Origin of the sequence: Curvibacter sp. APW13 (assembly GCF_032337135.1) — a bacterium.
Taxonomy (GTDB): domain Bacteria; phylum Pseudomonadota; class Gammaproteobacteria; order Burkholderiales; family Burkholderiaceae_C; genus Allorhodoferax.
This window is the reverse complement of the sequence record NZ_JAVXZZ010000002.1, coordinates 744681-971516: the sequence shown is the minus strand read 5'-3', so window position 1 is coordinate 971516 and position 226836 is coordinate 744681. Positions and strand designations below refer to the sequence as shown.

Genomic DNA, 226836 nt, shown 5'->3' with positions numbered 1-226836 from the left:
CCCTGGCGTTTGACAAGGTGTTCGACGTGCGCGCCTTGCGCATCGTCGTGCCTTCGGTACCGGACTGCTATGCCGCACTGAGCTATGTGCATGCGCTGTACACGCCGATCACCAGCGAGTTTGACGACTACATCGCGAAGCCCAAGGCCAATGGCTACCAGAGCTTGCACACCGTGGTGCGCGACACCGCAGGGCGGCCGATCGAAGTGCAGCTGCGCACCCAGGCCATGCACGATTACGCCGAGCACGGCGTGGCTGCCCACTGGGCCTACAAGGAAGCCGGCGCCAAAGGCTATGCCGGCGTCAGTGCGACCGGGGCCTATGAAGCCAAGATTGCCGTATTGCGCCAGCTGCTGGCCTGGGAGCGTGATTTGGCCAGCAGCCAGGAAAGTCACCCGGGCGAGGTGGTGCTGGACGACCGGATCTACGTGCTGACACCTGACGCCGCCATTGTGGAGTTGCCGCAAGGTGCCACGCCGGTGGATTTTGCCTACAGCGTACATACCAACCTGGGACACCGCTGCCGCGGCGCGCGGGTCGACGGGGCCATGGTTCCGCTGCAGACGCGGCTGCAGAGCGGTCAGACTGTCGAGGTGGTGGCAGCCAAGGAAGGCGGGCCGTCGCGCGACTGGCTCAACCCCGAGCTGGGCTACCTCGCCAGCCACCGTGCCCGCGCCAAGGTGCGCGCGTGGTTCAATGCCCTGGCCATGGAAGAAACCATGGCCAAGGGGCGCGAGGCGGTAGAGAAACTGCTGCAGCGCGAAGGCAAGACGGCGATCAAGCTGGATGATCTTGCCGCTCAGTTGGGCTTTTCAGATGCCAATGCCTTGTTCGAGGTGGTGGGCAAGGACGAATACTCGCTGCGCAACATCGAGACCCTCTTGCGCCCTGTGGAGACTCCAGTTTCCGATGACCAACTCGTGCTGCGCAAGGCGCGGTCCAGCGGCGGCAACGGCAAGGGTGGGGTACTGGTCGTGGGCGTGGATTCGCTGATGACCCAGCTGGCAAAGTGCTGCAAGCCGGCCCCGCCTGATCTGATCAGCGGTTTCGTGACGCGTGGGCGGGGGGTCAGTGTGCACCGCGCCGACTGCCCGAATTTGCGCAATATGGTGCAGCGCAGCGCAGACCGCCTGGTGGATGTGGAGTGGGGCGTACCTTCGGGCGCAAGAGGGGCTGCGGTCTACCCGGTGGACGTGTCGGTGCAGGCGGTGGATCGGCAGGGCCTGTTGCGCGACATCTCCGAGGTGTTTGCCAAGGAGAAGATGAATGTCATTGGCGTGCAGACGCAGTCGATCAAGGGGGTGGCCTGGATGACCTTCACGGTGGAGGTCTCGGACTCCAGCCGATTGCCCAAGGTGCTGTCGCAGGTGTTGGAGCTGCGTGGCGTGCAAACCGCGCGCCGACGTTGAATCAGGGGTAGTGTCCGGCTGCTATGAAAAGACTAGCAGTGCCCCCAGACTTTGCGCAGGCTCACGCCTGATTTAATTGGTTTCCGTGGTGCTGCCAGCGTCAGCGGCGACGCGGCGGGCGCCATCGAAGCGCTTGGACCAGTAGCTCATGCTCATGTCTTCCACGCGCACTTCCGCGCCCGGCTTGGGGGCATGGATGAACTTGCCATTGCCGATGTAGATGCCCACATGGCTGAAGGCGCGACGCATGGTGTTGAAGAACACCAGGTCGCCGGGCTTGAGTTCGTTGCGGCTGATCTTCTCGGTTGCAGCAGCCTGTTGGTCGGCTTTGCGTGGCAGGATCAGTCCGGCAGTCTGCTCGTAGATGGCCCGTACGAAGCCGCTGCAGTCAAACCCGGTTTCCACCGTGTTGCCTCCGCGGCGGTAGGGAACGCCCAGAAACCCCATGGCGTTGACGACGAGTTCGGAGGCGCGGGCTTCGAGCTGCATGCCGGCGTCTCCAATGCGCTGCAACAAGCCGCGCTCGGCCATGAACTGGCCCATCTCGTCCTGGACTTTTTCGGGAGCGGCCTGCACGGCAAGGGCGAAAATGGCGAAGGCAACGCCTACAAGGAATCGATGCATCGGCGCAGGTTAACGGCAGTTGGGGACGCTGTCAAGTGATAAGATACATGAGGAACACTTTGTAACTATTTGAAATTTCAGGGAAAAGTTAGTTTTTTCGTCCTGCCATCCGGAGCGCGGAATTTGGCTATGCTTGGCAGTCACCCTCAGGAGAATGTGGATGCTGCTTGAAACCGATGAATCCCAGCTGGTGCTGGTGGATTACCAGGAGCGCTTGATGCCCGTCATGCTGGAGGCGCCACTGGTGCTGGCCAATGCGGGCCGTTTGGCCCAGGCCGCACGCTTGCTCAAGGTGCCCGTCATCGTCACCGAGCAGAACGCGCCCAAACTGGGGGCTACCGTTGTCGAGCTGCGTGAAGCGCTTGGCGACTACGCACGCGTGTTCCCCAAGCTCATGTTCAGTGCCGTGGAGGAGGGGCTCACCGAATGGTTGCAACCGCCAGCAAAGCCCGTACATGGTAATGCGCGCAGTCTGCCCAAACATCTTCAAAAGCCGGTGCAGCAAGCCCCGCAGAGGGGTACGGTTGTTCTGGCCGGCTGCGAGGCGCACGTGTGTCTTCTGCAGACAGCATTGGATCTGCTCGAGGAAGAGATGGATGTCTGGGTGGTGGTGGATGCCTGTGCCAGCCGCTCTGAGCGCAACCGCGACGCCGCTTTCGACCGCCTGGCCGGTGCCGGAGTGGAATTGGTGACGACCGAGATGGTGTTGTTTGAGTGGCTGCGCGGGGCAGAACACCCACACTTCAAAGCGGTTCAGTCCCTGATCAAGTGACTTGGCTAGGCCCCATGTCTAGGGGCCTTCGTGTCTGGACAGTCAGCTTGCCGCAAGTTGCTTATTCATAATTATGAATGCAGTTTTTGGCATCTTGATTGGAGACACCCCATGGCAGCCTATGCAGATTTTCACCAGCGTTCTATTGCCGACCGCGACGCGTTTTGGTCCGAGCAGGCGCAGTTGGTGGGCTGGAAGACACCGCCCCAGACCATTTGCGACTACAGCAATCCGCCGTTTGCACGTTGGTTCGTGGGGGGAACGACGAACCTCTGCCACAACGCCGTTGATCGCCACCTGAAGGATCGTGCGGGTCAGGCTGCACTCATTGCCGTCTCCACCGAAACCAATACTGAAAGGGTGTACAGCTTCGCCGAGTTGCACCAAGAAGTGCAGCGCATGTCGGCCGCGTTTCTCGAATTGGGAGTCAAGAAGGGCGATCGGGTACTGATCTATATGCCCATGGTGGCGGAGGCTGCATTTGCCATGCTCGCCTGTGTGCGCATTGGTGCCATTCATTCCGTGGTGTTTGGCGGCTTTGCGTCGGGGTCCCTGGCGTCGCGCATCGAGGATGCGGAGCCCAGCCTGGTTGTCAGTGCAGACGCTGGCTCGCGCGGCGGCAAGGCGGTTGAGTACAAGCCGCTGCTGGACGAAGCCATCCGACTGTCCAGGCACAAGCCGCAGGCGGTGCTGCTGGTGGATCGTGGTTTGGCGGCCATGAGTCTGGAGGCCGGGCGTGATCACCTGTGGCGCGCCTTGCGCGAGAAGCACTTAAATGCGCAAGTACCTTGCGAGTGGGTCGATGCCACCCACCCGAGTTACACCCTCTACACCAGCGGAACCACCGGAAAACCCAAGGGCGTGCAGCGCGATACCGGTGGCTATACCGTCGCCCTGGCAGCCAGCATGAAGTACATCTATGGCGGTAAGGCGGGTGAAACCTATTTCTCCACCAGTGACATCGGCTGGGTGGTCGGGCACAGCTACATCATCTACGGCCCGCTCATTTCCGGCATGGCCACCATCATGTACGAGGGCCTGCCTACGCGTCCTGACGGTGGCATCTGGTGGAGTCTGGTCGAGAAGTACAAGGTGACAGTGATGTTCAGCGCACCGACCGCGGTGCGGGTGCTCAAGAAGCAGGATCCTGCCTTTCTCACCAAGTACGATCTGTCGAGCTTGCGCAGCCTGTTCCTGGCGGGAGAGCCGTTGGACGAGCCCACCGCGAAATGGATCAGTGAGTCGTTGGGTAAACCCATCATCGACAACTACTGGCAGACAGAAACGGGTTGGCCGATCCTGTCGATCTGTAACGGCGTGGAAAAAGCCCCTAGCAAATTCGGTTCGCCGGGCAAGGCGGTGTATGGCTACAACGTCAAGCTGCTAGACGACCAGACCGGCGAGGAGTTGACGGGCGCGAATCAGAAGGGCGTGGTGGCGATTGAAGGCCCGCTACCCCCAGGTTGCCTGCAGACGGTGTGGCGAGACGATGATCGATACGTCAACACCTATTGGAAGAGCGTTCCCGGCAAGCTGGTCTACAGCACCTTCGATTGGGGTATCCGCGATGAGGACGGCTACTTCTTTATCCTGGGGCGAACCGACGACGTAATCAACGTCGCCGGGCATCGCCTGGGTACGCGAGAAATTGAAGAGAGCATCTCGGCCCATCCAAATATTGCCGAAGTGGCGGTGGTGGGGGTCGCCGACCAGCTCAAGGGCCAGGTGGCCATGGCGTTTGCGGTGGTCAAGGACGCCAGCGTGCTTGGTAACGACGAGGCCAGACGCAAGCTCGAAGGCGAGGTGATGAAGCAGGTCGACTCCGACCTTGGTGCGGTGGCACGCCCGGCGCGGGTTTTGTTTGTCAATGTGTTGCCCAAGACCCGCAGCGGCAAGCTGCTGCGCCGTGCCATCCAGGCCATCTGCGAAGGGCGCGTGACCGGTGACCTGAGTACCATGGACGATCCGGCAGCGCTGCAGCAGATTCAAGACTTGATGGCACCGTCGAAGTAAGCGCAGTGTCAGTTGTGCGCGAATTGGGTGCGAAATATTCGCTTATTCGCGCAAACCCTTGTGCGCCCATCGCGGATCGGTGGCACAATCCGCGCCTTGATCAGGCCCTTCCCAAGCCACAGTCGCATCCGCCAATCGGTTCAGCCGTGTCGCGGAAGGTTTTTTAACCAAACTTAGTTCCCTGAAGGGGGACGGAGGTCAGCGGTTCATGAGTGATTCCCAGGCGTCGATTTATCAAGCCTACCAGGGCAATACCTACCTTTTCGGTGGGAACGCCCCGTACGTCGAAGAGATGTACGAAAACTACCTTGCCAATCCTGGCAGCGTGCCCGATACGTGGCGCGAGTACTTTGACGCGCTGCAGCACGTTCCCGCCGTGGACGGCAGTGACGCCAAGGACGTTCCCCACCTGCCCGTCATCAATGCGTTTGCCGAACGTGCCAAGCAAGGCATCAGCACGGTCGTCATGGCCACGGGCGCAGACTCTGAAATGGGTCGCAAGCGCACGGCGGTGCAGCAGCTGATTGCTGCCTACCGCAACGTGGGTAACCGCTGGGCGGACCTGGACCCCCTCAAGCGCCAGGAGCGCCCCAATATTCCCGAGCTGGAGCCATCCTTTTACGGCTTCAACGATGCCGACCAGGAAACGGTGTTCAACACCAGCAACACGTTCTTCGGCAAGGAGTCCATGAGCCTGCGCGAGTTGCTCAATGCCTTGCGTGAAACCTATTGCGGCACGCTGGGCGCGGAGTACATGTACACCTCGGACCAGAACGAAAAGCGCTGGTGGCAACAGAAGCTCGAAAGTATCCGCAGCCGTCCCAGCTTCTCGGCCGAGAAGAAGCGCCACATTCTGGATCGCCTGACGGCTGCCGAAGGCCTGGAGCGCTACCTGCATACCAAGTATGTCGGTCAGAAGCGTTTCTCGCTCGAAGGTGGCGAGAGTTTCATCGCCGCCATGGACGAGCTGATCCAGTGCGCAGGCGAACGCGGCGTTCAGGAAATCGTCATCGGCATGGCCCACCGCGGCCGCCTGAACGTGCTGGTCAATACGCTGGGCAAAATGCCCGCTGACCTGTTTGCCGAGTTCGACCACACCGCACCCGAAGAGCTGCCCGCCGGTGACGTGAAATACCACCAGGGCTTCAGTTCGGACGTGACGACGCCCGGAGGCCCGGTGCACCTGTCGCTCGCCTTTAACCCGTCCCATCTGGAAATCGTGAACCCAGTGGTCGAGGGGTCGGTGCGTGCGCGTATGGATCGCCGCAACGACCCGCGTGGCAGCCAGGTGCTGCCGGTGCTGGTGCATGGCGACTCCGCGTTCGGTGGCCAGGGCGTCAACCAGGAAACCCTGTGCTTGGCCCAGACCCGTGGTTACACCACTGGTGGTACGGTGCACCTGATCATCAATAACCAGGTGGGCTTCACGACCTCCGATCCGCGCGACATGCGCTCCAGCGTGTATTGCACCGACATCGTCAAGATGGTGGAAGCGCCGGTGTTGCACGTGAATGGTGACGATCCCGAAGCCGTGGTGCTGGCTACCCAGCTGGCGCTGGAATACCGCATGGAATTCCGCCAGGACGTGGTGGTGGACATTACCTGCTTCCGCAAGCTGGGGCACAACGAGCAGGACACTCCGTCCCTGACCCAACCGCTGATGTACAAGAAGATTGCACAGCATCCGGGTACGCGCAAACTCTATGCGGACAAGTTGGCTGCCCAGGGGCTGGGTGCCGAGCTGGGCGATGAAATGGTCAAGGCCTACCGCGCCGCAATGGATGCGGGCAAGCACACGGTGGATCCGGTACTGACCAACTTCAAGAGCAAGTATGCGGTGGACTGGTCGCCCTTCCTGGGCAAGAAGTGGACCGACGCGGGCGATACCGCCATTCCCTTGGCCGAATGGAAGCGCTTGGCCGAACGCATCACGAAGTTGCCCGATACCGTCACGGCGCACCCGCTCGTCAAGAAAGTGTTGGACGACCGCGCGGCCATGGGCCGCGGCGAGATCAACGTCGATTGGGGCATGGGCGAACACATGGCCTTCGCCTCGCTGGTGGCCAGCGGTTATCCCGTGCGACTGTCGGGTGAAGACTGCGGGCGCGGTACCTTTACCCACCGCCATGCCGTGATCCATGACCAGAACCGCGAAAAGTGGGATACCGGCACCTACGTGCCGCTGCAGAACGTGGCCGAGAATCAGGCCAAGTTCGTGGTCATCGACTCCATCCTCTCGGAGGAAGCTGTTCTGGGTTACGAATATGGCTACGCCTCCAACGATCCCAACACCCTGGTGATCTGGGAAGCCCAGTTCGGTGATTTTGCCAACGGCGCCCAGGTGGTCATTGACCAGTTCATTGCTTCCGGTGAAGTGAAGTGGGGCCGTGTCAATGGCATCACCCTCATGCTGCCGCACGGCTATGAAGGGCAGGGTCCTGAGCACTCGTCGGCCCGCGTCGAGCGCTTCATGCAGTTGGCTGCCGACGCCAACATGCAGATCTGCCAGCCGACCACCGCCAGCCAGATCTTCCACCTGCTGCGGCGTCAGATGGTGCGTAACCTGCGCAAGCCCCTGATCATCTTCACACCCAAGAGCCTGCTGCGCAACAAGGATGCGACCTCGCCGGTGTCCGAGTTCACCAAAGGCAGCTTCCAGACCGTGATTCCCGAATCGGCAGCCCTGAAGGCCGACAAGGTCAAGCGCCTGATCGTGTGTTCCGGCAAGGTCTACTACGACCTGGTCAAGAAGCGCCAGGAGCGTGTTCAGGACGACGTCGCCATCATCCGCGTGGAACAGCTCTATCCGTTCCCGCACAAGGCATTTGCCACTGAGATCAAGAAGTACCCGAATGCCACAGAGGTGGTGTGGTGCCAGGACGAACCGCAGAACCAGGGTGCCTGGTTCTTTATCCAGCATCAGATCCACGAAAACATGCTCGACGGTCAGCGTCTGGGCTACTCCGGGCGTGCCGCATCGGCGTCGCCAGCGGTGGGCTATTCCCACCTGCATCAGGACCAGCAGAAAGCCCTCGTTGATGGTGCTTTCGGCAAGCTCAAGGGCTTTGTCCTGACCAAGTAATCCAGCTGACCCTCTGTTGAACCTCATACGGAAAGAATTGATATGGCAATCGTAGATGTAAGCGTCCCGCAACTGTCGGAGTCCGTGGCAGAAGCCACCATGTTGCAGTGGAAGAAGAAAGTGGGCGATGCGGTTTCGGTGGACGAGACCCTGATCGAACTCGAAACCGACAAGGTCGTGCTGGAAGTGCCGGCTCCCGCGTCCGGCGTCATCGCCGAACTCGTGGTCGGCAACGGTGGGACCGTGGTGGCGGGCCAGCTCATTGCACGCATCGACACCGAAGGCAAGGCAGGTGCTGTTGCGGCTACTCCCGCTGCTGCACCGGCCGCTGTCGCTCCCGCGGCTTCGGCACCTGTTGCGGCGGCTGTCCCGGCCTCTCAGTCCATGGCGGGCGTCCCCATGCCTGCAGCGGCCAAGCTGCTGGCGGACAATGGCCTGGCGGCGGCCAGCGTGGCGGGTACCGGCAAGGACGGTCGCATCACCAAGGGTGACGTACTGGCTGCCGCCGCTGCTCCTGCTGCTCCTAAAGCAGTAGCTGCCAGCGCAATCCCCACGGGGGTTCCGACCAGTTCTCTGCCGCAAGTGTCGGCACCCAAGCCGTACCTGGGTGATCGTCCCGAACAGCGTGTTCCGATGACCCGTCTGCGCGCACGCGTAGCTGAGCGTCTGCTGCAATCGCAGGCCACCAACGCCATCCTGACCACGTTCAACGAAGTGAACATGGCCCCGGTGATGGCGTTGCGCAAGACCCACCAAGAGAAGTTCGAAAAGACCCACGGCTGCAAGCTCGGCTTCATGAGCTTCTTCGTCAAGGCCGCGGTGCACGCCTTGAAGAAGTTCCCGGTGCTCAATGCGTCGGTGGATGGCAACGACATCGTCTACCACGGCTACTTCGACATCGGTATCGCCGTCGGCTCTCCACGGGGTCTGGTGGTGCCCATCCTGCGCAATGCCGACCAGATGAGCTTTGCAGACATCGAGAAGAAGATCGCCGAATTCGGCAAGAAGGCCCAGGAGGGCAAGCTGGGCATTGAAGAGATGACCGGCGGCACCTTCTCCATCTCCAACGGTGGCACCTTCGGCTCCATGCTGTCGACACCCATCATCAACCCGCCCCAGAGCGCGATCCTGGGCGTGCACGCGACCAAAGACCGTGCCGTGGTGGAAAACGGGCAGGTGGTGGTGCGTCCCATCAACTACCTCGCCATGTCCTACGACCACCGCATCATCGACGGCCGCGAAGCCGTGCTGGGCCTGGTGGCCATGAAGGAAGCGCTGGAAGATCCGTCGCGCCTGCTGTTCGACCTGTAATTGATGGAACCTGCGATGCCTCCTTTTCGGGGGCATCGTTTTTTTGCGAGATTTGAAAATGAGCAAACAATTCGATGTGATCGTCATCGGCGGTGGCCCCGGTGGCTATATTGCCGCCATTCGCGCAGCCCAGCTGGGCTTCAACGTGGCCTGTATCGACGAGTGGAAAAACGACAAGGGCGGCCCGGCACCTGGCGGTACCTGCACCAACGTCGGTTGCATTCCGTCCAAGGCGCTGTTGCAGTCGTCCGAGCATTTCGAGCACGCCAACAAGCATTTCGCCGACCACGGCATCACCGCCACGGGCGTGAAGATGGATGTGGCCAAGATGGTGGCCCGCAAGGACACCGTGGTGAAGCAGAACAACGACGGCATCCTGTACCTGTTCAAGAAGAACAAGGTCAGTTTCTTCCATGGCCGCGGCTCCTTCGTGAAGGCCGTGGAGGGGGGGTACGAGATCAAGGTGGCGGGTGCCGCGGAAGAAGTCATCTCGGGCAAGCAGATCATCGTGGCCACTGGCTCCAACGCCCGCGCGCTGCCAGGTACTCCGTTCGACGAGGAGAACATCCTTTCCAATGACGGCGCCCTGCGCATCGGCGCCGTGCCCAAGAAGTTGGGCCTGATCGGCTCTGGCGTGATCGGTCTGGAAATGGGGTCGGTGTGGCGTCGCCTGGGGTCCGAAGTGACCATTTTGGAAGGGCTGCCGACCTTCCTGGGGGCCGTGGACGAGCAGGTCGCCAAAGAGGCCCATAAGGCATTCACCAAGCAAGGCCTGAAGATCGAACTAGGCGTGAAAGTCGGCGAAATCAAGTCCGGCAAGAAGGGCGTTTCCATTGCCTACAACAATGCCAAGGGTGAAGCGCAGACGCTCGATGTGGACAAGCTCATCGTGTCCATTGGTCGTGTGCCGAACACCACCGGCCTGAACGCCGAAGGCGTGGGCCTGCAGCTCGACGAGCGTGGCGCCATCGTCGTCGATGCGGACTGCAAGACCAACCTGCCCGGTGTCTGGGCCGTGGGTGACGTGGTGCGAGGCCCCATGCTGGCGCACAAGGCCGAGGAAGAGGGCGTGGCGGTGGCGGAGCGCATTGCGGGCCAGCACGGACACGTGAACTTCAACACCATTCCCTGGGTCATCTACACCAGCCCCGAAATCGCCTGGGTGGGCCGCACCGAGCAGCAGCTCAAGGCCGATGGTGTGGCCTACAAGGCAGGTTCCTTCCCGTTCCTGGCCAATGGCCGTGCCCGTGCCTTGGGTGACACCACCGGTTTCGTCAAGTTCCTGGCGGATGCCAAGACCGACGAGATCCTGGGCGTGCACATCGTCGGCCCCATGGCCAGCGAGCTGATCTCCGAAGCGGTGGTGGCGATGGAATTTCGCGCCAGCAGCGAAGACATCGCGCGCATCTGCCATGCGCATCCCTCCTTGAGCGAAGCGACCAAGGAAGCCGCGCTGGCAGTTGACAAGCGCACGCTGAACTTCTGACTTGGGCGTTAATTTGGGCTCCAGCCCTCGTAATATTTGCGTAGGTAGCTATAAATTCGGTAGCAATTGAACGTATGGCAACTGTCACGCAGGTATACGAGGTTGAGCTAGAGGCCCGGGGGTTCCAGTCGGATCCGGCCCAACGGGCCGCGGTTGCTGCACTGGACCGCTGCGCGCAGGAATGGGCACAGTACAAGGAGCAGCGCTCCAACGCCTTCAAGAAGCTCATCAACCGGCCCGACATCCCGCGTGGCGTCTACATGTACGGGGGAGTAGGGCGGGGCAAGAGTTTCCTGATGGATTGCTTTTTCCAGGCTGTTCCACTCAACCGCAAGACCCGCTTGCACTTTCACGAGTTCATGCGCGAAGTGCATCGGCAGATGGTGGATCTGCAAGGGACGCAGAACCCTCTCGATGTGCTTGCACAGCGGATTGCCAAGCGCTTCAAGCTCATCTGCTTCGACGAGTTCCATGTTGCCGACATTACCGATGCGATGATCCTGCACCGTTTGCTGGCGGCCCTGTTTGCCAATGGTGTGGGCTTCGTGACCACTTCCAATTTCAAGCCCGATGGACTGTACCCGGATGGTCTGCACCGTGACCGCATCCTTCCTGCCATTGACCTGCTCAATGACAAGCTGGAAGTGATCAATGTCGACAATGGAACCGACTACCGCAGGCGCACGCTCGAGAAGGTGGCGCTCTACCACAGCCCCCTGGGGCCGACCGCGGATGCCGCCATGAAGTCCTCCTTCGATGCCTTGGCGGAGTCACACGATGAAGACCCCACGCTGCATATCGAGGCGCGCCAGATTCGTGCGCTGCGCCGCGCCGGGGGGCAGGTATGGTTCGATTTCAAGACCCTCTGTGGTGGTCCGCGGTCACAGAACGACTACCTGGAAATCGCTTCTCAGTTCCATACCGTGTTCCTGAGTGGTGTACCGCACATGCCGGTGCGCATGGCCTCGGAGGCGCGGCGCTTCACATGGCTTGTGGACGTGCTCTACGATCGCCGCGTCAAATTGGTGATGTCCGCTGAGGTGGAGCCTGAAGACCTTTACACCGAAGGCCCCATGGCCCATGAGTTTCCCCGAACTGTATCGCGATTGCGGGAAATGCAATCCAAGGAATTTCTGGCGCTGGAGCATCGCTTGGTAGATACCGGACTGGCGTAAGCGCGAGGGAAGCTCGCCGCTTGATGTACCGGTGCGTAATCAAGCGCTCGCCCGTTGGACGCAGAGGTTAGCTGTCCAAGTTTTCGAGCTTGACAATCACCAGGGAGAGGTTGTCGCCGCCGCCGCGAGCACGTGATCGGGCTTTCTCTATGAGGAACTCGCTTGCTTCCCGGGCCGACAGCGAGGCCAGGATCGAGCCCAGCTCGTCGGTGGTGAAATAGTGCCACACGCCGTCACTGCAGGCCATGATGACATCACCCGGACGCAGCTTGGGGATTAGGTGTTCTCCCACAGGAGGCTCCGTATCGGTACCCAGACACCCCATGAGGATGTTCGACTTGGGATGTGACTGTGCCTGCTCTTCGGTTAGCTCGCCTTTGTCTACCAGTGTCTGCACATAGGAATGGTCCATGGTACGTTTGACGAAGCGGTTGCCAAAGAAGTGGTAGATGCGGGAGTCCCCGGTGTGGGCCCAATGGCAGTCGCCCCCCGGATTGATGACAAACGCAGCCATGGTGCTGTGCGGCTCTTCTTCTGCAGAGATCGCAGTGAGCTTGATCACGATATGGGCCTCGTCCACGATCTGCTGCAGCATGGATCCAGCATCGTCGGTGTTCGGGTCATAGCGTTCGAACAACTGCTTGGCAGTCATCATGACCTGGTCGGACGCCTTGCGCCCCCCACTGCGCCCGCCCATTCCATCGGCCACGATGCCCAATATGCAGCCATTGGTACGGGGATGCTTGATCAGAGCGACCTGGTCTTGTTGGTATTCCCGGTCCCCTTTGTGGATGCCTGTGGACGCCGTTAATCGGTAACCTGTTGCCATGCTAGGAATCAGTTGTTGCTGGGCGTATTATGTGGCCAACACTGGCGCCTGTCCGCGTCGTATCGACGAGATTAACGATTGTTTACTACAGAAGAAATACTGCTGGATTGGCCGCAGCGGGAATTGATCGCCTTGCGTCAGGAGCACGGCGACCTCAATGCCATGATTGATGCAGCGGCACATGCTGCGCCCTTGGACGAGCTCGTCTTGCGCCGCCTCAAGAAAAAGCGCTTGGCTTTGCGTGACAAGATGACCCGCCTGGAAAGCGCGCTGATTCCGGACGATCTCGCTTAAGGGCCGCTTACCAGACTTTCCACCAAGGGTCTGCCTTGCTGCGGGCCCCCTTGGTGAGGAACTCCGATTGCGGGTAGCTCTGCTCGAGTACCCTGCGGGCATCGTCGCGCAACTGGGTCAATCCCATCGCATCGTACGATTTGTAGATGATGTAGAGGGCTTCTTCCAGTGCAGGTACATCCCGGTATTCGGCCACGGTGGCTTGGGCACGGTTGACTGCGGCCAGGTAGGCGCCTCGCTTGTAGTAGTAACGCGCCACATGGACTTCGTACTGGGCCAGTGAATTCACGATGTATGCCATGCGTTGGCGGGCATCGGGGCTGTACTTCGAATCAGGAAAACGGACGGTGAGTTCCTTGAAGGCTTCGAACGACTCCTTGGCCGCTTTCTGGTCGCGTTCGGAAAGGTCTTGGCGCGTGATGCCGGAGAACAGACCAAGATCGTCATTGAAATTGATGATCGCCTTTAGATACAGCGCGTAATCCATTGCCGGGCTGGCGGGATGGAGGCGCGTGAAACGCTCAATGGTGGCAAGGGCCTGCGCGGGCTCCTGTGCCTTGTAGTGGGCATAGGCCTTGTCCAGCTGGGCTTGTTGTGCCAATGGAGTGCCTGCGGCGCGGGCTTCAAGTTTTTCAAGCAGTGGAATCGCCTTGTCCCATTGGGAGTTGCCCATTTCTTCCTTGGCTTCGGAGTAGATGGCATTGGGACTCATGCCTGCCGTCCGGTCCACGGGGGTGGACGAACAGCCCGACAATGTCACGATGGCGAGGGCCACAATGGTGACCGGGACAATCGATAATTTCGCACGCAGCATCGTGAAAGCATTCCTTGGTAGATAGCAATTTGATTATATCGGCGGGGCTTGAAGCCCTAGAGCTTGGCGAGGGTGATCCAAGTCAGCAGGAGGTCGAGATACGCTCCTTGGAGGTCGGCATCGACGGCAACGGCGTGCGTGCCGACAAATGGCTGACCGGTGCGATTTCTGGGTTTTCGCGCAGCTATCTGCAGCAGTTAATTGATGGCGGGGCATTTCGCGTCGGGCAGGTTGTGGTGCGCAAACCTTCCCAGAAGCTTCATATCGGGGATGTGGTTTCCATAGAGCTGCGGCCAACGGAGCAGAGCCAGGCATTCATACCGCAGGCGATGGACCTCGACGTGGTCTACGAAGATGCAGATTTGTGCGTGATCAACAAACCGGCCGGGTTGGTCGTGCACCCAGCAGCCGGCAATTGGACCGGCACTTTGCTCAATGGATTACTGGCGCGGGCGAGTTGTTTCAGCGAGGTTCCGCGGTCGGGTATCGTGCACCGTTTGGACAAGGACACCAGCGGATTGATGGTTGTGGCCAAGAATCGTGCCTCAATGGACCGATTGGTAGCTGCCATCGCTGCCCGGGAGGTTAGCCGTATCTATCTGGCTCTTGCGCGGGGGCCCTGGAAAGGGACAAGTACCTCATGCAGTGTTGAAGCCGCTATTGGGCGTGATACGGCCAATCGCTTGCGCATGGCTGTTGTGGATTTACGTCTTCAGTCAGGCAAGCCAGCCAGAACGGACCTGACCTGTCTGGACCAAACCTCCTTGGCGATGTTGGTCCAATGCAAGCTGCACACCGGGCGCACGCATCAGATTCGGGTGCATATGGCGTACAAGGGCTGGCCCTTGTTGTCCGATGCCGTCTACGGCGGTCCTGCCGGTTCTGTGATTAGGCGTCAGGCCTTGCACGCGGTTCGACTTGCCTTCAACCACCCCCGGACTGGACAGTGGATGGAGTTTTTTGCCCCTATTCCACAGGATTTCTCCGCGGAGATGGAATCGGTAGGCCTGCGATACAATGGACTATCGCTGCCCTGAGTCAGGGTGGTTCGACGAAGACCCTGCTGGGTCGGTGAGCCCTCCGCAGTGCGCGGTGCGCCTGCGTTATTGCCTCGGTCCTATCCGGGTGCCGCTATTCCACGCTTATGAATTTGTCTTACGCCAAGCAGGTTCTGGAGACTGCATTGATCTGTGCACAGCAGCCTTTGCCGTTGCGGGATCTGCGCACCCTGTTTGCCGATGAGGTTGGTGCCGACACGGTACGGGAACTGTTGCAGCAGCTGCAGCAGGAATGGATTCCACGGGGGGTTGAGCTCGTATGTGTAGCGTCAGGTTGGCGATTTCAAAGCCGTCCGGAAATGCGCATGTATCTGGATCGGTTGAATCCAGAAAAACCACCGCGGTATACGCGAGCCACATTGGAAACCTTGGCAATCATTGCCTACCGACAACCGGTCACCCGTGGTGACATGGAAGACATCCGGGGCGTTACCATTAGTTCCTTGTTGCTCAAGCAGTTGGAGGATCGTGGGTGGGTAGAGGTGATTGGGCACCGGGATGCCCCGGGTCGTCCCGCCCTGTATGCGACGACCAAGCAATTCCTTGATGATTTAGGGTTGGCCTCGTTGGATGAGCTTCCATTGCTGGAAAACCCCGTGCAGCAGGTTCCGGACATGGAATCTCTGGCATTGGCGCAAGCGTTTGCTATCGCCGAAGGAGCTCCCTCTTCCGATCCAGTTGAGACAGCAACGGGGGAAGGGCAGCTAGAGATTGCGCTGGAGGATACGGCCGCGCAGCAATCGATTCCGACCAACGGGCAATTCGAGCCCCACTGAGTTCGCAAAGGTACTGAATACATGGCAAATGACATCCAAAGTGCGGGTGTTCCCGCTGACGGCACTCCTACCCCACAGCAGGCTGAGGATGGTTCTGGCAAATCCGACTTGCACGACGTTCTAGAGGGTGTTGTCGCTGATGCTGGGTCCGTGCCCGTCCGTTCAGTGTTTGATGATGTGGTTTCCGGTCAGTTTGATGCGGATGGGGGGGCTGGCGTCCAGGAGAACGCGAAGCGCGTTCTGGCGCCGCAAGTCGAGTCACCTAAATTGCACAAGGTCTTGGCTCAGGCAGGCTTGGGGTCGCGGCTGGAGATGGAGCAGTTGATACTCGAAGGCCGCATTTCCGTGAACAACGAGCCAGCCCATATTGGCCAGCGGATCCAGTTCGGCGACAGCATCAAGGTCAACGGCAAGCCGATCAAGGTGCGCATTGCACCGCCTCCGGCACGGGTGCTCGCTTATCACAAGCCTGTGGGCGAGGTCGTGACCCATGACGATCCGCAAAACCGGCCTACGGTGTTTCGTCGACTTCCCAAGGTGCATCAGGGGAAGTGGCAGGCGGTAGGGCGCTTGGATCTCAATACAGAAGGGCTGCTTCTGTTTACCACGTCTGGCGAATTGGCCAACAAGCTCATGCATCCTCGCTTTGGCTTGGAGCGTGAGTATGCGGTTCGCATTCTGGGTGCATTGTCTGGCGATGAGCGTCAGAAGCTATTGGAAGGCGTGCAGCTCGATGATGGTGTAGCCCAGTTCAAATCCATTGAAGACGGTGGTGGTGAAGGTGCGAATTGCTGGTATCGCGTCGTCATTGCGGAGGGGCGCAATCGCGAAGTACGGCGCATGATGGAGGCGGTAGGGCATGCTGTCAGCCGCCTGATTCGCATACGCTATGGTGCCATGGTATTGCCGCGTGGCCTTTCCCGTGGTGCCTGGATGGAACTGGATGAGCGTGATATTCGGGCACTGACGCATGCGGCTGATGCGCCGGGAACGCGGACTTCGACACCGTCGAGCAAACCAGTGCCCGGTACTGGCGATGCCCGCCGGGGGCGCAATGGCGGGGCTTCCCGAAAGAGTGGCGGACGCGGCGCTGCAGCTTCGCAGCGCGGCACCGTCGCCCAACCTGACCCCATGCGGACGTCTTTAGGTTACATCGGAACGGACAGCTTGACGCGTCAGCGTCAGGATAAGGGTCGACGAGGGGCCAATGCAGGTGGGCGGCGCAATGGGCGAGGGCGCTAATAGTTCTCCCCCGATGCTAGAATGCGTGGCTTTGCATACACCTGTGTGCATTTTTGCTTTTTCGGTTTTATAGGAATACACCATGGCCATCGAACGCACTCTTTCCATCATCAAGCCTGACGCTGTCGCCAAGAACGTCATTGGTCAAATCTATGCCCGTTTTGAGGCGGCTGGTCTGAAGGTGGTTGCCGCCCGCATGATGCACCTCTCGCGTGGCGAAGCCGAGGCGTTTTATGCTGTTCACAAAGAGCGTCCTTTCTTCAAGGATCTGGTGGATTTCATGATTTCCGGCCCCGTCATGGTTCAGGCTCTGGAAGGTGAAAATGCAATCCTTAAGAATCGTGACCTGATGGGTGCGACGGATCCGAAGAAGGCCGCTGCCGGCACCATTCGTGCTGACTTTGCCGACAGCATCGACGCCAACGCCGTTCACGGCTCTGACGCTGCCGAAACTGCTGCGGTCGAAGTGGCTTTCTTCTTCCCCGGCATGAACGTCTATTCGCGTTAATCATGCAATGACGACTAACCTGCTCGAATTCGATCTGGAGGGGTTGGCCGTCTTCTGCGAGCGGCTGGGTGAAAAGCGCTTTCGGGCCACCCAGCTGTATCGCTGGATTCACCAGAAGGGTGTGTCCGATTTTGATGCCATGACAGATCTGGCAAAGTCCCTGCGCGAAAAGATCAAGGGGCGTTGCGTTGTTGCATCCTTGCCCGTGATCAGCCAGCATGCATCCCGCGATGGGACCATCAAGTGGCTGTTCGATGTTGGCGGAGGCAATGCTGTCGAGTCCGTCTTTATTCCTGAATCTGATCGCGGTACGCTGTGCGTATCGTCCCAGGCAGGGTGCGCCGTTGGTTGTCGATTCTGCTCTACCGGCCATCAGGGCTTCAGTCGTAACCTCACCTCCGCTGAAATCATTGCCCAACTCTGGTTTGCAGAGCACTTCCTGCGCAAGCACCTTGGTACGGAAGAGCGCGTCATCTCCAATGTGGTCATGATGGGCATGGGGGAGCCGTTGCAGAACTATGGAGCACTGGTACCCGCACTTCGCACCATGCTCGATGATCACGCCTACGGCCTTTCACGCCGTCGCGTGACTGTCTCGACTTCAGGTGTCGTGCCGATGATTGATCGGCTGGCGCAGGATTGCCCAGTCGCTCTGGCGGTCTCCTTGCATGCTCCCAATGACAGCCTGCGCGACCATCTGGTTCCGCTGAACCGCAAGTACCCATTGCGAGAGTTGATGGATGCGAGCCACCGATATCTATCGAGCGCTCCCCGTGACTTCGTGACTTTTGAATACTGCATGCTGGATGGCGTCAATGACAGTCCTGAACATGCCCAAGAGTTGATCAGGCTTGTAACATCGGAAGGTCGCGGGACTCATTGGTGCAAATTCAACCTGATTCCTTTCAATCCGTTTCCTGCTTCTGGACTGACACGCTCACCACAGGAATCGGTGCTAAGGTTTTCGGCGCTGCTGAACGCTGCCGGTTTGGTGACTACCGTGCGAAAGACGCGGGGTGACGACATTGATGCTGCGTGTGGACAGTTGGCTGGAGATGTCATGGACCGTACCGATGCCAAGCAGCGCATGGAGAAAATGCGGGACCAATCGCGAGTGGTAATACCGCTGACCAAGGTTCAAGAACATTGAGGATGACCATGGGCATGGATAGATGGGTGAGGCGTATAACTGGGTGGGGCATCCTAGGGGTGTTGGCATCGTCAATGTTGGTGCTCGCAGGTTGTTCCAGTGCGCCTGCATCGGGTAGTGGGGCTTCAGCTGGGCAGGATGTGGTGACAGTGTCTGACGAGCCGGACAGCCGCAGACGAGCCCGCATTCGCCTGGAGTTGGCGACCGGTTACTTTTCCAATGGTCAGGTGACCGTTGCGTTGGATGAAGTCAAGCAGGCAATCGCCATTGATCCCACCTATTTCGACGCGTACAACCTGCGCGGTCTTGTATATCAGCGACTGAACAGCCCGGCATTGGCGGAAGAGAGTTTTCGAAAAGCTCTGGCGCTGAACAGTTCGGCGGCAGCGGTGCAGCACAACTATGGCCTGTTTCTATGTCAGCAAGGCCGCGGCAATGAAGGTATTGCGCTTTTCAAGGCCGCGGTGGCCAATCCCGTGTACGCCGATCGATCGAAGTCGTATATGGCCATGGCAGGGTGTGAGTTGGCACTTGGGCGTCGCGAATCTGCTGAAGCAAATTTCATGCGCTCCTATGAATTGGACCCAGGCAATCCCGTTACGGGGTACAACCTTTCCAAGTTGCTGTTTGAACGTGGCGACTACACGCGAGCGCAGTTCTATATACGACGTCTGAACAATAGTGCGTTAGCCAATTCAGAGTCTTTGTGGCTGGGTATCAAGGTGGAGCAGCGCATGGGGAATACCGACATCATGGGACAACTGGGAGTACAGCTACGCAAGCGATTTCCAGATTCCCGAGAGCTGACTTGGTTTGATCGGGGTGCATTCAATGAGTGACGCATTGCGGGAAAACTCCGAGGAACTGGGATCGGTCCTGCACAGCCCGAGTCCAGATACGCCAGGCGCGTTGCTGCGCGCTGCGCGCGAGCGAGCCGGCCTCCATGTTGCGGCCTTGGCTGTGGCTATCAAGATTCCGGTTAAGAAGCTTGAGGCGCTAGAAGCGGATCAACTCCAGGCGACGCATGACATCGTTTTCGTGCGTGCATTGGCTTCGAGTGTTTGCCGTGCCTTGAAGATAGATTCGAAACCCATCATGGAAGCCTTGCCGCAGAGCGCAGTCAAGGAGCTTCATGTGGACGACAACGGCATCAATGCGCCTTTTGCGTCTGGGTCACATTCCGCGTCGCTCTCGCCGGCGGACATGCTGAAACAGCCGTGGGCACTGCTCGTATTGGCCTTGGGTGCCGGGGCGATTGCAATGCTTGGTATGGGCTGGTGGGAAGGGCGTGAGGTGCCTGCCTCCCCGACACAACCGGTTGCCTCAGAAGAGCCAGTCTCACCTCCGCCCTTGGCACCACAGGTCACAGCGCCCATGGTGATTCCCTCTGCGCTGGAACCTGCCAAAGCTGAGCCGGCGACGCCTGCAACTTCCGCGGCGCCTGTGGTGGTCACTGCGGCAGCCCAGTCCGTTCCGGTGCTGCCGTCAACGGCACCTGTGGTCAAAGAGGGGGCTGCGTCACCGGCTGCAGTGGCGACCGCGACTTCTGCGGCGCCATCGGGTACTGAGCGTGTAATGAGTTTTAAGGCGAAGCAGCAATCTGTCTGGGTGGAGGTGGTGGATGCCCGAGGCGACGTGCGCCTGCGTCGCAATGTTGCCGCCGGCGAGAAAGTGGAGTGCGCGGGTGTGTTGCCGCTGACCGTGGTGCTGGGGCGCGCCGATGCCGTTGAAGTCGAGGTGCGGGGGAAACCATTCAACTTCACTCCCTTTGTGCGTGAAAACGTTGCGAGGTTCGAGGTCAAGTAATGCAGAGTCGTTCGGAATCAACGGTTGCCGAGCCTGGCGCAGTCGCGCGTCGGAAATCCCTGCAATCGGTTGTGCGGTGTGGCGATCATGTGGTCACCGTGGGTGGCGATGCCCCCGTGCGCGTGCAGTCGATGACAAATACTGATACTGCGCAGGTCATCGAGACCGCAATTCAGGTCAAGGAATTGGCGTTGGCAGGTTCAGAGATGGTCCGGCTTACGGTCAATACCGAGGAGGCAGCACGCGCAGTCCCACAGATTCGTGAGCAGTTGGATCGCATGGGGATCCATGTTCCGTTGATTGGCGATTTCCACTTCAATGGGCATCGATTGCTGAGCGACTATCCCGAGTGTGCACAGGCACTGGGCAAATACCGCATCAATCCAGGGAACGTGGGCAAAGGCGAAAAGCGGGATCGACAGTTTGCGACGATGGTGGAAATCGCCGCGAAGTACGACAAGGCAATCCGCATCGGGGTCAATTGGGGCAGTCTGGACCAGGAACTGCTTGCGTCCATGATGGATGAAAATGCATTGAGATCCGAGCCCTGGAGTGCCAAACGTTTGATGCGAGAAGCGCTGATTGCCTCGGCGCTGGATTCTGCGGCGCGAGCAGTGGAGATTGGCTTATCTCGCCACCAGATCAGCCTGTCTTGCAAGGTGAGCGGCGTGCAGGACTTGATTGCGGTGTACCGGGATCTGGGGGCGCGCAGCGACTACTGCCTGCATCTTGGGCTCACGGAAGCGGGCATGGGTACCAAAGGAATCGTGGCGTCTACCGCAGCCCTGTCGGTACTCCTCCAGGAAGGCATTGGTGACACCATCCGCGTATCCCTCACGCCGGCTCCGGGTGAGCCCCGTACCCAGGAAGTCCTCGTGGCTTCGGAAATTCTGCAGTCCCTGGGTTTGCGCGCATTTGCTCCGAGCGTGACGGCATGCCCTGGCTGTGGGCGCACCACCAGCACCACCTTCCAAGAGTTGACCCAGCAGATCGACAGCTACTTGCGTTCCCAAATGCCGATTTGGTCGGCCAAGTACCCCGGAGTGGAGCGAATGAAGGTCGCTGTGATGGGGTGCATTGTGAATGGCCCAGGTGAGAGCAAGCACGCCGATATAGGTATCAGTTTGCCAGGTACCGGGGAGGCCCCTGCAGCGCCGGTATACATTGACGGTGAGAAGCGCCAGACACTGCGTGGAGACAACATTGCGGCTGAGTTTCAGGCTATTGTCGAGGCCTACGTACAACAGCGGTTTGCTCGCTGAGCATCGCCCGCATTCCCCCAATTTATGAGTGAAACTGAAGCATCTAAGCGCGTGCAGCGATTGAGCGCCGTGAAAGGCATGAATGACATTCTTCCTGACGACTCCTGGCGTTGGGAGTGGCTTGAAGGGCGCGTACGCGCCCTGATGCGTCGTCATGCCTATGAAAACATTCGCACACCCATCGTCGAGCCGACCGCCCTGTTCGTGCGCGGTCTGGGAGAGGTGACCGATATTGTCGAGAAGGAGATGTACAGCTTCGAGGATCGACTCAATGGAGAGGCCCTTACGCTTCGCCCCGAAAACACGGCGGGTGTGGTGCGAGCCGTGGTCGAGCATTCGTTGACCTACGGAGGAGGCAAGCGCCTCTATTACTTCGGTCCGATGTTTCGACATGAGCGTCCGCAACGCGGACGTTATCGTCAGTTTCACCAGATTGGTGCAGAGGCATTTGGTTATGCCGGAGCCGAGTTGGATGCGGAATTGATCCTGATGGCCCAGGCCTTGTGGAGTGAACTTGGTTTGACCGATGTCGAGTTGCAGATCAACAGTCTGGGCCAACCGGCCGAGAGGCTGCAGCATCGGGCGGCGTTGATTTCGTATTTTGAGCAACACATCGAAGCGCTGGATGAGGAAGCCAAGCAGCGTCTGCACAAGAACCCCTTGCGTCTTCTCGACAGCAAGAACCCGCAGATGCAGTCGGTGATCGAAAATGCGCCGAAGCTCATCGACTACCTGTCTGCGGAGTCGATGGCCCATTTCGAGCGTGTTCAGGGTATCTTGCGTGCCAATAAGGTTCCGTTCCGGATCAATCCACGCCTGGTGCGCGGCTTGGACTACTACAACCTGACGGTGTTCGAATTCGTGACCACGCGATTGGGGGCGCAAGGCACCATTTGTGCGGGTGGTCGCTATGACTACTTGACCGAGCAGATCGGTGGCAAACCGACTCCTGCGGTGGGATGGGCCATGGGGATGGAGCGCGTGCTGGAGTTACTCAAGGAGTCCGACGCGTTTGTATCGCGACCTAGCTTGGATGCCTACGCCGTGGTGACGGATGCCGCGCATTGGGGCGTTGCAATGCAATGTCTTCAGGCGCTTCGCGCGCTGGGTGTCTCGGTGCAGATGCATGCTGGCGCAGACGGCGCCATCGGTAGTTTGAAGTCTCAGATCAAACGTGCGGATGCTTCGGGGGCGCGATTCGCACTTATTTTTGGCGGTGATGAAGTCGCACGTGGCGAAGTCTCTGTCAAATCCCTGCGGGATGGCGAGGGCCAACAGAAAACCTGCCTGATGTCAGACACAATGTCGCTGGCAACAACACTACGTAACCAATCAGATCAGCATGTCTAACCACCTCGACCTGGAAGAACAGGAACAAATTGAACAGCTCAAGGCCTTCTGGGCACAGTATGGCAACGCGATCACGGCCCTCTTGGTCCTTGTGATGCTGGCGTTCGCAGCCTGGAACGGATATCACTACTGGCAGCGTCAACAGTCCGCCCAGGCCGCAGCCTTGTATGACGAGGTTGAACGACTGGCGCAGGGAGGCGACTTGGCGACGGCACAAAGGGCGTTTGAGGAGTTGACCAAGCGGTACCCTGGGACAACTTATGCCCAGCAGTCTGCGCTGACACTCGCCAAGGTTGCGATCCAGGGCCAAAAGCCCGATGTGGCCATCGCAGCGCTGCGATGGGCATCGGAAAATGGGTCCGACACGGCGTTGTCCACAGTCGCCCGCCTACGTTGGGCCGCTGTGTTGATGGATGGCAAGGATTGGGACGCCGCGTTGGAAGTGTTGCGCGCAGATGCCGTCGATCCTGAGTTGCAAGTGGCAGTGTTGGATAGGCGAGCCGATGCATTTGTGGGCAAAGGTGACAACGCGGCCGCCATCGAAAACTACAAAGTTTCCATGTCCCGTGCGTCGGACAAGCCTGATGTGCAACGCATGCTTCGCATCAAGCTCAACGCACTTGGGGCTGACGCCGAACCGAGCGTTGCTGCAAGTGGCAAGGTTGCAAGCGCCAAGTGAGGATGCGCACGATGCTGTTCAAGGCTCAACATCGCATGTGGTGGGTGCCGATGCTCGCTGGCCTGGTTTTACTTGGGGCATGCAGCAGCGGAGTTGAAAAGCCCAAGCCTGTGCCACTGGGTCCGAGTCCGCAGGGACTGGCCATCAAGAGATCCTGGAGTCTGGCTTTTGGAGAAGTCCAGTTTCCGTTACGAACGGTATCGGTTGGCAGTGATATCGCGCTGGCGACTAGCCAGGGACTTGTGGCGGTTGTCGACGCCCGTACCGGTCAGGAGATCTGGCGTGCTTCGGTCGGCTCCTCGGTAGAGGCGGGTGTCGGCTTTGACGGAAACTACGTGGCAGTGGTGGGCCAAGGAGGGGCGCTGCAGGTATTCAAGGCAGGTCGACAGGTCTGGAGAGCGGATCTAGGGACGTCTGTAGCGACACCGCCCCTGGTGGCGGGCAATCGGGTATTTGTATTGGGTACAGACCGTACCGTGGCTGCGTGGGATGCCGCTACCGGCGCCCTGTTGTGGCAACAGGCGCGTCCTGGGGATCCTTTGGTACTCAAACAGCCGGGCTTGCTCGCTGCCCTGGGCGATACACTGATCGTGGGTCAGGGGGCCAAGTTGCTTGGCATGAACCCTTTGAGCGGCACGGTACGCTGGGAACAATCGGTTGCCAGCAGCCGAGGAACCAATGAAGTCGAAAAACTCATGGATATCCCGTCAGGGATGGCGCGCAGTGGTCAGCAGGTCTGTGTCCGGGCCTACCAGCATGCCGTTGCCTGTGTCGACTCTGCAAAACCTAGCCTTGTCTGGTCCAAGCCGAGCAATGGGTTTTCTGGACTCGCTGGCGATGCCGATAGCGTTTTCGGTGTCGATGGGCAGGGGGTTGTCACGGCCTACAGGCGCAACAGTGGCGATATCCAATGGAGCAGTAATACCTTGCGCTACCGCCAGCTCACGGGCCCGGTGGTTGTTGGTCGTTCAGTTGTCGTGGGGGATTCCGAAGGCAACGTGCACCTTTTGGCCAAAACCGATGGCACCCCGTTGGCACGCTTGAAGACCGATGGCAGTGCGATTGCGGCCGTTCCCGTGCTGGTAGGGCAAACGCTTGTGGTGATCACCCAACGCGGCGGGGTCTTTGGCTTTGTGCCTGAGTAGCGCCGCATAAGGATTTCATGAAACCTGTAATAGCCCTGGTTGGTCGACCCAATGTTGGCAAGTCGACGTTGTTCAACCGTTTGACGAAATCCCGGGATGCCATTGTGGCGGACTATGCCGGTCTGACCCGCGATCGGCACTACGGCAACGGCAAGCAAGGGCGCCACGAATTCATCGTTATAGACACTGGCGGGTTTGAGCCGGATGCCGAGACTGGAATCTATTCCGAGATGGCCAAACAGACACGGCAGGCGGTGGCCGAGGCTGATGTGGTCTTGTTTGTTGTCGATGCACGCGCAGGTCTGTCTGCCCAGGACCACGACATTGCTTCCTATCTGCGCAAGCTGGGCAAGCCCTGTGTTCTTGTAGCCAACAAGGCCGAGGGCATGAAGGAAGGTACCCAGCTGGTTGACTTCTATGAGTTGGGGCTCGGAGAGGTATACCCGGTATCGGCGGCGCATGGGCAAGGCATCCGTTCCTTGGTCGATCTGGCGCTAGATCCGCTGGTCCCCGAGTCGGACGAGGACGTGGCAGAAGGCCAGGAAGCGGACGACGTGATTCGGCTGGCGGTCGCCGGACGGCCCAATGTGGGTAAGTCGACCCTGATCAACACCTGGTTGGGCGAAGAGCGATTGGTGGCCTTCGACATGCCCGGCACGACGCGAGATGCGATACGGGTTCCGTTTGAACGGAATGGGCAGCGATTCGAATTGATTGACACTGCGGGTCTGCGTCGAAAGGGGCGGGTTTTTGAGGCGATAGAGAAGTTTTCTGTTGTGAAGACTCTGCAAGCCATTGAAACGGCGAGCGTGGTTCTGTTGCTCATTGACGCCACACAAGGGGTGACGGACCAGGATGCCCACATTGCCGGCTATGTGCTGGAATCCGGTAGGGCGGTGGTCATTGCCGTGAATAAGTGGGATGCGGTGGACGATTACCAGCGGGACTTGCTGCGGCGCTCGATCGAACTCCGTTTAGGTTTCCTGAAGTTTGCCGCGCTGCACATGATTTCGGCGAGGAAGCGCCAGGGACTCGATCCACTCTGGGTGTCCATTGCGCAAGCGCACGCGTCGGCCAACTGCAAGATGCCTACCCCCATCCTGACACGTCTGCTGCAAGAGGCGGTGCAGTTCCAGACACCCAAGAAAGTTGGTAACTACCGGCCGAAGATGCGCTATGCCCACCAGGGTGGAATGAATCCGCCGATCATTGTGATTCATGGCAATTCGCTGGAGCATGTGACCGAAGCCTACAAGCGCTTCCTGGAGGGGCGTTTCCGCAAGGAGTTCAACCTGGTAGGCACACCGCTGAAAATTGAGTTCAAGTCGGCTGCGAATCCTTACGCCGATAAGGGTAAAGTCGGCTGAACGCCCATTTCCAGTCCCAAGCATTCGCTGCCCCTACACGCCGGATGTTCATGGGCCTGTGGTATCGTTGAAACCCTCATATTTCCAACACGGAGAATATCGTGAATAACAAAGGCCAATTGCTTCAAGATCCGTTCCTCAATGCCTTGCGCAAGGAACATGTCCCGGTCTCCATTTACTTGGTGAACGGGATCAAACTGCAAGGGCAAATTGAGTCGTTTGATCAGTACGTGGTGCTGTTGCGCAACACGGTCACCCAGATGGTATATAAGCATGCCATCTCGACCATCGTTCCCGGTCGCGCGGTCAATTTTGCGCTGCCAAATACCGACGCGGCGGCCAGTTGAGACCTGTTTTCATCGGATGAAGCGGTTTTGAAGCCTGCCCTTGCAGATGCGTCTGCCGCAACTCCGACATTGCTGGTCGGAGTGGACTTCGGTGGCGAGCACTTTGATTCGGAACTCCATGAGTTGGGGTTGTTGGCCCTGACTGCCGGTATGGTGCCGGTCGCGCGTATTTCTTGCAAACGCAAAGCGCCAGACCCCGCATTGTTTGTTGGGTCGGGCAAGGCAGATGAAATTCGCCTCTTGGCACAACAATGTGGCGCCCGTGAGGTTCTGTTTGATCAAAGCCTCAGCCCCAGCCAACAGCGCAACCTCGAACGACGCTTGGAAATACCGGTCAACGACCGCACTTTCCTGATCCTTGAAATCTTTGCGCAACGGGCACGCAGCCATGAGGGCAAGCTTCAGGTCGAGCTGGCGCGACTGCAATACCTCAGCACCCGGCTGGTGCGTCGTTGGTCCCACCTTGAGCGCCAAAGTGGCGGTATCGGCATGCGTGGAGGTCCGGGAGAAACCCAGATCGAGCTCGATCGGCGCATGATTTCGGAGCAAATCATGCGTACCCGCGAGCGGTTGACCAAGGTCAAGCGCCAGCGGTCTACTCAGCGCCGGCAGCGTGAGCGCTCCGAGGTCTTCGCGGTGTCTTTGATCGGGTATACGAATGCGGGCAAGTCGACGCTGTTCAATGCCCTGGTGAAGGCGCGTGCCTACGCGGCCGATCAGTTGTTCGCAACGCTGGATACCACGACGCGGCAGATGTATCTCTCTGAGATCAATGCGTCGGTCTCCATTTCGGACACGGTAGGCTTTATCCGCGACCTGCCGCATGGCTTGGTCGATGCGTTCCAGGCCACCCTCCAAGAAGCGATCTCTGCCGATCTTCTGCTGCACGTCGTGGATGCCGCGAACGAGGAATTCCCGTTGCAAATCGCCCAGGTACAGCAGGTGCTCAAGGAAATTGGCGCAGACCAGATTCCGCAAGTACTGGTCTTCAACAAGGTCGATGCCATACCGATGGACCGACAGCCGCAGGCGATGCTCGACAGTTTCGAGCTGGAAGGTGTGCAAGTCCCGCGCGTTTTTGTCAGTGCACGCAGCCATGAGGGCTTGTCAGCGTTGCGGGAATTGCTTGCTCAATACGCACAGGTGCCTTCGGGTGCTGGGCATGCTGGCCCCGATGGGTTTGGGGTTGTAGAGGAAAGCAGCACAATCCAAGACCAAAGTTTTCGTTGAGAAACTCTGTTATGAACGTTTTGAATCGTATTCCTCGCCGCCTCGGGTTGTCCCAGAAGTGGCAACGCATGTTCAACCTGAATGATCCTCGCTGGGGTCGCGGAGACGATGCCGATGGCACTGGCTCGTCAGGGCAGGAGCCGTCCCCGGAGTCGGAGCCCCATCGTCCCCAGCAGCCCTCGGAGCCAGTGCGCGGCAATGGCGGCCGCCGCTCCCCCAGTGGGCCGCCGGATTTGGACGAGCTGTGGAAAGACTTCAACAAGCGGCTGGGCGGACTCATCGGCGGCGGTCGTTCGTCCCCGACGGGCGGTGGCGGCAACGGTGCTCCGGACATGAACGGTGCAGGGGTCGGCTTGGGCCTGATTGCTGGAGTTGTCCTGCTGATTTGGTTGGCGACCGGGTTTTTCATTGTTCAGGAAGGGCAGCAAGCCGTCATCACGCAGTTTGGCCGCTACGTCAAAACGGTCAATGCAGGGTTCAATTGGCGCTTGCCGTACCCGATCCAAAAGCACGAATTGGTGGTGGTGACCCAGATCCGGTCGGTTGACATCGGTGGCCGCGATACGGTGCTGAAGGCTACCGGATTGCGTGAGTCGGCGATGCTCACACAGGACGAGAACATTGTGGACATCAAGTTTGCCGTGCAATACAGGTTGAACGATGCAAGAGCCTACCTGTTCGAAAGCAAGAACCCTGCGGAAGCTGTGGTGCAGGCAGCCGAGACTGCGGTGCGCGAGGTGGTGGGCCGCATGAAGATGGATGCTGCTTTGTCCGAGGAACGCGACCAGATCGCACCGCAGATCAAAACGCTGATGCAAACCATCTTGGACCGCTACAAGGTGGGTATTGAGGTGGTGGGTATCAACCTGCAGCAAGGTGGGGTGCGTCCTCCGGAGCAGGTGCAAGCAGCGTTCGATGATGTCCTGAAAGCTGGCCAGGAGCGCGAGCGTTCCAAGAATGAAGCGCAGGCCTATGCCAACGACGTGGTACCTCGGGCGGTGGGTGCTGCTTCGCGTCTGAAGGAAGAGTCCGAAGCCTACAAATCCCGGGTGGTTGCGCAGGCGCAAGGCGATGCACAGCGCTTCCGCGCGGTCTATAACGAATACCAGAAGGCGCCACAAGTGACGCGTGACCGCATGTACCTCGACACGATGCAGCAGATCTACGCCAACGTGACCAAGGTCATGGTCGAGTCGCGTCAAGGGGGCAGTCTGCTGTACCTGCCATTGGACAAATTGCTGCAACAGTCGGGCGCCACCACGGGGAACCCGGTGGCGGATGCCACAGTGCAGGCGCCTGCCGCACCGGTGGCGGGAAGCACTGCGGGAAACTCAGACGCGCGTAGCCGAGACGCCGCCCGTACCCGTGATCGCGATGTGCGCTAGGAGTTGGACATGAATCGGATTGGATTGTTTTTTGCCTCCTTGCTGGTGGTGGTTGCCTTGGTTAGTTCGACCCTTTTCGTGGTCGATCAGCGTCAATTTGGCGTGGTCTATGCCTTGGGGCAGATCAAGGAGGTCATTACGGAACCTGGTTTGCACGTCAAGTTGCCTCCCCCGTTCCAGAACGTTACCTACATCGACAAGCGCCTGCTGACGCTCGATAGCTCCGATGCCGATCCCATGCTGACCGCGGAGAAGCAGCGTGTGGTGATCGATTGGTACGTGCGTTGGCGCATTTCGGAGCCGACCGACTACATCCGTAACGTCGGGCAGAACGAGGCGGCGGGCGCCAACCAGCTGAATCGGGTGGTTCGCAATGCGTTCCAGGAGGAAATCAACCGCCGCACGGTGAAGGAGTTGCTCTCAACCAAGCGAGACGCACTGATGACCGATGTCAAGCGCGAGGTGCTGGAGAAGGTACGTGGTGAGAAGCCTTGGGGCGTGGATGTGGTGGATGTGCGTATCACCCGTGTGGACTATGTCGAAGCCATCACCAAATCCGTGTACGACCGCATGGAGGCAGAGCGCAAGCGGGTAGCCAATGAGCTACGGTCTACCGGCGCCGCCGAGGGTGAAAAGATTCGCGCCGACGCCGATCGCCAGCGGGAAGTGACCTTGGCCAATGCCTATCGCGACGCCCAGAAGATCAAAGGGGAGGGCGATGCCGAGGCGGCCCGCATCTACGGCGATGCCTTCGGGCGAGATCCGCAGTTCGCACAGTTCTACCGCAGTCTGGAGGCCTACAAATCCAGCTTTGCCAACAAGAGCGATGTGATGGTGGTCGATCCGGCCAATTCGGAGTTCTTCCGCGTCATGCGCAATGGCGGTAGCTCTGCGCCCAGTGCGAAGAAATAAGCTTGAACTCCGACCTGTTGTGGGTGGCCTGCGGGCTGGTCCTGGTGCTGGAGGGCCTGTACCCGTTCGTCTCGCCCCAAGGGTGGCGCCGCCTCTTTCTTCAACTGCTGCAGCTGCGGGATGATCAAGTTCGCACGGTTGGATTGGTCGCCGTGGTGTTGGGTCTGGCGCTGATTTGGATCTTCGGGCGCTGAAATACGGGCCACAAAGCCCGTAAAATCCACGTTTTAACAGCTCCCCCCATTCCCATGTCCGCCTGGGTTCTGCCCGATCACATTGCCGACGTGCTTCCATCCGAAGCGCGGCATATAGAAGAAATCCGGCGTGATCTGCTCGATACCGCGAGAAGCTACGGTTATGAGCTGGTCATTCCCCCCTTGTTGGAGCATCTGGAATCGCTGCTCTCCGGTACTGGTGAAGCACTGGATCTGCAGACGTTCAAGCTGGTGGATCAGTTGTCGGGCCGCACCATGGGTGTGCGTGCGGACAGCACGCCGCAGGTTGCGCGTATCGACGCACACTTGCTGAACCGCAAAGGCGTTGCCCGTCTGTGCTATTGCGGCCCGGTACTGCATACGCGGCCCTCGGGTGCCCTTTCGACGCGAGAGCCGCTGCAGTTCGGCGCTGAGATTTATGGCCACAGCGGCCTGGAAGCCGACCTGGAGGCCTTGACGCTGGCGCTCGATGTCGTGCAGACAGTGGGTGTAAAGCAGGTACAGGTCGATATGGCCGACGCCCGCATCGTGCAGGGTCTGCTGGATGGCGTATCGCTGACCCCGTCGCAATCGAGTGCACTGCACGCTGCGCTGATCGCCAAGGATGCGGTTGAAGTCCGTTCCGTGCTGGCCGGTGCCGAGTCCCGCGTGCGCGAAGCTTTTCTGGTGTTGCTGCAACTCTATGGCGATGCAAGCGTACTGGCCGAAGCGCGACGCGTTCTGCCGCTGTCGGACAAGGTTGGCGCTGCACTGGATGCACTGGAGTGGCTGGGCGCCCACGCAGCGCCGGCCGCTGTGTCCTTCGACCTGGCAGACCTGCGTGGCTACGCCTATTACAGTGGCGCCCAGTTCTCCATGTACGCCCATGGCGTGAGTGAGTCCCTGGTCCGCGGTGGTCGCTACGATGAGGTTGGTTCGGTGTTCGGCCGCAAGCGCCCGGCGGTGGGCTTTGGCCTGGACATCAAGGCCCTGGCTTCGGTGGTTGCGGCGCAGCCGCTGCGTGCCGCGGTCCGTGCCCCGTGGCTTGAGGATGCCGCATTGCGGGGCTTGGTCGCGGATCTGCGCAAGGCGGGTGAAGTGGTGGTCTGCATTCTTCCCGGACACGAGCAGGAAATCGACGAATTCCATTGCGACCGCGAGATCCGAAGTGTCGGCGGGCAATGGCAGGTGCAAGCAATTTAGTTTTTCTGGAATCTTCAAATGAGCGCAAACAAAGGACGGAACGTCGTTGTGGTCGGTACCCAGTGGGGCGACGAAGGCAAGGGCAAGCTGGTGGACTGGCTGACTGAAAGCGCCCAAGGCGTAGTTCGTTTCCAGGGCGGTCATAACGCCGGTCACACCTTGGTCATCAATGGGGTCAAGACCGCATTGCACCTGATTCCCAGCGGCATCATGCGTCCCGGTGTGAAGTGCTACATCGGCAATGGGGTCGTGTTGTCGGTGACCAAGTTGTTCGAGGAGATCGCCGGGCTGGAGAAGGCAGGCGTCGAGGTACGTTCGCGTCTGCGCGTGAGCGAAGCCTGTCCCCTGATCCTGCCGTTTCACGTGGCTCTCGACGTGGCGCGCGAAGCGGCGCGCGAAAAAGGGGGCGTTGCCAAGATCGGTACCACTGGGCGCGGCATTGGCCCTGCGTATGAGGACAAGATCGCCCGCCGTGCGCTGCGCGTGCAGGACCTGAAGCACCCCGAGCGTTTTGCCACCAAGTTGCGCGAATTGCTGGACCTCCATAACCACGTGCTCGCCACGCACCTGGGTTCGGGTGGCTTCGATTTCGGCCCCCAGATGCAGCCGTTCATGAAAGACGGACGCATTCAGTTCGAGCCAGTGTATGCCCAGGCCATGGAGCAGGCGGCATTGCTCAAGCCCATGATCGCCGACGTTTCCCGCGAGCTCAACGAGTTACACGCCCAAGGTGGCAATCTGCTGTTCGAAGGTGCGCAAGGCACCTTGCTCGATGTGGACCATGGCACCTACCCTTACGTGACCTCCAGCAATTGCGTGGCAGGCAATGCTGCCGCTGGCGCTGGCGTTGGTCCGGGCTTGCTGCACTATGTGCTGGGCATCACCAAGGCCTATTGCACCCGTGTGGGCGGCGGCCCGTTCCCGACCGAACTGGATTGGGAAGTACCGGGTACACCGGGCTACCACATGAGCACGGTGGGCGCTGAAAAGGGTGTGACCACCGGGCGCTCCCGCCGTTGCGGCTGGTTTGATGCCGCCCTGCTCAAGCGCTCGGCCCAGGTGAATGGCCTGACTGGACTGTGCATCACCAAGCTCGACGTGCTCGACGGTTTGTCCGAACTGAAGCTGTGCACCGGATACGAGCTTGATGGCGAGCGCATTGACATTCTGCCCATGGGTGCAGACGATATTGAGCGTTGTGTGCCGATCTACGAAACCATCAGCGGCTGGAGCGATAGCACGGTGGGCGTGACCGAGTATGACAAGCTGCCCGCCAATGCACGTGCCTATCTGCAGCGCATCGAGCAGGTCACAGGGGTTCCTATTCATGTGGTGTCTACCAGTCCCGACCGGGATCACACCATCATGATGCGCCACCCCTACAAGGCAGACTGAGGGTCGAATCGGGCTTTGGCCCCCGCAATGAAAGCGTAGATAGCTATATTTATAGGAGCAACTGGCATGTTGACTGAAGACGGTAAGCACCTCTATGTGAGCTACGATGAGTACCACAACCTGATCGAAAAGCTGGCCATCAAGGTCTACCAGTCCGGCTGGGAATTCGACACCATCCTGTGCCTGGCCCGCGGTGGCATGCGCCCCGGAGATATCCTGTCGCGCGTGTTCGACAAGCCGCTGGCCATCATGTCGACAAGTTCCTACCGGGCTGACGCGGGCACCACCCAGGGTAACCTGGACATTGCGCGCTACATCACCACGCCCAAGGGCGAGATCGCCGGCAAGGTTCTGCTGGTGGATGACTTGGCGGATTCCGGTCACACCCTCAATGCGGTGATTCACCAGCTCAAGAACAACTACACCCCCATCACCGAACTGCGCAGTGCGGTGATCTGGACCAAAGCGGTCTCCACCTTCACGCCCGACTATCAGGTGGAGTTCCTGCCGACCAACCCCTGGATTCACCAGCCTTTCGAGACCTACGACTCGCTGCGCCCGCAGCAGTTGATCGAGAAGTGGTCGGTGTGAGTGGATGGCCATGGCAGACCAGCACACCACCGGACTGATCCACCACCCCTACCAAGCACCTGAAGGATTTGAAGCGCCGGCGCCCGGCGTGTTCAAGGCTTCGACCGTTTTCTTCCCGACCGTGGCCGCCATGCGCTCGCGCGAATGGAAGGACAAGACGGCCTACACCTACGGCCTGCACGGCACACCCACGAGCTACCTGCTCGAGGAGCGCTTGGCTTCGTTGGAAGGAGGGAAGCAGTGCCTGTTGGTTCCCAGCGGTCTGGCGGCTATTGCGTTGGTGGCCCAATCGATGCTGAAGCAGGGCGACGAAGTACTCATTCCCGACAACGCCTACGGTCCCAGCAAGACGTTGGCAGACGGGGAGCTCAAAGCCTGGGGCATTCGTACGCGCTACTACGACCCGATGTCGGTCGAGGACTTGGCCGCCAAGATCAGTGCGCAGACCCGACTGGTCTGGGTCGAGGCGGCGGGTTCGGTAACCCTGGAGTTTCCCGACCTGGCTGGCTTGGTGCGCGTCTGCAAGCGCGCGGGGGTTCCCGTGGCCTTGGACAACACCTGGGGTGCAGGGCTGGCGTTTCAGCCCTTTGATCTGGTGGCTGGCGAAGGCATTGGGGTGGACATCAGCGCCCACGCGCTGACCAAGTACCCCAGTGGCGGTGGCGACGTACTGATGGGCAGTGTCATTACGCGCGACCAGGGGCTGCACATGCGGCTCAAGCTGACCCATATGCGCCTGGGGCTGGGTGTCGGTATGAACGACGTGGAGCTGGTGCTGCGTTCGCTTCCCAGCATGGCCCTGCGCTACCGCGCGCACGACGACGCGACACGCGTCCTGGCACGTTGGGCCCAGGGCCAGGCGCCCTTTGTGCAGGTGTTGCATCCGGCACTGGAAGACTCCCCTGGCCATGCCCATTGGAAGGCGCTGTGCCAGCCGCAGGCGGGTGGGGCAGCAGGGCTATTCAGTGTCATCGTCGACCCCCGGTTCACACAGGCCCAGTGCGACGCGTTCTGCGATAGCCTGCGTCTGTTCAAGATAGGGTACAGCTGGGGTGGACCGATCAGTCTGGTCGTTCCCTACGAGCTGGAAACCATGCGTCAGTCTTGGCCAGCCCACCTGGCCAAAGGTACCATGATCCGCTTCTCTGTCGGTCTGGAGCACGTGGACGACCTGCGCGCAGATCTGGCGCAGGCGCTGCAAGCCTCAGGGCTCTTGGGCTAGCAGTTCGCGCGCCACGCTGCGCATGGCCGTGGCGTCGATGCCGCTGGCGTTGACGGTCCGGGCATGTGGGTAGCGCACGAAATTGCGCTGCATCGACTGGGTGTAGACCGGGTCGTAATGCGCGGTCAGCAATTCGAGCACCACATCGGCGATGTGGCCAGTGTGCACCTGCTCCTGCCACCGTTCGATTGTCGCTCGACCCCGTGCCTGGGTCAGCGCCTCCAGCCGCTCGCAGAAGCGGTCGGTGTTCTGCACGAAGAAGTCGTAGTCCTCCATCAGCAGGCGCACGCGCTGATCGTCTGCCAGACGCAGGCTGATGCAGGGACTCGCACGCATGGCGGCAATCAGCGCGTCAGATATGGCCACATTGCCCACCTTCTTGCTCTCGCTTTCGACGTATACCGGTCGGGTCGGGTCGAAACGGCGGATCGCGTCCCACACCCGCATGTCGAAGTGCTTTTGCGTCGGCTGCGGCACGCCGGGTACGGCACCCAGCACCGAGCTGCGGTGGCAGGCCAGGGCTTCCAGGTCCAGTACCTGCGCACCTTCCTGTGCCAAGGCATGCAGCAGGCGGGTCTTTCCCGAGCCCGTCGTACCGCAGACCACGCGCCATGCAAGCAGCGGGACGCGGGCCTGCAGGTCGGCGAGCATGGCGGCGCGAAAAGCCTTGTAGCCCCCTTCGATGAGGGTGACATGAAAGCCAATCTGTCCAAGTACCAGGGACAGCGAGCCGCTTCGCTTGCCGCCGCGCCAGCAGTAGGTCAGTGGCGCCCAGTTCTTGGGCTTGTCCAGCACATGGGTCTCAATATGGCGTGCAATGTTGCGGGCGGCGATGGCCGCACCGCGCTTCTTGGCCTCGAACGCATTGACCTGCTTGTACATGGTGCCAATCTCGATGCGTTCCTGGTTGTCGAGCGTGGGCCAGTTGACGGCGCCCGGGAGATGGTCCTCGGCGTATTCGGCTTCGCTGCGCGCATCGATGATGGTGTCAAAGCGGTCCAGTTGGGCCAGTGCTTCGACGGCGGGGATGGTTTGCAGACTCATGGAAGGTTCTTCAGGATGGCGGGCCACACGTTGGCCAGCATGGTGGGGTGCGCGGCTTCCGTTGGGTGGATGCGGTCGGCCTGAAACCACTGCATGGCATTCGGTCCGTCGGCAACCCCTTTCAGGAAGAAAGGCACCAGCGTGGATTTGGTGTTCTTTGCAACCTCGGCATAGGCAGCTTGCATCTGGCGGTTGTAGTCTTCACCGTAGTTCGGCGGTACCTGCATGCCTACCAGCACCACCTTGGCACCGGCACGCTGGCTGGCCAGCGTCATGGCCTGCAGATTGTCGCGCGTCATGCCCAGAGGCAGCCCGCGCAGAGCGTCATTGCCCCCGAGTTCGATCACCACGAGTCGCGGTCGGTGCTGTTCCAGCAGTGCATCGAGTCGACTGCGCCCTCCAGAGGTGGTGTCTCCGCTGATGCTGGCATTGACCACGGTGACCGCACGCTTTTCCTTGTCCAGTCGCGATTGCAAGAGAGCGACCCACCCGCTGCCGCGTTTGAGGCCATACTCGGCACTGAGGGAATCACCGACCACCAGCAGCGTGTTGGCAGTGGTTGAAGGCGCCGCCCCAGCGGGCAGCCAAAGCCCCACGCCGATCAGCGTCACGGCGAGCACGTTACAGTGTCTGCGAGCAAAAGAGAACAGCATGTCCGAAATCATTCTTTCAGTACGTAAGCTACACAAGTCTGTGGTCGACTCCACGGGGGAGCTCGGGATTCTGCATGGCGTGGATTTCGAGGTAGGCGCACGCCAGAGTGTCGCCATTGTCGGTGCCTCGGGGTCCGGGAAAAGCACCTTGCTGTCGATTATTGCCGGACTGGACACCCCCAGCAGTGGCACGGTCACCTTGGGCGGTCAGGATCTGTTCGCCATCGATGAGGATGCGCGCGCGGTGGTCCGTGCCGAAAAGGTGGGTTTCGTGTTCCAGAGTTTCCAGTTGCTGGGCAACCTGACGGCGCTGGAGAACGTGATGCTGCCGCTGGAACTGACCGGACGCAGCGATGCGCGTGCCCGCGCGCACGAGATGCTCACGCGGGTCGGTCTGGCGTCCCGGGCCAACGCCTATCCCAAGGTACTTAGCGGCGGCGAACAGCAGCGTGTGGCGTTGGCACGGGCCTTTGTGGTTGAACCGGCATTGCTGCTGGCCGACGAACCTACCGGCAGTCTCGATTTCGCCACCGGCGCCAAGGTCATGGACCTGATGTTTGAACTGAACCAGGAGCAGGGCACCACACTGATCCTGGTCACGCATGACCGGCAGATTGCTCAACGTTGCGAGCGTCGGTTGCTGGTGAATGCCGGCCATGTGCACGAGGAGCAGTGATCCATCGGCGGGCGACAACGGGTTTACCGGATATCGGACAGGTGGTAGAGCTGTTTGACAACCTTCTTCCCCTCTTGGTACTTGAAGACCGTGAATACCGGGTTGGAAAGGTCGCCTTTGGCGTCGAAAGCGATCTGGCCGCTGATACCGTCGAACGTCACTTTTCCTAGAAATTCCTGGTACCCACTGGGATCGATGGAGTTGGCTAACTCCATTGCAGCGGCGAGTGCCATGAACGCGTCGTAGGTTTGGGCAGCGTAGGTCTTCACAAGTTTTTGGAACTCACTGTGGTAACGCGCTGCAAATGCTGCCCCCTTGGGCATTCGTTCGACTGGTGCTCCGCCTTCACCACACAGCACGGCTGAAGCCGCTTCTGCGCTTCCAGCAAGCGTGGGTAATTGATCGCTGCAAATGCCATCACCGCCCATCAGCGCCACGTTATCCACCTTTTGGTACGCCATCTCTTTGAGGAATTTCCCGGCAACACCGTCCATGCCACCGTAGAACAGCAGTTCGACACCGGTATCCTTCAGGCGTTGGACCACGGTCGTCGGTCCGGGCGCATATTCCGCGATGGAGTCGCTCCACAAAATTTGTCCGCCGGACCTGGTCACGCCCTTCATGAAGTTGGTAGCGATGAGCTCTCCATAGAACGTGCGGTCGTGCAACACGGCGATGCGACGTGTCTTGCTGTCGGATGTTGCCACAAAGCCCAATAGCTGACCCAGGTCGGCATCATGGCCAACAAGGCGGTAACTGGTCTTGTGACCACTCGCGGTGATCACTGGATTGGTGGCGGCTACGGTGATATGCGGGATGGCGCATTGCTCGTAGTAGGGCGCTGCCTTGATCGTCGTGCCGGAATTCAAATGTCCGACCACACCGGCAAAACTTCCCTTGCAAATGCGTTGTGCTACCTCGACGGCGGTGGCGGCAGAGGCGGCGTCGTCCATATCGATGCTTTGAAATCGGAGCTTCTTTCCGTTTGCCATGAGTCCCCGGGCATTAAGATCGGCGACTGCCAGGGCAGCAGCGTTGATGCTCTCCTGTGCAATGTCCCGCATGTAGCGGTTCGACAGCGGTGTGACATGGGCTATCTTGACCAACAGAACATTGTCGGCGTTGGCATCTTGTGCCCGCACGATCGATGGGTTCGATGCCAACATCGCCGCCATGAAGGCAATGGCGCTCATATCTTTTGTTTTCATTTATCAGTCCTCCCAGACCAGTCGGGTTGAGTGATGGGAAATTCCCAGGGGCGCAGGGATACCCTGGATTCTAGTGACTGCATGGCCCTTGGATGGGCTCTGGAGCACCGCGATCCGGGCGATCTGACAAGAGACAAGTTCCCCCGATAATGGGGCCATGTCTGCTCCCAAAATGCTCTACGGCTTCCATGCCGTGGGGGTGCGTCTGAAGACGGCGCCCCAGTCCATCGTCGAAGTCTATTTCGAGTCCTCCCGCCGCGATGCGCGCATGCGCCAGTTCGTGGACAAGGCGCAACAAGCGGGGGTGCGGCTGATCGAGGCCGATGGCGACCGCCTGGCCAAGCTGGCCGGCAGCCACGGGCATCAGGGTGTGGTGGCCAAGGTGCAAGCACTCAAACAGGTGCATTCGCTGGATGAGCTGCTGGAAAACCTGGAGGCTGCCAACTTGGCCCTGCCTCCCGAGCAGCGCACGCCGCCCTTGATCCTGGTGCTGGATGGCGTGACCGACCCCCATAACCTGGGCGCCTGCCTGCGGGTGGCTGATGGGGCCGGGGCCCACGCCGTGATCGCTCCCAAGGATCATGCCGCTGGAATCAATGCCACTGTGGCTAAGGTGGCAAGCGGCGCTGCGGAGACCGTGCCGTACTTCATGGTGACCAATCTGGCGCGCACCCTCAATGAACTCAAGGAGCGCAGCATCTGGGTCATTGGCACCAGTGACGCCGCCACCCATGACCTGTACCAGGTGGACCTCAAGGGCCCGGTGGCGCTGGTGCTGGGCGCCGAGGGGCAGGGCATGCGCCAGCTGACCGCCAAGACCTGCGACCAGCTGGTCAGCATCCCCATGAAAGGGGCGGTGGAGAGCCTGAACGTTTCGGTGGCCAGCGCAGTGTGTCTGTACGAAGCCCTGCGCCAACGGCGTGGCGGCTGATTCTCACTTTGGAGTTGCTATGAAAATGAAAGCGGTCTGCGCAGTAATCTCGGGGGCAGTGGCGCTATTTGCCCTCCAAGCCTGTACCCAGGAGCAACAGAACAAGATCAGCCGTGACATCCAGAACTGGACTGGCACCAATGGCGTGCTGGAAGTCTATGCCGGCGACAAGGTGGTACGGCGTTTCCTCAAGATCGACAAGCTCTCCACTGCCATGGGAACCGATGACGGCAAAGCGCGGCCATACCGCTATGGCTACGGCGTGCTCGACGAGAACCTGAACATGCAGGCCGACCCGGGGGAGAAGAAGGTCTATTTCGAGATCAGCGACTACGCCACCAACTACCTGTTCTTCGAGAATCCACGCTGAGCAGCAATCGCATGAAGAGCGTCTGGTTCTTTGGCCTGGCTTCGTTGGCGCTGCTGCTGGCGCTGGCGGCATACCTCGCGCCGCTGCAACCCCCGCTGGTGGTGTTGCAAATGACCTTCTCCCCAGCAGCCTTCCAGGCGGTCACTTCCCAGTGGGGGCCAGCGGGTGTGGCGCTGTTCCGCAGCCATCTGCTGCCTGATTTCGGGCTTATGCTGTGCTATGCCCTGTATGGGGTCTGCACGGTGCGCTATACCCGCCTGTTCCAGATGCGCCATGTGCCGCCGATCTTCTGGTATTCCATCATGCCGTTGGCCGCATTGGCCGACGTGTCGGAAAACTGCTTCCATCTGGCACTCACGGCGCCTGGAGCACAGCCTGCGGACTGGTGGTATGGCGCAGCGGGTGCCAGCGCCTCGGTCAAGTTTGCGCTGATCGTGCTGTTCCTGGGCGCAGCCATCTGGCGCGGCTTTCGCCTGCGCCGCCCGCGCTGAGTTGCAGTTTTCCGTTTCCTCTCAGGCTGCCGCTGCGGGGACGGCGCTCAGGTGCTCTCTCTGCCGCGATCCACCGTGCCCGCGCTGGCGCTTGAGGCGGATGATGCATTCTTCCAGCGTCTGGCCGATCACTGTCTGGTCGCGGATCATGGTGATCTTTGGCCATGTGGCCAATTCGCCTTCATGTACCCAGGCCTGGAACTCCTTGCGGCTCAGGTTACCCAGGATGCGCTGGTAGTCGCGCAGGTGCACCCTGGGGTGCACGGTGATGTCGCCGTAGTACTGCTGGTCGACGATGGACACCGCTCCCTCCAGCAGGTTCTTGAGGATGCCCCGGTCGATGCCATAGGAGGCGAGTTGCAGCATCTGCCGGCTGCGGAAGGTCACTTCGTTCTTGAACAGGTCGGTCAGGAAGCGGGTCCAGTCGTCCTTGCGGTACTGGTCGGTGATGAACGGCAGCACATGCGGGTTGGTCTGGCTCACGATGTGGTGGTTCACGTTGTACAGCTCGGCCAAGCGCTGGGCTGGCAGGTCGCTCTGGATCGCACCGTCGACCCAGCGCGTGGATGCCAGGTAGGGCTTTTCGTGGCCCAGCCGGTCCTTGCTCATGAGCATGACGGCGGGGAACAGGCCCGGCACCGCACACGAGGCCAGCACCGCACTCCACACCAGCACGTGGGGGGCCGTCAGGTAGTTCAGCAGGCGCGGCTTCTGGTGCTTGTCCACGGGGGACACGGTGATGTTGATGATGCGCCCGGTGCGCTTGAAGGCTTCTTCGAAGCTGAGTTCGCCCAGGTGCTTGCGCAGGAAGCGCTCGATTTCCTGGCCGTCCATCAGCGATTTCTGGCGTACGACCTCGCGTAGCCCCAGCCGGCGCCAGATCTTGAGGTCCATGGCGTCGCCCGTGAAAATGCCTTCGAACTCGCTTTCCTTGCGGGTGCCCACGAAGGCCGCGACGACCGAACCGGCGCTGGAACCCGAGATGACACGGGGAAGCAGGTTCTGGGCATGCAGGGCCTTGACCACGCCGACATGGAACATGCCCATATTGGCGCCGCCGCTGAGCATGAGCGAGGAACGCCCGAAGCTCTGGCCCGTGTGGCGGAAGAACAGCAGCTTCTCGGCGTAGGGAAAGTCGGGGATGTCGTTGTCGCAGAGGTAGTTCAGGGTGGACACTACCTCGCTGAGGTATTCGTCGATGAGGTACTTGGTTCCGACCCGGGTGTGCTTGTAGAGCTCGGGGTTGGTCAGGTTGCCGAGGTTGCGCTGCAGGCCTTCGCGCAGGGCAAAGATGATCTGGCCCCAGTCCCCGTTCTTGCGCCAGTTGCGCAGGTTGATCAGGCGTTGCTGGATCAGGTTGTACTGGTAGTGGGGCGAGTTGGGATCGGCCTTCCAGACGTCCATGCCGTTCATGGTGTCCAGGTCCAACGCGTGCGTGCGCCAGGCCTCATAGTCGGGGGCCTGGGTCATCTGGCGTTCCTTGGCCAGTGCAATGCGTGTCTTCATGGTTTCCGTCTCCGTGTTCTCAAACCCAGCCCAACCAGCCCAGGATGGCTCCGCCCGCGAGCAGCCACAGCAGATGGATGCGGGTGCGCCAGACGACGATGGCTGCAACGATGGTGAGCAGGCCCAGACGCCATTGCTCCCAGGGCGCTCCATGGCCAAGGGTCATCAGATAGCCGGTGGCCACCAGCAGGGCCACCACCACGGGCGCCATGCCCAGCTTGAACGCCCGCACGGCGCGCAGTTCGCTGTTCTTGTGGGCCCAGCGCGAGGCGGCAAAGGTCAGCGTGGTGCTGGGAACCAGTATGCCGACCATGGACACGGCCACACCACCCAGGCCCCAGAGCCACTGCATCCACCAGGCTGCAGCAGGGGTTGCTGCGTTGAGCCCGAAATTCCAGCCCAGCACGGCGATGAACAGCACGTTGGGGCCGGGTGCAGCTTGCGCCAGGGCGATGCTGGAAGTGAATTCGGCGTCGGTCAGCCAATGGTGCTCGTTGACCATGTAGCGGTGCATTTCCGGTGCCGTGGTGATGGCTCCGCCAATGGCCAGCAGCGACAGCGACAGGAAATGCAGGGCCAACAGGCCCCAGTCGGCGGCGGTGATCACGGCATGCACACCGTCGCTCATGGCTGTGCATCCTTATTCGCTGCGCCGGGGCGGCCCAGGCAACGGTAGCACCAGCCAACGCCTATGCCACCTAGCACCATCAGCACCAGCGGCAGAGGCATGCGCAGCCAGGCAGTTGCTATCAATGTGCTAGCTGCAAGCACAATGGTTACCGGGGCTCCCATTGGATTCTTCATTAGGGTCGGGGCCATTTTGAGACCGGCGGCCATGATCATGCCTGCTGCCACGGCACCGAGCCCGCGCAGGGCATTCTGGCTCTGCGGCAGTTCGGACAGGCCGCCGAACACGATGACCACGACCAGCAGGATCAGCAAGGGAAACAACAGCATGCCGGCCAGCGCGGCCAGCCCACCCACCCAGCCGAAATAGCGGCTTCCGATCATCAGCGAGAGGTTGACCACGTTGGGTCCCGGCATGACCTGGGCCACGGCCCAGTCTTCAACGAACTCCTCTGCGGTAAGCCATTGCTTCTTTTCCACCAGTTCGCGTTGGACGATGGCCACGACGCCACCGAAACCCTGCAGGGCCAGGCGTGTGAAAGACCAGAACAGGTCGCTGGGGGAGGTGGGGCGTTGCCGCGCCAGGTGTGCAGATTCAGGGTTCACCATTTGGATTGATGGTCTTCGGTCACGCCCAGCAGTCCTACGACGGATACGGCTGGCACATCGGGTGCCGAGCGTACTTGGCCGTGGAAGGTGCCTACGGGCTGAATGTAGTAACTGGCCGCCACGATCAGGTTCTTGCGTTCCTGCCGGGCGCCTTCGGGTTGGAAGCGCAGGTCGAGCAGGCCGTCCTCGGTGCGGATATGCCACGGCTGCAGCGGTTGGGCCGGATCGAATTCAAAGCGTGCAGCGCCCAGCCGAATGGGTTGGCCCTGCAGCCACAGGACATTTTCCTGGGCGCCGAAATAGCCTTCCTGCAGGTTGAAGCCCATGCCGGCGGCATGTGCACTGGCCCAGCGCCATTGGGTTTCCCGCGCCAGCAAGCCATTGGAGTAGTCGAAGCTGCCCCAGGCGTCGTCGAGACTGATGCTGCGGCCGTCGACCTGCAGTTGGCCGTGTACCTGCATGGCAGTCGACTTGACTGTGGCATGGGCGCATCCGCCAACGGCAATCGGGCCGATGGCCGTCATCGGGACGGCGCCGGGCAGTGCCGTGAGGCTGGCCTGCAACTGCAGCGAGCGTCCCACCGAGGCGAAGACATCGATCCGGTCGCTGCTCTGGCTGTCAATGTGCAGATCCATGCCCTTGAAGCGGAACCAACTCGGGCTGCCCCCCAGTGGCTTGTCGGCCACGGCAGCGGTCATGCCGGGCAGACCGTCACAACTGGCATCGATCAGCAGACGCCGGCTCCTGCGGTCAAACACGTAGGCGAAGGCGGTGTTGGTCCACCCGACATCGACGATGGCGATTCCGACAAAGCATTCGGCATTGCCCAGCCCGATGTAGTGCCAGCGCTTGTGGTGGAAACGCCGCCACCAGGCGCTGCGGTGGAAACTGCCCGTCAGACCACGCCAATCGAGGCCCAGGGGCGTGCCGGCATAGGTGCCGGTCGCTGGGGCCCCGTCGCGCGTGATGGTGGCCGGGCAGGGGGGCAGGGCACCTGCCGCCTGGTAATCGCTGGTGGCGCTCATGCCTTGACGGCTTTCCGGGTTTTGGTGGCCTTTTTCGCGGGCGTTGCGGTCTTGGCCGCACGTGGCTTCTTGTCCTTCGGGGGGGCTGCGGTGACAGCCGCCTTACTCTTTCGCACGGTAGCTGCCTTGGTGGTCAGCCCCAGGGCTGTTTCGAGTTCCTCAATGCCGTGCTCGGTGTAGTCCAGCATGCGTTGCAAGGCAGGAACCGAGCGGCGGCAGGCGGTGTAGCCGAAGCCGAGCTTGTCTCCATAGCCCTGGATCGTGATGTTCAGCGCCAGGTAGTGGGTGGCGATGGAGACAGGATAGACCTCGTCCAGCCGTGCGCCATTGAGGTAGAGGGTGTCGCGTGGGCCAGGCACGTTGGAAATGACCACATTGAATTGCGGATGTGTCTTGGCCGTGCCCACGACCAGCCCGAAGCCCATGGGTGAGATCGATGTGATGCCATGGGCCATCTTCTGCAGGCGCGGCATGCTGGAGAGCCGGTTCTTGGCTTCGGTGGTGCCCTGGACAATGCGTTGCAGGCGCTTCAAGGGGTCTTCGATGTGGGTGGCCAGGTTGGCGAGCAACACCGAAACCTGGTTTCCGCCCTCGGACGTTTCTCCGTGCAAGGACACCGGGACCATGGCCACCAGCGGCTTCTTGGGCAAGGCGTTTTCGCGCAGCAGGTGGGCGCGCAGCGCGCTGGCGCAGATCGCCAGGGTCACGTCGTTCACGGTGGCACCGGCGGCTTCGCCGATGCGCTTGAGGCGTGCCAGCGAATACGATTGCGCGGCAAAACGGCGCGAGCCCGAAATCTCGACGTTGAAGGCACTCGGTGGTGCCTGGAACGGCATGGCAGCGGCCGTCTCTTCCAGTCCGGAGCGGGCCATGTCCGCAATACCGGAGCCCACCCCAGGCAGCAACTCACGCCCCGCCTTGGCCAAGGCCGAGAGCTGCTCCAGCACGCCGGGTGCCTGCTGGTTCTTGCGGGCCGTGGGGTGGCTGCGCTGGTGGTTCTGGGCCCACATCGGGGGCTTGTCCTCGTCGGCTGACAGCGCCAGCGAGTTGGCCATCATCTTGGCGCCGGTCACGCCGTCGATGAGCGCGTGGTGGATCTTGATGTAGGTAGCGAAGCGCCCACCGGGCAGGCCTTCGATGACATAGGCCTCCCACAGCGGGCGGTTGCGGTCCATGAGGTTGCCATGCACGCGCGACACCATGGACAGCAACTCGCGGATACGCCCGGGCTGGGGCAGGGCCACATGCCTCAGGTGGTAATCGAGCTCGAACTCCTGGTCTTCCTCCCAGTACCACAGCCCCATGCGCAATACCGGCCGCAGGTTGAAGGGCGGAAGTGCCTTGAGCTCCTTGCTCCAGCGCTGCATCAGGTCGTGCACGAAGTGCGTGCCGCTGCCGTGGGGTGGTGTGTAGATGTTCAGGCCCGCCACATGCATGGGTTGGTTGCGGGTTTCCATCCAGAGGAATGCGGAATCGGTGGGGCTGAGGGCACGCATGGTCATGGCATCCTGTTCAAGGGCAAGCGCGGAAGAGGGCGCTGACGCCATTGTGACGCAGAGCCAGCCCGAATTAGTTGCTCCAGTACGTGTATTCGTCACCCTCGCGATAGGGCTGGTCGAGTGTCTTGTCGATGCTGATGGGCAACTCGATGAAACTCTCCCAGCGTGGCGGCGGCATGGTGGCGTGGTGGGCGTCAATGGCCGCCTGCATGCGCTGCACGCGTGCGGGCTCGGCTGCAGCCCGATTCTTCTGTTCCGTCGGGTCGTCCTTCAGGTTGAACAGCCATTGCTTGTCGGGCCTTGCGGCGCGGATCAGCTTCCAGTCATCCTGCTGCATGGCGCGCAGCGGGCCATCGCGCCAGAACAGGGGCCGCGACGGGAGTGGCGTGGCAGCCTTGCCCAGGTGCGGCAGCAGGTTCAGCCCGTCCACCTGCACGCCATCGGCGGGTCGGGCACCGGCGGCAGCCAGTAAGGTGGGGAAGATGTCGATGTTCGATACGGCGCTGCCTTGGTGGGAGCGGGGTGCAATGTGCCCCGGCCAACTGGCCACGAACGGTACCCGCAGGCCGCCTTCGAAATGGGTGAGCTTCCAGCCGCGGTAGGGTGCATTGACGTCAGGAATGCCGATGTAGCCGGGCGCGCCGTTGTCGCTGGTGAACACGACCAGCGTGTTCTGGTCGAGCCCGTTTTTCCTCAGTGCCTCCATCACCCGCCCGACGCTGCGGTCGATGGAGCGGATCATGGCGAGGTACACCCGCCGACGGTGGTCCTTGATGTGGGACAGGGCGTCGTAGTCTGCCTTGCTCGCCTGCAGCGGCGTGTGCACGCCCCAATGCGCCAGGTACAGGAAGAATGGCCGGTTGCGATTGGCTTCGATGACCTTCACCGCCTCGTCGGTGTAGTAGTCGGCCAGGTATTTGGCAGGCTCGAACCATTGGCCACCGTTGTAGCTCACGCCAAAGCGCATGTTGGGCCACAGGAAACGGTCGATGGGGTCGAAGTCCTGCTTGGAGTTCACCACGTCGGGCGAGTTTTCCGGCAAATGCAGCCCACTTTCCATGAACAGTGTCTCGTCGAACCCCTGGTTGTTGGGGCGCATTTCCCTGGTGCTGCCGAGGTGCCATTTGCCGATGTGCACGGTGTGGTAGCCGCGCGCCTTCAGTGCCTCGGCCATGGTGTATTCGCTGGGTGGCATGCCCAGGTCATTGAAGTCCTTGATGCTGCGCGCCTTGTCCTGGTCGATGAACACTGGCAGGCGACCTGCATCCTGCGCGTACAGCTGCCCCGCCACGCGGGCCATGGCTCCGGGCGTGGGCGTGAACTCCACGCCAAAACGCCATGGGTAGCGCCCGGTGAGCAGTGCCGCCCGTGACACGGTGCATACGGCGGCAGCGGCGTACCCGCGGTCGAAACGCACACCCTGGTTGGCCAGATCGTCGATGCTCGGTGTGCCTGCGCCCTCGGCACCATAGCCGCCACCATGCGTGCTCACATCATTGATGCCCAGGTCGTCGGCGAGGATCACCACGATGTTCGGCGGGCGCGCAGCTACCGGCGCTTCAGGGGGCGTTGGCCCCTGCTCCCACGCAACGGGGTGGTTGGGTGCACGAGGGTACTTGAGGTCGGTGTACCAGCCCAACGAATACTGCAGGACCACGAGCCGGTTGGCATACAGTCCTGCGCTGAGTGCTGCGAGGCCGATCAGGGCCAGCAGCCATTTGCGGGTCGTCGTCATGCGGTGTTCATCCTTCAAACCAGGGCGTACAGTGCGAAGGACAGCAGCGCCAGCGCCAAGCCTACCGTAGTACGCACGAGAAACAGGCTGAGCATGGGGCGCACGGCAAAGACGTGCGTCTTCTCGATGGCTGCCCATTTGTGCACGAACTTGTCGGCCCGGCTGCTCTGCTGCGCAAAGCGCAGGAAGTCGCGCCGGCTACGGTAGCGCACCAAGGCCACATAGTGCCATTCGTCTGCTCCGTCAGGCACGATGAAATCAGCCATGCGCGGCGCAATGAACAGCATCAGGTTGCCGTTGCGCAGCAAGTCCCAGACGATGGACTTGCCATAACGGCGGTCCGCTGCCTTGGGGTCATCGCCATAATTCAAGCCCGCCGGGTACAGTGCCTTGGCCCGGTGGCGGACCAGGTTGAGCATGACAAACTCCTTGCCATCGTCATTGCGCAGCAGGCGGCGCACTTGCTCCACCGCCTCGCGGCCGTGTTCGCTGGTATCCGTGGCTTGCAGCTGTTGCAGCCCTTGTTCCAGTTCGTCGGGAGAGAGCGGCTTGCCATTGCCACCCCACCAGAACCAGAAGGCCACGAAAAGGAGCAGGGGCAGGGCGATGGCAAGTAGGTGGGTCATGGGCTATGCGGGGTTTACTGGGGATGCGCCGGGGATGTGGAAGTGCCCTTGCGGCGTCGGGCAGGGGGCTTGGTGCCGAACGCCAGCCGGGCCAGGCCACGAGGGCGATAGGCCGACCAGCCTGCAGCGCCACTGGCGAGTCGCTCGGCAATGAGGTAAAGCGCTGTGGGGCTGCTGGCCATGCCGCAGTGGGTATTGCCGCGCAGGTGGATACTCTCTCCACCCTCCACGTCCTGCTCCATGGCGCACTGCCAGGACACCACGCCGTCGAGCCTGCTGTACACCGCTGTCGTGGGGACCGGGGGTTTGACGCGGATCTGCAGATGCCGGTTGAAATCCATGTTTTCCAGCCGGTCACCCGACAGCCACTCATACAGGTGGTGGCCCGTGGTTGCCAGCGGGTGTCCGCCAATGGGGGAGCCCAGGGTAATGACCTGGCGCACCTTGTCGGGCGCCATGCGGGCCAGTTCGCGGGCAAACACTCCGCCCAGGCTTTGGCCAATGATGCTGACCGCTTGCCCGTGTTTGGCGTGGATCACTTCCAGGCGCTGCGACAGGGCGGATTCGAGTTCGTCCTTGACCCCCTTGTTGCGACCCATGCCCCAGGGGTAGGTCACATAACCCAGTGCATCCAGAAAGCGGCGCAGCAGGCTGGTGGAGAGGTCCGAGGCGCCCAGACCGGGAATCACCAGGACGGGCTCACCATGGCCTTTGGGTGCCAGACGCACCAGCGGCCAGAACATGCCCACACCGGCCCAGAACTCCCAGACAGCACGCGGCTCGCTGGCCAGCAGCAGTAGCGAAGGCGGCGCTACGTCCGGGAACTGCGTCAGGGATTCCTTGAGGCGGCGAATGCGACGGGTGCGGATCATGGGCAGGCTATAGTGGTTGAGAGTTCGGTTTGTGAAATAGATTCAGCTTCGGAGAGCAATGGAGATGGCAACAACGCGCCGCAACAAATCCATCAAGACGATCGTGCGATCGCCGCAGCAGGACCGATCGCGCCAGACCGTGGAAGCCATTCTGGAGAGTGCGGTTCAGATTCTGGAAACTGAGGGGCTGCAGGGCTTCAAGGTGGCGACCCTGGCCGAACGCTCCGGCTACGGGGTGGGGACGCTGTACCAGTATTTCTCGAACATCGATGCGGTCATGCTGGCCCTGGTGGAACAGGCGTCGGAACGCCAGCGCCAGATGCTCATCGCCAGTTTCAGCGAAAGGGCGGCCAGCGGTGTGGCGCAGACCACGCGTGACCTGGTGGAGTTGATGGTGGCGTCGTTCAGCGAACGCCGCACTGCGCACAAGGCCATCATCGAGTGGGCCCTGTCGCGCCGCGATGTCCGCATGCTGGAAGGGCGCAACACCTTCCTGGGGCAAATGTTGGCCAGCGTCTCCCTGCGCTCGCAAGGCCTGGAGCTGGGGCGCATGCTCGATGCCACCGAGATGTTCGTGCTGTCGCGCGCCTTCCTGGGTGCCTTGCGCACTGCCATCTGGAACGAGGAAGCCGATGCCACGTCGCCGGCTTTCGCGCAGTCGCTCACCGATCTGGTGGACGGATACACCTGGCAACTGGCGCGCCGCGAGCGCGCGTCGGTCGCGCCACCAGCACGCGTTTGAGCACACCTCAGGCATGGGCCTCTGCGGGAGCTTGACGCAGGCGCGCCAGCAACCAGTCGATCACCGGTTGGTGCAGGCACATCTGCAGGTGGCCAATGCCTTCGAACACCGTCACCGCAACGCCGTCCAGAACCTGGGCCCGCTGCGGAAACACGATGTTGTCCTGGGCGGTAATCGCTACCGAGAAGCGGTTGCGCAGGGCCTCGTCTTCGCCGGATCGCAGTGTCTGCAGCCAGTCGCTGTTCCACATCATCTGGCGACCGTTGGGGCTGGGCAGGTGCTGCGGTACCTGGGTGCCGGCATGGGGTGTTCCCAGCGAGATGAGCTGCGCGGCATGTGCCAGCCCATAGCGCCGCGCCCAGGCCCGCAGCGCCAACCCTCCCATGCTGTGGCCGACCAGCGCTACCTGGGCCTGCCCCGTGTGGGAGCGCAATGCCTGGACTGCTTGTTCTACCAAGGGAGCATAGTGGTCGATGGAGGTGAACGCCGGCTCCAGGTTCACGGCCTGCACGGCATGCCCCTGGGCGCGCAATTGGGCTGCCACCTTGTCCCACAGGCGGTGGTTGCACAGGTAGCCATGCACCAGCACGACCGGCACCGCTTGGGGGGAGCCTGCCGTGGCCGGCAGCAGTGGGGGCTGCCCCCGGGTCCAGGGCTGGCGCAGGACGAACACCACGATGCTGGCCCAGATTTCACCCGCAAGTGCCTGCCACCATGGCAGTGCTGACTCACCGGGACGGGAAAGTACCATCGTATAGGTGATGGCCAAGGCAGTAGTGAGGAACGGAAACAACACCGCCAGCGCGATTGCCGTGGGGACCGGTGTGTCGCACCGGACCACCAGGGCGCCCGAAAGGGCAGCACCCATCAACCATTGGACCAGGAGGGCAGTGCGCAGCAAGCGGGCCAGCATGGAGTGGTCAGCCCTTGGCAACCGAGCTGCATTGCAGGGTGCGGCGCGCCGGCTCCAGGGTGTCCTTTTCGGCGTCGTAATTGCCGGTCAGTACGCGCATCAGCAGGAAGCCGGAATTCGAGGGGCTGACGACCACGGTGCTGCCTGCCGGCGGTTGCGGGCTGCCTGTGGACGCGCTGGCGTCCGACACCAGCCACAGGTCGACCGGCTTGCCGGCGGCCTGGCGATCATTGATGACAAAGAAGTTGTCGCTGTTGGCGGCGTAAAGGGCAATAGACCAGTAGCTAGGCAGCTTGGGGTCGGCCGTGACGCGTACCGGACCATTGCGCACGTCGAAAGCGCAGACCGAATAGAGCATGTCGGGGCTGGGCATCACCACCGAGCGAGACGCCGCGGTCACTGCCGGTGGGTAGGCTGCCTGGTTGTGCATGTTCATGGTCTTGGCCATGGGACCATTCATGAGAACCTGCATGATCAGCCGTGGGGCAGCCCAGACGGCGGCCAGATGGACCAGGATGGCGGTGGCGAGGAGCGTGAGGCCACGGTAGAACCACAGGCGTTGGGTATCGGAGAAGTTCTTCATGCGCAATCCCCTTGGCGTTCAATGCGCACCGGGCTGAGGCTGGCCGGGTTGGCCTGCATCTCGGGGCTGGGGTTATACAGGCGCAAGGTGAGCACGGCGCCGCTGTGGCCCACCATGGGCACCCAGAACTCAGGCCCCTTGGGTGCCGAAGGGCTCAGCACGAACGTGAAGTTGCCCTGTGCATCAAGCTGTGCCGTGCTGCCGTTGAGGCTGTAGTGCTTGTTGGGCGCGTCGAAGAGGAACATGTCGTCGGCATAGGCCGTGATGCTCCACCAGCGCGCCTTGGGCGGTGTGCCGCTGATGCGGTAGCTGCAGGTGCTGCGCAGGGCGCGGCCATCGTCGTCGGTACTGGCCACGAAATACATGGTCTCAGCGCGGTCCAGCGCGAGCAAGGCATTGACGGCGATGCTGGCCCGGGTGTAGAGGTCGGCGTCGGCGCTGCCGGCGCGCAGGTTGGTCTTCCAGGCACCGACCTGCAGCGTCTTGTTGAGCCAGGGGGCCTTCTTCATTACCCACCAGGCCGAGCCCAGACCGATGACCACGGCGCTGCAATACAGGACCATCGCAACCAGGATGCGGCGGACACGCGATGAAGTGTGCTTCTTGCTCATGCGGCGACGCGTGCCTTGCGGGCCAGGGGTAGCCAGTGCAGCAGTCCGAAGAGCAGCGACAGGCCGATACTCTTCCAAAGCGCGCCGTCATAGGCCTTGACGTGCTTGAACATCACCACGGTTTCGAGCACGTGTACGCCGAGCAGGATGAGTGACAGGCGTTGCAGCAGCGCATTGCTGTCCCACGGCATGGGGACCAGCAGGCTCAGCAGGGCCAGGGCATACAGGCCCAAAAGGTTCAGTTTGAGGAAACGGTTCATGGTGTGGGCGTGTTCTGTATGAATTGGTGGATCTGCTGGGCCAGTTCCGGCCCCTTGTCTTCCTGCAGGAAGTGGCCGGCTCCGCGCGTGACGGCATGGGCCTGGTTGGCCGTGCCGGGCACCAGTTTGAGGAAGATCTTGTCGCCGCCGCGCGTGATCGGGTCGCGGCTGCTGAACAGGGTGAGAAAGGGCTTGTTCCAGGTCTTCAGGACGTCCCATGCGGCCTCGTTGGCGCGGCACTCGGGGTTGTCGGGTGTGGTGGGCACAAAAGTGGGGAACAGGCGCGCGGCCTTGGTGTACCGTGTGGACGGGAAGGGTGCATCGTAGGCGGCAATTTCCGCTGCCGACAGCTTCTGGGCGCAGCCGGAGTTGACGATTCTTCCGATCGGAAACCAGGGGCTGAAGCGGGCGAACGCGCGCCAGTACTTGAAGGCTTTGGGTACCCGCTCCTTGCCTGTGGGCAAGCCGCCATTGGCCAGCACGATGCGGTCGAAGCGTTCGGGCGCATGGGTGGCCATGCGCAGCCCGAGCAGTGAGCCCCAGTCTTGGCAGAACAGGGTGGCGTGCTGTAGGTCCACGGCCTGCATCCAGGCACACATCCAGGCCACGTGGTGGCTGTAGGAGTAGTCCTGGGTGCGCGTGGGCTTGTCGGAGCGGCCAAAGCCCACCAGGTCGGGCGCAATGACGCGGTGGCCTGCTGCAACCAGGGCCGGAATCATCTTGCGGTAGAGGTAGGACCAGGTAGGTTCGCCGTGCATCAGCAGCACCGGTGGCGCATCGCGCGGTCCTTCGTCGATGGTGGCGATGCGCAGCGCGCCGACCTCGACGTACTTTGGTTCATAGGGAAAGTCGGGTATGGCGGCAAAGCGGCTCAATGGCGTGCGCAGCACGGTCTTGGCATCGACCACAGGCAGCGGCGGTGCAGGCGGAGGGTTGGTGATGGAATACATGCTCGGTGCGAACTCCGTCAATACAGCCGCGATTTGCTGATGGTGGTGCCGCCCGCAGGCAGGCTGAACAACATGCCATCTTCCCCTACGGTCATCGGGCCCTTGAAGTACTGCGCTGCGTCACCCACGAAGGCGGGGTAGACGTAGCGGAAAGGCAAGGGGGGCACCACATGGTTGAACACCAGTTCCTTCACCCCGGCGTCGGCGGCAACGGCGGCGGCTTCCTCGGGTGTGGTGTGGTAGTTGACGATGTCGCGCATGATCTGCGAGGTGTTGGCAATGCCTTTTTGGGCAAATTCGTCCTCGAGCACCTTGAGCAGTTTGGGCTGCAGGGCTTCGTGGATCAGCAGATCGGCACCTTTGGAAAACTGGGCCACGGAAGGCGTCTTCTTGGTATCCCCCGTGATGACCACCGAGCGGCCCTTGTAGTCGAAGCGGTAGCCCACGGCCGGGTCTACCGGTGAGTGATCGACGCGGAAGGCGGTGATCTTCAGACCCCGGTTTTCAAGAACCACGATGGCATCCATCGTGTCTTTGGGGCCCAGCACGAACGGCATACCTTTGCCGCCGCTGCCACCTGGCGGCATGATCTTCGGTGTGTGGTGCGCCACGCGGTAGCCGAAGTCCAACACGTAGGCCGCGCGAAAGCCGTCCACCACCGCCTCAACCCCCGGTGGGCCATACACCGGTGTCGGCGTCTGGAACGTGCCCAGCCCCCAGCGTTGCAGCAGGAAGGGGCCCATGCCGTCGATGTGATCGGAGTGGAAATGGGTCAGCAGGATGGCTTCGATCTTGGATGCTGGCAGACCCATGTAGCCCAGGTTGCGGGCGCTGCCTTCACCCGTATCGACCACGAAAAGTCGGTCGCCTGCCACCACCGCCGTACAAGGACCCGCGCGGGCCGGGTCGGGAAAGGGGGAACCCGTGCCGCACAGTCCTACATGCAGGCCATCGGGCAGGTCGGGAATGACGTTGCGGCCCACGTTCTTGTGGGCCACCTGCTGCAGCAACGCAGTGGCGATCTGGCGCTGGAACAGCACGAGCACGGCGCCCAGTGCCAGTACCGCGACCAGCCCGGCCACGAGGATCTTGTGGATGCGTTTCATGAACCTGTTGTCTCTTGTGCTTTTGGAATACGCCAAGTTTATGAAATGGGTTCAGTTCCGTGTTTCAGATTTCTCGGTGCCACGTTTGTCCACCGAAAGAGGTCAAACAAACCAATAAAAACAATGGGTTACGGGTCGTTGCATGCAGTGGTATGCATGGCTGTTCTGGCCATGCATCCACGCCAGTTTCAGATTCAGTACTTGGGTTGGTACTTGCGGATGGCAGCCTTCACCTCGTCCGTGAGCGCAAAGCCCTTGCCGTACTTCGCGGCCAGTTCGGCGGCACGGGCTTCGAACACCTCGATACCCATGCCGTAGATGAACTGCATGGCGCCGCCGGTCCAGGCCGGGAAGCCAATGCCGAAAATGGAGCCGATGTTGGCATCGTGCACGCTGGTGAGCACGTTTTCACTGAGGCAGCGTGCGGTTTCCACCGCCTGGCGGTACAGCAGGCGGTCCTTGAGGTCGGTGATGTCCCAGGCCTTGTCGGCCTTCTCGAACAGGGGCTTGAGCTGGGGCCAGAGGAACTTCTTGGCGCCTTTCTCGGTCGGGTATTCGTAAAAGCCACCACCACCGGCGCGCCCGGGGCGGTTGTGCTCCTTGACCATCGTTTCCACCACCCGCTCGCCCGGTGTGACTTCGTAGGTCTTGCCCTCGGCGGCAAAGTCGGCCTTGGTCTGCTCCATGACGTGCAATGACAGCGTGAGGGCGGTTTCGTCCAGCACCGCCAGTGGGCCCACGGGCATGCCGGCTTGCATGCCGGCGTTTTCAATGGCTGCGGCGGGAATGCCTTCGCCGAGCATCGCTGCGCCCTCCATTACGAAGGTGCCGAACACGCGGCTGGTGAAGAAACCGCGCGAGTCGTTGACGACGATGGGGAACTTGCCCAGTGCCTGGACGTAGTCGTAGGCGCGGGCCACGGTCTCGTCATCGGTCTCGGCGCCACGGATGATCTCCACCAGCTTCATCTTGTCCACGGGACTGAAGAAGTGGATGCCGATGAACTTCTTGCCGTCGCGGCTGGCCTTGGCCAGGCCGGTGATGGGCAGGGTCGATGTGTTGGAGGCGAAGAAGCCGCCTTCGGCCAACATCGGCTCGGCCTCTTGCGTGACCTTGGCCTTGAGTTCGCGGTTCTCGAACACGGCCTCGATGATCAGGTCGCAGCCTCGCAGGTCGGCGTTGGAGGCGGTAGGCTGGATCAGGCCCAGGATCTTCTGCTGGGCGTCCGCTGTCATGCGGCCCTTGTCCACGCGGCCTTGGGTAATCTTGGCGCTGTAGCTCTTGCCCAGCTCGGCCTTTTCCAGGCTCACGTCCTTGAGCACCGAGGCAATGCCCTTGCTGGCCTGGGCATAGGCAATGCCCGCACCCATCATGCCCGCACCCAGCAGGCCCACCTTGCTGGGCTTGAAGCGCGGCACGCCAGCCGGGCGGCTCTGGCCGCTCTTGATGGCGTTGAGGTTGAAGAAGAAGGTGTTGATCATGGCCTTGGCCTGGGTGCCGGTCATGAGCTTGGCGAGGTAGCGGCTTTCGATGCGCAGGGCCGTTTCCAGGTCCACCTGCAGGCCTTCGACCATGCAGGCCATGATGGCCTCGGGGGCAGGGTACAGGCCCCGGGTGTTCTTCTTGATGACGGCCGGGGCCACGGGCAGCATCTGTGCCACGGCGGGGTTGGAGGGCAGGCCGCCAGGCACCTTGTAGCCCTTGGCTTCCCAGGGGTGCTGGGCGCTGGGGTTGGCGGCAATCCAGGCCAGGGCCTTGGCCTTCATTTCCGCCGCGGCGTTGTCGCCCGGCTCCACCAGGTCGTGCACCAGGCCCAGACCCTTGGCCTCGGCGGGGCTGAAAGTCTTGCCTTCAACCAGGTAGGGCTGGGCACCCATGAGGCCCAGGTGGCGGGTCATCTTGGTCACACCGCTGGCGCCGGGCAGCAGGCCCAGCGTCACTTCGGGCAGGCCGAACTGGGTTTTCTTGTCGTCGATGGCAATGCGGTGGTGGCCCACCAGCGCCACTTCCCAGCCACCACCGAGTGCCGTGCCGTTGAGCAGGCTGACCACGGGCTTGCCCAGGGTTTCGATGGTGCGGAAGTTGCGTTTTACGCGCTCGATCTCTTCGAAGATCTTGGCGGCGTCGCTGGGTTGCAGGCGCATGGCGCCCTTGAGGTCGGCACCGGCGAAGAAGGTGGTCTTGTTGGACGCCAGCAGGATGCCCTGGATGGCGTCCTTGTCCTTCACCACTTGTGCTGCCACCTCGCTCATGTCGTCCTGCCACTGCAGGCACATGGTGTTCACGGGCGAGTCGGGTTCGTCGAAGGTGATGGTGGCGATACCGTCGATCAGGGAGTATTGAATGGTTTTCATGGTGCTATTGGTTTGGTAGCTGCTTGCGCAATGAATACGAGGGCTAGAGGCCAATTTGGCAGTTAATCAGCTCACAGGCGCTCGACGATGGTGGCAATGCCCATGCCGCCGCCCACGCACAGCGTGGCCAGGCCGTAGCGCAGGCCACGGCGGTGCAGCTCGTCGATCAGCGTGCCCAAAATCATGGCGCCGGTGGCCCCCAGCGGGTGGCCCATGGCGATGGCGCCGCCGTTCACGTTCACCTTGTCGTGCGGCACCTTCATCTCCTTCATGAAGCGCATCACCACCGATGCAAAGGCTTCATTCACCTCGAACAGGTCGATCTGGTCGACGGTCATTCCTGCCTTGGCCAGGGCCTTGCGGGCGGCGGGCATGGGGCCGGTGAGCATGATCGTGGGGTCTGCGCCGGACAGGGCGGTAGCGACGATGCGGGCACGGGGCGTCAGGCCGTGGGCCTTGGCGGCGGCTTCGTTGCCGATGAGCACGGCCGCCGCACCGTCCACGATGCCCGAGGAGTTGCCGGCGTGGTGCACGTGGTGGATGCGCTCCACCTGTGGGTAGCGGGTCAGGGCCACGGCGTCGAAGCCCATGGCACCCATCTGCTCGAACGAGGGCTTGAGCGCGGCCAGACCTTCCAGCGTGGTGGAGGGCTTGATGAACTCGTCCTTGGCCAGGATGGTCTGACCCAGGAAGTCCTTCACCGGCACCACCGAGCGGTCAAAGTAGCCGGCGGCCTGGGCTGCGGCGGCACGCTTCTGCGATTCCACGGCAAAGGCGTCCACGTCGGCGCGGGTAAAGCCTTCCAGCGTGGCAATCAGGTCGGCGCCGATGCCTTGGGGCACAAAGGCGGTGGCGGAGTTGGTTTCGGGGTCCATGGCCCAGGCGCCACCGTCGGAGCCGATCGGCACCCGGCTCATGCTTTCCACTCCACCGGCCACGACCAGGTCTTCCCAGCCCGAGCGCACCTTCTGCGCCGCCATGTTCACGGCTTCCAGTCCCGAGGCGCAGAAGCGGTTGATCTGCACGCCCGCGGCCTGGAAGTCCCAGCCTGCCTTGAGCGCGGCCACTTTGGGCAACACAGCGCCCTGGTCGCCCACGGGCGAGACCACGCCCATGACCACATCGTCGACGCGGGCCGTGTCGAAGCCGTTGCGCTGCTGCAGGTCGGTCAGCAAGCCGGCCAGCAGGTTCACCGGCTTGACTTCGTGCAGGCTGCCGTCTTTCTTTCCCTTCCCACGCGGGGTGCGGATGGCATCGAATACGAACGCTTCTGTCATGGGGACTCCTTGGAATGGGTGGACATGGGGCCGGTGGTTCGGGTCCGCGCAGGGGAGTTTCCGAACGACCGTTCAAATTGCAGTATAGTTCTTTTTACCAAGCAATTGCTTTGTAAAATTAATTTGTCCGCTTTTCAACCATCTCTCCAAAGGCCGCACCATGATCGAACGCACCCTGTTCAGCTCCGACCACGAATCCTTCCGCGACAGCTTCCGCAAGTTCATGGACAAGGAAATCGCGCCCTTCCACGCCGAGTGGGAAGAGCAGGGCTACGTGGCGCGTGAGGTGTGGAACAAGGCCGGTGAAAACGGCTACCTATGCATGACCATGCCCGAGCAGTACGGCGGCTCCGAGGCCGACAAGCTGTATTCGGTGATCCAGATGGAAGAACTGGCGCGTGGCGGGTTCTCGGGCATTGGCTTCGGGCTGCACAGCGAAATCGTGGCTCCGTACATCCTGCACTACGGCACCGAAGCGCAGAAGGCCAAATACCTGCCCAAGCTGGCCTCGGGCGAAATGGTGGGGGCCATTGCCATGAGTGAACCTGCAGCCGGCTCGGACCTGCAGGGCGTGAAGACCACTGCGCTGGAGCAGCCCGACGGCAGCTACCTGCTCAATGGCAGCAAGACCTTCATCACGAATGGTTGGCATGCCGACCTGGTGATCGTGGTGGCCAAGACCAACCCAGCGCTGGGCGGCAAGGGCACCAGCCTGATGCTGGTGGAGCGCGGCATGCCAGGCTTCTCGGTCGGTCAGCGCCTGAAGAAGGTCGGCATGAAGGCCCAGGACACCTCGGAGCTGTTCTTCGACAACGTCAAGCTCGGCCCCGAACACGTGCTCGGTGGCGAGGCCTGGAAGAACAAGGGCTTCATCTGCCTGATGCAGGAACTGCCCTGGGAGCGACTGCAGATTGCCGTGGGCGCTGTGGCCAACAGCCAGGCCGCCATTGACTGGACGGTGGAGTACGTCAAGGAGCGCAAGGTGTTCGGCCAGCCGGTGGCAGCGTTCCAGAACACGCGCTATACCCTGGCGGAATTGCAGACCCAGGTGCAGGTGGCCCGTGTTTTCGTGGACAAGTGCTGCGAGCTGATCTGCAAGAACGAACTCGACACGGCCACGGCCAGCATGGCCAAGTACTGGACCACCGACCTGCAGTGCAAGGTCATTGATGAGTGCGTGCAGCTCTTTGGCGGCTATGGCTACATGTGGGAGTACCCCATCGCCCGCGCCTATGCCGACGCGCGCGTGCAGCGCATCTACGGCGGTACCAACGAGATCATGAAGGAAGTGATCACCCGGTCCATGGGCCTGGGCGGCAAGTAGGCTGTACTTGCCAAGAGCTTGCAGGCGCTATGCATTGTGTAGCTGCCTGCGCGTTGTTTCTGCGGGACTGGGCCGGTTTTTCCCCTGATTCGGTGGTCTGACCGGCTCCTCCGGGCGGTCGATCGCAGCCACTACAATTTGCGCCTGTTCCAAACTCTCCCCGCTATCCACGGTGCGCAAGGCGTTTCGCAGTTCCCACTATTCAGGCCTGATCACCGGTGTGGTGCTCATGGCGGTGCTGCACCTCATCGGCACCCTGGGGTACATGTACATTGGCCGCCCCAACGCCACCTGGATCGACAGCTTCTACATGACCTTCATCACCGTGGCCACCATCGGCTACGGAGAGATCGTGGACCTGAACGGGCACCCCTGGGGGCGCTTGTTCACGGTCTTCATCGCCATTCTGGGCATCGGCAACATGAGCTACCTTTTCTCCAGCTCGGTGGCGCTGCTGCTGGAGTCGGACCTGAACGCGGCATTGAGGAAAAAACGCATGCAAAAGGAAATTGCCACCCTGCGGGGCCACTACATCATCTGCGGCGTCGGGCGCGTGGGCAGCAACGTGGCCAACGAGCTCATCAAGACCAAGCGCGAGTTCGTGGTGATCGAGAACAGCGCCGAGATGCTGGAGCAATGGATGGCGCAGCATCCGGCCACCATGCACCTGCACAGCGATGCGGCCGAGGACGAAGCGCTGAAATATGCCGGTGTGGACCATGCCGCGGGTGTTTTTGCGGTGACGGGGGATGACAGCCACAACCTGATGATTGCGCTGTCGGTGAAGCTGCTGAACCCCAAGGCACGCGTGGTGGTGCGCCTGCACGACATCCGCAATGCCAACAAGGCCAAGCGTGCTGGCGCGGACGAGATCGTTTCCCCGGACTTCACCGGCGGCATGCGCATCGCCTCGGCCATGCTGCGCCCGCATGTGGTGAGTTTCATGGACCAGATGCTGCACAGCGACGAGGGCTTGCGCATGGAAGAGGTCCTGCTACCGCATGGTGCACCTGCCAGCACGGTGGGCGAACTGGTGCCGCGGTCGCGTGACTATGTGCTGGTGGCCACGCACGAGCACGGCCATTGGGTCTTCAACCCGGCGGACGACCATGTCATCAAGGGCGGAACCGCCCTGGTGCTCATGACCACACCGGGCGGACGTGCCCACCTGGAGCATGTGGTGAACAAGGTGACGGCATGAGTTCACCGACAGCGGAGTTCACCTGGCCCGTACGCGTCTACTGGGAAGACACCGACGCGGGCGGCGTGGTGTTCTATGCCAACTACCTCAAGTTCTTCGAGCGTGCCCGCACCGAATGGCTGCGTGCGCTCGGTGTGGAGCAGGGCGCCTTGCGCGAGGAAACCGGCGCGATCTTCGTTGTGGCCGATGTGCAATTGCGCTACCTGGCGAGTGCCCGCCTGGACGACCAGCTGCGAGTGACTGTGCGGGTGCAGGAGCAGGGCAGTGCGTCCTTGGTGTTGGCCCAGCAGGCCTGGCGTGGTGACACCTTGTTGTGCGAGGGGGTGATCCGGGTGGGCTGTGTCAGTGCCGCCACGCTACGGCCCCAGCGCATGCCCAAGGCGGTCCGCGAAGCGCTGGCCTAACGGTTCAGGAGCCAGCCTCGTCTTCCAAGCGGATGTGCAGGCGTTTGCGGACCTGGCTGGCCGGGTACCAGACCGAACGCTCGACCCAAGTGCCCAAGCGCAGCGACAGGGCGTCATTGACCCGCCGCAGGTGGGCGACCAGCGTGTCATCGCGCACGTACAGTTGCGCGGGCTTTTCTCCCAGGTAGCGCGTGGTCTGGGGGTAGGCACGGCGCAGCTGCACATCGTTCACGAGCGGCGGGTAGATCTGGCGCACATCGGCAGTGCGCAGCCAGCGGCAGTGGAACTCGTCCTCAACCACCAGCACGCGCTGGTCCCGGAATGCGTAGTACTGGCCCTGGGCCTCTTGCCACACGGCGCGGCGCATGGCGTGGCGTGCATCACCGAGCAGGGTGATCACGGGGCGTGCGATCAGTGCCGCATACAGGGGCAGCACGAACAGCAAGACGAATGCGCTGGTCTTGTAGCCCAGGAACAGGTAGGCGCAGGTGGCCAGCGCAATCTGTACGTCGGCACGGCCCAGAGCTTTCTTCCAGCCGGGCACGCTGTCCATGGTGTTCGGCGCGGTGGATTCAGCCGCGGCGAGCCTGCTGCAGCAGTTCGCCGATCTGCGCGTCCTTTTCGCGCCAGAGCTGCTGCACCCAGTCGCCGAAGGCCTTGCGGAACTCGGCGTCCTCCGCGTAGTTGCCGCCTAGCAGGTGGGCGGGTACCGGCACCTTGCGCACACGCACGATGACGCGATCGACGCGACCGGCCATGAAGTCCATGAACGTGGGGATGCCCTGCGGATAGACGATGGTCACATCGAGGATGGAATCGAACTTGGCGCCCAGTGCGTCCAGTGCCAGCGCAATGCCCCCGGCCTTGGGCTTGAGCAGGTACTGGTAGGGCGACTGCTGCTTGGCGTGCTTGGCGGGCGTGAAGCGTGTGCCTTCCAGGAAGTTCATCACGCTGGTGGGAATGAGCGCGAACTTTTCGCAGGCCTTGCGGGTGGTTTCCTGGTCCTTGGCGCGCATCTCCGGGTGTTTGCGCAGGTATTCCTCGCTGTGGCGGCGCATGAAGGGAAAGTCCAGTGCCCACCAGGCCAGGCCCATGAACGGAACCCAGATGAGTTCCTGCTTGAGGAAGAACTTCAGCAGGGGGATCTTGCGGTTGAGCAGGTGCTGCAGCACGAAGATGTCGACCCAGGACTGGTGGTTGCTGTTCACCAGGTACCAGCTGCGGGGATCCAGGCCTGCAATGCCCTGCACGTCCCAATCGAGCTTCTGGGTCAGGCGCATCCAGCCGCTGTTGCCGCTGATCCAGCTGTTGGCGATGAAGACGCAGATGGGGTCGATGACCGGACGCGTGGCCTTGAAGGGCAACAGCAGGCGGATGAACGCGAACACCAGCAGGATCGGCACCCAGAACAGGATGTTGACCAGCAGCAGGGCAATGGCGATGGGGGCAATGAGGAAGGCTGGCAGGAAATTCAGCATGTTGCTACCAAAGTTATAGCTGGTTGCGCCCATTGCGGGTGGGCTGGGGCCGAATTCTAGGCAAAGAAGTGGGTTTGCGCATGGCCTCAGACTGTTGCCTCTAATGTGCTGCGCTGGGGGCCGGGGACCGTACCCCAGCCCACACGCCTTACTTGAGGCTGCCGCTGAGGAACTGCGCCAGCCGTTCACTCTTGGGGTTGGCCAGCACCTGGGCCGGTACCCCTTCTTCCTCGATGCGGCCCTTGTGCAGGAAGATCAGGTGGTTGGAGACCTCACGCGCAAAGCCCATCTCGTGGGTCACCACGACCATGGTGCGGCCTTCCTGGGCCAGTGTCTTCATGACCTTGAGCACTTCGGACACCAGCTCGGGGTCGAGCGCGCTGGTGGGCTCGTCGAACAGCATCACTTCGGGCTCCATGGCCAGGGCACGGGCAATGGCTACGCGCTGCTGCTGCCCGCCGCTCAGGTGCGCGGGGTAGGCATCTTCCTTGCCTTCGAGTCCGACCTTGGCGAGGTACTTGCGGGCTGTGGCAATGGCTTCGTCCTTGGGCTTGCCCAGCACATGCACCGGCGCTTCGATGATGTTTTGGAGCACGGTCATGTGGGCCCAGAGGTTGAAGTGCTGGAACACCATGGCCAGCTCGCAACGGATGCGCTGCAGCTGCTTCTGGTCCACCGCCTGCAGTTCGCCATTGGCACCAGGCTTCAGTTGCAGCTCTTCACCCGCGACGATGATGCGACCTTCGTGCGGCTTTTCCAGCATGTTGATGCAGCGCAGGAAGGTACTCTTGCCCGAGCCCGAGCTTCCGATGATGCTGATCACATCGCCAGCGTGGGCCGTCAGCGAGACGCCCTTGAGCACCTCGTTCGAGCCGAAGCGCTTGTGGATGTTTTCAACCTGCAGTTTGAGGGTGGTGTTGGCGGTCATGGAAACGTGCTTCAGTGCGTCAGAAGGAATATGTCAGTTACCCAGCAGGTCGCCGGTGCGGAAGGGAACCTTGCCCGCGATCTTGCCGAGCTCGCAACCCGTGGTGACATAGCGGTCCCGGATATGGGCGTAGAACACGCCGTCCACCCCGGCGTGGATCGGTGTGCGGGTCTGTTCGATCGGGTTGACGATCTCGACCATCAAGTCACCCTTGGTGACGCGCTCGCCCGCTTCATGGGCGAACACAACGACCCCGGGGCAGGGGGCGTAGAGGGTTTCCGAGCCGGCCAAGGGGGTTGCGTCGCACAGCGCCGCGGGCAGCTCGGGCGGGTGCTCACAAGCCACCACCCCGGCGTACTGCAGGTAGTGGAACAGGGCCTGCGCGTCCGGACGGGCCCAGCGGTCGTGCACATCGGCCTCGCCACGCAATTCGATGGTGGTGCTGCAGCAGCCCTGGGGCAGGGGAGCGTGGTTGCCCTCGGCACGCAGGGCATCGGCCAGCTTCCACCAGGCGCCGGACAGGCATTCGTCGAACGGGGCATTGCCCGAGCTCTTGGCCAGCAGGGTCGCGCGGCTGCCGATGAAACGCGCCACCGGCTCCAGTTGCGGCCAGCAGGCCTCCTCGGTGTAGAAGTGCATCACACCCTGGCAGTCGCAGTGCAGGTCCAGTACCACATCGGCGTCGTGGGACAGCAGCAACAGCTGGCGGCGCAAGCTTTCCAATTCGGTCTTGGGTGTCCATTGGCGCAGGTACTGGCCCATGGCCGTGCGTACCGTCGCCACGTTGGCCCGGCCATCGTCCCCCAGGGCATTGCGAACCATGGGCAACACCGCGCTGGCCAGGTCCGGGTAATGCCGGTTGAAGTTTTCCGAAGTGTCAAGCTCGAATCGGCCCATGGGCTTGTGGTCCACGCGCTGTGCCAGCCCGATGGGGTTGGCCATGGGCACCAGAATGACTTCTCCGACCACCTTCCCGGCGGCGTCGGCCGCTTCCAGCAGGGGGCGCAGGTGGTGGGCGACCAGCATGCCGGGCAACTCCTCGGCATGCAGGCTGGCCTGGATGTAGACCTTGGTGCCCGAGCCGGGTTTTCCAAAATGGAAGCTGCTGAGTGTCTTCTGCACCCCGAGACTGGGAGAAAGCAGCGGATGGTCTTGGCGTTGCATAGTGCGAGATCAGGAATCGAGGGCGCGTCGCTATCAGTGCTTGCGCGGCGCCAGGTAGGCCAGCAGGCGGCCTTCTGCGAACTTGAAGAAGCCGATCAGCGCGAACGTGGCCACCAGGTAGATGGCAGCCGCCGTGAGGAAGGCTTCGAAGGGCAGGTAGTAGTCGGAATAGATGCGGCTGGCCGCACCGGTGACGTCCATCAGGCTCGGGACGGCGCTGGCCAGGCTGGTGCTCTGCAGCATCATCACCACCTCATTGCTGTAGGCCGGCAGGGTGCGGCGCATGGCGCTGGGCAGTACCACGCGCCACATCACCTGCACGCGGCTCATGCCGTAGGCCTGGGCGGCCTCAATCTCACCGGCGTGGGTCTCGCGAATGGCGCCTGCCAGCATTTCGGCGGTGTAACCCGCCGTGTTGAGGCTGAAGGCCAGCAAGGCACAGAAGAAGGGGTCCTTGAAATGGGTCCAGGGCCAGACCGAATCCCAGCGCGCCTGGATCCACTCCAATTGTCCCAGGCCGTAGTAGATCAGGTAGACCTGAATCAGCAGCGGCGTGCCGCGAATGACATAGGTATAGGCGCCCACCAACCAGCGGGCGGTGCGCCAGGGGCCAGTCAACAGCAAGGCAAAAACCAGCGCCAGCACAGCACCCACGGCCAGCGAGGAAAACAGCAGGGCCAGGGTGGTCAGGATGCCTTCGCCAAACATGGCAAGGCTCTTGGCTTCAAAAATGACGGACCAGTTCATTACAGGGTCCCCCGCTTGGTACCGAGGCTGTAGCGTTCATTGAGCTTGCGCAGTACAAACAGCGACACCGAGGTGAATATCAGGAACAGCGCGGCCGTGAACAGGAAGAATGCGAACGGCGAGCGGGTGGCAGCACTGGCCTGCTTGGCCAGGTAGGTCATTTCCTTCAGACCGATCAGGCTCACCAGGGCCGTGGACTTGATCAGCACCAGCCAGTTGTTGGTGAAGCCGGGCAGGGCGTAGCGCACCATTTGCGGCAGGGTGATGCGGATGAACGCTTGCACCGGTCCCATGCCAAAGGCAACGGCCGCTTCGGTCTGCCCTTTGGGAATCGAGAGAATGGCGCCCCGGAAGGTTTCGGTCATGTAGGCGCCGTAGATGAAGCCGATGGTCAGCACCCCGGCCATGAAGGGGTTGATGTCCAGTGTGGCTTCGGAGCCCAACCATTCGAGCAGGTTGTTGACCCCGATGGTGCCGCCGTAGAACACCAGCAGCATGAGGACCAGGTCAGGGATGCCGCGGATGACGGTGGTGTAGGCTGCAGCCACAGACACCAGCGCCCGATTGGCCGAGAGCTTGGCAGCAGCGCCCAGCAGCCCCAGCACGATGGAAACCAGCAAGGCACTCAGGGAGACACCTACCGTGAGCAGCGAGCCTTGCAATATCGAGGTGTAGTAGTCACTCATGCTGGGAGAAAAAAGTACCGAATACAAAAAGCGACGGCGCACATGGGGTGCATGTGCGCCGTCAACTCAGACAGCTTCAGCCGTGATTACTTGCCGTAAACGTCGAACTTGAAGTACTTGTCGTTGATCTTCTTGTAGACGCCGTTGGCACGGATCGCCTTGATGGCTCCGTTCAGTTCGGTCTTCAGAGCCGTTTCACCCTTGCGCAGGCCGATGCCAGCGCCGATACCGAAGTACTTCTCGATGTACAGCTCGGGGCCGACCAGCTGGTAGTCCTTGCCTTCGGGCTTGGACAGGAAACCACCGGTCACTTCCACGAAGTCAGCCACGGTACCGTCCAGACGGCCAGCCTTGATGTCCAGATAGACCTGGTCCTGGGCTTCGTAGGGGATGACTTCGACGCCAACGGTCTTGAGTTCACCCATGGCGTATTTCTCTTGGGTAGAGCCCTTGAGCACGCCGATCTTCTTGCCCTTGATGGAGGCGGGGCCTGTGTAGTTCACGCCCTTCTTGACCACCACGCGGCTGGGGGTGTTGTAGTACTTGTCAGTGAAGTCGATGGCCTTGAGGCGGTCTTCGGTGATGGACATCGAGGAGATGATCACGTCGTACTTCTTGGCTTGCAGGCCGGGGATCATGGAATCCCACACCTGTTCCACGAACACGCACTTGCGCTTGATCTGTTCGCACAGGGCGTTGGCGATGTCCACATCGAAGCCGGTGGGCTTGCCGTCCGCAGTCTTGAAGGTGAAAGGCTCGTAGGTGGGGTCGATGGCGACCTTCAGGTCTTTGCCTTGTGCAAAAGACAGAGCGCAAATGGAGCCCAATGCGACTGCGAGCAGGACTTTCTTCATGGATGTTTCCTCGGTTGTGCCCGCCCGGATATGGGAGGGCTGGTTGACATATGAATTGGCGATTCTACGGGCTGGAACGCCGCATTTTTCTCTGAGTTGATGCCCCTAAAGTAGGGGTTTGTACGGAAAATTTCCGGTCTATAGGGGTAAGCCCGTACCCGCAGACCGGCGCTCGCATCCGCTGTACCGCAGTGGTAACAGCATGGACAGGGTCTGTACTACAGTGCTGTATTTCTTGTCGCAGCCCGCCCATGCACCGCTTCGAATCTTCCCGTATCCGTGTGGCCCTGGTGGGCTATGGCAATGCCGGGCGCATCTTCCATGCGCCACTGATCAGCGCCGTACCCGGGCTGCACCTGCATACCGTCGTTTCCTCCAAGGCGCCCCTGGTGCTTGGGGACTGGCCGGAAGTGCGGGTTTGCTCCACGCTGCAGGAAGCCCTGAGCGATCCGTCACTGGACCTGGTGGTGGTGGCGACGGGCAACGATAGCCATTTCTCTGTGGCGCAGGCCGCCCTTGCGGCGGGCAAGCATGTCGTGGTGGACAAACCCTGCACCGTGACGCTGCAGGAAACCCAGACACTGCTGCAGCTCGCCTCCGCGAAAGGGCTTTTGCTCACGGTGTTCCAGAACCGGCGCTGGGATGCAGACTTCCTTGGCTTGCAGCAGGTACTGGCCCAGGGCTCGCTGGGGCGCATTGCCCATTTCGAATCGCATTTCGACCGCTACCGCCCCAGCGTGCCTGATCGTTGGCGCGAAAAGGACATGCCGGGATCGGGCTTGTGGTTTGACCTCGGCTCGCACCTGGTTGACCAGGCGTTGACCTTGTTCGGTGCGCCAGCAGACATCTTGCTTGACCTCGGAACCCAACGCGATGGGGCAGAGGTGAACGACTATTTCCACGCGGTGCTGCGCTATCCGCACCTGCAGGACCTGCGCGTGGTGCTGCATGGCAGTACCTTGGTGGCAGGCCTGGGGCCGCGCTTTGCGGTGCATGGCACCCACGGGAGCTGGGTGAAGTTTGGCCTGGATACCCAGGAAGACACGCTCAAGTCCGGCGAGCGGCCGGTCTGGGGCGATCCCGCGTGGGGCGCGGATCCAACCCCCGCGCGCATCACAACGGCCGCCGCAGACGGGCTGGCAACGCAGGAGATTGCCTTGCCACACGGCAATTACCCCCAGTTCTACGCCGCGGTGGCACAGGCACTGCGTAGCGGTGGCGAGGTTCCGGTGTCCCCAGACCAGGTGCAGGCTGCGATGCAGCTGTTGACCTTGGGTGGAGAAAGTGCCCGCAGTGGCCGCTTTGTTCCGGTCCCGCCGCTACCCGTCATCTGAGTCCATTGCGCCAGTAGCCCTATGGGCTGTAATCCCTAGTGCAAACCCTTACACTGCGCACCTGCCCGTGCCGCCGGCGCATTTCTGCGTCGTGTGGCGCCTGAGCCCTCCCAACCAAGCACCCATCCATGTCCGTCAGCTCCGCTGTGTTGCCGCCCTCGGCGCGCCAGGCCAAACCGATCACCAGTTACCGCAAGTACTGGGCGGCGCGCTTTGGTGTGGCACCGTTCCTGCCCATGAGCCGAGCCGAAATGGACAAGCTGGGCTGGGACAGCTGCGACATCGTCTTGGTGACGGGTGACGCTTACGTGGACCATCCGAGCTTCGGCATGTCGGTCATTGGCCGTTTGCTGGAGGCCCAGGGTTTCCGGGTCGGCATCATTGCGCAGCCTGATTGGAATAGCGCCGAGCCTTTCAAGGTGCTGGGCAAGCCCAACCTGTTCTGGGCCGTGACGGCGGGCAACATGGATTCGATGATCAATCGCTACACGGCCGACCGCAAGATCCGCAGTGACGATGCCTACACCCCGGGTGACGTGGGTGGCAAGCGCCCCGACCGCGCCGCCATCGTCTACAGCCAGCGTTGCCGCGAAGCCTTCAAGGACGTGCCCATCATCCTGGGCGGCATCGAGGGCAGCCTGCGCCGCATCGCCCACTACGACTACTGGAGTGACAAGGTGCGCCGCAGCATTGTCGTGGACGCCAAGTGCGACCTGCTGTTGTACGGCAACGCCGACCGCGCCATCGTCGAGGTGGCCCACCGCCTGGCGGCACGTGAACCGGTGGAGCGCATCACCGACGTGCGCGGCACGGCCTTTGTGCGCCGCAGTGACGACGACACCGCCCAGGGCTGGTACGAGATCGACTCCAGCAGTGTGGATGAGCCCGGGCGTGTGGAAGCCCATATCAATCCCTACGCCACTACCGCCGAAGTCGCTGCCCAGAGAGGTGCAAGCTGCGTCAAGGAAGATGGCAATGCTACTAATTCCGTAGCTGCCCACGATGATTCGACGCGGGCAGCAGGTCAGAAAGACCTGGAGGAGGGCGCCAAGCCCATTGTTTTCGTTCCCTCGCTCTACGGCAAGGGCAGCGTCAAGGTGGCACCGCGCGAAAAGACCGTCATCCGTCTGCCCAGCTACGAACAGGTCAAGAGCGACCCGGTGCTCTATGCCCATGCCAACCGTGTGCTGCACCTGGAAACCAACCCTGGCAACGCCCGTGCGCTGGTGCAGGCCCATGGCGAGGGCCACACGGCGCGCGATGTGTGGGTCAATCCACCGCCCATTCCGCTGACGACTGCGGAAATGGACTACGTATTCGACCTGCCGTATGCGCGCAGCCCGCACCCGAGCTACGCCGACGAGAACGGCAGCTTTGATGCCGCCACCAAGATCCCGGCTTGGGAGATGATCCGCTTCAGCGTGAACATCATGCGCGGCTGCTTCGGCGGCTGCACCTTCTGCTCCATCACGGAGCACGAAGGCCGCATCATCCAGAGCCGTTCGGAAGATTCGGTCATCAGGGAAATCGAGGAGATTCGCGACAAGGTCAAGGGCTTTACCGGCACCATTTCCGACCTGGGCGGGCCGACTGCCAACATGTACCGCCTGGCCTGCAAGAGCCGGGAAATCGAAGCCGCCTGTCGCAAGCCCAGCTGTGTCTACCCTGGCATCTGCCAGAACCTGGGCACGGACCATGGCCCGCTGATCCACATGTACCGCAGGGCCCGCGCGCTCAAGGGCATCAAGAAGATACTCATCGGTTCGGGCCTGCGCTATGACCTGGCGGTAAAGAGCCCCGAATACATCCAGGAGCTGGTAACGCACCACGTGGGCGGTTACCTGAAGATCGCACCCGAGCACACGGAAAACGGGCCGCTGTCGAAAATGATGAAACCTGGGATCGGTACCTACGACCGATTCAAGACCCTGTTCGAAAAATTCAGCGCCGAGGCCGGCAAGAAGCAGTTCCTCATTCCCTACTTCATTGCCGCCCACCCCGGCACCAGCGACGAAGACATGATGAACCTAGCCGTGTGGCTCAAGAAAAATGGCTTCCGCGCGGACCAGGTGCAGACCTTCTACCCCAGCCCAATGGCCACGGCCACGGCGATGTACCACACGGGCCGCAACACGCTACGCAAAATCCACCGTCAGGTGGAGGATGCCGAGGAGTCGGTGGATATCGTGCGCGGTGAGAAGCGCCGGCGCCTGCACAAGGCCTTCCTGCGCTACCACGATCCCAACAATTGGCCGCTGTTGCGCGAAGCGCTCAAGGCGATGGGGCGTGCCGACCTGATAGGTAATGGCAAGCACCATCTGATTCCGACCTTCCAGCCCATGACCGAAGGGGGCTACGAGAGTGCACGGCGCAAGAACAGCACACCAGCGCCAGTGGGCAATCGCGGCGGGCAACCCAAGAAAGGCGCGCTCTTGACGCAGCACACCGGCCTGCCGCCGCGCGCCAACGGTGCCCGATCGGGAAAACCACGTTCTTCGCGCTGACTGCCGGCGTGTGGCCGGGTCAACGGCTTTTGCGGCGGGCTTCGCTCTCGAATACCGCTTGTGCCTCGAGGTGGCCGTGCGACAGCGGTGCAGGCTCGGTGTTGAGATCGCTGTTGTCGAACGGGCGGCTTTCCTGAAAATTCACCGAGTCCTGCCATGCCGACCAGTCGGCGTCGGAATTGCCTTCGACCACCTCAGGCAGGCTGGTGGGTGCGTCCCACGGCAGAGGATCACTGCGGGTACGCGCAACCGGCGACGCTGAGCGCGGCTTGCGCGTCTGTACCGGCGGGGGTGCCTTCTTTGTGAACCAGCCAAACATACTGCCATCCTCCTGACCTGCATGCAGGAAACATCCCTGCACAAAGTCTCGGAAATGCATTGTGAACCTGTTTTTACCGGTCCGCAATCCCATGAACAGGGGAGCGGGTTTCTACGGATTCAAGCAGGCAATGAGCCGCAAGTCTTTAAAAATATTGCGTAATTAGCTATTGAAAGGATAGCAACAGAAAGTGGCTCCGGCGCGCCCCCGGGAAATGGCTCAGGCCGTAGGCAGGGTGTAGAGTGGGATGTCCCGGGCGGTGCCAATGGCTTCGAGTTCGGCGCAGCTGCGTTGTGCGCACCATTGGGCGACTGCGGTATGGCTGTCTGGCATGAACATGGCCATGATGTTGCTCTTTGGAAGGCCGACTTCCTTGGCCAGCACGGCGGCGAAATGGGGCTCCAGCGCCGCCAGGGCCACGCGGCCATCCTTGCAGGGAAACACACGGTAGCCCGCGTGGCCGCCTCCCACCGCCGCTCCGCGGGTGGTCAGGCCCCAGGCACGGGGCAGGGCGAGGTAATTGGCTGCCTCGGACAGGGCAATCTCCAGGCATACTCCCTTGCCTTTGCTCAGTTGCAGCAGGCGAGCCTGCAATACGGCTTCACTGGCCATGAGCGAGCCACCCATGTCGGCGTACAGGGTCGGTGGTAGTTCGGTGCCGGTAACCAGCCCACTCTCGGCCATGTAAGTCAGGTCGTGTCCCGGTTCTTCCGCGCGTACACCGGGTGCACCAACAATTTCAACCAAAGAGAGTTGTGGGTACTGTTTGCGCAAGGCGCTCCACTGCAAACCCAGTTTGGCCAGGGCCGACGGTCGAAACGAGGTCAACAGGACGTCGGTTTTGGCCAGTTCACGGTGCAGTGCTTTCTGCCCAACCTCGGTCTTGAGATCGGCTGTGAGTACGCGCACTCCCTGGTGCATGGTGTCGTAGGCCGCGCGGTTGTACACGCCCATGGGGTCAGCCGTGGTACCTGGGACGGAGCCGACTGGGGGCGGTGGTTCGACTTTGACGCATGTGGCCCCCATGGCGCGACAGCGCATGAGCGCCGCAGGACCGGGCAGGTTCAAGGCCAGGCTGACGATGCGTACCCCACGGAGGGCGCGCTGGCGAGGGAGCTGGGTCGTAACGGGCATGAAATTCTTGGAAGTATGGGCGCAAGTGGCGTGGTTGGGCCCATGATAAAGGCAATAATCGGGCCTCTTGCCACCGACGCGACAGTGCGTTTGGGTCAGATGCCCCCCAGATGGAGCCCCCATTGCAACAGGACCATTTCAGCTCCGAGCTTTTTCCCGAACTGCGTGTACCGGCATCTGCTGCGGTACCCCGTGCCCGCAAGTCCAAGTCAGCACCGCCCAAACCCCAGACTACCGTTGTGCCTGCGCAGGGAAAGGCGCTGCCGAGCACGCCCTCTTTGCCATTGCCTGCGCCTTCGACTTCGACCGACTTTGAGCAACTGGCATCCATACTCGATGCGCACCCCGACTTCCGGGTCCTGCGGCGCCTGCAGCCGTGCCTGGACTGGCCCGTGCGTAGCGAGGGAAAGACGCTGCAGGTTGTGCTCCTGGATACCGAAACCACCGGTCTGGACCATGGACGCGACCGCATCATCGAGCTGGCCATGCTGCGTTTCACCTGGAATCCAGCCACGGCCCTGCCTGAGGGGCCGGTACAGGTGTTCGATCAACTGGAAGATCCCGGCTTCCCGATCCCGGCCGATGCCCAACGCATCACCGGCATCACGGACGGTGAAGTACAGGGCAAGCGCATGGACGATGCGGCGATCACCACATTTCTGACAGGCGTTGATCTGGTGATTGCCCACAATGCGGGCTTTGACCGTCCCTTCGCTGAGCGTCGCATACCCGTATTTGCGTCCTTGCCCTGGGCATGCTCCTTTGCCGACCTGGACTGGAAAGCGTTGGAGGAAAGTTCAGCCAAGCTTGAGAGTCTGGCTTTGTCCTTGGGCTTGTTCTACGACGCCCATCGCGCAGAAACCGATTGCCATGCCTTGCTGCGTGTGCTGGTGGAGCCGCGCGCGCAGCTGCAGGGCAGTAATGGCTTGGCGCTGTTGGCGCAGGCTGCACAGCTGCCTGCCTATCGGGTGCAGGCCGTTGGTGCCCCCTTTGAAGCCAAGGACCTGCTCAAGGCGCGTGCCTACCGCTGGAATGCCGAGAACAAGGTGTGGAGTACGACACTCACCGGCAAGGATGCGTTGGTCACGGAATGCCATTGGCTGCGCGACGAGGTGTACCGAAGCCGGAGTGCCAGCGTACGGGTGGAGGAACTGGACGCCCGGGTGAAGTACTCGCACCGCGCCGGGACGGAGCGCTGGATCAGACTCAGCGAGATGGAGGTTTGACATGCAAGGAGTGTTGCGTAGCGTGCAACTGGGCAAGGCACAGCCCTTGCTGATTCAGGGGCGATCCATCCAGTCCGCCATCCGCAAGCAGCCCTTCGCGGGTGACGTGATGGTGGCGCCGCTGGGTTTGGCCGGTGACGAACAAGTCGACCTGAGCGTACATGGTGGGTTGGAGAAGGCCATTTACGCGTATCCGACCGAGCACTATGCCTTTTGGAACCACGAACGCCAACAGGCTGGCGTCGCAGCCGCACCGATGGGGTTTGGGGGCGTGGGTGAGAATTTAAGCATTGCCGGATTGAACGAAGCGGAGGTCTGGGTCGGGGACCTTCTGCGCTTTCCGCGTTGCGTGTTGCGGGTGACCCAGCCTCGCGAGCCCTGCTACAAGTTCAATGCGGTCATGGGGTTTTCCCAGGCTTCCAAGCGCATGGCACAGAGTGGCCATTGCGGTTTCTATCTGGCCGTGGAGCAGGGTGGCGCCCTGTGCGCGGGGGAAACGTTTACCTTGGAACCCGGACCCAGAACCTATAGCATTGCCCAGCGATTTGCCACCAAGATGGGCAAGCACCTGCGGGATTGACCGCCCTAGGGAAAACGTGAGTCGCTCTAGGTTTCAAACCCTATTGCAAAGTAATACGATGACGCTTGCTTTGCCGGTTTATCTCAAGGAGTTTCTCGTGCTTTCAGCCGCAACAAAAGACAGCCTTCGCGCCACCGGTCTCGGTGCCGTCATGCGCGGGGTCGGAATGGTTACCCGTTTCATCCCTATTCCGCAGCCCACCCTGCTGGTTGGCCCAGGCTCCAGTGGCCGTCTCGGTCAGGCTGTTGCGGGGTTTGGTCATTCCAAGATCCTGATCGTTACCGACAGCATCATCTCCAAGCTCGGTCTGCTGACGCCGCTGACCGACGCCCTCACGGCCGGTGGAGCGCAGTTTGTGGTGTTCGACGAGATCACGCCCGATGCGCCGATTCCCCTGATCGAACGGGGTATCGAGGTGTTCCAGTCCAATGGCTGTGACGCCATCGTGGCCTTCGGCGGCGGATCGTCCATGGATGCCTCCAAGGCCATTGCCGTTGCGGTGGCCAATCCGGGCAAGTCGCTGCGTTCGCTGGCCGGGTACCTCAAGGGTCTGCGTTCGCCTATCAAGATTTATGCCGTGCCGACCACCGCAGGAACCGGCTCCGAAGTGACGGTGGCCGCCGTGATCTCCGATCCCGCCAACCAGCGCAAACTCGTCATCGTCGATCCGCGCATGGTGCCCAAGATGGCAGCGTTGGACCCCTCCCTCATGACGGGGCTGCCCCCGCACATCACGGCAGCGACCGGCATCGATGCACTGACCCACGCGGTGGAAGCCTTCATCGGCAACTGGAAGACGCCGTACTCCGACGGCATGGCGCTGTCCGCCGTAGGGCTCATTTTCGAGAACCTGCGCACCGCCTACAGTGATGGCAAGAACCTCGCCGCCCGCGAGAAGATGGCGCTGGCCTCCACCTACGCCGGTTTTGCCTTCACCCGTGCCAACGTGGGCTACGTGCATGCCATTGCACACCAGTTCGGCGGCAAGTACCACACGCCCCATGGCTTGGCCAACGCCATCATGCTGCCCCACGTGCTCAAGTACTCGGCTCCAGCCATCACCGAAAAGCTGGCCCAGCTGGCGGTGCGTGCCAAGGTGGGTACCGAGGACGAGAGCAGCGATGTGCTGGCCCAGAAGTTCCTCGATGCCGTGGACCAGCTCAATGCGGACCTCGGTATCCCCAAGGTGCTCGACGCCTTGCAGGAGTCCGATATTCCTGACCTCGCCCGTGCCGCTTGCCACGAAGCGCATACCGGGTATCCGGTGCCACGGTACATGACGCAGGAGCAGTGTGAAGACATGATCCGCAAGGTGTTGCCTGGCGCCGTGTCGTCGAAAAAGAAAAAGGGCTGATATCACCCCCAATGGCGCCGCCGACGGCGGCGCCTGTTACTTCCCCCGCACCACCACTGAAATACGCATAAGGAGAGTCTGTCCATGAAGAACGTAGTCACCATTTCGCTGGGGTCGTCCAAGCAGGATTTCGAACGCACCATCGATTTCCTGGGCCACAAGTTCAACATCAAGCGCCTTGGTGCCGACATGGATACCGGCAAGGCCTGGGAACTCATGCGCCGCCAGCAGGCCAGCGCCGATGCGATTGGCTTGGGCGAGATCAGCGACCACCTGCAGGTGGGCCTGCGCACCATCGAGAACAAGGAAACCAAGCGGCTGCTCAATGTGGTGACGCGGGTGCCGGTCACCACCGGCGCCACCTTGCGCCGCCTGCTGCAGGTGCGCGCCGTGCGCCAGGTGCAGCACGAACTGGGCAACTACTTCAACAACAACCTGGTGCTTTTCCTCAACGGCATGCGCAACTACGACATGGCGGTGGCCCTGTCGGACTACACCAAGAACCTCTACTTTGCGGACGCCACCTTCCAGGCCGGCTCCCCCAAGATGCTCACGTCCATCGAGCAACTGGAGCTGTTCGCCAAGGGCAGCAAGCTCATGCTCAGTGGCGCGGGCGGTCAGTTGCTCGAGACCTCGCTGAGCCGCCTCAAGCAGAAGCGTGTGGCGGCTGTCGCTGCAGACTGCCATGTCATCGTCGGCACGTTTGCCGAGTACAAGGCGATTGCCTCCAACGGTTGCCTGGAGGGCAAGACCCTGATCACCTCAGCCGTGACCGAAGAGCGCATGGAGTTCTTCAAGGCCCAGAAGGTCAACCTCGTCATCGACGTGTCGCCCAAGATCTTCGACAAGGTGGTCGGCATCAACGCCATCGAGGCCATGATCCTGGCGCACCTGGAAAAGCCCTCGGAAGAAGTTTCGGACGACGACTTCGAGGAAATCCTCAATGAACTGGACCTCAAGCCCCGCCTGCTGCACCCCACCGGCAAGTTCCGCAATATCCGCCGCTTTGCCTTCGTGATCCATCCGCTGAGCCAGGAATTCATCCGCAAGGGCTTCCCCATTCCCAAGGGCACACCCAAGTTCATCATGGACCAGGTCGAGACCCTGGCCGCGCACATGCCGCCCATGGTGTATTGCAAGATGGAGAACATCATTTCTCCCACGGGCGCTGAAGCCGAGGGCTGGCTCATCTCCGTCGGTGGCACGCCGAAGGAAATGCTCGCGCGTAGCCCCGAGTTCACCTACCGTCGCCTGCTGCAGGCCGCCGAGATGGCCGAGAAGATGGGTGCACAGATCATGGGTCTGGGTGCCTTCACCAAGGTGGTGGGAGACGCCGGTGTGACCGTGGCTCGCCGCGCCAGTATCCCGATCACCACCGGCAACAGCTACTCGGCTTCCGGCGCCCTGTGGGCCGCGGCCGATGCCATGCGACGCATGGGCCTGGTCAACCTCGACAGCAAGAGCAAGAAGGTCGCCGCCAAGACCATGGTGATCGGTGCTACCGGTTCCATCGGTTCCGTGAGCGCCCGCCTGCTGGCTTTCGCGTTCGATGAAGTGGTGCTGGCTGGCCGCGACCTGGCCAAGCTCGAAGAACTCAAGGCTTCCATACTGCTCGACACCCCCGACGCCAAGGTCACCTGCTCCAACACCTACGACGACCTGCTCGGCGAGATGGACATGATCGTCACCTCGACGTCCGGCGCCGGCAAGAAGATCCTCGACATCACCAAGGTCAAACCCGGCTGCGTCATCACCGACGTGGCTCGTCCACTGGACCTGCCGCCGAGCGAAGTGGCCAAGCGCCCCGACGTGCTGGTCATCGAGTCCGGTGAAATCGAGCTGCCCACCAAGGTCAAGGGCATGAAGAGCATTGGCCTGCCGCCCAACGTGATCTACGCCTGCCTGGCCGAAACCATCGTGCTGGCGCTGGAAGGCCGCTTTGAAGTGTTCACGATCGGTCGCGACACCGAATGGCCCAAGGTCAAGGAAATCTACCGCCTGGGCCTCAAGCACGGCATGAAGCTGGCGGCCATTTCGGGTGTGAACGGCGTGTTCAGCGACGAAGACATCGCCAAGGTGGTGGCCTTGGCCAAGAAGGCCCGCAAGACCTGGGGCGGTGGCTCCAGCGCAGTGAGCGACGTCAAGGCCAAGTCCGCCGCCAAGGCTGCCAGGGCACCCGCCGCCGCACCCAAGAAGGCTGCCGCCGCGCCCAAGAAGGCTGCCGCCGCGCCGAAAGTTGCGCCTGCAAACGCGGCAGCCAAGGCACCCGCGGCCAAAAAGCCGGCCGCCGTAAAACCTGCTGCAGCCGTGAAAAAGCCCGCTGCTGCCAAGAAGGCCGTTGCAGTGAAGAAGCCTGCCGCCAAGAAAGCCGCGGCACAGGCTGCCACGGCCTGATTCGGCCAAGCCAAGCAACAGGGGCACTCAAACCCCTGACTCCAGGGCTGCAGGGTGAAAACCTTGCGGCCCTTATTGTTGGACCTGGCACTCCCGGCGCAGCAGCGCCAGGGCGTCGTGCAGCTGGTAGTCCATGTCGCTGAGCAGCGTCTTGGCTGATTCCTGCACAAACTGCTCCCAAAGCGCCAGGTAGTCCTGCGCAAAGGCAAAGGGTGCGTTCTGGCGGATGAAGTCGCTCGCCAGCTCGGGCTGCCAGCCGTTCTTGCGAAGGCGGCGCACCAAGGTGGCCGCGCTTTTTTCGGTGAGCAAGGTCTTCTTCGGTGCCCCGGCCGCGATGCACAGGAACAGCGTGAGCAGGGCACTTTCCTCTTCGCTGCCTTCGGTGGCCTTGGCCCACTCCTTGGACACTGCGCGGTCATAGTTCACCACCGCCACCATGCTTTCTTCCAGCCAGTAGTAGCGGCCCATGAAGGCGGGGGTCTGCTGGAACAGCTTGCGAATGGCAGCTGCGCCGCCACTGGCCTTGCGTACATCAATTGCTATGGAATCGAGAGCGGCCTGCGCAATATCCACGAGGGATTCAGGCAGATTCTTGGGTAAGGCCAGGCGTCGGCCGTCGTCCTTGAGCAGCTGCTGGTTCCAGTAGGCCACCAGCTTCTCGAACATTTTCCATTCCGGAAATTCCGTGCGCTTGGTGTTCAAGGCCAGCAAGCCGGTACGGACGATGGCGTCTGCATCGTGGCCGGACTCGTGCAGCTCGTCCTCGTCCAGCTCGAGCTGGGCCGCGAACCAACGTGCCGCCTCGATCTGCCGGGTGAATGCGCTGCGCCGCTGCAATTCCGCCCGGTACTCGTGCGCCGGCTTGAAGCTCCACTCGTCGAGCTTGGGTATCAGGGTGTCATTGAACACCTTGGACTCATTCATGCCGAAATGGCTGCTCTGCGGCATGACCAGCAGGGCCTTGAGCATGTCGGCGCCTGCCTTGGAGCGCGAGAGCAGGGTGTTGTCGCGCAGGCTCTCGGCCGCGCGGCGCAGGTCGCCGTCGTTCTGCACTTCCAGGCTCAGGCTCACCAGGCTGATGATGCGCAGCCGCGCCTTTTCCAGGTCCGGGCGCAGGTATTCGGTGCCGAAGTAGCGCGCCAGCTGCACCATGCCTTTGGGTGCTTCCTCGCACAGTCTGTCCAGCCGTTCCTGGGTCAGGATGCCGTGACTGCGCCCATAGGCCAGCACCTTCTCGAAGAACAGCCGGTGGTCGAAATGTGCCAGCGATTGGGCCGCTGCGGGCGCAGAAACTTCCATGGGATGAGGCTTCCGTCAGATGGCCGATTCGTCGTCGTCGGATTCCAGCGCCGCTGGGGTGGCCTTGCCGCGGTCAGTGTCTCGGGTTTCCACGCGGTGGTCGTCTTCGTCGCCAAAGGCACCTTCATCACCCGAGAGTTCAAAGGCACGCGCCTTGGCGCGCAGCGTGAGCAGCGTCTCGATGAACAGGTCCGGGCACTTGTAGCGCAGCAGCCAGGCCATTTCCATCCAGTCGTTGTCGGCCACCTCCTCGTGGTCGAGTCGGGGGTGGGCGTAGGCGTTGGCATAGAGTTCGTCTTCGCTGAGCGGGTCACCAAAGTCTTCCACGGCGTCGAACACGCCCGTACGCGCAAAGGCCTCCACGCGACTCCACTTTTCGGCAAAGTAGTCGGCCAGCGCTTCTGCACCACCCTCCAGGTCGCCAATGGCGGTGAGGAACTCCACCGCATCAGCCTCGTCGCGGAAGATCACCGAGTTCATCATGCCGCGCAGGTGGGTGCGGCTGAGGTCCTTGTACTGCTTCTCGATGACCACGGCACGCGCAAACTGCTCGGGCGTGACCAGCATGTTCACCACCGAGGCCTTGGAGTTGTCGAACTCGCGGATCACGGCCAGCACATCCTTCGGGGCCAACTGCTCCAGCACCACCATCAGGGCGCCATCGCCCTCGGTGTCGGCCAGTTCGCCCAGGGCGGCTTCCGCCCCCACGATGTCGCCCGCGGCGATGAGACTGCGCGTTTGTTCGATGACTGCCAGATGATTGCCCATGCTGCAATATTCCTTGCGGTGTGAGTAAAGCGTTGTTCAGTTCAGTGTGAAATCAGGCGTCGCTGTCCTTGCGCTCGAAGCCCTGGTCGGCCAGCCAGTCGGCGCCAGCCTCTTCAGACGGGCCACCGGTGCCTTCGTCGTCGCTGGACAGGTGTTCGGCGTGGTCTTCCACCTCTTGGGTCTGGGCATCGTCCTCGGCGTCGTCGGCCTCGTCGCTGTCCAGCGTGCTGCCTCCCATGCCGCGGGAATGCAGGAACTCCAGCCCAGCCGCCACGGTCAACAGCCAGTCGCCCTTGTCTGCTGCCAGTACCTGGGCAGCCAGCGTCAGGGCGTCGGCATTCAGTGCCACGGCGTTGCCCAGGTCGCCCCACAGCGGCAGCTCTTCGGGGTCCTGCCCCACCAGCTGCACCATGGCAGCCGGGTGCTTGAACTGGAAGCTGCCGTGGAACAGGGCCGACAGCATCTCGGGATTGGTGTCGATGAGCTGCAGCAAAAAGCCCAGTTCCTTGGCGCGCTCCTTGCGGCGCTTGGCAAACACCTGCTTGCCTTCGGAGTCGAAGCTGAGGTCGTCAATTTCGGCCTGGTAGCTACTGAGCAGGTCGCGGAAAAATGAGGAAACGAACATGGTGGTCAACCTCCCGATCAGTGCAGGGAAGAAAAGTAGGCCTGCCAGATTTCCTTGGCTGTTGCCAGCGGGTCATCGAGCAGGTTGCGTCGGCGGTTCTCGTCGTAGAGTCGGCGTTTTTCCGCGTCGGAGAGCACATCGTACGCTGCTTGCACCTTGCGGAAAAGCGCAGGGGCCTTGGGGTCCGGGTTGCGGTCCGGATGGTACTGTGCTGCGAGTTGGCGAAAGGCCTTTTTGATGTCGGCGGCCGTGGCACTGGGGCTCAGGCCCAATGCGGCATAGTGATCGCTCATGGGTAGACAGTGTCAGGCAGTTTGGGATGGACAAAGAAAAAAACCCCACTATAAGAAATATAGCGGGGCTTTTCGTATTTTTGGCTCCTCAACCTGGGCTCGAACCAGGGACCTACGGATTAACAGTCCGGCGCTCTACCGACTGAGCTATTGAGGAATCGAGACAAAGATTATAGCCCGGAAAAAATGCTGTTTTGGAGGAGAGGCAAAAAAGTTGAAAAATTTTTTGCCGATCGCATTCAATGGCCCACACCCAGCAGGGCATGCAGGTGGCTGCTGGAGCTGGTGTATTGCAGCGGGAAGGTCTTGCCTGGCCACAGGTGGGCCTGGGCACCGTAGGCCGCCATGCAGGCTTCATGGAAACCGCACACGATGAGTTTCTTCTTGCCGGGGTAGCTCACCACGTCACCTGCGGCAAAGACGCCGGGGAGCGACGTTGCACAGTTGGACGGATCAATGCGCACGCAGCGACGGTCAAGATCGATGCCCCATTCCTTCAAGGCAGCCAGGGTGGGGGAGACGCCCAGATAGGCCTCGATCACATTGGCGTCGATCCACTGCAGGCTGCCATCCGCCACAGTCAGGCCTACGGCGCATAGCTGTCCGTTCTCCACCCGTGCCTCGGTGGGCAGGCCGATACGGAGTTGGATGGTGCCGGCGGCAATGCATTCCCTCAGCGCTTCCTGTTGAGCCGCGTTAATGTCAAACTGATCCCGCCGATGGCTCAGCGTCACGGGTTGCGATGGGTTTCCCAACTCGATCGCGCGCTGCACCGCGGCACTGTCGCCACCGATGACGAGCGTACTCCCCTTTGCAGGTTGGGGAGCTGCCTGTTCGTAGAAAACCGAGTGCCCCACGAGTGGGGTGAGCGTCTCAATCTTGAGGGTCTTGGGAAGGAACGCTCCGACGCCAGCCGCAATGAATACGGTGCGAGCAAAGAAGCACGTGCCGCTATCCGTTCGTGTGCTCAGGCGACCATCAGGCAAGGGCACAAACTGTGCCACATGCTGACTCCAGTGGTAGGTTGGTGAAAAGACGCTCGCCTGCTGCACCAGACGGTCTGTCAGGTCTTGACCGGTGCAGACGGTGATGGCCGGGATGTCGTAGATGGGTTTGTCGCCGTAGAGCTGGGCGCATTGCCCGCCAGCGAAGGGCAGGGCATCGACGACGTGGGCCTGTATTCCGAGCAGGCCGAGTTGGAAAACCTGGAACAAGCCCACCGGACCGGCACCGATGACCAGTGCATCGGTTTCGATGGGCGGTTGCATGGCAGAAGTCTTAGCGTAGCAGCTCGGACAGCTTGCCGGTCTTGTCTTTCCACTCTTCGGCTTCAGGAAGGGCAGCCTTGCGCTTGGTGATGCTCTTCCAAGTGGGCAGTTTGGCCAGCTCGGCGTTGAGCTTGGTCATGTGGCGCTGGTCCTTGGGCAGGTCTTCTTCGGCGTAGATGGCGTTGACCGGGCACTCGGGGATGCACACCGCGCAGTCGATGCACTCATCGGGGTCGATGGTCAGGAAGTTGGGGCCTTCGCGGAAGCAGTCAACGGGGCAGACGTCTACGCAATCGGTGTACTTGCACTTGATGCAGGCTTCGGTAACAACGTGGGTCATGGTGTGGGTGTTTTTGGCTAAGCCTCTGATTTTAATGGGTTTCGTGCACCGGTTTAGAGCACCAGTACGGCGCCTGAGGTCTTGTGTGTCGCAGTGTCGACAAGGATCAGCGAGCCCAGCACGCGCGAACGCGCATAGGGGAGCGCCGCGATGGGTTCCTGCAGCAGCAGTTCGATGTGGCCAATGGCGTTGGGCTCGATCTGCCCGGCGTCGTGTTCTTCCAGCGTGTTCACATCCAGGCTGTGCACCACGCGTTTGACCTTGGCCTTGACCCAGCGGTGGCCGTGCAATGCCCAATAGACGCGCCCTGCCACCAAGGGCTCGTCGTCCATCCACGCGACGGTGGCGCGGATCTCGCGGCTGGGGGGCAGGAAAGCCTGGGGCTTGGGGGGTTCCGCAAACTCGTCGGTCGGGTCGGCCTCGGGGGTAACCTGGGCCAGCAACCAGTCGCCGCGCGAAACGTCGACCTCGCGGTCGAGCACGATACCGGCGCTGTGCCCGGCATGCACCTCTTTCGGGTTGCGCACGTGGTCCAGCACCTGGGCGATTTTCGCGCTCTGACCGCTTGGCAACACCGTGACGGCGTCGCCCACATGCACCTGGCCGGTGGCCACACGGCCCCAGAACACCCGGCGCCCCATGGAGGTGTCGCTGCTGGAATGGAACTTCTCCACCCACTGCACGGGGAAAGCGAAGGGTACGTCGGTCTCGGCAGCGGTCACGGGCAGGGTCTGCAGCACGTCCAGCAGGCTGGGTCCGGTGTAGCCGCACCAGCCGGGGGTGGCAGTGACCACGTTGTCGCCCTTGAGGGCGGACATGGGGATGGTGGCTGCCACGGTGATTCCCGCGTGCTCGGCAAAGGCGGCCAGTGCCTGGCTGATCTTGGCAAAGGCTGCCTTGGCATCGTCGCCCAAAGCGTCGAGCTTGTTGACGGCGAAGAGGATGCTCGGCACGCGCAGCAGATTCACCAGCAGGCTGTGGCGACGTGTCTGGGGCAGCAATTCCACCAGGCCTTCCACGTTCCATTTGAGCTTGGTCGCATCGACCAGTACCACGGCGGCGTGAGCACTGCTGGCTGCGGTGACCATGTTGCGGGTGTATTGAACGTGGCCCGGCGCGTCACCAATGATGAACTTGCGGCTGGGGGTGGCGAAGTAGCGGTAGGCCACATCGATGGTGATGCCCTGTTCGCGCTCGGCGCTCAAACCGTCGGTGAACAAGGCCAGATCCGCCTCGCCACTCTTGGAGACGTTGGCCAACTGGTCTTGCAGCACCGAGCGGCTGTCCACCAGCAGGCGGCCGATCAGCGTACTCTTGCCGTCGTCGACCGAGCCGCAGGTGATGAAGCGCAGCGCGCTTTGGGTATCAAATTCGTCGGTAGCCCCCGAATTGCTTGCGTAGGGCGCTATTGATTTGGTAGCAACAGTCATTCTCTGTCCTTGCTTTTCAGCGTTTGTTCGTTCCTCGAACACCGCAGAACCGGCTATGCCGGGCTGCTGGTGTTGCCCCTGCAAGGGGGTGGCGTAGCGACACGGAGTGCGCGAAGCCTGGGGTGTGCCTAGAAATACCCGTCTTTCTTGCGTTTTTCCATCGAGGTTTCGGAGGTCTTGTCGTCCATGCGGGTGGCCCCGCGCTCGCTGACCTCGGCCTGCAGGGTTTCGATCACGATGTCGGCGGCGTTGGCGGCCGTGCTCTCCACCGGGCAGGTGCAGGTGATATCACCCACGGTGCGGAAGCGCACATCGCGGCTTTCGATCGTTTCGCCCGGCTTGGCCGGGGTGAGGTCGGTGACCGGCACCAGCAGGCCCTTGCGCTCCACCACGTCACGCTTGTGGCTGTAGTACAGGCTGGGCAGGGCGATGGACTCGCGGTCGATGTATTGCCAGACGTCCAGCTCGGTCCAGTTGCTGATGGGGAACACGCGGAAGTGCTCGCCCGGCTGGATGCGGGTGTTGAACAGGGTCCACAACTCGGGGCGCTGGGCCTTGGGCTGCCACTGGCCGAAGCTGTCGCGGTGCGAGAAGATGCGCTCCTTGGCGCGTGCCTTCTCTTCGTCGCGGCGGGCGCCGCCAATGAGGGCGTCGAAGCGGAATTCCTCGATGGCTTCGAGCAGCGTGACCGACTGGTGCACATTGCGGCTCTCGCCCGGGTGGGCCAGGCGCACGGTGCCGCGGGCCATGGAGTCTTCGACGCTGCGCACGATCAGATCGGCGCCCAATTCCTTGGCGCGGAAGTCGCGGAAATCGGTCACCTCATGGAAGTTGTGGCCGGTGTCGATCATCAGGAGCGGGTAGGGGATGCGGCCCACGCCAAAGGCCTTTTCAGCGCACTTGAGCATGACCAGCGAGTCCTTGCCGCCGGAGAACAGCAGGGCCGGGCGCTCGAAGGCGGCTGCGACTTCGCGCAGGATGAAGATGGTTTCCTCTTCCAGTGCATCCAGGTGGCGGTTGGAGAGGCGGTCGAAATGGGTCGGTTCGGTCATGGCGTTCATGCTGCTGTCTTGTCCTGTTTCACGTGCAGTCCGCATTCCTTGGCAGACTCGTCCTCCCACCACCAGCGCCCGGCGCGGAAGTCTTCACCGAGGGCGATAGCCCGGGTGCAAGGCTCGCAGCCGATGCTGGGGAAGAACTGGTCGTGCAGCGGGTTGTAGTCCACGGCGTTTTCGCGGATGTAGTGCCACACGTCGCCCCAGGTCCAGTTGGCCAGGGGGTTGAGCTTGGTGCGTTGCTCGGAGGTGTCGACCAGCGGCACGTCGGCGCGGGCGCCGCTCTGTTCGCGGCGCAGGCCGGTGATCCAGGCACCCTTGCCCGCCAATGCGCGAGCCAGTGGCTCCATCTTGCGGATGCCGCAGCAGGCCTTGCGCAGCGTGATGCTCTTGTACATGGCGTCGGCACCTTCGCGGGCGACAAACTGCACCACGGACTCGTTCACTGGCTTGTAGACAGTTACCGGCGCGCGGCTGCTGGACTGAAACCGCTCCAGCAATGCCAGGGTTTCGGTGTGCAAGGCGCCCGTTTCCAGCACGAATACCGGGATGTCGAGTTTCAGGCTGTTGATGAGGTGGCTGATGACCACGTCTTCGGCCCCGAGGCTGGAGGCCTGGGTGACAGTCGCCACGGAAGCCCCAGTGATGGTGTCGGTACGGCGGTAGGTGGCGGCCGCCTGCTGCAGTACGTTCTGGGTTTCAGCCAGCTTGATGATGTAGTCCTGGCTGGGCGCTGCATTGCGGGCGATGGCGCTTCCGGCAGGTTGCGCCTGTGGGGCAAAGCGCTGAGGCAGTGCGGAGACTTCGGCGCTCATGCGGTGGCCTTTTCGCGGGCAAAGTGTGGCTCGGTGGTGACAGCGTCACCCTGGTAGAACGCGGAGTAGCGGTCAAACTGGCGCTGGGCGAAGTCGATGTTCTGGTCGGCGCGCAGGACGGCCACGTCAAAGCCGCTGCGCTGCATCTGCACCAGCTGGTCAATCAGCACGTCGCCCGTGGCGCGCAGCTCGCCCGTGAACCCCAGGCGACGGCGCAGCAGGAACGCTTGGCTGTAGGCACGCCCGTCGGTGAACTTGGGGAACTGCAGGTCGATGCGCGTGATACCGGTGAGGTCCAGGTTGCGTGGGTCTTCGGTATTGGCCAATTCCAGGACATTTTGGCCATCAACCCGCGTGGAATGTGCGCTGGCAGCTATCAATTTCATAGTTAACTCTTCTTTCTTAGGCTTCCTGGGCATCGCGTGCATAGCCTGCGGCCTTCGGCAGGACAGCCAGTTCCTCATGCTTGTCGGCCAAGCGGGCGCTGTTGGCGGCAGCCTTGAACGTTTCGAAACCGACGCGGCGCACGCAGTCGATGAAGGTTTCACGACCTTGGCGGTGCTGGCGGAAGGCGTCGAGCAGGGCTTCGACCACGCCTGGCACCTCGCCAGCGCTGAAGGAAGGACCGACTACTTTGCCGGGAGTCGCTTCACCACTCAAGGCGGAACCATCGGAGCCGCCCACCGACACTTGGTACCACTCCTTGCCGTCCTTGTCCACGCCCAGGATGCCGATATGGCCGGTGTGGTGGTGGCCGCAGGAATTGATGCAACCGCTGATGTGCAGGTCGATCTCGCCCAGGTCGTGCAGTTCGTCCATGTCCTGGTAGCGCTCGGTGATGGCCGCTGCAATCGGGATGGAACGGGCGTTGGCCAGGGCGCAGAAGTCACCCCCGGGGCAGGCAATCATGTCGGTCAGCAAGCGCACGTTGGAGCGGGCCAGACCAGCGTGGCTGGCGGCTACCCACAAGGCAGGCAGGTCTTCCTGACGCACCCAGGGCAGCAGCAGGTTCTGGTCGTGCGTGACGCGGGCTTCCCCGGCAGAGAACTGGTCCACCAGATCGGCGGCGGTGTCAAGCTGGTCGGCATCGGCGTCACCCGGGGCTTGGCCCAGGCGCTTGTAGGAAAGGGTGACCGCGCGCAAGGCAGGGTTCTTGTGGGACTGCACGTTCTGCTGCAGCCAACGCTCATAGTCGCGCTGGCGCTCGGCCGGAATTGCTACCGATTTGGAAGCTGCCTGCGCAGTATCGGTGATGGCTGGAGGCACGAACGATGCCGCAACGCGATCCAACTCGGCCTGGCTGATGGTGTGCGGCGCCCCGTCCTTTTCCACAATTTCGCGGTACTCGGCTTCCACCTCGTCGATGTAGCGCTGGCCTTCGGCCTTGACCAGAATCTTGATGCGGGCCTTGTACAGGTTGTCGCGACGGCCCCAGCGGTTGTAGACCCGCACCACCGCTTCGAGGTAATTGAGGATCTGGTTCCAGGGCAGGAATTCACGGATGACCGTGCCGACGATGGGGGTGCGGCCCATGCCGCCACCCACAAAAACCTTGAAGCCGACTTCACCCGCGGCGTTCTTCACCACATACAGGCCCACATCGTGCCAGCGGGTGGCGGCACGGTCTTCCGTAGCGCCAGTGATGGCGACCTTGAACTTGCGCGGCAGGAAGGCGAACTCGGGGTGCAGCGTGCTCCACTGACGCAGGATTTCGGCAAACGGGCGCGGGTCGGCCACTTCGTCCGGGGCCACCCCTGCGCGTTCGTCGGTGGTGATGTTGCGGATGCAGTTGCCGCTGGTCTGGATGCCGTGCATGTTCACCGTGGCCAGCAGGTCCATCACGTCGGCGCTCTTTGCGAGCGGAATCCAGTTGAACTGGACGTTCTGGCGTGTGGTGAAGTGGCCATAGCCCACCGGCAGGTGCGTGGTGCCCCAGGTAGCCTGGGTCCCGATGGCCTTGTCGAACACTTCCTTCGTGGGGTGATCGTACTCACGGGCAATGCGCGCCAGCACGCGCAGCTGGGCGCTGGAGATTTCGCCATAGGGCACGGCGACGCGCAGCATGGGCGCGTAGCGTTGGATGTACCAACCGTTTTGCAGCCGTAACGGGCGGAATTCGTCGTCGCTCAGCGTTCCGGCGAGATTGCGTTCCAACTGGTCACGGTGCTGGGCGGCACGGTTCTTGATGAACTGTTTGTCAAATTCGGTGTATTGGTACATGACAGGATTTAAACCGCGGCACAAGGCCGCACAGACAATAAATCAGAGGGCGATCAACTTGAGGCCGGCGTAGGCCAGCAATACGGACAGCAGCGAGCGGATGATGCGTTCGGGTGTCTTGACCACGAGGTGCGAGCCGATCCAGATGCCAGGCAGCGACCCGGCAAGCAGGGCTGCCAACATGTGCCAGTCCACCGAGCCCAGTGAGGCGTGTCCGAGCCCTGCCACGAGGGTAAGGGGCACAGCGTAGGCAATGTCCGCTGCGATGATGCGCGGCAGTGGCAAGAGGGGGTAGAGAATCATCAACACGGTAACGCCAATGGCACCGGCGCCCACCGAGGTCAGCGTCACAAGCGTGCCGATCACGGCGCCAAACAACAGCGGCAGGCTCCAGTGGCGTGGACGGGCAGCAACCGCTTCCTGTCCGGCGGCAACTTCCTTCGGCGATGTCTTCCCGCGCAGGGCCTTGTACAAGGTGGCAGCCGCCGTGAGCAGCAGGGCCAGACCCAAGGTGCTGGTCATCACTTTTTGCACGGTAGCGCTGGTCGTGCCCGCTTCATGCAGCAGGTACAGGGTGATCAAGGCCGCGGGGATACTGCCAGCACTGAGGTTGAGCACCACCGGCCAGTCAATGCGTCCGGAGCGTGCCAACTTGATCGTGCCACCAGCCTTGGTAAACGCGGCAAACAGCAGGTCGGTCCCTACGGCCATGTAGGGTTTGACGCCAAAGAAGAAGATCAGGATGGGCGTCATCAGGGAGCCGCCGCCGACACCGGTCAGTCCGACGACCAGACCGACAAATAAACCCGCGAAAACAAATGCAATGTCACCCATGGGCAGCGACTGTAGGCGCAATCCCATAGATGGAAAAATACATTTTTCCTATGTCAATATGTCAAATATTGAATAAGAATGACCTCAACGCATCCACGGGCGCGCCAGTGTCTGTACAAACAGGTCAACGCACGCTTGGGCATCTACCTCCATGCACACCAAGGTGCGCGGGCGCTGCGTCTCCCAGCCAGATTGCGGGTAGTCGACAAAGTCACGCCGTCGCAGCACGGTCTGGCCCTTGGCGATACCCTCCGTCACTACGCGCACCACGCCCGATTCGGTACCAAACCAGTCTGGCTGCACCAGAACCATGAAAGCCAGCAGATCGTGGGCAAAGCAGCCAGGTGTAGCGAATCGGTGCTTGTGCAAGCCGCTGTAGAACTGGCAGTAGAACTGCACGGCATGCAGCAAGGTATCCGTGGCAGGGTGGCGGTGCAATTGGGCCAATTGCTCAAACAGGACCAACTCCGTGACCACCTGGTGGGTGACATCGAGGCCCACCATGGTGATGGGCCAGCCAGCGCCGAACACGATGTCGGCGGCGTGCGGGTCATTCCAGATATTCGCTTCGGCCACGGGGGACACGTTGCCTGGTTCCAGCGCCGCCCCCCCCATGACGATGACCTGGCGTACCAGCGAGGCAATGTCTGGTGCCAGCTTCAATGCCAGCGCCAGGTTACCCAGTGGGCCCACTGCGACGAGCGAAACCTCGTGCGGGTGGGCGCGCACCGTGTCGACAATGAACTGGGCGCTGGGGCGTGGGTCCAGGGCATCGGGGCAGGGCAGGCGACGGGGCAGGTTGCCCAAGCCGTCGTCGCCGTGGATGAAGGCCGGGGGTGTACCCGGTGGCTGCACCCAGGGGCTGGCGATGCCTTGCGTCACCGGAATGCGGTGTCCGGCCAGTCGGGTCAGGTACAGGGCATTGGCGGCCGCTTGATGTACATGGACGTTGCCGAAGGTGGTGGTGATGCCCAGGACCTCGATGGACGGATGGGCAAGCGCGAAATACAGGGCGATTGCGTCGTCGACGCCAGGGTCGGTATCAAAAATGACTTTATGCATGGGAGTGGCGTGATCAATAAGGCTACGCGGGCTCACAGTCCGCAATAGCGTTCCAGGGTCGTGACTTGCTCGGAGGTTGCGCTTGGCGCCGATGCCATCAGGGCCAATACTTCGGTTCGGCTCGGTATGCTGTTTTGGGCGCCTGGGCGGGTACACGCCAGAGCACCTGCCAGGGATGCGAGGTGCAAGGCATCCGCAAGGCTGCAATTGTGCGCCAGTGCTGCCACGAAGGTTCCGCAAAACGTGTCGCCGGCTGCTGTGGTATCCACTGCTTCCACAGGAAAGGCAGGTTGCACCAGGAAGCCCTGGGCCGAAAGTGCTACACAGCCTTTGCTGCCCAATGTGGTGACTACCGTGGCAACCCTGAGCGACTGCATCATGGAAGCAATGGTGCCGCGTGTCGGACTCAGCTGCAAAAGCTCCCCTTCGTTGACCACCAGCACGTCAACGTCATGCAGCACTGTTCGCGCCTGCGGTTGTGCGGGGGCAGCATTCAAAACCACACGCACACCGGCCTGGCGCGCCTTGGCCGCGAAGGCCAGCACGGTCGGCAAAGGGGTTTCGAGCTGCATCAGCAAATAGGCGATGCCATCCAGTGCGGGGAGATGGCATGGTTGGAGGTCCTTATTGGCCCCAGGTACGACAGTGATGGCATTCTCACCATTGGCGGCGACGCAGATGAATGCCGTGCCCGTGGGCTCACTGGGGCTGACAACCTGGTGGAGTTCGACACCGGCATCGCGCAAGGATGACATGATGGGCAAGGCCAGGCCGTCTTCACCAAATGCGCCAAGGAATGCAGTCGATACCCCCCCCGCACGCGCACAGGCGACGGCCTGATTGGCCCCCTTTCCGCCGGGAAAGTTCCGGTAGCTGGTACCTAGAACGGTTTCTCCGGGCGCCGGAATGTGCGGGGCTTGCACCACAAAGTCGAGGTTGGCCGAACCTGCGACCAGGATCTTGGTTGACATGTTTGAAGGACCTATCGGTAGTTTCCCTTGACGGGCGTTGTGCGACGCCCGGCGTATGGTATCGTTTTGCGCTTCCATTGTTATTTCTTCCAAGGAGCGGGACCTTCCATGAACACATCCTCTTCATTCCGGTTTAGCGTGTTGTCTGCAGCGTTGTTGAGTGCCGGTATTGCGATGGCCGAACCTGCCATCGTGTTCGACATGGGCGGCAAATTCGACAAGTCCTTCAATGAGGCCGCCTACAACGGCATGGAGAAGTGGAAGAAGGAAACGGGCAAGAATTACCTGGAATTCGAAATCTCCAACGAGTCCCAGCGTGAACAGGCGATCCGCCGCATGGCAGAGAAGGGCGCCAGTCCCATCATCGGCATCGGCTTTGGACAGGCTTCCAGCATTGAGAAGGTAGCCAAGGAGTTTCCCAAGCTGCAATTCGCGATCATCGACATGGTGGTGGACCTGCCCAACGTGCAGTCGGTGGTGTTCAAGGAGCACGAGGGTAGTTTCCTGGTGGGCGCCATGGCAGCAATGGCCAGCAAGTCGGGAAAGGTCGGATTCGTCGGTGGCATGGACATCCCGCTGATCCGCAAGTTCCAGTGTGGTTATGAGCAGGGCGCCAAGTTCGTCAATTCCAAGGCCGAGGTATTGGGAAACATGACGGGCACGACCGGTGCAGCCTGGAATGACCCTGCCCGCGGCGGAGAGTTGGCGAAGGCCCAGTTCGCCAAAGGCGTGGATGTGGTCTTTGCTGCGGCGGGCGGCACAGGTATCGGCGTGTATCAGGCAGCCAAGGATGCGGGCAAGCTGGCTATCGGCGTGGACAGCAACCAGAACCATCTGCAGCCAGGCACGATGCTCACATCCATGCTCAAGCGTGTCGACGTGGCCGTCTACAACGTATCCAAAGGCCACAAGCCCGGCATCTCCGCACTCGGCTTGAAAGAGGGCGGCATTGACTACGCGTTGGACAAGAACAACGAAAAGCTGGTCACTGCCGACATGAAGAAGAAGGTGGAGGCGGCCAAGGCCGACATCATCGCCGGCAAGATCAAGGTTGCGGACTACATGGCTGACAACGCCTGCAAGTATTGACCCCTGTGTAACGTCAGCAAGCCCACGGACACCTGGTGACCGTGGGCTTTTCCGTTGAATGCGAGATTAGTTTGGAGTGGACTGGGTGACGGACACAACCGCAGTGCGCCCCGATGTCGGGGTTTTGGCAGTGCATATGCGCGGCATCAGCAAGCGTTTTGGCGCGGTTGCCGCCAACGCCGACGTCGAACTTAAGGTCTCGACTGGGTCTGTGCATGGCATCGTCGGCGAAAACGGTGCGGGCAAGAGCACGTTGATGTCCATCCTCTACGGCTTCTATGAGGCCGATGCCGGAACCATTGATGTTTTTGGGCGTACGGCCAAGATCACCAATGCGGATGAAGCGATTGCCGTCGGCATCGGCATGGTGCATCAGCACTTCATGCTGGTCGATACGCTCAGTGGTATCGAGAACGTGATGCTTGGCGCTGAGCCCCACTGGAGCCTGCAGCGAGCCCTTCCCGCGGTACGGGAAAAGCTCAACCGATTGATGAAGGACACAGGCCTGGTCCTGGACCTGGACAAGAAAGTGGCCGATCTTCCTGTGGGCGATCAGCAGCGGCTCGAAATCCTCAAAACCTTGTATCGTGGCGCGCGCATCCTGATCTTGGATGAGCCTACGGCGGTACTGACCCCGCAGGAGACCGAGCACCTCTTTGTCGTGCTGCGCAAACTCAGGCAGGACGGTTGCACCATCATCCTGATCACCCACAAGCTCAAGGAGGTGATGCGCCTTTGCGATCACGTCACGGTCATGCGCGCTGGGCGTGTCGTGCAGGAGATGCCGATTGCCCAGGCGAGCATCGAGTCCCTGGCGGAGGCGATGGTGGGACGCAGGGTGCACCTGGGACGCGTCGAGTCGGGGCACTCCGATACTGGTGTGCTGGCACTGGACGCGACGGATTTGTCCTACACGGACCGTTTTGGTGTCAAGCGGCTCGAAGGGGTTAGCCTCAGACTCATGCGTGGCGAGATCGTGGGGGTTGCGGGCGTTTCGGGCAATGGTCAAAGCGAGTTGCTTGACGTGCTGTCCGGCATGTTGCGCCCGGATCGGGGACGAATGGAATTGGGCGACCGGGTGTTTTCTGCAGAAGCAGTCTGGCTTGATCCCAAGACCGCGCGGCACTTGGGTGTCGGTCATGTGCCGGAAGACAGGCATGCCCGGGCCTTGATCCTGGGGTTTGAGGCCTGGGAATCGTCTGTACTGGGGTTTGAAGACCTTGCTGAATTCAGCGCCCCCATGGGCATGCGTCATGCGAACATGCGCAGTGCGTGCGCGCGCATGATGGAGACATTCGACGTACGCCCGCGCGATCCGAACCTGGTCAGCAGCAAGTTTTCGGGCGGGAATCAGCAGAAATTCGTTCTGGCCCGCGAGTTGGGTCAAACCCCGAAAGTGCTTCTGGTCGGACAGCCGACGCGAGGCGTGGACATCGGCGCGATCGAGTTCATCTACGCACAGTTGCGGGCTATGCGGGACGCAGGGTGCGCCGTTCTGGTGGTGTCCAGCGAACTGGATGAAATCTTGGCCTTGTCCGATCGGGTTGTCGTCATGAATCAAGGGCGGGTCAGTGGAATCCTGCCGATCGAGGCGTGCACCGAGGCCGAGTTGGGGTTGCTGATGATTGGTGGGGGTGCCTCGTGAAATCGACGGTCGCATTGCCTCGTTGGGCTGACCTGTATCTGCTTCCTCTGGTTTGCCTGCTGGTGGCCATGCTCGCAGCTTCCGTGGTGGTTGCACTCGTGGGGCAGCAGCCGGGAAGGGTCATGTCGGTACTGGTGCAGGGTGCTTTCGGGTCTGCGCGTGGCTTGAGCTATACCCTGTACTACGCCACCACCTTCACGTTTACCGGCCTTGCCGTTGCCGTCGCGTTCCATGGTGGCTTGTTCAACATCGGGGGCGAGGGGCAGGCCATCATGGGTGGTTTGGGAACCGGATTGATGGCCCTTTGGCTCGGGCCTGTGGTGCCAGGATGGCTGCTGCTTCCATGCATGCTGCTGGGTGCCGCGTTGTTCGGCATGGTCTGGGGGGTAGTTCCTGCCTACCTGCAGGCGTACCGCGGCAGCCACATTGTCATCACCACGATCATGTTCAACTTCATTGCCAGCAGTGTGCTGGTCTACCTTCTCGTCAATCATCTGAGGCCAGCCGGTTCGATGTCCGTCGAGAGCATTCCTTTTGTGGACGCCGCGCGGTTGCCTCGCATGCATGAGGCATTGGCGTGGTTGGGGGTGGAGTGGCCTGCGTCGCCGTTGAACCTGAGTCTTGTGCTGGCCTTGCTGGTCTCAGCCCTGGTGTACTACTACCTGTGGCACACACGCTCTGGGTATCGACTCCGGGCGGTCGGATCCAGCCCGGGTGCGGCCGCGTATGCCGGTATTTCGTCCAAGGCGCAAATCATGCTGAGCATGGCCGTTTCCGGGGCGCTTGCGGGCTTGGTGGGAATGAACGAAATCGCTGGCGTCAATGGGCGCTTGCTGCTGGAGTTCGTCAGCGGCGCCGGATTTACGGGCATTGCCGTTGCATTGATGGGGCGCAACCATCCTGTGGGCATCCTGCTCGCGAGCTTGTTGTTCGGGGCATTGTTTCAGGGTGGAGCGGAAGTTGCTTTTGAGGTCCAGGGTTTCAGCCGCGACATGGTGGTCATGCTGCAAGGCTTCATTGTTCTCTTTTCCGGAGCCATGGTTTATGTCATTGCTCCCTTACTGGCCCGCGTGCTCGCATGGTTGGGACTGCTGGAGGTAAGCCATGGATGAGGTGCTGCTAGGCTCCCTGATCGCTTCGACGATCCGGGTGTCCACTCCACTGTTGATCTGCGCCTTGGCTGGCATGTTTTCCGAGCGTAGCGGGGTGGTGGATGTTGGCTTGGAAGGAAAGATGCTGTTTGCCGCCTTTGCAGCGGGTGCCGTGGGGGCTCTCACCGGGTCCATGGTACTGGCCATTGCCGCTGCCATGGGCGTCGCAGTGGTTCTGGCATGGATGCATGGACTGGCGTGTGTGAGCCACCAGGGCGACCAGGTCGTCTCGGGTGTGGCCATCAACATCATCGCTGCTGGAATGACCGCTGTGCTTGGCATCGCCCTGTTTTCGCAGGGCGGACAAACGCCGCCGGTTGATGCCGCAGTGCGAATCCAGCCGTTCTTCCCGCAGCTGGGAGTGTCTGCGCAGACGCAGCAGGCGGGACTGCTCAATGGCTTGCTGAGCCACAACTTCCTGGTCTATTTGGCTTTTGCGCTGGTGCCCGCTTGCTGGTGGCTGCTATTCCGGACGCGATTCGGGCTGCGGCTGCGGGCCGTAGGAGAAAACCCCCAGATGGTTGATGCGGCCGGCGTGTCAGTGCAGCGACTGCGATACATTGCCTTGACAATCAACGGTGTGTTGTGCGGTTTGGCTGGAACCTATCTTGTACTGGCCCAGAACGCGAGCTTCTCGCCCAATATGACTGCCGGACGGGGATTCATGGCTTTGGCCGCATTGATCTTCGGGCGCTGGCATCCGTTCGGAGCCTTCGGTGCTTGCCTGTTGTTTGGCTTCATGGACGCCGCAGCGATTCGTCTGCAAGGCGTATCGGTCACCGGTATCGGCGAGATTCCTGTTCAGATGATTCAGGCGCTTCCGTACGTCCTGACGGTCGTGCTCCTCGCTGGCGTTATCGGAAAAGCCGTTGCGCCCCAGGCCTTGGGGCGCCCATACAGCAAAGAGCGCTAACCAACGCGCCCCCTCACTAGCCGCGGTAGAACGGAGGACGCAACGTTTCCCCCGTGGTCGCGATCATGCGCTGGGCGGCACGTACCCTTGGGCAGCGTCCGCACCCTGACCGAAAAAGTGGTTTTCCATCTGGCGCGCCAGATACTGTCGGGCTTTCAAGTCAGCAAGATTGAGCCGGTTCTCGTTGACCAGCATGGTTTGGTGGCGTAACCAGGCGGCCCATGCTTCTTTGCTGACTGACTCCCAGATACGCTTTCCCAGTTCGCCGGGGTAAGGGGGGAAATCAAGCCCTTCGGCTTCGCGTTTAAGCATGATGCAATGAACGGTACGTGGCATAACAGAGGGTAGTGGGTTGATGACAGGACGCTGGGCAACAAGTCTTGGCCGCAGTGTGACGTTGCGGATTGTACGGACTCGTATTGGTCTGAGTGTCTGATAATCCCGGAGGTGCGTCGGGGGCGACGCCAATTTTTCTTGGAGTTGATGTGTTGCGAGAGTGGATTTCCAGTCGTATACCCGTAGTGTTCTACGGCATAGCCCTTTCTTGTGCGGCCTTGCTGGTGTTTGGCTTGTATCTGCAGCATGCTGTGGGACTCGAGCCTTGCCCGATGTGCATTGTGCAGCGCTACCTGCTGGTGCTGGTCGGGGTGTTTTCCGCGATGGTGGCGTTCTTCCATGGGTCGAAGTCGAAGCGCATTGTCTTTCTGGGGCTGATGGTATTGGCTGCGCTCTCGGGGGCCGTCGTTGCTGCACGCCAGAGTTGGTTGCAGTGGTATCCACCCGAAGTGGTTTCCTGTGGTCGGGACCTTTATGGAATGATTGAAAACTTCCCTTTGAAACGTGTGTTGCCTATGGTTTTCCGTGGAAGTGGAGACTGTTCAAAGATCGATTGGACTTTTCTTGGCGGATCTATCGCCAATTGGTCCTTTGTGACGTTTACCCTGTTCGTGTTGGTGGGGGCGTTGGCGATCGGTAGCGCACGAGGGCACCGGGAGCGGCTTCAGTGACTGAGAGGTCGCCAGCGGGATGAGGATTTACCCTTGGTTTTTGGTAATCAAAGGGTCGTGAAGCGCAAAATCAGCTATCCGTTACCACAACCCACATTCCTTTGGTGCAAAATGGCCGCATGCAATACCGCGCGGGTGTGATACATGATGGATGCTGAGTCGGATGCTCTTCATTTTCTTGATGATGACGCAGATGGCGTCTCCGTCAAGGAGCCGGTGTGGCGTTTGATGGTGATTGATGACGAGCCCGATGTCCATCGGGCGACGACGTTTGCACTGTCAGGTGTCAAGATTCTCGGAAGGCGTCTAGAGTTCCTTCATGCCTACTCGGCCGAAGAGGCCACCCAGATGCTATGCAAGGAGCATGACATTGCGGTTGTCCTCCTTGACGTCGTCATGGAGCGGGAAGATGCCGGGCTGAAGCTGGTCAAGACCATCCGCCAGGACTTTCGCCTGGAAGAAGTGCGGATCATTTTGCGTACCGGGCAACCGGGATACGCACCGGAAATCGAAACGATCCACGATTTCGATATCAATGACTACAAGACCAAGTCGGAGCTCACCCGTACCAAGTTGTATGCGACCGTTACCGCTGCTTTGCGTGCCTATGAGCAGATCCGCAAGCTTGATGAGCTAGCGTTTTACGACAGACTCTCGAAGCTCCCGAATCGCAACAAGTTCCTTGACCTTGCCGATGCCCGCCTCCAGGCCGGACATTGTGAAAACGACGCGATCGCTATCGTCGACATCGACGATTTTTCCGAGATCAATGATGCACTCGGACACCAACAAGGTGACCGATTGCTTCAGTCGGTAGCGGAGCGTTTGAAAACCGAATTGGGAGCCGAAGTCATTTTGGCAAGGATCGGTGGCGACACGTTCGCATTGATGGGGCCAGCGTCTGTCATGGAGCCTGTACGCGTCCTCTCGCTCTTCCGACAACCGTTTCAGGTGCAGGACGATTCGATGGTCGTCACCGCGACCTTGGGAATGACGCGCCAACTGAGTGCCGATATTGGTGGACGGGATGCTCTCAAGGATGCCAATATCGCCCTGAAGCGCGCGAAGAAGAACCGCAGGGGTAGTTATGTCGTGTACTCCTCTGAGATGGGGTCCGACATACGCGAGCGCGTCCGCTTATTGCAGAACCTCCGCCAGGCGGTAGAAGCAGAGCGGCTTTTTGTTGTCTACCAGCCGCAGGTGCTTCTCGGATCGGAAGAAATCGTCGGTGTGGAGGCTTTGATCCGTTGGCGGCGTGAGGATGGCAGTTTTGTCCCGCCAGATCGTTTCATTCCCTTGGCAGAAGCATCCGGGATGATTGTCGCCATTGGCGATTGGGTTCTGAGGATGGCGTGCCACGAACTCAAACGCTTTCAAGGGTTGGGACTCCCGGATTTGCGGATGTCGGTCAACGTTTCGCAGATGCAGTTCCGTCATCCCGATTTCATGCAGAAGCTTGAAAGCGCCCTGCAGGATACAGGGATCAATCCTCGGCAATTGGAGCTGGAGATCACTGAAACCGTGGCGATGGAAGATGCAGACTTCATGCTCGAAACCCTGCATTCGATCCGGCGCTTGGGAATTTCCATTGCCATTGATGACTTCGGAACCGGCTACTCCTCGTTGAGCCACCTGCGGCAACTGCCAATTGATCGACTGAAGATTGACCGGGCTTTTGTGGATGAATTGACGCAAGAAGTAACTGGCGGGCACATTGCAGCCATGGTGATTGAACTGGGGCGCAATCTCAAGCTGACTGTGATTGCCGAGGGTATCGAGGAAGAACGTCAGGCGCAGCAATTGCGGCAGCTTGGATGTCATGAAGGTCAGGGTTACCTGTATGCCAAGCCGCTTCTTCCTGACCAATTTGTTGAGTGGGTCGCCGCCCGTAAGCAATCACAGTAATGGTCGACCATTCGGGCTACATGGCCCGGGCGTTGGAATTGGCCCATCAGGCTGCGGCTGTCGGTGAGGTGCCCGTGGGGGCCGTGGTTGTGGACAGCACCGGAACCATTGTGGGAGAAGGGCACAACCGCACAATATCCGAATCCGACCCTACGGCCCATGCAGAGGTGGTCGCACTTCGGGCAGCAGCGAAGATGCAAGGCAACTATCGCCTTAACGACTGCACACTCTACGTCACACTTGAACCTTGTCCCATGTGCATGGGAGCAATTTTTCACAGCCGGATTCGCGCGCTGTTCTTTGGCGCAACCGACCCCAAGGGCGGTGCGTGTGGATCCGTGGTTGGGCTTGATACCGATAAAAGGTTGAACCCCCATTGTGTTGTACATGGCGGCGTGTTGGCGGACGCCTGTTCGGATGTCCTGCGCTCCTATTTCCGTGACCTGCGGGTTCACCATGCGTTCCAACGTCGGCGTGTCCGTGAAGATGCCTTGCGCATGCCTTCGGACTCGTTGTTGGCCAAATACGTTCCAGGGGCAGAAGGGTTGGTCGTGGATGATCTTAGTTCTGCCCAAGGGTTGCGGGTTCACGTCTGGGCCAAGGGACAGCGAACAGATTCAGAACCTCCTGCCAGGCTTTTGCTGTGCCTGCACTCCATCGGGCAATGGGCGTGGCAATTTGCGGACCTTTTGCGGGAGGACCTGCCCGCGGATGTGATGCTAATGTGCGTTGACCTTCCAGGTCATGGTCAAAGCGACAAGAGTAAGTCTGGATGGGAGTTCGATCAGAGCTACCAATTGAATGTGCTCGGCGAAATCCTGGATCGCTTTGCCACGTCGCCCGTGGTTTTGCTGGCCTGTCGTTCTGCTTGTTCGCTGGCTATGGAGCTTGCGCACAGAAGGGCGGAATCGGTCCTTCAGGTGGTGCTCGCTGACCCCATGATCGATGTTGCCGATGACCTCGGGGACGCACAGGGTCGCATTCCACGATCTCTGGGCCAACTGCTGCGTGCGCTAGCGTTCTTGAGGGGGGACAATCAGCTCCCAGAAGCGATCCAGGCGCAATACCCCGATGTTGGCTATGCGAAAGGTCTGTTACGTTGGTTGGGACAACGTCATGAAACCGGGCAATCATCAGGCGCCCAGTGCCACGCCGGATCGGATTCCAAGGGTTCCAGTAGTCTGCGTGTGACAGTGATAATCGAGGGGCTGCAACCTTCGCCCGCCAACACGGATTTCTTGGCTCGCTGGAGCATCAAACAATGCACCGTGATGCAAGCGGCGCAGCGATCGGTCCCGTGGGCTGAGGTACTGTTCCGTGACCATCTTCCACGTATTCAGATGCATTAGTCCGTCGCTTTTCATGGCTCCACATATCTACATCTACTCTCCCTCAGGCGCCGTTCGTGATCGAGCGGCCTTTCGTCGCGGCGTACGTTTCCTTGAGAAACAGGGCTATCGCGTCGAGGTGGATCGTGACGCCTTGTCGCGTAGCCAACGGTTTGCCGGCAGTGACCAGACTCGCTTGGAGGCTGTCACCAGGGCGGCCGAAAGTGGTGCCGACATCGCTTTGATTGCCCGCGGCGGCTACGGCTTGACTCGACTTCTGCCCAGCCTCCCATACGAATTGTTGTCGCAAGCGATTGCCCGAGGAACCCGATTCGTCGGCTTCAGTGATTTCACTGCCCTTCAATTGGCATTGTTTGCCCAGACCGGGGCGACGACGTGGTCGGGCCCCGCGCTATGCGAGTCATTCGGCGTCGAGGAGCCCGATGACATCATGGTCGATTGCTTCGCCGATCTTGTGCAACGACGGGGGGAGGGCAGTGGATGGCGTCTTCCTCAAGCGCGGTCTCCGCTGATGATCAAGGATGCTGTGCTTTGGGGCGGAAACCTGGCCACGCTGTGTGCCCTGGTTGGCACTCCGTACATGCCATCAATCGATGGTGGGGTCCTGTTTCTGGAGGACGTCGGTGAGCACCCCTATCGGATTGAGCGGCAAATTACCCAACTATTGCATACGGGCATATTGGGTCGTCAACGCGCAATCGTAATGGGGCAGTTCACGGGATATCAGCTGAGCTACCATGACCGCGGATTCAAACTTGCCAGCGTGTTGGAATGGCTGGGTACGCAGACTTCGGTGCCTGTGCTGTCGAACTTGCCGTTCGGCCATGTCCCAACGAAGGTGCTCCTTCCGTTCGGAAAACGGGTTGACTTGGTGGTAGAAGGGCGCGATGCATTGATTGTTTGGGGTGACGAATAGGTCGCCCAGTGTTCCAAATGGGCCTATTCAAGGTACGATGCGCCCAATGGTCTTGATTCAACTTTCGTATTCATTCTTGTCCACGAATGCCGCGTAACCAAACCGTAGTATTTACTGATTTGCACGGCAGCACAGCGGTGTTTGAGTCCTTGGGCAACGCCCGGGCAACCGAAGTGGTGACCGGGTTCAATACCGAAATTGGTCGCATTGTCCAGGCCCATCGAGGGCAAGTGGTAAAGACGCTAGGTGACGGCCTGCTGGCGATTTTCGACGATGCCCTGCAAGCTATTGAAGCGGCGGTAACCATTCAGCGCGATCATCAACAGCGGCTGTCCGCTCTGTCGGATACCCACCGTATGCCAGTGCGGATCGGCATTTCTTCTGGTGATGTGGAGTGGGTGCAGGGAGATTGCTATGGTGATGCGGTGAACGTTGCATCACGGCTATGCGACTTGTGCGGACCGAATCAAATCTGGATCAATTTGTCCACTCTCGATGCGGTGAATGGCAAGCTGTCGTACGGTTGTCGAACTCTTGGGACCATTGCCGTGCGTGGCCGTGTCGAACCATGTTCCGTTTTTCAGGTGGAGTGGCAGTCTGAGGCGGCAACCGAACTGATGACTGTCCTTGGGCAATTTGACCCCGATCAGATGCAGTCTGCAGGCGATTCGATTGGGAAAGAGATCGAGTTGCACTGGAATGGTCATCAGGAGACCTTTCATGCGTTTGATCTCCCGGTAAGCATCGGACGGGTAAAGACGAACCGTCTGGTTGTTCCTGACCCGCGTGTTTCCAGAACGCATGCACAACTGTTGTGGAAGAACGGTGCCATCGTGCTTGAAGACTTGAGCAGTTATGGCACCTGGATCCGATTCTCGGATGCGCCGAGTCGCGCTGATATTTTGCTTCGTCGCAGCTCCAGTGTGTTGTATGGGCAGGGAATATTGGTACTGGGCGCGACTTTTTCGGACAGCGATGCTCCTGTGGTTCGCTTCAAGGTTAGTTAGACGCTGATAGTTTGCAGGCGATTAATAGGACGCCTATTAACATAATATACATCGTATAAAGTATACAAAGAAAGTCGACCGCGTTTTCCCCATCGCCAATCCACTACCACGTGCCGCCGGTGCGAGCCTGGCGCAGAAACGTTTCAAGGTAAGCCACCGTGTCGGGCTTTCCTGCACGCGTGGCAAAGTCAAGGGCGCTCAGACCGAGCTCATTCTTGAGTGTTACGTCTGCGCCGGCAAGAACCAGCAATTGCACCACTTCCAGTGTCCCGTACATCGCAGCCATCATCAACGGCGTACTGCCATTTGGGGATTCAGCATCAATGTAGGCATGTTCGTCCAACAAAAGGCGGACAACCGCAGCGTGACCACCGGTTGCAGCGTAGTGCAACGGCGTCCATCCCGGTTTGTTGACATCGGCCTCCCGTTCAATCAACAGGCGGCAAATGTCAACGTACCCTCGAAGTGCTGCGAGCATCAGCGGACTTTCGTCTTGAGCGTTGCGCGCGTCTATCACCGTGGCGGGAGCCTTGGCCAAAACCAGCGCGGAGCGAACAGAACGAATTTTCAGGGCCAGAAACAGGCCCGACTGGCCAGCGGGATCGATTGTGTTGGGGTCGAATCCTCGTTCAAGCAAGTTGGCAACAGCCAGGTCATTGTCCTGCCGCAAGGCAATAAAGAAATCGTCATACGAGCCAGCAGTTGCAATGGAGCCGATGAAAGGCAACAGTGACAGCAGTCCAGCGGAAAAGTAGCGACGTTTCATAGCGACGGATGTTCCGAAATAACGGGCTGAAACAGGAGATCAAAGTTGGCCCATGTTCGTTCACCCACCGTTGCCACTGAGATACCCTTGATGTCTGCCACCTGCTGCGCAACGAATGGCACCAGGCTCGGATCATTGGTCTTGCCTCGGTGGGGAACCGGTGCGAGGTAGGGACTATCGGTCTCGATGAGCAATCGGTCCAATGGCGTAAAGGCGACCACCTCGCGCAGCTCGTGCGCCGACTTGAACGTGATGATTCCCGAAAAGGAAATGTAGTAGCCCAAGTCGAGCGCTGCACGAGCCACATCCAAGGACTCAGTGAAGCAATGGAACACGCCCCCGGCCTGGCGGCCATCGTGTTCTCCCTCGCCCTCTTCCCGCAGGATCGCCAAGGTGTCGCTACTGGCGCCTCGTGTATGGATGATCAAGGGCTTGCGGCAAAGTCTGGCAGCGCGGATATGCGTGCGAAATCGCTCGCGTTGCCACTCCATGTCCGCCACAGTGCGTCCGTTCAGTCGGTAGTAATCCAAGCCAGTTTCGCCGATGGCAATCACCCTTGGAAGAGACGCGAGCTGACACAGCGTTTCGACATCGGGCTCCCGAACGCCCTCGTTGTCCGGATGGACCCCCGCAGAACTCCATAGCTCGGGATACTGCAATGCGAGTCGATGAACGTCGTCGAATTCTTCCAGCGTGGTGCAAACGCACAGCGCGCGTGTTACCTGGGCACTGTGCATGCGCTCGCGCAAGGTCGCGATATTGCCCGACAGTTCGGGAAAGCTGAGATGACAATGGGAGTCTGTGAACATGCGGGAGAAGACCGTAGTGGTACGGTGCGAAAAAAGGTGCCGGCCGACGCGGCTGACCTCAGATGGTTTGCGTAGGACGCTCAGATGCCAAGTGGGCACCGAGGATCTCTTCGATCTTCAGCTTGAGAAGACGGGACTTTTCGTCCTTGGGGAAAGTGATGCCCACGCCCTGTGCCTTGCCACCTGCAGCACGTGCGGGTGTTACCCAAGCCACCTTTCCTGCTACGGGGTAACGCTGGTTGTCCTCCGGCAGTGACAACAGCACGTACACATCGTCGCCCAAGCGGTAGTCGCGGGTGGTGGGGATGAAGACGCCACCATCGGAAAACAAGGGGATGTATGCCGCATACAGCGCCGCTTTCTCCTTGATGGAGAGCTGGATGACGCTGGGGCGGGCAGAAACGGGTGCGGGTGTACTCATGGTGCGCTCTTGCGACCTGAGTGTAGAGCCAAACGCGCCTGATTCACAAGCGCTTCCTGCATCAAACCAGCGTTGTAGGGGTGCTCCACCGAACGCATGGAAGTGTTCAAGGCCTTGGACCAAGAGGATAGTCGCGCCATCGTGCATCCTTCGACGAGTGAAGATGCGGGGAAAAACCGTGGTGCGCCCCCTATGCAGAGAGCCATCTGATCGTGACAGAGCTTGTGCAAGGTCGATACCAGGCGTTGGGCACTCCACTCCCGCACCATGGTCACATCCCCGGCCCGCATGGCTTGTGGGAAAGCCAGCCAGCTGGCTGTGGAAGCGCCCTCGCGCGCCAAGGCCAGCGCATCTTGCGGGCGCTGTCCGCATGCCGCCAGCCACAGACCGGCATCCTGCGATGCCACACCCTGCTCGATCAACCACTGGCGGGCCTGTGCGTCTGGCGGAAACGCCATGGTGTGGGTCATGCAACGGCTGCGAATGGTGGGCAGCAGCAGGTGGGCACTTCGGCTTGCCAACACGAAGCGGGTATCTCCCGGGGGCTCTTCGAGCGTCTTGAGCAGGGCGTTGGCGGAGACATGGTTCATCATCTCCGCAGGAAACAGTAAAACGACTTTACCGCGCCCTTTTGCGGATGTACGCTGTGAAAACTCAATCGCGTCGCGCAACGCTTCGACACGGATTTCCTTGCTGGGCTTGCGCTTTTTGTCGTCGATTTCGGATTGGGCTTTTTCCGACAAGGGCCATCCCAGCGCAAGCAGCTCTGTTTCTGGCATCAGTACACACAGGTCGGAATGCGTGCGCACCTCGACTTCGTGGCAGCTACTGCACCTGTGGCAAGCCCCCACTGGCGTCGGGTGTTCACACAACCATGCCTGCGCCAAGCCCAAAGCCAATTCATACTGCCCCAGGCCAGAAGGCCCGTGCAATAGCCAGGCGTGGCCATTTTGCGGCAGCAAGCGCTCCAGTTGCGCAATCAACCATGGCGGCAGGACGCCTTCAGAGTGGTTGTCGCTCATGGGGCGCCCCACCCGCGCTGCTGAATCGTGCGAAGTACCTGCTGCCAGACATCCTCGACAGACTGGTGGGCGTCAATGCGTGCAATCCTGCTGGGGTTTTGCTGTTGCCGACGCGCATACGCCGCAATGACACGGCCGAAGAACGCGACCGACTCCGACTCGAACTTGTCGGGGGCACGGGCGGTGGAAAGCCGTGCGGCCGCGACCTCCGCGGGCAGGTCGAACCACAGGGTCAAGTCCGGTACCACCGCCTGCACATCGGCGCCAGCGTCCTGAACCCAGGCCTCCAGGGTGTCGAGCTTGGAGGTGTCGAACTGGCGCCCTCCCCCTTGGTACGCAAAGGAAGAGTCGGTGTAGCGGTCACTGATGACCACTTCGCCACGGCGCAGCGCGGGAGCGATCACGTCGACGATGTGTTCGCGGCGCGAGGCGAACATCAGCAGCGCTTCGGACAGGCTGTCCATCCGCTCGGCCAACAGGACCGAACGGATTTTCTCAGCCAGCGGTGTGCCGCCTGGCTCGCGCGAAACCACCACGGTGCGGCCTTGTGTCCGGAAAAGGGTGGCCAGGCGCTCGATGTGGGTCGACTTCCCGGCACCGTCAATGCCTTCCATGGTGATGAATATTCCGGGCTGCATGCTTGTTCGCTCAGGGTTGACGTTGGTAGCGGTTGACGGCGCGATTGTGTTCTTCCAGCGTGGTGCTGAATTGGCTGGACCCATCTCCCTTGGCCACAAAGTACAGGGCGGAACTCCCATCGGGACGGGCCGCTGCCACCAACGCAGCCTTGCCGGGCAACGCGATGGGAGTGGGGGGCAGCCCTGCACGGGTATAGGTGTTGTACGGTGTGTCACGCTGCAGGTCCGCCTTGCGCAGATTTCCGTCAAATCGTTCCCCCAGTCCGTAGATCACGGTCGGATCGGTCTGCAAACGCATGCCGATGCGCAACCGGTTATGGAAGACTGCAGCCACCTGTCCCCGGTCCGCAGCGGCCCCCGTCTCTTTCTCCACGATGCTGGCCAGCGTCAGCAGCTCGTCGGGGCTTTGCAGGACGTTGGCTTCGGCTCGCCCACCCCAAGCCAGACGCAACTGCTCGTCCATCGCTGCCAGGGCCGTCTGCAGTACGGCGAGATCGCTGCTGCCCTTGGCAAACCGGTAAGTGTCTGGGAAGAAACGTCCTTCGGCTGCCTGCCCTCCCCTGCCAAGCGCCTGCATGATGGCGGCGTCGGTCCATTGGGCAGTGTCGTGGCGCAGTTCGGGGTGCTGGGCCAATGCCTGACGCAGCTGGCGGAACGTCCACCCCTCAACCACGGTAACGCTGCGCAGCGCCTGCTCCCCGTTGACCAGCTTTTCCAATAGCCGGCGGGGGGTGATGTCACTTTCCAGTTCGTAGCTGCCGGCCTTGATCGCCCGCGATTGGCCGGAAAGCCGGAACCAGGCGTACAGCAGGGTGGGATTCACGTTGGCACCCGCCTGCACTACCTGCTGTGCCACCTGCTGCGAGGCTGTCTTTGGGGCAATGCTGAGGTCCAGCGTGCGGCCTGGCTGGCCAATGGGACTTCCCAGCCATGACACCGCCGCCAGTGCCGCGAGCAAGACGGCGATCAGCGCAACAAGGAACAATCGGAAAAGAGCCACAGCGTCACCAGGGGGAAGGGGCTGCAATCATAATTCAGGCTTCTGAAGGCAGCTTTTGCAGCACGACGCGCATGAATGAGTTTCACCACCACGGCATTTCCAAGCTCGACCATTGGGGTCTGATCCGGGCCCACGGCGAAGACGCCGTGAAGTTTTTGCATGGGCAACTGACCCACGATCTGGTGTTGCTGCCAACAGGGCAGGCGCGAATGGCGGCCTACTGCAGTCCGAAGGGGCGTATGTTGGCCAGCTTCATTGCCATCAAGCGCGCCGAAGACGACGTCTGGTTGCTGGTCGCCCGTGACTTGCTGGCCACCACACTCAAACGCCTGCAGATGTTTGTGATGCGCTCCAAAGTTCGCCTCACTGATGAGAGCGCGAACTACACCGTGTACGGCCGCCTCGGCAACGCGTGCCAAAGCAGCCCCGAGGCGCAAGCCACCGCGCCTTGGCAGGCTTGGGCCACATCGGACGGAGGCCACATCGTGTGTCTCTACCCCAGCCAAGGGCTGGCCCGGCAGGTGCACGTCGCTCCCTCTCTGCTGGATGGCGCGGATATGGAAGTGGCAGTCTGGGAGTGCAGTGAAGTTCTGAGCGGTGTGGCCTGGGTGCAGGCTTCGACCATCGAACTGTTTGTGCCCCAAATGCTCAACTACGAATCGATCGGCGGTGTGAGCTTCAAGAAAGGGTGTTACCCGGGGCAGGAGGTCGTCGCCCGCAGCCAGTTCCGCGGCACACTGAAGCGTCGCACTTATTTGGCGCGCAGCGCCGTGCCGCTGCAGCCGGGGCAGGAAGTGTTGCTCCGCGACGACCCGCAGCAGAGTGCGGGCACGGTAGCCGCCGCAGCGCCCGACGTCGAGCGTGCGGGCCACTGGGTGGCCTTGCTGTGCCTGCAGACCCAGTGGGAGGGCCAGGCCTTGGCAACGGCAGAGTATCCGGACGCGCAGATTGAACTATTGGCATTGCCTTATTCCCTGCTGGCCGATGTCTGAGGATAGACGGTGGCTCCAAAAGGGCTTCCTACAGCGGAATTGGTGCCAGTAATGCAGCACCAGCCGTGCTAAGCTAACGAAAATACCGTCTAAAAAGGGGCAGGTTCCATGTCAACTCCCATCAGCAAGGAAGAGGCTTATGCGCGTCTGGGTGCCATCACCCGGGAAATGCATGAGGCGCTCACCATCCTGGGTGGCAACCAGCTCAATACCATCGTGGCCGAAATCCCGGATGCGCGGGATCGACTGGCCTATGTCGGCAAGATGACCGAAGACGCGGCCAACAAGGTGCTTACCCTGGTGGAAACCGCAAAACCCGAGTGCGACGACCTCTCCAGCCGCGGGATCGAGCTGAGCGAGTCCCTGGCGCGCATGGCCGCAGACCCCGCCATGACAGTGGACAAGGCCCGTGGTCTGCTGATCGTGTGCTCCAAATACGCAAAGCAATCGGCCCAGTTTGCCGAAGGCCAGGCCAATGCCCTGTCGGACATCATGATGGCGCAGGACTTCCAGGATCTCTCCGGCCAGGTGATCAAGAAAGTCATCGACATCATCAACCGCACCGAAATGCAGTTGGTGCACCTGCTGATCGACAGCGCACCCGAGTCGGCCAGCGCCAGTGTGCAGGAGGCACTGCGCGGCCCGGCCAGCGTCGACGACCACGTGCTCGAAGGCCCGCAATTGGCTGACAAGGCGTTGCAGCAGAGTGACGTGGACGACCTGCTGGCGTCTCTCGGGTTCTAGCCGCCAAAGGCCTGCTTCAGTGCCCTTGCAGCGTCAGCGTGGGCCTGCAGCGCCTCGGGGATGGCGCGCCCCATCTTGATGAACTCGTGCACCACGCCGCGGTAGATTTCCAGATCCACGGCCACCCCCGCCATGCGCAGGCGATCCGCATACATCACGCCTTCATCCACTAACGGGTCGCACTCGGCCAGACCGATCCAGGCAGGCGCCACGTCGTGCAGTTCCGCTTCGTGCCCCGCTTCCGTGCGCCCATCGAGCGGGGCAAAGCGCCAGTCGTCGCGGTCAGCGGCGGTGCGGATGTAGTGGTTGAAGAAGTAGCTGATGTGTGGCTCTTCCAGCACAAAGCCTTGGGCATAGGTGTGGTGCGAGGGCGTGTCCTGGTGCGCGGCACAGCCCGGGTAGAACAGCAGCTGCAGCGCCAGCGGCAGGCCTGCATCACGCGCCGCAATCGCGCAGGCGGCCGACAGCGTACCTCCGGCACTGTCCCCCCCCACGGCCAGACGCTGGTCGTCCAAGCCCAGGCGTCCGGCCTCTTGCCGCACCCAGCACAGGGCGTCCCACGCATCTTCGAAGGCGGTGGGGAATTTGTGTTCGGGGGCCAGCCGGTAGTCGACGGAAATCACTGCGCAATCCGCCAGGTGGCTCAGGCGCCGGCTCAGCCCGTCGTGCGTGTCCACACTGCCGATGGTGAAGCCGCCGCCATGGAAGTACACCAGCACCCCGTGCGATCCGTTGTCCGGCGCGTACAGTCTGGCACCGATATGCGTGCCATCCCGCACCGGTATCAGCAAGTCTTCCACCCGCTGCAGGCGGTGCTTGGGCAGTTCCAGCACGTCGGCACCAGCCGTGTAGGCCGAGCGGGCCTGCTGCGGGGTCAGTGCATGCAGCGGCACGTGGGCGGCGCGGGCCATGGCGTCGAGCACCTTGCGCATGGCCGGGGTCAGCTGCGCGCGAGGGTTGCGGTGGTGGTAATTTTGGTGACTCATGGGAGATAGGGCTGCTGCTACATTGCCAGAGTCTTGATCGTAAAGGGGAACCGCATGGCACTGATCCAGTACATCACGCAAATCCAGTTCGACTTCGGCGCAGTCGGCTTGCTGCAGCAGGAGTGCCAGGCCAAGGGCATCACGCGGCCCCTGGTGGTGACCGATGCCGGTATCCGTGCCGCCGGTGTGCTGCAGAAGGCGCTGGACGCATTGGCTCCCCTGCCCTGCACCGTCTTCGATCAGACCCCCTCGAACCCCACCGAAGCAGCGGTGCGTGCCGCAGCGGAACTGTTCCGGGCGCAGGGCTGTGACGGACTGGTGGCAGTGGGCGGAGGCTCGGCCATCGACTGCGCCAAGGGCGTGGCGATTGCCGCCACGCACCCGGGGCCGCTCACGCACTACGCCACCATCGAGGGCGGCTCGCCCCGCATCACCGAGGCCGTGGCACCCATCATTGCGGTGCCCACCACCGCCGGTACGGGAAGCGAGGTGGCGCGCGGCGCCATCATCATCGTGGACGACCACCGCAAGCTTGGCTTTCATTCGTGGCATCTGGTGCCCAAGGTCGCCATCTGCGACCCGGAGCTGACGCTGGGCCTGCCTGCCATGCTGACTGCTGCCACCGGCATGGACGCGATCGCGCACTGCATGGAAACCTTCATGTCGGCGGCGTTCAACCCTCCCGCCGATGGCATTGCCCTGGACGGGCTGGAGCGTGGCTGGGCCCACATCGAGCGCGCCACTCGCAATGGTGCCGACCGCGAGGCACGCCGCCAGATGATGAGCGCCAGCATGCAAGGCGCCATGGCCTTCCAGAAAGGACTGGGCTGCGTGCACTCGCTGAGCCATGCACTGGGTGGCGTGAACCCGCACCTGCACCACGGCACGCTCAATGCCATGTTCCTGCCCGCCGTGGTCCGCTTCAATGCCACCGACGACTCGGTATGCAGTGAAAAGCGGCTGGAGCGCATGGCGCATGCCATGGGCCTTTCCGGTGGCGCTGATGTCGCCCCGGCCCTGCGCGACATGAATGCCCGCTTGGGCTTGCCTACCGGGCTGGCTGCGCTGGGGGTCACCGAGGCCGATTTCGATGCCGTCATTACCGGCGCCCTGGCCGACCACTGCCACAAGACCAACCCGCGCCTGGCCTCCGCCGAGGATTACCGCCAGATGCTGCTGGAATCGATGTGAGGGTTAGGGCCTGTTCACACCAATTTCCAAAGTGCGAAAGGGGTGAAAACAGAGGTAATCAAGGCGCACGACGAAGCCCAGACTGGGCGTCTGGGCAAGGAGTGCAACGCCGAGTGGCTCTGTTTTCACCCCTTTCCCGCAGGGTTGCACCAAAAAGCCCGCACGCGGCGTTGCAAAGCCTTGCCGGGGGAGCAACCCCGGCTGCGTTTTGCGCCTTGCGCACCGACTTTTTGGATTGCAACGCACCTTTGGAAATTGATGTGAACAGGCCCTAAAGCGGTAGCACGCGGCCCGGGTCGGGCTGCTCCAGCCACTGCGCAAACTCGTCCGCCAGCTGCTGGGCCGCCGACACTGCGGTGGACCAGGCCTGCACCCGGGCGGCCAGGTTGGGGCCGAAGCGGGTGAAGTCGGTGCGGTCGGGTAGCTTGGCGTTGGGAAGGGTCTTGACCCACTCGGGGTTGGGGGCCAGCACCACCATGGTGTCGAGGAAGTGCGTAGAGCCGTGGCGCCAGCGCAGGCTCTTGTCCAGCCAGCCCGGCACCACCGCCTGCTGGAAATGCGGATAAAGAACAATGCCATTTTCGGCTGTAGCCCGCGAATTCATTGCGTGAGCCGCTGCATTTTCCATAGCGGCTGCTTTGGCTTTCGGGGCGCTGGGGTAATCCAGGTGCAGGTGGTAGTCGGTGATGCCGCCGTCCCAGTAGGCGCCGGGCGGCCCGCCCGCAATGTTGTGCACGGCGCGCAGCACGAAGGGAATGGAGCAGCTGGCCTGCAGCGCATCGTTGAAGTTGGCGTCGGACAACGCCACTTGGCGCGTACGGTAGTCCTGCGTTCCAAAGGGCAGTGGTGCGGCCCCTCCCCCAACCTGTGGCGCCGAAAACACCACCCGTTCCAACCAGGCCCCCATGGCCTTGCGGTGCACGGCGTTGGTGGCAAAGGCACCCAGGTAGCCCAGCGGGGTGCGCAGCGCGTGCTCGGTGCGCAGCAGGTGGCGACCGCGCGAGGTGACGATGTGCAACCGGTAACGCGGGTGCTGCAGCACCTGCCCTACCCGTCCGCTGTAGAAGGCGCGCAGGTTCTCGCCAAAGGTTTCGCTCACCTGGTTCGCCGTGGGGCGTTTCTGCCCCGGTGGCAGGTCGTAGTGCTGGTGGATGTAGTCGTGCTCGAGCCGCGCGAACGCCTGCACAGCCTCGTCCAGGCATGCCGTGGCCATGCGCCAGGCCCCAATGGAAGCCCCCACGAGGTCAATCGGCTGCGAGCTTTGCGGCAACCACTGCCCGAACAGGAACCGGTCGAGCGGCCCGAGGATGAGCCCCTTGGGGCCACCCGCGGCGCCCGGAATGGTGGTGACGTGGGAGGGAGCAAGGCCGCAGCGGGCGATGTGTTCGCGCGCCTTCGGGCCCGCGTGGATGTGCAGAGCTTGCATGGGAAATACGTGAAGTCAATCCATTCCTAAATCATGCGTGCCTAGGCGTGAAGCCGCAGACAGTACACGATGTACGACAAGGCTGAGCAACGACGGCACGGTTGGTTTAGGGATGGATTAGGTGTGGGCGGCCCAGTCGAAGGGGTCCTGCTGCAGCACCATGTCGATGTCCAGGCCCAGCACCTCGCCAACGAAACCCGGAAAGGTGACCGCCATCTCGCGGTCGTCCAGCGTGGCTTCCTTGCAGCGGGCGCGCCAGGTGGCCAGGTGGATGACGCCGGCCAGCGGTTCGTAGACATCGTTCTCGAACGGAGCGTACTGGTGCTCCAGCGCATCGACCAGGGTCTGCGGCAGGCCCCAAGCCTGGGCATATCCGGCGCCCACACTGGCCCAGCAGTAGCCGAATTGCTGGCGTTCGGCCTTGGCGCGCTTCAGGTCCAGGGGTTTCACCTTGGCATCGAGCGCGGCCATGTCTTCGGGCATGGCCAGATGCATCGCCAACTCACCGAGCCCATGGATCAGGCCACAGGTAAAGGCTGCTTGCTGGTTCTGGCGCACCACGGCGGCCAGGGAGCGCGAGACCTTGGCCACGTTGAGGCTGTAGGTCCAGAACTGCGGCAGGCTGATGCCGGGCACCGCCTTGAGCGTGGCGCCAGCAGCCGCTTCTTTGGCGACCTTCTTCACGTCGGCCAGCGACAGCAGCGCCAGGGCTTCCGACACGCTGCTGATCTGGCCCCGCAGGCCCACGCTTTCGGCGTTGGCCCACTGCAGCAGGCGCAAGGTCAATGCCGGGTCGGTGCTGATCTGCTGCGTGATGCGGCGCAGGTCCGCCACCGGGTGTTCCAGTTCGGTCAGCAGCACCGCCACCACGCGCGGGACGCTGGGCACATGAAACGGCTGTTGCAGCAACTCCTTCAGACTCAGGCCCGGCACAGGCAACGCTCCCGTAGTGGTGATGGCGGCATTATCACGCGGACTGCAGCGCAGCGCAGTCACCTTCGTGCTGCGACCGTCCTATCAACGCTTGAGTTTGGCGAATGCGGCGGCCATGGCACCGGCACCGGCGGGTGCGCTGTCCTGGTAGCGGCCCACCTGGCGCTCGCCGCGGGCTGGACCCTGGTACCGGTTGTCCCCCGCTTTCTGGCCTCCAGCCCTCGATGAACCGGCGGGTGCAGCTCCTATTTTCATAGTGAGGCTGATGCGCTTGCGGGCCACGTCCACCTCCTGCACCTGCACCTTGACGATGTCGCCGGTCTTGACCACCTCGCGGGCGTCATTCACGAACTTGTGGCTCAGCTGGCTCACATGCACCAGGCCGTCCTGGTGCACGCCCAGGTCCACAAAGGCGCCGAACTGGGCCACGTTGCTCACGGTGCCTTCCAGGATCATGCCTTCCTTGAGGTCGGTGATGTCCTCCACGCCATCGTTGAAGCGCGCCACCTTGAAGTCCGGGCGCGGATCGCGGCCCGGTTTCTCCAGCTCGGAAAAAATGTCCTTGACGGTGATGACACCGAACTGCTCGTTGGCGAACAGCTCAGGCTTGAGGGTCTTGAGCATGTCGGTGCGGCCCATTACCTCGGTAATCGGCTTGCCGGTCTTGGCCAGAATCTGTTCGACCACCGGGTAGGTCTCAGGATGCACGCCCGTCATGTCCAGCGGGTTGCTGCCGCCACGGATGCGCAAGAATCCCGCGCTCTGCTCGAAGGTCTTGGCACCCAGGCCGGTTACCTTCATCAGGTCCTGGCGGCTGCTGAAAGCGCCGTTGGCCTCGCGCCAGCGCACCACGGCCTTGGCCACGGTGCCCGAGAGGCCCGAGACGCGGCTCAGCAGCGGCACGGAAGCGGTGTTCAGGTCCACCCCCACCGAATTCACGCAGTCTTCCACCACCGCGTCCAGTGTGCGCGCCAGCTCGCTCTGGTTCACGTCGTGCTGGTACTGGCCCACGCCGATGCTCTTGGGGTCGATCTTCACCAGCTCGGCCAGCGGGTCCTGCAGGCGCCGGGCAATGGAAGCCGCGCCGCGCAGGCTCACGTCCACGTCCGGCATTTCCTGGCTGGCATATTCACTGGCGGAGTACACCGAGGCACCGGCCTCGCTCACCACCACCTTTTCCACCTTCACTTCGGGGGCGCCCGCCTGCGCCGCCATCTTGGCCAGCAGCTTGATCAGGTCGGCGGCCAGCTTGTCGGTCTCGCGGCTGGCAGTGCCATTGCCGATGGCGATGAGGTTCACGCTGTGCTTCGCACACAGCTTGCCCAGGGTGTGCAGGCTGCCTTCCCAGTCGCGCTTGGGTTCATGCGGGTACACCGTGGCGGTGTCCACCAGCTTGCCCGTCGCGTCCACCACCGCCACCTTGACGCCGGTGCGGATGCCAGGGTCCAGGCCCATCACCACGCGCGGGCCGGCGGGAGCCGCCAGCAACAGGTCACGCAGGTTGTCGCCGAACACCTTGATGGCCACCTTTTCCGCGTCCTCGCGCAGGCGGGCGAACAGGTCGCGCTCGGTGGACAGGGAAAGCTTGACCTTCCAGGTCCAGGCGACGCACTTGCGGATCAGGTCGTCGGCAGGCCGACCCTGGTGGCTCCAGCCCAGGTGCAAGGCAATGCGGCCTTCGGCCAGGCTCACCACCGGTGCCGGGCGCGTTTTCGCTACGGAATTGGTAGCTGCCTGCGCACTATCCGTGCGGGCAGAGGCTGGATTTGATGCTGACTCTGGCTCGGGAACGACCAGCTTGGCATCCAGAATGTCGAGCGCGCGGCCCCGGAACACGGCCAGGGCGCGGTGCGAGGGTACGCGGCCGATGGGCTCGTCGTAGTCGAAGTAGTCGCGGAACTTGGCCACGTCGGCGTTGTTCTCGTCCTTGCCCGCCATGAGCGTGGACTTGAGCAGGCCTTCCTGCCACAGCCATTCGCGCAGCGCCTGCACCAGGGCCGGGTTTTCGGCCCAGCGCTCGCTCAGGATGTCGCGCACGCCATCCAGCACGGCCTGCACGGTGGTGAAGTCGTCGCCGGCCTCGGTCTTGTCCTTCAGCACATACTTCTGCGCCTCATCGGCGGGCACCAGGGTCGGGTTGGCAAACAGGGCGTCGGCCAGCGGCTCGATGCCTGCTTCGCGGGCGATCATGCCCTTGGTGCGGCGCTTGGGCTTGAACGGCAGGTAGAGGTCTTCCACCTCCTGTTTGGTGGCGGCAGCGGCAATGGCTGCCAGCAACTGGGGGGTGAGCTTGCCCTGCTCTTCAATGCTCTTGATGACCGCTTCCTTGCGGTCGCGCAGTTCACGCAGATAACCCAGGCGCACTTCCAGTTCGCGCAGCTGGATGTCGTCCAGCCCGCCCGTTACTTCCTTGCGGTAGCGGGCGATGAAGGGCACGGTGGCGCCGCCGTCCAACAGATCAACGGCCGCCTCAACCTGTGCGGGACGGACACTGAGCTCCTGCGCAATCTGCGCGATGATTTTTTGCATGGTGGGGGAGAGAAACGAACGCGAAAAAAAGCGGGGTGGCCGCAACGGGCCCAGACGACAAAGGCCGCAAGTGTGCCACAGCCACGGCCCAGGTTGGTCGGCGCGCTTCCGTTCGTTTTTAAGCCTCCGGGACAGCCACCAGGGAGCTGGGTAAAGGCGCGAATCATGGGATTTAAACACCCATCGTTGGAAAACATCCGAAAACGGGTTATCCCTAATGGAATCAAAACGAACACTTCCGGACAATGCCGCGTGCAGTTCATTTCGTTGGTACCGACAACCCCATTTCACAAAGGATGACTCCCATGCTGCTTGGCCTGTTTCGTCGCTCTTCCGATTCCCGTCGCCGCCTCGCTGCCGGGCTGCTGATCGCCCTGCTCGGCCTGGCTGGAGCCGTATCCGCCACCAACTATTCGCTCTGGATCAATGGCCGCAGCAACTCCAGTGCCCAATACGGCAACTACGCAGATTTCATCTACTGGGGCCCCTCCTCCATCGCCGCCGGGGTGAACAAGAAGGCCGTGAATTGGGACGGCTACAACAAGATCTCGCTGCAGAACTACCGCATCCGTGATGCGCTGGACTGCTTCTGCACCGGCAACAACTGGTGCTACATCGCCGCCCACTCCGCGGGCAATCTGCAGACCGGCTATGCCCTGTCCCTGTTTGGCGGCAGCACCCGCAACATCAAGAACGCCACCCCCAACAGCAGCGGCGTGTGCGGTGACGCGGGCGGCACGCAAACCGGCTGGAACATCAAGTGGGTGAACATCGCCGCCGGGGCCGGTGGCGGCAGCGAACTGGCCGACATCGGCAGCTGGGCCGTTTCCGACCCGCTGACCACCGACCTGAAAACCGCCACCGCCCGCGCCATGTACGACCACAACCAGACCCGAGCCAAGTGGTTCTACATGTACGCCGGTGCCAGCGGCACGCTCTACTCCGGCACCCTGCCCGGCCAGGACGACGAGGCCGTGGCCTACCACTCCTCGGGCGGCGTGTCGGGCAGCGGTGGCCAGAGCCTGTGCAACCCTTCGGACTGGTGGTGCAACGACCTGAACCTGGGTACTGCCGCGAATGAAGGCGGTTCCACCAAGTGGGCCTACCACAGCGTCAAGTTCCGCGATGACAACGAGGCCTACAACCACTACACCAACGGCAACTGGGGTGGCGTGGTTTCGCTGGTGCGCGCCAACATGGCCGCCAACGCGCTCTGACCGTCCAGCCGCACCTCCAGCAGCGGACAGCCTGAATGCGCAGATCGACGTGGGCCGCCCTGGGCGGGGGCGCGGTGCTTGCCGTGATGCTCGGCTGGTGGCTGCTTCCCGCGGAGGATGCGGGAACAGTCGGGCTGGAGCCAAGCACGGCACCGGCCACGTCGGCCGCTCGCCATGCTGCTGCGGACACCGGCGCAGGTGCTGCAGCGGCCGTCAGCACCTTTGGGTCTGCCAGCCGCCAGGAGCAGCTGCGCCAGGCACGTGAACGCTACGAGCGTGCCACCCAGGTCTACACCTCGTACCGCGACGCCACGCGCTACCCGCACGACTCGCGCCCCATCTCCGAACACGCCGACCAGACCAAGCCCTTCGCACCGGTGGAAGAGTTCAAGGCCCTGCGCGACGCCAGCGGCAAGGGGGTCAAAGGCATTCGCCTGCGTACCAGCCAGGACCGCGTATTCCTGAGCGGTGCCGAATCGGTGTTGGTGAGCATCGAAGCCACCGATGACAGTGGCCGCCCCGTTCCGCTAAGCATTACCCGCTCACAGGCCCAGACCGTGGCGGATACCAGCACGCCCGTTACGCTCATCAGTGCCGAAGTGCCATTCAATGACGACGGCGTGGCCCCCGATATCTCGGCCCGCGACGGCAAGTACACTGCCCGGCTGACGCCTTCCACGCAAGGCTTCGCTGCGTACGCGGGCACCATCCGCATCCTGGCCCAGATCAGCGCCAACGGCGAAACCGGTGCCTACGCGTTCGACGTAATCTACAGCCCCAACGTTCCCGCCACCTGGGTCGGTGCCCGCGAGGTGCAGGAAAACGGTTCGCTGAATTTCTACCTCAAGGCCCAGATCCGCGAGCCCGGACGCTACGTGGTCAGCGGCCGGGTGTACGACGCCAACGGCAAGCCCTTTGCCCTGCTGCAGTTCAACGACGAAGTGAAAGTGGGCATGCAGGAATTCAAGCTCAACCTGTTCGGCGCCCTGATCCGCGACAAGGCCCCTGCCTTCCCCCTGAGCCTGGTGGATGTGGACGGCTTCCTGCTGAAGGAAAACGCCTTCCCCGACCGCGCCATGATGGCCCGCCAGAGCGGCGTGGTGATCACCAGCAAGCGCTACGCCGTCAGCAGCTTTTCGGCTGCAGAGTGGAGCAGCGAAGAGCGTGAACGCTATCTGCGCGAATACGGCAAGGACATGCAGGCCGCGTTGGACGCGTTGAACCGGTTGCAGTAGACGGCAAGCCAATCGACGACCACGGCGCCACTCCCTGATATCGGCAGTCACAGCCATCTGTCTTGCTCTCGTCCCCCATCGGCCAAACCGACTGCTCGCCACGCCCTGGTGCTTATCATGAGGCTCGCTCGCTGCCACAAGCGGCGCGGCTTTGGTTTCGAATCTCGCACATGGAGGTATCGCAATGCATGCATCGGTCCAGGCCATCGGTTTTGTCGAAGGTGTTCGGCCGCACGCCGAGGACGACTTCTGGGGGGGCGAAGAGGCGTGCATCCGGCTGACGGACGGCTTCGGCGCGGAAGCCTTGCAAGGGCTGGAGGCGTTCTCGCATGTGGAGGTTCTGTTCCTCTTTCACGCGGTAGATCCGGCCAAGGTGGTATCCGGCGCGCGGCACCCGCGCAACAACCCTGCATGGCCGGCGGTGGGCATCTTTGCACAGCGCGGAAAGAACCGACCGAACCGGATTGGCAGCACCATCTGCCGCATAGTGCGCGTAGAGGGAACGAGGCTGGTAGTGGCTGAGCTCGACGCCATCGATGGCACGCCGGTACTGGACATCAAACCCGTGATGGTGGAGTTCCTGCCGCGCCAGCAAGTGCGCCAGCCGACGTGGGCGCTCGAACTGATGCGCGACTATTGGCTGACCAGGCAGGCCTAGGAACTGGGCAGCCATGCATGGCTTACGGAGACAACCCGATGTCGAACCTCAATGCTGATTCAAGCCAAGCGCGCAAGGCCTTGGTTCGCTGTGGGGTCGGCGCCCTTCTTCTAGGGCTGGCTGTTTCCACCGTGGCGTACGTGCTGGTCTCGCCCGAGTTCGGGTATCGGAACGAGAGCGTTCTGGCCTGGGTGCTGTGGCCGGGGGTGTGGCTGTACATCCAGCTCAATGGTTCGCTCGTGTTCGGCGGCGGGTTCGGTACCTACGGCAATGCAGCCATCTTCATCGTGGGCTCGGGGATTGCATGGTCTGTCCCATTCGCGGGCGCCCTCTGGTGGCTGACGAAGAAACTGCGGCCCCAGCGCCATCGGTAGCCGCCAGCAGGTTCACCGCCTTCGCCAAAACAAAAAGCCCTCGCATGGAGGGCTTTGTTGTTTCAGCGGCACCCGTGCAGGACGGGTGTCAGCCATGCATTACTTGCCGTGGCGCTTGCCGGGGTTCTTCTTCGAACGGGTGGCAACACCGCGCTCCAGGCTGACGCGTTGGCCACGGCCGGGGGTGGGGATGCTGGTGCCGTTCGGGGGCACGGGGCGCGGAGTGGCTTTGCGATCGGCTTCGGTAACAATCTTGTTGCCCATTTTCTTGTCCTGATGTTGGTTGGTGGTCGAAAACCCGCCATTTTACCTGCTAATCGGCCCTGGCGGGCAAAGGTGGTATCAAGAGCGCTGTGGAAGCTTTTCGGCCCGGTACAGCGCCATGTCGGGCGGCTGGGCGGCGCAGCGCGTCAGGTCCGCCACGAATTGCCGCGACGCGGGAACCCGGAAATGCGCCTGCAGTGTGGCGTCATCGACCCACTCTTCGACGAACACCAGCCGATTCGGGTTTTCACAGTCCACATGCACGGCATGGGAGATACAGCCCGGCTCCTGGCGCGAGCGGCGCACGTGCTCCAGGCTGACGGCCTGCGCCTCGGCCAGGCAGCCTTCCCGCACCAGTACACTACCCAGCACTACGACCATGGCATCACCTCCCGCAGGCGTCTCAACCCGCTGCACGCAGGGCCTTCTTCAGGTCCGCGCCCAACGAAGGCTTGTAGGCAAACGGATCGCTGGGGTTGCGGATCTGCATCACGTCTTCCAGGCGGGTCTGCACGCTGCTGAGCGACTGCGGGTGGCTGAACACGTAGAAACGGTTGGCGGCAATGGCGTCGAACACCATCTGCGCTACCTCGGCGGCGGTAACCTTGCCGCTGGTCACGGCCTTTTCGGACATGGCCTGGCCAATCATCTGGCTGCGGGTGGGCTTTTCCTCCGCCATGCCTTCGGGGCGGTTGCGATGGCTCTGGTGGATGCCCGTGGGCACGAAGAACGGGCACAGCACGCTGGCCGACACCTGGTCGGTCACCAGCGCCAGGTCCTGGTACAGGGTTTCGGTGAGCGACACCACGGCGTGCTTGCTCACGTTGTAGATGCCCATGTTGGGCATGTTCACCATGCCGGCCATGCTGGCGGTGTTGACGATGTGGCCGGTCCAGGCCGGGTCTTGGGCGGCGGCTTCGAGCATCATGGGGGTGAAGGCGCGCACGCCGTGCACCACACCCATGAGGTTCACGCCCAGCACCCAGTCCCAGTCCTTGAGGGTGTTTTCCCAGATGAGGCCGGCCGAGCCCACGCCCGCGTTGTTGAACACGAAGTGCGGGGCACCGAAGCGCTCGCGGGTGGCCGCGGCCAGCGCATCCACCTGCTCGGCCTTGGACACGTCCACCTGCATGGCCAATACCTGGGCACCGGCAGCACGCATTTCGGCGGCGGAGCGCTCCAGGGCGTCGGCCTGCACGTCGGCCAGCACCAGGTTCATGCCCAGTTTGGCACCAATGCGGGCGCACTCCAGTCCGAAGCCGGAACCGGCGCCGGTCAATACGGCGGTCTTGTTGTGGAAGTCGGTGATCATGGTTTGGTATCCAATGGAAAGGTGGAAATCAGCGCTCGGCCTTGCGCAGCACAAAGCCGATGCGGGGGAAATGCACGTGCACCAGGCCCGCGCGTTCGTCGGTGCGGCGCAGGATGAAGCGGTCGGCCGTGGCGGCCACCAGCTCACCCGTGGTGGGCTCCTGGCCAAAGGACTCGGCGCTGACGCTTACCTGCGAGCCCAAGGCAATGCCATGGTCGTCCACGAAGGCACCAGTGGGCAAGGCGGCTGGTGCGGCGGCATTGGCACAAAGCTCAATGGCTTGCTGCGACTTCATCTTTTCCATGGAGCCGTGGCCGATGGCCGCCATGCGGTCCATCCAGGCCGTCACGTGGGGAAACGGCGCAAACACCGAGGCCAACGCCGGGGTGCAGGTGCGCGTGAACCACAGGCCGTGGTAGGCAGAGAAGTCGGCAATGCAGGGCTGCGCGCCCAGCAAGTAGGTGCTCAGGCCCAGCATGCCTTCCAAGCGCTGCAGGTAGCCACGGTAGGCCGTGGCGGCATCGCCGGGGCGCAGGCGCGTCATGCCGGCTGACATGGCAGCGCGGTCCTGTGCAAAGGCGGCGGCGGCTTCTGGCGGCGCACCTTCAAAGAAACCTGCCGCCCCCTTGGGCTGGAAGCTGTAGCCCAAGGCAGCCCAGAACAAGGTGGAGTCGGCCCACTGGGCCAGCACCGTGGCGACTTCCGGCTGGGTAGCGCTGCGCAGGCTGGGTGTGGGCTGGATGTCTTCGAGCACCTGGGCCACCAGGGCGGTGTCGCAGTACACGTCGCACCCGATCTGCAGGAACGGCGTCTTGCGGTAGCCACCGGTGAGCGCCACCACGTCGGGCTTGGGCGCGATGGACGGGACGATGACCGATTTCCAGGCCAGGCCCTTGTAGCCTAGGATCAGGCGGACCTTTTCCGAAAACGGCGACGCCGGGTAGTGGTGGAGGATGATGTCTGCCATGGTGCTCGTTTCAATCGCTATGGTTTTGGTAGCTGCCTACGCAATATCTGTGAGGGTCAGGTGCCAATTCAGTCGGTAGATATGCCGCTTTCCGGGGTACGCAGGCCCTGCACGCTCTTGGCACCCGTGGGCAGACGCTTGACGTACTTGAAGGTGCCGGTCGCGTGGGCACAGGCCTTGCCCTGGGCGTCGCGCACGGTAGCCTGGGTAAAGGCCATGGTGGCGGTGCGGTGCATCAGTTCGCCGTGGGCCGTGAGCGGGCCGAGTGCCGGCTGCATGAAGCTGGTCTTCATCTCGATGGTGACCACCCCCATATCGGGCGTGATGCTGCGCGCAGCCGTGGCCATGCTCACGTCCAGCAAGGTCATGAGTGCACCGCCGTGGGTCACGCCAAACGAATTCAGGTGCTCGGGCAGCGCCTCGTAGCGGATTTCCGAGCGCCCGCCCTCGAACAACGTGAGCACAAAGCCCAGGTGGCGGACAAAGGGGATGTCCACCCCGAAACCGACGGCCTTGTCGAACAAATTGGCTGACAAATCATCCTCCGGTAACGACGCTCACGCCACCGTCCACCGCCAGCCACTGGCCGGTGATGTGCTTGCCAGCGTCCGACGCGTACAGCACGCACAGGCCCTTGAGGTCTTCGTCATCGCCGATGCGGCGCAACGGAGCGTGGGCCGCCAGGTTCTCTTCACCGGCCATCTTCAGAATGCCGGCGGTCATTTTGCTGGGGAAGAAGCCCGGGCAGATGGCGTTGACGGTGATGTTGTACTTGCCCCACTCGGCTCCCAGCGTGCGGGTGAAGTTGATGACTGCACCCTTGGAGGTGTTGTAGGCAATGGTGGTCATGATGGCCGGGTTGCCGTTGAGGCCGGCAATGGAGGCCACGTTGATGATGCGACCCTGCTTGCGCGGGATCATGCTGCGCTTGGCAATGATCTGGCTCAGCAAAAAGTAGCCACGCACGTTGAGGTTCATGACCTTGTCCCAGGCCTCGATGGGATGGTCTTCGGCCGGCGCGCCCCAGCTGGCCCCGGCGTTGTTCACCAGGATGTCCACGTCGCCCATGCGCTGCAGTGTCTCGTCGGCCAGGCGCGCGATGTCTGCGTCCTTGGCGCAGTCGGCAGCCACCCAGCGGGCGTCAATGCCGGCGGCCTGCAGTTCGGCAACAGCGGCTTCCAATTCGTCTGCCTTGCGCGAGGAGATCATCACCTTGGCTCCGGCCTCGCCCAGGGCATGCGCCAGTTGCAGGCCCAGGCCGCGCGATCCGCCGGTGATCAGGGCGGTTTTTCCAGTCAGGTCAAAAAGCTGTTGAACGGTACGTGTCATGGGATGTCGGTCCGGTGTATGGCAAAGGTTGTTGGTCCAGCGGCGATTGTGCCCGTGGGCGCACCGAGGGCTTGTCGCACGGGCGATAAGAACTCGGCAGGCTTTCAGCTTGTAATTAACCATTCGGTGAATTAATATCAGCTGATGCCCGCAACCGACCCCCTCAGTGCCACCTTCGCCGCTTTGGCCGACCCCACGAGGCGCGCCATCTTGGCACGACTGTCGCAGGGCGAAACGTCCGTCGCTGAGCTATCCAAACCGTTTTCCATCAGCGCGCCCGCGGTTACCAAGCACCTCAAGGTGCTTCAGCGCGCCGGGCTGGTGCGCCAGGGCCGACAAGCCCAATGGCGCCCTTGCCAGCTGCAGGCGGCGCCACTGCGCGAGGCTGCCGACTGGGTGGCGCAGTACCGCCAGTTCTGGGAACAGAGCCTTGACCGCCTGGAAGACTATCTGGCGGAACTGCAAGCCAAGCCGGTGTCCGATACCACTCTCCAACCCGCCCGCCGAAAGCGAAAACCATGAACAGCACCACAGGCCTCCCCTTCGTCATTTCTCGCCATCTCAAAGCCCCGCGCTCGCTGGTGTGGGACGTGTACACCCAAACCGAGCATCTGCAGCATTGGTTTGGCCCGAAAGGGGTGACCATGTCCCACGGTGCCATGGACTTTCGGGTGGGACAGACCTTTCACTACAGCCAAGCCCTGGAAGGGGGCGGCACCTTGTGGGGCATGTGGAACTTCCGCGAAATCGTGGCACCGGAAAAGATCGTCCTGATCCAGCACTTCTCAGACGCGAGTGGAGGCGTGACCCGCAACCCCTGGAACCCCGGCTGGCCTCTGCGTACGCTCTCGACCACCACGTTCGCAGAGCAAGACGGAGGAACCCTGCTGACGATCCAGTGGGCGCCCCTGGACGCCAGCGACGATGAGCAAGCCACTTTCCTTGCGGGCCACTCCAGCATGAACCAGGGCTGGGGAAGCGTGCTGGACGGTCTGGTGGACTACCTTTCGCTGCTGCAGACTCCCTGAGAACTCCGAGGCGCACGCGCTTCGGAGCCGCGGGTCAGAAAGCGTCTTCGGCCATCTGCGCGCAGGTGGGGTCGCGGCTGGCCACCACGGACAGCCAGGCACCAATCTTGGGCAACTCGTAGTGGAAGAAGTAGCGCGCGGCCGCTACACGCCCCTGCGTGCTGGGTTGTGCCTGGGTGGCATCGAGCTGCAGCGCCGCGTGCGCCACATCGAGCCAGATCCAGGCCAACACGGTGTGGCCGAAGGCCTGCATGTAGGGCACGGCATTGGCCAGCGCTTCTTCGGGTTGGCCGGTGCTCCAGGCCTGCTGTGTTGCAGCCGCAATGTCCTGCAGCGCCTTGCCCAGCGCCTTGGCGTGCGCCGCCAATGCGGGCACAGGCAGCGCCTTGGCAATGGTGGCCTGCACGCGTGCCGCCAGCAACTGCAGTCCCCTGCCCTGCTCCATGAGCACCTTGCGGCCCAGCAGGTCCATGGCCTGGATGCCGTGCGTGCCTTCGTGGATCATGTTCAGGCGGTTATCGCGCCAGTACTGCTCCACCGGAAAGTCACGCGTGTAGCCGTAGCCGCCGTGGATCTGAATGGCGAGCGAATTCGCTTCCAGGCACCATTCGCTGGGCCAGCTCTTGGCGATGGGGGTCAGCACCTCCAGCAGCAGGCGGGCCTCGTCGGCCGCGTCGCCACCGGCGGTGTGGTGCTCGTCCACCAGACGGGCGCAGTACAGCTCCAGCGCCAAGGCGCCTTCGCCATAGGCCTTCTGGGCCAGCAACATGCGCTTGACGTCGGCGTGTTCGATGATGCGAGCTTGAGGCGCAGCTGCATCTTTGCCCGCGCCAGTGATGGGTCTGCCTTGCGGTCTATTCTTGGCGTAGTCCAGCGATGCGTAGTAGCCGGCCAGGCCGAGCATGGTGGCGGCAATGCCCACGCCGATGCGCGCCTCGTTCATCATGTGGAACATGCACTGCAGCCCCTTACCGGGCTGGCCCACAAGGTAACCCACGGCGCCGCTTTGCCCGTTGACCGGGAACTGGCCTTCGCCGAAGTTCAGCAGCGTGTTGGTCGTGCCGCGCCAGCCGCACTTGTGGTTCAGGCCCGCCAGGGCCACGTCGTTGCGCACACCGGTGAGCTGGCCCTGTGTGTCCACCAGCTTCTTGGGCACGATGAAGAGCGAGATGCCACGGGTGCCGGGCACCAGCTTGCCGTTCTCGTCCGGAATCTTGGCCAGCACGAGGTGAACGATGTTCTCGGTCAGCTCGTGGTCGCCATTGGAGATCCACATCTTGTTGCCCTTGAGGCGGTAGCGCGGGCCCAGCGCGTCGGTGGCAAAGTCCGCACCATCCGGAACGGCACGGGTGGCCACGTCGCTCAGGCTGGAGCCAGCCTGCGGCTCGGACAGGCACATGGTGCCGGCCCAGCGCCCGGAAAACTCGTTCAGGGCAAACACTTCCTTCTGCAGCGGCGTGCCATGCGCCATGAGCAGGTTGGCGTTGCCCACCGACAGCAGGCTGGCGTTGATGCCGACCGAGGCGCAGGAGAAAAAGGCATTGGCCGCCGCCTCCACGCTGTAGGGCAGCTGCATGCCACCAATGTCGTAGTCCTGCGCGGCGCTGAGCATGCCGGATTCGGCAAATGCCTTGAAGGCATCGTGCGAAGCCTGGGGCAGCACGACGCGCAGGCTGCCGTCGGGCTCCGTCACCGTGCGCGGCTCCTCCACGTCCACCAGCCGGTTGAACGGTGCGTATTTCTCGCGGGCAATGCGCTCGCAGGTGTCGAGCACCGCGTCCATGGTTTCGCGGTTGTGGTCGGCATAGCGCTCACGGGCGGCAAGCTCGGTGGTGTGGAGCCAGTCGTGGAGCAGGAAATCGATGGTGGTACGCAGGGTCATGGCGGGGCCTGAAGAAAAAAAGCCGGAGCCGCATTCTTGCGTACTCCGGCGCGCACAGCGAAGCGTCTCTGTCGTGTTGGTGACGACTACCGGTCCCACTCCCAAAGGCGGTTTACACCACGAATACGGCTCTTCAAGCCTGAATCGTCGACCTTAAAGCTGGCCTTTCCTTTGCTGCCGGAATCACACTCGTATTCGATGGCAAATGCTCCCGATTTTTGGGATTGAAATTCATGCAGGGAGAAACGCTCGTCGTTCGGACAAAGCCCTTGCTGTATTCCTTTTGACCACATCACAGGTTCTTGTTCAACATCCGCGATATACAAGGTATCGACTTGATTTTCATAGGCACCAGAACACATTGTCGCGATGTAGTTCCTTGCGAAGACTATCTCCCCACGCCCACATTCCGTCTTCGTCTCGATCTTTCTGCCGGTTCGTTTATCAACGAGCAACCATCCGCCCCACTCCCATCCAAAAAAGTCGAAGCGCCAGTACCGGTCGGACTGACTATCGGGCACCCATTCGTACTGATCACCTTTGTAATCCGGATCATCCTTCGTTGGATAGCCAAATTTGACGAAAGTGACCCCTCCATTAATCAGTCGAATCTTGTAGTGCGCGTTTTCACAATCCGCCAAATGAAGTGAGATGGGGGGCTTAGAGGCCCTTAGCTTTGCTCTTTCGCCACTCAGTAGGAAATCTGAGCTGTGGGCATTCTCAGCGTTCACATAAACGTTGCAGCGCTTGACGAACGATTGGACGGTCGGGTCGACAGGCGCCCGCGCATTGCCTTGAATGGGGAGAACACAGAGAAACCAAGCGATAGCAAATACGCGTAGGGTGATCATGTTGTGGAAATGTGCTTTGTCAGTACCATGAATGAATCCTAGCCCACCGCAGACAAATTGACAGAAAAAAGCCGCGCAGCCCCTGTGGAGAAAGCGCGGCCAGCTACAAAGAATGTAGCGACTTGCTGGTACTTACAGTACCTCAAACACCCCGGCAGCGCCCATGCCGCCGCCGATGCACATGGTGATACACACGCGCTTGGCACCGCGGCGCTTGCCTTCGATGAGGGCGTGGCCGGTGAGGCGCTGGCCAGAGACACCGTAGGGGTGGCCCACGGCGATGGCGCCGCCGTTGACGTTGAGCTTGTCGGCGGGGATGCCCAGCTTGTCGCGGCAGTACAGCACCTGCACGGCGAAGGCTTCGTTGAGTTCCCACAGGTCGATGTCGTTGATGCCCAGACCCAGGCGCTTGAGCACCTTGGGGATGGCAAACACGGGGCCAATGCCCATCTCGTCGGGTTCGCAACCCGCCACGGCAAAGCCCAGGAAGCGGCCCAGGGGCTTGAGGCCCTTCTGCTCGGCCAGCTTCTCGTGCATCACCACCACAGCACCGCCGCCGTCGGAGAACTGGCTTGCGTTGCCCGCGGTGACCAGGCCACCGGGTACGGCCGAGCGCAGGCCCTTGATGCCGTCGTAGGTGGTGCCGGGGCGGATGCCTTCGTCATCACTCACGGTGACCTGCTTGGTCATCAGGCCCATGACCTTGTCGGCCACGCCCATGGTGACGGTGATGGGGGCGATCTCGTCCTTGAACAGGCCGGCGGCCAGAGCGGCAGCGGCCTTCTGCTGGCTGGCGGCACCGTACTCATCCATGGCTTCGCGGCTGATGTTGTAGCGCTTGGCCACGTTCTCGGCGGTTTGCAGCATGTTCCAGTAGATCTCGGGCTTGTTCTTCACCAGCCAGGGGTCGCTGAGCATGTGCTGGTTCATTTCCTGACCGGTGCAGGAAATGGCTTCCACGCCACCGGCCACATAGATGTCGCCTTGGCCCGAAATGATGCTTTGTGCGGCGGTGGCGATGGTCTGCAACCCAGAGGAGCAGAAACGGTTGATGGTCATGCCCGACACGGTCACCGGGCAGCCAGCGCGCAGGGCGATCTGGCGGGCGATGTTGGCACCGGTAGCGCCTTCGGGCGTGGCACAGCCCATGATGACGTCGTCCACCTCACCGGCTTCGATGCCGGCGCGCTGGATGGCGTGCTCCACGGCGTGGCCGCCGAGGGTGGCACCGTGGGTCATGTTGAAGGCACCCTTCCAGCTCTTGGCCAGGGGGGTACGGGCGGTAGAAACAATAACTGCGGATGTCATGGTGATTCCTTGATTCTGTGGGCTTGAACGGCGGCGGCTCAGTTGAAGGTCTTGCCTTCAGCGGCCAGGCGGGCCAGCAGCGGCGCGGGTTGCCAGAACTTGGCGTCGTCCAGCGGGTTCTGCGCGAAGCGGTTCATGGCCTGCACCACGTTGAACAGGCCCACTTCGTCGGCGTAGTTCATGGGGCCACCGCGGTGGGGAGGGAAGCCGTAGCCGAAGATGTAGACGATGTCGATGTCGCTGGCCTTGTTGGCAATGCCCTCTTCCAAGATGTGCGCGGCTTCGTTCACCAGGGCGAACACCAGGCGCTGAACGATTTCCTCGTCGGAAATCTTGCGGGGGGTGATGCCCAGTGCGGCACGGTGGTCGGCAATCATCTGCTCCACTTCCGGGTTCGGGATCGCATCGCGCTTGCCTTCGACGTAGTCGTACCAGCCCTTGCCCACTTTCTGGCCGAAGCGGCCCTTCTCGCACAGCAGGTCGGCGGTCTTACTGTATTTCATGTCGGGTTTTTCCTGGTAGCGGCGCTTGCGGATGGCCCAGCCGATGTCGTTGCCGGCCAGGTCGCCCATGCGGAACGGGCCCATGGCCATGCCGAACTTCTCCATGGCCTTGTCCACTTGCGCGGGGGTGCAGCCTTCGTCCAGCAGGAAGCCGCCCTGGCGGCCGTACTGTTCGATCATGCGGTTGCCGATGAAGCCGTCGCACACGCCGGAGACCACGGCGGTCTTCTTGATCTTCTTGGCAATGCCCATCACGGTGGCCATCACGTCCTTGGCGGTCTTCTCGCCGCGCACCACTTCCAGCAGCTTCATCACGTTGGCCGGGCTGAAGAAGTGCAGACCCACCACGTCTTCGGGGCGCTTGGTGAAGGATGCAATCTTGTTCACGTCCAGCGTGGAGGTGTTGGAGGCCAGGATGGCACCGGGCTTCATCACGCGGTCGAGCTCCTTGAACACGGCTTCCTTGACGCCGATCTCCTCGAACACGGCTTCGATCACCAGGTCGGTGCCGGTCAGGTCGTCGTAGCTCAGCGTGGTGGAGAGCAGGCTCATGCGCTGCTCGTACTTGTCCTGCTTGAGCTTTTTCTTGGCCACTTGGGCTTCGTAATTCTTGCGGATGGTGGCAATGCCGCGGTCCAGCGCTTCCTGCTTCATTTCCAGCATCTTCACGGGGATGCCGGCGTTCAGGAAGTTCATGGCAATGCCGCCACCCATGGTGCCGGCGCCGATGACGGCCACCGAGTTGATGGCGCGCACCGGTGTGTCGGAAGGCACATCGGGAATCTTGGACGCGGCGCGCTCGGACAGGAACAGGTGGCGCAGGCTGCGGCTCTCGGCAGTCCACATCAGGTTGATGAAGATCTCTCGCTCGACGGCCATGCCTTCATCGAACTTCTTCTTGGTGGCGGCTTCCACCGCGTCCACGCACTTGGTCGGGGCGGGAAAGTTCTTGCTCATGCCCTTGACCATGTTGCGGGCGAACTGGAAGTAGGCGTCACCCTGGGGGTGCTTGCACTTGAGGTCACGCACCAGCGGCAGGGGGCGCACATCGGCCTTCTCGCGGGCAAAGGCAATGGCTTCTTCGAGCACCGACTCTGCCGAGGCAGCCATCTTGTCGAACAGCTTTTGGCCCGGGGCCATGGCCAGCATTTCGCTCTTGATGGTCTCACCGCTGACGATCATGTTCAGGGCGGGTTCCACGCCCAGCACGCGTGGCAGGCGCTGCGTGCCGCCAGCACCGGGCAGCAGGCCCAGCTTCACTTCGGGCAGGGCCACGCCGGTGCCAGGGGCGACCACACGGTAGTGGCAACCCAGCGCCAGTTCCAGACCGCCACCCATCACCACGGTGTGGATGGCAGCAACCACCGGCTTGGAGGAGTTTTCCAGCACGCCGATCACGCTGTTGAGGTTGGGTTCCTGCATGGCCGTAGGCTTGCCGAACTCCTTGATGTCGGCGCCGCCGGAGAATGCCTTGCCGGCACCGGTGATGACGATGGCCTTCACGGCGGCATCGGCATTGGCCTTGGACATGCCGTCTGCGATACCCTGGCGGGTGGACAGGCCCAGCCCGTTGACGGGCGGATTGTTCAACGTAATCACGGCGATGTCGCCCTGGACTTGGTATTGCGCTGTCATGTGGTCAATCCTCTTTAAAAATAGAACGATCGTTCTTTTTTGATTGTAGGGGGGAATTCGGAGGTGTGAACAGGGCCGATGTCACGACTGGGACAAACCCTGATGAAAGGGCTGCCGCCCGCACAGGGCGGCACCCAAAGAAGGGTCAGACGCCGGGCAGGCGGTAGTCCTTGAGCAGCTCGCGCAGCTTGGTCTTCTGCATCTTGCCGGTGGCGCCGAGCGGTATGGCTTCCACGAACACCACGTCGTCGGGGATCTGCCATTTGGCCGTCTTGCCTTCGAAAAAGGCCAACAGCTCCTCGCGTGTCACGTCCATGGCCGGCTTCTTGACCACCGCAATGATCGGGCGCTCGTCCCACTTGGGGTGCTTCATGCCAATGCACGCCGCCATTGCCACTGCCGGGTGGGCCATGGCAATGTTCTCCACGTCGATCGAGCTGATCCATTCGCCGCCGGACTTGATGACGTCCTTGCTGCGGTCGGTGATCTGCATGTAGCCATCGGGGTCGATGGTGGCCACGTCGCCGGTATGGAACCAGCCATCGGTCAGCACATCGCCGCCTTCGTGCTTGAAGTATTCGCTGATGATCCAGGGGCCGCGCACGTACAGGTCGCCGAAGGCCTTGCCGTCCCACGGCAGGTCCTTGCCCGTATCGGGGTCGACGATCTTGATGTCCACCCCGAACACCGCCCGGCCCTGCTTCAGCCGGATCTTCATCTTGGCATCGGCGTCCAGGTTCAGGTGCTTGTTCTTGAGCGTGCAGACCGTGCCCAACGGCGACATTTCGGTCATGCCCCAGGCGTGCAGCACTTCCACGCCGTACTGGTCGTTGAAGGCAGTGATCATGGCCGGCGGGCAGGCCGAGCCGCCGATAACCGTGCGCTTGAGCGTGGAGAAGCGCAGATTGTTCGCCTGCATGTGACCCAGCATCATCTGCCACACGGTGGGCACACCGGCCGCGAAGTTCACCTTTTCGCCTTCGATGAGCTCGTAGATCGACTTGCCGTCCATGGCCGGGCCAGGGAACACCAGCTTGGCCCCGGTCATGGCGGCCGAATACGGCAAGCCCCAGGCGTTGACGTGGAACATGGGCACCACCGGCAGCACCGTGTCACGCGAGCTCATGCTCAGTGCGTCGGGCAGTGCCCCTGCCAGCGCATGCAGCATGGTGGATCGGTGGCTGTACAGCGCCGCCTTGGGGTTGCCGGTAGTACCACTGGTGTAACACATGCTCGATGCCGAGTTCTCATCGAAACTGGGCCATTCGTACTGGTCGCTTTGGCCACCGATCCAGGCCTCGTAGCTCACCAGGTTGGGAATGCCGGTGTCAGCAGGCAGCTTGTCGGCGTCGCACAAGGCCACATAGTGCTTGATGGTGGTGCAGCGGCTGTGCACGGCCTGCACGATGGGCAGGAAGCTCATGTCGAAGCACAGCACCTGGTCTTCGGCATGGTTGGCGATCCAGACCACCTGGTCAGGGTGCAGACGCGGGTTCAGGGTATGCAGCACGCGCCCCGAGCCGCTCACGCCGAAGTACAGCTCCAGGTGGCGGTAGCCATTCCAGGCCAGGGTGGCCACGCGGTCGCTGAAGCCCAGCTTCATGCCCTCGATGGCATTGGCCACCTTGCGTGCACGCACCCCCAGGTCCTTGTAGGTGTAGCGGTGAATGTCGCCTTCCACCCGGCGCGAAACGATTTCGCCTTCGCCGTGGTGGCGTTCGGCGAACACCAGCAGCGATGAAATCAACAATTCGTGGCTTTGCATCAGACCCAGCATGCGAACATCTCCTGTAATGGGTGGGACAGTACCGACCCGCAGGTCGGGTCACAATCGCACAGTATCAGACGCCGCGTGAATTGCTTCAATACCTGTCGCCCAAACGACAGGCTGATGGAAGCCCGTCGGCCCCTGGATAGCCAGGCGCCTCGTTCCTGCCCTGGCCAGTTACCGGTTGAGTCCATCCATGCTGTCCACCCCTGCCCTTCGCCTCGAACGCTTCCTGTCCTGCCAGCCCTGGTTTCGGCCCTTGCCTGTGACCATGCAGCGCGAGGTGCTGGCGTGTACCGAGTCCCTGAGCGCCGCCAAGGGCGAAACGGTTTTTTCCGCCAATGAACCCGTCGAATGCTGGTGCGGCGTGGTGCGCGGACTGGTCAAGATTGAAAGTCTGCACGGCACGCAGCACTCCACCTTTGCGGGATTGGATGACGGAGCCTGGTTTGGAGAAGGCGCGCTACTGAAGCAGGAAACACGGCAGTACCGGGTGGTGGCGCTGCGCGATACCGAGTTGGCTTGCCTTCCCGCAACCATGTTCGACCGACTTCTACGCGAATCCATGCACTTCAACCGCGCCGTCATCGACGAGCTCAACCAGAAGCTCGGGCAGGCCATGGCGGTCATCCACACCGGACGCACTGGCAGCGTGGAGCAGCGTCTGGCGCTGGCGCTGCGACGCATGGGATCGCGCCCCGGTCGAGTACTGGAACTCTCCCAGGATGAGTTGGCCAGTCTGGCAGGCATGGCGCGCCAGACTGCCAACCGCACCCTCAAACAACTGGAGCAGCGTGGCATCGTGCGGTTGGCCCAGAACCGCATGACGGTGCTGGACGATGCAGCCTTGCTGGCCTGCGTGCAGGGCCGCGGCGTGGAAACGCCAGCGGAATAACCAGACACGCCACAGTGTTGGGCTGTGGGCCGGACAATGCGGTCATGTCCGCCCCTGAACCCACCTTGGCGTCTGCCCTGCCTGCGCAGACCTGGATCAACCGCTTTGCCCGCCTCGGCGATGCTTTCCATGCATCGCCCCCGGTCCAACCCCTGCCCCAACCCGTGTGGGTGGCCCGCAGCCCACAGGCCGCCCAGTGGCTGGGGGCAGATCCCGACACCCTGTTCAGTGACCATGCGCTGCAGGTTTTTGCCGGCAACACGCAGGTGCCGGGAATGCACGCCGTGGCTACGGTCTACAGCGGGCACCAGTTCGGCGTCTGGGCCGGCCAGCTCGGGGATGGTCGCGCCCTGCTTCTGGGCGAGCTCGCCACACCGCACCTGCATGACACGCCTTCGGTGGAAGTACAGCTCAAAGGTGCCGGGCGCACGCCCTTCTCGCGCATGGGCGACGGGCGCGCAGTGCTGCGCTCCAGCATCCGCGAGTTCCTGGCCAGTGAGGCCATGCACGCACTGGGCATTCCGACCACCCGGGCGCTGTGTGTGGTGGGCTCGCCGCAACCGGTGTACCGGGAAGCGGCCGAAACCGCGGCGGTAGTCACCCGGCTGGCGCCCAGCTTCATCCGCTTCGGCCACTTCGAGCACTTCAGCCACCACGGTCTCCACGACGAACTGCGCCAGCTGACCGATTTTGTACTGGACCATTTCTACCCCCATTGCCGCACACAGGCCAACCCAGTTGCCGCCATGCTCGGGGAGGTGGCTGAGCGCACCGCTGCCATGGTGGCGCTGTGGCAGTCGGTGGGCTTTTGCCATGGGGTCATGAACACCGACAACATGAGCATCCTGGGGCTCACCATCGACTACGGGCCGTTCCAGTTCATGGACGGGTTCGATCCGGCCCACATCTGCAACCATTCGGACAGCCAAGGTCGCTACGCGTTTTCCAGGCAGCCCTCGGTCGCGTACTGGAACCTCATGGCGCTGGGCCAGGCACTGTTGCCGCTCATTGGGGATTCCGATGCCGCCATTGCGGCGCTCGACCGTTTCAAGACCGCCTACCCCGCCCATTTCGAAGCCGCCATGGCGCGCAAGTTGGGCTTTGGCACCCCGCCGCCACAGGGGCCGCTGCGCGAGTGCATCAACAGCCTGCTGCACCTGCTGGCCGCCGAACGCATGGACTACACCGTGTTCTGGCGACGCCTCACTGATTTCGCCCGCACCGGGCAGACGACCGAACTGCTGGACCATGTGGTTGACCGCGGCGGCATGGAATCCTGGCTGCTATCGTTTTCAGAGCTGCATGCACAATTCGGACAAGGGCCCGATGCCAGTTTGATGGCCAGAACCAACCCCCGCTTCGTGCTGCGCAACTACATGGCACAACAGGCCATCGAGCGTGCCGAGACAGGAGATTTCTCGGTGGTGAACGATTTGCTGAAAGTTTTGGCCGCGCCCTACGACGAACATCCTGCGCAAGCCGAATGGGCCCACAGTGCCCCCGACTGGGCCGCGCAGATTTCGCTCTCCTGCAGTTCCTGAACCCTTGAAAGGAGGTATCCATGGGCTTTCCGATCCAGAAGACTGAAGCCGAGTGGCAGGCCGAGTTGGCCGCCAAAGGCGCCGAACCACGGGCCTTTGAGGTGACCCGCCACGCGGCGACCGAACGCCCCTTCACGGGCAAGTACGAAACCCACTGGGAGCCCGGTCGCTACCACTGCATCTGCTGTGGCAACACCTTGTTCGCGTCCGACACCAAGTTCGACGCCGGCTGTGGCTGGCCCAGCTTTTCGCAGGCCAGGCCAGGAGCCATCACGGAAATCATTGACCGCAGCCACGGCATGGTGCGGGTGGAGACGGTGTGCAGCCAGTGCGGTGCCCATCTGGGACATGTGTTCGAAGACGGTCCGGCCCCCACGGGCTTGCGCTACTGCATGAATTCGGCTTCGCTACACTTCACGCCTGAATGAAAACCCTGATCGACTTCCTCCCCATCCTGCTGTTTTTCGGCGCCTACAAGCTTCACGACATTTACGTTGCCACCGGCGTGCTCATGGTCGCCACGATGGTGCAGATGCTGGTGATCTACGCCATGGACCGCAAGTTGCAACCCATGCACAAGATCACGCTGCTGATGGTGCTGGGTTTCGGCGCTCTCACGCTGGCGTTTCATGACGACCGGTTCATCAAATGGAAGCCCACCGTGCTGTATGCGTTCATGGCCCTGGCGCTGGCGTGGGCCTTGTGGGGCATGCGCAAGAACGTGCTGCAGTTGCTGTTGGGTAGCCAACTCGACTTGCCTGAGGGGGTGTGGCGGAAGCTGAACCTGGCCTGGATTGTCTACAGCCTGTTCATGGCAGCGCTCAACGGTTTCGTGGTGCTGAATTTCACGACCGAGCAATGGGTCAGCTTCAAGCTATGGGGCTATTTCCTGCCGCTGGCATTCATCATCGGGCAAGGGTTCTACATTGCCCCGCACATCCGATCGGCCGACAAGGCCCACGACACGGAACAACCATGAGCAAGGATCTGGCCCAACGCATGCAGGCCCACCTGCAGCAATCCATTGAACCGGAGCGCGTTGAAGTGATCGACGAAAGCTACCAGCATGCCGGTCACGCCGGTGCCAACGGCACGGGTTTCGGCACCCATTTCCGGGTGCGGATAGCTTCACACAAATTCACAGGAATGAGCCGCGTGGCACGGCACCGCCTTGTGTATGATTCACTCCAAGAGTACATCGCCCAGGGCGTGCACGCGCTGGCCATCGAGGCCACAGAGCCTTGAATTCGATTTTTTCGTATTTCCCTTGAAGGACCCCGCATGAAAAAGTATGTGTTGACCGCCCTCGCCGCCGGTTTCCTGGTGGCTGCTGCTCCGGCAGCCATGGCGCAAAACGTGGCCATCGTGAACGGCAAGGCCGTTCCCAAGACCCGCCTGGACGCCCTGGCAGCCCAGAAGGCCCGTGCGGGTCGTCCGGTCAACCCCGATGAACTGCGCCAGGAAGCCATCACCCTGGAAATCCTGGCCCAGGAAGCCCAGGCCCGTGGCCTGGATGCCAGCGACAGCTACAAGGCCCAGGTCGAAAACGCCAAGCAGGTCTTGCTGATCAACGAGCTGTTCAACGACTTCATCAAGAACAACCCCGTCTCCGACGAAGAAGTCAAGGCCGAGTACGACAAGTGGGCCGCCGCCAACGGTGGCAAGGAATACCGCGCCCGCCACATCCTGGTGGAAAAAGAAGAGCAGGCCAAGGACATCATCGCCCAAATCAAGAAGGGCAAGAAGTTTGAGGACCTGGCCAAGAAACTGTCCAAGGACCCGGGCTCCGGCGCCAATGGCGGAGACTTGGACTGGGCTGCTCCCAGCAACTACGTGAAGGAGTTCTCGGACGCCATGGTCGCATTGGGCAAGGGCAAGATGACCGACACGCCGGTGAAGAGCCAGTTCGGCTACCACATCATCCGCCTGGACGACGTGCGTGAGATCAAGCTGCCCAGCTTCGAAGAAGTGAAGCCCCAGATCCAGCAAGCTCTGCCCCAGCAGAAGGCCGCCAAGTTCCGCGACGACCTGGTGAAGAAGGCCAAGGTCGAATAAGCTGCGACCGACCCAGCCATCCCGGAAAGCGACCCAAGGGTCGCTTTTTTATTGGGTACCATGTTACCCGGCTGAACATGCGCATGCGGGCCAGGAACCGTTGCTCGCTTGCCTGAGCCCGTGGATCAGCGTGAACCCGTGAACAGGAGATGACGGTGGACTTGCAAGTTGTTTTTTCCGACGATGAATTGGAATCCATTGTGGAGGAAGCTGCGGTGTACATGTGTGCATGTCCGGGACAGGTCGCCAGTGAACTCCGCAGTCTGCGTCGCTTGATTCGCTACCAGCGCGACTGCATGCAGAACCTGCGCAACAACACGGAGGTGCACTCCACCATCGAAGCCAGCGCACTGCAAGCCCACAGGGCCTTGGAACAGTGCCTGATGCAGGTCCTGGAGATCGAGGGGTGGGATCGGGCCACGCTGAAGATGCCGGCAGGACTGCGCCAGTTGCGGGCTACGCTGTTGGACGAGTCGCTGTAGGCATCGACGATTCGCTTGCAGCAGCTATCGGGGTAGGCAAAACAAGGCGACACCACTATGATGGGCCGGTCTTTTGTCGTTGAAGGCCTCCCCGTGAAGTTTCTTTTCCGGTCCGTGATCGTGTGTGCGCTGATGGTTCTGGTTCAAGCCCGAGCCGATACCTTGCGCATAGGCACCGGAAACTTCCCGCCCTACTTTGACGAGCGCGGTACGGCCGGGTTGTTCAATGACATCATCCGCGGCGTCTTCGCGCTCATGCCGCAGCACCAGCTGGTGCTGGTGCCACAGATGTCCAACTACCGCTTGGCGCATTCGCTCAACGACGGGACCATGGATGGGGCAGCGAACATCTTTTCGGCTTCTGACATCAAGGGTTGCAGGACCGACGGCGTGTTTCGTTTCACCGATGTCGCCGTGACGCGCAAGGACCGCCAATTGACCGTGGCCTCGGTGGCCGACCTTGCTGGCAAGCGGGTGGTAACCTACCAAGGAGCCAAGACCTTTCTGGGGCCGTCTTTCGCCCAGGCGGTGGGTACTGGTGACGACAAGCTCTACCGGGAGCTGGCCCAGCCGCTGATGCAGGCGCGTGCGCTGGCACAGGGCGAGGCCGACGTCAGTGTGGGTGACTTGTACATCTTCCTGCACAGCATCAAAATCCTGGGCAACCCGGCGGTACGGGCAGACCAGTTCGCCATACACCCCCTGTTTCCCGACACCTACAGTCACATGGCGTTCAGGGAGCAGAAGTGGTGCGATGAATTCAACGCCGCCTTGGGCAAGTTCCGCAAGTCGGGCCGCTACGAAGCGCTGTACGCGCAAACGCTGAAGGCACTCAAGCCCTGAGGGCACGGCACTACCGCGGCATGCTTCAGGGCCGCGACAACACCCCAAACAAGGCGAGGCCACCCAGCATGATGGGCTGGTGCAGCATGTAGTAGCTCAAGCTGTGCCGACCCAGCCAACCCAAAGGCGCAACATGGCGCAAGGAAGCCATGGGTGGCCTGCCCCCCCGTTGCAGCCACCACTGCGTGGCAGCCATGCCCCACCACAGGACCCCCAACCAGGGAAACACCGGCACATAGTCTTCGGTGATGGGTAGGCGGCTTACCCAACCCAGCCAATTGAGTGCTTTTTCATTGAAGAATTGGGGCATACCCCCCGTGGATATTGCGTAGGCAGCTACGAATTTACTAGCAACTGCCAAGAGACCTGCCAGCCATAGCCACCGGCCCCAACCGGCCGTGAGGCGCGCCACGATGAGCATGACGGCCATGCCGTGCAGCACGCCGAAGTGGATGTAGCTCTTGGGAAACATGAACCAGGAACCCAGGCTCACCAGCAAGGCACAGCCCGCAATCTGGGCCCAGCGGCGCCAGAAGCGTCCCCAGCTTTGCCCCTGCGCCACCGCAATGGCCTGCCCTGCCCCGGCGCACAGCAGGAACAGGCTCAGGATGCAGGTACGCTGCCAGGTCCACACCGGGTCGACATAGAAATTCTGCTGCGTGTACCCAGCATTGGCCAAATCGAAACTGAAGTGGAACACGGTCATCCACACCATGGCCAGGCCACGCAGGGAGTCGATGCCGTCGAAGCGTTGCGAGGAATGCATGGGCGCTGAGTGTACGCAGCACTTGCCCCTGCGCTGGCGGGCGTGGGGTGCGGCTGGGATAATTGCGCCTCATCCTTTGCAAATATGTCTCTCTCCGATTTTCAACTTGAACTCCTGGCCCCAGCGCGCACGGCCGACATCGGCATCGAGGCCGTGAACCACGGCGCCGACGCCGTCTACATCGGCGGCCCCGGGTTCGGAGCCCGCTCCAGCGCCGACAACAGCGTGGCCGACATCGCCCGCTTGGTGCAGCACGCGCACCGCTTCAACAGCCGCATCTTCGTCACCATGAACACGATCTTGCGTGACGACGAGCTGGAGCCGGCGCGCAAGCAGGCCTGGCAGCTGTATGAGGCGGGAGTGGACGCCCTGATCGTGCAGGACATGGGCTTGCTGAACATCGACATGCCGCCGCTGCAGCTGCACGCCAGTACCCAGACCGACATCCGCACACCCGAAAAGGCCCGCTTCCTGCAGGACGTGGGTCTAAGCCAGATCGTGCTGGCACGCGAGCTCACGCTGGAACAGATTGCCGCCATCCGTGCCGCCACCGACCCCGAGCGCTGCACGCTGGAATTCTTCGTGCACGGCGCGCTGTGCGTAGCCTACAGCGGGCAGTGCTACATCAGCGCGGCGCACACCGGTCGCAGCGCCAACCGCGGCGAGTGCGGCCAGGCCTGCCGCCTGCCCTACCAGGTGGTCGACGCCAAGGGCCGCTTCGTGGCCCACGACAAGCATGTGCTCTCGATGAAGGACAACAACCAGAGCGCCAACCTGGCCGCCCTGGTGGACGCGGGCATCCGCAGCTTCAAGATAGAGGGCCGCTACAAGGACATGGGCTACGTGAAGAACATCACCGCCCATTACCGCAAGCTGCTCGACCAGCTGATCGAAGACCGGCAGTACACCGACGCACCGCTGGCACGCAGCAGCAGCGGGCGCACCACCTTCACCTTCGAGCCCGACCCGGACCAGAACTTCAACCGCGAGTTCACCGATTACTTCGTCAACGGCCGCCAGGAGACCATCGGCGCCTTTGACAGCCCCAAGAACCCGGGCCAGCCGATCGGCTATGTCACCAAAGTCAACACCGACAGCGTGGAGCTGGAACTGAACGACCATTCCAAGGCCCTGAGCAATGGCGACGGCCTGTGCTACTACGACCTGCAGAAGGAACTGGTGGGCCTGGCCATCAACCGCGCCGAGGCGATGAACGCCAGCAAAGGCCTGTGGCGCGTGTTCCCCAAGGACCCGATTGCGGGCTTGAAGGACCTGCGCAAGGGTGTGGAAGTGAACCGCAACCGCGACGTCAACTGGACCCGTGTGCTGGAAAAGAAAAGCAGCGACCGGCGCATCGGCGTGTGGATGCAGCTGGAGCGCACTGCCGATGGTCTGGCACTCACCTTGACCGACGAAGACGGCTTTGTCGGCACCGCCCAAGCCGCCATGGCGCTGGAGCCGGCCAAGGACGCAGCCGCCGCAGACAAGTCGGTAAAAGACAACTTGGCCAAGCTGGGCGCTACCATTTTCGAAGCTATTGACGCAGATAGTACGCGGGCTAGCGGCCTTTTTGTGCCTGCGTCCAGCCTGAACCCGCTGCGCCGTGATGCCGTGGCCGCGCTGGAAGCTGCCCGTGCCGCAGGTTTTGTGCGCCTGCAGCCCGGTGTAGCCGTGGAGCCGCCGGTGCCCTACCCCGATGACGCCTTGAGCTACCTCGCCAACGTGTTCAACCAGGCGGCACGTGACTTCTACACCGCCCACGGCGTGAAGGTTATTGCCCCGGCCTACGAGGCGATCGAGGAACTGGGCGAAGTGAGCCTAATGATCACCAAGCACTGCGTGCGCTTTTCCCTGAGCCTGTGCCCCAAGCAGGCCAAGGGCGTGACCGGGGTGCAAGGCCAGGTGAAGGCTGAGCCGCTGCAGCTCATCAACGGCAAGGAAAAGCTCACGCTGCGCTTTGACTGCAAGCCCTGCGAGATGCATGTGGTGGGCCGCATGAAGACCAGCGTGGCCAACCAGAGCCGCAAGGAGCTGCTTGATGCCGCCCAGGGCGTTCCCATGAAGTTCTACGCCAAGCGCCCCAAGCAGGAATTCGGGCACTGAGCCCCAGGGCCGTTCAGAAGTTCTTGTTGAAGAAGCCCGCCGTGCGGGCTTCGGCCTCTTGCGGAAACGCGTTCCAGATCTGCTCGTGCTTGTCGCACGCGGGAACCCACAAGCCCTTGGGCTCCTTGGCCGCAGCGAACAACCGGCGCGAGTGGCTGGCGTCGGTGGTGCGGTCGGTTTCGCAGTGGTACAGCATGACGGGCCGCGGGGCAATGCTGCCGATCACAGCTTCAGGCACGGTGTCTGCGATCTTCATGTTGCCGCGCCAGTCAATGACCGCGCCCACCATCGGAATCAGCGGATAGTACGGAATGCCGAAATCGCGTTTTGCTGCCTCGGACAGGACATCCAGCGTGCTGGCATAGGGGCTGCTGAACAGCCCAGCCCGGATGCGCGGGTCTTCGGCCATGGCCAGGATGCTGGTCGCGGCGCCCATGGAAAAGCCCATCAGCGCCACACCCTCCACGCCCTTCTGTTGCAGCACCCAGTCCACCGCAGCGCGCACGTCCTTGCGCTCGTGGTAGCCCATGCTGGCGTATTGGCCATGGTTGCGGCGCAGGTTGATTGCCAGCAGGTGGTAGCCCGCCGCATGCAGGGCTGGCGCGAAGCGCAAACCTTCCGCGCGGCTGCCGCCATGGCCGTGCACGAAGATGATGGCCTTCTTTGCATTCGGCGCGGGCATCCACCAGGCGCTCAAGCCCACGCCGTCGGACGTGGTCAACGCCACCTCGTCAAAGGCCAGCTTCACCTGCGCAGGCGACTCGCAGTACACATGGTGCTGCACCGTGCAGTTCACCTTGGGTAGCAGCACCATGCTGGAGAAGACCCAGCAGGCCACAGCCAAACCCAGCAAGAGACAGGTCAGCAGCCCCCACAACGCCAGTTTCCACCGATTTTTCATCGGCGCAGTGTAGCGAAGGGGCTGCTCCTTTCCGCTGCTCGGTTACCCCTACCGACCGCCACAGGCGGGGGTGTAGGCGAGCGTCCCAGCGCTTCGTTCAGTGCGCCAACAGGGGCTTGGACACGGCGAGCATGGGAACCGGGGTCGAGGCCCGGTCCGTATCGACCTTGAACACGGCCACCACGTTCACCAGGTCGTCGGCCTGGCTTCGCAAGCTGCTGGCCGCAGCGGCCATCTGTTCCACCAAGGCGGCATTCTGCTGGGTAACCTGGTCCATCTGCTGCACGGCCTCTCCGACCTGATTCACCCCGGCTGCCTGTTCGCTGCTGGCGGCACTGATTTCCGACATCAGGTCGGTGACGTTCCTGATGGCATCCACGATCTCGGTCATGGTGTTGCCGGCCTGATCGACCAGATGTGCCCCCTTTTCTACCCGCTCGACGCTGGTATTGATCAGCGCCTTGATTTCCTTGGCCGCTTCGGCGCTGCGTCCCGCGAGGCTGCGCACCTCCGAGGCAACGACGGCGAAGCCGCGGCCCTGTTCCCCGGCACGCGCGGCCTCCACGGCAGCATTCAGCGCCAGGATGTTGGTCTGGAAGGCGATGCCGTCGATGACGGCAATGATGTCGGAGATCTTGCGCGAGGCGTCATTGATGCCCTTCATGGTCTCCACCACCTCAGCCACGACGGCGCCACCACGACTGGCCACAGTGGAAGCGGTCATTGCCAGCTGGTTGGCCTGACGCGCCGCATCGGCATTCTGCGACACCGTGGAGGACAGCTCCTCCATGGACGCCGCCGTTTCCTCCAGCGCACTGGCCTGGCTTTCGGTGCGCGACGACAAATCCTGGTTGCCTTGCGCTATTTCGGACGCAGCTGTGGCCACGCCCTCCGATCCATTGCGGACCTTGCCGACCACATCGGACAAGGCGAGGGTCATGGCCGACAGTGCATTGACCAGGCGCCCGATTTCATCCTTCTGTTCGACGTGCACGGTGTTGGTTAGATCGCCGCCAGCGACCGACTCCGCCATGGCCACGGCCTTGGTGACAGGCACCGTGATGGAACGGGTGGTGCTCCATGCCAGTGCCGATCCAATCGCCAGCGACAGCACCAGCAAGCCGATGATGGCATTGCGGGTATTGGCGTAGGTGCTCTGGGACAGCTGGTAGGCCGCATCGGCCCCCTTGGTCTGGAAGTCCACATCTTTTCCAATAGCCTCAATGAGGTTGGCAAACGCCTGCGACGCCGCACCGCCATACGCCCCACGCAGCTCGTCGGTCACCCCATCCGAGGCGCGCGATAGCTTTAAAAATGCGGGTTGGGTGGCGTAATAGTCTCTTTCTGCCTTCTGGATCGCCTCCAGGAATGGCCGCTCTTCATCAGTCACTACTGTCTTGGCGTAGGTCTCCAGGAACTCCGCGGCCTTGGCCTTACCCTCTGCAATGCGTTTCTCTGCCTCTGCGAACTGCTCTTCCTTGTTGGCCATCGCGTGGCTCGCTTCAGCCAGGCGTATGTCAAAGACCGCTTTGCGGTAAGCACCCAGCGCCCGTGTGGCTACGAGCCAATTGGTGGCAATGTCTTCCGTTGCCCCGTTGACCACCGCCAGGCGGTTGATGGACATCAGACCGACCAGTGTGCCCAAAAGGAGCACCAACGCAAATCCCATGCCCAGACGTACACCAATATTGAGGTTCTTCATTGTTCTCTATCGCTCCTGCGTTTTGTCATCTGGTTCCTGACTTCAACCGCTTGTGTTGAAGGGCTGTGCTACCGATGGCGCCATACCAACCCCACGGCGCTGGCATGGCCCGTACACAGCTGCGCAGCCTTGCCTCCACGCTGGAAGGTTGACTGCGCGACATCTAGTTTACGCGTAAAGCGAAAGAGAAATAAAAAACCGAAATGAGCAAACTCACTCGTTGCTGACTTCAGGAGAATCGTGCTGCAAGTACCCGCAAGCCGCGCTCAGGTGTCCTTGCGAAGAAGGAACTCCTCCATGGAGCGCACCACCTGCTCGACATAGTGGCGCTTCAGGCGCTGCCGATCGGTCCAGGGAAAATGACGGGTGACGACCGTCGCATGGGCAAAACCCAATAGCATGGCGAAACGCATGTCGTTGGCCATGGCTGCCTTCGACGGGTCGGCGCCGATGTCGCAGGCAAACCCGGTGGTCGTGGCCAGATTCTTCTCTAGCGATGCACGATAACGTGGTACCTTGGCCCGCTGCTCCAACGACGCATCGGGCGAAACGCCCTCCGTCATGTACACGATGCGGTAGTGTTCCGGGTGCTGTTCCCAGTAGTCGAGGATGGCCTCACAAACCAAGCCCTGCTTTTGCCTGGCCTCCATGGGCGCATCAAAAATCGGTTCAAGTATGTCGAATAACCGCCCCAGGATATGCGGCCACAACGAAGCCAGCAAATCCGCCTTGCTGGAAAAATAGCCATAGGGCGTCATCGCCGACACCCCTGCGGCGCGGGCGACGGCACGCAGGCTAATGGCCTTGCTGCCGCCTTCTAGAAAGAGCGAGAACGCTGCGCGCTCGAGTTGCGCCTTGAGCAAATCCCGGTCGCTCTGGGACACACGCCGTTGCCGTGACGGCACGCCATCCTTGCCCGGCATGTCGCCGCAATCCATCCCTGCTTGATTCTTCATCGCATCGTCCATGGTCGAATTGTCCAGTGTGCCGAAGAATCCAGACGTATACCTGACGATTTCCCCTCCGGCGTACGGACCCGTTGAAAAGGCGCTGCCACTGACCTCAATCTACCGACGTTTGCGGATGCTGCGCGCGCCGCCGCAGGAGCGCGCGCAAGGTGGCCGGGTTGGCAATGCCCAACTGCCCCGCCACGTAGGGCACCGTCGCGCCCGGCTGCGCCAGCAGCACCGAGGCTCGCCGCCACTGGGCATCGTCCAGCAGGGCGCGGTAGGTGGTGCCTTCGGCCGCGAGGCGCCTGCGCAGGGTGCGTTCGCACAGGTGCAGGTGGGCGGCCGCAGCCTCCATGTTCGGCAAGGCATGGGCGCAAGAGCCCAACAGCTGCGCTACCCGCTGGGCCGTGCCGCCCAAGGCCTGCTCCAGGCGGGCGCCAAGCTGGCTGCCGCAGGCCTGCAGCGCAGCCTCGAAAGTGGCGGCGTTGGCAGTGGGAATGGGCCACTGCAGCACATCCCCCTCGAAATGGAAACGCACCCCGGCACCTTGCAGCGCCACCGGTACCCGGAAAAAGGCTTCGAAGTCCGGGTTGGCCGGCTGCAGGGGCAGCACGAGGCGACGCAGGCAGCGGCGTTCACCCACCAGATCGGCTACAAGGCGCAGCGTGGCTGCGGCCATTACGTTGGCGTGGAAGCGCAGAACTGCCTCAGCGATAAGCACGTCAGGACGAAACTGGACTTCCACCACGGTTTCACCGGCCTGGTGAGACATGTCAAAGCGGGCGAGGTGGCTGTTGAACTCCAGCAGGTGGGCAGCGACCACCTGTACCGCCTGCCCAAGGTCTTGGGCACAGAGCATGGCCAGACTGACGGGGCCGTAGTCGGTGATGCGATAGCACTGGCCCACCTGTAGCCCCTGCGTAGCCTCTGCAGTATGGCGGGCCAGCCAAGCGTACAGCTGTTCGCTATTCAGGCCTGCGGGGGGATGCAAGTGCGGCGCATGTTGGGCCAGGTACTGCTGCAAGGGCCGCAGACCGTAATCCCAGTCGATGGAGTGCTGCATTACCGGAATGGCGGCCATTTTGTTTGCGCTCTAGGTGGGCGTCAGGGCCGCATCGCACGGGCAATGGCGCGGAAGGCTTCGATGCTCTGGTACTCCATCTGCGTGCCGTCCTTGTTGTAGTCCACGTAGGCCGAGTTCTTGGCAATGACGATCCGGCGCGTCGGGTTCACGTAGATGAACTGGCCATAGACCCCGATGGCCGTGAATTCGCCCTCGTCCCCTTGGGGTACCCACCACTGGTAGGCATAGCCCAGGCGCGGGTTGCCCTCCTCCACCGTGCGGCCGGGCTGAAGGTAAGCCGTGCGCGGCTTGACCGAGGTACGTACCCATTGTTCGGGCAAGACCTGCTCGCCGCGCAAATTGCGCCCGCCGTCCAGATAGAGCTGGCCGAAGCGGGCGTAGTCACGCAGGCGGGCATTGAGCCCGGCAAACGCCAGCACGGCACCATGGGCATCGGTCACCCAGCGCGCATCGCCCTCCGCCCCCATGCGGGACCAGAGCTTTTCCTGCATGTACTGCGCCACGCTCTTGCCCGTGGCGGCTTCGAGCACCATGCCCAGCACCTGCGTATCGATGCTGATGTAGTGGTGCTCGGTGCCCGGCGCCTTGGCACGCTTGCGCTGGGCGACCCAGTCGTTGGTGGTCTGGCCCAGGAAGATGCGCTGGCCCAGCACGTTGATGCCCGCATCGGGGTTGGCATAGTCCTCGTCGAAGTCGATGCCCGAGGACATTTCCAGCACGTCCTGGATGGGCACACCTTCGTAGCCGCCGCCCTTGAGCAGCGGCACATAGTCGCTCACCGGGTCACGCAAGCTCTTGATGGAACCATCGGCCACGGCAAAGCCGATGAGGGAGGACACGAAGGATTTTCCCAGCGACCAGGAGATGGCTTCGGTCTGCGCCGTGTTGCCCTGGTAGTACTGCTCGAACGCCACCTTGCCGTCGGCCACCACCATCAGGCCCGTGGTGCCGGTGCTGGCAATCCAATCCTGCAGGCGGTAGTCCTTGCCCTGGAACAGGAACTTCTCTGGCAGGGGCTTTTCTGCCACGGCCCAGGGAAGCACCTCACCGCTGTTGTGCATGGCGATGGAGTTGAAATACTGGGGCATGGAGCGGAAGTTCTCCACGATGCGGTCGGCACGGAACAGGGTGTCGAATTGCCAGTAGCGCAGGCCAAAGTGGCCACCTTGCCACAGTACCACCGCCGCTACCGCGGCCAGAACACCGCGCCCCAGGCGCGAACGGGGAAGCAAACGCATGTTGTTGTCTCCTGCATCAAAGATAGGACTCTCGGGCCAAACCGTTGGTGGCTTGGTCCCTGGGTTCTATTGCACCATGCAAGGAGATTAATGCAAATCAGCGGCCCGGACAAAAAGCGTCAAAAACCGGACATCGACATGCCACTGGGCCATCGAAAACAAGAAAGCCCATGGCCGCGAGCGACCTTGGGCTTGCATAGGCGGTTAGACGCGACAGCCGATTCAACCCACCCAACGGCGCGCATTGCGCCACAGTTGCATCCAGGGGCTGAATTCGCTCTTGTCGAGGCTGGTCCAGCTCATCTGCACGTTGCGGAACACGCGCTCGGGGTGCGGCATCATGGCGGTGAAGCGGCCGTCCGCCGTGGTGACTGCCGTCAGGCCGCCGGGGCTGCCGTTCGGGTTGTAGGGGTAGACCTCAGTCGGCGCACCGCTGTTGTCCACGTAGCGCATGGCGGCGATGGCCTTGTCGGCGTTGCCGCGGTACTTGAAGTTGGCAAAACCTTCGCCGTGGGCCACGGCGATCGGCAGGCGCATGCCGGCCAAGTCCTTGAAGAACAGGCTGGGCGAATCGAGCACTTCCACCATGCTTAGTCGGGCTTCGAAGCGCTCGCTCTGGTTGGTGGTGAAGCGCGGCCAGTCCTGCGCGCCGGGGATGATGTCGGCCAGTTCGGCAAACATCTGGCAGCCGTTGCACACGCCCAGGCCAAAGGTGTCGGTGCGGGCAAAGAAGGCCTTGAACTGCGCGGACAGCACCTCGTTGAAGGTGATGGAGCGCGCCCAGCCGATGCCGGCACCCAGGGTGTCGCCATAGCTGAAGCCACCGCAGGCCACCACGCCCTGGAAGTCCTGCAGCTTGGCGCGGCCGGTCTGCAGGTCGGTCATGTGCACGTCATAGGCTTCGAAACCGGCTTCGGTGAAGGCGTAGGCCATTTCCACGTGCGAGTTGACGCCCTGCTCGCGCAGCACGGCCACCTTGGGGCGCGCCGTCAGGACGGCAGGCGCTACAGTTTTTGCAGCGGCCTGCGCAGTACCTTCGAGGGCTACAGCCGAATTTGGCAGATAAACGTGCAAGCCGGGGTCGGCTTCCAGGCCGGCAGCGGCGTGTTCTGAGTCGGCGCAGGCCGGGTTGTCGCGCTGCTGGGCAATCTTCCAGCTCACCGCGTCCCACACCTGGTGCAGGTCGGACAGCTTGGCACTGAACACGGCCTTGGCGTCGCGCCACACCTGCAGTTCACCCTTACCGGCGTCGATGGTGCTGCTGGCCGGGCGAGTCTTGCCGATGACGTGGGTCATGGCACCCAGACCGTGCTCGCGCAGGGTCTTGAGCACGGCGTCGCGCTCAGAAGTGCGCACCTGCAGCACAACGCCGAGTTCCTCGTTGAACAGCGCCTTGAGGGTCAGCTCGTCGCGTCGCGCACCCACCTGGGTGGCCCAGTTCTTGGCTTCGCCGCTGTCCATGCGGCTGTCGGAGACGCCGTCGCCTTCCAGCACCAGGGTGTCCACGTTGAGGGCCACGCCCACGCGGCCGGCAAAGGCCATTTCGGCCACGGTAGCCAGCAGGCCGCCGTCGCCGCGGTCGTGGTAGGCCAGCACCTGGCCCTGGGCACGCAGGGCATTCACGGCGTTCACCAGGTGGATGAGTCGCTGGGCATCGTCCAGGTCAGGCACGGTGTCGCCCATCTGGTCCAAGGTCTGGGCCAGGATGGAGCCAGCCATGCGGTTCTTGCCCGCGCCCAGGTCCACCAGCACCAGGGTAGTGTCATCCTCGGCATTGAGTTGGGGCGTGAGCGTGACGCGCACATCGGCCACCGAAGCGAAGGCGCTGACGATGAGGGACACGGGCGAGGTGACCTTCTTTTCCTGGCCGTCTGCTTTCCACTGGGTACGCATGGACAGCGAATCCTTGCCCACGGGAATGCCCACGCCCAAGGCGGGGCACAGTTCCATGCCGACGGCCTTGACGGTGGCGTAGAGCGCAGCGTCTTCACCGGGTTCACCACAGGCGGCCATCCAGTTGGCGGAGAGCTTCACGCGCGGCAGCTCGATGGGGGCGGCCAACAGGTTGGTAATGGCTTCGGCCACGGCCATGCGGCCCGAGGCGGGTGCGTCCAGCGCCGCCAGCGGCGTGCGCTCGCCCATGGACATGGCTTCACCGGCAAAGCCCTTGTAGTCAGCCAGGGTCACGGCACAGTCCGCCACGGGCACCTGCCAGGGGCCGACCATCTGGTCGCGGTGGGTCAGGCCACCCACGGTGCGGTCGCCAATGGTGATGAGGAAGCGCTTGGACGCTACGGTGGGGTGCGCCAGCACGTCGATGACGGCCTTTTGCAACGGCACGCCGTCCAAAACCAGTGGCTGGGCCTTGCGGGCAATGCTCTTCACATCGCGGTGCATCTTGGGCGGCTTACCCAGCAGCACGTTCATGGGCATGTCGACCGGGCTTTCCTTGCCCTCGTCCACCAGTTTCAATTCGCGCTCTTCGGTGGCCACGCCGACCACGGCAAACGGGCAGCGTTCACGTTCGCACAGGGCCTTGAACAGCTCCAGCGACTCAGGAGCAATGGCCATGACGTAGCGTTCCTGGCTCTCGTTGCACCAGATTTCCTTGGGCGCCAAACCGGACTCCTCCAGAGGCACGGCGCGCAGGTCGAAGCGTGCACCGCGGCCCGCGTCGTTGGTCAGCTCGGGGAAGGCGTTGGACAAGCCCCCTGCCCCCACGTCGTGGATGGCGAGGATGGGGTTCTGCTCACCCAGAATCCAGCACTGGTTGATGACCTCCTGCGCACGGCGCTCGATTTCGGGGTTGCCACGCTGCACCGAGTCGAAGTCCAGCTCGGCGGCGTTGGCTCCGGTGGCCAGTGACGACGCCGCACCACCGCCCATGCCGATGCGCATGCCGGGCCCGCCCAGCTGCACCAGCAGCGTGCCTGCGGGGAATTCGATCTTGTGGGTCAGGCCAGCGTCGATGCTGCCCAGACCACCGGCGATCATGATGGGCTTGTGGTAGCCGCGCTGCACGGTGTCCACGTCGCTGGCCACGGTCTGCTCGTATTCGCGGAAGTAGCCCAGCAGGTTCGGGCGGCCAAACTCGTTGTTGAACGCCGCGCCGCCCAGGGGGCCTTCGACCATGATCTGCAAGGGGCTGGCAATGTGCGCGGGCTTGCCGTCGGCCTGGTCGGACCAGCCGCCCCAGAGCTTGGACACGGTAAAGCCGGTGAGGCCTGCCTTGGGCTTGGAGCCACGGCCGGTGGCACCTTCGTCACGGATCTCGCCGCCCGCGCCGGTGGAGGCACCGGGGAAGGGGGAGATGGCCGTGGGGTGGTTGTGGGTTTCCACCTTCATCAGCACATGCTGCAAGGCGCTCGTCTTTTCATAGCGTCCCGCGCTGGTTTCACGCGGGCTGGAGGCCGTTTTTGCCACAAAACGCTCAATTTGATGGCCTTCCATCACCGAGGCGTTGTCGCTGTAGGCCACCAGCATGTACTGCGGGCTGGTCTGGTGCGTGTTGCGGATCATGCCGAACATGCTCTTGTCCTGCGCCACGCCATCAATGGTGAACTGGGCGTTGAAGATCTTGTGGCGGCAGTGCTCGCTGTTGGCCTGGGCGAACATCATCAGCTCCACATCGGTGGGGTTGCGCCCCAAGCCGTTGAAGGCATTCACCAGGTAGTCGATCTCGTCGGCCGCCAGGGCCAGGCCCCAGTCCTTGTTGGCCTTTTCCAGCGCAGCCTTGCCGCCGCCAAGCACATCCACATGGTCCATGGGGGCAGGGTGCAGGGCGTGGAACAGTTCCTGGGCTTGGGCGCGGTCCAGCATGGCGCTCTCGGTCATGCGGTCGTGCAGCAAGGCAGCCACCTGCTGCAACTGCTCGGTACTCAGGGTCGGCTTGCTCAGCAGGCCGGACTTGAGCGTGATGCGGTACTCCACCAGGCGCTCGATGCGCTTGACGGCAAAGCCGCAGTTGTGGGCGATGTCCGTGGCCTTGGAAGCCCAGGGGGACACCGTGCCGAACCGCGGACTCACCACCACGCAGGCGCCCTCCGACGGGCCCTGGTAGGGGTCGCCGTAGGTCAGCAGCGCGCTGATCTTGTCGGCCAGGGCCGCATCCAGCGCCGATTCGCTGGCCACGAGGTGCACAAAGCGGGCGGCAATGCCTTCGATCTTGTCGTGCACCTTCTGCAGGGCAGGCAGCAGCTGTTGGACGCGGAAGGATGACAGGGCGTTGCCGCCTTCGAAGGTAGTGATGTGCAGGGTCACGGGGTGGCCTTGTGTCGAGCGTGTTGGGAAGCGCTAAGAAGTGCGGGCCCACGCTGAATGGGCGGGCCTGCAAAGAGCCTGCTATTTTAGCCGCCGGGGCCGCCGCGGATTGCATACAAAACGCCGGCGGGCCGGCTTTTCCCCAATGAAGGCTTGAGTTCATGCCCTCTGGGATAATTGCGCCATGACCATCACCTACAAAGACGAAAAAGGCATTGCAGGCATGCGCCTGGCCGGCCGCCTGGCTTCCGAAGTACTGGACTACCTCACGCCCTTCATCAAGCCCGGCATCACGACCAACCAGATCGACAAGCTGGCCCACGATTACATGGTCGATGTGCAGGGCTGCGTGCCGGCCCCGCTGAACTACACCGGTGGCGGCAACAAGCCCTACCCCAAGTCCATCTGCACCTCGGTGAACCAGCAGGTGTGCCACGGCATCCCCAACGACAAGCCACTCAAGAAGGGCGACATCGTCAACGTCGACATCACGGTCATCAAGGACGGCTGGCATGGCGACACCAGCCGCATGTTCCTTATTGGCGAGTGCTCCATTGCGGCCAAGCGCCTGTGCGCCCTCACCCACGAGGCCATGTGGCACGGCATCCAGATGGTCAAGCCCGGTGCCACGCTGGGCGACATTGGCCACGCCATTCAGAAATTTGCCGAAGGCCATGGCTTCTCGGTGGTGCGCGAATTCTGCGGCCACGGCATTGGCCAGGGCTTCCACGAGGAACCCCAGGTGCTGCACTATGGGCGACCCGGAACCGGCGAGAAGCTGGTGGAGGGCATGACCTTCACCATCGAGCCCATGATCAATGCCGGCAAGAAGGAAATCAAGGAAGGCCCCGAGCAGGACGGCTGGTCCATCGTAACGCGCGACCGTTCGCTTTCGGCCCAGTGGGAACACACGGTACTGGTCACCCCCACCGGCTATGAGGTGCTCACGCTGTCCGCAGGCAGCCCCCCTACCCCGGCCTTCGTCAAGTAAGACCCACCCATTGTTCGGGCCGGACTGGCCCCCGGTTCCATGACTACCCCTTTGTCTCTGCCCGAACTCCGCTCCCGTTACCGCGCCGACAAGGCCGCATTGCTCGATACGCTGAAGACCTCGCATACGGCCGAGCGCAGCGTGCGGCCTCTGCTGGGGCGTCTGTCGAAGCTGACCGACGCCATGCTCACACAGCTCTGGAACGCCGCAGGCCTGGGCGCACCGATGGCCCTGCTGGCGGTGGGAGGCTACGGGCGTGGCGAGCTGTTTCCGCACTCCGACGTGGACGTGCTGGTGCTCATGCCCAATGCCTTCAGCACCGACAACGACTCCGCCCTGAAGCAGCGCATCGAATCCTTCATCGGCAGTTGCTGGGATGCGGGGCTGGAAATCGGCTCCAGCGTGCGTTCGGTGGGCGACTGCCTGGCCGAAGCGGAAAAGGATGTCACCGTGCAGACGGCGCTATTGGAGTGCCGCCACATCACCGGCAATGCAGCCTTGTCGAAGGACTTCCAGGCGCAGTTTGCTCGGGCGGTCGACCCACAGGCATTCTTCGTGGCCAAGACGCTGGAGATGCGCCAGCGCCACACCAAGTTCGAAGACACGCCCTACGCGCTGGAACCCAACTGCAAGGAAAGCCCCGGGGGCCTGCGCGACCTGCAGGTGATCCTGTGGGTGGCCAAGGCCGCGGGGTTCGGGGACAACTGGAAGGCCCTGGCCAGGAATGGTCTGGCAACGCCCTTCGAGGTGAAGCAGATCGAGCGCAACGAAGCCTTGCTCAGCCTGATCCGGGCCCGTCTGCACGTGCTGGCCGACCGGCGTGAAGACCGCCTGATCTTCGACATGCAGAACGCCCTGGCCGCCACGTTTGGCTACGTGATGCCCGCGCCGCCAGTTCCCGGCGCGCCCCGGCCCAAGAAGAGCGGCCAGCAAGTGCGCCCCAGCGAGCAACTGATGCGGCGCTACTACTGGGCCGCCAAAGCCGTGGCGCAGCTCAACCAGATCCTCCTGATGAACATCGAGGAGCGGCTCAACCCCTCGACCCACGCACCGCGACGCATCAACGACCGCTTCAACGACAAGGCGGGCATGATCGACGTCACCAGCGACGACCTGTACCAGCGCAACCCCCACGCCATTCTGGAAACCTTCCACGTCTACCAGACGGTGGTGGGCGTCAAGGGCCTGTCGGCGCGCACGCTGCGGGCGCTGTACAACGCCCGCGGCGTCATGGACGCCGCCTTCCGCAAGGACCCGATCAACCGCGAGACCTTCCGCAAGATCATCATGGAGCCCGAAGGCATCACCCACGCCATGCGGCTCATGAACCAGACCTCGGTGCTGGGCCGCTACCTGTGGACCTTCCGCCGCATCGTGGGCCAGATGCAGCACGACCTGTTCCATGTCTACACCGTGGACCAGCACATCCTGATGGTGCTGCGCAATGTGCGCCGCTTCTTCATCGTCGAGCACGCGCACGAGTACCCGTTCTGCTCGCAGCTGGCCAGCGGCTGGGACAAGCCATGGCTGCTGTATGTGGCGGCGCTGTACCACGACATCGCCAAGGGCCGCGGTGGCGACCACTCGGAACTGGGTACCGTCGAAGTCAAGCGCTTCTGCCGCGACCATGGCATAGGCGACCAGGACGCCGAGCTCATCAGCTTTTTGGTGCGGGAACACCTCACCATGAGCCACATTGCCCAGAAGTCGGACCTGACCGACCCGGACGTGATTGCGGCCTTTGCCAAGCGCGTGGGCAACGAGCGCCGCCTCACCGCCCTGTACCTGCTCACGGTGGCCGACATCCGCGGCACCAGCCCGAAGGTGTGGAACGCCTGGAAGGGCAAGCTGCTCGAAGACCTGTACAAGCGCACTACCCGTGCGCTCGGCGGCGCGGTGCCGGACCCGGACGCCGAAGTGGAGGCCCGCAAGCGTGAAGCCCTGGTGCAGATTGCGCTCTATGCCATGCCTTTCGAAGCCCACAAACCCCTGTGGGACACGCTGGACGTCAGCTACTTCATGCGCCACGACGCGCCTGACATCGCCTGGCATACCAAGCACCTGTCGCGCCACGTCACCACCGAATCACCGATCGTGCGCTGCCGCCGCTCGCCCGTGGGCGAGGGCCTGCAGGTGCTGGTCTATACCCAGGACCAGAACGACCTGTTCGCGCGCATCTGCGGCTACTTCGACCAAGGCGGCTTCAGCATCCTGGACGCCCGCATCCACACCACCAACAAGGGCTATGCGCTCGACACCTTCCAGGTGGTGACCACCATGGAGCTCGACGAGCACTACCGTGAGCTCACCAGCCGTCTGGAAAACGGGCTCTCCAATGCCATCGCCAAGCAGCTCCCGCTGCCCAACCCGAGCAAGGGGCGTGTGTCACGGCGCGTGCGCAGTTTCCCCATCGCACCGCGGGTCACGCTCAAGCCGGACGAAAAGGCACAGCTGTGGCTGCTCAACATTTCGGCCAGCGACCGGGTGGGCCTGCTCTACAGCGTGGCACGGGTGCTGGCGCGCCACGAAGTGAGCGTCCAACTGGCCAAGGTGGCTACCCTGGGTGAACGCGTGGAAGACACCTTCCTCATTTCGGGCGCGCAGTTGCAGCACAACCGCAAGCAGCTGGAGATCGAGACCGAACTGCTGGAAGCGCTGAGCGCGAACGCATGAGCCGCCACCTCATGGGATCTCGTACACGGTATACAGCTCGCTGACGCCCTTGAGTGCGTGCTGCCGCGCCTGGGCCGTCACACCCTGGCGCGCGAGCAACTGCTTCACGCCCGAATGCCGCACCACGGGTTCCGTTGCAAAGATGTTCTGGGAATTGGCCAGTCCCTGGACCCGCGCCGCGATGTTGACGGTCTGGCCGAAATAATCGAGCCTGTCGTTCAGCGAGACCGCCAGACACGAACCTTCGTGGATGCCGATCTTGACCAGCAGGTCTTCGCGCCCGCGTTCGGCATTCAATTGCCGCATGGCCTCCCGCATGCGCAGCGCCGCTGCCACCGCCCTGTCGGGTGCTGCAAACGTCGCCATGACTGCATCACCGATGGTTTTCACCACAGCGCCATGCTCGGCGTTCACCGCATCCGTCAGTACGCCGAAATGCGCGCGCACCAGATCGAAGGCCTGCAAATCACCCACGCGCTCATAGAGCTCCGTCGAGCCCTGCAGGTCAGTGAAAAGAAACGTCAGGCTGGTCAGCTTCAGGCGTTGCTCGACATCCAGGGTTTCGCCACGGTAAAACTCCCGGAATGTCTGGTTGGTCAGAAGCCGCGCCGCGGTCAGGTAACGCCTCTTTTGGGAAATCATCTCCTTGAATGAGACGTTGCCGATGTAGATTCCCGGCAGTACCCGGTGTTTCGTGCGGTTTTCTAGCGTCAGGCGCAGCGGACCGGACTTCAGCTTCCGCGGAGGAAGCTGCTGGTTCTCCTCGGTGTACACGATGGAAAGCTCCTGTCGCTGGGGAGGAGGATCGCCCCGTACGTTGAGGTGCTGCGCCGTGTGCGTGACGGGCTCGAAGATCAGGATGTAGTACGGCGGCAGCACCAGGGATATCTGGCACTTCTCGCCCGGCGCCAGTTCCACCGTGTCGAGCGTGATCTGGGACGTGAGCTTCTCAAATTCCTCACCGTCCGGCAGTTCGATGCCTGAACTCCAGAAGAACTGCCGCAGGTACTCCCAAAAAGGCAAGGAATCGGGTTCGTGGCCGGGAATTCGCCGCGTCCTGCGGTTGACGCTGAAACTGGCCTCCACCATTTCATCCAGGGTGGGCGTGTACCCTACCGTGCAGATCGCGCAGTGGTACTCCGTCTTGGTCATGGACTTCAGGGTGGTGTTGGCTCCCAGGACCCCACCGCAACCGGGGCACAGTAGATTCCACGAGAGATCGAAAAGACCGATGCGCGCGGCGTGAACAAAGCCGGTTACCGCATCTTCCTCATCCAGGCCATAACGCGCGGCGAATTCCAGCACATTGGTGCGATTGAGCTCGCGATCGCAGCCTTCAGCCACGAACGTACGCAAGGCACTGGCGAATCCCAGCGGCGCCGCATTCTCCAGCGCCAGATAGCGGGCTTCCAGGTCATCGTCTCGCATGATGGACCCCTTGGAGTTAACGCAAATGAGTATAGACGCCACCATGCCCGCGGCACACCGGCAAGAAGCCGGTCTCTGCACATGAAAAAGGGGCCCGTAGGCCCCTCGTGCATCTCTTTTTCAGCTTTCGCTCAGGCACGCTTTACAGCGGCGTATTCGGAGCACGCCTGGCCGAAGGCCTTGTACATGCGGATGGAGTTGGGGTTGTCGGACGCACGCCATTCCGGGTGCCACTGCACGCCCAGGGTGAACGCCTTGCGGCCGGGCATGTGCACCACTTCCACCAGGCCGTCGTCGGAATAGGCGGCAGGCTCGATACCCTTGCCCAGCTTGTTGAGGCCTTGCCCGTGCAAGGAGTTCACCTGGAAGCTCTCGACCTGCATCAGGTCGGCATACCAGGAACCGGGAACGGGACGCACTTCATGCACGTCGGCGTACTGGCCGGGCACGTCGGCTTGCGGGTTCTCGCGGTGGTCTTTCATGCCAGGCAGGGTGTACACCTTCTGGTGCAGGTCGCCGCCGAGCGCCACATTGAGTTCCTGCATGCCGCGGCACACGCCGAACAGGGGCAGGCCACGCTCCAGTGCCGCCAGGATCAGCGGAATGTCGAACAGATCGCGGGTGCGGTCCATCGGCTTTTCGGGGGTCTTGTTTTCCTGGCCGTAGAGGACCGGATCGATGTTGGTGGCGGCGCCCGTGATGTAGACGCCGTCGGCCATGTCCAGGTACTGGTCGATGTTGATCGGACCGTAGGCCGTGGGCACCAGGATGGGCACGCAGTCGGCGATCTGGACGATGGGGTTGATGTACTTGTTGGTCATGACCTGGTAGTCATGGCCGGAGCGGGCCTGGGAGCCCATGGACATCAGGACTACAGGTTTGCGTTTGGCTGCGTTGCCAGCGCTAGTTGAGGCATTTGTCATGGTTAGTCTCTTAAAAAATTGCACCGTCCGGCCCGGGGTGGGCGGCGGGGCATCGCTTGGGGGTTTGTGATCACAAGTGTGCCCAAATCGGCGTGAATGCGTGGTGCCAGATGAAATTGTGCCCATGGAGCCACAAGGGCCATGTAAAGTGTACTCAATGGTTCCACTCATATTGGCAACTTGGTGGTACCAATTTGGCACCACCAACTGGCCCCCGATTCGCTAACCGAAAGGGATAACCTTACGGCCATTGCGATTGAAGCCATCGGCATTTCCGATGGAAAACCAGACATCAGGAGAAACCATGCAAGCCGTAACCCCCCACGCGCCTTCGTACTACGCAGCCTCCCGCAACCCCACCCCCCTGCGTCCCAGCCTGCAAGGCACGGTGCAGGCTGACGTGTGTATCGTTGGTGCGGGCTACACCGGCCTGTCGTCCGGCATTGCGCTGGCCGAAGCCGGCTACAAGGTGGTGGTGCTGGAAGCCGCCCAGGTCGGCTGGGGTGCCTCCGGACGCAATGGCGGCCAGATCGTGCACAGCTATTCGCGTGACATCGACGTGATCGAGAGCAACTTCGGCATGGAAGTCGCCCGCCCCCTGGGCCAGATGATGTTCGAAGGCGCCAAGATCATCCGTGAGCGCGTCGCCAAGTACAACATCGACTGCGACCTGAAGGACGGTGGCGTCTACGCCGCGATGACCGCCAAGAAAGTGCACCAACTGCAGGAGCACAAGGAACTGTGGGAAAAATGGGGCCACAAGGACCTCTCCCTGGTGACCGACAAGTCCGAAATCAAGAAGATCGTCAACAGCGACCGCTACGAAGGCCTGCTGATCGACAAGACCGGTGGCCACTTCCATCCGCTGAACCTGACGCTGGGCGAAGCAGCTGCGCTGGAGCAGAACGGCGGCACCATCTATGAAAACTCGGGCGTGACCAAGATCGACCGCGGAACCACTGCCGTCGTCCACACCGCCCAAGGCAAGGTGGAAGCCAAGTTCGTCATCGTGGCCTGCAACGCCTACATCGGCGAGCTCGAGCCCAAGCTGGCCAGCATGTCCATGCCCTGCGGCACCCAGGTCATTGCCACCGCCCCGCTGGGCGCGCTGGCCGACGAACTGATCCCCTCGGACTACTGCGTCGAAGACAACAACTTCCTGCTGGACTACTTCCGCCTATCCGGCGACAAGCGCCTGATCTACGGCGGTGGCGTGATCTACGGTGCACGCGACCCGGCCCACGTCGAGTCCATCATCGTTCCCAAGATGCTCAAGACCTTCCCGCAACTCAAGGGTGTGAAGGTAGATTACGGCTGGACCGGCAACTTCCTGCTGACCCTGTCGCGCCTGCCCGAGGTGGGCAAGCTGTCGGACAACATCTACTACTCGCAAGGCTGCTCGGGCCACGGGGTCACCTTCACCCACCTGATCGGCCGCCTGCTGGGCGAAGCCATCCGTGGCGATGCCGAACGCTTCGACTCCTTCGCCAAGCTGCCCCATTACCCCTTCCCGGGCGGTCGCCTGTTCCGCGTTCCGTTCACGGCCATGGGAGCCTGGTGGTACCAGATGCGCGACAGCCTGGGCGTTTAAGCATCAGTCGTCGTCGAGCCCGGCCAGTTCGGGGAACATCACATCCACGAAGCCCAGCTTCGTGAGGTCGCGCATGCGGGTGGGGTACAGGCGGCCCCACAGGTGGTCGCACTCGTGCTGCACCACCCGGGCGTGGAACCCTTCCACCGTGCGGTCAATCGGGTCGCCGTACTGGTCAAAGCCGGTGTAGCGGATGCGTGCATGCCGCGGCACTAGGCCGCGCAAGCCCGGCACCGACAGACAGCCTTCCCAATCTTCCTCCTCCGCCTCGCCCAGCGGCGTGATCACCGGGTTCACCAAGACTGTGGCCGGAACCTCCGGTCGGTCGGGGTAGCGCGGGTTGCGCCCGGTGCCCCCGAACACCACTACCTGCCAGTCCTCGCCGATCTGCGGTGCCGCCAACCCGGCGCCATTCGCCGCCCGCATGGTGTCCCACAGGTCGCTCACCAGCAGATGCAGCGTATCGCTGTCAAATTCGGTCACGGGTTGGGCGGTGCGCAACAGGCGGGCGTCGCCCATACGCAGGATTTCTCGAACGGTCATGGCTTCAAGCGGTGTCTAAAGGCGACAGAATAGCGCCTTCTCCGCCATGAACGAGCAAACACCCCCCTCCCCCGCTGTTGCCGTACCGGTGCGTTCGGCACTGGCACGCTGGCTGTACCAACTGCTGGCGGTGGTGAGCTTGGGCCTGGGCATCTTGGGCGTGTTCCTGCCTGTGCTGCCCACCACGCCGTTCATCCTGCTCGCCGCCTGGGCGGCCACACGTGGATCCCCACGGCTGCTGGCCTGGCTCGAATCGCACCCGGCCTTCGGTCAGATGCTGCGTGACTGGCGCAGTGGCGGCGTGGTGAGCCGCAAGGCCAAGTGGTCTGCCGCCATTGTCATGGCGAGCAGTGCCCTCATCATCCTGGTATTCGTGCGCAAACCCCTGGTCCAGGTACTGGCGATCGGTTCCATGGCCTGTGTGTTGGCATGGCTGTGGCAGCGGCCGGAGGCCCTGCCGAAAGCACCACCAGACAGCGAATCATGAGGATTCGCCCCTAAATTCGTAACGAATCGAGACAGTTACGAGTCAGTTCCACCACCGGAGCTGGTGGATAATTAAGGGTTTTCCTCCATACCGATCAACCCTACGCCATCGCTGCGCCTGCCCATGTCTGCTGCCAACCCAGTCCAGATCTCCGTCGAAAAAATCGGCGGCACGTCCATGTCTGCCTTTGGTGATGTGCTCCGCCACATCATGTTGCACAACAAAGCCCACATCAACGGGCGCATCTACGTGGTGTCGGCCTATTCGGGCGTGACCAACCAGCTGCTGGAACACAAGAAGACCGGCGAGCGCGGCATCTATGCCCTGTTTGCCGAAGGCAAGGGTTACCAGGACGCACTCAATGGCCTGGCCGTGAGCCTGAAGAAGCTCAATGCCGGTTTTGCCGAACTGGGCCTGCCTCTGGATGTGGCTGATGCCTTCATCGACCACCGCATTGCCCAGGCCCGCGAATACCTGGGTGCCATGCAGCACGTGCTGGCCAGCGGCTACATCGCGCGCAAGGACATCCTGCTGGCCGCCCGCGAAGTGCTGGCGTCCATCGGTGAGTCGCATAGCGCCTTCAACTCGGTGGAAATCCTCAAGGCCAATGGCGTCAACGCCTTGCTGATGGACCTGGCCGGCTTCGACGACAACGAAGCCTGGACCATCGACGAGCGCATCGCCAACAGCTTCAAGGGATTGGAACTGTCCGACAAGGTGGTGGTGGCCACGGGCTATACCAAGGGCACCGAGGGCATCATGCGCGAGTTCGACCGCGGCTACTCCGAGGTCACCTTCAGCAAGATCGCCGTGGAAGTGCGCCCCACCGAGGCCGTGATCCACAAGGAATTCCACCTCTCGTCCGCCGACCCCAACCTCGTGGGCCTGGAAAACGCCGTGATTGTGGGTGCCACCAATTACGACGTAGCCGACCAGTTGGCCGACGTGGGCATGGAAGCCATCCACCCCAAGGCCGCCAAGCCCATGGAGCTGGCTGGCATTCCCATCCGCCTGAAGAACACCTTCGAGCCTGACCACCCCGGTACCCTCATCACCAAGGACTTCGTGGGCGAGCGCGCCCGCGTGGAAATGGTGACGGGCACCGACAAGGTCACGCTGATCGAGATCCACGACCCCAGCATGGTCGGTACCGTGGGCTTTGACGCCAGCTTGATGGAAATCATCAGCCGCCACGACATCAGCTACATCCTCAAGGCCACCAACGCCAACTCCATCGCCCACCTGATCTGGGACAACCAGGCCAGCGCGGAGCTGATTGCCGAACTCGAAGGCCGTTACCAGGTGGTCACCGTGAAGAAGAGTGCCATCGTCTGCGCCATCGGCTCCAACATCGGCATCCCCGGCGTGCTGGCCAAGGCCGCCCAGGCGCTGGCAGACGCGGGTGTGAACGTGAACTGCGTGTCGCAGACCCTGCGCCAGGTCAGCATGCAGTTCGTCATCGAGCGCGAAGACTACAAGACCGCCGTCAAGGCCCTGAACATGGCACTGTGCGTGAACTCCGGTGCGCCGGTTCCCAAGGCCTGAAGCCGTCGCATCGCGTAAAAAATGGCACCGCAAGGTGCCATTCTTGTTTGTAGTTGCTATACAAAAAGTAGCTGGCTACGCTTTTTCCACGCGGGCTATGGCCAAAAATCGTGGGCAATGCAAGCGAATCAGCTGCATTCGGCATGCATGAATCAAACTGCTAGATCTTCGGAATCAACCGGTAGGACTCGACCCAACGAACACCCAGGAACCCAGCCCGCTGCCGAAACTCGATCAATGCGCCGGACTGCACGCCCTCATAGAAGCCACTGGATACCCGAACCTTGCGCGTCTGGCCGTGCGCAATCCAGTCGGTGACATGTACGAAGTAACTCGCCCCCCCTTTGTGCGAATGGCTCACCGATTTCGCAATCACTTTTGCATTGACCATTTCAGTGGGTGAATGGTCAGCTTCCCAGTTCAAATCCTGGACTTCCGAATACATCGTCAGCACGGCTCCTATCGAACCGACCAGCACTATCTCGATCAAGACCAGGTGGGTCCGAGCCGTCCGGCCCAACCACCATAGTGTCAGAACGACGAGGGCGATAACCACTGCCATGCCCCCATACGCTGCGTAGGTCCACAGCAAAGATGTATCAACGACAAACCCCGGCTGTGTAAAACCTTGTCTGAGCGAGTGAGTGAGTCCATTTGCCAGCAGTCCGGTACAACCAGCAAGAACTACCGCAGCCCGAATCGCAAATGGATCCCGCGACCGTGGAGAGGACTCGGGGCGACCGGCTTGCATGCACTGCACCAAGTCATGCAGCAGAAGCACAGACCGTTCGGCCACCTCATGCAAAAGCGGCTCAGACGATGCTTCGCGGTACTTCTTTCCAACCTTGAACATAACCCAAACCCGACCGCCGTGGCACCTGATTTCGGAGGCACGACATTCGTGCAGATTCATGTTAAACAGCGCCAGCGCTGCATCACGCATGCTTTCCTGGCTAATCACCTCGGACGTCAGATGCTGGTCATTCGAGACGACATACACCAGGTCATCGAATTCCGAGTCGCCGGCTTGGTACTCGTTCGCCAGCCCGAGCCACTTGCAAGCCCGGTCAAATGCACTCTCCCGCTTGAGCACGAATTCAAATTCGCGTGGTGCCTCTACCGAAACCTTCAAACTGGGCGTGTACTCCCTGTTTTCGTCAAACAGTATTCCGCGTCGTTGCTTTTCGGTCTGAAAAAGATAGCGATATGCGATTCCATGGTGGGTAGCAGGCAATCCCTTCCAGTTGGCCTTGTATCGGCGGAGCCCAAAATAGACCGAAAAGCTGATCAGGGTCACAAAGCCAAACACAAACCACATTCAGGCACCCTCGCTACTTCGCGTCCGTTGCGTCTATTCTGCGGAGGCAGGTGGTGTAGAGCCCAGCAAAGAAAGCAGTCCCGCTTCGTCCAGTACCGCAATGCCCAGCTCCTGCGCCTTGTCGAGCTTGCTGCCCGCTTCGGTCCCTGCGACGACGTAGTGGGTTTTCTTGCTCACCGACCCGGCCACCTTGCCGCCAGCGGCTTCAATCAATTCCTTGGCGGCATCGCGCGACAGCGTGGGCAGCGTGCCGGTCAGCACCAGGGTTTTGCCGCTCAGCAGCTTCGGGGATGCATCAACCGAGGGCGGCCCCTCGGGCCAGGTGACCCCGCAAACGCGCAGCTGCTCCACCACCTCACGGTTGTGCGCCTGGGCAAAGAAGCGGTGGATGCTCTGCGCCACGATGGGCCCGACATCGGCCACCTGCAGCAAGGCTTCCTCGCTGGCGTCCATGATGGCGTCGAGTGTTCCGAAGTGCCGCGCCAGCTCCTTGGCTGTCGCCTCGCCCACATGGCGAATCCCTAAGCCAAAAAGAAATCGTGGCAAGGTGGTTTGCTTGGACTTTTCCAGGGCGTCCAGCAGGTTCTGGGCCGACTTGCCGGCCATGCGCTCCATGCTGGCCAGGGCCACAAAGCCCAGACGGTAGAGGTCCGGCAGGGTCTTGACGATCTGACCGTCCACCAACTGGTCCACCAGCTTTTCACCCAAGCCCTCGACCTCAACCGCGCGGCGTTGGGCAAAGTGGAGGATGGCCTGCTTGCGCTGGGCGCTGCAGAACAGCCCGCCGGTGCAGCGGTAGTCGGCCTCGCCCTCCTCCCGCACGGCAGCGGAACCACACACCGGGCAGACGTGGGGCATGGTGAACGGGGGCGCTTCGCCCGTACGGCGCTCCAGCACCACAGAGACCACTTCGGGGATCACATCGCCAGCGCGGCGCACCACCACGGTGTCGCCCACCCGCACGTCCTTGCGGCGTGCTTCGTCTTCGTTGTGCAGGGTGGCATTGGTGACGGTGACGCCGCCGACGAATACGGGGGAAAGCTTGGCCACGGGCGTGAGCTTGCCGGTACGCCCCACCTGCACGTCGATGTCCAGCACCGTGGTCATCTGCTCCTGGGCCGGGTACTTGTGGGCCACGGCCCAGCGTGGCTCCCGCGTCACGAACCCGAGCTGGCGCTGCAGGTCCAGGCGGTTGACCTTGTAAACCACGCCGTCGATATCGAACGGCAGGCTGTCCCGCTGCTCACCGATGCGTTGGTGATACGCTACCAATTCCGTAGCGCCTTGCGCAATATCCACCTGGGCTGCAACCGGAAAACCCCAGGATTTCAGCCGTTGCAGCCAAGCCAGGTGGGTCGTGGGCTCAGCGTCTTGCGAGGACACCTCACCCAGGCCGTAGGCAAAGAAGCTCAAGGGGCGCTGGGCAGCGATGGTCGAGTCCAGCTGGCGCACGGCACCCGCAGCGGCATTGCGCGGGTTGACGAAGGTCTTTTCGCCTTTCTCTCCTGCAGCAATGCGTTGGCGCTGGCGCTCATTCAGGGCTTCGAAGTCGTCACGGCGCATGTAGACCTCGCCACGCACCTCCAGCACATCGGGAACAGGCACTGCGCTCACACTGCCCGGCACCGGAATGCGCAGCGGAATCTGCGCGATGGTGCGGATGTTGGCGGTGACGTCTTCGCCGGTTTCACCGTCGCCGCGGGTGGCGGCCTGCACCAGCACGCCGTGCTCGTAGCGCAGGCTCATGGCCAGGCCATCGAACTTGAGCTCGGCGCAGTACTCCACTAGGCCGTCCCCTTCTCCCAGGCCCAGCTCCTTGCGCACCCGGGCGTCAAAGGCCTCGGCGCCACTGGATTCGGTGTCGGTCTCGGTACGGATGCTCAGCATGGGCACCGCGTGACGCACCGGGGCAAAGGCGTCGAGCGCCTTGCCGCCTACGCGCTGGGTCGGAGAGTCGCTGCGCCGCAGTGCAGGATGGGCAGCTTCCAGTGACTGCAATTCCTGGAACAAGCGGTCGTACTCGGCATCCGAAACGCTGGGCGCGTCCAGCACGTAGTATTCGTGGGCATAGCGCTGCAATAAGGCGCATAGCTGCGCCACACGCTCTGCGGGGGCTTGCGGCGCGGGGACCGGGGCTTCGAACAGGTCGGCGGTGTGCACGGCGGTGCGAATGGATCAGGAGAACAGGCGACGCGCCAGGGCCGAGCCCGCAGCAAAGTCACGCATCTCCAGCGTGCTGTACAGGCCCTGCAGGTCTCGGGCAATACCGTTGAGCGTGTCCTGCGTCAGTGGGCGTCCGTTGTCGTCCGTCACCACACCCTCCATGGTCTGAGAGAGCTGGATTGCCACTTCGCACATGCGCTCGAAAGGCTGCTCGCCGCGATCCACCTGGCCAACATCCAGATGCAGGGACAACTCGCGGATGGCGGATTGCTCCAGGTCTTCGGCCAAGGCGGCCTGGGAGTCGAATTCGAGCACCAGCACCGGCGGCAGGCCTTCGGTGGAGGCCGCAATGACCATGCGCCCCGGCATGACACCCGGCACAAAGCCCAACTTGGCGGCGTGCTGCTGCACGTAGCCCGGGCTCCAGGAGGCATTGCGCGCCCGGATGCTGAACATGAGCTGGGCGTCGTGCACGCTGGCAAACTGGTCCAATTCCTTGGCGCGCGCTACCTCGTCGACCATTTCGGTGAATTCGGGCGTTGCGCTGATGGCATCGGCAAAGGCCTGGGTCTTGACGACAAACTCGGAAAACTCGATTTCGTTGAGGGCGCCAGAGCGGTTCGCCAGTTGCACCCCGGCCTGGAAAGCGCTGTAGCGCTGACCACCCGCCGGCGCTTCCCACTGGCCGGTAACCGCATTCAGGCCTTCCACCGCAAAGGGCTTGGTGCCCACACGCCGGGTGGGGGGCAGCGCCGCCATGGCTGCCTCGCCCGATACCACCGAGCCAGGCTCCAAGGCAATATTGGCGATGGCGTCGATCAGTGGGTCCAATGCAGGCTTGCGCAGGGCTACCGGCAAGGTGAATCGCGACACGTCCAGGGTCGGCTCCTCGCTACCGTCCAAGCCCGGCTCCACAGCCAGAAGACCCGAGTCGCGCGGGTCCTGCACGGGCTGGCGCGGCTGGTTCTTGCGCGATGTCCAGGCCCCATGCGCCACCACGGCGGCCAGTACCGCACCGCCTGCAATAGCCAATCCGATCTGCAAACTGCTCATAGCTGTCAGCTCAATTCGGCCATCTTGACGGCCGACTCCATGTCCACCGCCACGATGCGCGAGCAGCCCTGCTCCTGCATGGTGACGCCGATGAGTTGTTGTGCCATTTCCATGGCGATCTTGTTGTGGCTGATGAACAGGAACTGCGTTTCCTTGCTCATGCTGGTCACCAGCTTGGCATAACGCTCGGTGTTCGCGTCGTCCAGCGGGGCATCCACTTCGTCCAGCAGGCAGAACGGCGCCGGGTTGAGTTGGAAGATGGCAAACACCAGGGCAATGGCCGTAAGCGCCTTTTCACCACCCGAGAGCAGATGGATGGTCTGGTTCTTCTTGCCCGGCGGCTGGGCGATGACCTGCACACCGGAATCGAGAATCTCGTCGCCGGTAATGACCAGACGCGCATTGCCGCCACCGAACAGTTCGGGGAACATGCGCCCGAAATGGCGGTTCACTTCATCAAAGGTGCCCGAGAGCAGTTCGCGGGTTTCGGCGTCGATCTTGCGGATCGCGTCTTCCAGCGTGGTCATCGCAGACGTAAGGTCCGCAGACTGCGAATCGAGGAACTGCTTGCGCTCGCGGGCGGCGGTGAGCTCATCCAGGGCTGCCAGGTTGACTGCACCCAATGCAGCAATTTCGCGATGCAGGCGGTCGATCTCACCCTGCAGGCCAAACAGGCGCACATTGCCGTCCTTGATGGACTGCTCCAGCTCGGCGAGGTCGGCTTGGGCATCCACCAGTTGGGCCTCGAACTGCTCGAAGCCAAGGCGGGCCGCCTGCTCCTTGAGCTGGAACTCGGTGATGCGCTGGCGCAGCGGGTCGAGCTCGCGCTCCAGCTGCATGCGGCGCTCGTCACTGGAGCGCAGCTTGTTGGTCAGGTCGTCGTATTCGCTGCGCCGGGCGGCCAATGCCTGCTCGCGCTCCATCTTCAGTGCCAGTGCGTTCTGCAGCCCGGCCTGGGCGGCCGCGTCGGTCAGCCGCGCCAATTCGTCCTTGGCGCGCTGTTCCTCGGCATGGATGGATTCGGTCTGCTGGCGCGCCGTGTCCACGGTACGGTTGAGCTCGGCGGTGCGGGCCTGCAGGCTACGCTGCGCAAACGTGGCCTCCTGGGCCTGCCGTTCCAGGCTGCGCTGCTGCTCGCGGCTTTGGTCCAGTGCGCGTTGGGCCTCGATGACCTTGTCTTCCAGCTGGGCATGGCGCTCCTGGCTGTCGGCCAATTGCATGTCCAGTTCCTCGAAGCGCCCTTCGGCGGCCATGCGCCGCTCCTGCAGGTCTTCCAGGTGGGCATCGATCTCGCCCAGGTCGGCATCGATCTGGGCACTGCGTTCACGCGCCTGCGCCGCCATCTGCGACAGGCGCAGCACTTCGACCTGCAGGGCATGGGCGCGGGACTGGGCTTCGGCAGCCTCCTTGCGCGCTGCAACCAAACGCTGGGCAGCGTCGGCGTAGACGCTTTCGGCACGGGCCAGCGCGGTGCGCGCTTCATCGGTAATGAGCGTCTGGGCGCGGATCTGCTTTTCCAGGTTCTCGATTTCCTGGGCACGTGCCAGCATGCCGGACTGCTCCGAGTCCTGGGCGTAGAACGCCACGCTGTGCAGCGAAACCGTGTGGCCCGATTGAACGACAAAGCACTCACCCGGCTGGAGCTTGTCCCGTTGCGCCAATGCCTCCTCGAAGCTCGGCGCCGTGTAGCAGCCGTGCAACCATTCGGTGATGACCGCGCGCAGGCCTGCGTCGTTGATGCGCAGGAGTTCACTCAGGCGCGGCCAGCGCGAAGCCGGTTCCGGTGCCGCCGCCGGCGGTGCGCTGAAGAATGCCAGCTTGGCCGGCGGTGCATCGCCCACGAAGGCGCGCAGCGTTTCCAGGCGCGACACTTCGAGTGCACCGAGCCGCTCCCGCAAGGCGCTTTCCAGTGCAGTCTCCCAACCGTTCTCGATGTGGATACGCGTCCACAGGCTCTGCAGGCTGTCCAGCCCATGCTTGGCCAACCAAGGGCTGAGCTTGCCGTCGGTCTTCACGCGTTCCTGCAAGGCCTTGAGTGCTTCCATGCGGGCCGACAGGGCCGACAACTTGGCACCCTCGTCATTGACCACCTGGTGCTGGTGACGACGGGCTTCGTCCAGTGACGGGACCGATTCCTGCAATTCATGCAGGCGGGCGTCCATCACTTCGGCCTGCTCCCGTGCTGCTTCATGCTCCTCAGTCTGCTCCTGCAGGCGGGCTTCGTCAGGCAATGCCAGGGCGCTGCGGTCGGTCGTGAGGCGATCACGGCGCTGATTGAGTTGGCGCGACTGTTCGTCGATGCTGCGCTGCTCGGCCGCCAGCACCTGGATCTGCTGCTGCACCTGTGCCACGGTCTGGCGCTGCTGGTTGGCCTGGGATTGCGCCTTGCCCACCGCCTCTTCAAGGTCTGGCAGTCGCATGGAATGCTCTTCCAGCTGTGCCGCGAGCAACTCGGCCTGCTCGTCCCCAGTCAGAGCAAGTTCTGCCAAACGCTCGGCTTCGGCCAAGGCGTCATCGCGGCGCACCGCCCATTGGTCGATCTGCTCCTGCAGCGTGACCAGGCGCTGCTCCACCCGTTGGCGGCCTTCGACCACGAACCGGATCTCGGCTTCCAGGCGGCCCACATCAGTGCTGGCTTCGTACAGCAGGCCCTGGGCCTGATTCACCTTGTCACCGGCCGCATAGTGCGCCTGGCGCACGGCCTCGAGGTCGGCCTCGATGCTGCGCAGGTCGGCCATGCGCGCTTCGAGCGCGTTCACGGCAGCCAAGCCTTCGGTCTGCACCTTGGCCTGGTCGGCCATGGCCTCGGCCCGCTTGAGGAACCACTGCTGGTGCTGCTTGCGTGTGACATCGCTTTGCAGCGTGTTGTACTTGGCGGCCACCTCGGCCTGCTTTTCGAGCTTTTCGAGATTCGCGTTGAGCTCCCGCAGGATGTCTTCGACGCGCGTCAGGTTCTCTCGGGTGTCAGAGAGGCGGTTTTCGGTCTCCCGGCGGCGCTCCTTGTACTTGGAGACTCCGGCCGCCTCTTCCAGGAAGAGGCGCAGCTCTTCGGGCTTGGACTCGATGATGCGGGCAATCGTGCCCTGGCCGATGATGGCGTAGGCTCTGGGGCCCAGACCGGTGCCCAGGAACACGTCCTGTACGTCGCGGCGACGTACCGGCTGGTTGTTCAGGAAGTAGCTCGAAGTGCCGTCGCGGGTAAGCACACGCCGCACGGCAATCTCGGCAAATTGCCCCCACTGCCCCCCGGCACGGTGGTCGGCATTGTCGAACACCAACTCCACACTGGCCCGGCTGGCGGGTTTGCGGGTGTTGGAGCCGTTGAAGATGACGTCCTGCATGGACTCGCCACGCAGTTCACTGGCCCGGCTCTCCCCCAGCACCCAGCGCACGGCATCCATGATGTTGGATTTGCCGCAGCCATTGGGACCCACCACGCCAATCATCTGGCCTGGAAGCTGGAAATTCGTGGGTTCCGCGAACGACTTGAACCCGGAAAGCTTGATGGAATTGAGACGCACGGAGGAACGGAGTGACTCTATGCAGTGGCCGGGGTCGGTATGCACCGACCTGCCACTGGGCAAAGCGGCAATGATACCGTGTCGGCCCCGCCCAGAAGGGAACGGGTCAGAGGCCGCTCACTGCCTATTTTTTCAGCGCCGATTCAATCTTGGCGCCAAGCGCCGCCAGGTTCGGTGGCTTTACCAGGTAACCGGAAACACCCAAAGGCAGGACTTCCCCCACCGTCGACATGCTGGAGTCGGCGCTGAGGAATATCACCTTGGTGTTGCTGATCTGGTTGTTCGCCACGCCTCGCAATTGCCGCACGAACTCGATGCCCCCCACCGGCTGCATATGCACATCGGTAAGCACCAGATCGGGCTTGAGCTTGATCACCTCGGGCAATGCCGTTGCCCCATCTTCAAAGGCGTAGAGATCCTGCACGCCGAGACGGCGCAGGCTGTTCAGGATAAAGGTTCGCATGATGGCTTCATCCTCCACCACCACCACACGTATCAGACGCAGATCCATGGAGACTTCCTTAAAGCATGGGAACGCATGCGCGTCGTCTTAGACCAGATGCGCATCGATCTCGGACTGAAGTCCGCGCAACTTGGGCTCCAGCAGGGCAAAGGCAGCGGTTACTTCCGCAGCACTCGCGGTCTTGCTCAGCAATTCAACGCTGGCAACGTGGTCACACAATGCATCGACGCAGAAGATCGGGATGAACCCCTTGATGGCATGCAGCAGACGGTTGGCAGACCGAACGTCGCCGGAATCCAGCAGGGCCTGTATCTGTGGGAGATCCCGGTCCAAGCTGCTCTGGAGCATGTCCAGCATGTCATGAAGTGCCTCGGCCTCCCCAATCTGCTCCAGCGCACGGTCCACGTCAAGATAAATGAATCCGCCACGGTCAGAACTACCCATCATGATCTCCGCAAGAATGCATGCGCTCCCTCAACCTGAATCGGCCGCCCGTCGCACGCTGGTGGTTTCGTGACCGATAATTCTGCCCCATGAATCCCTATTTGTCGCGTCTGCAGGCCTATCCTTTTGAACGCCTGCGCCAATTGTTTGCCAGCGTCACACCGAATCCCGCGTTTCGCCCCATCAGCCTGGGCATCGGCGAGCCCCGCCATACAACCCCCGAGCTGATCAAGCAAGCCTATTGCGATGCCATCCGTGGGCCGGAAGAGCTGGCACTGGCCAGCTACCCCGCCACCGCTGGAACACCTGCGTTGCGCGAATCCATGGTGCGCTGGATCCAACGGCGCTATGGTGTTGACCTGAGTCCTGCGACCCAGGTGCTTCCCGTCAACGGATCACGCGAAGCGCTGTTTGCCTTTGCCCAGACCGTCATTGACACCTCACGCTCGCCAGACCAGCCCCCGTGCGTGGTGTGTCCCAACCCGTTCTACCAGATCTACGAAGGCGCCGCATTGCTTGCGGGCGCCCAGCCCTATTTCGCCCCCTCGGTTGCGGCACGCAATTTCGCAGTGGATTGGGACAGCGTTCCTGAGGCCGTGTGGGCGCAAACCCAGTTGCTGTATGTCTGCTCTCCGGGCAACCCCGCCGGGGCTGTCATGCCCCAGCAGGAATGGAACAAGCTGTTTGAACTGAGCGATCGCCATGGTTTCGTCATCGCGTCCGACGAGTGCTACAGCGAGATCTACTTCCGCCCTGAAGCACCGCTGGGTGCCTTGCAGGCAAGCGTCGCCGCCGGGCGAACCGATTTCCGCAACGTGGTGGTGTTCACCAGCCTGTCCAAGCGCAGCAACGTGCCGGGCATGCGCAGCGGCTTCTGCGCCGGTGACGCCACGCTGATCAAGCAGTTCCTGCTCTACCGCACCTACCATGGCAGTGCCATGAGCCCCGTGGTCCAGGCCGCGAGCATTGCGGCCTGGGACGATGAGGCGCATGTGATCGAGAACCGGCGCCTGTACCAGGAAAAGTTTGCCCGCGTCACACCCATCCTGGCTGACGTGCTCGACGTTCAACTCCCCGACGCCGGGTTCTATCTCTGGGCCGGTGTCGATGGAAGCGACACCGATTTCGCCCGCGACTTGCTGGCTCAATACAATGTGACGGTATTGCCGGGCAGTTACCTTGCCCGCGAAGCGCACGGCCACAACCCGGGTGCTGGCCGCATCCGCATGGCGCTGGTGGCCGAATCCGAAGAGTGTGTCGAAGCAGCACAACGCATCCGGCAATTCGTCCTCGAGCGCCGATCCTGATTTCTCAACCTCCTGACTGACCATGACCCAACAACTGCAAAGCATCCTCGACAACGCCTGGGAAAACCGCGCGAACATTTCCGCCAAATCGGCACCCGCCGAAGTGGTGGAAGCCGTGGAACATGTGCTGGAGAGCCTGAACAACGGCAGCCTGCGCGTCGCCACCCGCGAGAGCGTGGGCCAATGGACCACCCACCAGTGGATCAAGAAGGCCGTGCTGCTGTCGTTCCGCCTCAAGGACAACGAGATCATCCAGGCCGGTGACCTGGGCTTCTACGACAAGGTGCCGACCAAGTTCGCCGGCATGAACGGGGAAGCCATGCGCGCGACCGGTGTGCGTGTGGTGCCCCCGGCAGTGGCACGCCGCGGCAGTTTCCTGGCCAAGGGCGTGATCCTGATGCCTTCCTACGTGAACATCGGTGCCTATGTCGACGAAGGCACCATGGTGGACACCTGGGCGACGGTGGGTTCCTGCGCCCAGATCGGCAAGAACGTCCACCTCAGTGGCGGCGTGGGTATTGGCGGCGTGCTGGAACCCATGCAAGCCGGCCCCACCATCATCGAAGACAACTGCTTCATCGGCGCACGCTCCGAAGTGGTGGAAGGTGTGATCATCGAAGAGAACTCGGTCATCTCCATGGGCGTCTACATTGGCCAGAGCACCCCGATCTATGACCGCGCCACCGACTCCGTAAGCTATGGCCGCGTTCCCGCTGGATCCGTGGTGATCAGCGGCAGCCTGCCCAAGGATGGTGGCAAGTACAACCTGTATGCGGCGGTCATCGTCAAGCGTGTGGATGCACAGACCCGTGCCAAGACCTCGCTCAACGACCTGCTGCGCGACTGATCGATACCTACCGTCAAGAGGTACCCACCATGAGCACCACGCCCCCTCCTGCTTCCGGCACGATGGAACGTATTCTTCGCCTGATGGCGGAGAAGAAGGCATCGGATGTGTACCTCTCGGCGCACGCACCGGCCATGATCCGCATCAATGGCCAGTGTGTGCCCATCAACAGCCAGGTTCTGCCGGTCGACGCTCCGCGCAATCTGGTTGCCGAAGTGCTGCCGCGCGAGCGCATTGAAGAGTTCGAGCGTAACGGCGAACTCAACATGGGCTTCGGGCTGCCCGGTGTCGGGCGTTTCCGCCTCAGTGCCATGCGCCAACGGGGTTCCATGGCCGTGGTCATCCGCTTCATTGCCGTTGAAGTGCCGCCCTTGAGTACGCTGGGGGTACCGGCGGTACTGACCGACCTGATCATGGAAAAGCGCGGCCTGATCCTCATGGTGGGCTCCACCGGTGCGGGCAAGAGCACCACCCTGGCTTCCATGATCGATTACCGCAACGAGAACATGGCCGGCCACATCCTCACCATCGAGGACCCGGTCGAGTTCCTGTTCAAGAACAAACGCTGCATCGTCAACCAGCGCGAAGTGGGGGTCGATACCGAGGCCTTGAACGTGGCGCTCAAGAACGCCTTGCGCCAGGCGCCGGACGTGATCCTGATTGGTGAAATCCGGGACCGGGAAACCATGTCGGCAGCGCTGGCTTACGCGCAATCGGGGCACCTGTGCCTAGCGACCATGCACGCCAACAACAGCTACCAGGCGCTCAATCGCATCCTGAGCTTCTATCCGGCCGAGGTTCGGCCCACCATGCTGGGTGACCTGGCGGCGGCACTCAAGTCGATCATCTCGCAACGTCTGCTGCGCACCCAGACGGGTGCCCGCACCCCTGCAGTCGAAGTGCTGCTCAATACCAAGCTGGTGGCCGACTTCATCGAAAAAGGCGACTTCACCAGCGTCAAGGAGGCCATGGAAAAAGCCATGGCCGAAGGCTCGCAAACCTTCGAATACGACATTGCGCGACTCATTGCCGATGGCATTGTCGACCGCAAGGAAGGCATGGCGCACTCCGACTCGCCGACCAACCTGCAATGGCGCCTGCAGAACGACTTCAACCGCGCGGCCAAGCCCGTGGCGGCGGTAGAGGAAGAGGAAGGCGCCTCGTTCACCGAAATCACGCTCGACGTGAAGCACTGACCCCTGCATGAATACGCTACGCCTGGCCGAGGAACTGATCTCGCGACCATCGATCACACCCCAAGACGCTGGTTGCCAAGACCTGCTGGCCCAACGCCTTGCCCGCATCGGTTTCGCTTGCGAGCACCTGGCCAGCGGCCCAGACAGCTTCCGGGTCCAGAACCTGTGGTCCTTTTGGGCTCCAGCCCGCACGAACATTGCGCATGCCGCTACAAGTACTGCAGCAACGCCGGTCAACGACCTGCCGCTTGTGGTGTTTGCCGGCCATACCGACGTGGTACCTACGGGGCCACTGGAGCAATGGGCCAGCGATCCGTTCAGCCCGACACACCGTGACGGCCGACTGTACGGCCGCGGGGCCAGCGACATGAAGACCTCCATTGCTGCCTTTGTGGTGGCGGTGGAGGAGTTCCTAGCCGAGCACACCCGACCGAACATCCGCATTGCCTTCCTCTTGACCAGTGACGAAGAGGGCCCCGCGGTGGACGGCACCGTGGTCGTATGCAAGGCCTTGCAGGCGCGTGGACAGCGATTGGACTACTGCATCGTCGGTGAACCTACCTCGGTTGAGCGCACGGGCGACATGATCAAGAACGGCCGCCGCGGAACCATGAGCGGCAAGCTGACCGTGCGCGGCTTGCAGGGGCACATCGCCTATCCGCATCTGGCGCGCAACCCCATCCACCTCGCAGCGCCCGCACTGGCCGAGTTGGTGCAGGTGGAGTGGGATCGTGGCAACGATTTCTTTCCGCCCACCAGCTGGCAGATCAGCAACTACCATGCGGGCACGGGCGCCAGCAACGTGATTCCCGGCCAGGCAATCATCGACTTCAATTTCCGTTTCTCGACCGAGTCGACGCCAGAGTCGCTGCAACAACGTCTGCAGGCCGTGCTCGACAAGCACCAGTTCGACTACCAGCTCGACTGGACCATTGGCGGCCTGCCCTTCCTGACCCGCCCCGGTCCGCTGGTGGATGCCGTGCGTGACGCCATCCGATGCGAAACCGGCCAGGAAACGGAGCTGTCGACGTCCGGTGGCACCAGCGACGCGCGCTTCATCGCGCAGGTATGCCCGCAGGTCATCGAACTGGGACCGCCCAACGCCACCATCCACCAGGTCAACGAGCACATCGCGGTAGCGGACATCGAGCCCTTGAAGAACATCTACCGTCGCACGCTCGAGCGGCTCAACGCAGCGCATGCGCCCCAGACCGCATGACGCTGCTCGAACTGATCGAAGACGGCGCCCAGCGCTTTGAAGCCGCGAACCTGTCCTATGGCCATGGAACCACCAACGCCTTTGACGAGGCTGCCTGGCTGGCCTTGTGGAAGCTAGGCCTGGCGCTGGACACGCCGCTGGACGATGGCCCGGATTCACAGGCAAATCGGCCGCTAGCCCAGGAAGATATTGCGCAAGTAGCTACACTTTTTGAAGCAAGAATCAGCAGCCGCAAACCCGCGGCCTACCTCACGCAGGAAGCCTGGCTGCAGGGATTTTCGTTCTACATCGATGAGCGAAGCATCGTGCCGCGCTCGCTCATCGCCGAACTGCTGGTGGACGGCAGCTTCGATTATTGGCTGTCCGAGTCGACCCAGCGCGTGCTGGACCTGTGCACTGGAAACGGCAGCTTGGGCATCATTGCCGCCTCGGTGTACCCCGATGTCAGCGTGGTCGGCGCAGATCTGTCGCCCGACGCCCTGGCCGTGGCCCGAATCAACGTAGAGCGCCATGGTTTGCAGGACCGCGTGCGCCTGCTGCAGTCGGACGGCCTTCAGTCGCCTGACCTCCAAGCCGCTGGCCCGTTCGACCTGGTGCTGTGCAACCCGCCTTATGTGAACGCGCAAAGCATGGCCGCGCTGCCGCCCGAATACCGCGCCGAGCCCTTTCTGGCACTGGACGGCAACCGCCATGGCAGTGGCGACGGCATGGACTTTGTGCGTGACTTGTTCAAAGAGCTGGCTGCACACCTTTCTCCCCAGGGCGTGCTGGTACTCGAAATTGGCCACGAACGCCCGTACTTCGAGACCGCTTTCCCCGATCTCCCAGCCGTCTGGCTGGACACCAGCGCTGGCAGCGACCAAGTCTTGCTGATCACGCGCGACGCCCTCCTCTCCTCCCAATGATTACCTTGAAAAATGTGACCTTGCGCCGCGGCGTCAAGGTCTTGCTGGATAGCGCCAGCGTCACCCTGAACCCGGGCGAAAAAGTCGGCCTGGTGGGCCGCAACGGTGCTGGCAAGTCGTCCCTGTTCGCGCTATTCAACGGCAACCTGCATGAGGACTCCGGCGACTACAGCATTCCAGCCCAATGGCGCATGGGCCAGGTGGCCCAGGACATGCCGGAAACCGAACAGAGCGCTACCGACTTCGTGGTTGAGGGAGACACAGTACTGCTGGCAGCGCGCCTGGAGGTGGCCGCCGCCGAGGCCACGGACGATTACGAGCGCATGGCACATGCCTACACCGCCTTGCACGATGCGGGGGAACATGATGCCGCGGCGCGTGCCCAGGCGTTGATTCTCGGCCTGGGTTTCAAGGTCAGCGAGTTGGGCAACCCGGTCAACAGCTTTTCGGGCGGCTGGCGCATGCGCCTGCAATTGGCTCGGGCACTGATGTGCCCCAGCGACCTGCTGCTGCTTGACGAACCCACCAACCACCTGGACCTGGACGCCCTGGTCTGGCTGGAGGCCTGGCTGAAGAAATACGAGGGCACGCTCATCGTCATCAGCCATGACCGCGAGTTCCTGGATGCGGTGACCAACGTCACCTTGCACATCGATGCCGCCAAGCTGGTGCGCTACGGTGGCAACTACAGCAAGTTCGAAGACATGCGCGCAGAGCAGCTGGAGCTGCAGCAGGCGGCGTATGCGAAACAGCAGGAAAAGATTGCCCACCTGCAGAAGTTCATTGCCCGTTTCAAGGCCAAAGCCAGCAAGGCCAAGCAGGCACAGAGTCGCGTCAAGGCGCTAGACCGCATGGAGAAGCTCGCGCCCCTGCTTTCCGAAGCGGAGTTCACCTTTGAGTTCAAGGAGCCTGCCAACCTGCCCAACCCCATGCTGGCCATGAGCGACATCACCGTGGGCTACCCTGCCCCCGATGATGCCCCCACCGGCACCGCCCCGACACCGATCGTGCGACATATCAACCGCTCAGTTCTGGCAGGGCAGCGCATTGGCATTCTCGGCGCCAATGGCCAAGGCAAATCGACGCTGGTCAAGACGATTGCCCGCGACCTGCAGGTGCTCGACGGCACCATCACCGAAGGCAAGGGCCTGAACATCGGCTACTTCGCACAGCAGGAGCTTGACGTGCTTCGCCCGGGTGAAAACCCACTGGAACACATGATACGGCTGGTGCGCGACATGACTTCCGCCGGCAAGCTCACCAACCAAGCTACGCGCGAGCAGGACCTTCGCACCTTCCTGGGCAGCTTCAACTTCAGCGGCGACATGGTCAAGCAGGCGGTGGGCAGCATGAGTGGTGGCGAGAAAGCGCGACTGGTGTTGTGCATGCTGGTGTGGCAGCGCCCCAACCTGCTGCTGTTGGACGAACCAACCAACCACCTGGACCTCGCTACCCGCGAGGCCCTGGCCGTAGCGCTGAACGAATTCGAAGGCACCGTGATGCTGGTCAGCCACGACCGTGCCTTGCTGCGCTCGGTGTGTGATGAGTTCTGGCTCGTGTCGCGGGGAGGGGTAGAACCGTTCGATGGTGACCTGGACGACTACCAGCGCTACTTGCTGGAGGAAGCCAAGCGTCAGCGCGAAGCTGCCAAGGAAGCGTCCAAGCCCACGACCGTCAGTCAGCCCACGCCGGTGGTCGAACCCGCGCCGTCGGCCAAGCCACGCGGTTCGACTTCGCCCAAGCTCAAGAAAGAGTTTCAGGAGGTAGAAGCTCGCATGGCCGCGTTGAACCAGGAAGGGCAGACGTTGGAGCGCCAGCTCGGAACCCATACCCATCCACATGAAATTGCAGAAATGGGCAGCCGGCTGCAAAAGGTGAATGAAGAACTGGCGCTGCTGGAAGAGCGCTGGTTGGAACTGTCGGAGCAGTTGGGGCTGTAAGCGTGGGTGGTGGCAATGCCGCCGCGCTTTCGTCGCTTCCGCCCTGCCCAGCGCACACAAGAAAAAAGCCCGATGCTTGCGCATCGGGCTTTTCCATATCTTGGTGGGTTCTGACAGGCTCGAACTGTCGACCTACGGATTAAGAGTCCGCTGCTCTACCAACTGAGCTAAGAACCCGAATTCGGCTGGTGGGTCGTGCGTGACTCGAACACGCGACCAACGGATTAAAAGTCCGCTGCTCTACCGACTGAGCTAACGACCCGCCTCATTAACAACTCGGAAAAGTCGTTAACTACGAAGCCTCAAATTATAGCGCCATTTCTGCCCGGCTTCTGGCGCGCAGCTATTTTTTCCATCACATAACCTGCAGCAACCATACCGAACACCGCCGTTACCGTTACCGACGATCCGTAACCATGGCAGTTGAGCGAACTATCGCTTTGCACATCGCACACTTGTTGCGATTTTTGTACCGCCTCGCGACTGAACACGCATGCAATACGCATTGACGCTGCTGTGGGCGACACCTTCTTCTCGCGCCGCAAGCGGTAGCGCAACCTCGAAAGCAAGGGGTCATGGGTGACGCCTGCCAGATCCTGCACTTGCGCGGCATGGGCCATGCGTTTGCCTCCAGCGGCACCGCAACTGACGAATGCCATGTTCTTCTGGCGCAACGACCAGCACATCATGGCGTACTTGGCCTGTGCATGGTCACAGGCATCAATGACCGCATCCACGTCGGCGGGCAAAATTTGCGGCCAGTTTTCGGGGGTCACAAAATCATCGATGCAGCGCACTACTGCCTGCGGGTTGATGAGGGCAATGCGCTGCGCCATGGCCTCCACCTTGGCCTGCCCTAGGGTGGTATCGAGCGCGTGCACCTGGCGATTGACGTTGGACTCTGCGATGTGGTCCAGGTCAATCAAAGTGATGTGACCGACTCCGCTGCGTGCCAGGGACTCAGCCGCCCAGGAGCCAACCCCACCGATGCCGACCACGGCCACATGTGCTGCGCGAATCGATTGCGCAGGCCCGGCGCCGTACAGACGGTCGAGGCCACCAAACCGGCGGGCGGAGTCAAATGCTGTTTCCATGCCTTCCAAACAGGCAAACCGCCCGAAAGCTCACTTCATGCGACCCAGGCGCTCTTTGGCGGCGACCCCTGCCTCACTGGAAGGAAAAGCCTTCACCAATTCTTCCAGCGTCTTGCGCGCCGCTTTGGTGTCCTTCATTTCCCATTGGCAGTTGGAGATGGCCAGCATGGACTCAGGCACGCGCAGGTGGTCCGGCGCAGCTGCAATCAAACTGCGGAAATTGGCAATGGCTTCCTTGTAGTCCTTGAGTGCATACTGGGCATTGCCCAGCCAGAACAGCGCTGGCACACGGTAGCCCGAGTTGGGGCCATAGCGGTTGAGAAAATCGACCAAAGCCACTTGGGCACGGTCGAATTCACCCTTGCGAAACACTGCAAAGGCCTGCTCGTAGTCACGTTTTTCGCCAGGCTCAGCCAGAAACTCGCGCCCATCGATCGAGACCTTCAGAGGCTCGATTCTGCGCAGGCGTTCGTCGAGCCCGACCAAATCGTCCTTCTGGCGTCGCTGGACCTCGGCCAGCTCGCGCGCGAGCACCTCGTTTTGCCCACGCAATTTGGCCACATCAGCTCCCAGTGCCTCCAGCTGGTTCTGCAACTCCAGCAACGCCTTGCGCAAGGCCGCGCTGTCGTCTGCTTGGCGGTGCGCGCTGTCGGCTTGCCACTGCTCGGATTGCTTGCGTGTCGCATCCATCTGGCTTCGCAATTCCGCCTGGGATTGCCGCAACTCCAGAATGGCACGACGGGCTTCGTCATCTTCAAACAAGCCCGCTTGCGCTAAGCCGGCACTACCCAATAACGCACTACCCAACAACCAGGGCAGTGCTTGTCGCATGGCGAACATGGGCATTGCTATGGATCAGCGGTAGTTGATTTCGACGCGACGGTTTTTCGCCATGGCTTCTTCTGTGCTGCCCATGTCTGCCGGCTTTTCCTTGCCAAAACTCACGGCTTCCATCTGGCTATCAGAGACACCAAGGACACCCAATGCACGACGCACGGCCTCCGCGCGACGCTGCCCCAGAGCCAGGTTGTACTCGCGGCCACCACGCTCATCGGTGTGACCTTCCAACGCAATTTTGCGGGTGGGGTTGGCCTTCAGGAACTTGGCATGGGCTTCGATCACCGGTTGGAATTCTGCACGGACCGTGTAGCTGTCGTAGTCGAAATAGACCAGACGCGTAGCCGACTTGAGGAACGCGTCCTGCGAAGCATTGCCAAGCTCAACCTTGGTCACCGAACCTGAAGCCACCGCATTGCTGTTGGCGCCCGATTGGTTGCCTTGTGCGCCATCCTTGCCCACCGCGGTGCCGCTACGATCTTCCACCGGCGGCGTATCGAGTTTCACCGACGAACCACATGCAGCCAAGACCAGGGACACGGCCAACAAACCTACATAACGAACCATTCTCATCACTCCTTTAAATCAGAAAACTACTTGTGCAATGGACCCCAGTCGGGTTCACGGATATCCCCCGATTGTCCTGCCAATCGGGTCTTGATCTTGCCATCGAGCGTGCTGGTCATCAGCGCCTCTTTGCCTCCCTGCTGCGTCGCGTACATGACCAAGCGCCCATTGGGTGCAAAACTGGGGCTTTCATCGGCAGATGTATCCGTCAATGCATTGACAGCACCGCTGCTCAGGTCCATGACATGAAGCTTGAAAGCGCCGCTGACGCGAGAGATGAATGCCAGCCAACGACCGTCCGGGCTGACGCTGGGGGAAATGTTGTAGCTACCGGAAAACGTCACCCGTTCGGCATTGCCTCCAGCGGCAGGCATGCGGTAGATCTGTGGACTGCCCCCACGGTCACTGACGAAAAAGATCCAGCGGCCATCGGCGCTGAAGGTCGGTTCGGTATCGATGGAGTTGGACTGCGACAAACGGCGAGCTTCCCCACCATTGGCATCCATGAGGTAAAGCTGGGAGCCGCCATCCCGGCTCAACGTTACTGCCAGCGTGCGCCCGTCCGGCGACCACGCTGGTGCGCTGTTGGAGCCTTTGAAATTGGCCAGCAGCCGCCGTTTACCGGTGGCAATGTCATGCACATAGACCACGGGCTTGCGTGACTCAAAGGATACATAAGCCAGCTGGCTACCATTCGGACTCCATGCGGGTGAAATGATGGGTTCTGGACTTGCAAGGGCACTCAACGCCCCCTCACCGTCACTGTCGGCCACCCACAAATTGAACATCTGCCCGACCTTGGTAACGTAGGCAATGCGGGTCGAAAAGATACCCTTGTCCCCCGTGAGCTTCTCATACACATAGTCGGACACCCGGTGCGCAGCCAGGCGCAATTCGGTAGGCGCCACGGCCAAACTGAAGCCACCCAAGCTTTGGCCCTTGACCACGTCCCAGACTACAAAGCGCACGTCAAACCGGCCGTCCGCGAGCCGCGTCACACTTCCCAAGACGGCTGCATCCGCACTCCTCTGGCGCAAAGCGCCGAAATCGGGGCGCACTGTTTCATCGCCACGCACGCCTCCAGAGTCCACCAAAGCGAACTGCCCGCTGCGTTCCAGATCGGCGCCAACAATCGCCGACACCTTGGGTTGCATCGCATCGTCACCCTTGAATGGCGCAACTACGATGGGCACCTGGGTTAGACCTACGCCGGAGACTTCAACCCGAAACTGCGCCGATGCACCCAGGCACGCACAGGACATCAACCATGACAACAGAATTTTTTTCATCGACGCCTATTATCCCAGCCTCGTTACACGAACCTCGGGCCCATTGCAACTATTGGTAAAGCCTTCCCGCGGGAGCACGGTACCGTCTCGCACGCGTTGGCGCACGGTAATGGCATTGACCGACTCCTGCTGTCGGCTGAACTCCTTGTGCCACAGGTGAAAGACTTCTGTGGCACAAAAACCGTTCTTGCGGATGATGCCCGCATTGTGCAGACGCAGCACAAAGTCCGCATCCTCATGCCCCCAGCCCACAAAGGACTCATCAAATCCATTGACCGCTTCGAAGTCCTCGCGCCAGACGCCCATGTTGCAACTGCGGATACCCTTCCAGCGGAAATCCGGCTGAAGCCGATAGGCACCGTCGGGCAAGCGCCACGTGCCGGTGAGCTTGCCTGCGTCTCCACAGAAACGCCAGCACCACCAAACCGGCCACGAACGCCCGTAGGGCAGCTCCTGCCCTGCAATGACCCGTTCGGTTAGCGTCGGCGATAACATGACGCGGCTGCCATTGACCAAGCACCCACGCTGCGCCAGAAGGCGATGTTGCCGAATGAAGTCGATTTCGGGAACGCAATCCCCATCCAGAAACACGACATAGTCACCGCTGGACGCACCCACACCACGGTTGCGTGCCCGAGACGCCGTAAACCCGACATCAGGGTGCCACACGTGTACCACACCGAGATTTTGGGCTATGGGCGATTCAAGGATAGCCGCCACGTGTTCATCACGGGATCCGTCATCGGCAACCACAACTTCAAAGTTGCCATCATCCTGATGCCGCAAGCCGGCCAACACAGACAGCAAGGCGTTGGAGCGGTTGTAGGTCGTGATGACCACCGAGATTCTCTGGGGAGCTGGCATTTTCAACTAGACTACGCGACCTGCCCGATCCTAACACCGCATGTCCAAGGTCTCTGTTTACATCATTGCCTATAACGAGGCCGAGAAGGTCCGCGCCACGCTGGAAAGCGTACGCTGGGCCGATGAAGTCATCGTGGTGGATTCGCACAGTACGGACGGCACGGACACCATCGCTCAGAACATGGGTGCACGTGTTGTGCAGGTAGATTTCAAGGGCTTCGGTGATTTGCGTAACCAGGCGATTGCAGCCTGCTCTCACGATTGGATCCTTAGCATTGACGCCGACGAGCGCTGCACACCGGAAGTGGCCTGTGAAGTACGCGCGATCATGGGAGACCCTGGCTCATGCGACGTATGGCGGATACCCCGCCGCAACTTCTTCATGGGGCGGTGGATCAGGCATTCGGGCTGGTATCCGAACTTCAGACAGCCACAGCTTTTTCGCAAAGGTGCCATGTCCTACGATATGAAGCCCGTCCACGAGGGCTACGTCCTGCACTCCGATAAACCCATCGGAACCCTGAAAAACGCCATTTGGCAGTTCCCCTTCAAGAACATGGCCGAAGTCATGCACAAGGCCAATCGCTATTCCAGTTTGGGCGCGGAAAAAATCGTTCACAAGAAGATCACAATGGGTTCAGCCTTGGGCCATGGCATCTGGAGCTTTGTGAAGCACTATGTATTCAAACTGGGATTCTTGGATGGCTGGGCGGGATTTGTAATTGCTTTGGGAAATTTTGAAGGCACTTTCTATCGCTATGCCAAGGCATTGGAAGCTCAAAAGAAAAGTGAATGGTTGAATCCTTCATCTTCAAAGTCGGTCTAATTGATCAGATGACAATACAGCAAACCCTGCCAGCCAACAATAAAGAACTATACCGCCGATTATTGGGGTATGTGCGGCCATATTGGAAGGCATTTGCGTTGGCAATCATGGCGATGCTAGCAACGGCGGCTACTGAGCCTGTATTTCCAGCAATCATGAAATACTTGCTTGACCATGGCTTTCATGCAAGCGATGGTCGCTTGATTTGGTTAATACCCGTGGGCATCGTTTTTCTTTTTTTAATTCGGGGATTGCTAACATTCTCCACTAACTATTTAATGGCCTGGGTTTCCGCGGGAATCATCATCGATATTCGTCGACAAATGTTCGACAAAATGTTAAGACTTCCGACATATGTTTATCATGATCTATCACCCGGCAAGATGATTTCACGCATCATTTCTGATACCGGACACCTCACTGATGCAGTAACACATGTCTTGGTAACTGTCGTTCGAGAAAGCTTCACCGCAATCGCCCTTCTCGCATATTTGACGTATCTTGACTGGAAGCTAACTTTGATTACGTTGATAGTTGGCCCGCTGGTTGCGATAATAGCGAAAGGTTTTGGCAAACGAATGCGTCGTGCAAGCCGACACACAATGGAGACAATGCGCTTGCTATTTCATAGCATCGAAGAGTCAGCTTCAGCGCACAAGGTTATAAAGATCTATGGTGCACAAGAACAGCAAATTCAACGCTTTCGATCTGACACTGAAAAGCTCCGCCGAGCCCAAATGCGCGAGGCGGTTCCTGCTTCCGCGATTACGCCTATAACCCATTTAACTGCCTCTTTTGCTGTGGCGATTATTGTTTATATGGCGCTACACCAAGCGACTGAACAAACAGGGGTTTCTGCTGGAGGTTTTGTTTCTTTCATTACCGCGTTATTGATGGTTATATCACCAATAAAGCAGTTAACTACTGTCAGTTCCTCACTTCACCGCGGCCTGGCTGCATGCGAAAGTGTTTTCGCGTTTCTTGACTCTCCAGAAGAGGAAGATCATGGCACAACGTCTCTGGAAAATGTCAAAGGAAGAATTGCATTTAAGAATGTTCACTTTAGCTATCCGGACTCTGATCGTCTAGCACTCAATAACATTACCTTCGAAGCCTCCGCTGGACAAACTATTGCCCTAGTCGGAGCATCAGGAAGTGGAAAAACGACAATAGGCAACCTTATACCTCGCTTCTTTACGCCGACCGCCGGTGAAATCCAAATCGATGGAATTGACATCCGAAAACTCACCCTAACCAGCTTGCGTCAAAACATCTCATTGGTCAGTCAAGATATCGTATTGTTTAACGACACAGTTGAGGCCAATATAGTTTTTGGCTCCCGCGAAAAATTCAATAGCAAGGAAATAATTTCAGCTGCAAAAGCTGCAAATGCCTGGAGTTTCATCGAAGAATTGCCTTTTGGACTGAATACACTTATCGGAGAAGGCGGAGCAAAGCTTTCTGGTGGCCAACGACAGCGAATTGCAATCGCACGCGCTCTATTAAAGAACGCACCAATTTTGATCCTGGACGAGGCAACCTCCGCGTTGGACACAGATTCGGAGCGCCAGGTACAAGCTGCATTAACAACATTAATGAAGAACCGCACAACAATTACAATCGCACACCGACTTAGCACCATTGAACACGCAGACCTGATCCTAGTACTGGACAAGGGCCAAATCGTTGAGTTTGGAACTCATGCTGAGTTGCTCACTCAGGGTACTTATTATCCAACTCTGAATAGGATGGCAGTTTGAATATTCCGATCCTAATGTACCATCAAATCGATGTCCCGCCTCCAAAGGGAACACCATTACGAGGCCTTGTAGTGGCACCGTCGTCTTTTAGTTGGCAAATGCGAATATTACGCATGATGGGATATCGAGGGCTGTCAATGCGCGATCTCGAACCATATCTCATCAGCAACAAACCTGGTAATGTCGTAGGAATTACATTTGACGATGGGTACCAAAACAATCTACTTAACGCACTACCAGTTCTCTGTCAGAACGGATTCACAGCTACATGCTACGGCGTTAGCAGCCAGATCGGTGGCACAAACATTTGGGATACGGGGGTTGTAGCTCCCGCCGCGCTAATGACTCGAGAAGACTGGAAAGTCTGGAGCGATGCCGGTATGGATATAGGTGCACATACGCGAACGCATGCAAACCTTCTCAACCTCCCGGCCAGTAAAGCCCGGGAAGAAATAAGCGAATCACGCCTGGAACTCCAGAAAGTACTTGATTGCGAAGTTCGTCATTTTTGTTATCCCTACGGAAAATATCTTGAGGAGCACGTGCAAATGGTCGCGGAGGCGGGATATTTGACAGCAACCACTACCCGCCGTGGTCGCGTCAAGAATGGTGACGATCTTCATAGGCTGAAACGCATCATGGTAGCTCGCGCCACAAACCCGCTTCAATTCGTACTTAAAGTTGCCTCATCATATGAAGACCGTCGGTCATGAAGCCTCTAGCGCTCTACTGCAAATCATACAAGACTGATCTACGGCGTGTTGTTCGATTAGCCATATCAATCCAACAATACAACTCGGAAAATATACCTTTTTACGTTTCTGTCCCGCAAGACGAAATACCGCTGTTCCGAGATCATCTTCAATCGCTAGTCACATTACTTATTGCAGACGAAGACATTTTGGACGCATCGTCGCATATAAATCGTGCAAAAATTGCGCAATTGCCTGGCAGCACCCAGCAGCAGATCGTGAAGTCGGAATTCTGGCGCCTCGGATTCTGCACAGCCTATGTTTGCCTGGACTCCGATGCCTTCTTCATCCGCCCTTTTGGGACCCGAGACTTCTTGGCATCGGATGGAACCCCTTACACCGTAATTGACGAAGCCCATGATCTGCTAGAAGATGCATTACGTCACAAAAAGCCTCGAATAATTGAAGCCTACCGACGTGAAGCTGACTTAGTGCAAGGCTTGTTTTTTCGTACTGGTCGCCGATACAGCTTCGGCCCCTTTCCTCTAGTGTGGCATCGTGCAGTGTGGGACAGTTTAGACGAACACTATTTGTCGCCACGTCAAATAAGCATTGCAGATGCACTTGCACAAGTGCCCATTGAATCACGTTGGTACGGCGAGGCGCTGCTTGCTTATCGAGCGATTCCAATCATTCCGTGCCAAGCTCTTTTCAAAGTATATCACTATGCTTGGCAGTATGACAAAGACCGGCGAAACGCCGTAAAAATGACAAACCTTGCCGACATATATTGCGGAGTTATTCTTCAATCCGCGTGGGAAAGAAATATGGACTGGCCCACAGAAGGCGGAAACTTGTTTTCAAAATTAGGGCGACGCATACGCCGTCTTGCGGGAAGAATTTAAGATATGAAAATTCTGACATATTTACCAAGATCCATCGACACCACACTAATAACCATTACAGCATTATTGCTATTTACATTGCCACTCCCTGAAACAATTGCGTTACGAAACGCCCTATTACTAACCGGATCAATACTGGGTGCAATTCAATTGAGCAAACTTAAAACATTTGCAAACAAAAGATTCGCGTCATGTATTTTTGCGTTATTACTACTTTTGGCCTGGGTACTGTTGCATTTTTTCTTTATCGGTCAGAATCGACTAGAGCAACTATATGAATTGAAAAATGAATGGTTTCGCTCATTTACCGCGGCAATTGTTGGCATTAGCACCGGAACTGTGTTGGTACTTTCCGAAAGAGCCAGCCGAGAAAAGTACACAAGATTACTCATTATTGGTCTGTCTGGCACAACAATAATCTATCTGACACGTTACGCCTTCGAAATCATTAAAGCCAGCCAATTACTTTTTGACTTCTACTTTATACCATACAGAGAAAAGCCTGCGTTAGTTGTTTTTTGCTCGATGTTTTTCATCGCAATGTTGTTAAAAATCGACACGTCACCCCACAAATCCCGATTAAAGCTGGTGATTCCAGTTTTGCTAGCTGCCTTAGCACCTATTGTTTTTTTTCTATCCAATACGAAAAACGGATTTCTTTCTATACTAGCATCGTTAATTTCTTTGATCGTAATCAATAGGCACGAACTTAAAAATATAGAAAAAGGAAGAAATCAAAATCTATTCATTGCCATTGCTATTGCACCAATAGTCATTGCTGTTGCATTCCATTTCGTCAGCAATCCTGCATGGAAGTACATATTTAGTGACATAAAAGTCGCGATTGATATAGAAAACTATAGCACTTGGAAAAACAGGCTAGCGAATCCAATGCCTGTCAATGAATACGGCATAAAAGTGCACGGAAGCACTTACGACAGAGTCGCTTGGGCCACAGCTGGCATCGCCCTGATAAAGGAAAACCCTTATGGGCATGGCTTAATTAACCACTCGTTTGGTGCTTTAGCTAAGCAAAAGTGGAGCGATTTTTACGAGCCCAATGGAAAAAACAGGGGTGCAACCCATAGCGGGTGGATCGACCTAACGCTGGGAATTGGAGTCCCAGGAATACTTCTGATCTTCAGCCTCTTTCTAATCTCGTATCCATTGAATGAAAAAATTCCATTTTGGGACAAATACATAAAAATAGCCTCGCCAGTGCTATTTTTAATATTTTTGACGACAGAAGTTTGCAGTGATCATTACCTAAACTTTCTCTTTCTATATCTAGGTATTTGCACTGGTTTACTTACAAAACGCAACGCAGAATGAATGAATTTACATTACTAATTACCTCGGCAGTTAGACCCACCGGCAGAAAGGTAGCACTAAATGATGAAAGTCAGCGTAAGCATCTTACCTTGCTCGCAATCGAAAAATGGCTTCAAATTGACACTAGTCTGAAAATAGTAATCTGCGACGGCTCCGATTATGACTTTTCACACGAGGTGAAAAATCTATATCCAAATGCATTAATTGAATGCTTACATTTTAAAAATTCATCCGAAAAAGTAGCGCTGTTTGGAAAAGGTTATGGCGAAGGTGAAATAACAAATTATGCACTTGACAATTCAACCTTCCTAAAAAATTCTGAGAACTTTGCCAAATGCACATCAAAATTATGGGTAAGAAATTTTAATACAATCACCAAGCATTGGAATGGAAAGATCCAGGTTGAAGGAGTTTTCAAGAACATATTTAGATTTAAGACCATTCAAAAAATGCACATTGAGACTAAGTTTTACCTGGCAAATAAGTACTTCTACAAACAATATCTTTCGGAATCCTATAAAGACGTTAATGAAATCAGGGGGCTTAGTCTTGAACACTGCTTTTCCAATTCTCTAGATGCCACAGAATTACACTATTACATGTTCAATCACCCTTTATTGATAAATGGCTACTCCGGCTCCTCGGGCGAGTATTTACACAAGAACATCTATCATTATTTAAAAAATGCCGCCGAAATTCAGATATTGAAATGCAGAACGAACTATATTTTTCAGCCCCTCTAGCAACGTCATTCCCGTTTAAAATTATTAAATTGTAACTAATTTATATTGCACTTGCCCTCAAGATTTTAGCGAGGCAATTTAAGAAATGCCGGCAAATCTCTATTTACTGAACAAAGCCTCCGAAAGTTCCCGAACTAACGTGAAGAAATCAAAGTTCAGTGAAAGCAAATTGTCTGCATATTGAAGGAAGTCGAACTCGGAGCCAAGGTCGGCGAGACGTGCAGGAAGCACGAAGTCACCGTGCCGACTTACTACAAGTGAAAAACCCACCAGAGCTGGCATGGCCGTCCCGCACCTATCGCAGTTGCGCGAGCTAAAGGAAGAGATCGCCAAGCTCAATCGCATGTATGCCGACTCGGCCCTATTGCACCACGCACTGAAGGACGTTGTTGACCGATAGCTCTAAACCCGTAGCGTCGGACTGATATTGTGCATGCGCTCATGACCGACCACGGCATGAGCCAACGCAGGGCCTCTGTTGCCGGCGGCATTGCCCGCTCCACACTGCGCTATTGCCGCAAACCGTCTGACGACTTCGGAGTAATCCAGTCCTTCCAAGCCTATATGAGTACCAATCCATGACCTGGTTTCGGCTTGTTGTACGCCAGCGCCCCCCATCAGAACCAGCCCTGGGGCAAGACGGTGCTTTGGCGGGGGTATTCTGGCAACTCACGCTGAATCTGCCCAGACGCGGCAAGAGGCGTCTGTCTGCACGTATCCATCAGCCCCGTGAGGTGGGTAAGCAGCCCAATCGAGGCTGGAGCTGTGGCGTCATGTCAGACGCGCTTTGGTCGGGTCGCAGGTTTCGCACCTTCAAAGTCATCGACGAATTCAACCGGGAGGCGCTGCGCATAGTGATTGATACGAGCTTACCCGCTGCCAGGGTCATCCGGGCATTGAACGAACTGGTAGCGGTGCGTGGTGCACCACTGTCCATTCGCCTGGACAACGGCCCGAAATTCATTGCTCATGCATTGGCCGAATGGGCGAATCGGTGAAGACCAAGGGCATTGCACTGAATCACATCCAACCAGGCAAACCAACGCATAACGCCTATGTCGAACGATTCAAACGGACTTATCACACCGAGGTGCTGGACTGCTATATCTTTGATTTTTTGCAGGAGGTCAGGGATATGAGACGACCGATTGGTTGCACCGCTACAAACACCAGCGGTCCCATGAGTCACTGGGGGTAGTGCCTCCGGTGGAATACCATGTGACAAAATTCTCAAACCTCTATTACTGAGTGGTTCAGGAATTTGAGGAGGCTTCAAAACGCGGACTTGCGACAACAGCGATATTCACAAATGTACCTGATGTCGGAGAGTTCGGTCTAAATCTGGGCCAGCTGCTGCACGAAATCATGAGCCCGGTGGAATGTCGTGTGACGATCAAATGCCTCTTTCTGGGCCTTAAGTGCACGCAGAACTGCGAGTTCTGGATTTTGCATTATCCTCTGAAATATCTGCAGATACTGAGCGGGTGAATCAGCGACATAGACAGCATCTTTGCTAAAAAGCCTGTCAATCAATAATGGATGGTCCATGAGCTGCGGAACGCCACAGGCGGCGAGTTGGTATGTTCGCTCATTGACTTCACAGGCCCACTGCAATTGCTCCGGGAGATGCACGTTCAAGCCAACTTTAGTAAATGCATAAATATAGCGATCACGGTCTCTATTGAAGCTAAATGCTTTCGTGTGCCTCCAACCGGGACCATCGATAAAGCCCCGGAATTTGCTGGCGATACCTGACATGAAACGAGCGTGCTCGCTCTTGCGTGTGGCCATGATCGCGTAATCCAAATCTCGGTCGAATCCGGCAACAGGGTAATAATGCAGTATATTGGCCCCAAAGGGAAGATACAGTATTTTGTACCCCCCTTTAAAAAAGGCTTGGTATTCCAACCTATTAGTGACGTAATCTTTGTCACGGAACGAATAGTAGAAATCCACGCCATGCCTTCTTGCCCAGTCTAAGCGCTGTGCCAGTGGCGTGTTTTCATATTCCTGCAACGAAGCGGTAAGTCCAACGCGCAGCTTCGCATCGCGTTTGTAGGAATTGATGCTATCCCAATCAATGCGCTGCAAGTAACTCTCATGGTCGCTGGACAGCAAGACCGTGGGCTGGAATTCCTCCAGTACCTCGCGCGTTTCACTGTCCCATGCAAGGACATGCGTCGGAATTCCAATAAACTCTAGGCTCTCCGCCAGATTGGTGAACAGCGAATAACCAGCGGGCGAATAGGCTGGTGGTGGCACTTGAATAAGTACCCGCTCGGGTGTACTTTGAGCATACCTTTCGAAAAACTCTATTTCCACCTGACGCTTCAATGCCCAACCTTGCCTCACCACAGGATCAGGTGATGAAAGGCAAACCTCATCAGTTTCATGCTCGCACCGGCGCGCCAGCGCTGCTTCGGCTCTAGATAGAACCTGGGAGTGTCCAGAAACAGTCTCTTTCCGAAGCGAAAGGTTGAACACCAGTTTTTCCCATGATCTCTGGAATTTTTCCTTACGCTTCGCCCAGCGTTGCTGAATTGATTTTGGCATGAGGTAAGCTAACTAGGTATTCAGTACTTAAGCTTTAGCAGAAGATCGAAATAGCGCCTTGAAATTGCCTCGGGAGCGAAGGCTAACAATGCAGTATTGAGTCGATAGGTTCGATCAAGGTTCAGTCCCAGGGATGCCTGAATCTGGGTCCAGCGCCACCATGCACCAATATTGTGGTCTGGCTGCTGCTGGTACAGCCAAGCAAGAAGAAAGCGAAAGTCCCGCGCCACAAACTCGGAATCCCGCCTTACACGCTCCATCACCCTTTGAGCAGCCTGATCCAGATTAAATCGATGGGATGGAAAGGCAACAATTCTCTGCAGGAAATCCTCGTCACCGAGTAGTCGCGCGCAGTAAAGCGCCCGTACCCGACGTGAGATCTGATCCAATTCTGCAGCCTTGTAACGGCTTGCTTGCTGCTGATGCAGCCGGTACCGAACCAAACTAGTGGGCATATTTGCGACATGCACACCAGCTGCAATCATCCGCGACCACAGTTCATAGTCTTCAGATACCTTCAAGGATACATCAAAACGATAAGTCTTAAGCAGTGAAGCCTTGACCATTACAGTCGACAAGCCGAAGCAATTTCCATGCATCATTGCCTTTCGAATATGAATATCCGACTGCGGATGAATAACTATGTCCCGGTCTTGCGTATCGAAGCAGGTAAACGCACTACCGCACATTCCGATGTCCGGCTCAGATTCGAGAAAAAACCACTGCCGCTCTAAGCGCAAAGGGTTACATAAATCATCTGCATCGCAAAAAGCGATGTATTTACCACGAGCCTGATCAATTCCATGGTTTCGGGCCGCACTGACACCTACGTTATTCGGCAAATGGAAGACTCGTAGCCGCTCGTCCGTATGCACGTCAAGTACAGCGCGAAGTGCATCCGTCGAAGCATCATCAACCAAGATTACTTCGAAATTAAGCAAACTCTGGGTGTAGAGCGAAACCAAAGTTTCTCCTAGCCATCGAGCACCGTTATGAACTGGAATGACGACCGAGACAAATGGCGCTGCGGCAACGTACGGCGAATGTACATTCATGACTTTAGCCAGTGTGAAGGGACTACGTCCGAGGTATCAAAATCCGGATCGGAGAACCACCGCTTGGGTGCATGCACAATCTGCCCCGCTGATTCGCAAAGCCAAGCACCCCACCAGCTAAAAGAACTATTAGCAACGACATGGTGCTGACAATGACGCATGAGTTCTAAGTCGGTATGACCGAGGTTTCCTTCCACGTAATGCGTGGGAACCGTCAACCTCAGATTTGCGCGCGCCCAGTCCGGCTCATCGGAGAATACAAATACATGAATATCTGCAAATCGCTGCTTCAAATCTCGTACCGCTTCATGGTAATAAGAAAGACTACACAGCCCATGAAATCGTGATGCTGCGATGTTGGTTACATAATCGCCACGACGAATATGTAATGCAACACTCCGATGCTTACGAATAGACACCAACATCGGATCTGTTGGTGACAAAGGGGTTACAAGATTAATATCGCGAATAATTTGATTGCGATTCCACAAGAAATATTTTTCAGTCTGCCAATAGCCAACAAGATATACAGGTCGCCTGATACGAGCAAATCTAGGATCATAAGCAAAGCTGCGCGGCCAGAAAACTGGAAAGGAAAAAATCTTGGGAAAAGCTTGTGTCAAATTGCATTTCATTCTTCCCAAACGAGATGAACGAAAGTCAGGCAAGTCAGACAACAATTCAACACTGGCAATTTCGGCACGTATCGAGTAGAGATTCAATTGATAATCTCGATCACCGTTTTCGGTTAATCCCCTCAAATCAAGCAGCAAACCATAGCCAAGTCTATCAGCCAATGATCTCGCAGCGGCATATTGGAACAGTTGATTACCTAACCCACCCTCAACTCTTAATATTATTTGCTTGGGAAGCATATGAAGCTCAGAATGAAATTCGCTTTAGCATGTCTGCATATGCCAATCGCAAACCAGACTCCAATCCAACTTGAGCTCTCCAACCCAAATTATTCAAACATGCTGAATTCATCAATTTCCGGGGCGCCCCGTCTGGCTTATCAACATCAAAAATAATCTGCCCTGTATAACGGACTGTACTCGCAACGCTGGTCGCAAGTTCTTCGATTGTTATATCTTTCCCGCAACCAACATTAATATGACTAAGCTGAGGCTGTATATTGGCACGATAGATATCGGACGCAAGATTCATGACAAACACACTCGCAGACGCCATGTCATCCACGTAGAGAAATTCCCGGCGAGGTCTTCCGGTACCCCAGATGGTTACTTGTGTCGCTCCCGCTAGCTTCGCCTCATGGAAACGACGCAATAGTGCCGGAATGACATGACTATTCTCAGGGTGATAGTTGTCGCCCGGACCATATAGGTTTGTAGGCATGACGCTGCGGTAGTCGCGCCCGTACTGGCGGCTGTAGCTTTCGCACAGTTTGATGCCGGCAATCTTGGCCACTGCATAAGGTTCGTTGGTTGGCTCCAGCTTGCCTGTCAGCAATGCATCCTCAGCCATGGGCTGTGGCGCGTGCTTGGGGTAGATGCAGCTGGAGCCCAGAAACAGCAGCCTTTGCACGCCGTGCTGATGCGCCGCGTGGATGACATTGGCCTGCAGCATCAGGTTGTCGTAAATGAATTCGCCCGGGTAGGTGTTATTGGCCTGAATACCACCCACCTTGGCCGCCGCTAGGTAAACCTGTGTTGGTCCCTCTTCTGCAAAGAAGTCCTGTACTGCTTGCTGGTTGGTCAAATCCAATTCAGCGTGGGTACGGGTGATGATCTGGCTTGGCAGTACGCCTTGCGCAAGCAGGGCACGCACAATGGCACTTCCCACCATGCCCCGATGGCCAGCGACATAGATTTTTTCGGACAACGTATCGCTCATTTTTCCTTGCTCACTTGCACAGCGTAGCCATGTTGGCGCAACAGTGCATGTTGCTTGGCAGTTTCCAAATCCGAAATCACCATTTCCTGGATCATCTCATCGAGGGTGATTTGAGGAATCCAACCCAACTCTTGTTTGGCAAGGCCGGGGTCACCCAGCAGGGTTTCCACTTCGGCAGGGCGGAAGTAATGCGGATCAATACGAATCACAACGTCGCCGACATTGAGGGCTGGCGCCTTATCGCCCGAGATGGCGGCAACAACGGCACACTCGTCCACCCCTTTGCCTTCAAAACGCAGGCGGATGCCTAGCTGCGCTGCTGATTTTTCGATGAACTGGCGCACGCTGTATTGCACTCCGGTGGCAATGACATAATCTTTGGGGTAGACCTGCTGCAACATCATCCACTGCATGCGTACGTAGTCCTTGGCATGGCCCCAGTCGCGCAGGGCATCCATGTTCCCCATGTAGAGGCACTTGTCCAGCCCTAGTGCAATGTTGCATAGACCACGCGTGATCTTGCGGGTAACGAAGGTTTCGCCACGGCGCGGGCTTTCATGGTTGAACAGGATGCCGTTACATGCGTACATACCATAGGCTTCACGATAGTTCACCGTGATCCAATACGCATAAAGCTTGGCCACACCGTAAGGGCTGCGTGGGTAGAAGGGGGTGCTTTCCTTTTGCGGAATTTCCTGCACCAGTCCATAGAGTTCGGAGGTGGACGCTTGGTAGAAGCGGGTTTTCTTCTCCAGACCCAGAATGCGAATCGCTTCGAGCAAGCGCAGGGTGCCGATGGCATCCACATCGGCGGTGTACTCAGGGCTTTCAAAACTGACAGCCACATGGCTCTGGGCACCAAGGTTATAAACCTCGTCGGGCTGCACCTGCTGCATGATACGCACTAGGTTGCTGGTGTCAGTCAAATCTCCATAGTGCAATACGAAATCCCGATGATCAACATGGGGATCCTGGTAGATATGGTCGACACGCTCAGTATTGAAACGACTGGCACGGCGTTTGATGCCGTGAACAACATAGCCCTTTTGGAGTAGGAATTCGGCAAGGTAGGAACCATCTTGGCCGGTAATCCCGGTAATCAGGGCAACCTTGGATTTTGGTGTGGTCATAGGCTACTGATGGAGTTGCCTGGCAATGCTGATGCCTGCCTTCAGCGATCCGTAATGGGAGAGGTGATTATCGTCCTTAAAAACGCTGTGACCGTCCTGGACGACGTTGCAAACGCCTTGGGCACAAAGGCCCGCGTTAGGATTCAGCACCGTGAGCTGCGGGTACTCGAGCGCCACTTCTTCAAGGACAGTTTGCATGGGCTTCATTATTTGGTTGGCTTGCGCCTCTGACAACTCACAGGGGTACGGCGGACGTCGCCCAAAGGGCAGATGGCCCATACATAGACGGGGGTCAAATCCAGGCTCGATCACGGGCTGAAGGTAAAACACCTGCTTGCCCGCCTGACTGAAAAATTGCACAGTGGCGACAAGTGCCTCTTTGAATCTGGCCACCTCTTCCGCTGCAGCTCCTTCACGCACATAGCCACGTGAGACCAAAAACACTTTTTTGACGCTTTGAGTTGCGGAAATCTCTTTCAGGATAGAGTCCATCTCAGGCTGACAACCGAAACGATCTGCCACTGGCGCATATCCCAGCAATGGCATGCAAGCACCTTTGCCATCCACCTTTAGGCGATCTTTGGGCAAGGCTTGCGCCAAGCCCCAGAACGCATGCACGGCATGGCTGTCGCCCACAACGGAGGCGGTGATAGCTCCATCCGGTCGTGAAAAGAGGCACACCTCACGCTCAGGAAACACAAATGGCCGGTGGCATTTCGCCTCTGTAATAAGGCCGGTACGCTCGAAGTCTGCGAAGTCTTGCAGCGCCTGATCGTTGAGTTGAATCAATTTACGGTGCCGAATACGTTCTAATCCATCGCGGTGATCAATATTACTACCCAGCAAGCCAATAGACGCCACACCCAACACCAAGCCGCCGATAACCCATTTGCGAGGAAGTTTGTGTATCGGCTTTTCCACCAACAGGTAGGTCAGCGCAGAGAGCACCACGCTGGCAAGCAACAGCAGGCCGGTTACCCACGCCGGGGGATGCCCGGAGGCCATGATGTAGGCAAAACTCAACAGGGGCCAGTGCCACAGATACAGTGGGTAACTGATTTTTCCTACTGCCACCATGGCGGGATGGGACAGGAACCGTTGGTGCACCGCTCCCGAGGTGGGCAGACCAATCAACACCGTGGTTGCCAACACGGGAGGCAGCACAAAGACACCGGGAAACAACTGCCCTGAGCGCATGAGGAACACGGATGCCAGCAGTGCTACCAACGCCAGCCACGAAAGTAGGCTCGCATATTTGGGTCCAATCCGTGTGCAATAGCTAGCCGGCAACAAGGCCAGCATCGCTCCTGCCAGCAGCTCCCAAGCACGACTGAGCGGCGAGTAAAAAGCTTGCGTTGGGTCGCTGAAGGCCAGCCAGGTTGCGGCCCCCAGCGAGGTGAGCGCCACCAACAAGACCACACGCAAGGTATGCCGACGCAGACGCGCTATCCCCAATAGGAGTAAAGGCCACACAATGTAAAACTGCTCTTCAATACCCAGCGACCACAGGTGTAGCAGGGGCTTGGCCTCCGAGACCTTGTCAAAATATCCCGCCTCGAACCATAGGGTGAAGTTGGACACAAAAACCGCACCCGCCGCCAGATGCTTGCCCAGCTGCTTATATTCGCTAGCCAGCAGCGTGTACCACCCCACCAGAAAGCAAGTCACCAACACCAGTAGCAGTGCTGGAAATATGCGCAGAATTCGTCGCCCGTAAAACGCTGCAATGCTCCAGCTTCCATCAGATAACTCAGAACTCAGAATGCTGGTAATGAGATATCCCGAGATCACGAAGAAGACATCAACCCCAATAAAACCGCCCGGCACCAGCTGCGGGAAGGCATGAAAAACCACCACAGCCAATACGGCAATGGCGCGCAGACCGTCAATATCGGGGCGGTAAGCTATGCGCATGCAGCAGACTACTGCTTGCTCTTGAGCATAGCTAGGCGGTCGCGGTAGCGCTTGAGCACCGCGGCATCGGCGTTATGCATCTCCAACAGTCCAATGGCCATGCGCATCTCGCGAATGGCAAAGTCGTATCGTTTCTCGCTCTCCCAGATTTCACTGGCCATGTATAGGCCTTCCGGGTTGCTCACGAAAGACAGCAGAAAAATCTGGTTGATCGGTGTGTCAAACCGTTTAAGCGAATCCGTATTGGGGGTGAGATAACTCAGCAACGCAATGATGGCCACCACCACCACCACTACCTTGGTGGTAAAACTGGTCCCCGTTTTACTCTCTGTACTCATTTCCTATCCCCATTGAAATCAAACGGACTCGCGGTAAGTCCAAAAATGATGGCATAAAAAATTCACCACAGGCATCACTGCCACCACCGCAGCAATACCCCACCCGTAGCCATATCCCGCCACATGGAGCAGGTTTGACAACCCTGCAGACACCAGCAGACCCACCGTAGCCACCACAACATAGCGTTGGGCCACCACCACACTTAAAGCAGATTCAAAGCTCCAATAGGTGTTGATGTAGAGAGAGGCCGCGGTTGCCACCAAAAAAGCGATGGCATTGGCCAAGGCCGGATGCAGTCCGGCCCGCTCAATACACAAGCTGGCCACCACCACATGTGTAGCTGTGGCCAGAACGCCCGTGAGTCCGAATTTGACTGCCCTTTTCAACATCCCTAACTACTCCGACCGACCGCCGTATTGCTTGCGTACCAGGTAGACGGGTCTGCGCTTGGACTCAATGTAGATGCGGCCGATGTACTCACCCAACATGCCAATACCGATCAGCTGCACGCTGCCAAAAAAAATAATGGCCACCATCAGCGAAGCGTAGCCAGGCAAATCCACACCCTGCACCACCGTGCGAATGACGATGAACAAGGCGTAGAGCAGGCTGAGCACCGCACCCAATCCCCCCAAATAAGTCCAAATCTTCAGGGGTGCAATGCTAAACCCGGTTATCCCTTCCAGCGCAAGGTTCCACAGCTTCCATCCGGAAAACTTGGTCTGCCCGGCAGCACGTTCACTGCGTGCGTACTCCACCGTGGTTGTTCGGTAACCCACCCAGGCAAATAGCCCCTTCATGAAGCGTTGTTGCTCCGGCAGGGAACGCAAGGCATCCACCACGCTGCGGTCCATCAAGCGAAAATCGCCCACATTCGCGGGAATTTTGACGGTCGATAGCCCGTTATGCACCCGGTAGAACAGCTCTGCGGTCTTGCGTTTAAGGAAGGAATCAGACCTGCGGTCCACCCGCTTCGCCAGCACGACCTCAAAGCCAGACTGCCACGCTTCTATCATTGGGGCAATCAGGGACGGGGGGTCTTGCAAATCTGCATCCATAGGGATGACCGCATCACCCTTAGCCGCGTCAATGCCTGCGGTAAGCGCCGCTTCCTTGCCAAAATTGCGCGACAGCTCGACCACCACAAACCGAGCATCACGCTGCCGCAATCCAATCAGGCCTTGCAATGTGCGGTCCTTGCTGCCGTCATCCACGCAGATCACTTCAAAAGCCACGGTCGGCAAGCCATCCATCACCGCAGAGAGGGACGCATGAAACGCCTCGATGCCCTCTTCCTCATTGAAGAAGGGTACGACAATGGAGAGGAGCTTTTTCATCGGTGGTTAAAAACGGTAATCATTGAATTCGATCGTTACATCGCACGCCAACGACTGCAGATTCTTCGACCGGAATTGCACACGGCGTCCCAACTGCTCAGAAAGCGAATCGGACCAGTACCGATCATCGCCTGACACCTTCTCAGGCGAGTGCTTGCCACAGATCAGCACCGGCTTATCAGACGCCGCAATGGCACCGCGCCGTAGATCTGCAATGGCCTTTTGCCACAGCATGGCATCGGCCCGGTTGACGGACGACAACTGCCGCCAGCGCAGGTGATTATCCACCGCCGAGCTGAACACCAGAAAAGTGCACAGCACATAGAGGGCCGGCTCACGCCGGGCACGCGCACTTCCCGCCAGCAGAATCAGCAAAACCGCCAACAACAAGGCCAAAGCGAAGGAGCTCATGTAGTTGCCAACGTAATGTGGATCATCCGCCGCCCACTGCCGGTAACTCTCCACAAAACCATGCAACACATTGGGGGCAAAGATATAGAAAGCGATGAGCAGCAAAACCCCGTAGCGCTGCGGTGCGGCCAAGGTCTCAAAGAAATGCACGCGGGGCATCAGCACTGCGAAGCAGCCCGCCAGCAATAGGCCGTAGGCTACAGCCCACTGCAGGTCGCTCAACAAGGTATACCCCGCCACATAGCTCTTGGTGGCGGCAGTTTCCAGATGGAAGCCATAAACCGAGAAGCGATAAATGGTCTTCAGGATGGCCGACCAAGCGCCGTCAAAGTCAATAGACCGACCAGGTGCGGGCTGGAAATGCCGGTAGACGTAATAGACCACGATATAGCCCAAGACCACCAGCACGAGTACAAAATTCTGCCGCATCCAGGTCAGTACAAAATCGGGCAGAGCGCGCAAGCTACGGCGTTCAGCGTCCTGCCGCATCCAAGCCAGGGCCGGGAAAACACCCGCGTAGAACAGCATGGGTTCATAGGCCAGCAAGGAGAACGCAAACAGCAAATAGGGGCCTAGCACTACCCGCCCATCGCCCTGCGCCTGCTTGTGCAAAAACCAGGCAAAACTAAGAAACATCACCGCAAACTGCAGATTGAACATCAGCAAAAAGCCGTGAAATGGGCTGTAGTAGCCCGGACTTACATCAATGAAAGCGAGCCACACACAACCCACCAGCAAACCGGTCTTGAGGTCCGTTGCCTTGCTGCAAAAGACCACAAAAGCCGCCACCGTAGCCCCGTTGACTAAGATCTTGATGAGGTTGGCCAGCTCCCAACTCCCCGCTTTATAAGGCAATTGCGCCATCAAATTAATGGGGATCAGCCAGAAGCGCCCTTGTGCCGAGGCTGTCTGGAACACTTCGGACAGGCTTTGCCGGGTAATCCAAGGATCGTCTGAATTCGATAGCCACATGCCCCAGTGCGGCGCAAGCAATAGCATCAAAGCCAGTGTTCCACATAGCAGAACGAGATGCACACCGACCTTGTCCAAAGCGGCATCGCACTTCCCCCACGTGCTTGAGATCCAACTCATGTAGCTATTTCTATTCACTACTGAACCCACCCTAACAAAAGAGAAACTGCAGACTTGGTTGTAAAGGGAATTCCAGCGTCTCTGTCCTTCAGTCCAGCAGCAATCCATTGATCGAGACTCAATACAAGCGCCGTTGCAATATCGCTTGCTGACGCAGGTCCCCCTACCTGTTCAGACTCGACAACCATTTGACCTTGCTCACGAAGCATCCGCGCCATTTGCGGATTCCCATTGACGGTGGCCAATATCGGCCGCTGCATCCAAAGATACTCGTACATCTTAGATGGTATGTATTCGGCACATATCGGTTCGGTCCCGTGCAATAGCAACAAAACGTCCGTACTACGCATCCTACGTAGAATCTGCTCCCGTCCAGAAAGGCCAGTCACGTGGTCGGCTTCGATACGACCGAGATGAAGAACCATGTCCCGCACAGGCGAATGGGTCAGGTAATCAGCTGACACTGCATCCAACGGACCTCCGGTGACCTGCAACTCAATAAGGCTCCGGACCTCCGGCTTTTGCTGCACGAGCAGTTCCAGCGCACCAATGATCGGCGTGAGGTTGCGGGTATCGGAAAGCGAGCCGAAATGCCCGATGATCATCTTGGGGCCGGGAACATAAGGCGGCAGCTCTTTGAACGGATTGTCGATGCCTGGCAGCATCATCTTGCCGCGCTCGCCGAGTTGTGGGTGGCGGCGCTTTGCACTCGCGAGCGCTTGCTCGGTAAACCAGATGGCAACGTCCGCTTCCGTGCAAATCATTCGCTCCACCTCGGCCTGCATGCGTTCCTGGGGCGAATGAGGCTCGCGTCCAGGCATGACGAGCGGGTCATGCACTTCCGCCAACCAACGTACGCCCAACGCCCGTTTCAAGGCCCTGCCCGCAACGTGCGCCGCAAAAGCGCCGCCAGTGGAGTAGATGATGTCGAATTTCCGGCTTCGCGCCAGAAACCTTCCTGCCCAGTAGGCACTCAACCACCAGGACCAGGAGCTTTCAACGCGCCACCGCAGCTTCTCCAGAAACATGAACGGCAACAGGGGCAAGGCCAGCAGAACCATAACCAGTCGGTACAGCACCGGATTCGAAAGCCGCTTTCTCAACACATGCCGGAGTTCAAAGCGGACTCCCGCAGGACCCGCAGGCCACAATTGGTGGTGTTCATACTGGGTGTCCTTGCGCCCCGAAACGCCGCTGAGTACCACCAATTCAATTCCAGCGGCGTCCAAATGCGGGAGCTTGTCGGTAATGGTCTGGCTTGCTGCCCGCCCATCCATGTTGAACGCATGGGCGAGCACCAGCCAACGTTGCCTGTAACGTTTGGCAATTCTTCCGAACATTGCTTGGTAAGCTCCGGCCGACTGTTCCCAGGTGTGGGTTCGTGCAAAGGACAACGCTCGTTCGGAAAGTCTGCCTGCCAAGGTCTTGTCACCCAAAAGCACCGACACCTGACGGGCCAGCAACGCTGCATCCTTCGGATTCGACAGCACGATGGCGGTCTCGCCGTCCTTCAAGTCCTTCGCGATACCGCACCATGCCGCATCGCTTACCACGACCGGCAAGCCATGCGCCATCGCCTCCAGCACCACCATCCCATAGGAATCTTCCAGGGTGGGATGCACCAGTACATCAGCGGCGTGGTAAGCAGAGGTGACATCGTGCAAGGCCCCCAGGAAATGCACGCGCTCGCCCAAGTCCTGTGCGTTCACTGTCATTGCTGCGGTATGGTCGCCCTGCCCCACCACGGCAAGGTGCACCGATGCGGGCAGAAGTGCCATGGCTTCTATCAGTGTGGGCAAGCCCTTCTTGACCATGTCGTTGCCGACAAAAAGAAGCAGGTCCGCGCTCTGCGGCAACCTTAAACGTTCGCGCGCCGCCAGACGTTCCTCCGCGCGGGCCCTGCCAGGAGCAGCCGCAGCACCGGGCGCTACGACTTCAAGCATGGACTTCGATGCAGGAAATGCTTGCTCGACCACTTCCTTCAGCGAAGCCGAGGCGCACACAATGCGTTTCTTCAGAGCCCATGAATACCTCCGGTGCTCCAACCAGAGATATGCCAACAGGCGCGGGCTTGTCACCACCTTGAGCCATCGCAAAGCCAGCGAAAGGCCATGCCGACCGGCGAACAGGGTGTGCTTAACCGGCAGTACATGCACCGTCTGCACATTGCCGTGCCACGTGTTTTCGTGGGAGTGCACCACGTCGAAGCCCGTGCGCGTCAAGCGCCAGGATTTCCACGCGAAATACAGCTGGTTGATCCAGCGCGGACGTGCCAACGGCATGGGGATGGTGTGGTAGCTGACCCCCGGAACGTTGTGGTTGATCGTTTGTGCAAACACATGCACGTCATGACGCGCAGCCAACTGCTCGACCAAAGCGATGGAATAGCGTTCAGCCCCGCCACCGGTCGATGAAAAGTTGCGGCTCAGCACCGCAATACGCAGTCTGTCAGTCACGCCCACTCCTACAACAGCACGATGTCGTACTGTTCCTGCCCCATGCCCGCCTCGCTTTGCAGCGACACGGGCTTGCCGATGAATTCGGACAGACCCGCGAGATGCTGGCTTTCCTCATCGAGCAGCAGTTCGATGACCTTGGGTGAGGCCACCACGCGGAATTCACGCGGGTTGAACTGGCGCGCTTCGCGCAGGATCTCGCGCAGGATGTCGTAGGCCACGCTACGCGCGGTCTTCACAATTCCCTTGCCCTGGCAGCTCGGACACGGCTCACACAGCATGTGGGCCAGCGATTCGCGCGTGCGCTTGCGGGTCATCTCCACCAAGCCCAGTTGCGAAAAGCCGCCTGCCATGGTCTTCACACGGTCACGGGCCAACTGCTTGCGGAACTCCGCCAGCACCGCATCGCGGTGATCGGCACGGGCCATGTCGATGAAGTCGACGATGATGATGCCACCCAGGTTGCGCAGGCGCAGCTGGCGCGCGATGGCCTGCGCCGCTTCCAGGTTGGTCTTGAAGATGGTGTCGTCGAAATTGCGGGCACCGACGTAGCCGCCAGTGTTCACGTCCACCGTGGTCAAGGCCTCGGTCTGGTCCACGATCAGGTAGCCACCGGACTTCAAATCCACCCGGCGCCCGAGCGCCTTGGCGATTTCTTCGTCAATGGCATAAAGGTCGAAGATGGGCCGCTCACCCTTGTAGTGCTGCAGTTTCTGCGCGGCCGCAGGCATGAACTCCTGACCGAATTCCTGCAGCGCAGCGAACTGTTCGCGCGAATCCACACGAATCGACTGCGTCTGGTCGCTGACCATGTCGCGCAGCACCCGCTGCATCAGGCTCAGGTCCTGGTGCAACAGGCTCCCGGCGGGAAGACGGGTGCTGGCGGCCTTGATGCGGGCCCAGGCCTTGCGCAGGTAGCCGATGTCTTCGGACAGTTCCTCGTCACTGGCATCTTCGCCATTGGTGCGCAGGATGAAACCACCGCCCTCCTCGCCTGCCAGTTTCGCCATGCGCTGGCGCAGCTCTTCGCGCTGCTCTGCGGGAATCTTCTGCGAAATCCCGATGTGATCGTCCTGTGGCAGGAACACCAGCAGTCGCCCTGCAATGCTGATCTGGGTGGACAGGCGCGCACCCTTGGTACCGATGGGATCCTTGATGACCTGCACCATGAGCGCTTGGCCTTCGAACACCTGGCGCTCGATGGGGATCTGCACCTGATTCGCCCGCGACTCGCTCAGCGATTCTCCAGCGGCAGGGGGATGCCAGACATCGGCCACATGCAGGAAAGCCGCCCGCTCCAGGCCAATGTCGATGAAGGCCGACTGCATCCCTGGCAGTACACGGGCCACCTTGCCCAGATACACATTACCCACCAGACCCCGCTCCAGCGTGCGCTCCACATGCAGTTCCTGCACGGCGCCGTGCTCGACGACGGCCACACGTGTCTCCTGCGGGGACCAGTTGATCAGAATGTCTTGTTGCATGCAAAACCCAGGCTGCGCAAAGCCTGCGCGGTTTCAAAAAGGGGAAGCCCCATGATGCCCGAATACGAGCCGCTGATCTTCGTAATATACGCCGCCGCCAGGCCCTGCACGCCGTAGCTGCCCGCCTTGCCCATGGGCTCACCGCTGGCTACGTAGTCGCTGATTTCTGCCTCTGTCATCATGGCAAATGTCACCTGCGATTCGCTCAAGGCGGCCACCGTGCGCCCGCCCCAGGCCACTGCGATGGCAGTGTAGACCCGGTGCGTGCGCCCGCTCAATCTCTCCAGCATGGCACAGGCGTCTTCGGCATCGGCCGGTTTGCCCAGAATGACGTCGTCCAGCGCCACCGTCGTATCGGCACAAAGAATAGGTGCATTTTGGCCTCCAGCCCTCGCCAAACGGGCGCAGGCCGCTTCCAATTTGAGAGCAGTCACGCGCTGCACATAGGCATTCGGCGCCTCGCCCGACTGCACCTCTTCCAGCGCTTCGGCATCTTCGCCGGGCTCGGGCAGGAGCAACTGGTGATTGACGCCGATCTGCGTCAGCAGTTCGCGCCGGCGAGGGCTTTGCGACGCGAGGTAGATGAAGTCAGGCATGGCATGCCCAGAAGCCGAATCAGATGTCATGTCACTCGCGGTGGTAGGGGTGGTTGGCATTGACCGACCAGGCACGGTACAACTGCTCGATCAGCAGCACACGCACCATGGCATGCGGGAGTGTGAGGTCGGACAAGCGGATGCGCTCATGGGCTGCTTCCCGAAATGCTGGATCCAAGCCATCGGGCCCGCCGATCACCAGCGCCACATCGCATCCGCCGAGTTGCCAGTCCTTCAGGCGCTGGGCCAGTGCCGTCGTGCGCAGGCTGGTGCCCCGCTCGTCCAGTGCTACCACCCGGGCGCCCTTGGGAATGGCCGCTTCTATGCGGGCACGTTCGGCCGCATACAGGGTCTCCAGCGTCTTGGAGCCACGCGGCTCGGTCTTTACCGCCTTGAGTTCGACCTTGATCTCGTGGGGAAAGCGCTTGGCGTAGTCATCCCACGCGGTCTGGGCCCAATCGGGCACGCGCTGACCCACGGCCACGATGATGAGCCGCACCGGGTCGGCTCCTTAGGCTTTGCGTGCAGGTGCTTTCTTGGCAGCAGGTTTGCGGGCTGCAGGCTTGGCCGCAACCTTTTTCGCTGCCGTTTTCTTGGCCGGCGCGCCGACCACCACGGTCTTCACTGGCTTGGGCGCTGCAGTCTTGGCCGCAACGCGCTTGGCTGCTGGGGATGCGGTCTTGGTGGCAGCTTTCTTGGCCGCTGGTTTGGCCGCAGCTTCCTGCTTCTTCAACTGCGCCTTGGAAGGGAAAGCCTCGGCCACCCCCTTCTTGGCGGCGCTGGAGCGGCGCAGGTTCACCGGCTGCTCCTTGTCCGCGGCCTTCTTGGCGGCCGCCTTGGGAGCAAGCTTGGACGGTGCCGCAGGTTTCTCAGCCCCAAGCTTCAGGCGCACGGGTTTTTCACCCCACAGCTCTTCAAGCTGGTAGTAGGTACGGAAATTGGGCTGCATGATGTGCACCACGGCCTGCCCGCAGTCCACGATGATCCATTCACCATTGGCCTCACCTTCCACACGCGGCTTGGGGAAACCCGCCTCGCGCACCGCGTCGATCACGCTGGCCGACAAGGCCTTGGTCTGGCGGTTCGATGTACCCGAGGCGATCACCACACGTTCAAACAGGGGGGACAGGTGGGCGGTGTCGAACACCTTGATTTCCTGCGCCTTGACATCCTCCAGACCATCGACGATGGCACGTTGCAGTTTCTGGACATCCCGTTTTTCGGTAGTGGTAGTGGTCATCAGGCGTTTCGGTAAAGGTGATGTTGTTCAATATAGCGCGCAATGCGGGCTGTGACCAGCCCGTCCAGAGGCTGCCCCAAGGCAGCGGCACGCCGGATTTCGGTGGAGCTGACGTCCAGGGCGGACATGGGCAATGCCATCGGAGGGGGATTCATCAGGCCGATTTGGCCCTCGTTCCCCGTAAGTTCTGCGCGAACAGCTACGCAAATTATAGCAAGTCGCGCCACCTCATCCGCTTGGCGCCAGGTTCCAAACCGGCTCCATTGGTCCTGCCCCAGAATCAGGAAGAACGTGGCTCCCGGCTGCTCGGCATGGAGCTCCCGCAAGGTCTCCACGGTGTAACTCGGTCCGCTGCGCCGCAGTTCGCGGGCATCCACACAAACTTTTGGCAGCGACGAGAACGCCAATTGCGCCATTGCCAGCCGATGTTCCGGGGCAGATAGCGCACGCTCCTTGTGCCAAGCCTGTCCGGTGGGAATCACGCGCAACTCGTCCAGCTTCAGGGTGTCAAGCGCCGTCGCGGCCAGACGCAGATGGCCAGCATGGGGCGGATCGAAGGCACCGCCAAAGACCCCGATGCGCCGCAGCCCGGTCGTGCCCAGGGAGGTCACAGCCAATCCTGCTGCGGCAGGAAATCGGTATACAACGCGGCCTCCGCAGAGCCCGGTTCGGGTGTCTTCTGGTAGGCCCAGGTGGCATGGGGCGGCATGGAGAGCAGGATGGACTCTGTGCGCCCGCCCGACTGCAACCCGAAATGCGTGCCGCGGTCCCACACCAGGTTGAACTCCACATAGCGGCCACGGCGGTACAACTGGAACTCACGCTCACGCTCGCCATAGGGCGTATCCTTGCGCCGCTCCACGATGGGCAGGTAGGCATCCAGAAAGGCGTCCCCCACCGACTGCACCATGGCAAAGCCCTGCTCCTGCCCCAGCTCGGAAAAGTCATCGAAGAAGATGCCACCCACGCCGCGGGCTTCGTTGCGGTGCTTCAGAAAGAAGTACTCGTCGCACCACTTCTTGAAACGCGGGTACTTGTCCGCGCCGAAGCGTGCCACGGCATCGTGGCAGGTGCGGTGGAAATGCACCGCGTCTTGCCGGAAGCCGTAATACGGCGTGAGGTCCATGCCACCGCCAAACCAGCACACCTGGCCGCCACCCGGGGCATCGGCCGCGATCATGCGCACGTTCATGTGCACGGTAGGCACGTAGGGGTTGCGCGGGTGAAACACCAGCGACACGCCCATGGCCTCGAACGAAGCCCCGGCCAATTCCGGGCGGTGCTGGGTGGCGCTGGGCGGCAACTTGGGGCCGCGCACATGCGAAAAGCCGCATCCGGCGCGCTCGAACACCGCCCCGCCCTCCAGAATCTTGGTCAGCCCCCGCCCCTGCAAGGCCTCGCCGGCCGGCTTTTCCCATGCATCCGCCAGGAAGGCGTTGCCGTCCACGGCAGCGATGGCGTCGGTGATGCGCCCCTGCAGCCCTTGCAGCCACTGGCTTACACCCTGGGAAAATTCATTGTTGTCCATGCTGCTGTTGTCCTTGCTTGTTCAATACGATGGGGCTCATCCATGCAGGGCGATAGGCCACCACGCCGTCAAAACCTGCGCGAATCCTGGCCATGTCGGCCTCCCGATCTCCCGTAAGGTGCACAAAATCGACCACGCGCACCTCCTTGCGGGCGAAATCGACGCGGACCAGGCCCACGGGCACCTCTGCCCCCAACGCGGCTTGGTAGAAACCGCTGCGCCACCCCGGTGTCAACCGGCGTGTTCCTTCGGGCGACAGGGCCCACCAGAGCACTGCACCCTGCTCCTTGGCGGCTTTCAGGGCGTCAACAGCCTGCCCCACCACACCCTGCGGTGCGTTGCGGATCACCGGCTTGCCGCCGATCCAGCGCATCCAGCGGCCGAACAGGGGTATGCGGAACAAGGTGTCCTTGCCCCAGAAGGTGGCCGGTAGACCTACCGCCCACTTGGCCAGCACCAGAATCACGAAATCCCAGTTCGATGTGTGCGGGTAGATGATGACCACGCCCTGTCGGTACGGCAGCCCATGGAACACCACCCGCCACCCCCACAGGGAAAGAAACCAGCGTGCCAGCGGGCTACCGCGCAGTGGCACCATCTCCGCAGGCGCCATCAGGCCTTGATGGCGCGGTAGCCGATGTCGGTGCGGAACTGCTTGCCGGCAAACTGCACCGTCTGGGCCACTTCGTAGGCACGCTGCTGGGCCTGGCGCACGCTGTCGGCCAGCGTGGTCACGCACATCACGCGTCCGCCACTGGTCACCAGCTGCTCGCCCTGCAAGGCGGTGCCGGCATGGAACACGGTGGCATCTTCCGTGTCAGCAGGCACGTTGGTAATGGCATCGCCCTTGCGCGGTTGCATGGGGTAGCCTTCAGCCGCAAGCACCACTCCGAGCGCCGTGCGGCGGTCCCACTGGAGTTCCACCGTATCGAGCTTGCCATGCGGCCCGGGTTCGGTGGCCGCCATCAGCACGTCCACCAGGTCGCTCTTCAGGCGCATCATGATCGGCTGGGTTTCCGGGTCGCCCATGCGGCAGTTGAACTCCAGGGTCTTGGGTCGGCCCTGGGCGTCGATCATCAGGCCCGCGTACAGGAAGCCGGTGTAAGGAATGCCGTCCTTTTCCATGCCCTTGATGGTGGGCAGGATCACCTCGCGCATGGCGCGGGCGTGCACATCGGGCGTAACCACGGGCGCGGGCGAGTAGGCACCCATGCCGCCGGTATTGGGGCCTTGGTCGCCGTCGAGCAGGCGTTTGTGGTCCTGGCTGGTGGCCAGCGGCAGCACGTTCTTGCCATCCACCATCACGATGAAGCTGGCCTCTTCGCCTTGCAGGAACTCTTCGATGACGACGCGCGCACCGCCGTCGTTGTGGGTCACACCCAACGTGTTGTCCACCAGCATGAAATCAATGGCTTCGTGGGCTTCTGCTGCCGTCATCGCTACCACCACGCCCTTGCCCGCGGCCAGCCCGTCGGCCTTGACCACGATGGGGGCGCCGAATTTGTCCACGTAGGCATGGGCCGCCACCGGGTCAGAGAAGGTGGCGTATTCGGCGGTGGGAATGCCATGGCGGCGCATGAAAGCCTTGGAAAACGCCTTGGAGCTTTCCAGCTGGGCAGCGGCCTTGGTCGGGCCGAAGATGCGCAGGCCATGGGCTCGGAACTCGTCCACCACACCGGCGGCCAGCGGCACTTCGGGGCCAACCACCGTCAGGGCGATCTTGTTGTCCTGGGCCCACTGGCGCAGCTGCACCACGTCGGTAATGGGCAGGTTCTTCAGGCGCGAGTCGAGCGCCGTGCCGCCGTTACCCGGCGCCACATACACCATCTGCACCTTGGGCGACTGTGCCAGTTTCCACGCCAGGGCATGTTCACGCCCACCACCACCAACTACCAGAATATTCATTGTTGTTTCTCAATCAGGCGCCCCGATGGGCGCAGCTTCACAGGGGAAATCGGGGTTCACAGGGCCGCGTTGTGGTACACGTCCTGCACGTCGTCCAGGTCTTCGAGCACGTCCAACAGCTTTTGCATGCGGGCAGCGTCCTCACCCTCGAGTTCGATGGTGTTTTCCGGACGCATGGTCACGGTGGCCACCTCGGCCTGCAGACCAGCGGCTTCCAGCGCATTCTTCACCGCTTCGAAATCGGAGTAAGCCGTCAGCACCTCGATGGCACCGTCGTCGTAGGTGATCACGTCCTCGGCACCGGCTTCCAGGGCGACTTCCATCACTTTGTCCTCGCTGGTGCCGGGCGCGAAGATGAACTGGCCGCAGTGCTTGAACTGGAATGCGACCGAACCTTCGGTGCCCATGTTGCCACCGTGCTTGCTGAAGGCATGGCGCACCTCGGCCACGGTGCGCACGCGGTTGTCGGTCATGGTGTCGACGATGATGGCCGCACCGCCGATGCCGTAGCCTTCGTAGCGGATTTCCTCGTAATTGATGCCATCCAGTGAGCCGGTGGCCTTGTCCACGTTGTACTTCACGCGGTCGGCGGGCATGTTGGCGGCCTTGGCTTTTTCAATGGCCAGGCGCAGGCGCGGGTTCATGGCCGGGTCACCGGCGCCCTGGCGGGCCGCCACGGTGATCTCACGGACGATGCGGGTCCAGATCTTGCCGCGCTTTTCGTCCTGGCGCCCCTTGCGGTGCTGAATATTGGCCCACTTGCTATGTCCTGCCACGGAAATCCCTCTTGAAAATTCGTTACGCTATGCCCCCATTGTACTTTTTGACACCCTGAGACTCGCCCGCACCATGGCCACCATCGAAGACAACGGCATTCTCCTGGCACGCCACCCAGGCTCCACCGATATCCGCTGCCACCTGCGTCCGGACAAGGCCAACCGCCACGGTCTGATCACCGGCGCCACTGGCACCGGCAAGACCATTACCCTGCAGACCCTGGCTGAAGGTTTTTCCAGCCTCGGTGTTCCGGTCTTCATGGCCGACGTCAAGGGCGATCTGACCGGCATTTCCCAGAAGGGCGCATTGGGTGAAAAAATGGCCAAGGTGCTGGCCGAGCGTGGGCTGGACACGCCCGATTTCGCCGCATTTCCCACCACCCTGTGGGACGTTTTTGGCAAGCAGGGCCATCCGGTGCGTGCCACGGTGAGCGACCTGGGCCCCTTGCTGCTGGCCCGCATGCTCAACCTCAACGAGACCCAGGCCGGTGTACTGCAGTTGGTCTTCAAGATTGCCGACGACGACGGCCTGCTGCTGCTGGACATGAAGGACCTGCGCGCGATGTGCCAGCACGTGGGCGACAACGCCGCCACCTACACCACCGAATACGGCAACATCAGCGCGGCCAGCATTGGCGCCATCCAGCGCGGCTTGATGCAGATCGAGGAGCAAGGCGGTGACCGCTTTTTCGGCGAGCCCATGCTCAACATTGCCGACTTCATGCAGACCGATGGTTCGGGAAAAGGCGTGGTCAACATCCTGGCCGCCGACAAGCTGATGCAGTCACCGCGCCTGTACGCCACCTTCCTGCTGTGGATGCTGTCCGAGCTGTTCGAATCCCTGCCCGAGGTCGGCGATCTGGACAAGCCCAAACTGGTGTTCTTCTTCGACGAGGCCCACCTGCTGTTCGCCGACGCGCCCAAGGCACTCATCGAGCGCATCGAGCTGGTGGTGCGCCTGGTGCGCTCCAAGGGGGTGGGCGTGTTCTTCGTCACGCAGAACCCGCTGGACATTCCCGACTCGGTGCTGGCCCAGCTGGGCAACCGGGTGCAGCACGCACTGCGCGCCTTCACCCCGCGCGACCAGAAAGCCGTAAAGGCCGCGGCCGAGACCATGCGGGCCAATCCGGGGCTGGACGTGGCCACGGCGATCACAGAGCTCGGCGTGGGCGAGGCGCTGGTGAGCCTGCTGGATGAGAAAGGCCGCCCTGCCCTGACCGAGCGGGTCTACGTGCTGCCCCCGTCGAGCCAGATCGGCCCCATCAGCCCTGCCCAGCGCAAGGAGCTCATCGACACCTCCATCGTCGCCGGGGTCTACGAAAAGGCCGTGGACCGCGAATCGGCGTTCGAAGCCCTCAAGGGCCGCACCGTGGCACGCCAGGCGCAGACAGCCCCCCAACAAGGCCCCACGTCCACAGGGCAAGTAGGCGAACATGCGGGCGCCGCTGCTGCTGCGCCTGAGCGAGGCATGCTCGACGGCCTGGGCGACATGCTGCTGGGCGGCACCCGCCGCACCCGCGCCAGCGTGGGCGAGCAGCTCATCAAGAGCGCTGCCAGCCAGATCGGCCGCGAAGTCGGCCGCCAGCTCATCCGCGGCGTGCTGGGCGGCCTGATGGGCTCAAGCCGCCGCTGACACCTCGTTTTACTGTTCACGAACCCCACAAGGAATCTCTGACCATGATCGCCATCGACCCGAAGGCCCGCGCCAACGTCACCCTCATCGACCACCCCCTGGTGCAGCACAAGCTCACCCTAATGCGCAAGAAGGAAGCCAGCACCAGCAGCTTTCGCCGCCTGCTCAATGAACTGGCCGGCCTCATGATCTACGAAGTCTGCCGCGACCTGCCCTTGCAGGACGTGCAGATCGACACCCCGCTGGAGCCCATGACGGCCAAGGTCATCGACGGCAAGAAGCTGGTGTTCGCCAGCATCCTGCGCGCCGGCAACGGCATTCTGGACGGTGTGCTGAACGTGGTGCCCGGTGCGCGCGTAGGCCACATCGGCCTGTACCGCGACCCGCAGACGCTGCAGGCCGTGGAGTACTACTTCAAGATGCCCAAGAACATGGAAGAGCGCGACATCGTGGTGGTCGACCCCATGCTGGCCACCGGCAATTCGGCCGCCGCCGCCGTGACCCGCCTGAAGGCCTGCAAGCCCAAATCCATCAAGTTCCTGTGCCTGCTGACCTGCCCCGAGGGCATCAACACCATGTACAAGGAACACCCGGACGTTCCGATCTTCACCGCCGCCATCGACCGCGAGCTCAACGACCACGGTTACATCATGCCGGGCCTGGGCGACGCCGGAGACCGCATCTTCGGTACCCAGTAAATTTGGTGGCATTTTGGCCCCAAGCCCTCATGGATATTGCGTAGGCAGCTTCTCTTTTCATAGCAACAGGAAACCCAACCCATGAAACTCGTTCGCTGGGGCGCCCCCGGACAGGAAAAACCCGGACTGCTCGACGACCAGGGCCGGGTGCGTGACCTGCAGCACCATGTGGACGACGTGGCCGCCACTGCCCTGCTGCCAGCCAGCCTGGAGCGCCTGCGCGCACTGGACCCTGCCACCCTGCCCCTGGTACCGGGCAAGGCCCAGTCTGACCTGCGCCTGGGTCCTTGCGTGGGGCGCGTGGGCAAGTTCATCTGCATCGGGCTGAACTACTCGGACCACGCTCTAGAAGCCGGCATGCAGGTGCCGCCCGAACCCATCGTCTTCGGCAAGTGGACCAGCTGCATCAACGGCCCGGACGACGATGTGCGCCTGCCGCGCGGCTCGCAGAAAACCGACTGGGAGGTGGAGTTGGGCGTGGTCATTGGCCAGGGCGGCAGCTACATCGAGGAAGCCAAGGCCATGGCGCACGTGGCCGGCTACTGCGTCGTCAACGACATTTCCGAGCGCGAATACCAGCTGGAACGCGCCGGAACCTGGGACAAGGGCAAGGGCTGCGACACCTTCGGGCCCATCGGTCCCTGGCTGGTCACCCCCGATGAAATTGCCGACCCGCACCAGCTGCCGATGTGGCTGGAGGTCGATGGAAAACGCATGCAGAGCGGCAGCACCGCCACCATGGTCTACCGCATACCCTTCCTCATCAGCTACCTGAGCCGATTCATGCGCCTGGAAAGCGGCGACGTCATTGCGACTGGTACGCCACCTGGGGTGGGCATGGGCTTCAAGCCACCCGTGTTCCTGCGCCCAGACCAGACCATGCGCCTCGGAATCGACGGCCTGGGCGTGCAGACCCAGCGTGTCGTAGGGGCCTAAGCCCAGCTTTTGGTGGCCTGGCGCAGCACCGCTTCCTGCTCGGCACGGTAGAGCGACACCACCTCACCGATGACGATCAGCGCTGGCGGCTTGACGGCGTGGGTGCGTGCCAGTTCGGCGATGCTGTCCAGCCGACCCACCACCGTCTGCTGCTTGGCGTGGGTGGCATGGCGCACCAATGCCACCGGAGTGTCTGGGCTGCGGCCATGGGCCACCAGCTCGGTCACGATGCCATCGAGCGAGCCAACCCCCATGTAGATCACCACGGTCTGGTTCGGACGCGCCAGCACCGGCCAATCGAGCGTATAGGTACCGTCCTTGCGGTGCCCGGTCACGAACACGCAACTCTGCGCATGGTCACGGTGCGTCAGCGGTATGCCGGTGCAGGCACTGGCGCCCAAGGCGGCCGTGATGCCCGGCACCACCTCGGCCGCGATGCCTGCGTCGGTGATCGTCGCCAGCTCTTCGCCGCCGCGCCCGAACACGAAGGGGTCGCCACCCTTGAGGCGCACCACCTTCTTGCCCCGCTGCGCCAGCTGCACCAACAGCAAGGTGATGTCGTCCTGCGGCAAGGTGTGGTTGGAAGACTCCTTGCCGACATAGATGCGCTCCACGTGCGCCGGAATCATGTCCAGCACCCCGGCACCCACCAGGGCGTCGTACACCACCACATCGGCCTGCTGCAGGCGTTTGTGTGCCTTGAGGGTGAGCAGCTCCGGGTCACCAGGGCCGGCACCCACCAGACACACCTGGCCCCATTGGGAAGCGGGCAAGGCCGGAGTCAGCAGCGCAGAGGCGGGAGTCATTGCGTTCAAGGGGTTCACCATGTCTTGATTATTTTCGTATATCCCGCAGGACGGGCTGACTGTAGCGTCCAGCCCGGCTTTTCAAAATTGATGTGAGTCAAGGTGCAAACAAAGTAATCCGCGAAGAATCGACCGCAAACAAACGAGGTCCCCGTCACCGTGCCGCACCGCCATTTCTGCCTGCTCATCACGCTAGCAATGCTCGTGCCAGTGGCCCAGGCGGCCGATCCCAGTCCGGCCGATGCGAAGCGTCTGGTGCGTCTGGTACGCCAGGACTGCGGCTCCTGCCATGGCCTCACGCTCAAGGGAGGGCTCGGCTCGCCCCTGCTCCCCGCCACGCTGGCCGACAAGCCGGCCGAATCGCTGGTCGCGGCCATCCTGCATGGCCGCCCCGGCACCGCCATGCCGCCCTGGCGTGGTCTGCTCACAGAACAGGAAGCCCAATGGATCGTCGAACGTTTGCAAGCCGGATTTCCGCAGGACTAGGCCTGGGCGCCGCCTGGGCGGCTTCGCTCCCGGCTCAAGCCCAAGCCGCTGCCCCCGTGCTGCGTGGCACGGGCGACCTCGGTGTCGTCATCGAGCGCGCCATCGGCCAGGTGCAAGTGGTGGACACCAGTGCACGCACCATTCTGGGCACCGTCAAGGGGCTGGGCGACCTGTCGCACGCCTCGGTGGTGTTCTCGCGCGACGGCCGCCATGCCTACGTGTTCGGGCGCGATGGCGGCCTCTCCAAGGTCGACCTGCTCACCCTGCGCCTGGACAAACGCGTCATGCAGGCCGGCAACTCTATCGGCGGCGCCGTGTCGCAGGACGGCCGCTTTGTCGCCGCGCAAAACTACGAGCCCGGCGGCGTACGCGTGTTCGACGCCGCCACGCTGGAGATGGTGGCCGACATACCGGCGCGTTACGGCGATACGGGTCAAACATCCAAGGTCGTCGGCCTGGCCGACGCGCCGGGCTTGGGCTTTGTCTTCGCGCTGTTCGAGGCCGGGGAAATCTGGGTGGCCGATCTGTCCGCAAACCCGCGTCAACCGATCGTGACGCGCTATCAGAATGTGGGCAAGCAGCCGTATGACGGGCTCATCACCCCCGACGGCCGCTACTACCTGGCAGGCCTGTTCGGGGAAGACGGCTTGGCCATGCTGGACCTGTGGCAGCCCGAAAAGGGTGTGCGCCGCGTGCTCGGTGGCTATGGCCGCGGTAAGGAGCCGCTGCCGGTGTACAAGATGCCGCACCTGCGCGGCTGGGCCCAGGCCGACGGCAAGCTCTACCTGCCCGCCATCGGCCACCACGAAGTGCTGGTGGTGGACACCCGCACCTGGCAGCAGGTGGGCAGTATCCCGGTGCGCGGCCAGCCGGTGTTCGTGATGGCGCGGCCTGACGGGCGCGAGATCTGGGTCAACTTCGCCCATCCCGACAACAGCCACGTGCAGGTCATCGATACGCTGACCCAGCAGGTCACCCACACCCTGCTGCCAGGCCAGGTGGTGCTGCACATGGAATTCACGCCGCGCGGCGAAGCCGTGTGGATCAGCTGCCGCGATGACAACAAGGTGGTGCTGTACAACACCCGCACCAAACAGGTGCTTGGCGAGTTGGCTGCCAATGCGCCCTCCGGCATCTTTTTCACGTCGCGCGCTGCGCGCATCGGGTTCTGAGCATGGCACTGCCGGACTGCCCGATAACTCTGGCGCTGCTGAGCGACTACCAGCACGGTTTTCCGCTGTGCGAGCAGCCGTTTGCGACCATCGCCGCCGCACACGGGCTGGACGAAGCCGATGTACTGGCACGCTACCAAGGCTGGCTGGCGCAAGGCCGCCTCTCGCGCATCGGCCCCGTCTTTGCGCCCCAGCGGGTGGGCACCAGCCTGCTGGCGGCCATCAGCGTTCCACCGGACGAGCTGGCCCAGGCCGCTGCACGGGTCAGCGCCCATGCCGAGGTCAACCACAACTACGAGCGCGAGCACGACTACAACCTCTGGTTCGTGGTCACCGCGCCCACGCACGAGCGGCTGGACGCCGTGCTCGACGCCATCGAGACTGAATGCCAGGCACCGGTGCTGCGCCTGCCGCTGGTGGAGCAGTACCACATCGACCTGGGGTTCTCGTTGCATGCCGGTGCCGCCAAGGCCCGCACCGCCCCCGTGCTGCGGGCTGCATCGCCCCTGACGGATGCGGACCGCGCGCTCATTGCCGCCATGCAGTCGGGCCTGCCCCTGTGCCCACGCCCCTACGCAGCCTTGGCCGCGGAAGCAGGCAGCACATCCACATCCGTACTGCAGCGCATTGCCGACTGGCTGGCAGACGGCACGCTCAAGCGCTTTGGCGTGGTGCTGCGCCACCACGAACTGGGCTTTACCGCCAACGCCATGGTGGTGCACGACATTCCCGACGCGATGGTGTCCGAACTGGGCCAGCGCCTGGGCCAGCACCCGGCAGTCACCCTGTGCTACCGCCGCCCCCGTGTGGACGGCCGCTGGCGCTACAACCTGTTCTGCATGGTGCATGGCCGCGAGCGCGCCGAGGTGGAGCGCCAGATAGCCGAACTGCGTGCCACCTACGCGCTGCACGACTACCCCCACGCCGTGCTGTTCTCGCGTGAACGCTTCAAGCAGCAAGGGGCCTGCTACAGCACTGCCCCCCAACGCCGCGCATACGCCTGCGCTGCCTGATAGCCATGGATACCTTAGACACCGCCATCATCAACAGCCTTCAGGGCGGTTTCCCCCTCTCGCACGCCCCCTACGCCGAAGTGGCTGCGCAACTGGGCATTGACGAGACCACCCTGCTGACCCGCCTGCAGGCCCTGCTTGATGCCAGGGTGCTCACCCGCTTTGGCCCCATGTACCAGGTGGAGCGCATGGGCGGCGCCTTTGTGCTGGCCGCCATGCAAGTGCCCGAAGAACGGTACGACGAAGTCACGGCCCAGGTGAACGCCTTTGCCGAAGTGGCGCACAACTACCGCCGCGAGCACCGCCTCAACATGTGGTTCGTGCTGGCCACGGCCACCCCGGAAGGCATTGGCGCCGCCGTGCAGGCCATCGAAGCCGCCACGGGCCTGCCCGTGTACCCGTTCCCCAAGGAACGCGAGTACTTCGTGGAAATGAAACTGCAGGTGCGCGCATGACCCGTCACCCACTCACTGAATTGGACCAGCAGCTGGTGCGCGCTACCCAAGCCGGGCTGCCGCTGGTGCCCCACCCCTACGCCCAGCTCGCTACGCAACTGAACGTGCCCGAGGCCACCGTCATCGCGCGCATGCAAGGCCTGCTCGACACCGGCGTCATCCGCCGCATCGGCGCCGTACCCAACCACTACGCCATTGGCTACGCCGCCAACGGCATGAGCGTGTGGGACGTGGACGACGCCCACATCGACCGCCTGGGCGAACTGGTGGGCGCTTTGCCTGCCGTGACCCACTGCTACCGCCGCCCGCGCCACCTGCCCGACTGGCCCTACAACCTGTTTGCCATGCTGCACGGCAGCAGCCGCGAAGAAGTCCTGCTTGAAGCCGAGCACATTGCCGCGCAGCTGGGCAGCCACTGCCGCGCCCGCGACATCCTTTTTTCCACCCGCATCCTGAAGAAGACAGGCTTGCGGCTGCGTGATTGAATTTTCTGGAGACCCTCCATGTTCCGCATTTCCCAATACCTGCGCGAGATCACCCACCCCACGCCCATCACACCGTATCGTGGCCCCAAGGGCCCGGTGGTGATCTGGAACCTGATCCGCCGCTGCAACCTCACCTGCCTGCACTGCTACTCCATCTCCACCGACAAGGAGTTTGCGGGCGAGTTGAGTCACGAGGAGGTGCTGACCGTGATGCAGGACCTCAAGGCCTATGGCGTGCCCGTGCTCATCCTCTCGGGTGGCGAGCCACTCTTGCGGCCCGACATTCTGGACATTGGCCGCAAGGCCAAGGACATGGGCTTCTACGTGGGCCTGTCTACCAACGGCACGCTCATCGACCAGCCGCTGGCACAGAAGATCGCAGCCGTGGGTTTCAACTACGTCGGCATCAGCCTGGACGGCATTGGCAAGACCCATGACTTGTTCCGCCGCAAGGAAGGCGCGTTCGACCTGTCGCTGGCCGCGGTGCGCCACCTGCAGGCGCTGGACGTGAAGGTGGGCCTGCGCTTCACCATGACGCAGGACAACGCCCACGACCTCAAGAACCTGATTGCCCTGTGCGAACAGGAGAACGTGGACAAGTTCTACTTCTCGCACCTGAACTACGCCGGCCGCGGCAAGAAGAACCGCGACACCGACGCCCACTTCCGTACCACGCGCGAAGCCATGGACCAACTCTTCGACACCGCGCTGCGCTGGAACGCCGAAGGCGGGGCTAAGGAGATCGTCACCGGCAACAACGACGCCGACGGCGTGTACCTGCTGCACTGGGCGCAGCAGCGCTACCCCGACGCCGTGCCGCACCTGCGTGCCAAGCTGGAGCAATGGGGCGGCAACTCCAGCGGCGTGAACATTGCCAACATCGACAACCGGGGCGACGTGCACCCCGACACCATGTGGTGGCACTACAAGCTCGGCAATGTGCGAAGCCGCCCGTTTTCGCAGATCTGGAGCGACACCAGCGACCCGCTCATGGCGGGCCTCAAGGCCAGCCCGCGCAGCGTGGAAGGCCGCTGCGGCCAGTGCGCCTACTTTGCCGTGTGCAACGGCAACACCCGCGTGCGCGCCCACCAGACCACCGGCAACTTCTGGGCCGAAGACCCGGGCTGCTACCTCACCGACGCCGAGATCGGCCTGCCCACCGAGGTGGCGGCATGAAACGATGGTTTACCCTGCTTGCCCTGGGCGCCCTCATCTCGGGCCTCGTCCACGCCGCCGACGCCCCCGCCAACTTCCAGACCCACTGCGCCAGCTGCCACGGCGCGGACCGCCTGGGCGGCTTCGGCCCCGCCCTGCTGCCCGAAAACCTGGAACGCCTGCGCAAACCCGAAGCCCTGCGCGTCATTAGGGAAGGCCGCATCGCCACCCAGATGCAGGGCTTTGCCGACCGCCTGAACGCCGAAGAAATCCAGGCGCTGGCCAACTATGTCTACACCCTCATCACCCCCGCCCCGAAGTGGGATGACGCCGACATCCGCGCCTCGCGCGTGGTGCACCATGCGCCGGGCAGCCTGCCAGCGAAGCCGGTGTTCCAGGCCGACCCGCAAAACCTGTTTGTGGTGGTGGAAGCGGGCGACCACCATGTGAGCGTGCTCGACGGCGACAAGCTGGAACGCATTGGCCGCAGCCCCACGCGCTTTGCCTTGCACGGCGGCCCCAAGTATTCGCCCGACGGCCGCTACGTGTACTTCGGCTCGCGCGACGGCTGGGTCTCGAAGTACGACCTGTGGAACCTGACCACCGTGGCAGAGGTGCGCGCAGGCATCAACGCCCGCAACGTGGCCGTGTCCAACGACGGCAAATGGGTCATGGTGGGCAACTACCTGCCCCAGAACCTGGTGCTGCTGGACGCCGAGCTGAACCTCGTGCGCTCCATCCCTACCACGGCGGCTGCCGATGGCAAGACCTCGCCCAAGACGTCAAGAGTCTCCGCCGTGTACGACGCCGCCCCGCGCTCCAGCTTTGTCGTGGCCATGAAGGACACGCCCGAAATCTGGGAGTTGTCCTACGCCCAGGGCGCGCCGGTGGCCGTGGTACGCACGGTGCTTGACGACATCCTGGACGACTTCTACTTCGACGACAGCTACACCCACCTGTTCGGCGCCACCCGCCCCGACGGCAACGGCGTGGGCAAGGGCCAGGTGGTGAATCTGGACACCCGCAAGAAGATTGCCGACCTGGACGTGCCCGGCATGCCGCACCTGGGCTCGGGCATTGCGTTCAACTGGCAGGGCAAGCGCGTCATGGCCACGCCCAACCTCAAGGAAGGCCTCATCACTTTGATCGACACCAAGGACTGGAAGACGGTAGGCAGCGTCAAGACCCTGGGCCCGGGCTTTTTCCTGCGCAGCCACGAGAAGTCGCGCTACGCGTTTACGGATGCCATGATGAGCCCCACCGCCAAGGACACGCTCGTCGCCATCGACAAGCAGACGCTGGAGATTGCCGGGCAGATTCGCCCCGTGGCCGGCAAGACCTTTGCCCATGTGGAGTTCACGCGCGACGGCCGCTACGCCCTGGCGAGCCTGATGGAACTGGACGGTGCCCTCATCGTGCTGGACGCGCAGACCCTGCAGGAGGTGAAGCGCCTGCCCATGAGCAAGCCCATCGGCAAGTACAACGTGTGGAACAAGATCAACCGTTCGGAAGGCACCAGCCACTGATTCAGGCGCCCAAGCCGTCCGTGCCGTTGTTGCTTCGCCTTGCCGTACGTCTGTACTGTCTGCGACTTCGCGCCTAGGCACAGACGGCTTGGGCGCCTGAATGGCACACCGTAGCCGACTGCATATATCCCGTTACAGTAGCGGCTGGCCGTCACACGCCAGCCGCTATTGTTTTATGAGCTGCTTACGCAATGAATACAAGGGCTAGCGGCCAATTTGATACTTAATTCCGCCGTGAACTACGTCCAGCTCCTTTTCCCCGACTTCTCGCTCATCCTCTGCGGCTTTCTGCTGTGCCGCTTTACCCCGCTGAACCGCAGCGTGTGGGAACCGGTGGAGCAGCTGGTGTACTTCGTTTTCTTCCCGGTGCTGCTGTTCTATTCCATCATCCGCACCCCGCTGGACCTGCACGCTGCCTCGCGCCTGCTGGGTGCCGGTGCCGCCATGGCGGCGGTCGGCATTGCGCTGGCCTACGCCCTGCCCCACATTCCCGTCCTGCGCCGCTACATGCCCATCCGCCTGCATGCCGCCGCCGCCCAGGTGGCGTTCCGGTTCAATTCCTTCATTGCCCTGGCACTGGCCGAACGCGCCGCCGGCCCGGCGGGTGTGCAGCTGCTGGCGGTGCTGATCGGCTTTTGCGTGCCGCTGTACAACGTGGCCGCCGTGTGGCCCATGGCGCGCCACTCCGAGAAAAGCATGCTGGGCGAGCTGGCGCGCAACCCCCTGATCATCGCCACGATCTTGGGTCTGTGCGGCGGCCTGCTGGGGCTGGCCATTCCGAAGTGGCTGGAACCCACGGTGTCGCGTATTGGCGGCGCCTCCCTGGCACTGGGCCTCATGGCGGCCGGTGCCGGCCTGCGCCTGGGGGCCCTGGGCCAGGCCAAGGTGCTGGCGGGTGCAGTGCTCACCATCCGCCACCTGTTACTCCCCCTGGTGGCCACAGCGCTCGCCTGGGCGCTGCACCTGAACACCGTCGAGACCACGGTGCTGCTGGCGTTCTCGGCCATTCCCACCGCATCCAGTAGTTACGTGCTCGCCACCCGCATGGGCTACGACGGCGCCTTTGTGGCCGGCCTGGTCACCCTGTCCACCATCCTGGGCGTGCTCAGCATCCCGTTTGCGTTGGGGGTGTTGGGTGGATTTGCGTGATGAATCCTGACGTTTGGAACCTATTCCATGATGGAACGATCTCCAATCTGTCTGGGGACATTCCCGGCGACGTATGGGTGTTGATTGAGATTGGATACTTGAGGGCAATGTTTCCGGGGCATGGCAATGGATTTAGCGTGCTTTTGCGCGCATGCAGCACCCTTGAATTTGAGGAGTATGACAAGCAACCGATAAGTGAGTTCACCCAGATTGTGGAACGTGAGCCGGAGATATTGGCTTGTGAGCCGGTTGGGCCGACTCTGGAAATAACGTGTACCTTGGGCACTATCAGGATTGTCTACGCTGAAGAACAGGTATTTCTCGAAGACGGAACGCTTATATCACCTGAAGAACTTGCGGCCGCAAGTGCACGCTATTGGGAGGAGTGGAAGCGTTCTTGGCAGAGTCCGCCCTGACCCCATCCCCTGCAGACCCGACGTACCCGATTGGCTGCGGCCAGAGTTCAAGCGTTTATCGGCCGCGGACATTCTCAAGTCGCCCTATCGCCGAACCTGGCTACCAATGTAGCCACCAATAGCCGCGCCCCCCACAGTGCCTACGCTGCTGCCGCCAGTAAGCACAGCACCCGCCACGGCCCCCACACCGGCACCGGTGATGGTGTTGCGGTCATGGGTGGACAGGTTGGCGCAGCCGCTGCTCAAGACGGTGACGAGGGCAGCAAGGCAGACAACGACGGATTTGTGGGTGGATTTCATGGCGTTTACGCGTGAAGAGTGAATGAGGTGAACTGGCTGCCGGGTGCCTGCCGAGTGCCGACGCTGCACACCGCGCTTGCCATTGCCACCATCATCGTCACGCCACGCACGAGCCTCGGGCCGAATTTGTATCGGCCAGTGTCTGTGGAGCGGCTCAGACATGCGCCGAAACAATTGCGTGCGCCGGGTTACATCGCTTAACCCAGTGCAACGGGCAAGGCTCAGGGGCAAAGGGTGGGTGGCAAATAGGCCACCAGCCCGCACAATCATTCCGCAGACCGCTAGCAATTCAGTAGCAAATGACTCTGAATGTGTGAAAAGACACCACGGCCACCCTGATGGCCATGACGCCGCGGCGCAAGCACAGCGCAGGCAGCCGCCGCGACCAGTGCGCACCCTCGGTAGCCGTCCCGAGCCCGTTGCCCGGCAGCCTGGGCTCAGCGGCCCCTCCAGCCTAGGAACATCCCGGGGCGAACGGCACTAGCCAGTTCGCCGGCAACGCGCCACAATGCGCCGGAAAGTTCCAGCCACGGTGCGGAGCCACCAATGGCAGTAGGCACGGGAGAAGATGATGAAGCAGGTACTGGTCATTGAAGACGAGGCGCCCATCCGGGCGAACCTGGTCAGGTTCTTGCGCCTGGAGGGCTACACGGTGTCCGAGGCGCACGACGGCGAGGAAGGTGTGCGCCTGGCGACCGAATTGCGCCCCAACCTCATCATCTGTGACTACATGATGCCCAAGAAGGACGGATTCGAAGTGCTGGAGGCGCTCAAACAGAACCCCGACACCCAGCATATCCCCTTCTACTTCCTGTCCGCGAGTGCAGAACCCGAACGGCTGGAAGTGGCCATTGGCAAAGGCGCCAATGGCTATCTCACCAAGCCGTTCTCGCTGGACCAGCTTCGCACGATGTTGGCTAACCACTTCTGACCGCGGCCACCCCCCCATGCGCAACACGATTGTCATTGCCGAAGACGAAGCCGATATCCGAAACAACCTGGAGCGGCTGTTGTCCATGGAGGGCTTTGTGGTACATGCGGCGGCCAACGGGCAGCAAGCCCTGTCGCTCGTGGAACTGCACCTACCAGACCTGGTGCTCAGTGACGTCACGATGCCCGAAATGACCGGGCACGAACTGGTGCAAAGAATCCGGGCCATGGACTCGGTGGCTATGGTGCCCGTGGTGCTGCTCACAGCCCGGGCCGACCGCTCAGACCTGCGCGAAGGCATGACCTTGGGGGCGGACGACTACCTTACCAAGCCCTTTCGTCGCGACGAGTTGCTCTCCAGCATCCGCACCCAGATCCAGAAACACGATGCACGCCGACTCACCACCCAGCGGCAATTGGCCCAGGCGCACCACCTGTCCCACTTCGACCAGGTCACCAACCTTCCCAACCGAACGCATTTTCTGGTGCTGCTGCAGAACGCAGTCGCACAGGCTCCGACGCCGGCGGAAGACCTGCTGCTGGTCAGCGTGGGGGTGGGGAACCTGAGCCAGGTGGCTGAAGTGCTGGGCACCTCGCCCATGAATGCCTGTGTGAATGCCCTCGCGCAGCGACTGCAGCAACTGGTGGCCAGGAACCTGGGGGCCGACGGCACCCGCACCACGGTGGCGCGCATCGGCTACGAGCGCTTTGCGGTCTTCGCGCGCAAGCGCATCACCGCCGAGGACGCCGCCAGCATGGCACAGCTTGTTCTTTCGGAACTGGGGGCGCCGGTTCAGATCGGCGATGAGGAACACTTCCCGCAGGTGCATGTGGGGCTCAACACGCTGACCCGCCCCGGCGACAGCGCCGAGTCCTTGCTGGCGCGGGCCGACATGGCCCTGGAAAGCGCCATAGCCCAGGCAGGCCAGCGCTATGCCGTGCTCGACGCCCAAACCCCACCGGAGTTCTCTTCTGCGTTTCGCCTGGGCAACGACATCCACCGCTGCGTGGAGCGCCAGGAATTGGCCGCCTATTTCCAGCCGCAGGTGAGCACGCAAAGCGGCTTGACTACCGGTTTTGAGTGCCTGATGCGCTGGAAGCACCCGGCGCTGGGCTTTGTTTCCCCGGCCGAGTTCATACCGCTGGCCGAGGGCAACGGGCAGATCATTCCCATGGGGGCCTGGATACTGCGCGAGGCCTGCCGCCAAGCGGCCGCCTGGCCCCGCGCCGACGCCTCGGCAGGCCTGCGGGTGGCGGTCAACCTGTCCATGCGCCAGTTCCTGGACCCGCATCTGGAGAACCACATTCGCCAGGCACTGGAAGAAGCCCAACTGCAACCGCAGCAGCTCGAACTGGAAGTGACCGAAAGCACGGCCATGCTCGACATGGAGCGCACGCTGAGCTTGCTGCGACGCTTCAAGAGCATGGGCATGGCCATTGCGATCGACGACTTTGGAACCGGCTATTCCAGCCTGGCATACCTGCGCCGCTTCCCGCTCGATGTGCTGAAGATCGACCAGTCTTTCGTGCGCAACATCTGCCTGAACAAGGAAGACCTGGCCATCGCGTCGGCCATTGTTTCCCTGGCCCATGGTCTGGGTCTGACGCTGATTGCCGAAGGCGTGGAGACCCCGGCGCAGGCCGAGCTTCTGCGCTCGCTGGGCGTAGAGGAGTTGCAAGGCTACCTGTATGCCAAACCGATGCCGGCCTCGGCCGTGGCGGATTGGCTGCAATCACGGAGTGCATAGATGGAGCTGATTGAAGAAGGCCTGCGCTTGGTCGAGGCCACCGACTTGGGCGTACTGCAAAGCGTGTGCAATGCGCTGGTTCAGGCGGGTGCACAAAGCCTGTGTGTATTGGCCGCCGATGGCAACAACACACCCGCTGAACAGCTAGACCAGTGGCTCAAGGGGCTGCCCGTTACGGTGTTTGGAGGGCTGTTCCCACAGATCATCCATGGCCAGCGGAATCTGGGCACCGGATACGTGGTGGCTGCTTTGCGCAGCCGCTGTACGGTCTCCATCGTCTCCGGCCTGTCTAACCCGGGGGCGGACTTTTCCGCTGCCGTGGAGGCAGCCCGTGGAGGCCTTCCGCCGGCACCGTCCGTTCTGGTGCTCGTGGACGGGCTGTCCAGCCAGATCGGCGCCTTTCTCGATGGCGTGTACGACGTGCTGGGCAGCGCCACCACATTCTTTGGCGGAGGGGCTGGAAGCCTGAGCTTTCGCCAGCAACCCTGCCTGTTCACCAACCAAGGTTTCCTGCAGGACCATGCCATCCTGGTCGACATTCCCTCCCCCACCCGGGTCGCCGTGGAACACGGGTGGGAAAAGTTTGCCGGGCCTTTCGTGGTCACGGGTGCGGATGGCAATGTCGTCCACAGTCTGGACTACCAGCCGGCCTACGACTTCTACCGAGGGCATGTGGAGCGCGACAGCGGCACGCAATTCAATGCCGACAATTTCTTCTCCATCGCCAAAGGCTACCCGATCGGCATGGAAAAGGCGGATGGCAGCATCGTCGTGCGCGACCCCATTTCGCACGACGGCCAGCACCTGGTATGTGTGGGCGAGGTGCCCAACAACAGTGTCGCCTACCTGCTCAAGGGCAGGCCCCAGCGCTTGGTGCAAGCCGCGGCCGACTGCGCCAACCACATCGGCCCTGGCAAAACCCCGGCCTTGTTGGTGGACTGCATCAGCCGCGTGCTGTACCTGGAAGACCGCTACGGAGAGGAGCTTCGTGCAGTGGAGTCGGGCTTGCAGGCACGGGCGGTGTTCGGCATGCTGAGCCTGGGCGAAATTGCCAACGGCGGCAGCTATTGCCTGGAATTCTTCAACAAGACCTTGGTGCTGGCAGCGGGGGAATGAAAGAGCACACCAATCCGCGCAGCATCCAGCTGCTGACTCTGCAGTACGAGTTGGCCCTGCTGATTGGCCGGTCCTTGGTGCTTTCGGACATGTTGCGGGCTTTCTTTCCCACCGCGTTGAAGATGCTGGGATGCCGAGCGGCCTTTGTTTGGCTGGACACCGAGCCCGCCAAGCCCCGCGCCCTGCGGTACGCCTACCCGCGTGCGGACCGGTTCCGCGCAGAAGCTGGCGGCGACCTGGCTTTCCTGGCCTCGCCCACCGAAGGCGGCGTCCATGCAGTGCCCTCACGCCCCGGCCATGCTCCATGCTATGGCCACTGGGTTCCGCTGGGGTTACTGGGGCATTGCGTGCTGCTGCGTGATGGCAGCCCCCTGGACCCCGAGCGGCTCATTGCGCTGGCCCCACTGTTCGACCGCCTGAGTCTGGCCTGTGCCGCCTGCCTGGAACACGAAGCCACGAGCCAGCTGCGGGAAACGGCCGCGGCCAATGAGCGCCAGATGCGTGCCGTGGTGGACACCATGAACGATGGCGTCATTGTGGAAGATAGCCAGGGGCGCTTGGTGCTTGCGAACCTGGCGGTGGAGCGCCTGACGGGAGAACACAGCCTGCCCTCCCTCACCCGGGGAACCGCAATGCAGCAGGTGTGGGATGCGCTGCCCGCAGGCATGGGCCTGCATGACCTTCCGCTGCACGCCGAACCCGACTACAGCCCCGACGCCAGCCAGAGCCGCGAGATTTCCGTTCATGGGCGAACGCTGGAATGCAGCCGGATACCGATCCTGAGCGATGTCAGCGGACAAGCGCCCGGCCCCTACCTGGGTTGTCTCTGGCACTACCATGACATTTCCGAACGCAAGCTACACGAGCGCAAGCTGGAAGAGGAAGCGCAGCAGCAAAAGAAGGCGCAGACCTTGCAGCGTTTCCTGTACCAGATCACCGAGCGAGCGGCAGCCGGACTGTCCTTCTACGACTTTCTCAGCGGTGTCCATGCATTGCTCAATGAGTTGCTGTACGCGAAGAACTGCTACGTCTGCCAGTACGACGCCACCAACCAGTTGCTCAATTTCCCCTACTACGTTGACGAACGCGATGGCGACACGCTGCAGGAGTACAACGTTCCATGCAAGAAAGGCCTGACCGAGTTCGTCCTGCGCACGAACCGCCCCCAGATCATCGACGCGCAGCGCCTGCAGGAGCTCGGCGCGCAAGGTGAAGTGACCGAAGGCAGTGGCGACATGACGTTCACGACCTGGTTGGGGGTGCCCATGCAGATCGGCGGCAAGGTGTGCGGCATGCTGGCGGTGCAGGCCTACGTGCCTGGCGTCAGCTACAGCGACGACGATGCGAGCGTGCTGTCCTATGTGGCCAACCATGTCAGCAGTGCCATCGAGCGCTACGAGGCCCTGGATGAACTGCGCAAATCAGAGGAGCGCTATCGCACCGTCATCGAAAAAGTCGGTGTCGGCGTCGTCGTGGTCCAGGACAGCAAGATGGTGTTTGCCAACCCCAGCCTGATCCGAATCGTCGGTCATTCAGAGGAATTCCTGCTGTCCCAGCCTTTCACCGCCACCATCCACCCGGACGATGTGGATGAAGTCGTTGCGCGCCACGCCCGTCGCTTGCGCGGAGAGCCGGTTGAATCCTCGTACGGTTTTCGCGTGATTACCGCCAAGCAGGAGATTCGTTCGCTGGAACTGTCTGCGGTGAAGATCGAATGGAGTCAACGCCCCGCGACGCTGATGTTTGTGGTGGACGCCACCGAACGCCTGGCAACGGAACGGGCCCAACGGGAAGCAGTTCGCCAGCAGATGGAGCTCAACAGCATGCGCGCGCGCTTCATTGCGATGGCTTCCCATGAATTCCGTACCCCCCTGGCCACCATCCAATCATCGCAAGACATCCTGCGCCACTACCATGAGCGGATCGATGTGTCGGAGCGCAACGAATTGCTCGACTCCATCGAATCGGCCGTGCACCGCATGACGGATATGCTCGATCGGGTGCTTCTCATCAACAAGGCCGATGCGAAGATGCTGGAATTCACCCCACAGCAGATGCATCTGGCTTCGTTCATCACCACGCTGCTGGAAGAGTTCGCACAGGCCAGTCACGAGGGGAAGTGCCATTTGCGCTACCTGCACAATAGCGCGACGGACACCGGGCTGTTCGATGAAAA

At 61.2% G+C, this 226836-nt stretch carries 215 protein-coding genes and 3 tRNA genes (2 of these 218 running past the window's edge); 105 read left to right on the top strand and 113 right to left on the bottom strand.

The window, feature by feature from the left end; translation table 11 throughout:
- Nucleotides 1–1409, top strand: the 3' portion of a protein-coding gene (locus RQP54_RS12790; protein ID WP_315678715.1) for a bifunctional (p)ppGpp synthetase/guanosine-3',5'-bis(diphosphate) 3'-pyrophosphohydrolase. The gene continues 823 nt to the left of window position 1, outside the view; 1409 of the gene's 2232 nt are visible here — the last part of the coding sequence; its start codon lies beyond the left edge, outside the window; the stop codon is at nt 1407–1409.
- A gap of 72 nt (nt 1410–1481) precedes the next feature.
- Here RQP54_RS12790 and RQP54_RS12785 read toward each other — a convergent pair whose 3' ends face one another.
- Nucleotides 1482–2033, bottom strand: coding sequence for a C40 family peptidase (locus tag RQP54_RS12785; protein WP_315678713.1), 552 nt, complete (start codon nt 2031–2033; stop codon nt 1482–1484).
- A gap of 160 nt (nt 2034–2193) precedes the next feature.
- Between RQP54_RS12785 and RQP54_RS12780 the strand changes: the two genes are divergently transcribed.
- From RQP54_RS12780 to zapE, 6 genes are all read left to right on the top strand, one after another.
- Nucleotides 2194–2805, top strand: a complete 612-nt coding sequence (locus RQP54_RS12780; RefSeq protein WP_315678712.1) for an isochorismatase family protein — start codon at nt 2194–2196, stop codon at nt 2803–2805.
- 111 nt (nt 2806–2916) lie between these two features.
- Nucleotides 2917–4818 (top strand): propionate--CoA ligase, encoded by a 1902-nt coding sequence (locus tag RQP54_RS12775; RefSeq protein ID WP_315678711.1) that lies wholly within the window; start codon nt 2917–2919, stop codon nt 4816–4818.
- A gap of 208 nt (nt 4819–5026) precedes the next feature.
- Entirely contained in the window at nt 5027–7900 is a 2874-nt protein-coding gene (locus tag RQP54_RS12770; RefSeq protein ID WP_315678709.1) for a 2-oxoglutarate dehydrogenase E1 component, read from the top strand.
- A 42-nt stretch (nt 7901–7942) separates the two neighbouring features.
- Nucleotides 7943–9211, top strand: coding sequence for a 2-oxoglutarate dehydrogenase complex dihydrolipoyllysine-residue succinyltransferase (odhB, locus tag RQP54_RS12765; RefSeq protein ID WP_315678708.1), 1269 nt, complete (start codon nt 7943–7945; stop codon nt 9209–9211).
- Between the two features lie 58 nt (nt 9212–9269).
- The gene (gene lpdA, locus RQP54_RS12760; RefSeq protein ID WP_315678707.1) at nt 9270–10697 is read left to right on the top strand and encodes a dihydrolipoyl dehydrogenase; all 1428 of its coding nucleotides are present in this window, start codon (nt 9270–9272) and stop codon (nt 10695–10697) included.
- Between the two features lie 74 nt (nt 10698–10771).
- A complete protein-coding gene (gene zapE, locus RQP54_RS12755; RefSeq protein ID WP_315678706.1) occupies nt 10772–11872 on the top strand; it encodes a cell division protein ZapE in 1101 nt (366 codons plus the stop codon).
- Between the two features lie 67 nt (nt 11873–11939).
- Here the strand turns inward: zapE and RQP54_RS12750 are convergent, their stop codons facing one another.
- Nucleotides 11940–12701 carry a PP2C family protein-serine/threonine phosphatase gene (locus RQP54_RS12750; protein WP_315678705.1) on the bottom strand — a complete coding sequence of 254 codons (762 nt, stop codon included), beginning with the start codon at nt 12699–12701 and terminating at the stop codon, nt 11940–11942.
- A gap of 78 nt (nt 12702–12779) precedes the next feature.
- Between RQP54_RS12750 and RQP54_RS12745 the strand changes: the two genes are divergently transcribed.
- Nucleotides 12780–12995 (top strand): YdcH family protein, encoded by a 216-nt coding sequence (locus tag RQP54_RS12745; RefSeq protein ID WP_315678704.1) that lies wholly within the window; start codon nt 12780–12782, stop codon nt 12993–12995.
- Between the two features lie 7 nt (nt 12996–13002).
- Here the strand turns inward: RQP54_RS12745 and RQP54_RS12740 are convergent, their stop codons facing one another.
- The gene (locus RQP54_RS12740) at nt 13003–13809 is read right to left on the bottom strand and encodes an outer membrane protein assembly factor BamD (protein ID WP_315678703.1); all 807 of its coding nucleotides are present in this window, start codon (nt 13807–13809) and stop codon (nt 13003–13005) included.
- A 107-nt stretch (nt 13810–13916) separates the two neighbouring features.
- Here RQP54_RS12740 and RQP54_RS12735 point away from each other — a divergent pair, with 107 nt between their 5' ends.
- The 21 genes from RQP54_RS12735 (at nt 13917) to RQP54_RS12635 (ending at nt 34631) form a co-directional block, all read left to right on the top strand.
- Nucleotides 13917–14846 carry an RluA family pseudouridine synthase gene (locus RQP54_RS12735; protein WP_315678702.1) on the top strand — a complete coding sequence of 310 codons (930 nt, stop codon included), beginning with the start codon at nt 13917–13919 and terminating at the stop codon, nt 14844–14846.
- Nucleotides 14847–14953: 107 nt separating this feature from the next.
- Nucleotides 14954–15643 (top strand): SMC-Scp complex subunit ScpB, encoded by a 690-nt coding sequence (gene scpB, locus RQP54_RS12730; protein WP_315678701.1) that lies wholly within the window; start codon nt 14954–14956, stop codon nt 15641–15643.
- A gap of 21 nt (nt 15644–15664) precedes the next feature.
- Nucleotides 15665–16885, top strand: a complete 1221-nt coding sequence (rluB, locus tag RQP54_RS12725) for a 23S rRNA pseudouridine(2605) synthase RluB (RefSeq protein WP_315678700.1) — start codon at nt 15665–15667, stop codon at nt 16883–16885.
- Nucleotides 16886–16967: 82 nt separating this feature from the next.
- Nucleotides 16968–17393 (top strand): nucleoside-diphosphate kinase, encoded by a 426-nt coding sequence (gene ndk / locus RQP54_RS12720; protein WP_315678699.1) that lies wholly within the window; start codon nt 16968–16970, stop codon nt 17391–17393.
- A gap of 7 nt (nt 17394–17400) precedes the next feature.
- On the top strand, nt 17401–18543 hold the full coding sequence (gene rlmN / locus RQP54_RS12715) for a 23S rRNA (adenine(2503)-C(2))-methyltransferase RlmN (RefSeq protein ID WP_315678698.1): 1143 nt from the start codon (nt 17401–17403) through the stop codon (nt 18541–18543).
- Between the two features lie 2 nt (nt 18544–18545).
- Nucleotides 18546–19382 (top strand): type IV pilus biogenesis/stability protein PilW, encoded by an 837-nt coding sequence (pilW, locus tag RQP54_RS12710; protein ID WP_315678697.1) that lies wholly within the window; start codon nt 18546–18548, stop codon nt 19380–19382.
- On the top strand, nt 19375–20349 hold the full coding sequence (locus RQP54_RS12705) for a RodZ domain-containing protein (RefSeq protein WP_315678833.1): 975 nt from the start codon (nt 19375–19377) through the stop codon (nt 20347–20349). Before pilW ends, RQP54_RS12705 begins: the two co-directional genes overlap by 8 nt.
- Complete coding sequence (ispG, locus tag RQP54_RS12700; RefSeq protein ID WP_315678696.1) at nt 20349–21611, top strand: flavodoxin-dependent (E)-4-hydroxy-3-methylbut-2-enyl-diphosphate synthase; 1263 nt, start codon at nt 20349–20351, stop codon at nt 21609–21611. Before RQP54_RS12705 ends, ispG begins: the two co-directional genes overlap by 1 nt.
- Before the next feature lie 51 nt (nt 21612–21662).
- Entirely contained in the window at nt 21663–22961 is a 1299-nt protein-coding gene (hisS, locus tag RQP54_RS12695) for a histidine--tRNA ligase (protein WP_315678832.1), read from the top strand.
- Nucleotides 22954–23640 (top strand): YfgM family protein, encoded by a 687-nt coding sequence (locus RQP54_RS12690; RefSeq protein WP_315678695.1) that lies wholly within the window; start codon nt 22954–22956, stop codon nt 23638–23640. Before hisS ends, RQP54_RS12690 begins: the two co-directional genes overlap by 8 nt.
- Before the next feature lie 2 nt (nt 23641–23642).
- Nucleotides 23643–24785, top strand: coding sequence for an outer membrane protein assembly factor BamB (bamB, locus tag RQP54_RS12685; protein ID WP_315678693.1), 1143 nt, complete (start codon nt 23643–23645; stop codon nt 24783–24785).
- A gap of 17 nt (nt 24786–24802) precedes the next feature.
- The gene (der, locus tag RQP54_RS12680; RefSeq protein ID WP_315678691.1) at nt 24803–26152 is read left to right on the top strand and encodes a ribosome biogenesis GTPase Der; all 1350 of its coding nucleotides are present in this window, start codon (nt 24803–24805) and stop codon (nt 26150–26152) included.
- Nucleotides 26153–26253: 101 nt separating this feature from the next.
- A complete protein-coding gene (gene hfq, locus RQP54_RS12675) occupies nt 26254–26499 on the top strand; it encodes an RNA chaperone Hfq (protein WP_315678690.1) in 246 nt (81 codons plus the stop codon).
- Between the two features lie 27 nt (nt 26500–26526).
- Nucleotides 26527–27729: a GTPase HflX gene (hflX, locus tag RQP54_RS12670; protein ID WP_315678689.1), complete on the top strand. Its 1203-nt coding sequence runs from the start codon at nt 26527–26529 to the stop codon at nt 27727–27729.
- 11 nt (nt 27730–27740) lie between these two features.
- On the top strand, nt 27741–29114 hold the full coding sequence (gene hflK / locus RQP54_RS12665; protein WP_315678687.1) for an FtsH protease activity modulator HflK: 1374 nt from the start codon (nt 27741–27743) through the stop codon (nt 29112–29114).
- A gap of 9 nt (nt 29115–29123) precedes the next feature.
- The gene (gene hflC / locus RQP54_RS12660) at nt 29124–30026 is read left to right on the top strand and encodes a protease modulator HflC (RefSeq protein WP_315678686.1); all 903 of its coding nucleotides are present in this window, start codon (nt 29124–29126) and stop codon (nt 30024–30026) included.
- A gap of 2 nt (nt 30027–30028) precedes the next feature.
- On the top strand, nt 30029–30220 hold the full coding sequence (locus RQP54_RS12655) for a DUF2065 domain-containing protein (protein ID WP_315678685.1): 192 nt from the start codon (nt 30029–30031) through the stop codon (nt 30218–30220).
- A gap of 54 nt (nt 30221–30274) precedes the next feature.
- Nucleotides 30275–31423: an ATP phosphoribosyltransferase regulatory subunit gene (locus tag RQP54_RS12650; protein ID WP_315678683.1), complete on the top strand. Its 1149-nt coding sequence runs from the start codon at nt 30275–30277 to the stop codon at nt 31421–31423.
- A gap of 18 nt (nt 31424–31441) precedes the next feature.
- Nucleotides 31442–32818, top strand: a complete 1377-nt coding sequence (locus tag RQP54_RS12645; protein ID WP_315678682.1) for an adenylosuccinate synthase — start codon at nt 31442–31444, stop codon at nt 32816–32818.
- Nucleotides 32819–32884: 66 nt separating this feature from the next.
- Complete coding sequence (locus RQP54_RS12640) at nt 32885–33409, top strand: phosphoribosyltransferase (protein ID WP_315678681.1); 525 nt, start codon at nt 32885–32887, stop codon at nt 33407–33409.
- Between the two features lie 10 nt (nt 33410–33419).
- Nucleotides 33420–34631 carry a PLP-dependent transferase gene (locus RQP54_RS12635; RefSeq protein ID WP_315678680.1) on the top strand — a complete coding sequence of 404 codons (1212 nt, stop codon included), beginning with the start codon at nt 33420–33422 and terminating at the stop codon, nt 34629–34631.
- On the opposite strand, the gene mnmH is transcribed toward RQP54_RS12635, so the two are convergent.
- Nucleotides 34614–35675, bottom strand: a complete 1062-nt coding sequence (mnmH, locus tag RQP54_RS12630) for a tRNA 2-selenouridine(34) synthase MnmH (protein ID WP_315678678.1) — start codon at nt 35673–35675, stop codon at nt 34614–34616. The two genes, RQP54_RS12635 and mnmH, sit on opposite strands and share 18 nt — an antisense overlap.
- Nucleotides 35672–36328, bottom strand: coding sequence for an arylesterase (locus RQP54_RS12625; protein ID WP_315678677.1), 657 nt, complete (start codon nt 36326–36328; stop codon nt 35672–35674). Before RQP54_RS12625 ends, mnmH begins: the two co-directional genes overlap by 4 nt.
- Here RQP54_RS12625 and RQP54_RS12620 point away from each other — a divergent pair.
- Entirely contained in the window at nt 36327–37004 is a 678-nt protein-coding gene (locus RQP54_RS12620) for an ABC transporter ATP-binding protein (RefSeq protein WP_315678676.1), read from the top strand. The two genes, RQP54_RS12625 and RQP54_RS12620, sit on opposite strands and share 2 nt — an antisense overlap.
- Nucleotides 37005–37027: 23 nt before the next feature.
- Here RQP54_RS12620 and RQP54_RS12615 read toward each other — a convergent pair whose 3' ends face one another.
- Nucleotides 37028–38212 (bottom strand): branched-chain amino acid ABC transporter substrate-binding protein, encoded by a 1185-nt coding sequence (locus RQP54_RS12615; protein WP_315678675.1) that lies wholly within the window; start codon nt 38210–38212, stop codon nt 37028–37030.
- Nucleotides 38213–38369: 157 nt separating this feature from the next.
- Here RQP54_RS12615 and rlmB point away from each other — a divergent pair, with 157 nt between their 5' ends.
- Genes rlmB through RQP54_RS12600 form a run of 3 tightly spaced genes read left to right on the top strand, consistent with a single transcriptional unit; the run spans nt 38370 to nt 40004 of the window.
- Complete coding sequence (rlmB, locus tag RQP54_RS12610) at nt 38370–39143, top strand: 23S rRNA (guanosine(2251)-2'-O)-methyltransferase RlmB (RefSeq protein ID WP_315678674.1); 774 nt, start codon at nt 38370–38372, stop codon at nt 39141–39143.
- Between the two features lie 19 nt (nt 39144–39162).
- Nucleotides 39163–39513, top strand: coding sequence for a hypothetical protein (locus RQP54_RS12605; RefSeq protein WP_409997564.1), 351 nt, complete (start codon nt 39163–39165; stop codon nt 39511–39513).
- Nucleotides 39514–39524: 11 nt separating this feature from the next.
- A complete protein-coding gene (locus RQP54_RS12600; protein WP_315678673.1) occupies nt 39525–40004 on the top strand; it encodes a hypothetical protein in 480 nt (159 codons plus the stop codon).
- Between the two features lie 21 nt (nt 40005–40025).
- Here RQP54_RS12600 and RQP54_RS12595 read toward each other — a convergent pair whose 3' ends face one another.
- The 8 genes from RQP54_RS12595 to RQP54_RS12560 form a co-directional block, all read right to left on the bottom strand.
- Nucleotides 40026–41510: a DUF3336 domain-containing protein gene (locus tag RQP54_RS12595; protein ID WP_315678672.1), complete on the bottom strand. Its 1485-nt coding sequence runs from the start codon at nt 41508–41510 to the stop codon at nt 40026–40028.
- 19 nt (nt 41511–41529) lie between these two features.
- Entirely contained in the window at nt 41530–42138 is a 609-nt protein-coding gene (locus RQP54_RS12590; protein WP_315678671.1) for a chromate transporter, read from the bottom strand.
- A complete protein-coding gene (locus RQP54_RS12585) occupies nt 42135–42746 on the bottom strand; it encodes a chromate transporter (protein ID WP_315678670.1) in 612 nt (203 codons plus the stop codon). The genes RQP54_RS12590 and RQP54_RS12585 overlap by 4 nt, the downstream gene beginning before the upstream one ends.
- Complete coding sequence (locus tag RQP54_RS12580; RefSeq protein ID WP_315678669.1) at nt 42740–43771, bottom strand: DUF2804 domain-containing protein; 1032 nt, start codon at nt 43769–43771, stop codon at nt 42740–42742. The genes RQP54_RS12585 and RQP54_RS12580 overlap by 7 nt, the downstream gene beginning before the upstream one ends.
- Nucleotides 43768–45273 (bottom strand): wax ester/triacylglycerol synthase family O-acyltransferase, encoded by a 1506-nt coding sequence (locus RQP54_RS12575; protein ID WP_315678668.1) that lies wholly within the window; start codon nt 45271–45273, stop codon nt 43768–43770. The genes RQP54_RS12580 and RQP54_RS12575 overlap by 4 nt, the downstream gene beginning before the upstream one ends.
- A 67-nt stretch (nt 45274–45340) precedes the next feature.
- Nucleotides 45341–47005 carry a sulfatase-like hydrolase/transferase gene (locus tag RQP54_RS12570; protein ID WP_315678667.1) on the bottom strand — a complete coding sequence of 555 codons (1665 nt, stop codon included), beginning with the start codon at nt 47003–47005 and terminating at the stop codon, nt 45341–45343.
- Nucleotides 47006–47019: 14 nt separating this feature from the next.
- Nucleotides 47020–47631, bottom strand: coding sequence for a hypothetical protein (locus tag RQP54_RS12565; protein WP_315678666.1), 612 nt, complete (start codon nt 47629–47631; stop codon nt 47020–47022).
- 14 nt (nt 47632–47645) lie between these two features.
- Complete coding sequence (locus RQP54_RS12560) at nt 47646–48503, bottom strand: alpha/beta hydrolase (protein WP_315678665.1); 858 nt, start codon at nt 48501–48503, stop codon at nt 47646–47648.
- 64 nt (nt 48504–48567) lie between these two features.
- On the opposite strand from RQP54_RS12560, the gene RQP54_RS12555 reads away from it, so the two are divergent.
- Nucleotides 48568–49245: a TetR/AcrR family transcriptional regulator gene (locus tag RQP54_RS12555; RefSeq protein ID WP_315678664.1), complete on the top strand. Its 678-nt coding sequence runs from the start codon at nt 48568–48570 to the stop codon at nt 49243–49245.
- A 7-nt stretch (nt 49246–49252) separates the two neighbouring features.
- On the opposite strand, the gene RQP54_RS12550 is transcribed toward RQP54_RS12555, so the two are convergent.
- The 8 genes from RQP54_RS12550 to RQP54_RS12515 form a co-directional block, all read right to left on the bottom strand.
- The gene (locus tag RQP54_RS12550; protein ID WP_315678663.1) at nt 49253–50113 is read right to left on the bottom strand and encodes an esterase/lipase family protein; all 861 of its coding nucleotides are present in this window, start codon (nt 50111–50113) and stop codon (nt 49253–49255) included.
- 52 nt (nt 50114–50165) lie between these two features.
- On the bottom strand, nt 50166–50741 hold the full coding sequence (locus RQP54_RS12545; RefSeq protein WP_315678662.1) for a DUF1254 domain-containing protein: 576 nt from the start codon (nt 50739–50741) through the stop codon (nt 50166–50168).
- A complete protein-coding gene (locus RQP54_RS12540) occupies nt 50738–51352 on the bottom strand; it encodes a DUF1214 domain-containing protein (RefSeq protein ID WP_315678661.1) in 615 nt (204 codons plus the stop codon). The genes RQP54_RS12545 and RQP54_RS12540 overlap by 4 nt, the downstream gene beginning before the upstream one ends.
- Entirely contained in the window at nt 51349–51612 is a 264-nt protein-coding gene (locus RQP54_RS12535; RefSeq protein ID WP_315678660.1) for a hypothetical protein, read from the bottom strand. Before RQP54_RS12535 ends, RQP54_RS12540 begins: the two co-directional genes overlap by 4 nt.
- A complete protein-coding gene (locus RQP54_RS12530; protein WP_315678659.1) occupies nt 51609–52562 on the bottom strand; it encodes a haloalkane dehalogenase in 954 nt (317 codons plus the stop codon). The genes RQP54_RS12535 and RQP54_RS12530 overlap by 4 nt, the downstream gene beginning before the upstream one ends.
- Before the next feature lie 17 nt (nt 52563–52579).
- Nucleotides 52580–53668, bottom strand: coding sequence for an MBL fold metallo-hydrolase (locus RQP54_RS12525; RefSeq protein ID WP_315678658.1), 1089 nt, complete (start codon nt 53666–53668; stop codon nt 52580–52582).
- A 194-nt stretch (nt 53669–53862) separates the two neighbouring features.
- Entirely contained in the window at nt 53863–56022 is a 2160-nt protein-coding gene (locus RQP54_RS12520) for a 3-hydroxyacyl-CoA dehydrogenase NAD-binding domain-containing protein (protein ID WP_315678657.1), read from the bottom strand.
- A 71-nt stretch (nt 56023–56093) separates the two neighbouring features.
- Entirely contained in the window at nt 56094–57299 is a 1206-nt protein-coding gene (locus tag RQP54_RS12515) for an acetyl-CoA C-acetyltransferase (RefSeq protein WP_315678656.1), read from the bottom strand.
- A 160-nt stretch (nt 57300–57459) separates the two neighbouring features.
- Here RQP54_RS12515 and RQP54_RS12510 point away from each other — a divergent pair, with 160 nt between their 5' ends.
- From RQP54_RS12510 to ybgC, 3 genes are all read left to right on the top strand, one after another.
- Nucleotides 57460–58623 (top strand): acyl-CoA dehydrogenase family protein, encoded by a 1164-nt coding sequence (locus RQP54_RS12510; RefSeq protein ID WP_315678655.1) that lies wholly within the window; start codon nt 57460–57462, stop codon nt 58621–58623.
- Between the two features lie 172 nt (nt 58624–58795).
- The gene (locus RQP54_RS12505; protein ID WP_315678653.1) at nt 58796–59824 is read left to right on the top strand and encodes a potassium channel family protein; all 1029 of its coding nucleotides are present in this window, start codon (nt 58796–58798) and stop codon (nt 59822–59824) included.
- Nucleotides 59821–60228, top strand: coding sequence for a tol-pal system-associated acyl-CoA thioesterase (gene ybgC / locus RQP54_RS12500; RefSeq protein WP_315678651.1), 408 nt, complete (start codon nt 59821–59823; stop codon nt 60226–60228). The genes RQP54_RS12505 and ybgC overlap by 4 nt, the downstream gene beginning before the upstream one ends.
- A gap of 4 nt (nt 60229–60232) precedes the next feature.
- Here ybgC and RQP54_RS12495 read toward each other — a convergent pair whose 3' ends face one another.
- The 7 genes from RQP54_RS12495 to RQP54_RS12465 all read right to left on the bottom strand — a co-directional run bounded on the left by RQP54_RS12495 (nt 60233) and on the right by RQP54_RS12465 (nt 66085).
- Complete coding sequence (locus RQP54_RS12495; protein ID WP_315678650.1) at nt 60233–60781, bottom strand: hypothetical protein; 549 nt, start codon at nt 60779–60781, stop codon at nt 60233–60235.
- Nucleotides 60782–60800: 19 nt separating this feature from the next.
- Complete coding sequence (locus RQP54_RS12490) at nt 60801–61706, bottom strand: acyltransferase (protein ID WP_315678649.1); 906 nt, start codon at nt 61704–61706, stop codon at nt 60801–60803.
- A gap of 148 nt (nt 61707–61854) precedes the next feature.
- Complete coding sequence (locus RQP54_RS12485; RefSeq protein ID WP_315678648.1) at nt 61855–62634, bottom strand: ABC transporter ATP-binding protein; 780 nt, start codon at nt 62632–62634, stop codon at nt 61855–61857.
- 33 nt (nt 62635–62667) lie between these two features.
- Nucleotides 62668–63798: a M14 family metallopeptidase gene (locus RQP54_RS12480; RefSeq protein WP_315678647.1), complete on the bottom strand. Its 1131-nt coding sequence runs from the start codon at nt 63796–63798 to the stop codon at nt 62668–62670.
- A gap of 33 nt (nt 63799–63831) precedes the next feature.
- A complete protein-coding gene (locus tag RQP54_RS12475) occupies nt 63832–64545 on the bottom strand; it encodes an ABC transporter permease subunit (protein ID WP_315678646.1) in 714 nt (237 codons plus the stop codon).
- The gene (locus tag RQP54_RS12470; RefSeq protein WP_315678645.1) at nt 64545–65231 is read right to left on the bottom strand and encodes an ABC transporter permease; all 687 of its coding nucleotides are present in this window, start codon (nt 65229–65231) and stop codon (nt 64545–64547) included. Before RQP54_RS12470 ends, RQP54_RS12475 begins: the two co-directional genes overlap by 1 nt.
- Before the next feature lie 86 nt (nt 65232–65317).
- Entirely contained in the window at nt 65318–66085 is a 768-nt protein-coding gene (locus RQP54_RS12465) for an ABC transporter substrate-binding protein (RefSeq protein WP_315678644.1), read from the bottom strand.
- 251 nt (nt 66086–66336) lie between these two features.
- Here RQP54_RS12465 and RQP54_RS12460 point away from each other — a divergent pair, with 251 nt between their 5' ends.
- Both RQP54_RS12460 and RQP54_RS12455 read left to right on the top strand, forming a co-directional pair.
- Nucleotides 66337–67419, top strand: a complete 1083-nt coding sequence (locus RQP54_RS12460) for an oxidoreductase (protein WP_315678643.1) — start codon at nt 66337–66339, stop codon at nt 67417–67419.
- 128 nt (nt 67420–67547) lie between these two features.
- Entirely contained in the window at nt 67548–69923 is a 2376-nt protein-coding gene (locus RQP54_RS12455; RefSeq protein WP_315678642.1) for a YgiQ family radical SAM protein, read from the top strand.
- A 19-nt stretch (nt 69924–69942) separates the two neighbouring features.
- Here the strand turns inward: RQP54_RS12455 and RQP54_RS12450 are convergent, their stop codons facing one another.
- Together RQP54_RS12450 and RQP54_RS12445 are read right to left on the bottom strand one after the other, a co-directional pair.
- The gene (locus tag RQP54_RS12450; protein WP_315678641.1) at nt 69943–70242 is read right to left on the bottom strand and encodes a hypothetical protein; all 300 of its coding nucleotides are present in this window, start codon (nt 70240–70242) and stop codon (nt 69943–69945) included.
- Nucleotides 70243–70461: 219 nt separating this feature from the next.
- The gene (locus tag RQP54_RS12445) at nt 70462–71376 is read right to left on the bottom strand and encodes a CoA transferase (RefSeq protein WP_315678640.1); all 915 of its coding nucleotides are present in this window, start codon (nt 71374–71376) and stop codon (nt 70462–70464) included.
- A gap of 122 nt (nt 71377–71498) precedes the next feature.
- Here RQP54_RS12445 and RQP54_RS12440 point away from each other — a divergent pair, with 122 nt between their 5' ends.
- The 4 genes from RQP54_RS12440 (at nt 71499) to RQP54_RS12425 (ending at nt 76930) form a co-directional block, all read left to right on the top strand.
- Nucleotides 71499–72602 carry a 3'-5' exonuclease gene (locus tag RQP54_RS12440; RefSeq protein WP_315678639.1) on the top strand — a complete coding sequence of 368 codons (1104 nt, stop codon included), beginning with the start codon at nt 71499–71501 and terminating at the stop codon, nt 72600–72602.
- Nucleotide 72603: 1 nt separating this feature from the next.
- Nucleotides 72604–73182 (top strand): MOSC domain-containing protein, encoded by a 579-nt coding sequence (locus RQP54_RS12435; RefSeq protein WP_315678637.1) that lies wholly within the window; start codon nt 72604–72606, stop codon nt 73180–73182.
- 166 nt (nt 73183–73348) lie between these two features.
- Nucleotides 73349–74536 (top strand): iron-containing alcohol dehydrogenase, encoded by a 1188-nt coding sequence (locus RQP54_RS12430; RefSeq protein ID WP_315678636.1) that lies wholly within the window; start codon nt 73349–73351, stop codon nt 74534–74536.
- 84 nt (nt 74537–74620) lie between these two features.
- A complete protein-coding gene (locus tag RQP54_RS12425; protein WP_315678635.1) occupies nt 74621–76930 on the top strand; it encodes a dehydrogenase in 2310 nt (769 codons plus the stop codon).
- A gap of 72 nt (nt 76931–77002) precedes the next feature.
- Here the strand turns inward: RQP54_RS12425 and RQP54_RS12420 are convergent, their stop codons facing one another.
- The 15 genes from RQP54_RS12420 to RQP54_RS12350 form a co-directional block, all read right to left on the bottom strand.
- The gene (locus tag RQP54_RS12420; protein ID WP_315678634.1) at nt 77003–78229 is read right to left on the bottom strand and encodes a hypothetical protein; all 1227 of its coding nucleotides are present in this window, start codon (nt 78227–78229) and stop codon (nt 77003–77005) included.
- Nucleotides 78230–78244: 15 nt separating this feature from the next.
- Nucleotides 78245–78997 (bottom strand): hypothetical protein, encoded by a 753-nt coding sequence (locus RQP54_RS12415; RefSeq protein ID WP_315678633.1) that lies wholly within the window; start codon nt 78995–78997, stop codon nt 78245–78247.
- Nucleotides 78998–79049: 52 nt separating this feature from the next.
- Entirely contained in the window at nt 79050–79622 is a 573-nt protein-coding gene (locus RQP54_RS12410) for a hypothetical protein (RefSeq protein WP_315678632.1), read from the bottom strand.
- A 17-nt stretch (nt 79623–79639) separates the two neighbouring features.
- Entirely contained in the window at nt 79640–79915 is a 276-nt protein-coding gene (locus tag RQP54_RS12405; protein WP_315678631.1) for a DnaJ domain-containing protein, read from the bottom strand.
- 81 nt (nt 79916–79996) lie between these two features.
- Nucleotides 79997–80072, bottom strand: a tRNA-Asn gene (locus RQP54_RS12400).
- 82 nt (nt 80073–80154) lie between these two features.
- Nucleotides 80155–81183 carry an NAD(P)/FAD-dependent oxidoreductase gene (locus RQP54_RS12395; protein WP_315678630.1) on the bottom strand — a complete coding sequence of 343 codons (1029 nt, stop codon included), beginning with the start codon at nt 81181–81183 and terminating at the stop codon, nt 80155–80157.
- 10 nt (nt 81184–81193) lie between these two features.
- Nucleotides 81194–81523 (bottom strand): ferredoxin FdxA, encoded by a 330-nt coding sequence (fdxA, locus tag RQP54_RS12390; RefSeq protein WP_315678629.1) that lies wholly within the window; start codon nt 81521–81523, stop codon nt 81194–81196.
- Between the two features lie 53 nt (nt 81524–81576).
- On the bottom strand, nt 81577–82953 hold the full coding sequence (locus RQP54_RS12385; RefSeq protein WP_315678628.1) for a sulfate adenylyltransferase subunit 1: 1377 nt from the start codon (nt 82951–82953) through the stop codon (nt 81577–81579).
- Between the two features lie 128 nt (nt 82954–83081).
- The gene (gene cysD, locus RQP54_RS12380) at nt 83082–84014 is read right to left on the bottom strand and encodes a sulfate adenylyltransferase subunit CysD (protein ID WP_315678627.1); all 933 of its coding nucleotides are present in this window, start codon (nt 84012–84014) and stop codon (nt 83082–83084) included.
- The gene (locus RQP54_RS12375) at nt 84011–84823 is read right to left on the bottom strand and encodes a phosphoadenylyl-sulfate reductase (protein ID WP_315678625.1); all 813 of its coding nucleotides are present in this window, start codon (nt 84821–84823) and stop codon (nt 84011–84013) included. Before RQP54_RS12375 ends, cysD begins: the two co-directional genes overlap by 4 nt.
- A complete protein-coding gene (locus RQP54_RS12370) occupies nt 84820–85209 on the bottom strand; it encodes a DUF934 domain-containing protein (protein ID WP_315678624.1) in 390 nt (129 codons plus the stop codon). Before RQP54_RS12370 ends, RQP54_RS12375 begins: the two co-directional genes overlap by 4 nt.
- A gap of 16 nt (nt 85210–85225) precedes the next feature.
- A complete protein-coding gene (locus tag RQP54_RS12365; RefSeq protein WP_315678622.1) occupies nt 85226–87043 on the bottom strand; it encodes a nitrite/sulfite reductase in 1818 nt (605 codons plus the stop codon).
- A 42-nt stretch (nt 87044–87085) separates the two neighbouring features.
- On the bottom strand, nt 87086–87877 hold the full coding sequence (locus RQP54_RS12360) for a sulfite exporter TauE/SafE family protein (RefSeq protein ID WP_315678621.1): 792 nt from the start codon (nt 87875–87877) through the stop codon (nt 87086–87088).
- A gap of 84 nt (nt 87878–87961) precedes the next feature.
- Nucleotides 87962–88939, bottom strand: coding sequence for a nucleoside hydrolase (locus RQP54_RS12355; protein WP_315678620.1), 978 nt, complete (start codon nt 88937–88939; stop codon nt 87962–87964).
- 32 nt (nt 88940–88971) lie between these two features.
- Nucleotides 88972–89910 (bottom strand): ribokinase, encoded by a 939-nt coding sequence (locus tag RQP54_RS12350; protein WP_315678619.1) that lies wholly within the window; start codon nt 89908–89910, stop codon nt 88972–88974.
- 108 nt (nt 89911–90018) lie between these two features.
- On the opposite strand from RQP54_RS12350, the gene RQP54_RS12345 reads away from it, so the two are divergent.
- The 4 genes from RQP54_RS12345 to RQP54_RS12330 all read left to right on the top strand — a co-directional run bounded on the left by RQP54_RS12345 (nt 90019) and on the right by RQP54_RS12330 (nt 94708).
- On the top strand, nt 90019–90999 hold the full coding sequence (locus RQP54_RS12345) for a BMP family ABC transporter substrate-binding protein (RefSeq protein WP_315678618.1): 981 nt from the start codon (nt 90019–90021) through the stop codon (nt 90997–90999).
- Between the two features lie 103 nt (nt 91000–91102).
- On the top strand, nt 91103–92644 hold the full coding sequence (locus RQP54_RS12340; RefSeq protein ID WP_315678617.1) for an ABC transporter ATP-binding protein: 1542 nt from the start codon (nt 91103–91105) through the stop codon (nt 92642–92644).
- Nucleotides 92641–93756, top strand: coding sequence for an ABC transporter permease (locus RQP54_RS12335; protein ID WP_315678616.1), 1116 nt, complete (start codon nt 92641–92643; stop codon nt 93754–93756). Before RQP54_RS12340 ends, RQP54_RS12335 begins: the two co-directional genes overlap by 4 nt.
- Nucleotides 93749–94708 (top strand): ABC transporter permease, encoded by a 960-nt coding sequence (locus RQP54_RS12330; protein WP_315678615.1) that lies wholly within the window; start codon nt 93749–93751, stop codon nt 94706–94708. Before RQP54_RS12335 ends, RQP54_RS12330 begins: the two co-directional genes overlap by 8 nt.
- Before the next feature lie 63 nt (nt 94709–94771).
- On the opposite strand, the gene RQP54_RS12325 is transcribed toward RQP54_RS12330, so the two are convergent.
- Nucleotides 94772–95044: an oxidative damage protection protein gene (locus RQP54_RS12325; protein ID WP_315678614.1), complete on the bottom strand. Its 273-nt coding sequence runs from the start codon at nt 95042–95044 to the stop codon at nt 94772–94774.
- Between the two features lie 164 nt (nt 95045–95208).
- Here RQP54_RS12325 and RQP54_RS12320 point away from each other — a divergent pair, with 164 nt between their 5' ends.
- The 5 genes from RQP54_RS12320 to RQP54_RS12300 all read left to right on the top strand — a co-directional run bounded on the left by RQP54_RS12320 (nt 95209) and on the right by RQP54_RS12300 (nt 100892).
- Nucleotides 95209–95715: a disulfide bond formation protein B gene (locus RQP54_RS12320; protein ID WP_409997571.1), complete on the top strand. Its 507-nt coding sequence runs from the start codon at nt 95209–95211 to the stop codon at nt 95713–95715.
- Nucleotides 95716–95859: 144 nt separating this feature from the next.
- Complete coding sequence (locus RQP54_RS12315) at nt 95860–97620, top strand: GGDEF domain-containing response regulator (RefSeq protein ID WP_315678613.1); 1761 nt, start codon at nt 95860–95862, stop codon at nt 97618–97620.
- Nucleotides 97620–98969, top strand: coding sequence for a tRNA adenosine(34) deaminase TadA (gene tadA / locus RQP54_RS12310; RefSeq protein ID WP_315678612.1), 1350 nt, complete (start codon nt 97620–97622; stop codon nt 98967–98969). Before RQP54_RS12315 ends, tadA begins: the two co-directional genes overlap by 1 nt.
- A gap of 13 nt (nt 98970–98982) precedes the next feature.
- Complete coding sequence (locus tag RQP54_RS12305; RefSeq protein ID WP_315678829.1) at nt 98983–99885, top strand: LD-carboxypeptidase; 903 nt, start codon at nt 98983–98985, stop codon at nt 99883–99885.
- A gap of 86 nt (nt 99886–99971) precedes the next feature.
- Nucleotides 99972–100892: an adenylate/guanylate cyclase domain-containing protein gene (locus RQP54_RS12300; RefSeq protein WP_315678610.1), complete on the top strand. Its 921-nt coding sequence runs from the start codon at nt 99972–99974 to the stop codon at nt 100890–100892.
- Between the two features lie 103 nt (nt 100893–100995).
- On the opposite strand, the gene RQP54_RS12295 is transcribed toward RQP54_RS12300, so the two are convergent.
- The 6 genes from RQP54_RS12295 to mltG are packed head-to-tail and all read right to left on the bottom strand — an operon-like array spanning nt 100996 to nt 105548.
- Nucleotides 100996–101658: an ankyrin repeat domain-containing protein gene (locus RQP54_RS12295; protein WP_315678609.1), complete on the bottom strand. Its 663-nt coding sequence runs from the start codon at nt 101656–101658 to the stop codon at nt 100996–100998.
- On the bottom strand, nt 101655–102467 hold the full coding sequence (locus RQP54_RS12290) for a TatD family hydrolase (RefSeq protein ID WP_315678608.1): 813 nt from the start codon (nt 102465–102467) through the stop codon (nt 101655–101657). Before RQP54_RS12290 ends, RQP54_RS12295 begins: the two co-directional genes overlap by 4 nt.
- A gap of 58 nt (nt 102468–102525) precedes the next feature.
- Nucleotides 102526–102888, bottom strand: a complete 363-nt coding sequence (locus tag RQP54_RS12285) for a PilZ domain-containing protein (RefSeq protein ID WP_315678607.1) — start codon at nt 102886–102888, stop codon at nt 102526–102528.
- Entirely contained in the window at nt 102885–103910 is a 1026-nt protein-coding gene (locus tag RQP54_RS12280; RefSeq protein ID WP_315678606.1) for a DNA polymerase III subunit delta', read from the bottom strand. The genes RQP54_RS12285 and RQP54_RS12280 overlap by 4 nt, the downstream gene beginning before the upstream one ends.
- A complete protein-coding gene (gene tmk / locus RQP54_RS12275) occupies nt 103907–104548 on the bottom strand; it encodes a dTMP kinase (protein ID WP_315678605.1) in 642 nt (213 codons plus the stop codon). The genes RQP54_RS12280 and tmk overlap by 4 nt, the downstream gene beginning before the upstream one ends.
- 10 nt (nt 104549–104558) lie before the next feature.
- Complete coding sequence (mltG, locus tag RQP54_RS12270; RefSeq protein ID WP_409997563.1) at nt 104559–105548, bottom strand: endolytic transglycosylase MltG; 990 nt, start codon at nt 105546–105548, stop codon at nt 104559–104561.
- Nucleotides 105549–105619: 71 nt separating this feature from the next.
- Here mltG and RQP54_RS12265 point away from each other — a divergent pair, with 71 nt between their 5' ends.
- Entirely contained in the window at nt 105620–106540 is a 921-nt protein-coding gene (locus RQP54_RS12265) for a folate-binding protein (protein ID WP_315678604.1), read from the top strand.
- Nucleotides 106541–106648: 108 nt separating this feature from the next.
- Complete coding sequence (locus RQP54_RS12260) at nt 106649–107284, top strand: protein phosphatase CheZ (protein WP_315678603.1); 636 nt, start codon at nt 106649–106651, stop codon at nt 107282–107284.
- Here the strand turns inward: RQP54_RS12260 and RQP54_RS12255 are convergent.
- The gene (locus tag RQP54_RS12255) at nt 107281–108270 is read right to left on the bottom strand and encodes an alpha/beta hydrolase (RefSeq protein ID WP_315678602.1); all 990 of its coding nucleotides are present in this window, start codon (nt 108268–108270) and stop codon (nt 107281–107283) included. The genes RQP54_RS12260 and RQP54_RS12255 overlap by 4 nt on opposite strands.
- A gap of 54 nt (nt 108271–108324) precedes the next feature.
- Between RQP54_RS12255 and RQP54_RS12250 the strand changes: the two genes are divergently transcribed.
- Nucleotides 108325–109461, top strand: coding sequence for an iron-containing alcohol dehydrogenase (locus RQP54_RS12250; protein ID WP_315678601.1), 1137 nt, complete (start codon nt 108325–108327; stop codon nt 109459–109461).
- Between the two features lie 271 nt (nt 109462–109732).
- On the opposite strand, the gene RQP54_RS12245 is transcribed toward RQP54_RS12250, so the two are convergent.
- The 3 genes from RQP54_RS12245 to RQP54_RS12235 form a co-directional block, all read right to left on the bottom strand.
- Nucleotides 109733–110887 (bottom strand): phospholipase, encoded by a 1155-nt coding sequence (locus RQP54_RS12245; protein WP_315678600.1) that lies wholly within the window; start codon nt 110885–110887, stop codon nt 109733–109735.
- A 117-nt stretch (nt 110888–111004) separates the two neighbouring features.
- Nucleotides 111005–111811 carry an HDOD domain-containing protein gene (locus RQP54_RS12240; protein ID WP_315678827.1) on the bottom strand — a complete coding sequence of 269 codons (807 nt, stop codon included), beginning with the start codon at nt 111809–111811 and terminating at the stop codon, nt 111005–111007.
- A gap of 93 nt (nt 111812–111904) precedes the next feature.
- Nucleotides 111905–114349, bottom strand: a complete 2445-nt coding sequence (locus tag RQP54_RS12235; RefSeq protein ID WP_315678599.1) for a Tex family protein — start codon at nt 114347–114349, stop codon at nt 111905–111907.
- Between the two features lie 305 nt (nt 114350–114654).
- Here RQP54_RS12235 and RQP54_RS12230 point away from each other — a divergent pair, with 305 nt between their 5' ends.
- The 4 genes from RQP54_RS12230 to RQP54_RS12215 all read left to right on the top strand — a co-directional run bounded on the left by RQP54_RS12230 (nt 114655) and on the right by RQP54_RS12215 (nt 117833).
- On the top strand, nt 114655–115566 hold the full coding sequence (locus RQP54_RS12230; protein ID WP_315678598.1) for a hypothetical protein: 912 nt from the start codon (nt 114655–114657) through the stop codon (nt 115564–115566).
- Nucleotides 115567–115601: 35 nt separating this feature from the next.
- Nucleotides 115602–116801, top strand: a complete 1200-nt coding sequence (locus RQP54_RS12225; RefSeq protein ID WP_315678597.1) for a choice-of-anchor X domain-containing protein — start codon at nt 115602–115604, stop codon at nt 116799–116801.
- Between the two features lie 184 nt (nt 116802–116985).
- A complete protein-coding gene (locus tag RQP54_RS12220; protein ID WP_315678595.1) occupies nt 116986–117459 on the top strand; it encodes an SAM-dependent methyltransferase in 474 nt (157 codons plus the stop codon).
- Between the two features lie 38 nt (nt 117460–117497).
- On the top strand, nt 117498–117833 hold the full coding sequence (locus RQP54_RS12215) for a hypothetical protein (RefSeq protein WP_315678593.1): 336 nt from the start codon (nt 117498–117500) through the stop codon (nt 117831–117833).
- Nucleotides 117834–117932: 99 nt separating this feature from the next.
- On the opposite strand, the gene RQP54_RS12210 is transcribed toward RQP54_RS12215, so the two are convergent.
- The 6 genes from RQP54_RS12210 to RQP54_RS12185 form a co-directional block, all read right to left on the bottom strand.
- The gene (locus RQP54_RS12210) at nt 117933–118097 is read right to left on the bottom strand and encodes a hypothetical protein (RefSeq protein WP_315678592.1); all 165 of its coding nucleotides are present in this window, start codon (nt 118095–118097) and stop codon (nt 117933–117935) included.
- Between the two features lie 78 nt (nt 118098–118175).
- On the bottom strand, nt 118176–118478 hold the full coding sequence (locus RQP54_RS12205) for a putative quinol monooxygenase (protein WP_315678591.1): 303 nt from the start codon (nt 118476–118478) through the stop codon (nt 118176–118178).
- A gap of 22 nt (nt 118479–118500) precedes the next feature.
- Nucleotides 118501–119409, bottom strand: coding sequence for an SDR family oxidoreductase (locus tag RQP54_RS12200; RefSeq protein ID WP_315678590.1), 909 nt, complete (start codon nt 119407–119409; stop codon nt 118501–118503).
- A 28-nt stretch (nt 119410–119437) separates the two neighbouring features.
- On the bottom strand, nt 119438–120376 hold the full coding sequence (locus RQP54_RS12195) for a glutathione S-transferase family protein (protein ID WP_315678589.1): 939 nt from the start codon (nt 120374–120376) through the stop codon (nt 119438–119440).
- Nucleotides 120377–120444: 68 nt separating this feature from the next.
- Nucleotides 120445–120912 carry a PaaI family thioesterase gene (locus tag RQP54_RS12190; RefSeq protein ID WP_315678588.1) on the bottom strand — a complete coding sequence of 156 codons (468 nt, stop codon included), beginning with the start codon at nt 120910–120912 and terminating at the stop codon, nt 120445–120447.
- A 1-nt stretch (nt 120913) separates the two neighbouring features.
- A complete protein-coding gene (locus RQP54_RS12185; RefSeq protein ID WP_315678587.1) occupies nt 120914–121705 on the bottom strand; it encodes an SDR family oxidoreductase in 792 nt (263 codons plus the stop codon).
- 144 nt (nt 121706–121849) lie between these two features.
- Between RQP54_RS12185 and RQP54_RS12180 the strand changes: the two genes are divergently transcribed.
- Together RQP54_RS12180 and RQP54_RS12175 are read left to right on the top strand one after the other, a co-directional pair.
- Nucleotides 121850–122227 carry a metalloregulator ArsR/SmtB family transcription factor gene (locus RQP54_RS12180; RefSeq protein WP_315678586.1) on the top strand — a complete coding sequence of 126 codons (378 nt, stop codon included), beginning with the start codon at nt 121850–121852 and terminating at the stop codon, nt 122225–122227.
- Nucleotides 122224–122733: an SRPBCC domain-containing protein gene (locus RQP54_RS12175; protein WP_315678585.1), complete on the top strand. Its 510-nt coding sequence runs from the start codon at nt 122224–122226 to the stop codon at nt 122731–122733. The genes RQP54_RS12180 and RQP54_RS12175 overlap by 4 nt, the downstream gene beginning before the upstream one ends.
- Nucleotides 122734–122767: 34 nt before the next feature.
- Here the strand turns inward: RQP54_RS12175 and RQP54_RS12170 are convergent, their stop codons facing one another.
- The 5 genes from RQP54_RS12170 to RQP54_RS12150 all read right to left on the bottom strand — a co-directional run bounded on the left by RQP54_RS12170 (nt 122768) and on the right by RQP54_RS12150 (nt 130689).
- A complete protein-coding gene (locus RQP54_RS12170) occupies nt 122768–124615 on the bottom strand; it encodes an acyl-CoA dehydrogenase (RefSeq protein ID WP_315678584.1) in 1848 nt (615 codons plus the stop codon).
- Nucleotides 124616–124701: 86 nt separating this feature from the next.
- Complete coding sequence (locus RQP54_RS12165) at nt 124702–125466, bottom strand: hypothetical protein (RefSeq protein WP_315678583.1); 765 nt, start codon at nt 125464–125466, stop codon at nt 124702–124704.
- Between the two features lie 132 nt (nt 125467–125598).
- The gene (locus RQP54_RS12160) at nt 125599–126774 is read right to left on the bottom strand and encodes an acetyl-CoA C-acyltransferase (RefSeq protein ID WP_315678582.1); all 1176 of its coding nucleotides are present in this window, start codon (nt 126772–126774) and stop codon (nt 125599–125601) included.
- A 38-nt stretch (nt 126775–126812) separates the two neighbouring features.
- On the bottom strand, nt 126813–128912 hold the full coding sequence (locus RQP54_RS12155; RefSeq protein ID WP_315678581.1) for a 3-hydroxyacyl-CoA dehydrogenase NAD-binding domain-containing protein: 2100 nt from the start codon (nt 128910–128912) through the stop codon (nt 126813–126815).
- Between the two features lie 145 nt (nt 128913–129057).
- Nucleotides 129058–130689 (bottom strand): 3-(methylthio)propionyl-CoA ligase, encoded by a 1632-nt coding sequence (locus tag RQP54_RS12150; RefSeq protein WP_315678580.1) that lies wholly within the window; start codon nt 130687–130689, stop codon nt 129058–129060.
- Between the two features lie 187 nt (nt 130690–130876).
- On the opposite strand from RQP54_RS12150, the gene RQP54_RS12145 reads away from it, so the two are divergent.
- The 8 genes from RQP54_RS12145 (at nt 130877) to RQP54_RS12110 (ending at nt 136496) form a co-directional block, all read left to right on the top strand.
- Nucleotides 130877–131575, top strand: coding sequence for a Crp/Fnr family transcriptional regulator (locus tag RQP54_RS12145; RefSeq protein ID WP_315678579.1), 699 nt, complete (start codon nt 130877–130879; stop codon nt 131573–131575).
- A gap of 44 nt (nt 131576–131619) precedes the next feature.
- Entirely contained in the window at nt 131620–133116 is a 1497-nt protein-coding gene (locus tag RQP54_RS12140; RefSeq protein WP_315678578.1) for a protein adenylyltransferase SelO, read from the top strand.
- A 20-nt stretch (nt 133117–133136) separates the two neighbouring features.
- Nucleotides 133137–133544, top strand: a complete 408-nt coding sequence (msrB, locus tag RQP54_RS12135) for a peptide-methionine (R)-S-oxide reductase MsrB (RefSeq protein WP_315678577.1) — start codon at nt 133137–133139, stop codon at nt 133542–133544.
- A complete protein-coding gene (locus RQP54_RS12130; protein WP_315678576.1) occupies nt 133541–134095 on the top strand; it encodes a septation protein A in 555 nt (184 codons plus the stop codon). The genes msrB and RQP54_RS12130 overlap by 4 nt, the downstream gene beginning before the upstream one ends.
- Complete coding sequence (locus tag RQP54_RS12125; RefSeq protein WP_315678575.1) at nt 134092–134361, top strand: BolA family protein; 270 nt, start codon at nt 134092–134094, stop codon at nt 134359–134361. Before RQP54_RS12130 ends, RQP54_RS12125 begins: the two co-directional genes overlap by 4 nt.
- 36 nt (nt 134362–134397) lie before the next feature.
- A complete protein-coding gene (locus tag RQP54_RS12120) occupies nt 134398–135171 on the top strand; it encodes a peptidylprolyl isomerase (protein ID WP_315678574.1) in 774 nt (257 codons plus the stop codon).
- Between the two features lie 155 nt (nt 135172–135326).
- Nucleotides 135327–135653, top strand: coding sequence for a hypothetical protein (locus tag RQP54_RS12115; protein ID WP_315678573.1), 327 nt, complete (start codon nt 135327–135329; stop codon nt 135651–135653).
- A 93-nt stretch (nt 135654–135746) separates the two neighbouring features.
- On the top strand, nt 135747–136496 hold the full coding sequence (locus RQP54_RS12110) for a transporter substrate-binding domain-containing protein (protein ID WP_315678572.1): 750 nt from the start codon (nt 135747–135749) through the stop codon (nt 136494–136496).
- 25 nt (nt 136497–136521) lie between these two features.
- Here RQP54_RS12110 and RQP54_RS12105 read toward each other — a convergent pair whose 3' ends face one another.
- Complete coding sequence (locus RQP54_RS12105) at nt 136522–137262, bottom strand: heparan-alpha-glucosaminide N-acetyltransferase (protein WP_315678571.1); 741 nt, start codon at nt 137260–137262, stop codon at nt 136522–136524.
- An 84-nt stretch (nt 137263–137346) separates the two neighbouring features.
- On the opposite strand from RQP54_RS12105, the gene RQP54_RS12100 reads away from it, so the two are divergent.
- The gene (locus RQP54_RS12100; protein ID WP_315678570.1) at nt 137347–139365 is read left to right on the top strand and encodes a U32 family peptidase; all 2019 of its coding nucleotides are present in this window, start codon (nt 137347–137349) and stop codon (nt 139363–139365) included.
- 13 nt (nt 139366–139378) lie between these two features.
- On the opposite strand, the gene RQP54_RS12095 is transcribed toward RQP54_RS12100, so the two are convergent.
- The 6 genes from RQP54_RS12095 to purL all read right to left on the bottom strand — a co-directional run bounded on the left by RQP54_RS12095 (nt 139379) and on the right by purL (nt 149500).
- Complete coding sequence (locus RQP54_RS12095; RefSeq protein WP_315678569.1) at nt 139379–140266, bottom strand: alpha/beta hydrolase; 888 nt, start codon at nt 140264–140266, stop codon at nt 139379–139381.
- A gap of 97 nt (nt 140267–140363) precedes the next feature.
- Nucleotides 140364–141968, bottom strand: coding sequence for a methyl-accepting chemotaxis protein (locus RQP54_RS12090; RefSeq protein WP_315678568.1), 1605 nt, complete (start codon nt 141966–141968; stop codon nt 140364–140366).
- 266 nt (nt 141969–142234) lie between these two features.
- Nucleotides 142235–142936: a TetR/AcrR family transcriptional regulator gene (locus RQP54_RS12085; RefSeq protein ID WP_315678567.1), complete on the bottom strand. Its 702-nt coding sequence runs from the start codon at nt 142934–142936 to the stop codon at nt 142235–142237.
- Nucleotides 142937–143030: 94 nt separating this feature from the next.
- Nucleotides 143031–143981 carry an AraC family transcriptional regulator ligand-binding domain-containing protein gene (locus RQP54_RS12080; RefSeq protein ID WP_315678566.1) on the bottom strand — a complete coding sequence of 317 codons (951 nt, stop codon included), beginning with the start codon at nt 143979–143981 and terminating at the stop codon, nt 143031–143033.
- A 41-nt stretch (nt 143982–144022) separates the two neighbouring features.
- Complete coding sequence (locus tag RQP54_RS12075; RefSeq protein ID WP_315678563.1) at nt 144023–145240, bottom strand: serine hydrolase; 1218 nt, start codon at nt 145238–145240, stop codon at nt 144023–144025.
- A 222-nt stretch (nt 145241–145462) separates the two neighbouring features.
- Entirely contained in the window at nt 145463–149500 is a 4038-nt protein-coding gene (gene purL / locus RQP54_RS12070) for a phosphoribosylformylglycinamidine synthase (protein WP_315678562.1), read from the bottom strand.
- A gap of 184 nt (nt 149501–149684) precedes the next feature.
- Between purL and map the strand changes: the two genes are divergently transcribed.
- Both map and RQP54_RS12060 read left to right on the top strand, forming a co-directional pair.
- Complete coding sequence (map, locus tag RQP54_RS12065) at nt 149685–150491, top strand: type I methionyl aminopeptidase (RefSeq protein ID WP_315678561.1); 807 nt, start codon at nt 149685–149687, stop codon at nt 150489–150491.
- A 39-nt stretch (nt 150492–150530) separates the two neighbouring features.
- Nucleotides 150531–153164, top strand: a complete 2634-nt coding sequence (locus RQP54_RS12060; RefSeq protein ID WP_315678560.1) for a [protein-PII] uridylyltransferase — start codon at nt 150531–150533, stop codon at nt 153162–153164.
- A 9-nt stretch (nt 153165–153173) separates the two neighbouring features.
- Here RQP54_RS12060 and RQP54_RS12055 read toward each other — a convergent pair whose 3' ends face one another.
- Nucleotides 153174–154592, bottom strand: coding sequence for an adenylate/guanylate cyclase domain-containing protein (locus tag RQP54_RS12055; RefSeq protein WP_315678559.1), 1419 nt, complete (start codon nt 154590–154592; stop codon nt 153174–153176).
- Nucleotides 154593–154723: 131 nt separating this feature from the next.
- Nucleotides 154724–155458, bottom strand: a complete 735-nt coding sequence (locus RQP54_RS12050) for a gamma-glutamyl-gamma-aminobutyrate hydrolase family protein (protein WP_315678558.1) — start codon at nt 155456–155458, stop codon at nt 154724–154726.
- Nucleotides 155459–155819: 361 nt separating this feature from the next.
- Between RQP54_RS12050 and RQP54_RS12045 the strand changes: the two genes are divergently transcribed.
- The gene (locus tag RQP54_RS12045; RefSeq protein ID WP_315678557.1) at nt 155820–157106 is read left to right on the top strand and encodes an FAD-binding oxidoreductase; all 1287 of its coding nucleotides are present in this window, start codon (nt 155820–155822) and stop codon (nt 157104–157106) included.
- A gap of 3 nt (nt 157107–157109) precedes the next feature.
- Here RQP54_RS12045 and def read toward each other — a convergent pair whose 3' ends face one another.
- Nucleotides 157110–157649, bottom strand: coding sequence for a peptide deformylase (gene def / locus RQP54_RS12040; RefSeq protein ID WP_315678556.1), 540 nt, complete (start codon nt 157647–157649; stop codon nt 157110–157112).
- Between the two features lie 46 nt (nt 157650–157695).
- Between def and RQP54_RS12035 the strand changes: the two genes are divergently transcribed.
- Nucleotides 157696–158136 carry a YbaN family protein gene (locus RQP54_RS12035; protein WP_315678555.1) on the top strand — a complete coding sequence of 147 codons (441 nt, stop codon included), beginning with the start codon at nt 157696–157698 and terminating at the stop codon, nt 158134–158136.
- A gap of 123 nt (nt 158137–158259) precedes the next feature.
- Nucleotides 158260–159681 (top strand): aspartate kinase, encoded by a 1422-nt coding sequence (locus RQP54_RS12030; RefSeq protein ID WP_315678554.1) that lies wholly within the window; start codon nt 158260–158262, stop codon nt 159679–159681.
- A 160-nt stretch (nt 159682–159841) separates the two neighbouring features.
- Here the strand turns inward: RQP54_RS12030 and RQP54_RS12025 are convergent, their stop codons facing one another.
- The 6 genes from RQP54_RS12025 to RQP54_RS12000 form a co-directional block, all read right to left on the bottom strand.
- Complete coding sequence (locus RQP54_RS12025; protein ID WP_315678553.1) at nt 159842–160999, bottom strand: hypothetical protein; 1158 nt, start codon at nt 160997–160999, stop codon at nt 159842–159844.
- A 33-nt stretch (nt 161000–161032) separates the two neighbouring features.
- Nucleotides 161033–163159 carry an NAD-dependent DNA ligase LigA gene (ligA, locus tag RQP54_RS12020; protein ID WP_315678551.1) on the bottom strand — a complete coding sequence of 709 codons (2127 nt, stop codon included), beginning with the start codon at nt 163157–163159 and terminating at the stop codon, nt 161033–161035.
- 15 nt (nt 163160–163174) lie between these two features.
- Nucleotides 163175–164215: a cell division protein ZipA C-terminal FtsZ-binding domain-containing protein gene (locus tag RQP54_RS12015; RefSeq protein WP_315678549.1), complete on the bottom strand. Its 1041-nt coding sequence runs from the start codon at nt 164213–164215 to the stop codon at nt 163175–163177.
- 5 nt (nt 164216–164220) lie between these two features.
- Nucleotides 164221–167736, bottom strand: coding sequence for a chromosome segregation protein SMC (gene smc / locus RQP54_RS12010; RefSeq protein WP_315678548.1), 3516 nt, complete (start codon nt 167734–167736; stop codon nt 164221–164223).
- 124 nt (nt 167737–167860) lie between these two features.
- Nucleotides 167861–168247, bottom strand: coding sequence for a response regulator (locus tag RQP54_RS12005; protein ID WP_315678547.1), 387 nt, complete (start codon nt 168245–168247; stop codon nt 167861–167863).
- A 39-nt stretch (nt 168248–168286) separates the two neighbouring features.
- Nucleotides 168287–168643 carry an Hpt domain-containing protein gene (locus tag RQP54_RS12000; RefSeq protein WP_315678545.1) on the bottom strand — a complete coding sequence of 119 codons (357 nt, stop codon included), beginning with the start codon at nt 168641–168643 and terminating at the stop codon, nt 168287–168289.
- Between the two features lie 89 nt (nt 168644–168732).
- Between RQP54_RS12000 and dapC the strand changes: the two genes are divergently transcribed.
- The 6 genes from dapC to RQP54_RS11970 are packed head-to-tail and all read left to right on the top strand — an operon-like array spanning nt 168733 to nt 176057.
- Nucleotides 168733–169950, top strand: a complete 1218-nt coding sequence (gene dapC / locus RQP54_RS11995) for a succinyldiaminopimelate transaminase (RefSeq protein ID WP_315678544.1) — start codon at nt 168733–168735, stop codon at nt 169948–169950.
- Between the two features lie 22 nt (nt 169951–169972).
- Nucleotides 169973–170797 (top strand): 2,3,4,5-tetrahydropyridine-2,6-dicarboxylate N-succinyltransferase, encoded by an 825-nt coding sequence (dapD, locus tag RQP54_RS11990; RefSeq protein ID WP_315678543.1) that lies wholly within the window; start codon nt 169973–169975, stop codon nt 170795–170797.
- Nucleotides 170798–170826: 29 nt separating this feature from the next.
- A complete protein-coding gene (locus tag RQP54_RS11985; protein ID WP_315678542.1) occupies nt 170827–171993 on the top strand; it encodes a PilT/PilU family type 4a pilus ATPase in 1167 nt (388 codons plus the stop codon).
- Between the two features lie 7 nt (nt 171994–172000).
- Nucleotides 172001–173212 carry a succinyl-diaminopimelate desuccinylase gene (dapE, locus tag RQP54_RS11980; RefSeq protein ID WP_315678540.1) on the top strand — a complete coding sequence of 404 codons (1212 nt, stop codon included), beginning with the start codon at nt 172001–172003 and terminating at the stop codon, nt 173210–173212.
- Nucleotides 173209–174117 (top strand): 50S ribosomal protein L3 N(5)-glutamine methyltransferase, encoded by a 909-nt coding sequence (gene prmB, locus RQP54_RS11975; protein WP_315678539.1) that lies wholly within the window; start codon nt 173209–173211, stop codon nt 174115–174117. Before dapE ends, prmB begins: the two co-directional genes overlap by 4 nt.
- On the top strand, nt 174114–176057 hold the full coding sequence (locus RQP54_RS11970; protein ID WP_315678538.1) for an ABC-F family ATP-binding cassette domain-containing protein: 1944 nt from the start codon (nt 174114–174116) through the stop codon (nt 176055–176057). The genes prmB and RQP54_RS11970 overlap by 4 nt, the downstream gene beginning before the upstream one ends.
- Nucleotides 176058–176158: 101 nt before the next feature.
- On the opposite strand, the gene RQP54_RS11965 is transcribed toward RQP54_RS11970, so the two are convergent.
- From RQP54_RS11965 to RQP54_RS11935, 7 genes are all read right to left on the bottom strand, one after another.
- Nucleotides 176159–176234 (bottom strand) — tRNA-Lys (locus RQP54_RS11965).
- A gap of 9 nt (nt 176235–176243) precedes the next feature.
- Nucleotides 176244–176319 (bottom strand) — tRNA-Lys (locus tag RQP54_RS11960).
- A gap of 40 nt (nt 176320–176359) precedes the next feature.
- Nucleotides 176360–177151 (bottom strand): ThiF family adenylyltransferase, encoded by a 792-nt coding sequence (locus RQP54_RS11955; protein WP_315678537.1) that lies wholly within the window; start codon nt 177149–177151, stop codon nt 176360–176362.
- Between the two features lie 30 nt (nt 177152–177181).
- Entirely contained in the window at nt 177182–177982 is an 801-nt protein-coding gene (ybgF, locus tag RQP54_RS11950) for a tol-pal system protein YbgF (protein ID WP_315678536.1), read from the bottom strand.
- Between the two features lie 24 nt (nt 177983–178006).
- Nucleotides 178007–178555 carry a peptidoglycan-associated lipoprotein Pal gene (pal, locus tag RQP54_RS11945; RefSeq protein WP_409997562.1) on the bottom strand — a complete coding sequence of 183 codons (549 nt, stop codon included), beginning with the start codon at nt 178553–178555 and terminating at the stop codon, nt 178007–178009.
- A 26-nt stretch (nt 178556–178581) separates the two neighbouring features.
- Nucleotides 178582–179844 (bottom strand): Tol-Pal system beta propeller repeat protein TolB, encoded by a 1263-nt coding sequence (gene tolB, locus RQP54_RS11940; RefSeq protein ID WP_315678534.1) that lies wholly within the window; start codon nt 179842–179844, stop codon nt 178582–178584.
- A 9-nt stretch (nt 179845–179853) separates the two neighbouring features.
- A complete protein-coding gene (locus tag RQP54_RS11935; protein ID WP_315678533.1) occupies nt 179854–180708 on the bottom strand; it encodes a glycosyltransferase family 2 protein in 855 nt (284 codons plus the stop codon).
- A 40-nt stretch (nt 180709–180748) separates the two neighbouring features.
- On the opposite strand from RQP54_RS11935, the gene RQP54_RS11930 reads away from it, so the two are divergent.
- From RQP54_RS11930 to RQP54_RS19810, 8 genes are all read left to right on the top strand, one after another.
- A complete protein-coding gene (locus RQP54_RS11930) occupies nt 180749–181534 on the top strand; it encodes a glycosyltransferase family 2 protein (protein WP_315678532.1) in 786 nt (261 codons plus the stop codon).
- A complete protein-coding gene (msbA, locus tag RQP54_RS11925; RefSeq protein WP_315678531.1) occupies nt 181501–183294 on the top strand; it encodes a lipid A export permease/ATP-binding protein MsbA in 1794 nt (597 codons plus the stop codon). The genes RQP54_RS11930 and msbA overlap by 34 nt, the downstream gene beginning before the upstream one ends.
- Nucleotides 183295–183431: 137 nt before the next feature.
- Nucleotides 183432–184007, top strand: a complete 576-nt coding sequence (locus tag RQP54_RS11920) for a polysaccharide deacetylase family protein (RefSeq protein ID WP_315678530.1) — start codon at nt 183432–183434, stop codon at nt 184005–184007.
- The gene (locus RQP54_RS11915) at nt 184004–184891 is read left to right on the top strand and encodes a DUF6492 family protein (RefSeq protein ID WP_315678529.1); all 888 of its coding nucleotides are present in this window, start codon (nt 184004–184006) and stop codon (nt 184889–184891) included. Before RQP54_RS11920 ends, RQP54_RS11915 begins: the two co-directional genes overlap by 4 nt.
- 3 nt (nt 184892–184894) lie before the next feature.
- Nucleotides 184895–186223, top strand: a complete 1329-nt coding sequence (locus RQP54_RS11910) for an O-antigen ligase family protein (RefSeq protein WP_315678528.1) — start codon at nt 184895–184897, stop codon at nt 186221–186223.
- A complete protein-coding gene (locus RQP54_RS11905; protein WP_315678527.1) occupies nt 186220–186966 on the top strand; it encodes a hypothetical protein in 747 nt (248 codons plus the stop codon). Before RQP54_RS11910 ends, RQP54_RS11905 begins: the two co-directional genes overlap by 4 nt.
- A gap of 578 nt (nt 186967–187544) precedes the next feature.
- On the top strand, nt 187545–187964 hold the full coding sequence (locus RQP54_RS11900) for a DDE-type integrase/transposase/recombinase (RefSeq protein WP_315678526.1): 420 nt from the start codon (nt 187545–187547) through the stop codon (nt 187962–187964).
- Entirely contained in the window at nt 187949–188164 is a 216-nt protein-coding gene (locus tag RQP54_RS19810; RefSeq protein ID WP_409997561.1) for an integrase core domain-containing protein, read from the top strand. The genes RQP54_RS11900 and RQP54_RS19810 overlap by 16 nt, the downstream gene beginning before the upstream one ends.
- A gap of 137 nt (nt 188165–188301) precedes the next feature.
- On the opposite strand, the gene RQP54_RS11895 is transcribed toward RQP54_RS19810, so the two are convergent.
- The 20 genes from RQP54_RS11895 to RQP54_RS11800 are packed head-to-tail and all read right to left on the bottom strand — an operon-like array spanning nt 188302 to nt 208636.
- Nucleotides 188302–189519, bottom strand: coding sequence for a glycosyltransferase (locus tag RQP54_RS11895; protein WP_315678525.1), 1218 nt, complete (start codon nt 189517–189519; stop codon nt 188302–188304).
- Between the two features lie 20 nt (nt 189520–189539).
- The gene (locus RQP54_RS11890) at nt 189540–190574 is read right to left on the bottom strand and encodes a glycosyltransferase family 2 protein (protein ID WP_315678524.1); all 1035 of its coding nucleotides are present in this window, start codon (nt 190572–190574) and stop codon (nt 189540–189542) included.
- Nucleotides 190571–191449 carry an alpha-1,2-fucosyltransferase gene (locus RQP54_RS11885; protein ID WP_315678523.1) on the bottom strand — a complete coding sequence of 293 codons (879 nt, stop codon included), beginning with the start codon at nt 191447–191449 and terminating at the stop codon, nt 190571–190573. The genes RQP54_RS11890 and RQP54_RS11885 overlap by 4 nt, the downstream gene beginning before the upstream one ends.
- A gap of 7 nt (nt 191450–191456) precedes the next feature.
- A complete protein-coding gene (locus RQP54_RS11880) occupies nt 191457–192428 on the bottom strand; it encodes a GDP-L-fucose synthase (RefSeq protein WP_315678522.1) in 972 nt (323 codons plus the stop codon).
- The gene (gmd, locus tag RQP54_RS11875) at nt 192425–193558 is read right to left on the bottom strand and encodes a GDP-mannose 4,6-dehydratase (RefSeq protein WP_315678521.1); all 1134 of its coding nucleotides are present in this window, start codon (nt 193556–193558) and stop codon (nt 192425–192427) included. Before gmd ends, RQP54_RS11880 begins: the two co-directional genes overlap by 4 nt.
- Nucleotides 193559–193561: 3 nt before the next feature.
- Entirely contained in the window at nt 193562–195472 is a 1911-nt protein-coding gene (locus RQP54_RS11870; RefSeq protein WP_315678520.1) for an acyltransferase family protein, read from the bottom strand.
- An 8-nt stretch (nt 195473–195480) separates the two neighbouring features.
- The gene (locus RQP54_RS11865) at nt 195481–195810 is read right to left on the bottom strand and encodes a hypothetical protein (protein ID WP_315678519.1); all 330 of its coding nucleotides are present in this window, start codon (nt 195808–195810) and stop codon (nt 195481–195483) included.
- An 18-nt stretch (nt 195811–195828) separates the two neighbouring features.
- Nucleotides 195829–196200: a GtrA family protein gene (locus RQP54_RS11860; protein WP_315678518.1), complete on the bottom strand. Its 372-nt coding sequence runs from the start codon at nt 196198–196200 to the stop codon at nt 195829–195831.
- 6 nt (nt 196201–196206) lie between these two features.
- On the bottom strand, nt 196207–197148 hold the full coding sequence (locus RQP54_RS11855; RefSeq protein WP_315678517.1) for a glycosyltransferase family 2 protein: 942 nt from the start codon (nt 197146–197148) through the stop codon (nt 196207–196209).
- Between the two features lie 6 nt (nt 197149–197154).
- On the bottom strand, nt 197155–198651 hold the full coding sequence (locus RQP54_RS11850; RefSeq protein ID WP_315678516.1) for a hypothetical protein: 1497 nt from the start codon (nt 198649–198651) through the stop codon (nt 197155–197157).
- 17 nt (nt 198652–198668) lie between these two features.
- Nucleotides 198669–201107, bottom strand: a complete 2439-nt coding sequence (locus RQP54_RS11845) for a glycosyltransferase (protein WP_315678513.1) — start codon at nt 201105–201107, stop codon at nt 198669–198671.
- 8 nt (nt 201108–201115) lie between these two features.
- A complete protein-coding gene (gene rng / locus RQP54_RS11840; RefSeq protein WP_315678512.1) occupies nt 201116–202591 on the bottom strand; it encodes a ribonuclease G in 1476 nt (491 codons plus the stop codon).
- Nucleotides 202573–203187: a Maf family protein gene (locus tag RQP54_RS11835; RefSeq protein ID WP_315678826.1), complete on the bottom strand. Its 615-nt coding sequence runs from the start codon at nt 203185–203187 to the stop codon at nt 202573–202575. The genes rng and RQP54_RS11835 overlap by 19 nt, the downstream gene beginning before the upstream one ends.
- A 31-nt stretch (nt 203188–203218) precedes the next feature.
- Nucleotides 203219–203686, bottom strand: coding sequence for a 23S rRNA (pseudouridine(1915)-N(3))-methyltransferase RlmH (gene rlmH, locus RQP54_RS11830; RefSeq protein ID WP_315678511.1), 468 nt, complete (start codon nt 203684–203686; stop codon nt 203219–203221).
- A gap of 12 nt (nt 203687–203698) precedes the next feature.
- The gene (gene rsfS / locus RQP54_RS11825) at nt 203699–204427 is read right to left on the bottom strand and encodes a ribosome silencing factor (RefSeq protein ID WP_315678509.1); all 729 of its coding nucleotides are present in this window, start codon (nt 204425–204427) and stop codon (nt 203699–203701) included.
- Nucleotides 204427–205038, bottom strand: a complete 612-nt coding sequence (nadD, locus tag RQP54_RS11820) for a nicotinate-nucleotide adenylyltransferase (protein WP_315678508.1) — start codon at nt 205036–205038, stop codon at nt 204427–204429. The genes rsfS and nadD overlap by 1 nt, the downstream gene beginning before the upstream one ends.
- Nucleotides 205035–205955 carry an oxygen-dependent coproporphyrinogen oxidase gene (gene hemF / locus RQP54_RS11815; protein ID WP_315678507.1) on the bottom strand — a complete coding sequence of 307 codons (921 nt, stop codon included), beginning with the start codon at nt 205953–205955 and terminating at the stop codon, nt 205035–205037. Before hemF ends, nadD begins: the two co-directional genes overlap by 4 nt.
- On the bottom strand, nt 205942–206568 hold the full coding sequence (locus RQP54_RS11810; RefSeq protein WP_315678506.1) for a 1-acyl-sn-glycerol-3-phosphate acyltransferase: 627 nt from the start codon (nt 206566–206568) through the stop codon (nt 205942–205944). Before RQP54_RS11810 ends, hemF begins: the two co-directional genes overlap by 14 nt.
- Entirely contained in the window at nt 206568–207860 is a 1293-nt protein-coding gene (gene purD, locus RQP54_RS11805; RefSeq protein ID WP_315678505.1) for a phosphoribosylamine--glycine ligase, read from the bottom strand. The genes RQP54_RS11810 and purD overlap by 1 nt, the downstream gene beginning before the upstream one ends.
- A 56-nt stretch (nt 207861–207916) precedes the next feature.
- Nucleotides 207917–208636: a YebC/PmpR family DNA-binding transcriptional regulator gene (locus RQP54_RS11800; RefSeq protein ID WP_315678504.1), complete on the bottom strand. Its 720-nt coding sequence runs from the start codon at nt 208634–208636 to the stop codon at nt 207917–207919.
- A gap of 73 nt (nt 208637–208709) precedes the next feature.
- Between RQP54_RS11800 and RQP54_RS11795 the strand changes: the two genes are divergently transcribed.
- The 3 genes from RQP54_RS11795 to RQP54_RS11785 all read left to right on the top strand — a co-directional run bounded on the left by RQP54_RS11795 (nt 208710) and on the right by RQP54_RS11785 (nt 211903).
- Complete coding sequence (locus RQP54_RS11795; RefSeq protein ID WP_315678503.1) at nt 208710–210269, top strand: helicase HerA-like domain-containing protein; 1560 nt, start codon at nt 208710–208712, stop codon at nt 210267–210269.
- A gap of 44 nt (nt 210270–210313) precedes the next feature.
- Nucleotides 210314–210967, top strand: coding sequence for a uracil phosphoribosyltransferase (gene upp / locus RQP54_RS11790; protein ID WP_315678502.1), 654 nt, complete (start codon nt 210314–210316; stop codon nt 210965–210967).
- Nucleotides 210968–211048: 81 nt separating this feature from the next.
- Entirely contained in the window at nt 211049–211903 is an 855-nt protein-coding gene (locus tag RQP54_RS11785) for a fumarylacetoacetate hydrolase family protein (protein ID WP_315678501.1), read from the top strand.
- On the opposite strand, the gene cobA is transcribed toward RQP54_RS11785, so the two are convergent.
- On the bottom strand, nt 211900–212730 hold the full coding sequence (cobA, locus tag RQP54_RS11780; RefSeq protein WP_315678499.1) for a uroporphyrinogen-III C-methyltransferase: 831 nt from the start codon (nt 212728–212730) through the stop codon (nt 211900–211902). The two genes, RQP54_RS11785 and cobA, sit on opposite strands and share 4 nt — an antisense overlap.
- Before the next feature lie 138 nt (nt 212731–212868).
- Between cobA and RQP54_RS11775 the strand changes: the two genes are divergently transcribed.
- The 9 genes from RQP54_RS11775 (at nt 212869) to RQP54_RS11735 (ending at nt 220566) form a co-directional block, all read left to right on the top strand.
- On the top strand, nt 212869–213195 hold the full coding sequence (locus tag RQP54_RS11775) for a cytochrome c (protein ID WP_315678498.1): 327 nt from the start codon (nt 212869–212871) through the stop codon (nt 213193–213195).
- Complete coding sequence (locus tag RQP54_RS11770) at nt 213153–214367, top strand: cytochrome D1 domain-containing protein (RefSeq protein ID WP_315678497.1); 1215 nt, start codon at nt 213153–213155, stop codon at nt 214365–214367. Before RQP54_RS11775 ends, RQP54_RS11770 begins: the two co-directional genes overlap by 43 nt.
- Nucleotides 214368–214369: 2 nt before the next feature.
- A complete protein-coding gene (locus RQP54_RS11765; RefSeq protein ID WP_315678496.1) occupies nt 214370–215380 on the top strand; it encodes an Lrp/AsnC family transcriptional regulator in 1011 nt (336 codons plus the stop codon).
- A gap of 5 nt (nt 215381–215385) precedes the next feature.
- Nucleotides 215386–215835 (top strand): Lrp/AsnC family transcriptional regulator, encoded by a 450-nt coding sequence (locus RQP54_RS11760; protein WP_315678494.1) that lies wholly within the window; start codon nt 215386–215388, stop codon nt 215833–215835.
- Nucleotides 215832–216320, top strand: a complete 489-nt coding sequence (locus tag RQP54_RS11755; protein WP_315678493.1) for an Lrp/AsnC family transcriptional regulator — start codon at nt 215832–215834, stop codon at nt 216318–216320. Before RQP54_RS11760 ends, RQP54_RS11755 begins: the two co-directional genes overlap by 4 nt.
- A gap of 18 nt (nt 216321–216338) precedes the next feature.
- The gene (nirJ, locus tag RQP54_RS11750) at nt 216339–217496 is read left to right on the top strand and encodes a heme d1 biosynthesis radical SAM protein NirJ (protein ID WP_315678492.1); all 1158 of its coding nucleotides are present in this window, start codon (nt 216339–216341) and stop codon (nt 217494–217496) included.
- On the top strand, nt 217493–219001 hold the full coding sequence (locus RQP54_RS11745; protein WP_315678491.1) for a cytochrome D1 domain-containing protein: 1509 nt from the start codon (nt 217493–217495) through the stop codon (nt 218999–219001). The genes nirJ and RQP54_RS11745 overlap by 4 nt, the downstream gene beginning before the upstream one ends.
- Before the next feature lie 234 nt (nt 219002–219235).
- Complete coding sequence (locus RQP54_RS11740; RefSeq protein WP_315678490.1) at nt 219236–220150, top strand: AEC family transporter; 915 nt, start codon at nt 219236–219238, stop codon at nt 220148–220150.
- Nucleotides 220150–220566: a hypothetical protein gene (locus RQP54_RS11735; protein ID WP_315678489.1), complete on the top strand. Its 417-nt coding sequence runs from the start codon at nt 220150–220152 to the stop codon at nt 220564–220566. The genes RQP54_RS11740 and RQP54_RS11735 overlap by 1 nt, the downstream gene beginning before the upstream one ends.
- 84 nt (nt 220567–220650) lie before the next feature.
- On the opposite strand, the gene RQP54_RS11730 is transcribed toward RQP54_RS11735, so the two are convergent.
- Nucleotides 220651–220866: a glycine zipper 2TM domain-containing protein gene (locus tag RQP54_RS11730; protein WP_315678487.1), complete on the bottom strand. Its 216-nt coding sequence runs from the start codon at nt 220864–220866 to the stop codon at nt 220651–220653.
- Nucleotides 220867–221437: 571 nt separating this feature from the next.
- On the opposite strand from RQP54_RS11730, the gene RQP54_RS11725 reads away from it, so the two are divergent.
- The 4 genes in view from RQP54_RS11725 to RQP54_RS11710 are tightly spaced (at most 16 nt apart) and all read left to right on the top strand, a layout consistent with a single transcriptional unit that may run on beyond the window.
- Entirely contained in the window at nt 221438–221797 is a 360-nt protein-coding gene (locus RQP54_RS11725; protein ID WP_315678486.1) for a response regulator, read from the top strand.
- Nucleotides 221798–221813: 16 nt separating this feature from the next.
- Nucleotides 221814–223544 carry a putative bifunctional diguanylate cyclase/phosphodiesterase gene (locus RQP54_RS11720; RefSeq protein WP_315678485.1) on the top strand — a complete coding sequence of 577 codons (1731 nt, stop codon included), beginning with the start codon at nt 221814–221816 and terminating at the stop codon, nt 223542–223544.
- Nucleotides 223545–224660 (top strand): FIST signal transduction protein, encoded by a 1116-nt coding sequence (locus RQP54_RS11715; protein ID WP_315678484.1) that lies wholly within the window; start codon nt 223545–223547, stop codon nt 224658–224660.
- Nucleotides 224657–226836 carry the 5' portion of an ATP-binding protein gene (locus RQP54_RS11710; RefSeq protein WP_315678483.1) on the top strand. 331 nt of this gene lie beyond the right edge of the window, so only the first 2180 of its 2511 coding nucleotides appear in the window; its start codon is at nt 224657–224659; its stop codon lies beyond the right edge, outside the window. Before RQP54_RS11715 ends, RQP54_RS11710 begins: the two co-directional genes overlap by 4 nt.

Bases quoted from the DNA above. Each gene is read 5' to 3' on its own strand.
- RQP54_RS12295 (WP_315678609.1), bottom strand. From the start codon at position 101,658: ATGAAACGTCGCTACTTTTCCGCTGGACTGCTGTCACTGTTGCCTTTC.
- RQP54_RS12450 (WP_315678641.1), bottom strand. From the start codon at position 70,242: ATGTTTGGCTGGTTCACAAAGAAGGCACCCCCGCCGGTACAGACGCGC.
- RQP54_RS12175 (WP_315678585.1), top strand. From the start codon at position 122,224: ATGAACAGCACCACAGGCCTCCCCTTCGTCATTTCTCGCCATCTCAAA.
- RQP54_RS12170 (WP_315678584.1), bottom strand. From the start codon at position 124,615: ATGACCCTGCGTACCACCATCGATTTCCTGCTCCACGACTGGCTCCAC.
- nirJ (WP_315678492.1), top strand. From the start codon at position 216,339: ATGTTCCGCATTTCCCAATACCTGCGCGAGATCACCCACCCCACGCCC.
- RQP54_RS12050 (WP_315678558.1), bottom strand. From the start codon at position 155,458: ATGTCCATGGGCTCCCAGGCCCGCTCCGGCCATGACTACCAGGTCATG.
- RQP54_RS12780 (WP_315678712.1), top strand. From the start codon at position 2,194: ATGCTGCTTGAAACCGATGAATCCCAGCTGGTGCTGGTGGATTACCAG.
- RQP54_RS12460 (WP_315678643.1), top strand. From the start codon at position 66,337: ATGCACCGCTTCGAATCTTCCCGTATCCGTGTGGCCCTGGTGGGCTAT.
- RQP54_RS12775 (WP_315678711.1), top strand. From the start codon at position 2,917: ATGGCAGCCTATGCAGATTTTCACCAGCGTTCTATTGCCGACCGCGAC.
- RQP54_RS11795 (WP_315678503.1), top strand. From the start codon at position 208,710: ATGGCCACCATCGAAGACAACGGCATTCTCCTGGCACGCCACCCAGGC.
- RQP54_RS11785 (WP_315678501.1), top strand. From the start codon at position 211,049: ATGAAACTCGTTCGCTGGGGCGCCCCCGGACAGGAAAAACCCGGACTG.
- ndk (WP_315678699.1), top strand. From the start codon at position 16,968: ATGGCCATCGAACGCACTCTTTCCATCATCAAGCCTGACGCTGTCGCC.
- cysD (WP_315678627.1), bottom strand. From the start codon at position 84,014: ATGAACGCCATGACCGAACCGACCCATTTCGACCGCCTCTCCAACCGC.
- RQP54_RS12095 (WP_315678569.1), bottom strand. From the start codon at position 140,266: ATGAAAAATCGGTGGAAACTGGCGTTGTGGGGGCTGCTGACCTGTCTC.
- fdxA (WP_315678629.1), bottom strand. From the start codon at position 81,523: ATGACCCACGTTGTTACCGAAGCCTGCATCAAGTGCAAGTACACCGAT.
- rsfS (WP_315678509.1), bottom strand. From the start codon at position 204,427: ATGACCACTACCACTACCGAAAAACGGGATGTCCAGAAACTGCAACGT.
- RQP54_RS12105 (WP_315678571.1), bottom strand. From the start codon at position 137,262: ATGCATTCCTCGCAACGCTTCGACGGCATCGACTCCCTGCGTGGCCTG.
- RQP54_RS12585 (WP_315678670.1), bottom strand. From the start codon at position 42,746: ATGGTGAACCCTGAATCTGCACACCTGGCGCGGCAACGCCCCACCTCC.
- hflC (WP_315678686.1), top strand. From the start codon at position 29,124: ATGAATCGGATTGGATTGTTTTTTGCCTCCTTGCTGGTGGTGGTTGCC.
- prmB (WP_315678539.1), top strand. From the start codon at position 173,209: ATGACGCTGCTCGAACTGATCGAAGACGGCGCCCAGCGCTTTGAAGCC.
- RQP54_RS11970 (WP_315678538.1), top strand. From the start codon at position 174,114: ATGATTACCTTGAAAAATGTGACCTTGCGCCGCGGCGTCAAGGTCTTG.
- RQP54_RS12570 (WP_315678667.1), bottom strand. From the start codon at position 47,005: ATGACGACGACCCGCAAATGGCTGCTGGCCCTGATCGGCCTCGCAGCA.
- RQP54_RS12515 (WP_315678656.1), bottom strand. From the start codon at position 57,299: ATGACAGAAGCGTTCGTATTCGATGCCATCCGCACCCCGCGTGGGAAG.
- lpdA (WP_315678707.1), top strand. From the start codon at position 9,270: ATGAGCAAACAATTCGATGTGATCGTCATCGGCGGTGGCCCCGGTGGC.
- RQP54_RS11905 (WP_315678527.1), top strand. From the start codon at position 186,220: ATGAATGAATTTACATTACTAATTACCTCGGCAGTTAGACCCACCGGC.
- RQP54_RS12785 (WP_315678713.1), bottom strand. From the start codon at position 2,033: ATGCATCGATTCCTTGTAGGCGTTGCCTTCGCCATTTTCGCCCTTGCC.
- RQP54_RS11765 (WP_315678496.1), top strand. From the start codon at position 214,370: ATGGCACTGCCGGACTGCCCGATAACTCTGGCGCTGCTGAGCGACTAC.
- RQP54_RS11810 (WP_315678506.1), bottom strand. From the start codon at position 206,568: ATGGCGCCTGCGGAGATGGTGCCACTGCGCGGTAGCCCGCTGGCACGC.
- RQP54_RS11910 (WP_315678528.1), top strand. From the start codon at position 184,895: ATGAAAATTCTGACATATTTACCAAGATCCATCGACACCACACTAATA.
- tadA (WP_315678612.1), top strand. From the start codon at position 97,620: ATGGTCGACCATTCGGGCTACATGGCCCGGGCGTTGGAATTGGCCCAT.
- RQP54_RS11885 (WP_315678523.1), bottom strand. From the start codon at position 191,449: ATGCTTCCCAAGCAAATAATATTAAGAGTTGAGGGTGGGTTAGGTAAT.
- RQP54_RS12245 (WP_315678600.1), bottom strand. From the start codon at position 110,887: ATGCAAGCTCTGCACATCCACGCGGGCCCGAAGGCGCGCGAACACATC.
- RQP54_RS12640 (WP_315678681.1), top strand. From the start codon at position 32,885: ATGTTGACTGAAGACGGTAAGCACCTCTATGTGAGCTACGATGAGTAC.
- scpB (WP_315678701.1), top strand. From the start codon at position 14,954: ATGAATTTGTCTTACGCCAAGCAGGTTCTGGAGACTGCATTGATCTGT.
- RQP54_RS12470 (WP_315678645.1), bottom strand. From the start codon at position 65,231: ATGAGTGACTACTACACCTCGATATTGCAAGGCTCGCTGCTCACGGTA.
- RQP54_RS12395 (WP_315678630.1), bottom strand. From the start codon at position 81,183: ATGCAACCGCCCATCGAAACCGATGCACTGGTCATCGGTGCCGGTCCG.
- map (WP_315678561.1), top strand. From the start codon at position 149,685: ATGACCATCACCTACAAAGACGAAAAAGGCATTGCAGGCATGCGCCTG.
- RQP54_RS12770 (WP_315678709.1), top strand. From the start codon at position 5,027: ATGAGTGATTCCCAGGCGTCGATTTATCAAGCCTACCAGGGCAATACC.
- RQP54_RS11715 (WP_315678484.1), top strand. From the start codon at position 223,545: ATGGAGCTGATTGAAGAAGGCCTGCGCTTGGTCGAGGCCACCGACTTG.
- RQP54_RS11955 (WP_315678537.1), bottom strand. From the start codon at position 177,151: ATGGAAACAGCATTTGACTCCGCCCGCCGGTTTGGTGGCCTCGACCGT.
- RQP54_RS12120 (WP_315678574.1), top strand. From the start codon at position 134,398: ATGAAAAAGTATGTGTTGACCGCCCTCGCCGCCGGTTTCCTGGTGGCT.
- RQP54_RS12305 (WP_315678829.1), top strand. From the start codon at position 98,983: ATGGCTCCACATATCTACATCTACTCTCCCTCAGGCGCCGTTCGTGAT.
- RQP54_RS12325 (WP_315678614.1), bottom strand. From the start codon at position 95,044: ATGCCACGTACCGTTCATTGCATCATGCTTAAACGCGAAGCCGAAGGG.
- RQP54_RS12580 (WP_315678669.1), bottom strand. From the start codon at position 43,771: ATGAGCGCCACCAGCGATTACCAGGCGGCAGGTGCCCTGCCCCCCTGC.
- RQP54_RS12425 (WP_315678635.1), top strand. From the start codon at position 74,621: ATGAAGAACGTAGTCACCATTTCGCTGGGGTCGTCCAAGCAGGATTTC.
- RQP54_RS12155 (WP_315678581.1), bottom strand. From the start codon at position 128,912: ATGACAGCGCAATACCAAGTCCAGGGCGACATCGCCGTGATTACGTTG.
- RQP54_RS12445 (WP_315678640.1), bottom strand. From the start codon at position 71,376: ATGCCCGTTACGACCCAGCTCCCTCGCCAGCGCGCCCTCCGTGGGGTA.
- RQP54_RS12705 (WP_315678833.1), top strand. From the start codon at position 19,375: ATGAGTGACGCATTGCGGGAAAACTCCGAGGAACTGGGATCGGTCCTG.
- RQP54_RS12000 (WP_315678545.1), bottom strand. From the start codon at position 168,643: ATGGGTAGTTCTGACCGTGGCGGATTCATTTATCTTGACGTGGACCGT.
- mnmH (WP_315678678.1), bottom strand. From the start codon at position 35,675: ATGAGTCTGCAAACCATCCCCGCCGTCGAAGCACTGGCCCAACTGGAC.
- dapD (WP_315678543.1), top strand. From the start codon at position 169,973: ATGACCCAACAACTGCAAAGCATCCTCGACAACGCCTGGGAAAACCGC.
- der (WP_315678691.1), top strand. From the start codon at position 24,803: ATGAAACCTGTAATAGCCCTGGTTGGTCGACCCAATGTTGGCAAGTCG.
- RQP54_RS11850 (WP_315678516.1), bottom strand. From the start codon at position 198,651: ATGAGTTGGATCTCAAGCACGTGGGGGAAGTGCGATGCCGCTTTGGAC.
- RQP54_RS12520 (WP_315678657.1), bottom strand. From the start codon at position 56,022: ATGAAAACCATTCAATACTCCCTGATCGACGGTATCGCCACCATCACC.
- RQP54_RS12225 (WP_315678597.1), top strand. From the start codon at position 115,602: ATGCGCAGATCGACGTGGGCCGCCCTGGGCGGGGGCGCGGTGCTTGCC.
- RQP54_RS12165 (WP_315678583.1), bottom strand. From the start codon at position 125,466: ATGATCACCCTACGCGTATTTGCTATCGCTTGGTTTCTCTGTGTTCTC.
- RQP54_RS12430 (WP_315678636.1), top strand. From the start codon at position 73,349: ATGGTTACCCGTTTCATCCCTATTCCGCAGCCCACCCTGCTGGTTGGC.
- pilW (WP_315678697.1), top strand. From the start codon at position 18,546: ATGACCATGGGCATGGATAGATGGGTGAGGCGTATAACTGGGTGGGGC.
- RQP54_RS12090 (WP_315678568.1), bottom strand. From the start codon at position 141,968: ATGAAGAACCTCAATATTGGTGTACGTCTGGGCATGGGATTTGCGTTG.
- RQP54_RS12360 (WP_315678621.1), bottom strand. From the start codon at position 87,877: ATGGGTGACATTGCATTTGTTTTCGCGGGTTTATTTGTCGGTCTGGTC.
- rlmN (WP_315678698.1), top strand. From the start codon at position 17,401: ATGACGACTAACCTGCTCGAATTCGATCTGGAGGGGTTGGCCGTCTTC.
- RQP54_RS12210 (WP_315678592.1), bottom strand. From the start codon at position 118,097: ATGGGCAACAAGATTGTTACCGAAGCCGATCGCAAAGCCACTCCGCGC.
- RQP54_RS12160 (WP_315678582.1), bottom strand. From the start codon at position 126,774: ATGACATCCGCAGTTATTGTTTCTACCGCCCGTACCCCCCTGGCCAAG.
- RQP54_RS12635 (WP_315678680.1), top strand. From the start codon at position 33,420: ATGGCAGACCAGCACACCACCGGACTGATCCACCACCCCTACCAAGCA.
- RQP54_RS12250 (WP_315678601.1), top strand. From the start codon at position 108,325: ATGGCACTGATCCAGTACATCACGCAAATCCAGTTCGACTTCGGCGCA.
- RQP54_RS12560 (WP_315678665.1), bottom strand. From the start codon at position 48,503: ATGATCCGCACCCGTCGCATTCGCCGCCTCAAGGAATCCCTGACGCAG.
- dapC (WP_315678544.1), top strand. From the start codon at position 168,733: ATGAATCCCTATTTGTCGCGTCTGCAGGCCTATCCTTTTGAACGCCTG.
- RQP54_RS12290 (WP_315678608.1), bottom strand. From the start codon at position 102,467: ATGTTCACAGACTCCCATTGTCATCTCAGCTTTCCCGAACTGTCGGGC.
- RQP54_RS11835 (WP_315678826.1), bottom strand. From the start codon at position 203,187: ATGCCTGACTTCATCTACCTCGCGTCGCAAAGCCCTCGCCGGCGCGAA.
- bamB (WP_315678693.1), top strand. From the start codon at position 23,643: ATGCGCACGATGCTGTTCAAGGCTCAACATCGCATGTGGTGGGTGCCG.
- RQP54_RS11985 (WP_315678542.1), top strand. From the start codon at position 170,827: ATGAGCACCACGCCCCCTCCTGCTTCCGGCACGATGGAACGTATTCTT.
- RQP54_RS12285 (WP_315678607.1), bottom strand. From the start codon at position 102,888: ATGAGTACACCCGCACCCGTTTCTGCCCGCCCCAGCGTCATCCAGCTC.
- RQP54_RS12350 (WP_315678619.1), bottom strand. From the start codon at position 89,910: ATGTCAACCAAGATCCTGGTCGCAGGTTCGGCCAACCTCGACTTTGTG.
- RQP54_RS11930 (WP_315678532.1), top strand. From the start codon at position 180,749: ATGTCCAAGGTCTCTGTTTACATCATTGCCTATAACGAGGCCGAGAAG.
- gmd (WP_315678521.1), bottom strand. From the start codon at position 193,558: ATGACCACACCAAAATCCAAGGTTGCCCTGATTACCGGGATTACCGGC.
- RQP54_RS12605 (WP_409997564.1), top strand. From the start codon at position 39,163: ATGAAAATGAAAGCGGTCTGCGCAGTAATCTCGGGGGCAGTGGCGCTA.
- RQP54_RS12235 (WP_315678599.1), bottom strand. From the start codon at position 114,349: ATGCAAAAAATCATCGCGCAGATTGCGCAGGAGCTCAGTGTCCGTCCC.
- RQP54_RS11920 (WP_315678530.1), top strand. From the start codon at position 183,432: ATGCGCGATCTCGAACCATATCTCATCAGCAACAAACCTGGTAATGTC.
- RQP54_RS12495 (WP_315678650.1), bottom strand. From the start codon at position 60,781: ATGGACAGCGTGCCCGGCTGGAAGAAAGCTCTGGGCCGTGCCGACGTA.
- RQP54_RS12355 (WP_315678620.1), bottom strand. From the start codon at position 88,939: ATGCATAAAGTCATTTTTGATACCGACCCTGGCGTCGACGACGCAATC.
- RQP54_RS11770 (WP_315678497.1), top strand. From the start codon at position 213,153: ATGGATCGTCGAACGTTTGCAAGCCGGATTTCCGCAGGACTAGGCCTG.
- RQP54_RS11720 (WP_315678485.1), top strand. From the start codon at position 221,814: ATGCGCAACACGATTGTCATTGCCGAAGACGAAGCCGATATCCGAAAC.
- tolB (WP_315678534.1), bottom strand. From the start codon at position 179,844: ATGAAAAAAATTCTGTTGTCATGGTTGATGTCCTGTGCGTGCCTGGGT.
- RQP54_RS12615 (WP_315678675.1), bottom strand. From the start codon at position 38,212: ATGAAAACAAAAGATATGAGCGCCATTGCCTTCATGGCGGCGATGTTG.
- ybgC (WP_315678651.1), top strand. From the start codon at position 59,821: ATGAGTTCACCGACAGCGGAGTTCACCTGGCCCGTACGCGTCTACTGG.
- RQP54_RS12435 (WP_315678637.1), top strand. From the start codon at position 72,604: ATGCAAGGAGTGTTGCGTAGCGTGCAACTGGGCAAGGCACAGCCCTTG.
- rng (WP_315678512.1), bottom strand. From the start codon at position 202,591: ATGCAACAAGACATTCTGATCAACTGGTCCCCGCAGGAGACACGTGTG.
- RQP54_RS12140 (WP_315678578.1), top strand. From the start codon at position 131,620: ATGTCCGCCCCTGAACCCACCTTGGCGTCTGCCCTGCCTGCGCAGACC.
- ispG (WP_315678696.1), top strand. From the start codon at position 20,349: ATGCAGAGTCGTTCGGAATCAACGGTTGCCGAGCCTGGCGCAGTCGCG.
- RQP54_RS12130 (WP_315678576.1), top strand. From the start codon at position 133,541: ATGAAAACCCTGATCGACTTCCTCCCCATCCTGCTGTTTTTCGGCGCC.
- dapE (WP_315678540.1), top strand. From the start codon at position 172,001: ATGAATACGCTACGCCTGGCCGAGGAACTGATCTCGCGACCATCGATC.
- RQP54_RS12555 (WP_315678664.1), top strand. From the start codon at position 48,568: ATGGCAACAACGCGCCGCAACAAATCCATCAAGACGATCGTGCGATCG.
- RQP54_RS12025 (WP_315678553.1), bottom strand. From the start codon at position 160,999: ATGTGGTTTGTGTTTGGCTTTGTGACCCTGATCAGCTTTTCGGTCTAT.
- RQP54_RS11735 (WP_315678489.1), top strand. From the start codon at position 220,150: ATGAATCCTGACGTTTGGAACCTATTCCATGATGGAACGATCTCCAAT.
- RQP54_RS12690 (WP_315678695.1), top strand. From the start codon at position 22,954: ATGTCTAACCACCTCGACCTGGAAGAACAGGAACAAATTGAACAGCTC.
- RQP54_RS12030 (WP_315678554.1), top strand. From the start codon at position 158,260: ATGTCTGCTGCCAACCCAGTCCAGATCTCCGTCGAAAAAATCGGCGGC.
- RQP54_RS12080 (WP_315678566.1), bottom strand. From the start codon at position 143,981: ATGCAGCACTCCATCGACTGGGATTACGGTCTGCGGCCCTTGCAGCAG.
- RQP54_RS12260 (WP_315678603.1), top strand. From the start codon at position 106,649: ATGTCAACTCCCATCAGCAAGGAAGAGGCTTATGCGCGTCTGGGTGCC.
- RQP54_RS12475 (WP_315678646.1), bottom strand. From the start codon at position 64,545: ATGAACTGGTCCGTCATTTTTGAAGCCAAGAGCCTTGCCATGTTTGGC.
- zapE (WP_315678706.1), top strand. From the start codon at position 10,772: ATGGCAACTGTCACGCAGGTATACGAGGTTGAGCTAGAGGCCCGGGGG.
- RQP54_RS11755 (WP_315678493.1), top strand. From the start codon at position 215,832: ATGACCCGTCACCCACTCACTGAATTGGACCAGCAGCTGGTGCGCGCT.
- RQP54_RS12075 (WP_315678563.1), bottom strand. From the start codon at position 145,240: ATGCGTTTGCTTCCCCGTTCGCGCCTGGGGCGCGGTGTTCTGGCCGCG.
- RQP54_RS12125 (WP_315678575.1), top strand. From the start codon at position 134,092: ATGAGCAAGGATCTGGCCCAACGCATGCAGGCCCACCTGCAGCAATCC.
- RQP54_RS11860 (WP_315678518.1), bottom strand. From the start codon at position 196,200: ATGTTGAAAAGGGCAGTCAAATTCGGACTCACGGGCGTTCTGGCCACA.
- RQP54_RS12230 (WP_315678598.1), top strand. From the start codon at position 114,655: ATGCTGCTTGGCCTGTTTCGTCGCTCTTCCGATTCCCGTCGCCGCCTC.
- RQP54_RS11870 (WP_315678520.1), bottom strand. From the start codon at position 195,472: ATGCGCATAGCTTACCGCCCCGATATTGACGGTCTGCGCGCCATTGCC.
- ybgF (WP_315678536.1), bottom strand. From the start codon at position 177,982: ATGCGACAAGCACTGCCCTGGTTGTTGGGTAGTGCGTTATTGGGTAGT.
- RQP54_RS12600 (WP_315678673.1), top strand. From the start codon at position 39,525: ATGAAGAGCGTCTGGTTCTTTGGCCTGGCTTCGTTGGCGCTGCTGCTG.
- RQP54_RS12185 (WP_315678587.1), bottom strand. From the start codon at position 121,705: ATGACACGTACCGTTCAACAGCTTTTTGACCTGACTGGAAAAACCGCC.
- pal (WP_409997562.1), bottom strand. From the start codon at position 178,555: ATGGTTCGTTATGTAGGTTTGTTGGCCGTGTCCCTGGTCTTGGCTGCA.
- RQP54_RS12410 (WP_315678632.1), bottom strand. From the start codon at position 79,622: ATGTTCGTTTCCTCATTTTTCCGCGACCTGCTCAGTAGCTACCAGGCC.
- RQP54_RS12575 (WP_315678668.1), bottom strand. From the start codon at position 45,273: ATGACCATGCGTGCCCTCAGCCCCACCGATTCCGCATTCCTCTGGATG.
- RQP54_RS11865 (WP_315678519.1), bottom strand. From the start codon at position 195,810: ATGAGTACAGAGAGTAAAACGGGGACCAGTTTTACCACCAAGGTAGTG.
- RQP54_RS11895 (WP_315678525.1), bottom strand. From the start codon at position 189,519: ATGCCAAAATCAATTCAGCAACGCTGGGCGAAGCGTAAGGAAAAATTC.
- RQP54_RS12385 (WP_315678628.1), bottom strand. From the start codon at position 82,953: ATGACTGTTGCTACCAAATCAATAGCGCCCTACGCAAGCAATTCGGGG.
- RQP54_RS12220 (WP_315678595.1), top strand. From the start codon at position 116,986: ATGCATGCATCGGTCCAGGCCATCGGTTTTGTCGAAGGTGTTCGGCCG.
- RQP54_RS12330 (WP_315678615.1), top strand. From the start codon at position 93,749: ATGGATGAGGTGCTGCTAGGCTCCCTGATCGCTTCGACGATCCGGGTG.
- RQP54_RS12595 (WP_315678672.1), bottom strand. From the start codon at position 41,510: ATGAAGACACGCATTGCACTGGCCAAGGAACGCCAGATGACCCAGGCC.
- RQP54_RS12255 (WP_315678602.1), bottom strand. From the start codon at position 108,270: ATGAGTCACCAAAATTACCACCACCGCAACCCTCGCGCGCAGCTGACC.
- RQP54_RS12420 (WP_315678634.1), bottom strand. From the start codon at position 78,229: ATGGAAGTTTCTGCGCCCGCAGCGGCCCAATCGCTGGCACATTTCGAC.
- RQP54_RS12740 (WP_315678703.1), bottom strand. From the start codon at position 13,809: ATGCTGCGTGCGAAATTATCGATTGTCCCGGTCACCATTGTGGCCCTC.
- rlmB (WP_315678674.1), top strand. From the start codon at position 38,370: ATGTCTGCTCCCAAAATGCTCTACGGCTTCCATGCCGTGGGGGTGCGT.
- RQP54_RS12005 (WP_315678547.1), bottom strand. From the start codon at position 168,247: ATGGATCTGCGTCTGATACGTGTGGTGGTGGTGGAGGATGAAGCCATC.
- RQP54_RS12370 (WP_315678624.1), bottom strand. From the start codon at position 85,209: ATGAAATTGATAGCTGCCAGCGCACATTCCACGCGGGTTGATGGCCAA.
- RQP54_RS12645 (WP_315678682.1), top strand. From the start codon at position 31,442: ATGAGCGCAAACAAAGGACGGAACGTCGTTGTGGTCGGTACCCAGTGG.
- RQP54_RS12535 (WP_315678660.1), bottom strand. From the start codon at position 51,612: ATGAACCGTTTCCTCAAACTGAACCTTTTGGGCCTGTATGCCCTGGCC.
- RQP54_RS12480 (WP_315678647.1), bottom strand. From the start codon at position 63,798: ATGCAACGCCAAGACCATCCGCTGCTTTCTCCCAGTCTCGGGGTGCAG.
- RQP54_RS12625 (WP_315678677.1), bottom strand. From the start codon at position 36,328: ATGCTGTTCTCTTTTGCTCGCAGACACTGTAACGTGCTCGCCGTGACG.
- RQP54_RS12055 (WP_315678559.1), bottom strand. From the start codon at position 154,592: ATGCGAGACGATGACCTGGAAGCCCGCTATCTGGCGCTGGAGAATGCG.
- RQP54_RS12415 (WP_315678633.1), bottom strand. From the start codon at position 78,997: ATGGGCAATCATCTGGCAGTCATCGAACAAACGCGCAGTCTCATCGCC.
- RQP54_RS12280 (WP_315678606.1), bottom strand. From the start codon at position 103,910: ATGAGCGACAACCACTCTGAAGGCGTCCTGCCGCCATGGTTGATTGCG.
- upp (WP_315678502.1), top strand. From the start codon at position 210,314: ATGATCGCCATCGACCCGAAGGCCCGCGCCAACGTCACCCTCATCGAC.
- RQP54_RS11880 (WP_315678522.1), bottom strand. From the start codon at position 192,428: ATGAGCGATACGTTGTCCGAAAAAATCTATGTCGCTGGCCATCGGGGC.
- RQP54_RS12265 (WP_315678604.1), top strand. From the start codon at position 105,620: ATGAATGAGTTTCACCACCACGGCATTTCCAAGCTCGACCATTGGGGT.
- RQP54_RS11915 (WP_315678529.1), top strand. From the start codon at position 184,004: ATGAAGCCTCTAGCGCTCTACTGCAAATCATACAAGACTGATCTACGG.
- def (WP_315678556.1), bottom strand. From the start codon at position 157,649: ATGACCGTTCGAGAAATCCTGCGTATGGGCGACGCCCGCCTGTTGCGC.
- RQP54_RS12650 (WP_315678683.1), top strand. From the start codon at position 30,275: ATGTCCGCCTGGGTTCTGCCCGATCACATTGCCGACGTGCTTCCATCC.
- RQP54_RS12015 (WP_315678549.1), bottom strand. From the start codon at position 164,215: ATGAGCAGTTTGCAGATCGGATTGGCTATTGCAGGCGGTGCGGTACTG.
- msbA (WP_315678531.1), top strand. From the start codon at position 181,501: ATGGTTGAATCCTTCATCTTCAAAGTCGGTCTAATTGATCAGATGACA.
- RQP54_RS12550 (WP_315678663.1), bottom strand. From the start codon at position 50,113: ATGGGTGCTGCCCTTTCGGGCGCCCTGGTGGTCCGGTGCGACACACCG.
- RQP54_RS12530 (WP_315678659.1), bottom strand. From the start codon at position 52,562: ATGTATTCCATCACCAACCCTCCGCCTGCACCGCCGCTGCCTGTGGTC.
- RQP54_RS12150 (WP_315678580.1), bottom strand. From the start codon at position 130,689: ATGCTGGGTCTGATGCAAAGCCACGAATTGTTGATTTCATCGCTGCTG.
- RQP54_RS19810 (WP_409997561.1), top strand. From the start codon at position 187,949: ATGGGCGAATCGGTGAAGACCAAGGGCATTGCACTGAATCACATCCAA.
- RQP54_RS11855 (WP_315678517.1), bottom strand. From the start codon at position 197,148: ATGAAAAAGCTCCTCTCCATTGTCGTACCCTTCTTCAATGAGGAAGAG.
- RQP54_RS11935 (WP_315678533.1), bottom strand. From the start codon at position 180,708: ATGCCAGCTCCCCAGAGAATCTCGGTGGTCATCACGACCTACAACCGC.
- hemF (WP_315678507.1), bottom strand. From the start codon at position 205,955: ATGGACAACAATGAATTTTCCCAGGGTGTAAGCCAGTGGCTGCAAGGG.
- RQP54_RS12345 (WP_315678618.1), top strand. From the start codon at position 90,019: ATGAACACATCCTCTTCATTCCGGTTTAGCGTGTTGTCTGCAGCGTTG.
- RQP54_RS12195 (WP_315678589.1), bottom strand. From the start codon at position 120,376: ATGGCAGACATCATCCTCCACCACTACCCGGCGTCGCCGTTTTCGGAA.
- RQP54_RS12375 (WP_315678625.1), bottom strand. From the start codon at position 84,823: ATGAGCGCCGAAGTCTCCGCACTGCCTCAGCGCTTTGCCCCACAGGCG.
- RQP54_RS11760 (WP_315678494.1), top strand. From the start codon at position 215,386: ATGGATACCTTAGACACCGCCATCATCAACAGCCTTCAGGGCGGTTTC.
- RQP54_RS11890 (WP_315678524.1), bottom strand. From the start codon at position 190,574: ATGAATGTACATTCGCCGTACGTTGCCGCAGCGCCATTTGTCTCGGTC.
- RQP54_RS12205 (WP_315678591.1), bottom strand. From the start codon at position 118,478: ATGGTCGTAGTGCTGGGTAGTGTACTGGTGCGGGAAGGCTGCCTGGCC.
- RQP54_RS12485 (WP_315678648.1), bottom strand. From the start codon at position 62,634: ATGACCGCCAACACCACCCTCAAACTGCAGGTTGAAAACATCCACAAG.
- RQP54_RS12100 (WP_315678570.1), top strand. From the start codon at position 137,347: ATGTCTCTCTCCGATTTTCAACTTGAACTCCTGGCCCCAGCGCGCACG.
- RQP54_RS12510 (WP_315678655.1), top strand. From the start codon at position 57,460: ATGATCGAACGCACCCTGTTCAGCTCCGACCACGAATCCTTCCGCGAC.
- rluB (WP_315678700.1), top strand. From the start codon at position 15,665: ATGGCAAATGACATCCAAAGTGCGGGTGTTCCCGCTGACGGCACTCCT.
- RQP54_RS12145 (WP_315678579.1), top strand. From the start codon at position 130,877: ATGCTGTCCACCCCTGCCCTTCGCCTCGAACGCTTCCTGTCCTGCCAG.
- RQP54_RS12565 (WP_315678666.1), bottom strand. From the start codon at position 47,631: ATGACCCACCTACTTGCCATCGCCCTGCCCCTGCTCCTTTTCGTGGCC.
- RQP54_RS12035 (WP_315678555.1), top strand. From the start codon at position 157,696: ATGAACGAGCAAACACCCCCCTCCCCCGCTGTTGCCGTACCGGTGCGT.
- RQP54_RS12405 (WP_315678631.1), bottom strand. From the start codon at position 79,915: ATGAGCGATCACTATGCCGCATTGGGCCTGAGCCCCAGTGCCACGGCC.
- RQP54_RS12300 (WP_315678610.1), top strand. From the start codon at position 99,972: ATGCCGCGTAACCAAACCGTAGTATTTACTGATTTGCACGGCAGCACA.
- RQP54_RS12200 (WP_315678590.1), bottom strand. From the start codon at position 119,409: ATGATCACCGACTTCCACAACAAGACCGCCGTATTGACCGGCGCCGGT.
- tmk (WP_315678605.1), bottom strand. From the start codon at position 104,548: ATGCAGCCCGGAATATTCATCACCATGGAAGGCATTGACGGTGCCGGG.
- RQP54_RS11725 (WP_315678486.1), top strand. From the start codon at position 221,438: ATGAAGCAGGTACTGGTCATTGAAGACGAGGCGCCCATCCGGGCGAAC.
- RQP54_RS11900 (WP_315678526.1), top strand. From the start codon at position 187,545: ATGACCTGGTTTCGGCTTGTTGTACGCCAGCGCCCCCCATCAGAACCA.
- odhB (WP_315678708.1), top strand. From the start codon at position 7,943: ATGGCAATCGTAGATGTAAGCGTCCCGCAACTGTCGGAGTCCGTGGCA.
- RQP54_RS11730 (WP_315678487.1), bottom strand. From the start codon at position 220,866: ATGAAATCCACCCACAAATCCGTCGTTGTCTGCCTTGCTGCCCTCGTC.
- RQP54_RS12490 (WP_315678649.1), bottom strand. From the start codon at position 61,706: ATGCTGAATTTCCTGCCAGCCTTCCTCATTGCCCCCATCGCCATTGCC.
- RQP54_RS12180 (WP_315678586.1), top strand. From the start codon at position 121,850: ATGCCCGCAACCGACCCCCTCAGTGCCACCTTCGCCGCTTTGGCCGAC.
- RQP54_RS12455 (WP_315678642.1), top strand. From the start codon at position 67,548: ATGTCCGTCAGCTCCGCTGTGTTGCCGCCCTCGGCGCGCCAGGCCAAA.
- RQP54_RS12525 (WP_315678658.1), bottom strand. From the start codon at position 53,668: ATGAAACGCATCCACAAGATCCTCGTGGCCGGGCTGGTCGCGGTACTG.
- RQP54_RS12315 (WP_315678613.1), top strand. From the start codon at position 95,860: ATGATGGATGCTGAGTCGGATGCTCTTCATTTTCTTGATGATGACGCA.
- msrB (WP_315678577.1), top strand. From the start codon at position 133,137: ATGGGCTTTCCGATCCAGAAGACTGAAGCCGAGTGGCAGGCCGAGTTG.
- RQP54_RS12750 (WP_315678705.1), bottom strand. From the start codon at position 12,701: ATGGCAACAGGTTACCGATTAACGGCGTCCACAGGCATCCACAAAGGG.
- purD (WP_315678505.1), bottom strand. From the start codon at position 207,860: ATGAATATTCTGGTAGTTGGTGGTGGTGGGCGTGAACATGCCCTGGCG.
- RQP54_RS12590 (WP_315678671.1), bottom strand. From the start codon at position 42,138: ATGAGCGACGGTGTGCATGCCGTGATCACCGCCGCCGACTGGGGCCTG.
- RQP54_RS12465 (WP_315678644.1), bottom strand. From the start codon at position 66,085: ATGAAGAAAGTCCTGCTCGCAGTCGCATTGGGCTCCATTTGCGCTCTG.
- RQP54_RS12540 (WP_315678661.1), bottom strand. From the start codon at position 51,352: ATGAGCAAGAAGCACACTTCATCGCGTGTCCGCCGCATCCTGGTTGCG.
- RQP54_RS12085 (WP_315678567.1), bottom strand. From the start codon at position 142,936: ATGGACGATGCGATGAAGAATCAAGCAGGGATGGATTGCGGCGACATG.
- hflK (WP_315678687.1), top strand. From the start codon at position 27,741: ATGAACGTTTTGAATCGTATTCCTCGCCGCCTCGGGTTGTCCCAGAAG.
- RQP54_RS12060 (WP_315678560.1), top strand. From the start codon at position 150,531: ATGACTACCCCTTTGTCTCTGCCCGAACTCCGCTCCCGTTACCGCGCC.
- RQP54_RS12365 (WP_315678622.1), bottom strand. From the start codon at position 87,043: ATGTACCAATACACCGAATTTGACAAACAGTTCATCAAGAACCGTGCC.
- RQP54_RS12045 (WP_315678557.1), top strand. From the start codon at position 155,820: ATGCAAGCCGTAACCCCCCACGCGCCTTCGTACTACGCAGCCTCCCGC.
- cobA (WP_315678499.1), bottom strand. From the start codon at position 212,730: ATGGTGAACCCCTTGAACGCAATGACTCCCGCCTCTGCGCTGCTGACT.
- RQP54_RS12545 (WP_315678662.1), bottom strand. From the start codon at position 50,741: ATGAAGAACTTCTCCGATACCCAACGCCTGTGGTTCTACCGTGGCCTC.
- RQP54_RS12620 (WP_315678676.1), top strand. From the start codon at position 36,327: ATGTCCGAAATCATTCTTTCAGTACGTAAGCTACACAAGTCTGTGGTC.
- RQP54_RS11745 (WP_315678491.1), top strand. From the start codon at position 217,493: ATGAAACGATGGTTTACCCTGCTTGCCCTGGGCGCCCTCATCTCGGGC.
- RQP54_RS12215 (WP_315678593.1), top strand. From the start codon at position 117,498: ATGTCGAACCTCAATGCTGATTCAAGCCAAGCGCGCAAGGCCTTGGTT.